This window comes from Tersicoccus mangrovi (assembly GCF_036881825.1).
GTDB classification, from domain to species: domain Bacteria; phylum Actinomycetota; class Actinomycetes; order Actinomycetales; family Micrococcaceae; genus Tersicoccus; species Tersicoccus mangrovi.
The window spans coordinates 57,008-285,935 of sequence record NZ_JBAJMW010000002.1 but is presented as its reverse complement, the minus strand read 5'-3'; the positions used below and the strand labels follow the sequence as shown (position 1 = coordinate 285,935).

General features: G+C 70.7%; 210 protein-coding genes, 7 tRNA genes, 1 other RNA gene, 1 pseudogene and 2 riboswitches (2 of these 221 cut by a window edge). Of the genes and pseudogenes, 147 read left to right on the top strand and 72 right to left on the bottom strand.

Annotation, left to right across the window (positions count from 1 at the left end):
- Both V6N00_RS05145 and V6N00_RS05140 read left to right on the top strand, forming a co-directional pair.
- Nucleotides 1-554: the 3' portion of a Sir2 family NAD-dependent protein deacetylase gene (locus V6N00_RS05145; protein WP_334231007.1), read on the top strand. 349 nt of this gene lie to the left of the window's left edge; only the last 554 of its 903 coding nucleotides appear in the window; its start codon lies beyond the left edge, outside the window; the stop codon is at nt 552-554.
- A gap of 38 nt (nt 555-592) precedes the next feature.
- Nucleotides 593-1,780 (top strand): MalY/PatB family protein, encoded by a 1,188-nt coding sequence (locus tag V6N00_RS05140; protein WP_334231194.1) that lies wholly within the window; start codon nt 593-595, stop codon nt 1,778-1,780.
- Between the two features lie 38 nt (nt 1,781-1,818).
- Here V6N00_RS05140 and V6N00_RS05135 read toward each other — a convergent pair whose 3' ends face one another.
- Entirely contained in the window at nt 1,819-2,265 is a 447-nt protein-coding gene (locus V6N00_RS05135) for an MmpS family transport accessory protein (RefSeq protein WP_334231006.1), read from the bottom strand.
- A 208-nt stretch (nt 2,266-2,473) separates the two neighbouring features.
- Here V6N00_RS05135 and V6N00_RS05130 point away from each other — a divergent pair.
- The 7 genes from V6N00_RS05130 to gndA all read left to right on the top strand — a co-directional run bounded on the left by V6N00_RS05130 (nt 2,474) and on the right by gndA (nt 11,992).
- Nucleotides 2,474-2,546: transfer RNA gene (locus tag V6N00_RS05130), tRNA-Val, on the top strand.
- Nucleotides 2,547-2,955: 409 nt separating this feature from the next.
- Nucleotides 2,956-4,152 (top strand): ABC-three component system protein, encoded by a 1,197-nt coding sequence (locus V6N00_RS05125; RefSeq protein WP_334231005.1) that lies wholly within the window; start codon nt 2,956-2,958, stop codon nt 4,150-4,152.
- Nucleotides 4,139-4,642: a three component ABC system middle component gene (locus tag V6N00_RS05120; RefSeq protein ID WP_334231004.1), complete on the top strand. Its 504-nt coding sequence runs from the start codon at nt 4,139-4,141 to the stop codon at nt 4,640-4,642. The genes V6N00_RS05125 and V6N00_RS05120 overlap by 14 nt, the downstream gene beginning before the upstream one ends.
- 2 nt (nt 4,643-4,644) lie before the next feature.
- Complete coding sequence (locus V6N00_RS05115; RefSeq protein ID WP_334231003.1) at nt 4,645-6,594, top strand: DUF3732 domain-containing protein; 1,950 nt, start codon at nt 4,645-4,647, stop codon at nt 6,592-6,594.
- Between the two features lie 57 nt (nt 6,595-6,651).
- Nucleotides 6,652-9,183 (top strand): excinuclease ABC subunit UvrA, encoded by a 2,532-nt coding sequence (locus tag V6N00_RS05110; RefSeq protein WP_334231002.1) that lies wholly within the window; start codon nt 6,652-6,654, stop codon nt 9,181-9,183.
- A gap of 65 nt (nt 9,184-9,248) precedes the next feature.
- Nucleotides 9,249-10,232: an aldo/keto reductase gene (locus V6N00_RS05105; protein WP_334231001.1), complete on the top strand. Its 984-nt coding sequence runs from the start codon at nt 9,249-9,251 to the stop codon at nt 10,230-10,232.
- 293 nt (nt 10,233-10,525) lie between these two features.
- Nucleotides 10,526-11,992 (top strand): NADP-dependent phosphogluconate dehydrogenase, encoded by a 1,467-nt coding sequence (gene gndA / locus V6N00_RS05100; RefSeq protein WP_334231000.1) that lies wholly within the window; start codon nt 10,526-10,528, stop codon nt 11,990-11,992.
- A 63-nt stretch (nt 11,993-12,055) separates the two neighbouring features.
- On the opposite strand, the gene V6N00_RS05095 is transcribed toward gndA, so the two are convergent.
- Complete coding sequence (locus V6N00_RS05095) at nt 12,056-12,763, bottom strand: winged helix-turn-helix transcriptional regulator (RefSeq protein ID WP_334230999.1); 708 nt, start codon at nt 12,761-12,763, stop codon at nt 12,056-12,058.
- 214 nt (nt 12,764-12,977) lie between these two features.
- Between V6N00_RS05095 and V6N00_RS05090 the strand changes: the two genes are divergently transcribed.
- Nucleotides 12,978-13,850 carry a class I SAM-dependent methyltransferase gene (locus V6N00_RS05090; RefSeq protein WP_334230998.1) on the top strand — a complete coding sequence of 291 codons (873 nt, stop codon included), beginning with the start codon at nt 12,978-12,980 and terminating at the stop codon, nt 13,848-13,850.
- Nucleotides 13,851-13,942: 92 nt separating this feature from the next.
- Here V6N00_RS05090 and epsC read toward each other — a convergent pair whose 3' ends face one another.
- The 3 genes from epsC to msrA all read right to left on the bottom strand — a co-directional run bounded on the left by epsC (nt 13,943) and on the right by msrA (nt 16,152).
- Entirely contained in the window at nt 13,943-14,530 is a 588-nt protein-coding gene (epsC, locus tag V6N00_RS05085; protein ID WP_334230997.1) for a serine O-acetyltransferase EpsC, read from the bottom strand.
- A gap of 37 nt (nt 14,531-14,567) precedes the next feature.
- Complete coding sequence (gene cysK, locus V6N00_RS05080; protein WP_334230996.1) at nt 14,568-15,503, bottom strand: cysteine synthase A; 936 nt, start codon at nt 15,501-15,503, stop codon at nt 14,568-14,570.
- A gap of 124 nt (nt 15,504-15,627) precedes the next feature.
- Nucleotides 15,628-16,152, bottom strand: a complete 525-nt coding sequence (msrA, locus tag V6N00_RS05075; RefSeq protein ID WP_334230995.1) for a peptide-methionine (S)-S-oxide reductase MsrA — start codon at nt 16,150-16,152, stop codon at nt 15,628-15,630.
- A gap of 105 nt (nt 16,153-16,257) precedes the next feature.
- On the opposite strand from msrA, the gene V6N00_RS05070 reads away from it, so the two are divergent.
- The gene (locus V6N00_RS05070) at nt 16,258-17,127 is read left to right on the top strand and encodes a Nif3-like dinuclear metal center hexameric protein (protein ID WP_334230994.1); all 870 of its coding nucleotides are present in this window, start codon (nt 16,258-16,260) and stop codon (nt 17,125-17,127) included.
- A 112-nt stretch (nt 17,128-17,239) separates the two neighbouring features.
- Nucleotides 17,240-17,971: a zinc ribbon domain-containing protein gene (locus V6N00_RS05065; protein WP_334230993.1), complete on the top strand. Its 732-nt coding sequence runs from the start codon at nt 17,240-17,242 to the stop codon at nt 17,969-17,971.
- Between the two features lie 119 nt (nt 17,972-18,090).
- Here V6N00_RS05065 and V6N00_RS05060 read toward each other — a convergent pair whose 3' ends face one another.
- Entirely contained in the window at nt 18,091-18,858 is a 768-nt protein-coding gene (locus V6N00_RS05060) for a YaaA family protein (RefSeq protein ID WP_334230992.1), read from the bottom strand.
- Between the two features lie 67 nt (nt 18,859-18,925).
- On the opposite strand from V6N00_RS05060, the gene rnpB reads away from it, so the two are divergent.
- Nucleotides 18,926-19,306: RNase P RNA component class A (gene rnpB, locus V6N00_RS05055), an RNA gene on the top strand.
- A 40-nt stretch (nt 19,307-19,346) separates the two neighbouring features.
- Here rnpB and def read toward each other — a convergent pair.
- The 4 genes from def to orn form a co-directional block, all read right to left on the bottom strand.
- Nucleotides 19,347-19,919 carry a peptide deformylase gene (gene def, locus V6N00_RS05050; RefSeq protein ID WP_334230991.1) on the bottom strand — a complete coding sequence of 191 codons (573 nt, stop codon included), beginning with the start codon at nt 19,917-19,919 and terminating at the stop codon, nt 19,347-19,349.
- On the bottom strand, nt 19,916-21,103 hold the full coding sequence (locus V6N00_RS05045; RefSeq protein ID WP_334230990.1) for an acyl-CoA dehydrogenase family protein: 1,188 nt from the start codon (nt 21,101-21,103) through the stop codon (nt 19,916-19,918). The genes def and V6N00_RS05045 overlap by 4 nt, the downstream gene beginning before the upstream one ends.
- Nucleotides 21,104-21,238: 135 nt before the next feature.
- A tRNA-His gene (locus tag V6N00_RS05040) sits at nt 21,239-21,311 on the bottom strand.
- 134 nt (nt 21,312-21,445) lie between these two features.
- Nucleotides 21,446-22,084 (bottom strand): oligoribonuclease, encoded by a 639-nt coding sequence (gene orn, locus V6N00_RS05035; RefSeq protein WP_334230989.1) that lies wholly within the window; start codon nt 22,082-22,084, stop codon nt 21,446-21,448.
- 276 nt (nt 22,085-22,360) lie between these two features.
- Here orn and mptB point away from each other — a divergent pair, with 276 nt between their 5' ends.
- Nucleotides 22,361-23,908, top strand: a complete 1,548-nt coding sequence (gene mptB / locus V6N00_RS05030; RefSeq protein WP_334230988.1) for a polyprenol phosphomannose-dependent alpha 1,6 mannosyltransferase MptB — start codon at nt 22,361-22,363, stop codon at nt 23,906-23,908.
- Nucleotides 23,909-23,982: 74 nt separating this feature from the next.
- Here the strand turns inward: mptB and V6N00_RS05025 are convergent.
- A tRNA-Arg gene (locus V6N00_RS05025) sits at nt 23,983-24,058 on the bottom strand.
- Nucleotides 24,059-24,328: 270 nt separating this feature from the next.
- Here V6N00_RS05025 and V6N00_RS05020 point away from each other — a divergent pair.
- Both V6N00_RS05020 and ettA read left to right on the top strand, forming a co-directional pair.
- Nucleotides 24,329-24,901, top strand: a complete 573-nt coding sequence (locus V6N00_RS05020; protein WP_334230987.1) for a single-stranded DNA-binding protein — start codon at nt 24,329-24,331, stop codon at nt 24,899-24,901.
- A 148-nt stretch (nt 24,902-25,049) separates the two neighbouring features.
- Entirely contained in the window at nt 25,050-26,732 is a 1,683-nt protein-coding gene (ettA, locus tag V6N00_RS05015) for an energy-dependent translational throttle protein EttA (RefSeq protein WP_334230986.1), read from the top strand.
- Nucleotides 26,733-26,814: 82 nt separating this feature from the next.
- Here the strand turns inward: ettA and V6N00_RS05010 are convergent, their stop codons facing one another.
- The gene (locus V6N00_RS05010) at nt 26,815-27,327 is read right to left on the bottom strand and encodes a DUF3995 domain-containing protein (protein ID WP_334230985.1); all 513 of its coding nucleotides are present in this window, start codon (nt 27,325-27,327) and stop codon (nt 26,815-26,817) included.
- 97 nt (nt 27,328-27,424) lie between these two features.
- Between V6N00_RS05010 and V6N00_RS05005 the strand changes: the two genes are divergently transcribed.
- Together V6N00_RS05005 and V6N00_RS05000 are read left to right on the top strand one after the other, a co-directional pair.
- Nucleotides 27,425-27,775, top strand: coding sequence for a biopolymer transporter Tol (locus V6N00_RS05005; RefSeq protein WP_334230984.1), 351 nt, complete (start codon nt 27,425-27,427; stop codon nt 27,773-27,775).
- 47 nt (nt 27,776-27,822) lie between these two features.
- Nucleotides 27,823-28,605: an SDR family oxidoreductase gene (locus V6N00_RS05000; protein ID WP_334230983.1), complete on the top strand. Its 783-nt coding sequence runs from the start codon at nt 27,823-27,825 to the stop codon at nt 28,603-28,605.
- Between the two features lie 21 nt (nt 28,606-28,626).
- Here V6N00_RS05000 and V6N00_RS04995 read toward each other — a convergent pair whose 3' ends face one another.
- Nucleotides 28,627-29,523 carry an acyl-CoA thioesterase gene (locus V6N00_RS04995; protein WP_334230982.1) on the bottom strand — a complete coding sequence of 299 codons (897 nt, stop codon included), beginning with the start codon at nt 29,521-29,523 and terminating at the stop codon, nt 28,627-28,629.
- 164 nt (nt 29,524-29,687) lie between these two features.
- Here V6N00_RS04995 and V6N00_RS04990 point away from each other — a divergent pair, with 164 nt between their 5' ends.
- A complete protein-coding gene (locus tag V6N00_RS04990; protein ID WP_334230981.1) occupies nt 29,688-30,164 on the top strand; it encodes an acyl-CoA thioesterase in 477 nt (158 codons plus the stop codon).
- A 4-nt stretch (nt 30,165-30,168) separates the two neighbouring features.
- Nucleotides 30,169-30,972: a DUF8185 domain-containing protein gene (locus V6N00_RS04985; RefSeq protein ID WP_334230980.1), complete on the top strand. Its 804-nt coding sequence runs from the start codon at nt 30,169-30,171 to the stop codon at nt 30,970-30,972.
- A 19-nt stretch (nt 30,973-30,991) separates the two neighbouring features.
- Here the strand turns inward: V6N00_RS04985 and V6N00_RS04980 are convergent, their stop codons facing one another.
- From V6N00_RS04980 to pepN, 5 genes are all read right to left on the bottom strand, one after another.
- Entirely contained in the window at nt 30,992-31,573 is a 582-nt protein-coding gene (locus V6N00_RS04980) for a globin (RefSeq protein WP_334230979.1), read from the bottom strand.
- Nucleotides 31,570-32,448 (bottom strand): mechanosensitive ion channel family protein, encoded by an 879-nt coding sequence (locus tag V6N00_RS04975; protein ID WP_334230978.1) that lies wholly within the window; start codon nt 32,446-32,448, stop codon nt 31,570-31,572. Before V6N00_RS04975 ends, V6N00_RS04980 begins: the two co-directional genes overlap by 4 nt.
- Nucleotides 32,449-32,584: 136 nt before the next feature.
- A complete protein-coding gene (locus V6N00_RS04970) occupies nt 32,585-35,014 on the bottom strand; it encodes a glycoside hydrolase family 31 protein (RefSeq protein ID WP_334230977.1) in 2,430 nt (809 codons plus the stop codon).
- 38 nt (nt 35,015-35,052) lie between these two features.
- Nucleotides 35,053-35,514, bottom strand: coding sequence for an OsmC family protein (locus V6N00_RS04965; RefSeq protein ID WP_334230976.1), 462 nt, complete (start codon nt 35,512-35,514; stop codon nt 35,053-35,055).
- Entirely contained in the window at nt 35,511-38,081 is a 2,571-nt protein-coding gene (gene pepN / locus V6N00_RS04960) for an aminopeptidase N (protein ID WP_334231193.1), read from the bottom strand. Before pepN ends, V6N00_RS04965 begins: the two co-directional genes overlap by 4 nt.
- A gap of 180 nt (nt 38,082-38,261) precedes the next feature.
- Here pepN and V6N00_RS04955 point away from each other — a divergent pair, with 180 nt between their 5' ends.
- The 4 genes from V6N00_RS04955 to V6N00_RS04940 all read left to right on the top strand — a co-directional run bounded on the left by V6N00_RS04955 (nt 38,262) and on the right by V6N00_RS04940 (nt 42,592).
- Nucleotides 38,262-40,121, top strand: a complete 1,860-nt coding sequence (locus V6N00_RS04955) for a gamma-glutamyltransferase family protein (protein WP_416385032.1) — start codon at nt 38,262-38,264, stop codon at nt 40,119-40,121.
- 679 nt (nt 40,122-40,800) lie between these two features.
- Nucleotides 40,801-41,328, top strand: a complete 528-nt coding sequence (locus V6N00_RS04950; protein ID WP_334230975.1) for a ribose-5-phosphate isomerase — start codon at nt 40,801-40,803, stop codon at nt 41,326-41,328.
- Between the two features lie 15 nt (nt 41,329-41,343).
- Nucleotides 41,344-42,342 carry an Fpg/Nei family DNA glycosylase gene (locus tag V6N00_RS04945; protein WP_334230974.1) on the top strand — a complete coding sequence of 333 codons (999 nt, stop codon included), beginning with the start codon at nt 41,344-41,346 and terminating at the stop codon, nt 42,340-42,342.
- A gap of 85 nt (nt 42,343-42,427) precedes the next feature.
- Nucleotides 42,428-42,592 (top strand): LPXTG cell wall anchor domain-containing protein, encoded by a 165-nt coding sequence (locus V6N00_RS04940; protein ID WP_334230973.1) that lies wholly within the window; start codon nt 42,428-42,430, stop codon nt 42,590-42,592.
- 53 nt (nt 42,593-42,645) lie between these two features.
- Here the strand turns inward: V6N00_RS04940 and V6N00_RS04935 are convergent.
- Nucleotides 42,646-42,716, bottom strand: a tRNA-Gly gene (locus tag V6N00_RS04935).
- 158 nt (nt 42,717-42,874) lie between these two features.
- Between V6N00_RS04935 and V6N00_RS04930 the strand changes: the two genes are divergently transcribed.
- The 6 genes from V6N00_RS04930 (at nt 42,875) to V6N00_RS04905 (ending at nt 49,018) form a co-directional block, all read left to right on the top strand.
- Nucleotides 42,875-42,947, top strand: a tRNA-Pro gene (locus V6N00_RS04930).
- Nucleotides 42,948-43,030: 83 nt separating this feature from the next.
- Nucleotides 43,031-44,698 carry a trigger factor gene (tig, locus tag V6N00_RS04925; RefSeq protein ID WP_334230972.1) on the top strand — a complete coding sequence of 556 codons (1,668 nt, stop codon included), beginning with the start codon at nt 43,031-43,033 and terminating at the stop codon, nt 44,696-44,698.
- A 291-nt stretch (nt 44,699-44,989) separates the two neighbouring features.
- Nucleotides 44,990-45,637 (top strand): ClpP family protease, encoded by a 648-nt coding sequence (locus tag V6N00_RS04920; protein WP_334230971.1) that lies wholly within the window; start codon nt 44,990-44,992, stop codon nt 45,635-45,637.
- 49 nt (nt 45,638-45,686) lie between these two features.
- Entirely contained in the window at nt 45,687-46,346 is a 660-nt protein-coding gene (locus tag V6N00_RS04915) for an ATP-dependent Clp protease proteolytic subunit (RefSeq protein ID WP_334230970.1), read from the top strand.
- Between the two features lie 232 nt (nt 46,347-46,578).
- A complete protein-coding gene (gene clpX, locus V6N00_RS04910; protein ID WP_334230969.1) occupies nt 46,579-47,847 on the top strand; it encodes an ATP-dependent Clp protease ATP-binding subunit ClpX in 1,269 nt (422 codons plus the stop codon).
- A gap of 172 nt (nt 47,848-48,019) precedes the next feature.
- Nucleotides 48,020-49,018 carry an RDD family protein gene (locus V6N00_RS04905; protein WP_334230968.1) on the top strand — a complete coding sequence of 333 codons (999 nt, stop codon included), beginning with the start codon at nt 48,020-48,022 and terminating at the stop codon, nt 49,016-49,018.
- A 95-nt stretch (nt 49,019-49,113) separates the two neighbouring features.
- Here the strand turns inward: V6N00_RS04905 and V6N00_RS04900 are convergent, their stop codons facing one another.
- Complete coding sequence (locus V6N00_RS04900) at nt 49,114-49,782, bottom strand: response regulator (protein WP_334230967.1); 669 nt, start codon at nt 49,780-49,782, stop codon at nt 49,114-49,116.
- Nucleotides 49,775-51,484 carry a sensor histidine kinase gene (locus V6N00_RS04895; protein ID WP_334230966.1) on the bottom strand — a complete coding sequence of 570 codons (1,710 nt, stop codon included), beginning with the start codon at nt 51,482-51,484 and terminating at the stop codon, nt 49,775-49,777. The genes V6N00_RS04900 and V6N00_RS04895 overlap by 8 nt, the downstream gene beginning before the upstream one ends.
- Before the next feature lie 248 nt (nt 51,485-51,732).
- Here V6N00_RS04895 and V6N00_RS04890 point away from each other — a divergent pair, with 248 nt between their 5' ends.
- From V6N00_RS04890 to V6N00_RS04870, 5 genes are all read left to right on the top strand, one after another.
- Nucleotides 51,733-52,743 carry a Bug family tripartite tricarboxylate transporter substrate binding protein gene (locus tag V6N00_RS04890; protein ID WP_334230965.1) on the top strand — a complete coding sequence of 337 codons (1,011 nt, stop codon included), beginning with the start codon at nt 51,733-51,735 and terminating at the stop codon, nt 52,741-52,743.
- Nucleotides 52,740-53,246 (top strand): tripartite tricarboxylate transporter TctB family protein, encoded by a 507-nt coding sequence (locus tag V6N00_RS04885; RefSeq protein ID WP_334230964.1) that lies wholly within the window; start codon nt 52,740-52,742, stop codon nt 53,244-53,246. Before V6N00_RS04890 ends, V6N00_RS04885 begins: the two co-directional genes overlap by 4 nt.
- Before the next feature lie 22 nt (nt 53,247-53,268).
- Complete coding sequence (locus tag V6N00_RS04880; protein ID WP_416385039.1) at nt 53,269-54,858, top strand: tripartite tricarboxylate transporter permease; 1,590 nt, start codon at nt 53,269-53,271, stop codon at nt 54,856-54,858.
- A gap of 105 nt (nt 54,859-54,963) precedes the next feature.
- Entirely contained in the window at nt 54,964-55,578 is a 615-nt protein-coding gene (locus V6N00_RS04875; RefSeq protein WP_334230962.1) for a mycothiol-dependent nitroreductase Rv2466c family protein, read from the top strand.
- Nucleotides 55,579-55,615: 37 nt separating this feature from the next.
- Nucleotides 55,616-56,233 carry a mycothiol-dependent nitroreductase Rv2466c family protein gene (locus tag V6N00_RS04870; protein ID WP_334230961.1) on the top strand — a complete coding sequence of 206 codons (618 nt, stop codon included), beginning with the start codon at nt 55,616-55,618 and terminating at the stop codon, nt 56,231-56,233.
- Nucleotides 56,234-56,307: 74 nt separating this feature from the next.
- On the opposite strand, the gene valS is transcribed toward V6N00_RS04870, so the two are convergent.
- Nucleotides 56,308-58,935 carry a valine--tRNA ligase gene (gene valS, locus V6N00_RS04865; protein ID WP_334230960.1) on the bottom strand — a complete coding sequence of 876 codons (2,628 nt, stop codon included), beginning with the start codon at nt 58,933-58,935 and terminating at the stop codon, nt 56,308-56,310.
- 297 nt (nt 58,936-59,232) lie between these two features.
- Here valS and V6N00_RS04860 point away from each other — a divergent pair, with 297 nt between their 5' ends.
- From V6N00_RS04860 to ndk, 8 genes are all read left to right on the top strand, one after another.
- Entirely contained in the window at nt 59,233-60,216 is a 984-nt protein-coding gene (locus V6N00_RS04860) for a type IV toxin-antitoxin system AbiEi family antitoxin domain-containing protein (protein ID WP_334230959.1), read from the top strand.
- Between the two features lie 6 nt (nt 60,217-60,222).
- Entirely contained in the window at nt 60,223-60,795 is a 573-nt protein-coding gene (locus V6N00_RS04855; protein WP_334230958.1) for a GNAT family N-acetyltransferase, read from the top strand.
- On the top strand, nt 60,792-61,220 hold the full coding sequence (locus V6N00_RS04850) for a DUF6314 family protein (RefSeq protein ID WP_334230957.1): 429 nt from the start codon (nt 60,792-60,794) through the stop codon (nt 61,218-61,220). The genes V6N00_RS04855 and V6N00_RS04850 overlap by 4 nt, the downstream gene beginning before the upstream one ends.
- Nucleotides 61,221-61,323: 103 nt before the next feature.
- A complete protein-coding gene (locus V6N00_RS04845) occupies nt 61,324-63,006 on the top strand; it encodes an APC family permease (RefSeq protein ID WP_334230956.1) in 1,683 nt (560 codons plus the stop codon).
- A 280-nt stretch (nt 63,007-63,286) separates the two neighbouring features.
- Nucleotides 63,287-66,640, top strand: a complete 3,354-nt coding sequence (gene ileS / locus V6N00_RS04840; protein ID WP_416385030.1) for an isoleucine--tRNA ligase — start codon at nt 63,287-63,289, stop codon at nt 66,638-66,640.
- A 95-nt stretch (nt 66,641-66,735) separates the two neighbouring features.
- Nucleotides 66,736-68,202, top strand: a complete 1,467-nt coding sequence (locus V6N00_RS04835; RefSeq protein WP_416385038.1) for a bifunctional folylpolyglutamate synthase/dihydrofolate synthase — start codon at nt 66,736-66,738, stop codon at nt 68,200-68,202.
- Nucleotides 68,199-68,654: a DUF4233 domain-containing protein gene (locus V6N00_RS04830; RefSeq protein ID WP_334230953.1), complete on the top strand. Its 456-nt coding sequence runs from the start codon at nt 68,199-68,201 to the stop codon at nt 68,652-68,654. The genes V6N00_RS04835 and V6N00_RS04830 overlap by 4 nt, the downstream gene beginning before the upstream one ends.
- A 91-nt stretch (nt 68,655-68,745) precedes the next feature.
- Nucleotides 68,746-69,162, top strand: coding sequence for a nucleoside-diphosphate kinase (gene ndk, locus V6N00_RS04825; RefSeq protein ID WP_334230952.1), 417 nt, complete (start codon nt 68,746-68,748; stop codon nt 69,160-69,162).
- A gap of 111 nt (nt 69,163-69,273) precedes the next feature.
- Here ndk and V6N00_RS04820 read toward each other — a convergent pair whose 3' ends face one another.
- Nucleotides 69,274-69,945 carry a vitamin K epoxide reductase family protein gene (locus V6N00_RS04820; protein WP_334230951.1) on the bottom strand — a complete coding sequence of 224 codons (672 nt, stop codon included), beginning with the start codon at nt 69,943-69,945 and terminating at the stop codon, nt 69,274-69,276.
- A 486-nt stretch (nt 69,946-70,431) separates the two neighbouring features.
- Between V6N00_RS04820 and V6N00_RS04815 the strand changes: the two genes are divergently transcribed.
- The 4 genes from V6N00_RS04815 to V6N00_RS04800 all read left to right on the top strand — a co-directional run bounded on the left by V6N00_RS04815 (nt 70,432) and on the right by V6N00_RS04800 (nt 77,609).
- Nucleotides 70,432-74,217, top strand: a complete 3,786-nt coding sequence (locus V6N00_RS04815) for an Rne/Rng family ribonuclease (protein WP_334230950.1) — start codon at nt 70,432-70,434, stop codon at nt 74,215-74,217.
- Between the two features lie 20 nt (nt 74,218-74,237).
- Nucleotides 74,238-74,330: riboswitch (TPP riboswitch) on the top strand.
- On the top strand, nt 74,321-75,262 hold the full coding sequence (gene thiM, locus V6N00_RS04810; RefSeq protein ID WP_334230949.1) for a hydroxyethylthiazole kinase: 942 nt from the start codon (nt 74,321-74,323) through the stop codon (nt 75,260-75,262). (Overlaps the previous riboswitch by 10 nt.)
- On the top strand, nt 75,259-75,993 hold the full coding sequence (gene thiE / locus V6N00_RS04805) for a thiamine phosphate synthase (RefSeq protein ID WP_334230948.1): 735 nt from the start codon (nt 75,259-75,261) through the stop codon (nt 75,991-75,993). The genes thiM and thiE overlap by 4 nt, the downstream gene beginning before the upstream one ends.
- On the top strand, nt 75,990-77,609 hold the full coding sequence (locus V6N00_RS04800; protein WP_334230947.1) for a bifunctional hydroxymethylpyrimidine kinase/phosphomethylpyrimidine kinase: 1,620 nt from the start codon (nt 75,990-75,992) through the stop codon (nt 77,607-77,609). The genes thiE and V6N00_RS04800 overlap by 4 nt, the downstream gene beginning before the upstream one ends.
- On the opposite strand, the gene V6N00_RS04795 is transcribed toward V6N00_RS04800, so the two are convergent.
- Both V6N00_RS04795 and V6N00_RS04790 read right to left on the bottom strand, forming a co-directional pair.
- Complete coding sequence (locus tag V6N00_RS04795; RefSeq protein ID WP_334230946.1) at nt 77,593-78,375, bottom strand: DUF427 domain-containing protein; 783 nt, start codon at nt 78,373-78,375, stop codon at nt 77,593-77,595. The two genes, V6N00_RS04800 and V6N00_RS04795, sit on opposite strands and share 17 nt — an antisense overlap.
- A 59-nt stretch (nt 78,376-78,434) precedes the next feature.
- A complete protein-coding gene (locus V6N00_RS04790; protein ID WP_334230945.1) occupies nt 78,435-79,001 on the bottom strand; it encodes a DUF4870 domain-containing protein in 567 nt (188 codons plus the stop codon).
- 181 nt (nt 79,002-79,182) lie between these two features.
- On the opposite strand from V6N00_RS04790, the gene V6N00_RS04785 reads away from it, so the two are divergent.
- From V6N00_RS04785 to V6N00_RS04750, 8 genes are all read left to right on the top strand, one after another.
- On the top strand, nt 79,183-79,560 hold the full coding sequence (locus V6N00_RS04785; RefSeq protein ID WP_334230944.1) for a hypothetical protein: 378 nt from the start codon (nt 79,183-79,185) through the stop codon (nt 79,558-79,560).
- 268 nt (nt 79,561-79,828) lie between these two features.
- Entirely contained in the window at nt 79,829-80,137 is a 309-nt protein-coding gene (gene rplU, locus V6N00_RS04780; protein ID WP_076692925.1) for a 50S ribosomal protein L21, read from the top strand.
- Between the two features lie 45 nt (nt 80,138-80,182).
- Entirely contained in the window at nt 80,183-80,449 is a 267-nt protein-coding gene (rpmA, locus tag V6N00_RS04775) for a 50S ribosomal protein L27 (protein WP_334230943.1), read from the top strand.
- 103 nt (nt 80,450-80,552) lie between these two features.
- On the top strand, nt 80,553-82,169 hold the full coding sequence (gene obgE, locus V6N00_RS04770) for a GTPase ObgE (protein ID WP_416385029.1): 1,617 nt from the start codon (nt 80,553-80,555) through the stop codon (nt 82,167-82,169).
- A 99-nt stretch (nt 82,170-82,268) separates the two neighbouring features.
- Entirely contained in the window at nt 82,269-83,408 is a 1,140-nt protein-coding gene (proB, locus tag V6N00_RS04765) for a glutamate 5-kinase (RefSeq protein WP_334230942.1), read from the top strand.
- A gap of 123 nt (nt 83,409-83,531) precedes the next feature.
- Nucleotides 83,532-84,398 carry an SMP-30/gluconolactonase/LRE family protein gene (locus V6N00_RS04760; RefSeq protein ID WP_334230941.1) on the top strand — a complete coding sequence of 289 codons (867 nt, stop codon included), beginning with the start codon at nt 83,532-83,534 and terminating at the stop codon, nt 84,396-84,398.
- 170 nt (nt 84,399-84,568) lie between these two features.
- Nucleotides 84,569-86,026, top strand: coding sequence for a purine-cytosine permease family protein (locus V6N00_RS04755; protein ID WP_334230940.1), 1,458 nt, complete (start codon nt 84,569-84,571; stop codon nt 86,024-86,026).
- Nucleotides 86,027-86,036: 10 nt separating this feature from the next.
- Nucleotides 86,037-87,158 (top strand): alcohol dehydrogenase catalytic domain-containing protein, encoded by a 1,122-nt coding sequence (locus V6N00_RS04750; protein WP_334230939.1) that lies wholly within the window; start codon nt 86,037-86,039, stop codon nt 87,156-87,158.
- Between the two features lie 366 nt (nt 87,159-87,524).
- Here V6N00_RS04750 and V6N00_RS04745 read toward each other — a convergent pair whose 3' ends face one another.
- Nucleotides 87,525-88,454, bottom strand: a complete 930-nt coding sequence (locus V6N00_RS04745; RefSeq protein WP_334230938.1) for a hypothetical protein — start codon at nt 88,452-88,454, stop codon at nt 87,525-87,527.
- 310 nt (nt 88,455-88,764) lie between these two features.
- Between V6N00_RS04745 and V6N00_RS04740 the strand changes: the two genes are divergently transcribed.
- The 11 genes from V6N00_RS04740 to V6N00_RS04690 all read left to right on the top strand — a co-directional run bounded on the left by V6N00_RS04740 (nt 88,765) and on the right by V6N00_RS04690 (nt 99,351).
- Complete coding sequence (locus V6N00_RS04740) at nt 88,765-90,153, top strand: glutamate-5-semialdehyde dehydrogenase (protein ID WP_334230937.1); 1,389 nt, start codon at nt 88,765-88,767, stop codon at nt 90,151-90,153.
- Between the two features lie 49 nt (nt 90,154-90,202).
- Nucleotides 90,203-91,573 carry a CynX/NimT family MFS transporter gene (locus tag V6N00_RS04735; protein WP_334230936.1) on the top strand — a complete coding sequence of 457 codons (1,371 nt, stop codon included), beginning with the start codon at nt 90,203-90,205 and terminating at the stop codon, nt 91,571-91,573.
- Nucleotides 91,574-91,667: 94 nt separating this feature from the next.
- Nucleotides 91,668-91,895: a hypothetical protein gene (locus tag V6N00_RS04730; RefSeq protein ID WP_334230935.1), complete on the top strand. Its 228-nt coding sequence runs from the start codon at nt 91,668-91,670 to the stop codon at nt 91,893-91,895.
- Between the two features lie 61 nt (nt 91,896-91,956).
- On the top strand, nt 91,957-92,610 hold the full coding sequence (gene nadD, locus V6N00_RS04725) for a nicotinate-nucleotide adenylyltransferase (protein ID WP_416385028.1): 654 nt from the start codon (nt 91,957-91,959) through the stop codon (nt 92,608-92,610).
- Nucleotides 92,603-93,661 carry a hypothetical protein gene (locus V6N00_RS04720; protein ID WP_334230934.1) on the top strand — a complete coding sequence of 353 codons (1,059 nt, stop codon included), beginning with the start codon at nt 92,603-92,605 and terminating at the stop codon, nt 93,659-93,661. The genes nadD and V6N00_RS04720 overlap by 8 nt, the downstream gene beginning before the upstream one ends.
- A 48-nt stretch (nt 93,662-93,709) precedes the next feature.
- Nucleotides 93,710-94,222 carry a ribosome silencing factor gene (gene rsfS / locus V6N00_RS04715; RefSeq protein WP_416385027.1) on the top strand — a complete coding sequence of 171 codons (513 nt, stop codon included), beginning with the start codon at nt 93,710-93,712 and terminating at the stop codon, nt 94,220-94,222.
- A complete protein-coding gene (locus V6N00_RS04710) occupies nt 94,219-94,920 on the top strand; it encodes a histidine phosphatase family protein (RefSeq protein WP_334230933.1) in 702 nt (233 codons plus the stop codon). Before rsfS ends, V6N00_RS04710 begins: the two co-directional genes overlap by 4 nt.
- 88 nt (nt 94,921-95,008) lie before the next feature.
- Nucleotides 95,009-95,084, top strand: a tRNA-Ala gene (locus V6N00_RS04705).
- Between the two features lie 452 nt (nt 95,085-95,536).
- Nucleotides 95,537-96,106: a phosphatase domain-containing protein gene (locus tag V6N00_RS04700; RefSeq protein WP_334230932.1), complete on the top strand. Its 570-nt coding sequence runs from the start codon at nt 95,537-95,539 to the stop codon at nt 96,104-96,106.
- A gap of 12 nt (nt 96,107-96,118) precedes the next feature.
- Entirely contained in the window at nt 96,119-97,051 is a 933-nt protein-coding gene (locus V6N00_RS04695; RefSeq protein WP_334230931.1) for a DNA adenine methylase, read from the top strand.
- A 125-nt stretch (nt 97,052-97,176) separates the two neighbouring features.
- Complete coding sequence (locus V6N00_RS04690) at nt 97,177-99,351, top strand: DGQHR domain-containing protein (protein ID WP_334230930.1); 2,175 nt, start codon at nt 97,177-97,179, stop codon at nt 99,349-99,351.
- A gap of 52 nt (nt 99,352-99,403) precedes the next feature.
- Here V6N00_RS04690 and V6N00_RS04685 read toward each other — a convergent pair whose 3' ends face one another.
- The 3 genes from V6N00_RS04685 to V6N00_RS04675 form a co-directional block, all read right to left on the bottom strand.
- Complete coding sequence (locus tag V6N00_RS04685) at nt 99,404-99,727, bottom strand: hypothetical protein (RefSeq protein ID WP_334230929.1); 324 nt, start codon at nt 99,725-99,727, stop codon at nt 99,404-99,406.
- A 1,029-nt stretch (nt 99,728-100,756) separates the two neighbouring features.
- Nucleotides 100,757-101,404: an RES family NAD+ phosphorylase gene (locus V6N00_RS04680; protein ID WP_334230928.1), complete on the bottom strand. Its 648-nt coding sequence runs from the start codon at nt 101,402-101,404 to the stop codon at nt 100,757-100,759.
- On the bottom strand, nt 101,401-101,937 hold the full coding sequence (locus tag V6N00_RS04675; protein WP_334230927.1) for a hypothetical protein: 537 nt from the start codon (nt 101,935-101,937) through the stop codon (nt 101,401-101,403). The genes V6N00_RS04680 and V6N00_RS04675 overlap by 4 nt, the downstream gene beginning before the upstream one ends.
- Before the next feature lie 201 nt (nt 101,938-102,138).
- Between V6N00_RS04675 and V6N00_RS04670 the strand changes: the two genes are divergently transcribed.
- Nucleotides 102,139-102,861, top strand: coding sequence for a hypothetical protein (locus V6N00_RS04670; RefSeq protein ID WP_334230926.1), 723 nt, complete (start codon nt 102,139-102,141; stop codon nt 102,859-102,861).
- A 69-nt stretch (nt 102,862-102,930) separates the two neighbouring features.
- Nucleotides 102,931-104,031 carry an NAD(P)-dependent alcohol dehydrogenase gene (locus tag V6N00_RS04665; RefSeq protein ID WP_334230925.1) on the top strand — a complete coding sequence of 367 codons (1,101 nt, stop codon included), beginning with the start codon at nt 102,931-102,933 and terminating at the stop codon, nt 104,029-104,031.
- A gap of 13 nt (nt 104,032-104,044) precedes the next feature.
- On the opposite strand, the gene V6N00_RS04660 is transcribed toward V6N00_RS04665, so the two are convergent.
- Nucleotides 104,045-104,695 carry an N-acyl homoserine lactonase family protein gene (locus tag V6N00_RS04660; protein WP_334230924.1) on the bottom strand — a complete coding sequence of 217 codons (651 nt, stop codon included), beginning with the start codon at nt 104,693-104,695 and terminating at the stop codon, nt 104,045-104,047.
- Between the two features lie 119 nt (nt 104,696-104,814).
- Between V6N00_RS04660 and V6N00_RS04655 the strand changes: the two genes are divergently transcribed.
- From V6N00_RS04655 to V6N00_RS04645, 3 genes are read left to right on the top strand one after another with little or no spacing between them, the layout of a single operon-like run.
- Nucleotides 104,815-105,171, top strand: a complete 357-nt coding sequence (locus V6N00_RS04655) for an ArsR/SmtB family transcription factor (RefSeq protein WP_334230923.1) — start codon at nt 104,815-104,817, stop codon at nt 105,169-105,171.
- Entirely contained in the window at nt 105,168-105,728 is a 561-nt protein-coding gene (locus V6N00_RS04650) for an SRPBCC domain-containing protein (protein ID WP_334230922.1), read from the top strand. Before V6N00_RS04655 ends, V6N00_RS04650 begins: the two co-directional genes overlap by 4 nt.
- Nucleotides 105,706-106,488, top strand: coding sequence for an alpha/beta fold hydrolase (locus V6N00_RS04645; RefSeq protein WP_334230921.1), 783 nt, complete (start codon nt 105,706-105,708; stop codon nt 106,486-106,488). Before V6N00_RS04650 ends, V6N00_RS04645 begins: the two co-directional genes overlap by 23 nt.
- Before the next feature lie 67 nt (nt 106,489-106,555).
- On the opposite strand, the gene V6N00_RS04640 is transcribed toward V6N00_RS04645, so the two are convergent.
- The 5 genes from V6N00_RS04640 to V6N00_RS04620 all read right to left on the bottom strand — a co-directional run bounded on the left by V6N00_RS04640 (nt 106,556) and on the right by V6N00_RS04620 (nt 110,953).
- Nucleotides 106,556-107,242 (bottom strand): SDR family NAD(P)-dependent oxidoreductase, encoded by a 687-nt coding sequence (locus V6N00_RS04640; protein WP_334230920.1) that lies wholly within the window; start codon nt 107,240-107,242, stop codon nt 106,556-106,558.
- Complete coding sequence (locus tag V6N00_RS04635) at nt 107,239-108,120, bottom strand: CoA transferase (RefSeq protein WP_334230919.1); 882 nt, start codon at nt 108,118-108,120, stop codon at nt 107,239-107,241. Before V6N00_RS04635 ends, V6N00_RS04640 begins: the two co-directional genes overlap by 4 nt.
- Nucleotides 108,117-109,133: an aldo/keto reductase gene (locus V6N00_RS04630; RefSeq protein WP_334230918.1), complete on the bottom strand. Its 1,017-nt coding sequence runs from the start codon at nt 109,131-109,133 to the stop codon at nt 108,117-108,119. The genes V6N00_RS04635 and V6N00_RS04630 overlap by 4 nt, the downstream gene beginning before the upstream one ends.
- A 39-nt stretch (nt 109,134-109,172) precedes the next feature.
- Complete coding sequence (locus V6N00_RS04625; protein WP_334230917.1) at nt 109,173-110,153, bottom strand: aldo/keto reductase; 981 nt, start codon at nt 110,151-110,153, stop codon at nt 109,173-109,175.
- Between the two features lie 134 nt (nt 110,154-110,287).
- The gene (locus tag V6N00_RS04620; RefSeq protein WP_334230916.1) at nt 110,288-110,953 is read right to left on the bottom strand and encodes a DUF6308 family protein; all 666 of its coding nucleotides are present in this window, start codon (nt 110,951-110,953) and stop codon (nt 110,288-110,290) included.
- 251 nt (nt 110,954-111,204) lie between these two features.
- Between V6N00_RS04620 and V6N00_RS04615 the strand changes: the two genes are divergently transcribed.
- Nucleotides 111,205-111,807, top strand: coding sequence for a hypothetical protein (locus V6N00_RS04615; protein WP_334230915.1), 603 nt, complete (start codon nt 111,205-111,207; stop codon nt 111,805-111,807).
- A gap of 1 nt (nt 111,808) precedes the next feature.
- On the opposite strand, the gene V6N00_RS04610 is transcribed toward V6N00_RS04615, so the two are convergent.
- Together V6N00_RS04610 and V6N00_RS04605 are read right to left on the bottom strand one after the other, a co-directional pair.
- Nucleotides 111,809-112,684, bottom strand: a complete 876-nt coding sequence (locus tag V6N00_RS04610; protein WP_334230914.1) for an NmrA/HSCARG family protein — start codon at nt 112,682-112,684, stop codon at nt 111,809-111,811.
- 124 nt (nt 112,685-112,808) lie between these two features.
- Nucleotides 112,809-113,402 carry a class I SAM-dependent methyltransferase gene (locus V6N00_RS04605; protein WP_334230913.1) on the bottom strand — a complete coding sequence of 198 codons (594 nt, stop codon included), beginning with the start codon at nt 113,400-113,402 and terminating at the stop codon, nt 112,809-112,811.
- On the opposite strand from V6N00_RS04605, the gene V6N00_RS04600 reads away from it, so the two are divergent.
- The 4 genes from V6N00_RS04600 to V6N00_RS04585 all read left to right on the top strand — a co-directional run bounded on the left by V6N00_RS04600 (nt 113,401) and on the right by V6N00_RS04585 (nt 117,279).
- Complete coding sequence (locus V6N00_RS04600) at nt 113,401-114,048, top strand: cupin domain-containing protein (protein ID WP_334230912.1); 648 nt, start codon at nt 113,401-113,403, stop codon at nt 114,046-114,048. The two genes, V6N00_RS04605 and V6N00_RS04600, sit on opposite strands and share 2 nt — an antisense overlap.
- 386 nt (nt 114,049-114,434) lie before the next feature.
- Nucleotides 114,435-114,525: riboswitch (SAM riboswitch) on the top strand.
- A 12-nt stretch (nt 114,526-114,537) separates the two neighbouring features.
- Nucleotides 114,538-115,770, top strand: coding sequence for a cobalamin-independent methionine synthase II family protein (locus V6N00_RS04595; protein ID WP_334230911.1), 1,233 nt, complete (start codon nt 114,538-114,540; stop codon nt 115,768-115,770).
- Between the two features lie 110 nt (nt 115,771-115,880).
- The gene (locus V6N00_RS04590; protein WP_334230910.1) at nt 115,881-116,906 is read left to right on the top strand and encodes an arsenic resistance protein; all 1,026 of its coding nucleotides are present in this window, start codon (nt 115,881-115,883) and stop codon (nt 116,904-116,906) included.
- A 4-nt stretch (nt 116,907-116,910) separates the two neighbouring features.
- Nucleotides 116,911-117,279, top strand: coding sequence for a DUF488 domain-containing protein (locus V6N00_RS04585; RefSeq protein WP_334230909.1), 369 nt, complete (start codon nt 116,911-116,913; stop codon nt 117,277-117,279).
- 39 nt (nt 117,280-117,318) lie between these two features.
- On the opposite strand, the gene V6N00_RS04580 is transcribed toward V6N00_RS04585, so the two are convergent.
- A complete protein-coding gene (locus tag V6N00_RS04580) occupies nt 117,319-117,867 on the bottom strand; it encodes a TetR/AcrR family transcriptional regulator (RefSeq protein ID WP_334230908.1) in 549 nt (182 codons plus the stop codon).
- Between the two features lie 70 nt (nt 117,868-117,937).
- On the opposite strand from V6N00_RS04580, the gene V6N00_RS04575 reads away from it, so the two are divergent.
- Nucleotides 117,938-118,390, top strand: a complete 453-nt coding sequence (locus tag V6N00_RS04575; RefSeq protein WP_334230907.1) for a hypothetical protein — start codon at nt 117,938-117,940, stop codon at nt 118,388-118,390.
- An 18-nt stretch (nt 118,391-118,408) separates the two neighbouring features.
- Here the strand turns inward: V6N00_RS04575 and V6N00_RS04570 are convergent, their stop codons facing one another.
- Complete coding sequence (locus V6N00_RS04570; RefSeq protein ID WP_334230906.1) at nt 118,409-120,247, bottom strand: glycoside hydrolase family 15 protein; 1,839 nt, start codon at nt 120,245-120,247, stop codon at nt 118,409-118,411.
- A gap of 157 nt (nt 120,248-120,404) precedes the next feature.
- On the opposite strand from V6N00_RS04570, the gene V6N00_RS04565 reads away from it, so the two are divergent.
- The 5 genes from V6N00_RS04565 (at nt 120,405) to V6N00_RS04545 (ending at nt 125,775) form a co-directional block, all read left to right on the top strand.
- A complete protein-coding gene (locus tag V6N00_RS04565) occupies nt 120,405-121,622 on the top strand; it encodes a 4-oxalomesaconate tautomerase (RefSeq protein ID WP_334230905.1) in 1,218 nt (405 codons plus the stop codon).
- Nucleotides 121,619-122,644 (top strand): amidohydrolase family protein, encoded by a 1,026-nt coding sequence (locus V6N00_RS04560; RefSeq protein ID WP_334230904.1) that lies wholly within the window; start codon nt 121,619-121,621, stop codon nt 122,642-122,644. Before V6N00_RS04565 ends, V6N00_RS04560 begins: the two co-directional genes overlap by 4 nt.
- Before the next feature lie 50 nt (nt 122,645-122,694).
- Complete coding sequence (ligK, locus tag V6N00_RS04555; RefSeq protein ID WP_334230903.1) at nt 122,695-123,378, top strand: 4-carboxy-4-hydroxy-2-oxoadipate aldolase/oxaloacetate decarboxylase; 684 nt, start codon at nt 122,695-122,697, stop codon at nt 123,376-123,378.
- Nucleotides 123,379-123,419: 41 nt separating this feature from the next.
- Entirely contained in the window at nt 123,420-124,340 is a 921-nt protein-coding gene (locus tag V6N00_RS04550; protein WP_334230902.1) for an amidohydrolase family protein, read from the top strand.
- 82 nt (nt 124,341-124,422) lie between these two features.
- Complete coding sequence (locus tag V6N00_RS04545) at nt 124,423-125,775, top strand: MFS transporter (protein WP_334230901.1); 1,353 nt, start codon at nt 124,423-124,425, stop codon at nt 125,773-125,775.
- Between the two features lie 51 nt (nt 125,776-125,826).
- Here V6N00_RS04545 and V6N00_RS04540 read toward each other — a convergent pair whose 3' ends face one another.
- Complete coding sequence (locus tag V6N00_RS04540; protein WP_334230900.1) at nt 125,827-126,405, bottom strand: sugar O-acetyltransferase; 579 nt, start codon at nt 126,403-126,405, stop codon at nt 125,827-125,829.
- 71 nt (nt 126,406-126,476) lie between these two features.
- Between V6N00_RS04540 and V6N00_RS04535 the strand changes: the two genes are divergently transcribed.
- Nucleotides 126,477-127,406, top strand: coding sequence for an alpha/beta hydrolase (locus V6N00_RS04535; protein WP_334230899.1), 930 nt, complete (start codon nt 126,477-126,479; stop codon nt 127,404-127,406).
- A 9-nt stretch (nt 127,407-127,415) separates the two neighbouring features.
- On the opposite strand, the gene V6N00_RS04530 is transcribed toward V6N00_RS04535, so the two are convergent.
- The 6 genes from V6N00_RS04530 to V6N00_RS04505 form a co-directional block, all read right to left on the bottom strand.
- Nucleotides 127,416-127,733, bottom strand: a complete 318-nt coding sequence (locus tag V6N00_RS04530; RefSeq protein ID WP_334230898.1) for a type II toxin-antitoxin system PemK/MazF family toxin — start codon at nt 127,731-127,733, stop codon at nt 127,416-127,418.
- Between the two features lie 3 nt (nt 127,734-127,736).
- Nucleotides 127,737-127,970 carry a ribbon-helix-helix domain-containing protein gene (locus V6N00_RS04525; protein ID WP_334230897.1) on the bottom strand — a complete coding sequence of 78 codons (234 nt, stop codon included), beginning with the start codon at nt 127,968-127,970 and terminating at the stop codon, nt 127,737-127,739.
- A 66-nt stretch (nt 127,971-128,036) separates the two neighbouring features.
- Complete coding sequence (locus V6N00_RS04520; RefSeq protein WP_334230896.1) at nt 128,037-128,252, bottom strand: hypothetical protein; 216 nt, start codon at nt 128,250-128,252, stop codon at nt 128,037-128,039.
- Entirely contained in the window at nt 128,249-128,878 is a 630-nt protein-coding gene (locus tag V6N00_RS04515) for a hypothetical protein (protein WP_334230895.1), read from the bottom strand. The genes V6N00_RS04520 and V6N00_RS04515 overlap by 4 nt, the downstream gene beginning before the upstream one ends.
- Nucleotides 128,875-129,375, bottom strand: coding sequence for a hypothetical protein (locus V6N00_RS04510; protein WP_334230894.1), 501 nt, complete (start codon nt 129,373-129,375; stop codon nt 128,875-128,877). Before V6N00_RS04510 ends, V6N00_RS04515 begins: the two co-directional genes overlap by 4 nt.
- Nucleotides 129,376-129,561: 186 nt before the next feature.
- Complete coding sequence (locus V6N00_RS04505; RefSeq protein WP_334230893.1) at nt 129,562-131,532, bottom strand: amylo-alpha-1,6-glucosidase; 1,971 nt, start codon at nt 131,530-131,532, stop codon at nt 129,562-129,564.
- A 191-nt stretch (nt 131,533-131,723) separates the two neighbouring features.
- Here V6N00_RS04505 and V6N00_RS04500 point away from each other — a divergent pair, with 191 nt between their 5' ends.
- From V6N00_RS04500 to V6N00_RS04425, 16 genes are all read left to right on the top strand, one after another.
- On the top strand, nt 131,724-132,770 hold the full coding sequence (locus V6N00_RS04500) for a LacI family DNA-binding transcriptional regulator (RefSeq protein ID WP_334230892.1): 1,047 nt from the start codon (nt 131,724-131,726) through the stop codon (nt 132,768-132,770).
- 51 nt (nt 132,771-132,821) lie between these two features.
- Entirely contained in the window at nt 132,822-134,093 is a 1,272-nt protein-coding gene (locus V6N00_RS04495) for a sugar ABC transporter substrate-binding protein (protein ID WP_334230891.1), read from the top strand.
- Nucleotides 134,094-134,135: 42 nt separating this feature from the next.
- A complete protein-coding gene (locus V6N00_RS04490) occupies nt 134,136-135,242 on the top strand; it encodes a carbohydrate ABC transporter permease (RefSeq protein WP_416385037.1) in 1,107 nt (368 codons plus the stop codon).
- Nucleotides 135,239-136,126 carry a carbohydrate ABC transporter permease gene (locus tag V6N00_RS04485; protein WP_416385026.1) on the top strand — a complete coding sequence of 296 codons (888 nt, stop codon included), beginning with the start codon at nt 135,239-135,241 and terminating at the stop codon, nt 136,124-136,126. The genes V6N00_RS04490 and V6N00_RS04485 overlap by 4 nt, the downstream gene beginning before the upstream one ends.
- 35 nt (nt 136,127-136,161) lie before the next feature.
- Nucleotides 136,162-137,322: an App1 family protein gene (locus V6N00_RS04480; protein ID WP_334230890.1), complete on the top strand. Its 1,161-nt coding sequence runs from the start codon at nt 136,162-136,164 to the stop codon at nt 137,320-137,322.
- Between the two features lie 176 nt (nt 137,323-137,498).
- Complete coding sequence (locus V6N00_RS04475) at nt 137,499-138,464, top strand: AAA family ATPase (RefSeq protein WP_334231188.1); 966 nt, start codon at nt 137,499-137,501, stop codon at nt 138,462-138,464.
- A 24-nt stretch (nt 138,465-138,488) separates the two neighbouring features.
- The gene (locus V6N00_RS04470) at nt 138,489-139,370 is read left to right on the top strand and encodes a DUF58 domain-containing protein (protein ID WP_334230889.1); all 882 of its coding nucleotides are present in this window, start codon (nt 138,489-138,491) and stop codon (nt 139,368-139,370) included.
- A 105-nt stretch (nt 139,371-139,475) separates the two neighbouring features.
- On the top strand, nt 139,476-139,952 hold the full coding sequence (locus tag V6N00_RS04465; protein ID WP_334230888.1) for a hypothetical protein: 477 nt from the start codon (nt 139,476-139,478) through the stop codon (nt 139,950-139,952).
- The gene (locus tag V6N00_RS04460) at nt 139,943-140,923 is read left to right on the top strand and encodes a vWA domain-containing protein (protein WP_334230887.1); all 981 of its coding nucleotides are present in this window, start codon (nt 139,943-139,945) and stop codon (nt 140,921-140,923) included. The genes V6N00_RS04465 and V6N00_RS04460 overlap by 10 nt, the downstream gene beginning before the upstream one ends.
- Nucleotides 140,920-141,984: a vWA domain-containing protein gene (locus V6N00_RS04455; protein ID WP_334230886.1), complete on the top strand. Its 1,065-nt coding sequence runs from the start codon at nt 140,920-140,922 to the stop codon at nt 141,982-141,984. Before V6N00_RS04460 ends, V6N00_RS04455 begins: the two co-directional genes overlap by 4 nt.
- Nucleotides 141,971-142,819: a hypothetical protein gene (locus V6N00_RS04450; protein WP_334230885.1), complete on the top strand. Its 849-nt coding sequence runs from the start codon at nt 141,971-141,973 to the stop codon at nt 142,817-142,819. Before V6N00_RS04455 ends, V6N00_RS04450 begins: the two co-directional genes overlap by 14 nt.
- 437 nt (nt 142,820-143,256) lie before the next feature.
- Entirely contained in the window at nt 143,257-143,505 is a 249-nt protein-coding gene (gene nrdH / locus V6N00_RS04445; protein ID WP_334230884.1) for a glutaredoxin-like protein NrdH, read from the top strand.
- Between the two features lie 150 nt (nt 143,506-143,655).
- Nucleotides 143,656-144,156, top strand: a complete 501-nt coding sequence (gene nrdI, locus V6N00_RS04440) for a class Ib ribonucleoside-diphosphate reductase assembly flavoprotein NrdI (protein WP_334230883.1) — start codon at nt 143,656-143,658, stop codon at nt 144,154-144,156.
- Between the two features lie 59 nt (nt 144,157-144,215).
- Nucleotides 144,216-146,336, top strand: coding sequence for a class 1b ribonucleoside-diphosphate reductase subunit alpha (nrdE, locus tag V6N00_RS04435; protein WP_334231187.1), 2,121 nt, complete (start codon nt 144,216-144,218; stop codon nt 146,334-146,336).
- Nucleotides 146,337-146,381: 45 nt separating this feature from the next.
- Entirely contained in the window at nt 146,382-147,356 is a 975-nt protein-coding gene (gene nrdF / locus V6N00_RS04430; protein ID WP_334230882.1) for a class 1b ribonucleoside-diphosphate reductase subunit beta, read from the top strand.
- Nucleotides 147,357-147,668: 312 nt separating this feature from the next.
- A complete protein-coding gene (locus V6N00_RS04425) occupies nt 147,669-148,607 on the top strand; it encodes a type II toxin-antitoxin system death-on-curing family toxin (protein WP_416385025.1) in 939 nt (312 codons plus the stop codon).
- Nucleotides 148,608-148,878: 271 nt separating this feature from the next.
- Here V6N00_RS04425 and V6N00_RS04420 read toward each other — a convergent pair whose 3' ends face one another.
- The 3 genes from V6N00_RS04420 to V6N00_RS04410 all read right to left on the bottom strand — a co-directional run bounded on the left by V6N00_RS04420 (nt 148,879) and on the right by V6N00_RS04410 (nt 150,410).
- Nucleotides 148,879-149,283 (bottom strand): PIN domain-containing protein, encoded by a 405-nt coding sequence (locus V6N00_RS04420; protein WP_334230880.1) that lies wholly within the window; start codon nt 149,281-149,283, stop codon nt 148,879-148,881.
- A complete protein-coding gene (locus V6N00_RS04415; RefSeq protein WP_334230879.1) occupies nt 149,210-149,452 on the bottom strand; it encodes a type II toxin-antitoxin system Phd/YefM family antitoxin in 243 nt (80 codons plus the stop codon). Before V6N00_RS04415 ends, V6N00_RS04420 begins: the two co-directional genes overlap by 74 nt.
- 67 nt (nt 149,453-149,519) lie before the next feature.
- Nucleotides 149,520-150,410 carry a ribonuclease Z gene (locus V6N00_RS04410; RefSeq protein WP_334230878.1) on the bottom strand — a complete coding sequence of 297 codons (891 nt, stop codon included), beginning with the start codon at nt 150,408-150,410 and terminating at the stop codon, nt 149,520-149,522.
- Nucleotides 150,411-150,533: 123 nt separating this feature from the next.
- Between V6N00_RS04410 and V6N00_RS04405 the strand changes: the two genes are divergently transcribed.
- From V6N00_RS04405 to V6N00_RS04395, 3 genes are all read left to right on the top strand, one after another.
- A complete protein-coding gene (locus V6N00_RS04405) occupies nt 150,534-152,213 on the top strand; it encodes an HNH endonuclease signature motif containing protein (RefSeq protein WP_334230877.1) in 1,680 nt (559 codons plus the stop codon).
- A gap of 227 nt (nt 152,214-152,440) precedes the next feature.
- Nucleotides 152,441-152,656: a hypothetical protein gene (locus tag V6N00_RS04400; protein ID WP_334230876.1), complete on the top strand. Its 216-nt coding sequence runs from the start codon at nt 152,441-152,443 to the stop codon at nt 152,654-152,656.
- Between the two features lie 18 nt (nt 152,657-152,674).
- Nucleotides 152,675-153,049 carry an RNA-binding S4 domain-containing protein gene (locus V6N00_RS04395; protein ID WP_334230875.1) on the top strand — a complete coding sequence of 125 codons (375 nt, stop codon included), beginning with the start codon at nt 152,675-152,677 and terminating at the stop codon, nt 153,047-153,049.
- A gap of 5 nt (nt 153,050-153,054) precedes the next feature.
- Here the strand turns inward: V6N00_RS04395 and V6N00_RS04390 are convergent, their stop codons facing one another.
- Nucleotides 153,055-154,209, bottom strand: a complete 1,155-nt coding sequence (locus V6N00_RS04390) for an EAL domain-containing protein (protein ID WP_334230874.1) — start codon at nt 154,207-154,209, stop codon at nt 153,055-153,057.
- Between the two features lie 38 nt (nt 154,210-154,247).
- Entirely contained in the window at nt 154,248-154,424 is a 177-nt protein-coding gene (locus V6N00_RS04385) for a DUF1059 domain-containing protein (protein WP_334230873.1), read from the bottom strand.
- A 416-nt stretch (nt 154,425-154,840) separates the two neighbouring features.
- Here V6N00_RS04385 and V6N00_RS04380 point away from each other — a divergent pair, with 416 nt between their 5' ends.
- The 3 genes from V6N00_RS04380 to V6N00_RS04370 are packed head-to-tail and all read left to right on the top strand — an operon-like array spanning nt 154,841 to nt 156,899.
- On the top strand, nt 154,841-155,374 hold the full coding sequence (locus V6N00_RS04380) for a DUF6318 family protein (protein ID WP_334230872.1): 534 nt from the start codon (nt 154,841-154,843) through the stop codon (nt 155,372-155,374).
- Between the two features lie 28 nt (nt 155,375-155,402).
- A complete protein-coding gene (locus V6N00_RS04375) occupies nt 155,403-156,335 on the top strand; it encodes a hypothetical protein (protein ID WP_334230871.1) in 933 nt (310 codons plus the stop codon).
- Nucleotides 156,336-156,380: 45 nt separating this feature from the next.
- Entirely contained in the window at nt 156,381-156,899 is a 519-nt protein-coding gene (locus tag V6N00_RS04370; protein ID WP_334230870.1) for a GNAT family N-acetyltransferase, read from the top strand.
- Here the strand turns inward: V6N00_RS04370 and V6N00_RS04365 are convergent.
- Nucleotides 156,896-157,177 carry a DUF6480 family protein gene (locus tag V6N00_RS04365; protein WP_334230869.1) on the bottom strand — a complete coding sequence of 94 codons (282 nt, stop codon included), beginning with the start codon at nt 157,175-157,177 and terminating at the stop codon, nt 156,896-156,898. The genes V6N00_RS04370 and V6N00_RS04365 overlap by 4 nt on opposite strands.
- Before the next feature lie 90 nt (nt 157,178-157,267).
- Between V6N00_RS04365 and V6N00_RS04360 the strand changes: the two genes are divergently transcribed.
- From V6N00_RS04360 to V6N00_RS04350, 3 genes are all read left to right on the top strand, one after another.
- Nucleotides 157,268-158,065 (top strand): SDR family oxidoreductase, encoded by a 798-nt coding sequence (locus V6N00_RS04360; protein WP_334230868.1) that lies wholly within the window; start codon nt 157,268-157,270, stop codon nt 158,063-158,065.
- A 106-nt stretch (nt 158,066-158,171) separates the two neighbouring features.
- Nucleotides 158,172-159,164, top strand: a complete 993-nt coding sequence (locus V6N00_RS04355; RefSeq protein WP_334230867.1) for a DNA topoisomerase IB — start codon at nt 158,172-158,174, stop codon at nt 159,162-159,164.
- Between the two features lie 116 nt (nt 159,165-159,280).
- Nucleotides 159,281-160,801 carry an ArnT family glycosyltransferase gene (locus tag V6N00_RS04350; RefSeq protein WP_334230866.1) on the top strand — a complete coding sequence of 507 codons (1,521 nt, stop codon included), beginning with the start codon at nt 159,281-159,283 and terminating at the stop codon, nt 160,799-160,801.
- On the opposite strand, the gene V6N00_RS04345 is transcribed toward V6N00_RS04350, so the two are convergent.
- Entirely contained in the window at nt 160,802-161,443 is a 642-nt protein-coding gene (locus V6N00_RS04345; RefSeq protein WP_334230865.1) for an endonuclease, read from the bottom strand.
- Nucleotides 161,444-161,532: 89 nt separating this feature from the next.
- Between V6N00_RS04345 and V6N00_RS04340 the strand changes: the two genes are divergently transcribed.
- Together V6N00_RS04340 and V6N00_RS04335 are read left to right on the top strand one after the other, a co-directional pair.
- Nucleotides 161,533-162,249 (top strand): lipoyl protein ligase domain-containing protein, encoded by a 717-nt coding sequence (locus V6N00_RS04340; protein WP_334230864.1) that lies wholly within the window; start codon nt 161,533-161,535, stop codon nt 162,247-162,249.
- A 78-nt stretch (nt 162,250-162,327) separates the two neighbouring features.
- A complete protein-coding gene (locus tag V6N00_RS04335; RefSeq protein WP_334231186.1) occupies nt 162,328-163,149 on the top strand; it encodes a thioesterase family protein in 822 nt (273 codons plus the stop codon).
- A 43-nt stretch (nt 163,150-163,192) separates the two neighbouring features.
- On the opposite strand, the gene V6N00_RS04330 is transcribed toward V6N00_RS04335, so the two are convergent.
- The 3 genes from V6N00_RS04330 to V6N00_RS04320 form a co-directional block, all read right to left on the bottom strand.
- Nucleotides 163,193-163,834, bottom strand: a complete 642-nt coding sequence (locus V6N00_RS04330; protein WP_334230863.1) for an MBL fold metallo-hydrolase — start codon at nt 163,832-163,834, stop codon at nt 163,193-163,195.
- Nucleotides 163,834-164,919 (bottom strand): S-(hydroxymethyl)mycothiol dehydrogenase, encoded by a 1,086-nt coding sequence (locus V6N00_RS04325; RefSeq protein WP_334230862.1) that lies wholly within the window; start codon nt 164,917-164,919, stop codon nt 163,834-163,836. Before V6N00_RS04325 ends, V6N00_RS04330 begins: the two co-directional genes overlap by 1 nt.
- Before the next feature lie 162 nt (nt 164,920-165,081).
- The gene (locus tag V6N00_RS04320; RefSeq protein ID WP_334230861.1) at nt 165,082-165,360 is read right to left on the bottom strand and encodes a mycoredoxin; all 279 of its coding nucleotides are present in this window, start codon (nt 165,358-165,360) and stop codon (nt 165,082-165,084) included.
- 115 nt (nt 165,361-165,475) lie between these two features.
- Here V6N00_RS04320 and V6N00_RS04315 point away from each other — a divergent pair, with 115 nt between their 5' ends.
- The 6 genes from V6N00_RS04315 to V6N00_RS04290 all read left to right on the top strand — a co-directional run bounded on the left by V6N00_RS04315 (nt 165,476) and on the right by V6N00_RS04290 (nt 171,616).
- Nucleotides 165,476-165,721, top strand: a complete 246-nt coding sequence (locus V6N00_RS04315) for a DUF2630 family protein (RefSeq protein ID WP_334230860.1) — start codon at nt 165,476-165,478, stop codon at nt 165,719-165,721.
- A gap of 34 nt (nt 165,722-165,755) precedes the next feature.
- Nucleotides 165,756-166,247: an SRPBCC family protein gene (locus tag V6N00_RS04310; protein WP_334230859.1), complete on the top strand. Its 492-nt coding sequence runs from the start codon at nt 165,756-165,758 to the stop codon at nt 166,245-166,247.
- A 1,104-nt stretch (nt 166,248-167,351) separates the two neighbouring features.
- The gene (locus V6N00_RS04305; RefSeq protein ID WP_334230858.1) at nt 167,352-168,389 is read left to right on the top strand and encodes a hypothetical protein; all 1,038 of its coding nucleotides are present in this window, start codon (nt 167,352-167,354) and stop codon (nt 168,387-168,389) included.
- Nucleotides 168,386-169,405, top strand: coding sequence for an HAD-IIA family hydrolase (locus tag V6N00_RS04300; RefSeq protein ID WP_334230857.1), 1,020 nt, complete (start codon nt 168,386-168,388; stop codon nt 169,403-169,405). Before V6N00_RS04305 ends, V6N00_RS04300 begins: the two co-directional genes overlap by 4 nt.
- Before the next feature lie 376 nt (nt 169,406-169,781).
- A complete protein-coding gene (locus V6N00_RS04295) occupies nt 169,782-170,783 on the top strand; it encodes an ATP-binding cassette domain-containing protein (RefSeq protein ID WP_334230856.1) in 1,002 nt (333 codons plus the stop codon).
- Nucleotides 170,780-171,616: an ABC transporter permease gene (locus V6N00_RS04290; RefSeq protein ID WP_334230855.1), complete on the top strand. Its 837-nt coding sequence runs from the start codon at nt 170,780-170,782 to the stop codon at nt 171,614-171,616. The genes V6N00_RS04295 and V6N00_RS04290 overlap by 4 nt, the downstream gene beginning before the upstream one ends.
- On the opposite strand, the gene V6N00_RS04285 is transcribed toward V6N00_RS04290, so the two are convergent.
- Nucleotides 171,598-174,918, bottom strand: a complete 3,321-nt coding sequence (locus tag V6N00_RS04285; protein ID WP_334230854.1) for an ATP-binding protein — start codon at nt 174,916-174,918, stop codon at nt 171,598-171,600. The two genes, V6N00_RS04290 and V6N00_RS04285, sit on opposite strands and share 19 nt — an antisense overlap.
- Nucleotides 174,919-175,111: 193 nt before the next feature.
- Nucleotides 175,112-176,872: a purine-cytosine permease family protein gene (locus V6N00_RS04280; protein WP_334230853.1), complete on the bottom strand. Its 1,761-nt coding sequence runs from the start codon at nt 176,870-176,872 to the stop codon at nt 175,112-175,114.
- A 237-nt stretch (nt 176,873-177,109) separates the two neighbouring features.
- Between V6N00_RS04280 and V6N00_RS04275 the strand changes: the two genes are divergently transcribed.
- On the top strand, nt 177,110-178,486 hold the full coding sequence (locus V6N00_RS04275) for an ABC transporter substrate-binding protein (RefSeq protein WP_334230852.1): 1,377 nt from the start codon (nt 177,110-177,112) through the stop codon (nt 178,484-178,486).
- A 96-nt stretch (nt 178,487-178,582) separates the two neighbouring features.
- Here V6N00_RS04275 and V6N00_RS04270 read toward each other — a convergent pair whose 3' ends face one another.
- Genes V6N00_RS04270 through V6N00_RS04260 form a run of 3 tightly spaced genes read right to left on the bottom strand, consistent with a single transcriptional unit; the run spans nt 178,583 to nt 181,303 of the window.
- Entirely contained in the window at nt 178,583-179,539 is a 957-nt protein-coding gene (locus V6N00_RS04270; RefSeq protein WP_334230851.1) for a carbohydrate ABC transporter permease, read from the bottom strand.
- Nucleotides 179,536-180,489, bottom strand: a complete 954-nt coding sequence (locus tag V6N00_RS04265) for a carbohydrate ABC transporter permease (RefSeq protein WP_334230850.1) — start codon at nt 180,487-180,489, stop codon at nt 179,536-179,538. Before V6N00_RS04265 ends, V6N00_RS04270 begins: the two co-directional genes overlap by 4 nt.
- Nucleotides 180,490-180,547: 58 nt before the next feature.
- Nucleotides 180,548-181,303: an EAL domain-containing protein gene (locus V6N00_RS04260; protein ID WP_334230849.1), complete on the bottom strand. Its 756-nt coding sequence runs from the start codon at nt 181,301-181,303 to the stop codon at nt 180,548-180,550.
- Nucleotides 181,304-181,406: 103 nt separating this feature from the next.
- Here V6N00_RS04260 and V6N00_RS04255 point away from each other — a divergent pair, with 103 nt between their 5' ends.
- From V6N00_RS04255 to V6N00_RS04210, 10 genes are all read left to right on the top strand, one after another.
- Nucleotides 181,407-181,625, top strand: a complete 219-nt coding sequence (locus V6N00_RS04255) for a hypothetical protein (RefSeq protein WP_334230848.1) — start codon at nt 181,407-181,409, stop codon at nt 181,623-181,625.
- A complete protein-coding gene (locus V6N00_RS04250; protein WP_334230847.1) occupies nt 181,622-182,359 on the top strand; it encodes a TlyA family RNA methyltransferase in 738 nt (245 codons plus the stop codon). Before V6N00_RS04255 ends, V6N00_RS04250 begins: the two co-directional genes overlap by 4 nt.
- Nucleotides 182,360-182,473: 114 nt before the next feature.
- Complete coding sequence (locus V6N00_RS04245) at nt 182,474-183,478, top strand: NAD kinase (RefSeq protein ID WP_334230846.1); 1,005 nt, start codon at nt 182,474-182,476, stop codon at nt 183,476-183,478.
- A complete protein-coding gene (gene recN, locus V6N00_RS04240; protein WP_334230845.1) occupies nt 183,475-185,193 on the top strand; it encodes a DNA repair protein RecN in 1,719 nt (572 codons plus the stop codon). The genes V6N00_RS04245 and recN overlap by 4 nt, the downstream gene beginning before the upstream one ends.
- An 87-nt stretch (nt 185,194-185,280) precedes the next feature.
- On the top strand, nt 185,281-187,002 hold the full coding sequence (locus V6N00_RS04235) for a CTP synthase (protein WP_334231185.1): 1,722 nt from the start codon (nt 185,281-185,283) through the stop codon (nt 187,000-187,002).
- 3 nt (nt 187,003-187,005) lie between these two features.
- On the top strand, nt 187,006-187,707 hold the full coding sequence (locus V6N00_RS04230) for an NUDIX hydrolase (RefSeq protein WP_334230844.1): 702 nt from the start codon (nt 187,006-187,008) through the stop codon (nt 187,705-187,707).
- 51 nt (nt 187,708-187,758) lie between these two features.
- Nucleotides 187,759-188,766, top strand: coding sequence for a site-specific tyrosine recombinase XerD (gene xerD / locus V6N00_RS04225; protein ID WP_334230843.1), 1,008 nt, complete (start codon nt 187,759-187,761; stop codon nt 188,764-188,766).
- A 162-nt stretch (nt 188,767-188,928) separates the two neighbouring features.
- The gene (locus V6N00_RS04220) at nt 188,929-189,459 is read left to right on the top strand and encodes an 8-oxo-dGTP diphosphatase (RefSeq protein ID WP_334230842.1); all 531 of its coding nucleotides are present in this window, start codon (nt 188,929-188,931) and stop codon (nt 189,457-189,459) included.
- Nucleotides 189,460-189,632: 173 nt separating this feature from the next.
- Complete coding sequence (locus tag V6N00_RS04215) at nt 189,633-190,301, top strand: PadR family transcriptional regulator (protein WP_334230841.1); 669 nt, start codon at nt 189,633-189,635, stop codon at nt 190,299-190,301.
- Between the two features lie 181 nt (nt 190,302-190,482).
- A complete protein-coding gene (locus V6N00_RS04210) occupies nt 190,483-191,832 on the top strand; it encodes a flavin-containing monooxygenase (RefSeq protein WP_334230840.1) in 1,350 nt (449 codons plus the stop codon).
- Nucleotides 191,833-191,863: 31 nt separating this feature from the next.
- Here V6N00_RS04210 and V6N00_RS04205 read toward each other — a convergent pair whose 3' ends face one another.
- Genes V6N00_RS04205 through V6N00_RS04190 form a run of 4 tightly spaced genes read right to left on the bottom strand, consistent with a single transcriptional unit; the run spans nt 191,864 to nt 196,363 of the window.
- Nucleotides 191,864-193,003: a bifunctional 2-methylcitrate synthase/citrate synthase gene (locus tag V6N00_RS04205; protein WP_334230839.1), complete on the bottom strand. Its 1,140-nt coding sequence runs from the start codon at nt 193,001-193,003 to the stop codon at nt 191,864-191,866.
- Nucleotides 192,996-193,949, bottom strand: a complete 954-nt coding sequence (gene prpB / locus V6N00_RS04200) for a methylisocitrate lyase (RefSeq protein WP_334230838.1) — start codon at nt 193,947-193,949, stop codon at nt 192,996-192,998. The genes V6N00_RS04205 and prpB overlap by 8 nt, the downstream gene beginning before the upstream one ends.
- 47 nt (nt 193,950-193,996) lie before the next feature.
- Nucleotides 193,997-195,526, bottom strand: a complete 1,530-nt coding sequence (locus tag V6N00_RS04195; RefSeq protein ID WP_334230837.1) for an MmgE/PrpD family protein — start codon at nt 195,524-195,526, stop codon at nt 193,997-193,999.
- Nucleotides 195,527-195,571: 45 nt separating this feature from the next.
- Complete coding sequence (locus tag V6N00_RS04190; protein ID WP_334230836.1) at nt 195,572-196,363, bottom strand: GntR family transcriptional regulator; 792 nt, start codon at nt 196,361-196,363, stop codon at nt 195,572-195,574.
- Between the two features lie 212 nt (nt 196,364-196,575).
- On the opposite strand from V6N00_RS04190, the gene V6N00_RS04185 reads away from it, so the two are divergent.
- On the top strand, nt 196,576-198,522 hold the full coding sequence (locus V6N00_RS04185) for an AMP-binding protein (RefSeq protein WP_334230835.1): 1,947 nt from the start codon (nt 196,576-196,578) through the stop codon (nt 198,520-198,522).
- A gap of 156 nt (nt 198,523-198,678) precedes the next feature.
- Here V6N00_RS04185 and V6N00_RS04180 read toward each other — a convergent pair whose 3' ends face one another.
- The 3 genes from V6N00_RS04180 to V6N00_RS04170 form a co-directional block, all read right to left on the bottom strand.
- Entirely contained in the window at nt 198,679-198,882 is a 204-nt protein-coding gene (locus tag V6N00_RS04180) for a hypothetical protein (protein ID WP_334230834.1), read from the bottom strand.
- 461 nt (nt 198,883-199,343) lie between these two features.
- Complete coding sequence (locus V6N00_RS04175; protein ID WP_334230833.1) at nt 199,344-200,129, bottom strand: response regulator; 786 nt, start codon at nt 200,127-200,129, stop codon at nt 199,344-199,346.
- Entirely contained in the window at nt 200,126-201,820 is a 1,695-nt protein-coding gene (locus V6N00_RS04170) for a sensor histidine kinase (protein ID WP_334230832.1), read from the bottom strand. The genes V6N00_RS04175 and V6N00_RS04170 overlap by 4 nt, the downstream gene beginning before the upstream one ends.
- A 219-nt stretch (nt 201,821-202,039) precedes the next feature.
- Between V6N00_RS04170 and V6N00_RS04165 the strand changes: the two genes are divergently transcribed.
- The 7 genes from V6N00_RS04165 (at nt 202,040) to V6N00_RS04135 (ending at nt 210,001) form a co-directional block, all read left to right on the top strand.
- The gene (locus tag V6N00_RS04165; protein ID WP_334230831.1) at nt 202,040-203,440 is read left to right on the top strand and encodes a cation:dicarboxylate symporter family transporter; all 1,401 of its coding nucleotides are present in this window, start codon (nt 202,040-202,042) and stop codon (nt 203,438-203,440) included.
- Nucleotides 203,441-203,698: 258 nt separating this feature from the next.
- Entirely contained in the window at nt 203,699-204,574 is an 876-nt protein-coding gene (locus V6N00_RS04160; RefSeq protein ID WP_334230830.1) for a ParA family protein, read from the top strand.
- 87 nt (nt 204,575-204,661) lie between these two features.
- Nucleotides 204,662-205,648 (top strand): segregation and condensation protein A, encoded by a 987-nt coding sequence (locus tag V6N00_RS04155; protein WP_334231184.1) that lies wholly within the window; start codon nt 204,662-204,664, stop codon nt 205,646-205,648.
- On the top strand, nt 205,641-206,339 hold the full coding sequence (scpB, locus tag V6N00_RS04150) for an SMC-Scp complex subunit ScpB (protein WP_334230829.1): 699 nt from the start codon (nt 205,641-205,643) through the stop codon (nt 206,337-206,339). The genes V6N00_RS04155 and scpB overlap by 8 nt, the downstream gene beginning before the upstream one ends.
- A gap of 124 nt (nt 206,340-206,463) precedes the next feature.
- A complete protein-coding gene (locus tag V6N00_RS04145; RefSeq protein WP_334230828.1) occupies nt 206,464-207,996 on the top strand; it encodes an ABC transporter permease in 1,533 nt (510 codons plus the stop codon).
- A 121-nt stretch (nt 207,997-208,117) separates the two neighbouring features.
- Nucleotides 208,118-208,789 (top strand): ABC transporter ATP-binding protein, encoded by a 672-nt coding sequence (locus V6N00_RS04140; RefSeq protein WP_334230827.1) that lies wholly within the window; start codon nt 208,118-208,120, stop codon nt 208,787-208,789.
- Nucleotides 208,790-208,858: 69 nt separating this feature from the next.
- Nucleotides 208,859-210,001, top strand: a complete 1,143-nt coding sequence (locus tag V6N00_RS04135; RefSeq protein ID WP_334230826.1) for a squalene cyclase — start codon at nt 208,859-208,861, stop codon at nt 209,999-210,001.
- An 84-nt stretch (nt 210,002-210,085) separates the two neighbouring features.
- Here V6N00_RS04135 and V6N00_RS04130 read toward each other — a convergent pair whose 3' ends face one another.
- A complete protein-coding gene (locus V6N00_RS04130) occupies nt 210,086-211,894 on the bottom strand; it encodes a thiamine pyrophosphate-requiring protein (RefSeq protein WP_334230825.1) in 1,809 nt (602 codons plus the stop codon).
- A gap of 483 nt (nt 211,895-212,377) precedes the next feature.
- On the opposite strand from V6N00_RS04130, the gene V6N00_RS04125 reads away from it, so the two are divergent.
- The 9 genes and pseudogenes from V6N00_RS04125 to V6N00_RS04090 all read left to right on the top strand — a co-directional run bounded on the left by V6N00_RS04125 (nt 212,378) and on the right by V6N00_RS04090 (nt 221,381).
- Nucleotides 212,378-213,910 carry a pseudouridine synthase gene (locus V6N00_RS04125; protein ID WP_334230824.1) on the top strand — a complete coding sequence of 511 codons (1,533 nt, stop codon included), beginning with the start codon at nt 212,378-212,380 and terminating at the stop codon, nt 213,908-213,910.
- Between the two features lie 9 nt (nt 213,911-213,919).
- Complete coding sequence (locus tag V6N00_RS04120) at nt 213,920-215,059, top strand: prephenate dehydrogenase (RefSeq protein ID WP_334230823.1); 1,140 nt, start codon at nt 213,920-213,922, stop codon at nt 215,057-215,059.
- Complete coding sequence (cmk, locus tag V6N00_RS04115) at nt 215,056-215,805, top strand: (d)CMP kinase (protein WP_334230822.1); 750 nt, start codon at nt 215,056-215,058, stop codon at nt 215,803-215,805. Before V6N00_RS04120 ends, cmk begins: the two co-directional genes overlap by 4 nt.
- Nucleotides 215,806-215,855: 50 nt before the next feature.
- Complete coding sequence (locus tag V6N00_RS04110; protein ID WP_334231183.1) at nt 215,856-216,488, top strand: lysophospholipid acyltransferase family protein; 633 nt, start codon at nt 215,856-215,858, stop codon at nt 216,486-216,488.
- Between the two features lie 433 nt (nt 216,489-216,921).
- The gene (locus V6N00_RS04105; RefSeq protein ID WP_334230821.1) at nt 216,922-217,185 is read left to right on the top strand and encodes a hypothetical protein; all 264 of its coding nucleotides are present in this window, start codon (nt 216,922-216,924) and stop codon (nt 217,183-217,185) included.
- A gap of 202 nt (nt 217,186-217,387) precedes the next feature.
- Nucleotides 217,388-218,599 carry an NAD(P)/FAD-dependent oxidoreductase gene (locus V6N00_RS04100; protein WP_334230820.1) on the top strand — a complete coding sequence of 404 codons (1,212 nt, stop codon included), beginning with the start codon at nt 217,388-217,390 and terminating at the stop codon, nt 218,597-218,599.
- 327 nt (nt 218,600-218,926) lie between these two features.
- On the top strand, nt 218,927-220,483 hold the full coding sequence (gene der, locus V6N00_RS04095; protein WP_334230819.1) for a ribosome biogenesis GTPase Der: 1,557 nt from the start codon (nt 218,927-218,929) through the stop codon (nt 220,481-220,483).
- Nucleotides 220,484-220,640: 157 nt separating this feature from the next.
- Nucleotides 220,641-220,697 (top strand): annotated as a pseudogene (locus tag V6N00_RS17205) (hypothetical protein); the annotation flags it as partial.
- A gap of 6 nt (nt 220,698-220,703) precedes the next feature.
- Nucleotides 220,704-221,381: a GyrI-like domain-containing protein gene (locus tag V6N00_RS04090; protein ID WP_334230818.1), complete on the top strand. Its 678-nt coding sequence runs from the start codon at nt 220,704-220,706 to the stop codon at nt 221,379-221,381.
- Nucleotides 221,382-221,435: 54 nt separating this feature from the next.
- Here the strand turns inward: V6N00_RS04090 and V6N00_RS04085 are convergent, their stop codons facing one another.
- The 3 genes from V6N00_RS04085 to V6N00_RS04075 form a co-directional block, all read right to left on the bottom strand.
- Complete coding sequence (locus tag V6N00_RS04085; RefSeq protein WP_334230817.1) at nt 221,436-222,371, bottom strand: DUF475 domain-containing protein; 936 nt, start codon at nt 222,369-222,371, stop codon at nt 221,436-221,438.
- A 323-nt stretch (nt 222,372-222,694) separates the two neighbouring features.
- Complete coding sequence (locus V6N00_RS04080; protein ID WP_334230816.1) at nt 222,695-224,002, bottom strand: MFS transporter; 1,308 nt, start codon at nt 224,000-224,002, stop codon at nt 222,695-222,697.
- A 98-nt stretch (nt 224,003-224,100) separates the two neighbouring features.
- Nucleotides 224,101-224,751 carry a GntR family transcriptional regulator gene (locus tag V6N00_RS04075; protein WP_334230815.1) on the bottom strand — a complete coding sequence of 217 codons (651 nt, stop codon included), beginning with the start codon at nt 224,749-224,751 and terminating at the stop codon, nt 224,101-224,103.
- 159 nt (nt 224,752-224,910) lie between these two features.
- Here V6N00_RS04075 and V6N00_RS04070 point away from each other — a divergent pair.
- From V6N00_RS04070 to V6N00_RS04060, 3 genes are all read left to right on the top strand, one after another.
- Nucleotides 224,911-224,984 (top strand) — tRNA-Pro (locus tag V6N00_RS04070).
- Between the two features lie 152 nt (nt 224,985-225,136).
- A complete protein-coding gene (locus V6N00_RS04065) occupies nt 225,137-228,070 on the top strand; it encodes a helicase-related protein (RefSeq protein WP_334230814.1) in 2,934 nt (977 codons plus the stop codon).
- Nucleotide 228,071: 1 nt separating this feature from the next.
- Nucleotides 228,072-228,928 carry the 5' end (the start) of an Eco57I restriction-modification methylase domain-containing protein gene (locus tag V6N00_RS04060; protein ID WP_334230813.1) on the top strand. It continues 3,721 nt past the right edge of the window, so only the first 857 of its 4,578 coding nucleotides appear in the window; the start codon lies at nt 228,072-228,074; its stop codon lies beyond the right edge, outside the window.

Below are 228,928 nucleotides of genomic sequence, written 5' to 3'. Positions count from 1 at the left end.
CCAGCGGCATCATCACCCAGAACATCGACCGGCTGCACGAGGCGGCGGGCGCCCTGAACGTGGTCGACCTGCACGGGCGGTTCGACCACGTCGTCTGCCTGGCCTGCGCCAGCATGGTCCAGCGCGCCCAGCTGGACCGGATGCTCACCGAGCTCAATCCCGGATTCGCCGAGCGGGTGATGGTCGAGGACGTCGAGGTGGCCCCCGACGCGGACGCCGTGATCGAGTCCACCGCCGACTTCGTCGTCGCGCCCTGCCCCGTGTGCGGTGGCGTGCTCAAACCGGATGTCACCTTCTTCGGGGAGAACGTGCCGCGGGACCGGGTGGCGCGCAGCTACGGCATGGTCGACTGCGCCGACGGCCTGCTCGTCGCCGGCTCCTCCCTGGCGGTGATGAGCGGGTTGCGGTTCGTCCGCCGCGCGCACCAGCGGGGGATCCCCGTCGTCATCGTCAACCGCGGCCAGACCCGCGGGGACGACCGGGCCGACCTGCTGATTCAGGCCGGGGTCAGCGAGACGCTGGGCCACCTGGCCGAGGAACTGCCCGACCTGTGAACAATTCCGTGCCGGCGCGCACGAGGCTGGAGGAGACGATGGTGGAGGGCCGATCGACGACGGGTGCCAGTGCGGTGACCGGCGCCGACCCGATGAGCGTGCTGCGGCGTCGCACGAGCGAGAAGTGGCGGACCTATCCGGCGGACGTGCTGCCGATGTTCGTCGCCGAGATGGACTTCCCGCTGGCCCCGGCCATCACGGCGGCCCTCCGCGAGGCCGTCGAGCTCGGCGACACCGGGTACATCGCCCCGCACGACACCGGCGCCGCCGACGCCTTCGCCGCCTACGCCGCGCAGACCTGGGCGTGGTCGCCGTCGCCGGAGCGGATCAGCTACACCACCGACGTCAGCGTCGTCATCGTCGAGTCCCTGCGCCGCCTGATCGCCCCGGGCGACGGCGTCGTCATCACCCCGCCGTTCTACACGCTGATCCCGGAAGCCGGCGGCACGGTCGTGGAGGTGCCGCTGCTGGACGGTCCTGCCGACGACGACGGCGACGCCTACACCCTGGACCTCGAGGGCATCGACCGGGCGCTGGCCCACGGCGCCCGCGCGGTCCTGCTCTGCAACCCGCACAACCCGGTCGGCCTGGTGCACAGCCCGCAGACCCTCACCGCACTGGCGCGGATCGTCCAGAAGCACGGGGCGAGCGTGGTCAGCGACGAGATCCACGCCCCGCTGACCCACCACCGGCACCGGTTCACGCCCTACCTGAGCGTGTCTGAGGAGGCACGGGAACACGGTATCGCCGCCGAGTCCGCCAGCAAGGCGTTCAACCTGGCGGGGCTGAAGACGGCGATGTTCGTCGCGGAGTCGGACCGGATGACCCGGCTCATCCGGTCCCTGCCGGAGGAGGTCACGTTCCGCACCGGCCTGTTCGGGCTGATCGCCACGCAGGCCGGCTTCGCGCACGGCCGCGACTGGCTGCGCTCGACCGTCGCCGCGATCGAGGAGAACGTCGCGCTGCTCCACGCGCAGCTGGCCGAGAAGCTGCCCGTGGCCCGGCTGCGCCGCCCGCAGGCGACCTATCTGGCGTGGCTGGACCTCTCGGAGCTCGGCTGGGGCGAGGACCCGGCGCGGTACGCGCTCGAGCACGCCCGGGTGGCGCTGGCCAGCGGGCCCGAGTTCGGGCCGCAGGGGGCCGGGTACGCCCGGATGAACCTGGCGTGCGCGCCCGAAACGGTCGTCGAGGCCGTCGACCGGCTGGCGGCGGCGGCGGCAGGCTGAGGCGCCCGCTGGTCGTCCTGCCCGGTGACGGGAACGCGTCAGCGGACGTAGCAGTTGGCGACCGAGAACTCGCCCGCGCTGGTCCGTACGGCTCGCACGACGCCGTCGACGACGATGCGGCAGGTGATGGTCGTCGCGCCCTCGGCAGCCTGGGCCTCCAGTGCGAACGAGAGCGTGCCGGCGACGTCGTCGGGTAGCGGAACGCTGCGGCGCAGGGGCAGCGCCGGACCGCTCGCGTACTCCTGGACGCCCAGGCTCCCGCCCTCGCGCCAGCTCCGCCAGCTGACGGCCAGGGCCGTGGGGGCGTCGCTGGTCACCTCGTACACGGCTCCGTGCGGCTGACGGGTCGCGCGGGCGACCGCGGTGGTCGTCATCGCCGGTGCCGCGGTGAGGTCGCCGCCGGCCGGCGTGGATCGACTGCCCCCGCAGGCGCAGGTGGCCAGCAGCAGCGTGCTGGCGGCGACGATGGAGATGGTGGTGCGCATGATGACCCGAAACCCGAGGACCTGACACCGAGCCCGACGCCGGCTCGATGCCCTCCATTGTCCCACCGCTCGGTCCCCGTGAGCCGGCTGGAGCGGAACGCGACCCGCGCCGGCCGCACCGCCGATCGGCCGTGACGTGCCGGTAGACTGCTGCACCGACCCCGAACCGGCCGTAGGCTGCACGGGGGAGCGGCCGTCCGCGGCCGAGGGGCCTTTAGCTCAGCTGGTAGAGCGTCACGTTTACACCGTGAATGTCGTCGGTTCGATCCCGGCAGGGCCCACCTGAAGGTCCAAGGGGTCAATGTTGAAGCAGCGGCACCACCGGTTCCGCCGACTCTCCTTGCCTGCGGACGACGATCGTCTTGACATTCGGGCCCCGCGAACCCGATGAACAGCGCGGATGGTGTCGCCGTCGTGGACGTTGAGATTGTCCGAGAAGGCCTCACTTAGGCGATTCGATGCAGTGAGTCCTCATGCTATATGCGGGACCTTCTGACTGGACTCACTATTTGAGCGACACGGACGACATCGTTACTGAAATGCTTGGGATACGAGGTGGCTTGCAGGACATCCTTCCCTGGAACGCTCCGCAACGCCACATAGTCGATGCGGCACCTTCCGGTGAGCCTGTCCCCACTAGGCTGACGTCAGCCAGAACTTGCGTTGCCAAACGATCGAAGGGAGAGGTCGATGTCAACGGACGGTCAAGGACACAGCGCTGCTGGTCCGGCGCTCGGCTACGTCCATCAGTGCATGTGGGCCTTGATCGAGCTCGGAAGGCGCGCGTCCTATGAACCGGCGCTGGAGCTTCGCCTCGAAAGCCTCGACGACATCCAGTTCGACAGCGACGGGTCCCCCAGCGAACTCCTTCAGACCAAACACCACACCGGCGTGAGCGGGCCAATCACGGCGATGAGCGTTGACCTCTGGCGGACGCTGAATGTCTGGATGGACCTCGACCTGAACGACAATCTGATCTTGCGCCTGGTTACCACTCAAACCCTGCCGGTTGGATCAGCCCTCCGGGGACTCCGAACCGGCGAGGAGCGCAACGCCAACGGAGTGCTCGAAGAGCTATTGGAGGCCGCCGGGAAGTCGGGCAACAGTACGACCGCGCAGTGGCGGAAGAAGTTCCTCGACCTTAACACCGAGACTCGAGACGATCTAATCGATCGGATCACGATCGACGACAGCTCAGTTCACGCCCCTCAAATCGATGAGGAGCTTACGAAGACATTCCGGTATGCGATCCCAACCGGCAAGGAGAAAGTCTTCGTCCACCTCATCAAGGGATGGTGGGCTGGCATGTCAGTGAAACTGCTGGCACGAGACCTCGATGCTCTGACGGGTAACGACTTGATCGTTCAAGTCACTGAGATTGCAGACCAACTCAAGTCAGACACGCTACCGGTCGACCCAGAGATCATGCGGGAATACGACGAGTCTATCACCGTGATGTACCAGGACCGCCCATTCGTCCAGCAGCTCCTATGGATCGCCTTAGAGAACACGCGGTTGTGGAAGGCAATCCGGGATTACCATCGCGCCTTCTCCCAGCGGTCGTTCTGGCTGCGCCATCAGTTGCTCGCTGAGACTGAGTTGGATCGCTTCGCCTTCCGACTTTACGACGAGTGGGAACAGATCTTCGACAGACGTGTCGCGGTGATGCGTAGATCGGGGCGTACCGACGCCGACATCGTTGGCCAAGAGATTCTTGAAGAGCTCGCCAAAGAATCTCGCGCAAGGTTACGAGAAAGATTCGACGAGCCATGGTTCAGCCGGGGCATGTTTCATGCCCTTGCGGACGGGGAACTGGGCCAAAGAATCGGGTGGCACCCGGAGTTCGAGGCCAAGTTAGAGGGGGTGCTTGCGCATGTCGGGATTTGAGGCTCTACCGCCAGCCATTCCACGGCGATCCCCGGAGGCAGTGGCCCTGTTCAACGCGGTGCTCACCTCGGAGCTCTTGGTGAATGCCTGCTGGAGCAAAGCGCAGTCAGGGACCACCGGACTCGACTGGCCCGCGGCGTTCCTGATTCTACCGCTGACGCTACATCCACCTACCCGCGAGAGCCTGCCGCGCGACCGTCGCATTACTCTCGCCAGGTGGGCCGTCCGCCAGACGGACTTACTGGCGGACATGAATTTCAGGGTGGCGAACATGGCGCAGCCAACCAAGCGGGCTATCCGCCGCGGTCTCAGAGTCGGCCGACTGGGACTAGAAGGCACCACGCTGGTGGCGCTCAAGAGGCCGAAGCAGTCGACTAAGGGCTGGCCTGACGAACTGCAACAGTCGATCAAGGCGGCACGGTTCTGTGGACAATGGTTTAACGTGACTGATACGCACATGGCGTACGAGTTGCTTGGTATTGGAGGTTGAGGGTGCAACTTGTATCGTTGGGGGTCTACAGCAAGACCGGCGAACGGCGGGATGTTGAGTTCCGTACTGGGTCTTTGAATATCTTGACTGGTAAGTCCAAGACCGGAAAGTCGGCGATCCTCGACATCGCCGAATACTGTCTGGGGCGAGACACTGTCACTATTCCTACGGGAGTGATCAGCGACAATGCGTCCTGGTACTACGTCTTGGTCGAGTTCGATCAGCAGCGAGTTCTGGTCTGTCGACCAAACCCAGAAACCGCAACTACGAGTCGTGCGATGGTGCGCACTGGTGGGCCTGACCTCCGCGTTCCGTCCTTCGATGACCTCGAAGTCAACGCTGACACCGACGTCGTACGAGACACGCTTACCGAACGGCTTGGCGTTGAAACGTTCACTGTCGACCCCGAGGCCGGGTCGCTGCGTAGCGCTTTCGACGTCTCAGTTCGCCAAGCGCTTTTCTTCAACTTCCAGAGTCAGGGCGAGATCGCGAGCCGGGACCTGCTGTTCCACCGGCAGGTTGAGGACGACATTCGTACGACTATCCGAGACACCATGCCCTACTTCCTGGGAGCCGCCACACCCGAGCAAGCGGTTGTCCGGCGCAGACTCGTTGCTGCTCGAAGAACGCTCCAACGAACGCAGAACACCATCAGGACAGCGGAGGCTGACCGCGATCAGCAGGACTCTCGGGTGACCCATCTGATCGAGTCGGCGGTGGCACTGGACGTCCTTCCCAGCGATTCTGGCATCGGCGCTCGCGAGGGCATACGAAACCTCCTGGAGAGCGTGCTCGCATACACAGAGCCCGACGACTCGGCAAATGACAGCGACGTGGCTTCCCATCGACGTGTGCTCGCTAACGAAGGACGCACCCTCAGAAACAGGGTGCGCGAGCTCGATGACCAGATCGAACTCCTGAGCAGGCTCCAAGAGGAGCAGTCCGACGCGCAGCGTGAAGCGAGTTATCAGTCGGAGAGATTGCGGGCACTCGACATACTCTTGCCGAGGAATCAGACTTCGGATGGCGACGTGAGTGTCTGCCCCCTGTGCGACCAAGGTCTCGCCCACCCTGACGAAACCGTAGAAGAGTTGCGTGCGCTGCTCAATACCCTGGGGGAACGCCTTGCTTCGTCACGAGGCGTCTCAACTCGCAGGGAAGCCACGATCGAACGCCTTGGCGCCAGTCGCGGTCCTTTGATTGAGGCGCTTCGCGAGAACGTTGTCGAACTGGACGCGGTTGCACAACAGGAAGCCCTCATTGCCAGCGGGCGCGAGCGGCGAGAACGCGTGGCGTTCCTGCAGGGGCGAGTGAGCCAAGAGCTGGAACGCGGCGTGGATATTGGCGACGACATAGCCGACCTTCGCGACGCTGAACGACGCCAGCGGGGCCAGGTCGCCCGACTAGAAGAAATCAGCGAACGGGACGACCCAGCTTCGGCGCTGCGTATGATGATCGATTCTATCTCGGAGCTGATGACCGACTACGCCCGCTCGCTTCAACTCGAGGGCTCAGAGCACTATGTCCGTCTGGATCCGGTTCACTTGACTGTCGCCGTGCAGCGGCCTGGCGGACGGGTTCCGCTAGCCCGCATGGGCAGCGCCGAGAACTGGGTCGGCTACCACCTTGTCGCCCACCTTGCACTTCATCACTGGTTCGCCACCAACGACCGCCCGGTTCCGCGCTTCATCATGTTCGACCAACCCACTCAAGCCTTCTTCCCAGAAGAAGTCGTTGATGCCGCAGACGACGAGAACGCGGACTGGGAAGCGGTCAGGCGACAGTTCACCCTGATGCGAGACGTCGTGGCTGCCCTGAACGGGGAACTCCAAATCATCGTCTGTGATCACGCTAACCTGGCAGACGCCTGGTTCCAGGACGCCGTCATCGACAACTGGCGCAACGGCGTAGCGCTAATTCCCGAAAGTTGGCTGGCGACTGAGAACGGCTGAAGGTGGCGTGTCGGCTGCGAAGGTTTACCGATCCAATCTACTGAGGGAGCAGCACGCGTGCCGAAGGAACCGCCCGCACCCGCCCCGGACCGGATCGAGGTGCGCGGCGCCCGGGTGCACAACCTGCGCAACATCGACGTCGACATCCCGCTGGGGCGACTGGTCGGCATCGCGGGGGTCTCCGGCTCCGGGAAGTCGTCGCTGGCCATGGGCGTGCTCTACGCCGAGGGCTCCCGCCGGTACATCGAGGCGCTCTCGACCTACACGCGACGCCGCCTCGGGCAGGCCTCCCATGCCGACGTCGACCGCGTCAGCCATGTCCCGGCCGCCCTCGCCCTGCGGCAGCGGCCCGGTGTCCCCGGCATCCGCTCGACGTTCGGCACGTCCACCGAACTGCTCAACGTGCTCCGCCTGATCTTCTCCCGGCTGGCCTCCCACGTGTGTCCCAACGGCCACCGCAACCCGCCCACGCTCAAGGTCGCCGCCGAGGAACCCGTGGCGTGCCAGGTGTGCGGCGTCGCGTTCACCCCGCCCGGAGCCGAGGCCCTGGCGTTCAACTCGGGCGGTGCCTGCCCCACCTGCGAGGGCATCGGCACGGTGCGCGACGTCGACGACGCCACCCTGATCCGGGACCCCGGCCTGACGCTCGACGAGGGCGCCGTCGTGCCCTGGCAGATGTTCGGTTTCAACGTCCAGCCGCGGATCGCGCGCGAGTTCGGCGTCCGCACCGATGTGCCGTGGCGGGACCTGACCGAGGCGGAGAGGGACATCGTCCTGGCCGGCCCCGAGGAGAAGAAGCACATCACCTTCACCTCCCGGAAGGGCGTGCACGACCTCGACTTCACGTTCCGCAACGCCCGGCTGACCGTCACCGAGGAGCTCAAGCGCGCCCAGGACTCGAAACGGCTGGCCCGCGTCAGCCGGTTCCTCAGCGAGCGCACCTGCCCGGACTGCGGCGGGTCCCGGCTCTCGGCCGCCGCCCTCGCGCCGCGGATCGGGGAGGCGAACCTCGCGGATGCGACGGCGCGGACCCTCGACGACCTCGTGGCCTGGGTCGACACCGTCCCCGCCACGCTGCCGACGCCGATGCGCCCGATGGCGGCCAGCCTGATCGAGACGCTGCACCGGATGGCGCGCCGGCTGCTCGACCTGGGTCTCGGCTACCTCTCCCTCGACCGGGCCGGGGCGACCCTGTCCACGGGGGAGCGCCAGCGGGTGCAGCTGGCGCGGGCCGTGCGCAACGAGACCACCGGGGTGCTGTACGTCCTCGACGAGCCGTCGATCGGCCTGCACCCGTCGAACATCGTCGGACTGAGCGGCGTGCTGGCCGACCTGCTCACCGGCGGCAACTCGATCGTCATGGTCGACCACGACCCGCAGGTGCTGCGCGACGCCGACCACCTCATCGAGATCGGGCCCGGGTCCGGGCGCGACGGCGGCACGGTCGTCGTCGCCGGCACCGTCGAGGAGCTCGGCGCGTCGCCCGACTCCCGGATCGGCGGCTTCCTCACCGGCCGGGAGGCGGCGGTCGTGCGGGAGACCGCGCCCGCGGCGCACACCTTCGCCCACGGCACCATCCGGATGCGCACCGACCCCGTCCACACCGTGCGCGCCCTCGACGTGGCGATCCCGCGCGGCCGGCTGACGGCGGTCACCGGCGTCTCCGGCTCCGGCAAGACCACCCTCGTGCTCGACAGCCTCGTCCCGGCGCTGCAGGCCGAGACCCCGGCCCGGCGGCCCGCCCACGTGCGGGACCTGGATGCCGACGGCGTCGAGAAGGTCGACGTCGTCGACGCCACGCCCATCGGCATCAACGTCCGCTCCACGGTCGCCACCTACTCCGGCGTGCTCGACGACCTGCGTCGCGCGTGGGCCGGGCTGGACTCGGCGAAGGACGCCGGCCTGACCGCGAGCGACTTCTCGTACAACACCGGGTCCCTGCGCTGTCCCCGCTGCGACGGCACCGGCGAGATCTCCCTGGACGTCCAGTTCCTGCCCGACGTCGACATCCCTTGCCCGGACTGCGAGGGCCGCCGCTACGGGCCGGACGCCGACGCCCACGTCCGTACCTCGGCCACGGGTGACGGCGAGCTGTCGCTTCCCGCGGTGCTCGCCATGTCGGTGATCGAGGCGATCGACCACCTGCGCGACCTCACCCGTGTCCGGCGGCGGCTGCAGTCCCTGGGCGACGTCGGCCTCGGCTACCTGACCCTCGGGGAGGCGACCCCGGCGCTGTCCGGCGGCGAGGCGCAGCGGCTCAAGCTGGTCTCCGAACTCGGCCGGCGGCAGGAGCACGCCCTGTTCGTGTTCGACGAGCCGACCGTCGGTCTGCACCCGCTCGACGTGCGCACGCTCATCGCCGTGTTCGACCGGCTCGTGCAGGCCGGCGGCACCGTCGTCGTCATCGAACACGATCTCGACCTGATCGCCAACGCCGACCACGTCATCGACATGGGACCGTCCGGCGGTGCGGAGGGCGGCCGGATCGTCGCCGCCGGCACCCCTGCGCAGCTCGCCGAGGACCCGGACAGCGTGACGGGCCGGTATCTGGCCGAACGGCTGACCGAGGGCGAGCCCGCACCTCAGTAGGATCGACAGTGGGCTTTCTACCTCCGGCCGTACCGTGGCCGGTCCGCCACCAGAACAGGAGCGACATGGAACAGCGCACCATCGAACGCAGCGGCCAGCACGTCTCGGTCATCGGCCTGGGGACCTGGCAGCTGGGCGCCGACTGGGGCGACGTGCGCGAGGAGGACGCCCTGGCCGTCCTCGCCGCGGCGGCTGACGCCGGCGTCACCTTCTTCGACACGGCCGACGTCTACGGCGACGGCCGGTCCGAGCAGCTGATCGGAAAGTTCCTGCGCGAACGGCCCGACGCCGGCCTGACCGTCGCCACCAAGATGGGCCGCCGCGTCGACCTCGACCCCGCGCTCTACACGCTCGAGAACTTCCGCGCCTGGACCGATCGCTCGCGGCGCAACCTCGGGGTCGACCGGCTCGATCTCGTGCAGCTGCACTGCCCGCCGCCCGCCGTCTACAGCTCGGACGCGGTCTTCGACGCACTCGACACCCTCGTCGAGGAGGAGGCGATCGCCTCCTACGGCGTCAGCGTGGAGACCTGCGCCGAGGCCCTCACCGCGATCGCCCGGCCTGGCACGGCCACCGTGCAGATCATCCTCAACCCCTTCCGCCTCAAGCCCGTCACGGAGGTGCTGCCCGCGGCCGTGGAGGCCGGGGTCGGCATCATCGCCCGCGTTCCCCTGGCGAGCGGCCTGCTGTCCGGCAAGTACACCGCGGACACGCAGTTCGCGGAGAACGACCACCGCACCTTCAACCGCCACGGCGAAGCCTTCGACCAGGGAGAGACGTTCGCCGGCGTGGACTTCGCGACGGGCGTCGAGGCCGCGCAGGAGTTCTCCGCGCTCGTGCCCGAGGGGGCGACGCCGGCTCAGACGGCCCTGCGCTGGATCGTCCAGCAGCCCGGCGTCACCACGGTGATCCCCGGTGCCCGCAACCCCGAGCAGGCGCGGGGCAACGCCGAGGCCGCCGCTCTCGCCCCGCTGGACGACGCCACCCTCTCGGCGGTCCAGGACCTCTACGACCGACGCATCCGCGCCCAGGTGCACGACCGCTGGTAGGAGCGTGCCGTCCGGCCACCGCGCACGGCACTCGTCACCGTGCGCGGTGTGCCGGATGTCGGCGGTCCTGTTCGCGCCGTCATCGCCGGCAACAGAATGCACCGGATGGAACCGGCCGGGACCGCGTCACTAGGATCGATGGAGAGCTTCCCGCCGTCGGGCGCCGTCACGCTCAGCCGCACGCGCCGTCCGCGTCAGTGCCGGCCAGCGGTCCGACGGCCGCAGCGGGGAGAGGATCCCGACCCGGGCGTCGTCGTCTGTGTGGCAGCGGCGCCGTGACCTACGGAGGAAACATGCCCGACGAGAAGACCGCTGTCCCCACCGGAACGGCGCAGATCGGCGTCACCGGCCTGGCCGTGATGGGCGCCAACCTGGCCCGCAACTTCGCGAAGCACGGCTACACCGTGGCCCTGCACAACCGCACCCAGGCGAAGACCGACGACCTGCTCGCCAGGCACGGCGACGACGGGAACTTCGTGCGCACCGAGACCCTCGAGGAGTTCGTGCAGGCGCTCGAGCGGCCGCGCCGGGTGCTCATCATGGTCAAGGCCGGTGCGCCCGTGGACGCCGTCATCGAGCAGCTCGTGCCGCTGCTGGAGAAGGACGACATCATCATCGACGGCGGCAACTCGCTGTACCTCGACACGATCCGCCGGGAGAAGGATCTGGCCGCCAAGGGCCTGCATTTCGTGGGCGTCGGCGTCTCCGGCGGTGAGGAGGGCGCCCTGAACGGCCCCTCGATCATGCCGGGTGGCTCGAAGGAGTCCTACCAGTCCCTCGGGCCGATGCTCGAGGACATCTCCGCCAAGTACAACGGTGAGCCGTGCTGCGCGTGGATCGAGACCGACGGCGCCGGCCATTTCGTCAAGATGGTCCACAACGGCATCGAGTACTCGGACATGCAGGTCATCGGCGAGGCTTACGACCTGCTGCGATCCGGGGCCGGCATCGAGCCCGCCGAGCAGGCCAAGGTGTTCACGGAGTGGAACACCGGGCAGCTCAACTCGTTCCTCATCGAGATCACCGCCGAGGTGCTCGGCCACGTCGACGCGAGGACCGGCAAGCCGTTCGTCGACGTCGTCGTCGACTCGGCGGGGCAGAAGGGCACCGGCCGCTGGACGGTCATCGCGGCGCTCGAGCTCGGCTCCCCGGTCAGCGGGATCGCCGAGTCGGTGTTCGCGCGCGGCCTGTCCTCGCAGCGGGACCAGCGCGCCGTCGCCCAGGACACGCTGATCGCGGGCACCGGCGACGTGCAGGTCCCCGAGACCTTCGTCGACGACGTGCGGCAGGCGCTCTACGCGTCCAAGCTGGTCAGCTACGCGCAGGGCCTGGACATGCTCGACCTGGCCGGCAAGCAGTACGACTGGGACCTGAAGCTGGACAAGATCGCCTCCCTGTGGCGGGCCGGCTGCATCATCCGCGCCGAGCTGCTCGACGACATCATGAAGGCGTATGCCCCCGGCAACGAGCCGAAGAACCTGCTGTTCGCGCCCGCATTCGCGAAGGCGATCGGCGAGGCCGTGCCGGCGTGGCGCCGGGTCGTGGCGACCGCCGCGCAGCTGGGCATCCCGACCCCGGTGTTCTCCTCGACGCTGGCCTACTACGACGGCCTGCGGCGTGACCGGCTGCCGGCCGCCCTGACCCAGGGCCTGCGCGACCTGTTCGGCGCGCACACCTACAACCGCATCGACGGCGAGGGCACGTTCCACACCCTCTGGGGCGAGGACAAGAGCGAGATCGAGGCCGAGGACACGCACTGACGGTCCCAGCCTCACGAAGGGCGCTCCGCCGACACCGACGGGGCGCCCTTCCTCGTGCCGGGATCAGACCGGCGCAGCCTCCTGGTGAACTGCTGCCTGCGGGACTGCTGACTGAAGGACTGCTGCCTGCTGGACCATGGGCGCCACCTGGCTCAGCTGCATCACGGTCGCGAGGCGGGACGTGACGGCGACGGAGCCGTGTGCGACCAGCCGGCCGGACCGGAGCGCCGCCGTCAGGGGCAGGTGACCCAGCCAGACGGCGTAGAGGGTCGCGACGTCGGTGGTGAGCAGGAGGTCGACGTCGAAGCCTGGGTCGGTCAGGCACACCGAGGCGTCCCCGTGCTCGATGACGATCCAGAACTGGCGCCCGTCGTCACTGAACCGCAGCTGGACGACGTGGATGGCGCCGGGCAGGAAGCCCAGGTCGAGCCGGTCGTGCATCCACCAGGCCAGCAGGTCCGCGTCCAGTTCGTCGGGCCGCGGATCCCCATAGACCCAGCGTGCGCCCCACTCGGCGAGGCCGAAGATCACCGGCTGCAGCGCGACGCCCGCCGCGGTGAGCACGTACCGGCCGCTGCTGTGGTCCACCAGACCCGCACGCTCGAGTTGCCGCAGCCGCTTGGCCAGCAGGGTGCGGGAGAGGCCCGGCAGGCCGCGGGCCAGGTCGTTGAACCGGGTGGTGCCGACGGTGAGGTCCCGGACGATCAGCAGCGCCCACCGCTCGCCGAGCACGTCCAGCGCCCGCGAGACGGGACAGTACTGGCCGTACACGGGCGGATCCTCGCCACCCGAGCCGCCCGCGGCGCTCGGCTGAGTATCCCGCGGGGGTCCCGGCAATGGGTCCCGCGGCTGTTCCGGCAGGGGATCACCGGGAGAGGAGCCCCGCAGTGCGGCGTCCATGACTCCATGGTCGGTCACGGAACCGTACCGGGGAAGTCCTCGATCTGTACTGGTCGCCGTCGGCGGACCGGTCGAGGCTGGAGGCATGGCTACCGAACTGAACCCCACCACCACCGAGCCCGCTCCGTCGACCACCGCGGACACGTCCGCGGCGGCCGACCGGGACCTGAAGAACGCGCATCGGACGATGTGGAGCCTCGGCGACTTCCCCGCCGTGGCCCGCGACGTCATTCCCGCCCTCGGGCCGCGACTGGTCGACGTCACCGCCGTGACGGCGGGCGAGACCGTCCTGGACATCGGCGCCGGCTCCGGCAACGCCGCGATCCCGGCCGCCCGGCGCGGAGCCCACGTCGTCGCCAGCGACCTGGCCCCCGCCCTGCTGGACGTGGGCCGGCGCGACGCCGAGCGGGACGGCGTCGCCCTGACCTGGCAGGAGGCGGACGCGGAGGCGCTGCCGTTCGCGGACGCCGCGTTCGACGTCGTGCTCTCCTGTGTCGGCATCATGTTCGCCCCGCACCACCAGCGGGCCGCCGACGAGCTGCTCCGGGTGTGCCGGCCCGGCGGCCGGATCGGCCTCCTGGCGTGGACGCCTGCGGGCTTCATCGGGCAGATGTTCGCCGCGATGAAGCCGTTCAACCCACCTCCCCCCGAGGGCGCGTCACCGCCGCCGCTGTGGGGCGACGAGGCGCACGTGCGGGAACTGCTGGGCGACGCGGTCGAGGACGTGCAGGTGCGCACCGAGTCGCTGCCGGTGGGCTGCTTCGACCGGCCCGAGGCGTTCCGCCGCTACTTCGGGACCACCTACGGCCCGACGGTCGCGGCCTACCGGCGGCTCGCGGCCGACCCGGACCGCACGGCCGGGCTCGACGCCGCCCTGGACGACGTCGCCGCGAGGTTCATGGGCGACGCCGGCGCCATGGAGTGGGAGTACCTGCTGGTCACCGCGCGCCGGCGGTGACGGCGGCCCATCCGGCACCGAACGCGACAACGCCCGGTTCCTCACACAACAGTGTGGGGGACCGGGCACTGCCGGATCGATGAGTCCGCTGCTCAGATCCACATGGCCGGGTCGATCCACACCGCGGGATCGACGAGCGGCGCGTTCTCCTGCTCGGAGCGCTTCGGGCGGGCGTTCGCGGGCACCCCGGTGAGGATGGAGTTCTCCGGGGCGTCCTTGACGACGACGGCATTCGCGCCGACGGCCGACCCGGCGCCGATGACGACGGGGCCGAGGATCTTCGCTCCGGCGCCGACCGTCACGCCGTCACCGATGGTCGGGTGCCGCTTGACGCGGGCGAGCGAGCGGCCGCCGAGGGTGACGCCGTGGTAGAGCATCACGTCGTCGCCGATCTCGGCGGTCTCGCCGATCACCACGCCCATGCCGTGATCGATGAAGAACCGCCGCCCGATGGTCGCGCCGGGGTGGATCTCGATGCCCGTCGCGGTGCGCGCCGCCTGCGAGATGACCCGCGCCAGCGTGCGCGTCGACTCCTTCTGCCAGAGCCGGTGGGTCAGCCGGTGCGTCCAGATCGCGTGCAGGCCCGAGTACACGACCGCGACCTCCAGGTTGCCGCGGGCAGCCGGGTCGTGGGTGCGAGCGGTCTGCAGGTCCTCGCGGAGGCGGGAGATGAAGCGCACGGTGTCCTTCGAATCGATGCGGTGAGGCGGCGGCCGGTCAGCCGCGGATGTCCTCGTACAGCAGGGTGGAGATGTAGCGCTCGCCGTAGTCGCAGACGATCGCGACGATGAGCTTGCCCTCGTTCTCGGGTCGCTTGGCGAGCTCCAGGGCGGCCCACACGATGGCGCCGGAGGAGATGCCGCCGAGGATGCCCTCGCGGGAGGCGAGCTCACGAGAGACGCGCACGGAGTCCTCGATGCTCGCGTCGAACACCTCGTCGTAGATCTCGGTGTCGAGCACCTCGGGCACGAAGTTGGCGCCGATGCCCTGGATCTTGTGCGGGCCGGGCTTGCCGCCGTTGAGGATCGCGGAGTCCTTCGGCTCGACGGCGACGATATTCACACCGGGCTTGCGCTCCTTGAGCACTTGCCCGACGCCGGTGATGGTGCCGCCCGTGCCGACGCCGGCGACGAAGACGTCGACCGCACCGTCGGTATCGGCCCACACCTCCTCGGCGGTGGTCTCACGGTGCACGGCCGGGTTCGCGGCGTTGGCGAACTGCTTGGCCCAGATCGCGTTCTCGGTGGTCTCGACGATCTCCTGCGCCTTGTCGACCGCGCCGCGCATGCCGTCGGCACCCGGCGTCAGCACGATCTCGGCGCCGTAGGCCCGCAGCATCACGCGCCGTTCGGTGGACATCGTCTCGGGCATCGTCAGGATGACCTTGTAGCCACGGGCGGCGCCGACCATCGCCAGAGCGATGCCGGTGTTGCCGCTGGTGCCCTCGACGATGGTGCCGCCGGGGCGCAGCGCGCCGGCCTTCTCGGCGGCGTCGACGATCGCGACGCCGATGCGGTCCTTGACGGAGTTGGCCGGGTTGTAGAACTCGAGCTTCACGGCCACGTTGCCGGGCAGCCCCTCCGTCAGCCGGTTCAGCCGCACCAGCGGGGTGTGTCCGACCAGTTGCGTCACGTCGTCATAGATGCGTGCCATGATCTCGCTTTCTGCTTGGAATGGAACCCGGGCGGACCGGGGAACGGAAGAGCCGGGCCGCTGACCCGCGCCCCGCGGGCAGGGCTCAGGGCCGGTCAACTCTATCGGGCGCGGCCTGAAGGAATCAGGCCGCGAGCCACTGCGAGTAATACTTGCGGGCCTTCGCCAGCTTCGGGTTGATGATCACCTGGCAGTAGCCGTTGCCCGGCTGCCGCGAGTAGAAGTCCTGGTGCATCTCCTCGGCGGGGTACCAGGTCGAGGCGCGGGTGACCTCGGTGACGATGGGGTCGTCCCACTGCTCCTGCGCGCGGTCGATCGCCTCGGTGAACTCCCGCTGCTGCTCGTCGTCCAGGTAGAACATCGCGGAGCGGTACTGGGTGCCGACGTCGTAGCCCTGCCGGTTCAGCGTCGTCGGGTCGTGCGTGGCGAAGAAGACGTCGAGGATCACCTCGGCGGGGATCACCGCCTCGTCGAACGTCACCTTCACCGCCTCCGCGTGCCCGGTCGTGCCGCTGCACACGGTGTAGTAGTCGGGGTTCGGATAACCGCCGCCGGTGTACCCGGACTCGACGTCGGTCACGCCCCTGAGCCGCCGGTACACGGCGTCCAGGCACCAGAAACATCCTCCAGCCAGCACATAGGTCTTCACGTGCTGGTCCAACGGTCGCCGGCCTGCGATCATTCCCGGCCGACCCGGCACCGGCCCGGGTGGTGATCAGGAGCGGGCGTGATCGTCTGCGGTAGAACTGGAGGCATGGACGCCCCCCACGAGGACCCCCGACCGGACGCCCGCACCCCGACGCTCGGCCGCGTGTGCGATCTCGTGGAGGAGCTGTGGCCGGGCTCGCTGGCCGAGGGGTGGGACGCCGTCGGGCTCGTGGTCGGGCGCCGGGAGCGCCCGGTGCGGCGCATCCTGTTCGCCGTCGACCCGGTCGCCGCGGTCGTCGAGGAGGCGGTGGACTGGGACGCCGACCTGCTCATCACCCACCACCCGCTCCTGCTGCGGCCGGTGACGTCGGTCGCCGCCGACGGGTACAAGGGGCGGCTGGTGCACCGGCTGATCGAGTCCGCCTGCGGTCTGCTGACCGCGCACACCAACGCCGACAGCGCCATCGGCGGCGTGTCCGACGTGCTCGCCGACGCGCTCGGGGTCCGGGACGCCCGGCCGTTGCAGGCGGCGGCGGACGGTCTCGACGAGGAGGGCATCGGCCGGGTCGGGGAGCTGGACGACGTCAGCACCCTCGCGGACTTCGCCGAGCGGGTGTTCCGGCTGCTGCCCGCCGTCGCCGGCGGCGTGCGCGTCTCGGGGGATCCGGACGGGCTGGTGCGCACGGTCGCGATCTGCGGTGGTGCGGGGGATTCCCTCTTCGACGCGGTCCGGGCCGCCCGCGCGGACGTGTACGTGACGGCGGATCTGCGCCATCACCCGGCGTCGGAGGCGCGGGAGGCGGCGGTCGCCGACCGGCCATACCTCGTGGACGTCTCCCACTTCGCGAGCGAATGGCTGTGGCTGCCGGTCGGAGCCCGCGCCCTGGAACGGGCGCTGGAGGACCATGAGCTCGACGCCGAGGTGCGGGTCAGCCAGGTGAACACCGACCCGTGGGACTTCATCCTCACGCCGTGAGGGCTCCCGGCGGTTCCCGATGACGCCGTGGCTGTCGGCGGGCCCCGGCTCCGCGGGGGCGACGGAAGGGCGCTGCACTAGGGTGAGGGAAACCCGGCCCGCAGGAGGATCCATGCCCACCGCCCGTCCCGACCACCAGCGCCGGCTGCTCGACCTGCAGGCGCGGGACACCACGATCGACCGGATCCGGCACCAGGCCGCCGTGCTGCGGTCCGACCCCGAGATCGCCGCCGCGCAGGAGCGGACGACGCAGGCGCAGGCGGAGCGCGAGACGGCGCAGACCGAACTGACCGCCGCGGAGGAGGCGCTCGCTGCTGCGGAGGGCGCCGTTGAACAGGTGGCCACCCGCATCGCCCGCAACCAGCAGCGGCTCGACGCGGGCACCGGCTCGTCGAAGGACCTCACCGCCCTGCAGCACGAGATCGGCACCCTCTCCGGGCGCCGCTCGGAGCTGGAGGACGAGGAACTGACGGTGATGGAACGGGTCGAGACCGCCCAGGCGGACCTCGACCGGACGACCGGGTCTGCGGCCGAGGCGACCGGCGCGCTGGGGGACCTCACGACGGTCCGCGACGGCCGGCTCAGCGAGCTGTCGGGCGAGTTCGAACGGGAGAAGAAGGCCCGTGCGGAGGTGCTCGCCGACATCGACGACGCCGCCCTCGTCAGCCTCTACGAGAAGCTGCGCAGCACCCACGACGGCGTCGGCGTCGCCCCGTTGCAGGGCTCGCGCTGCGGCGGGTGCATGCTCGAGCTCAACCCGAAGGATCTCGCCGCGATCCGGGCGGCCGCCGAGGACGCCGTCGTCCGGTGCGAGGAGTGCGGGCGCATCCTCGTCCGCTCCTGAGGCGGTCTCCTCACGACGGCAGGCTCGCCGACCCGTGCTCGCCGGATCGGTCCCGGATCGGACATCCGTCGACAAGCGGGCGATGAGCGGGCGATGAACTCTGCCCGGAGCCGCCGTCGTCAGTCGGTCAGGACGATCGCCAGGTGCGCCGGACGCCGTGCCGTGCCGCGCGTCAGTTCCGCCGCCGGCCACCGCTCCCGCGTCACCCGCAGCAGGCCCTGCGCGTCGACCGGGGGCTTGCCGCGCCGGGTGAGCAGATGGCGGGCCACCTCGCCGCGTGTGTGCTTGGCCATGTGCGAGACGACGGAGCGGACGCCGTCGCGCTCGCGGAACACGTCGACGACGACGGTGCGCTCGGGCGGGGTGGACGCCGCGGCGGCGTAGGTGCTGGACCGGCAGTCGACGATCAGCTCGCCGTCCGGCCGGGCGGCGAGCTCGGCGGTCAACTGCGGCTTCCAGAAGGACGCGAGATTGCCGAGGCTTCCGAGCCGGGTGCCCATCGAGAGCCGGTAGGCCGGGATCGCGTCGGGCAGGGCGACCAGCCCCCAGAGCGCGGAGACGACCAGCACGCTCTCGGCCGCCCGCCGGCGCTGGACCGCGGTCAGGCTGCGGTGGTCGAGGGCGTCGTAGAGCACGCCGTCGTACACGCGGTGTGCAGGGGCGGCGGGCTCGGTGCTCAGGCGGACGTTGCGGGCGACGTCTGCGGCCAGGCTCGGCCCGACGCCGAGCGCGTCGAGGGCGTCCGGCTCGGCGCTGACCCGGGCGAGTTCGGCCAGGACCCGCTCACGTGCCGGCGTCAGCGCGGGGTGCTCGAGGCCGTCGAGGTCGACCGGGGTCCCCGACCGGGCGGCGCGCTTGGACTCGGACGGTGGGAGCAGGATGAGCACCGGTCGAGTCTAGTGGGGCAGACGGCGGTCCCACGGCGGAGGGAACGGTAGACTGGGCCGCCGTGGATGGGACGGCCGGGCGGCCGCGTTCGGCGCGTCAGCGCCGGCCGAGGAACGTCCGGGCTCCGCAGGGCACGGTGGTGGGTAACGCCCACTCGGGGAGACCCGCAGGACAGTGCCACAGAGAACAGACCGCCCGCGCCGCTCGTCGGCCGCGGGTAAGGGTGAAACGGCGGTGTAAGAGACCACCGCACCCCGGGTGACCGGGGTGGCAGGGTAAACCCCACCGGGAGCAAGGCCAGACAGGGCACGTTCGAGGGCTGCTCGCCCGAGTGTCCGGGTAGGCCGCTCGAGGGTGTCGGCAACGGCACTCCTAGATGGATGGTCGCCACCTGCGCTCGGGTGACCGGCGCAGGCACAGAACCCGGCGTACAGGCCGTCCCGTCCACACCTCTCCCGAGCGCTGCTCAGGCGTGTCCGGGTCGGCGTCAGTGGCCGAAGGGGTCCGGGTCGACGCCCGGCATCCACGTGGTGCCGGCGCTCTTCCAGCCGTGCTCCTTGACGGCCTTCTTCGCCTTCTTCGCCCAGCGCGGCGCCAGCCGGTCGACGTACAGCTTGCCGTCGAGGTGGTCGTACTCGTGCTGCATGCAGCGCGCGAACCAGCCGGTCGCCTCGAACTCCAGGGGATTGCCGTCGCCGTCGAAGCCGGTGACCCGCGCCCACTCCGCACGCTGCAGCGGGTAGGACTCGCCGGGGAACGAGAGGCAGCCCTCGGCGTCCTCGTCAGGGTCCGGGTCGACGCCGGAGATCTTCCCGACGGTCAGCGACGGGTTGACGACGACGCCCCGCTCGGGAGCCTCGTCGTCGTTCGGCAGTCCCCACGTGAAGATCCGCAGGCCGACGCCGATCTGCGGGGCGGCGAGGCCGACGCCGTTGGCGGCGTCCATGGTCTCGAACATGTCCGCGATGAGGGTGCGCAGGTCCTCGTCGAAGGCACCGACCTCGGCGGCACGGGTGTGCAGCACCGGGTCGCCCCAGATGACGATGGGGCGGATGGTCATGCGTGGTCCTTGTCTGTGTCTGGCCGGGGACCGGCGATCTCCCGGCCGATGGTCTGCTTCATGATCTCGCTGGTGCCGCCGAAGATCGTCAGCAGCCGGGCGGCGATGAACGCCTGGGCGATGGGGTACTCGAGGATGTAGCCGTAGCCGCCGTGCAGCTGGAGGCAGCGGTCGGTGATCGAGGTGGCCCGCTCGCTGGCCCACAGCTTGACGCGGGCCGCCTCGGCGGGCGAGAGGTCGCCGTCGTTGAAGGCGAGCACGGCCCGGTCGACGTACCCCTCGGTGACCTCGACCTCGGTGAGCAGATCGGCGAGGGAGAACCGGGTGGTCGGCAGGTCGAGGACCCGGCCGCCGAAGACGCTGCGGTCCGCCGTGTAGGTGACGGCCTGTTCGTACGCCTGCCGACTGATGACGGACGCGGCGGCAGCGATCGCGAGACGCGCCTGGGGCAGCGCCTCCCGCACGTACCGCAGCCCGGCGCCGAGCTCGCCGATGAGGTTGCCGGCGGGGATCGCGACGTCGTCGAAGAACAGCTCGGCCGTGTCGGAGGCGCGCAGCCCCATCTTGTTCAACTGCTTGCCGGTCGTGTAGCCCTCGCCCTTCTCGACGAAGAAGAGGGAGAAGCTGTCCTCGCCGCCGCGGCCGGTTGAGCCGTCGGTGCGGGCGAGGACCAGCGCGGCGTCGCCCGAGATGCCGTTGCCGATGAAGGTCTTCTGCCCGGACAGCCGCCAGCCGCCGTCGCCGTCGGGCACCGCCCGGGTGCGGACGGCGCGCAGATCGGAGCCGGCGCCGGGCTCGGTCCACGCGCAGGAGGTGACGAGCTCGCCGCTGGCCATGGCCGGCAGCCACCGCTCCTTCTGCTCGTCGGTGCCGTGTGCCAGCAGGGCCGGCAGGACGAGGTCGTCGTGCAGGTGGAAGGCGAGAGCGAGCCCGAGGGCGCCGCCCTTGGCGAGCTCCTCGTCGAGCACCATCCGGAAGCGGTAGTCGTCCAGGCCGGCGCCGCCGTGCTCCTCGGGGACGGCCAGGCCGACCAGACCCTGCTCACCGGCCGCGGTCCACACCGATCGCGGCATCAGGTGGTCCTCGTCCCACTGGCGGTAGTGCGGCGTGACCTCGCGGCGTACGAACTCCGCGGCGACCTCGCGGAACAGCTCCTGGTCCTCGGTGAAGAACGTGCGCTTCATGGGTGCCTCGCCTTCGTCGTCGTGCCGGTCCTCCCGCCTGCGCGGTGGACGCGCGCGGTGCCGCCCGGCGGGGGAGAGGAGGCCCGCGCGAACGCGTGAAGGCCGCACCGGATCACCGGGCGGCCTTCACATCGGGGTGAGTAACGGGGGTCGAACCCGCGACCTTCTGGACCACAACCAGACGCTCTGCCAACTGAGCTATACCCACCAGGAGCCACTCGCGGCCGTCGCGGGACACCCATCACGAACGTCCCGGGCCAAAGCAGCGAGAACCAGTGTACAGGCTGGGAGAACGGCTCCCGACCACGGCGCGGACCGCGTGAGCGGCCTCACGCCGACCGGTCAGGCCGTCTCGGTGGGCGCCGTCAGCGTCGCGGACCCGGCCATGACCTGGGTCGCGATCCGCTTGGCGGTCTCGGAGTCCGGCCCCGGCGGCGGCACCATGACGGCACCCCGGTAGTAGCGCAGTTCGTCGATCGAGTCCCGGATGTCACCGAGCGCCCGGTGTCCGCCGGTCTTGGCGGGCGCCTGGAAGTAGGCGCGCGGGAACCAGCGGCGGGACAGTTCCTTGATGGTGGAGACGTCGATGATGCGGTAGTGCAGGTGCTCGACCACCTCGGGCATGTCCCGGACGAGGAAGACCCGGTCGGTGCCCACCGAGTTGCCGCCGAGCGGTGCCTTCTTCGCATCCGGAACCCAGGCGTGCAGGTACTCCATCACCTGGCGCTGCGCCTCCTGAAGGCTCACCCCGCCGTCCAGCTCGGTGATGAGACCGGAGGTGGTGTGCATCTGCCGCACGAAGTCGCCCATCGCCTCGACCGCTCCGGCGGGGGGCTTGATGACGACGTCGACCCCGTCTCCGAGGATGTTCAGCTCGGAGTCGGTGACGAGCACCGCGACCTCGATCAGGGCATCCGCCACGGGGTCGAGCCCCGTCATCTCGCAGTCGATCCAGACGATTCGTTCCTGTGATGTAGACACGACCCCAACCTAGCCGCCACCACCGACAAACACCGCCGACGCACACCGCCGACCTGTGACGCGTCGGCGTCCGAGCGCCGTCCTTCGTGCCGCCTGCGTGCCTTCTCGGTCGCTCCCGGGCCGTTCCCGTGGCCTGCCGTTGCGGCGTCGCCGGGGAGGCCGCGAGCCGGCGGTCGGCAGGGGCGTCGATGGTAGACTGGCCGGGCCCGCCGGCCCGTGGGACCAGCGCCGGGCGAGAACGGGTGCGGGTGCGTCGAGCCAACGAGGAGTAGGTGCATGACCCAGTCTCCTCCGGCCGGCCGCACGCCGGCGGCGGAGTCCGAGGGAGCCGCCGCGACCGAGCCTCGCAGGATCCGTCGCCCGTCCTCCCTGATCCAGGGCCTGGTCGGTTCGCTCCTGCTGATCGTCGGTTCCCTGGGCGTCGGCTGGTTGCCCGGCTCGTCCCCGCTGCGGCAGAACCCCGTCATCATCCCGATGCGCTTCACGACGACCGGCGTCGTCGTCTCCGTCGTGCTGCTCGCCGTCGGCGGGATGCTCCTCATCCGGGCCTGGCTACGGCTGGGCCAGCAGGTCCGGGACTGGTCCTCCGACGACGCGCGGCGGTCCGTGCTGCGGGCGATCGGCCTGTGGGGCATCCCCATGTACGCGACCATCCCGCTGTTCAGCCGGGACGTCTACTCCTACATCGCGCAGGGCCTCGTCATGGTCAACGGGCTCGACCCGTACCACGACGGTGTCTCGAGCATCGAGGGCTTCTTCCAGCGCGGCGCGGACCAGCTGTGGTCCGAGAGCCCGCCCCCGTACGGCCCGTTGTTCCTCGGCATCGAGCAGGGCATCGTCACGGTCACCGGGGCCAACCTCGAGTGGTCCGTCATGCTGTTCCGCCTCTCCTCGCTGATCGGCATCCTGCTGTGCCTGTGGGCGGTGCCGAAGCTCGCACGCCTCCACGGCATCGACCCGACCCGGGCACTCTGGCTCTCTGTGGCCAACCCGCTCTTCCTCACCAACTTCATCGCCGCCGCCCACAACGACGCGCTGATGATCGGGCTCGCCGTCGCCGGCATCTACCTGACGGCCGTCCGCCGCCCGATCCTCGGCATCGTGCTCGTGACGGCGTCCGTCGGCATCAAGCCGATCACCATCGTGTTCCTGCCGTTCCTCGGGTTGATGTGGGCCGGCCGCGGCGCCTCCTGGCCACGCCGGATCGGGTACTGCGCCATCACCGGGCTCATCTCGCTCGCCCTCATCGGCGGGGCCGGCGTGCTCAACGGCCTCGGCTTCGGATGGATCGGCGCCCTGAGCACCACCGGGAACGTGTGGATCTGGTACGCGCCGGTGGGCCTGATCGGCCTCATGGTGGCCACCGGACTGAACGCGTTCGGGCTCGACGGGTGGGGCGCGGCGACGATCGTGCACACCCTCGGCAAGGTCGTCGGGTTCCTCGTCGTGATCTGGCTGTTCTTCGTCGGCAACCACGAGAAGCTCATTCGGCGGATGACGCTCGCGATGGCCGCGGTCGTCGTGTTCTCGCCCATGATCCAGTCCTGGTACGTGGTGTGGCTGCTGCCCCTGTTCGCGGTCACCGGCGTGCGCGACGACTGGCAGGTCCGCGCCCTGTTCCTCGTCATGGCGTTCCTGATGATCTACGCGATCACCGATCAGCTCGACGTGTTCCCGTACCTGAACGTCGACCTCAACCTGGCTCGGCAGCTCGCGGCGGTCATCGGTGTCGGATTCGCGCTGTACCTGATCTTCGTGGACCCGCGCACGAGCCGGCTGTTCCGGAAGAAGTTCTGGGACGCCTCGCGGCCGCTCACCATCTGACGCTGTCAGCGGGCCTGACTCGATCGTCGAGCGAGCGGATGCGGGCGGCGTGACAGCCGGTGCCCGCGACGGGCTGGTGCCCCAGGAGGGAGTCGAACCCCCGACCAAGAGATTAGAAGGCTCCTGCTCTATCCGCTGAGCTACTGGGGCCGGCGCGGCGGCGTGCCTGAGGGCACGTGTCCATGGTCAACCCTAGCAACGGGCGCACGACGGCTCCTCCTCGACAACGTCTCGGCCGTGGCCCCTCGCAGGTGCCGTTCTTCCTCCACAGGGCTCCGGCGAACCGGCTCTGTCCACAGGCGACGTCCGAACCGTCTCTTTCCGTTGTCCCGGCACGCACGCTGGTCCCACCGGTGCACCACCGGCCCGCGGCGACCGTCCGCGGAGAGCACGAGGGACGCCTGGAAGGCGGGACGAGAGATGAGCGAGACGATCACCGTGGTGGGCAACATCGGGTCCGACGTGACCGGCAGCACCACCGCGAAGGGCGACGCGATCACGAGCTTCCGGCTCGCGAGCACCGAACGGTGGCTGGACCGGCAGACCGGCGCGTGGGTGGACGGGGCGACCAACTGGTACTCCGTGGTCTGCTTCCGCAACCTGGCGCGCAACGCCGGGTGCAGCCTGGCGAAGGGGCAGCCGGTGGTCGTGACGGGCCGGCTCAAGGTCCGGCCCTGGGAGCGGGACGGCAAATCCGGCACCAACGTGCAGATCGAAGCGGACAGCATCGGCCACAACCTCCGGCTGGGCACGACCAACTTCCGCGGCGGGGCCACCGGCAACGAGCGCCCACCGGCCGGGGTGGACGCGGCGACGGGGGAGATCGTCGACGACGCGGCGGGCCCGCGGGGCGGCACGGAGGTCGGCGCGGATGACGGCGCGTTCGCCCACGAGGGCGGGACGGACCGCCGCTCGACGGGGGAAGACACGCCCGGTCGGGCCGAACTGGACGCCTTCGAGGAGGCGGAGGACAAGCAGGCCGTCCCCTTCTGAGCTCCTGTGTTGAGCACCTGCCGGTGTCCCGCCGGCGTCGCGCTGTGCCCGTCACCGCCCGGGACACTCGGGCACGGGCGGTGACGGAGACGGGGGCCGCACGGAGCCGGGTAGGACATGGGCGCGGCCACCGACTAGCCTTGAAAGCATGGCCGAATTCATCTACACCATGACCAAAGCGCGCAAGGCGGTGGGCGACAAGGTCATCCTCGACGATGTCAGCATGTCGTTCTTCCCGGGCGCCAAGATCGGCGTCGTCGGGCCCAACGGCGCCGGCAAGTCCACCATCCTGAAGATCATGGCCGGCCTGGACACGCCCTCGAACGGCGAGGCCCGGCTCAGCGCCGGGTACACGGTCGGCATCCTCCAGCAGGAGCCGCCGCTGAACGAGGAGAAGACCGTCCTCGGCAACGTCCAGGAGGGCGTCGGCGAGATCTACGAGAAGATCCAGCGGTTCAACGCCATCTCCGAGGAGATGGCGAACCCGGACGCCGACTACGACGCGCTGCTCGAGGAGATGGGCAAGCTCCAGGAGGCGATCGACGCCGCCGACGCCTGGGACATCGACTCGCAGCTCGAGCAGGCGATGGACGCCCTGCGGTGCCCGCCGCCGGACGCCGACGTCACCGTCCTCTCCGGTGGTGAGCGCCGCCGTGTGGCGCTGTGCAAGCTGCTGCTGAGCAAGCCGGACCTCCTGCTGCTCGACGAGCCCACCAACCACCTGGACGCGGAGAGCGTGCAGTGGCTGGAGTCCCACCTGGCCGCCTACCCGGGTGCCGTCCTCGCCGTCACCCACGACCGGTACTTCCTCGACCACGTCGCCCAGTGGATCTGTGAGGTCGACCGCGGTCGGCTCTACCCCTACGAGGGCAACTACTCCACCTACCTGGAGAAGAAGCGCGCTCGCCTCGAGGTGCAGGGCAAGAAGGACGCCAAGATGGCGAAGCGCCTGAGCGACGAGCTGGACTGGGTCCGCTCGAACGCGAAGGGCCGCCAGACCAAGTCGAAGGCTCGTCTGGCCCGCTACGAGGAGATGGCCGCCGAGGCCGAGCGCACCCGGAAGCTGGACTTCGAGGAGATCCAGATCCCGCCGGGCCCGCGTCTGGGTAGCCAGGTCATCGAGGCCGACCACCTCCGCAAGGGCTTCGGGGACCGGCTGCTCATCGACGGGCTCTCGTTCTCGCTGCCCCGCAACGGCATCGTCGGCATCATCGGCCCGAACGGCGTCGGCAAGACCACCCTGTTCAAGACGATCGTGGGCCAGGAGGAGCTGGACGGCGGCGAGCTGAAGATCGGCGACACCGTCCGCATCTCCTACGTCGACCAGAGCCGTGGCGGCATCGACCCCAACAAGTCGCTGTGGGAGGTCGTCTCCGACGGGCTGGACTACATCAACGTCGGCAACGTCGAGATGCCGTCCCGTGCCTACGTCTCGGCGTTCGGTTTCAAGGGCCCGGACCAGCAGAAGAAGGCGGGCGTGCTCTCCGGTGGTGAGCGCAACCGGCTGAACCTGGCGCTGACCCTGAAGCAGGGCGGCAACCTGTTGCTGCTCGACGAGCCGACCAATGACCTGGACGTCGAGACCCTCGGCAGCCTCGAGAACGCCCTGCTCGAGTTCCCCGGCTGCGCCGTCGTCGTCTCCCACGACCGGTGGTTCCTCGACCGCGTCGCGACCCACATCCTGGCCTACGAGGGCACGGACGAGGACCCGGCGAACTGGTACTGGTTCGAGGGCAACTTCGAAGCGTACGAGGAGAACAAGATCGCGCGCCTCGGTGCGGACGCCGCGCGCCCGCACCGGGTGACGCACCGCAAGCTCACCCGCGACTGACGTCGGCCGCGCGAGCGGCGACTGCGGACACGACGAGGCCCCGGACAGGATCACCTGTCCGGGGCCTCATCACGTCCGTGGGTCATGGTGTCCGCCCGACACGGGTGAGGTCTCCGGCGCTCCCTCGCCGGCTCGTCCACAGGTGGGCCGCCAGCGCGAGTCCCCAGAGCAGGAACAGTGGGTCCCACAGCCACGCATGTCCGATCATGGCGTCGCGGTCGTAACCGCCGGCGGGATCGATCAGCCCCGTGAGCACCGCATTGCTCACCGCGGTGTTGGCACCGCCGTAGACGATCAGTGCGGCCGCGCCCGCCCAACTGATCGCCCGCCATCCACGCTGTCCGCCGATCCGGCCGTGCGCGACGGCGGCCGGGACCACCGCGGCAGCGGCCTTCACCACGGCCACCACGCCGAGCCCGAGACCCGCCGCCACGGGCGCGTCCGCGGCCAACTGGACGGCCCAGGATCCGACGGTGCTCAACAGCGCCCGCCCACCGAGAGCCCAGTAGGCGCTGACGCCGGCGTGCACCAGTCCCGCCACGCTGGCCAGCCACACCCAGGTCAGACTCCCGCGCCGCCGGCCCTCCCGGTCCATGTCCTCACGCTAGCCCCTGCCGAACGACGGAGGAGTGGCGCAGAGGGTGCGGGCTGACAGACTGTCGCCGGAGCACGGTGCGGAACGAAGGAGCGGCATGGCCGACGTGGCGAATGAGGACGAGCGCTGGCTGGTGGTCAACGGCCGGCGGTGGCGTCGCACGGACCCCTGCCTGCCCGACGAGGTGGTCGCGGCCCTGACATCCCACCTCGGACGCGGGCGCTCGGGCGTCCGGACGGCAAAGGCGGCGGGCGACGACGCCGCCGTGGCGGCCGCCCGTCGTCGGGTCGACCTCGCCAAGCACGGCCTCGGCGAACGAGGCTCCCGCTGGTGGGACGACCCGGAGGCGGACCGGATCGACCGCGCCCGTGCCGCGCTGGCGGATCTGGCCCGCCTCGACGCGACGGACGAGCCCGACGCGGAGACGGACGCCCCGGCCGACACCTGACACGCCGGGCGACCCCCGTAGCGCCGGCGGCCGCTAGTCTCGGGCGGGTGAAGTCACAGGAGAACGTCGAGAGGCTGACCGCCGTCGTCACCGGCGTCGGCCGGTCCACGAACATCGGTGCGGCCATATGCCGACGGCTCGCCACGGACGGCTGGGACCTCGTGCTCCCGGTGTGGACCGCCTACGAGCAACGCATGCCCTGGGGGACGACGCCCGGCGATCTCGACGGGCTCGTCGCCGACCTGCGGGAGCGGGGAGCGCGGGTCACCCTGCTTGAGGCGGATCTCGCCGATCCCGCCGTCCCGGATCGCGTCGTCGAGCAGGCACGCGAGGCACACGGCGCCGTCGCCGCGCTCGTCCTCAGCCACGCCGAATCGGTCGACTCGGCCATCGCGGACACCACCGTTCAGAGCTTCGACCGCCACATGGCCGTCAACGCCCGCGCGCCGTGGCAGCTGATCCGTGCCTTCGCCGCGCAGTTCCCGGCCGAGCTGGCCGGCCGAGGCCGCATCGTCGCGCTGACCAGCGACCACGTCGCCTTCAACCTGCCCTACGGGGCGAGCAAGGGCGCGCTGGACCGGATCGTCATCGCTGCGGCGAAGGAGCTCGGTAGTGCCGGCATCCGGGCCAACGTCGTCAACCCCGGCCCGGTCGACACCGGCTGGATGGACGACACCGTGCGCGCCGACCTCACCGCCCTCCAGCCCACGGGCACGCTAGGCACGCCCGACGACGCCGCCCGGCTGATCGCGTTCCTGCTCTCGGCCGACGGCGGCTGGGTCAACGGCCAGCTGCTCAAGTCCGACGGAGGCTTCTCGATCTCCCTGTGAGTGCCCGGCGCAGTCCGACGGTCAGTCGCCCGTGCCCGGGGGGACCCGGACCATGCCCTCCTGCGCGACGGTGGCCACGAGCGCGCCGTCGCGGGTGAAGATCCGGCCGATGCCGAGCCCACGGGCGCCGGACGCGGACGGCGAGCTCTGCACGTACAGCAGCCACTCGTCGACCCGTACGGGCCGGTGCCACCACATCGCGTGATCCAGCGAGGCGAAGCTCACGCCGGGCGTCGACCAGGCCAGCCCGTGCCGGCGCAGGATCGACTCGAGGATCGTGAAGTCGGTGGCGTAGGCCAGCGCCGCGCGGTTGAGGTTCTCGTCGTCGGGCATCGGACCGTGCGTGCGCATCCACACCGCCTGCGACGCGGGCCGCTCCGGGTCCGGGCGTAGGTACACGCCGCCGTCGAGGTGCCGGATGTCGAAGGGCCGGTCGTCGGACCACTTGCGGGCCATGGGGTGGTCGAGACCGGCGAGCAGGTCCGCCGTCGTCGGCAGCGTCTCCGGCGCCGGCACGTCGGGCATCTCCTCCTGGTGGTCCAGGCCCTCGTCCTCGCTCTGGAACGACGCGATCATCGACAGGATCGGTGCGCCGTTCTGGTAGGCGTGGGCCCGGCGGGCGGAGAACGAGCGCCCGTCGCGCAGCCGCTCGACGCCGTACGTGATGGGCTTCTCCGAGTCGCCGGGCCGCAGGAAGTACCCGTGCAGGGAATGGATGGGCCGGACCCCCTCGACCGTGCGCACCGCCGCGATGATGGACTGTGCGAGGACCTGTCCGCCGAACACCCGGCCGCGCGGCTGCCGCTCCGACACCCCGACGAAGACGTCCTCGTGCGTGCGGGCTCCGTCGAGGTCGTCGACGTCGAGCACGTGCAGCAGGTTCCGGGTGCGGGTCTCCGGCGAGTCCAGTGCGGACATCGGCCCTCCTCATCGGTGGCGGTGCTGGCGGTGGTGGAGCGTGCAGTGTGCGGAACTCGGCGTCCCGGATACATGATAGGCGGTCGCACGACGTCGGCCGATCCGCGCGTCGGGGGCAGGTCGGCTCGTCCGCTGCGCCGGCTGCCCTCTGAAAGGATGGATACATGCCCGATTCCCTCTACATGCCCGTGCAGCTGCGCTTCGGCGACATGGACGCCTACGGCCACGTCAACAACGTCGTCTACCTGCAGTACTTCGAGAACGCCCGCGTGCAGTTGGCCCACGCTCCGCTCGACGAGGTGGTGCTGCCCGCGGACCGGGCCGGGCAGACGTTCGACGACCTGGTGGGACCGGAGCGCTTCACCCTGGTCGGCCGGCAGGAGATCGAGTACCGGCAGCCGCTGACCTACCGGAACCGGCCCGTGTTCGTGAAGATCTGGGTCACGAGCGTCGGGGGATCGAGCTACGACTTCGGTTATCTCGTGGCCGAGCGCGACGAGTCGACGGTGTACGCGCTGGGCGCCACCACGATGGTGCTCGTGGACCGGTCGAGCGGCGCACCCGTCCGGCTCACTGCCGAGCAGCGGGCCGCTCTTGAACACTGGCACGGTGAGCCCGTGCCGTTCCGGCGTCGGAAGTGACGCGGTGACCCGGGACCTGATCTTCGCCGACGCCCGGTCCGCCGAGGACCTGCGCACCTTCGTGGCGCGCGCCCGGCAGGTGGACGACGGCGGCATCCGGCTTGCCGTCACCGGCGCGGTCGTCGCCGCGACGGTGTGCGTGCTGCGTCCGCCGGGGTTCGGCGAGTCCGGTCCCACGGTGCTCGGGCTGCGGACGATGGCGCTCGTCGACGAGTCGGCCGACGGTCTCGACGTGACCGTGCCGCTCGCGGCGGTGGCGGACCGGTTGGCCCGGACGGGCGAGGCGGGACCCGACCGGGTCGGGGGTACTCAGGCCGGAAGCTTCCGGACCGGGGCCACGCGGGACGAGGCCACCCAGGCCGGCGACCCTGCTTCCCGGCGGCTGCCCATCCCGCCGACCACGCTCACCGAGCCCTGGGCCGGCATCGCCGCTCCGCGCCGCGGCTGGGAGCCCCTCGGCGTCGCCCCGGCCGACCGGCTGCGCGATGCGGCCCGGCACGGCATCGAGCTGGTCCGCGACGCCCTGCCCAAGGACGCCGGCAGCGCCGTCCTGCACACGGTGCGACGCGCGGTGCTGGCCGTCCCGGCCGAGGGGCTGCTCGACGACGAGCTCCCGAACGGCTCCGACGCCTGCGCCCGGGACCGGATCCCGCTGGCGGCCGCCTACGCTGCCGAACTGCTCGGCTTCCTCGGCCCGTCGGTCGCACCGGGAGCGACGTCGAGCCCGGCGGACGACATGGCGGCGTTCGGCGTCCAGCGGTGGGTGCGCCTGAGCAACGCCCGCGGGCACGTCCTGGTCAAGGTCTGAGACAGCGTCGGCCAGGGGGTCAGGAGGGCCGGGTCACCCCGCTCGCCGGGTCCTGCGGATCCTCGGGAGCGTTGACCATCGCGTGCGCCGCGCGCTCGAGGTAGTCGCAGAGCATCTGCTCGTGCAAGGGCGCCAGGTGCAGCGTGTCCACGGCGGCACGCATGTGCATCAGCCACCTTTCCCGCATCGCGGGCGTCACGGTGAACGGGGCGTGCCGCATCCGCAGCCGGGGATGGCCGCGCTGCTGCGAGTACGTCGTCGGGCCACCCCAGTACTGCTCGAGGAAGCCACGGAGCCGGTCCTTCGCCGGTCCCAGATCCTCCTCCGGGTACAGGGCGCGCAGCTGCGGATCCGCCGCCACCCCGTCGTAGAACGCGTCCGTCAGCGCCCGGAACGTCGGCTCGCCGCCCACATCCTCGTAGAACGTCGACGGCGGCGGCGTGAAGACGCCCGCGCCGGCTGGCCGGAGCTGGGACGCCTGTCCGGGCCCGACGCCGACGCCGAGCGCGGGACGCGCCGGGCCCGAGGCCGCGCCGGAGCGACGCTCCGGGTGCGGGGAGCCGGGGGCGTCCGTGGTGCGGTGCTGCTTGTCGTCGCTCATGAACGGGTCCCTTCGCCGATCCCGGTCCCGGGGCGTCCGGACGCCGTGGCGCTGCTGCCGTCGCCGCCCACCGTGGGGTGACCCTTCGTGTCTGCGCTGCGCCGGTCGACCGACTGGCGTCCGACGATGACGCGCTGATTCGCCGTGCGCGGCGTCGTCACCGTGTGCTGGTCGGTGATCGGCCGGTACACCGTGCGCTGCTGCGCGGTCCCGGGCTCGGCGACCCGCTTGATCGGGGACTTGCGGCGACGCCGGTAGGACGCGCTCTTGCCCTGGCTCTTGTTGCCGATCATCAGCATCTCGCCGTTGCGCAGGTACCAGATGGTGCCGTCGTCGTCGACGAGCCGGGTGATGCGCAGGCTGACCGCCTCGACGCGGCCCTCGATGGTGCCCACCTGGATGACGTCACCGATGCCGAACTGGTCCTCGACCGTCAGGAAGATGCCGGCGATGAAGTCGCGGATCAGCTGCTGGGCGCCGAAACCGATGGCGACACCGGCGATACTGACGCTCGCGAGCAGCGGCGCGATGTTCCAGCCGAGCGCCTGCAGCCCCGTCGTGATGGTCAGCGCGCAGATGATCACGGCCGCGACCGACTTCAGGAGCGAGCCGATGGTCTCCGCCCGCTGGGCCCGGCGCACGTGGTCGTCCGGGTTCACCGAGGGCGCCGCCCAGCGGAAACCGCCCCGCTTGAAGATCGTGTTTCCCTTGCGGATACGACCGACGACGACGTTGATGAACAGACGCACGACGACCCAGGCGACGGCGGCGACGCCGATGATCCAGAGCAGGCGCACGACGTCGATCTGATTGGCCGCCTGGGCGACCGATTGGAGGGGCTGGCTCGCATCGGACGTCGAGGAGAGCACGGACACGCAGAATCCTTCCGCAGCGGTTGGGGACCGATCCAGCGTAGGTGCCGACCCTGTCCGGAGGCTTGGAAACGCGCCGTGAGACGAACCACGATCCCGTGATCCAGCCCGCCTTCGGTGCGGTCCGAGAGCTGAGCCGTCAGTCCCGCGCGGTCAACAGCTCCGTCAGGGCGCCGAGCAGGGCGGCGGGGACGTCGAGTGCCTGCAGCCCGGCCAGCTTCGCCGCCGTCGGCCGCTCCGAGGTGATCAGCGTCCACACCGGCGGCTTGGCGTCGTTCTCCCACTGGGCGCCGGCGAGCCGGGTGAGCAGGGCGTCCAGGTCCGGTGTGGGCGCCGGTTCCGGCTCGTCGAACGTCAGCTGGAGGACGAGCGGCCGGTCGGTCGGGGCGGTGACCGTGACGCTGAACCGGTGGGCTCCGTCGCGGACGTCGACGCGGTCGCCCTCGACGGTCACCGCGCTCGGGCGCCGATCCGTGAGCCACGTGATCGTCCAGGTGCGTTCGGCGGGCACGACGTCGGCGGCGTCGACCGTGCGGCTCCCGTCCGGGGAAGGGCGGCCCTCGGCCGGACGGACGGTGAACCGTCCGCTCGACTCCCACCGCAGACCCGTGACGACGGGCGCCGTGTCCGGCCCGGCGCCGGTGCCGTCGTCCTCCACCAGGTCGAACGAGCCGGCGTCCCCGGGGGCGATCAGCACCTCGAGCGCCGTCGGCAGCGCGGCGGCGTCGAGCTGGCCGGTGTCCGCGGTGCTGCTGCCGGCCAGGGGCAGGATGCCGCCGTCGCGCAGCAGGACGGGGATCGCGTCGAGGTCGCGGTGGAGCGCCAAGGACCGGTCGCCGTCGTAGATCTGCCCGCTGACGACGTCGGTCCAGCGGCCCGGCGGCAGCCACGCGGTCACCGCGCCGCAACGGGTCAGCGGATCGCGGGGCGACGTGATGGGGGCGACGAGCAGCTCGGACCCGAAGGCGAACTGGTGCGGCACCGTGTACGCCTCGTCGCGGCCCGGGTGCAGGTGGTACATCGGCCGCACGAGCGCGGTGCCGGCGGCGGCGCGGTGATTCATCGTGTGCAGGTAGGGCACGAGCCGGTGCCGCAGCCGCAGCGCGTCGCTGATCGCCGTCCGCGTCTCGGCCGGGTAGTTCCACGGTTCCTTGAGCAGGAACGGGTTGTTCGTCGAGTGCAGCCGCAGGATGGGGGAGAAGACGCCCAGTTGCACCCACCGGGTCATCAGTTCGTCGTCGCGCACGCCGGCGATGTGGCCGCCGATGTCGTGGCTCCACCAGCCGTAGCCGATGTTGGCCGCGGTCGCCGTGAAGTACGGCTGGAACCGCAGAGAGTCCCACGTGATGATGCTGTCGCCTGAGAACCCGATCGGGTAGCGGTGGGAGCCGGGTCCGGCGTATCGGGAGAACGTCAGCGCCCGGCCGGCCAGCGGACCGCCGTCGCGCGCCGCGTCCAGGTAGTGCAGGTGGTTGAGCATCCACAGCGGGTCGACGTCGCGGATCCGGCTGAAGTGGCCCTGCTGCCAGTCGACCCACCAGAAGTCGACGCCGGCGTCCTCGAGCGGGTGGTGCAGCACGTCGAAGTACGCCTCGGCGAACTCCGGGTCGGTGATGTCGAAGGGCACCGGCACGCCCGACTCCGGGTCCACGCCCATCCGCTGCGCCATCGCGGCGTAGGCGTCCTCGAAGGAGCGCACCCCGTCGGCCGGGTGGAGGTTCAGGGTGGTGTGCAGGCCGCGCTCGTGCAGCCCGGCCAGGAACGCCTCCGGGTCCGGGAAGAGGCGCCGTTCCCAGCTGTACCCGGTCCAGCCGGTGCCCTGGCCCGGCGGCACGGAGCCCACCCGGTGCCAGTCCATGTCGATGACCGCGACGGAGAACGGCAGGTCCTCGGCGGCGAACCGGTCCATCAGGGCCAGGTACTCGTCCTGGTGGTAGTCGTGGTAGCGGCTCCACCAGTTGCCGAGCGTCCAGCGCGGCAGCAGCGGGGTGGCACCGGAGACGGCGTGGAACGCGGCGAGCGCGGCGTCGTAGTCCCGGTTGTAGGCGAAGACGTACAGGTCGGTGCGGCCGGCCTCGCGGGAGCCGAAGCCGCCGCCCTCGGTGAAGAGGAAGGAGCGGGAGTCGTCGAGCACGGCGACCCCGCTGGCGGCGAGCACACCGTCCTCGAGCGGGATGGCGCCGTCCGCCTCGTCGAGGGTGCGTGCGGTGCCGCCGAGGTTGACCGGGGCCAGCTCGTCGTCGCCGTACCGCCAGGTGCTGCGGTGGTTGGTCCAGCCGCCGGTGGCCTGCACGGAGAGACCCTGCGGGGAGAACGGCCCGCGGTCGTAGGCGAGCCGGAACTGGCTCGTGACGATCTCCAGCATCCCGTTCTCTCGCGCCTCGAACTGCGGGACGGGCAGCTGACGGTTCAGGGCGAACGTCGATGCGCGGTCCTCGAACCCGCCGTCCTCGGACCACTCGAGCCGCACGAGGCCCTCGGTGAGCACGGTGATCCGCCAGTGATCACCGGTCAGGACGGCACGCGGATCGGCCACCGGACGGGCGGGCAGCTGGGGACGAGTCGACACGGCGGAGCTCCTTCGGAACGTGCGGATCCGGGACGGCCTCAGACGACGGCCGGCTCGTGGTGGACGGGGAAGGCGACGCTGCGCGCGATGAAGCACAGCCGGGAGGCCTCCCCGTGGAGGGTGGTGGCGAGCTCCGCCTGCGCCGGGTCGGCGAGCCGGACCCGCGGGCGGAGGGTGACCTCGGTGAACTCGCCCGAGCCGTCCGCGTTCAGCCGCATCGACCCCGACGCGTCGTCGTCGTACCCGGTGACGACCACGTCGTGGCGCACGCACACGTGCAGGTAGGAGAGCATGTGGCACTCGCTCAGGGCGGCCACGAGGAGCAGCTCGGGGTTCCACCGGTCCGCGTCGCCGTGGAAGGTGCGGTGGGCCGAGCCGAGCAGCGTGGGCACGCCGGGGGAGGACACCTCGTGGTCGCGTCCGTAGCCGCGGTAGGTGGCGGTGCCCTCGCCGCGGTCCCCGGTCCAGGCGACGGAGACCGCGAACCGGTGCTCGCTCACGAGGCGGTGAGGACCGCGGTGTCCCGCTCCCGTGCGGCCAGTGCCCGCACGACGTCGTCGCGCCCCTCGCGCACCAGCCGGCGCAGCGCCGGGCTGCGGTCGCCGAGCTGGTCGAGGAACGCGTCCGTCGCGGCCACGGCGTCCGCGCTGATCGGCCGGTTCGGGTAGAGCCCCTGGACGATCTGCTCGGAGATCTCGTGCGTGCGGGTGGCCCACACGTGCTCGATCGCGGCGAAGTACTTCTCGGTGAACGGGGTCAGCAGAGACTCGTCGTGCGCCCGCTTGAACCCGGCGATCACGGCCTGCTGCACCGCGTTGGGGAACTCGGCACGCTCGACGACGGCGTCCCACGCCTCGGCCTTGGCCTCCGCGGTGGGAACGGCGGCGCGCGCCATGGCGGCCATCCGTGCACCGGTCGCGGTGGCGTCCCGCTCGTACTCGGCGTCGATGTCGGCGGTCCCGCGACGGCCGCCCGCGACGAGGGCCACGAGCAGCTCCCACCGCAGGTCGGTGTCGATGGTCAGCCCGGTCAGCGTCTCCTGGCCGTCCAGCAGGGCGGTCACCGCGTCGAGCTGAGCGTCGGTGCGCGCCAGCGCCGCGAAGGACTTGACGAACTGCAGCTGGTGGTCCGAACCGGCACGCGCGTCCCGGGCCAGGCGCAGCATCGCGTCGGCGGACCGCTCGAGGGCCTCGCGGCGGTGGTCCTCGGCGACGAACTGGTACAGGGTCGCCATCAGCTGGCGCAGCAGCACCAGGACGACGGTCGAGTCCGTCTCGGCGTCGATGTTCGCCAGGACGAGGTCGACGTAGTCGCGGGCGGGGCTCTCCCCGTCGCGGGTCGCGTCCCACGCCGAGTTCCACACCAGGGTGCGGGGCAGGGACTGCGCGAAGTTCCGCAGGTGGCGCTTGGCGGTGGCCAGCGAGTTCTCGTCCAGGCGCACCTTCGCGTAGGCGAGGTCGTCGTCGTTGACGAGGATCAGGTCGGGCCGCTCCATGCCGACCAGCTCGGGCACCTCGGTGCGCTCGCCGGCGACGTCGAGCTCCACCCGGTGGTTGCGGACCAGCCGGCCGGCGTCGTCGACGTCGTAGAAGCCGATCGCGGTGCGGTGCGGCCGCAGCGTCGCGTGGTCCTCCGGGGCGGTCTGCACGACGGCGAAGGAGGTGATCACCTCACCGCCGTCGGACTCGATCTCCGGGGCGAGGGTGTTGACGCCGGCGGTCTCCAGCCAGGCCCGGCCCCAGTCGCTCAGGTCCCGGCCGCTGGCCTTCTCCAGCTCGGAGAGCAGGTCCGTCAGCTCGGTGTTGGACCAGGCGTGCTTGCCGAAGTACTCGCGCACCCCGGCCATGAACTCCTCCTGGCCGACCCACGCCACGAGCTGCTTGAGCACCGAGGCGCCCTTGGCGTACGTGATGCCGTCGAAGTTGACCTGCACGTCCTCGAGGTCATTGATCGGGGCGACGATCGGGTGCGTCGTCGGCAGCTGGTCCTGCCGGTAGGCCCAGCTCTTCTCGAGCGACGAGAACGTCGTCCACGCCGTCGTGTACTCGGTGGCCTCCGCCGCGGCGAGGGTCGACATGTACTCGGCGAACGACTCGTTCAGCCACAGGTCGTTCCACCAGCGCATCGTCACCAGGTCGCCGAACCACATGTGGGCGAGCTCGTGCAGCACGGTGATGGCGCGCCGCTCGACGGTCGCCTCGGCGACCTTGGAGCGGAAGACATACGTCTCGGTGAACGTCACCGCGCCGGCGTTCTCCATGGCGCCGGCGTTGAACTCGGGCACGAACAGCTGGTCGTACTTCGCGAACGGGTACGGCGTGCCGAACTGCTTCTCGTAGAACGCGAAACCGGCGCGGGTGATCGCGAAGATGTCCTCGGCGTCCACGAACTGCATGAGCGACTTGCGGGCGAAGACGCCGAGCGGGATCGTGCGGCCGTCGGCGCTGGTCAGCTCCGAGGTGATGCTCTGGTACGGGCCGGCCACGAGCGCCGTGACGTACGAGGAGAGCACCGGGGTCGGCTCGAAGTCCCAGGTGGCGGCGCTGACGGTGCTGCCCGCGGAATCCGCGGGGACCGGCTCCGGGGTGGGGGAGTTGGAGACGACGGCCCAGTGCGCCGGCGCCGTGACGGTGAACCGGAAGCGTGCCTTCAGGTCGGGCTGCTCGAAGACGGCGAACATGCGCCGGGAGTCCGGGACCTCGAACTGGCTGTACAGGTAGACCTCGTCGTCCACCGGGTCGACGAACCGGTGCAGGCCCTCGCCGGTGTTCATGTAGAGGCCGTCGGCGACGACGGTCAGTTCGTTCTGCTCGGCCAGGTTCTCCAGCTGGATGCGCACGCCGTCGGAGACACGCGCCGCGTCCAGGTCGACGCCGTTGAGCGTCACCTGGTGGACCGTGTCCGTCACCGCGTCGATGAACGTCGAGGCGCCGGCGGTCGCGGAGAACCGCACCACCGTGGTCGTCCCGAACACCGTCTCGCCACGTGTCAGGTCCAGACTCACGTGGTACGAGTCCACGGAGAGCAGGTCGGCGCGGGCACGTGCTTCATCGCGAGTCAGGTTCAGTCCTGGCAAGTGGGTCGCCTCCAAGGGAGCTGGTGTCGGGCGCAGTGGTGGGCGCCGGTCGCGTTCGTGGTCCCCGCTAGTCTTACCCCCGCGGCGCGGCTTGCCAAGTCTGCTGTCGGAGTACCGGATACCGTGCCCGGCTCTCGCCGGTCGCGCGGACGGTGGCCCTACGCTGGGGTGATGGCGCACCCTTCCACGGCCCCGCAGACCACCGCATCCCACGTCAGCGCGTTCACGACGCCCCCGGCCCACACCACCCGGCCCACGCTGAAGGGCAGCTTCGGCATGGTGTCCTCGACACACTGGCTGGCGTCCGCGGCGGCGCAGGCGGTGCTCGAGCGCGGCGGGAACGCTTTCGACGCGGCGGTGGCCGGTGCGTTCGTGCTGCACGTGGTCGAACCGCACCTCAACGGGCCCGGCGGCGACCTCGTCGCGCTCGTCACCACGGACGCCGGACCCCGCGTGCTCATGGGCCAGGGCCCGGCCCCGGCCGGCGCGACCATCGAGCACTACCGCGCCGCCGGGCTGGACCTGGTCCCCGGTGCGGGGGCGCTCGCCGCCGTCGCGCCCGGCGCGGTCGACGCCTGGCTCCTGCTGCTCGCCGAGCGCGGCACCTGGGAGCTCGCCGACGTGCTCGCCTTCGCCGTCCACTACGCCCGGCACGGCCACCCCGCTGTCGCGCGGATCGGCATGACCGTGGCCGCCGTGGCGGACCTCTTCACCGAGCACTGGCCGACGTCGGCCGCGCAGTGGATGCCCGACGGGCGGCCGCCCGCCGACGGCGAGGTGATCCGTAACGAAGCCTGGGCGCGGACACTGGACCGGCTGGTCGAGGCCGGCGCGGAGGCCACCACGCGGGAGGCCCGCATCGAGGCGGCCCGAGCGGCCTTCGCCTCCGGCTTCGTCGCGGCCGCCGTCGAGGAGTTCTCGGCCGTGCCGCACCGCCACTCCGGCGGCGGCGAGCACGCCGGCGTCATCACCGCGGCGGACATGGGCGCCTTCCGGGCGTCGCTGGAGGAGCCGTGTTCGGCCGTCTTCCGCGGCCGCACCGTCGTCAAGACCGGGCCGTGGGGCCAGGGGCCGGTGCTGCTGCAGACCCTCGCGATCCTCGACGGGTTCGACGACGAGCGGCTCGACCCGTCCACCGAACTCGGTGCTCACACGATCCTCGAAGCGCTCAAGCTCGCTCTCGCGGACCGCGACGCCTGGTACGGGGAGGCCGCTGCGGGCGACGCCGAGCTGCTGGCGCACCTGCTCTCCCCGGAGTACGCGGCGCAGCGCCGGGCGCTCATCACCGAGCGGGCCTCGGCCGGGGACGAGCCGGGCGAGATTCCCGGCCGGACGCCGCACCGGCCCCCGCGCCTGACGCCCGACGAATTCGCGGACTCGCATCCGGAGCCGGACGAGGCGTCCGCGGGCGAGCCGACCGTCGCGCGCTTCGGCCGGACCCGAGGGGACACCTGCCACCTCGACGTCGTCGACCGGGACGGCAACATGATCGCCGCGACGCCCTCGGGCGGCTGGCTGCAGTCGAACCCGACCATCCCGGAGCTCGGCTTCTGCCTCGGCACCCGGCTGCAGATGACGTGGCTCGACGAGGGCTCCCCGGCCGCGCTGCGCCCCGGCGCCCGCCCCCGGACGACGCTGACGCCGACCATGCTGCTCGACGCCGACGGGCGGCCCGAGGCGGTGCTCGGGTCCCCGGGCGGCGACCAGCAGGACCAGTGGCAGCTGCTGTACCTGCTCCGCACGCTCGTGGGCGGGTACTCGCCGCAGCAGGCCATCGACGCGCCGATGCTGCACACGACGGCGATGGTCGGCTCGTTCTGGCCGCGCACCGTCGAGCCGTACGGCGCCGTCGTCGAGGACCGGCTGGGCGACGACGTCATCGCCGGGCTCGAGCGGCGTGGGCACCGGATCACGCGGGCGGGGGACTGGTCGCTCGGCCGGATGTGCGTCGCGGGGCGGGAGCCGGACACCGGGGTGCTGTACGCGGCGGCCAATCCCCGCGGCGCGCAGGGCTACGCGACGGGCCGGTAGGGGCGGCGGCGGGCGGCCTCTCCGCCGGCCATCGTCCGTGAGGTAGCGGTGCCCGCCCGGGTTCCGTGCCTTCCACGGCTGACTTAGCGGTTGCCGCCCGAACGCGGTGCCTACGACGGGTGAGTTAGCGGTTTGCGCCCGAATGCGGTGCTCTCTGCGGCTGACTTAGCGGTTGCCGCCCGAACGCGGTGCTCTTTGAGTACGTCTTTCGGGCGGTGCTAGCTAACTCACGGTATGCACGTCACGGAAACCGTCACGTGCGCTCTCGAGATTCGCCGAGTCCGTCACGTCCGCCCCCGCGCCCCGGTCATTGACCACCGTCAGCGGGCGGAACCGACGGACTCACAACGACGCCGCCAACGCGGTGCCTGTCGCTAGTGACTTAGCGGTTGCCGCCCGAGCGCGGTGCGTACTGCGGGTGAGTTAGCGGCTTCCGCCCGAATGCGGTGCTCTTTGAGCACGTCTTTCGGGCGGTGCCAGCTAACTCACGGTATGGGCGGCGCCGAGTCCGTCACGTCCGCCCCCGCGCCCCTGTCATTGACCACCGTCAGCGGGCGGAACCGACGGACTCACGACGGCGGCGCCGGCTATAGGCTGGCGGTGACCCCTCCCGAGACGCCGATGACTCGACGACGTCCCGGCCGAGCCCCCCGCAGCGACCAGAAAACGGAGCACCAGGATGCGCGTCCACATCGCGACCGACCACGCCGGCATGGAGCTGAGCGCCCACCTCGTCACGCACCTGACCGAGGCCGGGCACGACGTCGTCGACCACGGTCCCCGCGACTACGACCCGCTGGACGACTACCCCGGCTTCTGCATCCACGCTGCGCAGGGTGTCGTCGCCGACCAGGAGGCCGGGATCGAGGCGCTCGGCATCGTCCTCGGCGGCTCCGGCAACGGCGAGCAGATCTCCGCGAACAAGGTGCGCGGCGTGCGTGCCGCCCTCGCCTGGAACGAGGACACCGCGAAGCTCGCGCGGCAGCACAACGACGCCAACGTCGTCGCCGTCGGCGGCCGGCAGCACAGCGTCGAGGAGGCCACCCGCCTGATCGACACCTTCCTCGCCGAGCCGTTCAGCGGCGACGAGCGGCACGTACGCCGCATCGGCCAGATCGCCGAGTTCGAGCGGACGGGAACCATCATCGGGTCCGGCACGGTCGTCGAGGACGCCTCCCGTCCCGACCAGCCGGACGTCAACGCGTGAGCCGGTAGCACCCCGATGCCCGAGGGTCACTCCATCCACCGGCTCGCCCGGCAGCTGACCGACGTCTTCGGCGGCCAGCGTGTGCGTGTGTCCAGCCCGCAGGGTCGCTTCGCCGCCGGTGCGGAGCTGCTCGACGGGCACGTCCTGACGCGCGCCGAGGCGGTCGGCAAGCAGCTGCTCGTCCGGTTCGACGGCGAAGGCGCCGGCCGCACGACGAACAGCCCGGCGGGCGGAAGCCGTGCGGACGACGCCGACGGCCACCGCGTGCTGCGCATCCACCTGGGCCTCTACGGCGCCTTCAGCTTCGGCGGCGACGCGTCCTTCGTCGGCGCGTCCAGCATCGGGGCACCGCGACGGATGGGGGAGGCGGAGAACGGCACCGAGGTGGGGGAGGACGCCGAGTACACCGGTCCGCCCGCGCCGGTCGGCGCCGTGCGGGTGCGGCTGGTCAGCGACCACGGCTGGGCAGACCTGCGCGGCCCCACCGCGTGCGAGGTCATCACGGCCGAGGACGTGCAGGCCCTGCGCGAGGCCGCCGGCCCGGACCCCCTGCGCCAGGCCGGTGACGACGAGCGCCAGGACGACGGCGCCTCGTTCTCCCGCCTCCTGCGCCGCCGCGGCGTCGCCTGCGGTCAGCTGCTCATGGATCAGGCCGTCGTCTCGGGCATCGGCAACGTCTACCGCGCCGAGCTGCTCTGGCGTGCCGGTATCGATCCGTACCGCCTGGGGAAGAGCATCACCGAGCAGGAGGCCGCCGACCTGTGGGCGGACGCCGTCTTCCTCATGCACGACGGCGTGCGCCTCGGCCGCATCGTCACGACCCAGCGGGACCCGCATCACCCCGTCGCCCGCGAGGAGCTCACGCTCGACACCGACGCCGCCGACATCCCGGACGAGGCGACGCGCTTCGTCTACAAGCACACCGGCGAGGCGTGCCCGCACTGCGGCACGACCATCGCCACCGCCGTCATGGCCGGCCGCAACCTCTACTGGTGCCCGGGCTGCCAGCACTGAACGACGGTGCCAGCCTCGACGGTTGACATCGAGCGGAATGACGGCGCCATACTGGGCCAGCCGTCGCCGCAGGTCAGGAGCACCGATGTCCGTACCGTTCGTTCTCGTCGTGGTCGACGCGTTGTCCGCTGTCCCGGCGCCCGCCACGACGGGTAGCACCCCGGCGACACCGCTGACGATCGGGCTCTTCCTGGTGTTCGCGGCGCTTGCGCTGACGTTCGGCTACCTGAACCGGCGAAGGAAGAAGTAGAAGGCCCCGGACGCAGGACGACCCCGCCGGGTACCGGACGGGGTCGTGGTCGGAGGGGATGACGGGAATCGAACCCGCGTAATCAGTTTGGAAGACTGAGGCTCTACCATTGAGCTACATCCCCGGGGACGGCCTGATCGGGCCGTTTCCACCACTACAGCATACGGGGAACCGGCCCGGCAAAATGCCACCTCGGGCCGTGACCGAACCGTCCGACGTGGCCGACGGAACCCGCCGATGTGCGCCCCGGCAACCCTTGCCCGTAGACTGGCCGATGCCTTACGGGGCGTAGCGTAGTGGCTAGCGCGCCTGCTTTGGGAGCAGGAGATCGCAGGTTCGAGTCCTGTCGCCCCGACACGTGGCTCGGCGCGGGCGGATCCGCTCAGCCCGGTCACGCCCGCTCGTCCCTGCCCCAACACGTTCAGGAGTACACGTCCAGTGAAGAGTGCCGTCGAGAAACTCGACCCGACCCGCGTCAAGCTCACCGTCGAGGTCCCCTCCGAGGAGCTGAAGCCCAGCATCGACGAGGCGTACAAGACCATCTCCGGCCAGATCCAGGTCCCGGGCTTCCGCAAGGGCAAGGTCCCGAACCGGCTCATCGACCAGCGCGTCGGCCGCGGCTACGTCATCGAGACCGCGATCAACGAGGGCCTCAACGGCTGGTACCAGCAGGCCATCCAGGAGGCCGAGCTCCGTCCGCTGAGCCGCCCCGAGGTCGAGATCACCGAGGTGCCCGACCCGTCTGCGACCGCCGGTGACCTGAAGTTCCAGGTCGAGGTCGACGTCATGCCCGAGATCGAGCTGCCCGACTACGAGGGCATCGAGGTCACCGTCGACGCGACGCAGATCGCCGACGACGACGTCACCACCGCCCTCGACGAGCTGCGCGGCCGCTTCGGCACCCTTGTCACCGCGGACCGCCCGGCCGCCGACGGCGACTTCGTCACGATCGACCTGACGGCGACCGTCGACGACGAGCAGGTCGACGCGGCGCAGGGCCTGTCCTACCAGATCGGTGCCGGCACCATGCTCGACGGCATGGACGAGGCCCTGACCGGCCTGTCCGCCGGCGAGGAGACCGTCTTCGCGACCAAGCTGGCCGGTGGCGACCACGCCGGTGAGGACGCCCAGGTCAAGGTGGTCCTGACCGCCGTCAAGGACCGCGAGCTGCCCGAGGCCGACGACGAGTTCGCCCAGCTGGCGAGCGAGTTCGACACCATCGACGAGCTCAAGGAGGACCTCAAGGGCAAGGCCGGCGAGAACAAGCTCGCCGAGCAGGGCGTCCAGGCCCGCGACAAGGTCCTGGAGAAGCTGCTCGAGCTCGTCGAGGTCCCGGTCCCGGCCAGCCTCGTCTCCGAGCAGGTCGAGCAGCACTTCTCGCAGAACGCCGACGCGGACCACGACACCGAGGAGCACCGGGCCGAGGTCGCGAAGAACACCGAGGAGGCCTTCAAGAACGAGGTCGTCCTCGACGCCATCGCCGAGAAGGAAGAGGTCGGCGTCGAGCAGGCCGAGCTCATCGAGTACATCGTCACCACCGCCGGCCAGTACGGCATGGACCCGAACCAGTTCGCGCAGATGCTGGACCAGGGCGGCCAGGTGCCGATGATGATCGGTGAGGTCCGCCGCCGCAAGGCTCTCGCCGTCGTCCTCGAGAAGGCGAAGGTCACCGACACCAACGGGGCCGGCGTCGACCTGAGCGCGTTCGTCCGTCCCGCCGGTGCGGGGGAGACCATCGACGCCGGTGACGCCGCCGACGCCGCGACCGACCCCGCCGAGGGTGCCACGGTCGAGGCCGACGGCGTGGACACCACGACCGAGTCCAGCACCACCGAGACCACGGTGGGCCAGGACGAGGCGGCCGAGGAGAAGCCCGCGAAGAAGCCGGCCACGCGCACCCGGAAGCCGGCGGCCAAGAAGTCCGACGACGCCGAAGCGGACGAGAAGGCCGACGCGAAGCCGGCCCGCAAGCCCGCCGCCAAGAAGACGGCCGCGGCCAAGGCGGACGACGCCGCCGACGACGCTGCGGAGAAGCCCGCCGCGAAGAAGACCACGCGCAAGCCCGCCGCGAAGAAGCCCGTCGCGGAGGCCGACGCCGAGAACTGATGCGTCTGCCGGTCCGGAACACCTCCGGGCCGGCATGGCGCAGTTCAGAGGCGCAGCATCATCAGCACCACCACGGAGCCGTCCGGCCGCTCAGGCCGGGCGGCTCCTGTGCGTCCACCGTCGAGCCGAGCGGAAAAGAGCCGCCGGGGGAGCGGTCCGGGCGACCGTCGCGGGCGCCCGGCCGCCAACCTGCGCCGTCAGCGAACAGTGCGCATCGGCGGAAGGACGGGACCGGCGAACGCATTAGTGTCCTGTACAGACCCACGACAGAACCTGAGAGGTGAGGCAACCGTGAGCAGCGAGAACAGCACCCCCAGCATGGCGACGCAGGACGTCGCCGGCCGGGACGACTTCATCTACAACCGGCTCCTGCGTGAGCGCATCATCTGGCTCGGCTCCGAGGTCCGCGACGACAACGCGAACCTCATCTGCTCGCAGCTCCTGCTGCTCTCCGCGGAGGACCCGGTCAAGGACATCTTCCTGTACATCAACTCCCCGGGCGGCTCCGTCACGGCGGGCATGGCCATCTACGACACGATGAAGTTCATCCCGAACGACGTCGTCACCGTCGCGACCGGCCTGGCCGCATCGATGGGCCAGTTCCTGCTCTCCTCCGGGACCAAGGGCAAGCGCTACGCCACCCCGCACGCGCGCATCCTGATGCACCAGCCCTCGGGCGGCATCGGCGGCACCGCCTCGGACATCAAGATCCAGGCCGAGCTGATCCTGAACATGAAGCGCACGATGGCGGAGCTGACGGCCGAGCAGACCGGTCAGACCGTCGAGCAGATCCTCATCGACAACGACCGCGACAAGTGGTTCTCCGCGCAGGAGGCCCTCGACTACGGCTTCTTCGACCACATCGCCGCGCACGCGGCCACCGTCGCCGGCGGCGGCGGCACCGATCAGGACAGCGACACGGACGACGCCGACCGCTGACCGGGCACCGACCGATCAGCCCAGCGGACGCAGACCACAGGAGAGACCCATGAGCTACACCTTCGGTTCCATGGCCGGCAACCTGCCGACCAGCCGGTACGTGCTGCCCCAGTTCGAGGAGCGCACGCCCTACGGCTTCAAGCGCCAGGACCCGTACACCAAGCTGTTCGAGGACCGCATCATCTTCCTCGGCGTGCAGGTGGACGACGCCTCGGCCGACGACATCATGGCCCAGCTGCTCGTGCTGGAGGCCACCGACCCGGAGCGGGACATCACCCTCTACATCAACTCCCCGGGTGGGTCCTTCACCGCGATGACGGCCATCTACGACACGATGCAGTTCGTGCGGCCCGAGATCCAGACCGTGTGCCTGGGCCAGGCGGCCAGCGCCGCCGCCGTCCTGCTCGCCGCGGGCACGCCCGGCAAGCGCCTCGCGCTGCCGAACGCCCGCGTCCTCATCCACCAGCCCGCGCTGGCCGGTGGCGAGGGTGGCCAGGCCTCGGACCTGGAGATCCAGGCCAACGAGGTCATGCGGATGCGCACCTGGCTGGAGGACACGCTGGCCCTGCACAGCAACCGCACCTCCGAGCAGGTCAACGTCGACATCGAGCGCGACAAGATCCTCACCGCCGAGCAGGCCAAGGAGTACGGCCTGGTCGACGAGGTGCTGACCTCGCGCAAGGTCCACAAGCCGAAGATCAACACCTGATCCTCAGCACCAGGTGTCGGTCGGCCGACTTGCCGACCGCCCGTCCACAGGGGCGCCCGCGTCGTCGAGGACGACGCGGGCGCGGCCTGTTCCACGACGGTGGGTGGCGTGCCCTAAGCTTGAACCAGCTGTCGGCACTCCGGTCCCCGTTCCCCGTCCGCCTCGCGGACGGTTCCGGTCGTGCGCAGGCGCGGCAGCAGTCCATTGCATCAGGGTGAAGGGTTCGACGCACATGGCTCGCATCGGTGAGAGCACAGACCTGTTGAAGTGTTCTTTCTGTGGCAAGAGCCAGAAGCAGGTCCGCAAGCTGATCGCCGGCCCGGGCGTCTACATCTGCGACGAGTGCATCGAGCTGTGCAACGAGATCATCGAGGAGGAGCTGGCCGAGGTCGCGGACCTGGGCAGCTTCGAACTGCCGAAGCCGAAGGAGATCTTCGACTTCCTGCAGGAGTACGTCATCGGCCAGGAGCCCGCGAAGCGCTCCCTCGCCGTCGCCGTCTACAACCACTACAAGCGCATCCAGTCCGGTAGCGCCTCGCGGTTCGGGGAGTCCGCCGAGGACGTGGACATCGCCAAGTCCAACATCCTGCTGATCGGCCCCACCGGCTGCGGCAAGACCTACCTCGCGCAGACCCTGGCCAAGCGGCTGAACGTCCCGTTCGCCGCCGCGGATGCCACCGCGCTGACCGAGGCGGGCTACGTCGGCGAGGACGTCGAGAACATCCTGCTCAAGCTCATCCAGGCCGCCGACTACGACGTCAAGAAGGCCGAGCAGGGCATCATCTACATCGACGAGATCGACAAGATCTCGCGCAAGAGCGAGAACCCGTCCATCACCCGGGACGTCTCCGGTGAAGGCGTGCAGCAGGCGCTGCTGAAGATCCTCGAGGGCACGGTCGCCTCCGTCCCGCCGCAGGGCGGCCGGAAGCACCCGCACCAGGAGTTCATCCAGATCGACACGACGAACGTCCTGTTCATCGTGGCCGGCGCCTTCGCGGGGCTCGAGGACATCATCGGCAACCGCTCCGGCCGCAAGGGCATCGGCTTCGGCGCCCCGCTGCAGGAGATCACCGCCAAGCCGGACGCCTTCGCGGACGTCATGCCGGAGGACCTGCTCAAGTTCGGGCTGATCCCGGAGTTCATCGGCCGCCTGCCGGTCATCACGACGGTGTCCAGCCTGGACAAGCCGGCCCTGATCCAGATCCTCACCGAGCCCAAGAACGCGCTGATCAAGCAGTACCAGAAGATGTTCCAGCTCGACGGTGTGGAGCTCGTGGTCGAGGACGGCGCCCTGGAGGCCATCGCGGACCTCGCGCTCGAGCGCGGCACCGGGGCGCGCGGCCTGCGGGCGATCATGGAGGAGATCCTCCTGCCGGTCATGTTCGACCTGCCCAGTCGCGAGGACATCGCCAGCGCGGTCATCACCGCCGACGTCGTGCAGAAGAAGGCCGAGCCGACGCTCGTGCCGCACTCGGCGACCAAGCGCCGCAAGTCCGCCTGACGCCGGCCGTTCCCGGCCCGATCGTCCCGCTGCCGCTCTCGAGCGGCACCATTCCGCTCATCGTGCTGCCGCCTCGCTAGGCTGGCCTCGTCCGACGCGCCGTTCCGGAGCGCGGGCGATCGATCATCACCGCACGCCACGTGCGGCATGACCGCCGACCAGAGGGGACACCATGAGCACGCCGACCAACGGGGACGCCAACGACCCGTGGCGCAGGCCCACCGAGTCCGGGCAGGGGCAGCCCGAGCAGACGCCGTCGTCCGGCCAGCAGGACACCGGGGACGGGTGGGACCAGCCCGGCCGCCACCAGGCCGACCCGAATCAGCAGCCCGGCTACGGTCAGCAGCCCAGCTACGGTCAGGGCCAGCCCGGCTATGGCCAGCAGCCCGGCTACGGCCAGCAGCCCAGCTACGGTCAGGGCCAGCCCGGCTATGGCCAGCAGCCCGGCTACGGTCCGGGCGGCCCGCAGAGCCAGCCGGCCGGCGCCCCGGCCTGGGGCCAGCAGCCGGGCGGCTATCCGGGCCAGCAGCCGGGTCCCGGGTACGGCTACCCGCAGGGCGGCTACCTCGCCCGCAACCCGTACCCCGGCGTCGAGGGAGCCCGGCCGACCAGCGGTGGCCTGCAGATCGGTGCCGGTTTCGTCGACAACCTCATCCTCTCGGTCGTCTTCGGCGTCCTCGGTCTGCTCTCCTTCATCCCGCTGTTCACGACGCTGGGCAGCCTGCCGAGCAGTGCGTCGTCCCGCACGTACGACGAGTACGGCACCAGCACCCGGACCCGGCTCACCCAGGACCAGGCCAACGCCCTCGTCGGCAGCGTCATCGGGTCGCTGGCCATCATGCTCGTGCTGTTCCTCATCGTGGGCGTCATCCTGTGGTGGTGGCTGGCGACCCGCGGCAAGTCCATCGGCAACGCGATCTTCGGACTGCGCCTCGTGCACCAGGAGACGGGTCAGCCGCTCGGTTGGGGGCCGACCTTCCTGCGCGGCCTGCTGATGTGGGGCACGTCCACGCTCACGAGCGGCATCACGGGCGTGCTGTTCTGGCTCTCCCCGCTGTTCGACAGCACGAGCGGCTGGAACCAGGCCTGGCAGGACAAGCTGTTCAAGGGCGTCGTCATCAACCACAAGCAGGGTCGCGACACCTTCACCCCGACGCCGAGGAAGCGCTGAGGCGGAACATCGACTCGGTCATCGCCCGAGCCGGCCGGACCCGTGGATTCCGGCCGGCTCGGTCGTTCTCTGACCGTTCTCGAAGGACGCCGGGATCAGCGGCCCGGCGTCCACGCGTAGCGGCGTTCGGGCCGGCCGGCGCCGTACTTCAACTGGACCGTCGCGCTGCCGTCCTCCACGAGGTGCTCGAGGTACCGGCGTGCGCTGACGCGGGAGATGCCCACCCGTTCGGCGGTGTCCGTGGCCGAGAGGTCGACGTCGGCGGTACGCAGGGCCTGCTCGACAGCCTGCAGGGTCTCGTCGCTCAGCCCCTTGCGCGGCACCGGGCGCGCCGCGGGCGCATCACCGAACAGACGGTCCACGACGCTCTGATCGGCCGCGGCGCCGTGCTCCGCCCCTGCCTGGTCCCGGTACTGGGCGAGCCGGCGGCTGAGGTCCTCCCGCTGGAACGGCTTCATCAGGTAGCTGGTGACGCCGCCGCGCCGGGCGCGGACCACGGTCGCCTGCTCGCGGGCGGCGGTGATGACGATCGCGTCGACGTCGGGCTGGTCGTCCCGCAGCCGCTGCAGCAGGTCCAGGCCGTTGCCGTCGGGCAGGTGGATGTCGAGGAGCACGAGGTCGGGGGAGTGCTGCCGGGCCAGTGTCAGCGCCTCCGCGGTGGAGTGCGCGACGCCGCACACCCGGAACCCGGGGTTCTCCGCCACGAAGCCGGCGTGGATGCGCGCCACCATGAAGTCGTCGTCGACCACCAGGACGTCATACATCGAGGCGGGTGCTCCTCTCGGGTGCGGATGTGAGCGCGGTCGTCGGGGCGGTCGTCCGGCCGACCGATGTTCGGGCTGGAGTTCGGAGGGCGCCCGGTTCGACGTCGGGACCGCGGCGCAGGACGGCCGTGAAGACCGCGCCGTCGACGGTGGTCACGTGTACGTCGCCACCGCGCCGGCGGCACACGTACCGGGTGAGGGAGAGGCCGAAACCGCGGCCGCCCGCCGCGTCCGAGGCTTTCGTGCTGAAGCCGGCCTCGAAGATCCGCTGCCGGTCGTCGGTGGCCAGGCCCGGGCCCGAGTCCTGCACCGTGACGAGGATGCGGGCGCCGTCGTCCTGCACGTCGACGCTGACGAGCGCGTCCGGCGTGCCGGAGGCCGCGTCCAGGGCGTTGTCGATGAGGTTGCCGGCCACGGTGATGAGGTCGCGGGAGAGCTCCTCGTCGACCGGCCCGAGGCCGGCGTCGGGATCGAGTTCGAGCGCGACGCCGCGTTCCCCGGCGACCGAGGACTTGGCGATGAGCAGGGCGGCCAGGGGCGGGTCCGCGATCCGCTCGGTGATCGCGTCCACCAGCAGGGACCGCTCGGTGCTCACCCCGTTGACGAAGCGGAGCGCCTCGTCCGTCTCGCCCAGCTGGATGAGCCCGGCGACCGTGTGCAGCTGGTTGGCGAACTCGTGCGTCTGAGCGCGCAGCAGGCCCGTGGCGGTGCGGGTGGCGCCGAGCTGATCCTCCAGCTCGAACAGCTCCGTGCGGTCGCGCAGCGTGGTGACGCTGCCGATCACCCGGCCGTGGGAGGTGATGGGGCGCCGGTTGGCCACGAGCAGGCGGTCGCCGACGATCATCGTCCGGTCGGCCACGTCGTCCTGGCCCAGCAGCGCCTCTGCGACGGCCTCGTCGCCGGCGACCTCCCGCGCGGGAGAGCCCAGCGGCACCGTCGCCCAGCCGAGCAGGTCCCGGGCGGCGTCGTTGAGCACGGTGAGCCGGCCGGTGAGGTCGACGGCCACGACGCCCTCCTTGACACCGTGCAGGAGCGCCTCCCGGTGCTCGACGAGGGCCGCGATCTCCCCGGGCTCCATGCCGAGGGTCTGTCGCTTGAGCCGGCGCGAGAGCAGCCAGGAGCCGCTCAGGCCCACCACGCAGCAGACGGTGAGGGTGAGGACCAGGTCCGGGGCCGCCGCGGTGAGCCGCTCGCTCCAGCCTGGGTACTCGCGGGCGGCGACGGCGAGCCCGACGCGCCGGCTCCGGTCGTCGAAGACGGGCACCCGGGCCACGAGCAGCTGTCGCCCGGCGACCGTCGTCGTCCCGGTCCACTGCCGGCGCGGGTCGCCCTGGACGAATTCCCCCGGTGCGGTGTGCCCCCGCAGCGTCGCGTCGGAGGAGGCGATCACCACGCCCCTCTCGTCGATCAACGTCGCCTCGGTCAGGCCGGAGACGGAGCGCACCGACTCCAGGACGGACGGCAGCGCCGAGCCCTCCCCGGGCTGGGCGTCGGGCAGCAGCGTCCGCACCAGCGGGGTCGCGGCGAGGGACTCAGCGGCGGAGAGCGCCCGGCGTCCCTCCTGGGCCTCGAACGCGCGCAGCGACTGGCCGACGGAGAGCCACAGCACCCCCACGAGCACGCCGAGCAGCACGAGCAGCTGCAGGACGAGCAGCTGGCCGGCGAGCGAGACGCGGCGCTGGCGTGGCGCAGGGGCGGACAAGGGGACCTCTCGGTGCGACGTCGCGGACGACGCCGGGAACGGGACGGCGGGGAGGGGCTCAGGACGGTACGGTCACGACGGCGTGACCGCGGTCCGAGCCCCGGCGACGACGATGGCAGCAACGGCCACGGTCGGGGTCACCGTCGTGACCACAACGACCACAAGATTTCTTGTGATCGCAAGATATGAGCCGGGTCACAGCATCGTCATGCTGGTCACGTTCATCATTCCATCTCGAAGGGGAGATCATGCGATCGTCTCGATTCGCTCGCATCGCGGCCGCGGCCGCCGGTGCCGCCCTGCTGCTCTCGGCCTGCGGCGTCACCTCCAACTCCGGTTCCCAGGCCTCTGGCGCGGGCAACGCCGGCTCGGCCACGGACCTGCGCATCATGGTGCCGAACACCGCCGGCGGCGGATACGACACGACCGCGCGCACCGCCGCGAAGGTGATGGCCTCGGAGAAGATCACGCCGAAGCAGCCCGAGGTCTACAACCTCGCCGGCGCCGGCGGCACCGTCGGCCTGGCCCGCCTGGTCAACGAGAAGGGCAACGCCGACCTGTCGATGCTGATGGGGCTCGGCGTCGTCGGCGCGAGCTACACCAACAAGTCCCAGGCCAAGCTCACCGAGACGACGCCGCTGGCCAAGCTCATCGAGGAGCCCGGCGCCATCATGGTGCCGAAGAACTCGCCGTACCGGACCATCGACGACCTGGTGAAGGCGTGGAAGGCCGACCCGTCCAAGGTCTCCGTCGGCGGTGGTTCCTCGCCGGGCGGTCCGGACCACCTGCTGCCCATGCAGCTCGCCCAGGCCGTCGGCATCGACCCGACGAAGGTCAACTTCGTCTCCTACGACGGCGGTGGCGACCTGCTGCCGGCCATCCTCGGCAACAAGGTCAGCGTCGCCGCCTCCGGTGCCGGCGAGTACATGAAGCAGATCGAGTCGGGCCAGATCCGGGTGCTCGCGACCTCCGGGGCGAAGCGCCTCGACGGCGTCGACGCGCCGACGCTGAAGGAGTCGGGCATCGACCTCGTGTTCACGAACTGGCGCGGCATCGTGGCCCCTCCGGGCATCGACGAGGCCGCCCGCACCAAGTGGGTCGACACCCTGACGAAGCTGCACGACTCGCAGGGCTGGAAGGACGCGCTGAAGGCCAACGGCTGGACCGACGGCTTCGTGACCGGTGACGAGTTCGCGTCCTTCCTCAAGCAGCAGGACCAGGACGTCGCCGACGTGCTCAAGAAGCTGGGGCTGGCGTGAGTTCTGCTCTCACCGAGCGCCTGCGCGGACGATCCGAGCTGGGCCTCGCGGCCCTGCTCGGCGTCGTCGGCGTCGTGGTGCTGGTCGACGCCGCCGGCCTCGAGTCGCTGACGACGTCCGCGGACCCGGTCGGACCCCGGGCGGTGCCGATCATCGTCGGCACTCTGCTCGTGGCGTGCGCCGTCGTCCTGGCGGTGCAGGTGGTCCGCGGCGGCCGGGCCGAGCCCGACGCCGGCGAGGACATCGACCCGGCGTCCGCGTTCGACTGGAAGACCCTGCTCCTGCTGATCGGTTTCTTCCTGCTCAACGTCGCCACCATCGACGTGCTCGGCTGGGTGCTCTCCGGCGCCATCATGTTCTGGGGGTCCTGCTGGGCCCTCGGCTCGAAGCGCTGGCTGCTGAACATCGTGATCTCGCTCGTTCTCTCGACGGCGACCTTCTACGGCTTCTACCTGGGCCTCGGCATCCACCTGCCGGCCGGCCTGCTCGCGGGGGTGCTGTGACGTGGAGACCCTGAACCTGCTGATGGAGGGCTTCGGCCACGCGCTGACGCCCATGAACCTGCTGTTCGCGCTGATCGGCGTCGTGCTCGGCACGGCCGTCGGCGTGCTGCCGGGCATCGGGCCGGCCATGGCGGTGGCGCTCCTGCTGCCGGTCACCTCGGGGCTGGACGCGTCGACGGCGCTGATCATGTTCGCGGGCATCTACTACGGCGGCATGTACGGCGGGTCGACGACGTCGATCCTGCTCAACACGCCCGGCGAGTCCGCCACCGTGATCACCGCGATCGAGGGCCACAAGATGGCCAAGGCCGGCCGGGCCGCGCAGGCGCTCGCCACCGCCGCCATCGGCTCCTTCGTGGCCGGCTCGATCGGCACCGGGCTGCTCGTGGCGATCGCCCCGCTCGTGGTCGGCTTCGCCGTCTCCCTCGGGGCCCCGAGCTACCTCGGCATCATGCTGCTCGCCCTGGTCGCCGTCACCGCGGTGCTCGGCAGCTCCAAGGTGCGCGGCTTCGCCTCGCTCGGGCTCGGCCTGGCCGTCGGTCTCATCGGCGCCGACGTCGTCTCCGGCCAGCGCCGGCTCACGTTCGGGCAGCCCCTGCTCGCGGACGGCATCGACATCGTCGTCGTCGCGGTCGGCATCTTCGCCGTCGGCGAGGCGCTGTGGATCAGCGCGCACCTCTCACGCACGACGGCGACGACCATCCCGGTCGGCCGGCCCTGGATGGGCAAGCAGGACTGGAAGCGGTCCTGGAAGCCCTGGCTGCGCGGTACCGCGCTGGGCTACCCCTTCGGAGCCCTGCCCGCGGGCGGCGCGGAGATCCCGACGTTCCTCTCCTACGTCACCGAGAAGCGGCTGTCCAAGCACCGGGCGGAGTTCGGGCACGGCGCCATCGAGGGCGTCGCCGGGCCGGAGGCGGCCAACAACGCGTCCGCGGCCGGCTCCCTGACGCCGATGCTCGCGCTCGGGCTGCCTGTCAACGCGACGGCCGCCGTCATGCTCGCCGCGCTGACCAGCTACGGCATCCAGCCGGGGCCGCTGCTCTTCGAGGAGGAGCCGCAGCTGGTGTGGGGGCTGATCGCCTCGCTGTTCATCGGCAACCTGCTGCTGCTCGTGATCAACCTGCCGCTCGCCCCGCTGTGGGCACGGCTGCTGCAGATCCCGCGCCCGTACCTGTATGCGGGGATCCTGTTCTTCGCGACCCTCGGGGCGTTCGCGGTGAACCTGCAGACGTTCGATCTGATCCTGCTGCTGGTGCTCGGCCTGCTCGGGGTCGTGATGCGCCGGTACGGGCTGCCCGTGCTGCCACTGATCATCGGCGTCATCCTGGCGCCGCGGGCGGAGAAGTCGCTGCGCCAGGCGCTGCAGCTCTCCGCGGGCGACCCGGCCGGGCTGGTCAGCGAGCCGGTCGCGGTGATCTGCTACGTGCTCATCGTCGCGGTGCTCTGCCTGCCGATCGCCGTGTGGTGGTGGAAGCGGCGCCGCCCGGCCGAGGCCGACCTGGCGTTCGAGGGTGCCCGATCGACGGTCGGGCTCGCCGAGCGGATGGATGCGCACGACGACGCGGTCCGGCGCGCCGAGCACGAGGGGGCGGTGGACCAGGAACGGCGTTGACGCGTGTGACGGGAAGATTTGGCCCGCCGGGCCGGTTGCGGTCTGATCAGAGGCGCCGCAGCCGGGTCACCCGGCGGGCCGTACCCGTTCGACGAGGAGATGACCGTGACCGAGACCGCCACCGAGACGGGGACCGCCGACTTCTGGTTCGACCCCCTCTGCCCCTTCGCATGGCAGACGTCGCGCTGGATCCTCGAGGTCGCGACGGTGCGCGACCTGACGATCCGCTGGCACCCGATGAGCCTGGTGATCCTCAACGAGAACACCCCGGAGAACCACCACTACGGCCGCACCGACGAGCTCGCCCCGCTGCGCGTCATCGTCGCCGCCCGCGAGCAGCACGGCGAGGACGCGGTCAAGGCGCTCTACGACGCCATGGGTACGCAGATCCACCTCCGGGACAACCACGACCTGCCCGACGTCATCGTCAAAGCCCTCGCCGAGGCCGGCCTCCCGGCTGAGCTCGCGAAGGCGGGGGAGTCCGACCAGTACGACGCCGCGATCCGTGCCAGCCACGAGGACGGCATCGACCGGGTCGGCCAGGACGTCGGCACCCCCGTCGTCGCCATCAACGGCACCGCCTTCTTCGGCCCCGTGATCACCCGGGTCCCGCAGGGCGAGGACGCCGGCGCCCTCTGGGACGCCACCGTCACGCTCGCCGGCTACCCCGCATTCTTCGAGCTCAAGCGCTCCCGCACCGAGGCGCCGCAGTTCGGCTGATTCCGCAGTCCTTTCCCGACCCGAAGGAGATCCACCCATGGCTGAGGCCACCACGAACACCGCCGACTTCTGGTTCGACCCGATCTGCCCCTTCGCGTGGGCCACGTCCCGCTGGCTCGAGGAGGTCCAGCAGGTCCGGGACATCACCGTCACGTGGCACGTCATGAGCCTGTCCGTGCTCAACGAGAACAAGGACGACCTGCCCGAGAACTACCGCGAGATGCTCGAGCGCGGCTGGGGCCCGGTCCGCGTCGTCACCGCCGCCGGCGAGCAGCACGGGCAGGACGCCGTCAAGCGCCTCTACGACGCCCTCGGCACGCAGCTGCACGTGAACAAGGTGGAGGACTACACCGAGGCGATCCGCCTCGCGCTCGACGACGCCGGCCTGCCCGCGGACCTGGCCGACTACGCCACGCAGGAGGTCTACGACGAGCAGCTGCGCGCGAGCCACGAGGACGGCATCAACCGGGTCGGCCAGGACGTCGGCACCCCCGTGGTCGCGTTCAACGGCACCGCGTTCTTCGGCCCGGTGATCACCCGGATCCCGCGCGGCGAGGAGGCCGGCACCCTCTGGGACGCCACGGTCACCCTCGCCGGGTTCCCCGGGTTCTTCGAGCTCAAGCGCTCCCGCACCGAGGACCCGCAGGCATCCTGACCCCGTTTCGGAGGGAACGAGAAGAGGGCGCCGTCATCCGATCCGGATGACGGCGCCCTCTCGCGTGTCCGGTGTCAGCCGGCGATGTTCTCGCTCGGGGCAAGGACGATGTCGTCGACGGTGAGCTCGGTGCCGTTGACGCCGTCGGCGACGGTGAGCGTCAGGTCACTGACGTTGCCCGCGGCCTTGAGGTCGCCCAGCCCCGCGCGGAGCCGTTCGATGGCCGCCTCCGTGCCGGAGATCGACGCGGAGAGCACCTCGGTGCGCTGCTTGACCTTCGCCTCGGACTTGGCCTTGCGGACGCCCGAGAGTGCGATGCCGAGCGTGGGCAGGATGCCGGTGTCGCCGTCGAACCCGCTCGCGGTCGGCCACGCCGCCCGGTGCACGGAGCCGCCGCGCCACCAGGACCAGACCTCCTCGGTGGCGAACGGGATGAACGGTGCGAACAGGCGCAGCAGCGCGTCCAGGGTCGTGGCCAGCGCGGCGAGCACGGAGGCCTGTTCGGCCTCGCCCATGGTCCCGTAGGCACGGTCCTTGATCAGCTCGACGTAGTCGTCCGTGAAGGTCCAGAAGAACGTCTCGGTGATCTGCAGCGCACGCGCGTAGTCGTAGGCCGCGAACGCCTCGGTCGCCTGCGTGATGACGGCGTCCAGGGACGCGAGCAGCGCGGCGTCGAGCGGTTGCGTGAGCAGGTGGGCATTGTCGTCGTCGAGCACGGACTCCTCGGTGGCGCCGAGATTGAGCACGAACTTGGAGGCGTTGAGCAGCTTGATCGCCAGGCGCCGGCCGATCTTCATCTGGCCGATGTCGTAGGCCGTGTCACCGCCCAGGCGCGCCGAGGCCGCCCAGTAGCGCACGGCGTCGGAGCCGAACTGGTCCAGCACGTCGGTCGGGACGACGACGTTGCCCTTGGACTTGGACATCTTCTTGCGGTCCGGGTCCAGGATCCAGCCCGAGAGCGCGGCGTGCTTCCACGGTGCGGCGTCGTTGAGGGCGTCGGCCCGCACGACGGAGGAGAACAGCCAGGTGCGGATGATGTCGTGGCCCTGCGGGCGCAGGTCGAACGGGAACACCGTGGCGAAGAGGTCCTCGTCCCGGCTCCAGCCGCCGACGATCTGCGGCGTCAGCGACGACGTCGCCCACGTGTCCAGCACGTCCGGGTCGCCGGTGAAGCCGCCCGGCTGGTCCCGCGCGGATTCCTCGAAACCGGGCGCGGTCTCGGCCACCGGGTCCACCGGCAGCGCGGCGTCCTCGGGCAGGATCGGGTGCTCGTAGTCCGGGTCGCCGGCCTCGTCGAGGCGGTACCAGACGGGGATCGGCACGCCGAAGTAGCGCTGCCGGGAGACCAGCCAGTCACCGTTGAGGCCGTCGATCCAGTTCTCGTACCGCGCCCGCATGAACGCCGGGTGCCACTCGAGCTCCCGGCCGCGCGCGATCAGCCGCGCCCGTCGGTCGGCGTCGCGGCCGCCGTTGCGGATGTACCACTGGCGGCTGGTGACGACCTCGAGCGGCTTGTCGCCCTTCTCGTAGAAGTTCACCGGGTGGGTGATGGCTCGCGGTTCGCCGTCCAGGTCACCGGACTCGGCCAGCTGCTGCGCGATCGCCTCGCGCGCGCTGAACGTCGTCTTGGTCGCCACCTGGGCGTAGGCCTCGCGGCCGGCGTCGGTGGTGATCCACTCGGGGGTGTCGGCGATGATCCGGCCGTCGCGCCCGACGATCGGCCGGGTCGGCAGGTCCAGTTCGCGCCACCAGGTGACGTCGGTCAGGTCGCCGAAGGTGCAGATCATGGCGATGCCGGAGCCCTTGTCCGGCTTGGCCAGCTCGTGGGCGACGATCGGCACCTCGACGCCGAACAGGGGAGAGGTCACGGTCTGGCCGAACAGCGGCTGGTATCGCTCGTCGTCGGGGTGGGCCACCAGCGCGACGCACGCCGGGATCAGCTCGGGCCGCGTCGACTCGATGTAGACCGGGCCGGAGCCGTCCGTGCGGTGGAAGGCGATCCGGTGGTACGCGCCGGGGCGTTCGCGGTCCTCGAGTTCGGCCTGCGCGACGGCGGTGCGGAACGTGACGTCCCACAGGGTCGGGGCCTCGGCCAGGTAGGCGGAGCCGGAGGCGAGGTTGGCCAGGAAGGCGCGCTGGGAGACGGCACGGGAGGTGTCGTCGATGGTGCGGTACGTGCGGGTCCAGTCCACCGAGAGGCCCAGCCGGGTGAAGAGGTCCTCGAAGACCTTCTCGTCCTCGACCGCGAGGCGCTCGCACAGCTCGATGAAGGTGCGGCGGGAGACGGCGACGAAGTCGCGCTCGTTCTTCGGGGGAGTGGCGGGCGGCTGGAAGGACGCGTCGTAGGGCAGCGACGGGTCGCACCGGACGCCGAAGTAGTTCTGCACGCGCCGCTCGGTGGGCAGGCCGTTGTCGTCCCAGCCCATCGGGTAGAACACGTTCTTGCCCTGCATCCGCTGATAGCGGGCGAGCACGTCGGTCTGCGTGTACGAGAACATGTGCCCGACGTGCAGGGAGCCCGAGGCGGTCGGCGGCGGGGTGTCGATCGAGTACACCTGTTCGCGGGTGGAGCCCTCGGCGAACCGGTAGGTGCCGTGCTGCCGCCACCGGGCGGCGTGCTTCTCCTCGAGACCCTCGAGGGCGGGCTTGTCGGGCACGGAAACGGTTGCGGGCGCGTCTATGCCCTCACGGAGTTCAGCCATGGTCTCGATTGTTCCATGCGCGACGGCCCCGTCCGGCCGCGTGGGTGGCGCGAGGGACTCCGGTGCATCGGCTACACCGAGTGGGACCGGAGAGGCGGCTGCGACCGGTTCGCCGTCACACCAGTCACACGGGCATCACTCGGAGTAGCCGATGCACCGCCCCTCGGTCGGCGGTGCGGGCGGCCGTGCACGGAGACCCGTGACCGGCCGCACGGTGGCGGTGTCCGGCAGGAGGAGCCGACGGGCCCGGGTCGGTGCCCGGTGTCCCGAGTGCCCGGTGCAACGGCTACCGCGAGTGTGACGGAAGGGGCGGACGTGACTGAAATCCACCACTCCAGTCACGTGCGCATCACTCGCTGTAGCGGTTGCATCGCTCGACGCCGCTTCTCCCTCCACCGAGCGCACCTGTTCACACCCAGATGCCCACACGACCCGTCCCGAGCCCTGAGCGGGCAGGCTCGCGGCATGGGAGCCCTGGAGATCCACCTGGCACGGCACTGGGGTGTGATCAGGGCGCGCGATCTGCGATCCCTCGGCGTGGGTCCTCGGGAACTGCGGCGACTGATCGACGCCGGGACGTTGATGCGGTGCGCTCGCGGTGTGTATGCGGCGCCCTCTGCCGAACGCGACGTGGTGCACGCGGCCCGGCGCTTCACCACGCTGACGTGTCTGTCCGCATGCCACGCCCATGGCCTGTGGGTCTGGCACCAGCCCTTCCCGCCCCATGTCCTCCGCGCCGACGGACCGCCCATCCGCGGGGCGGTCGTGCATCGTGGCGTCCGTGATCCGCACGAGCAGGTCGCCGGTGTGCTCGACGCGCTGGTCACCGCCTTCCGGTGTGCACCGCCGCGGGAGGCGATCGTCGCGGCCGAGAGCGCGGTCGTCCAGCACCGCATCACCGTCGACGACCTCGTCGCTGCGTTTCCGGGCCAACGCGACCGGCGCATCCGGGCGTCGATCTCGCGCATCCGCGCCACCGGTCAGTCGCTGCCCGAGACGCTCGCCCGGCTCGCCCTCGAGGACGCCGGTCTGACCATGCGCCCTCAAGTCTTCATCGAGGGGGTCGGCCATGTCGACGGAATGGTCGACGGGCTGGTCTGCGAGATCGACGGCCGTGCCTTCCACTCCGGTCCGGTCGAGTTCGAGGAGGACCGCCGTCGCTGGAACGCTTTGATGGAGCTCGGTATCCCGACCGTGCGGATCCCGGCACGGTGGGTGCTCGCCGACCCCGACGCGGCAGTGGTGACCGTGCGCCGTGTGCTTGCGAGGCGTGGCGGATGACGAGCCGTGGACGACACTGGAGCGATGATGATCCGCCACGCCGAGCCCGAGGACCTCCCGTCGGTCGGGACACTCCTGCGCGGCGGCTCGCTCGACTCCGTCGAGAAGGCCCTGACCGATCCCGACCGGGTGGTGCTGGTGGCCACGTCGGCCGATGGCGAGGTCGTCGGCTGGGCCAAGACGCACCGGTGGTGCGATGACGACCCGCCCGCCCCCGCGGGGCACTATCTCGGCGGCGTCACCGTGGCGGAGGACTGGCGCCGGCGCGGCATCGGCACCGCCCTCACCCTCCGCCGCATGGCGTGGGTCCGCGAGCGCGCGAACGTCGCCTGGTGCGTGGTCAACGCCCGCAACACCGCCTCCCTCGCCCTGCACCGGGCCCTCGGCTTCGTCGAGGCAGCCCGCGGCCCGCGCTTCCACACGACGACCTTCGACGGCGGCCTCGGCATCCTGCTGCGCGCGGGCGACGCCGATCGCTACGCTGACGCGGTGACCACGTCCCGCGCAGCCGACCAGCCGAGTGCCGCCCGGCCGAGCCCGACCGGACCGAGCCGCCCGGAAGTCGGTACCGGCCCGTGAACGGGACCCTGGCCTGGTTCGTCGGCCGCTGGTCGATGGAGCGCCGGCTCGACGACCGCCGCGCGGGCCGCGCCTACACGGTGACCGGCACGGCGCTGTTCCGCACGACGGACGTCGACGGCGTCCTCGCCTACGAGGAGACCGGCGAGCTCGCCGGTGACGGCCAGCCGCCCGCTCCCGTGCAGCGGCAGCTGACCTGGCACGACGAGGGCGGAGCGCGGGTGCTGCTCCGGTTCGCCGACGGCCGCGAGTACCTCCACCTCGACCTGAGCGACGGCCACGCGGACGGCGTCCACCCGTGCGCCCCGGACACCTACCTGAGCACGCTGACCGTCGAGGACGACGACGCGTGGTCCGAGACGTGGGACGTCACCGGGCCCGCGAAGGACTACACCGCGCTCACCCGCTATCGACGCCTGGCGTGATCGAGGGCACTTTGACTGCCCGCGTCTTCAGTAAGGTTGCCTAATAAGCTGCCTGGCGATCCGTTGCGAGGTGGAGACGTCTGACAGGTTCGGAAGGAGCGCGATGGCAACGACAGACAGCCAGCTGCGCGGCGACGGCAACACCAAGCTGAAGCGACACGTCGGCCCGATCGGCCTGCTGTTCGCGGGGATCGGTTCCATCATCGGGTCGGGCTGGCTGTTCGGGGCGTTCAACGCCTCGGTCATCGCCGGGCCGTCGGCGATCTTCTCCTGGCTCGTGGCCGGCTTGATGATCATGCTCATCGGCCTGTGCTACGCCGAGATCGGCCCCATGTTCCCCATCTCCGGCGGCGTCGTGCGCTACCCGCACCTGGTGTGGGGCTCGTTCACCAGCTACTCGCTCGGGTTCATCACGTGGATCTCCTCGGCGGCCGTGCCGGCGATCGAGGTCGAGGGCGCCCTGACGTACGCCACGAAGTACGCGCCGTTCACCACCCCGCACGTCGTCAACGGCACGACGGTGCACACCCTCACCGGTCTGGGCCTCGTGCTGGCCGTGATCCTGATGGCGATCTTCGTGGCCATCAACTACTACGGCGTGCGGCTGTTCACCCAGATCAACAACGTGCTCGTGTGGTGGAAGCTCGCCGTCATCATCCTGGTGATCGCCGTCTTCCTGATCACCGCCCTCGGCACGACGACGATGGGTTCGCCGGCCAACTTCACCTCGCACGGCTTCGCCCCGAACGGCCCGGCCGCGGTGTTCACCGCCATCTCGACGGCGGGCATCACGTTCTCCTACCTCGGCTTCCGGCAGGGTGTGGAGCTGGCGGGGGAGACGGACAACCCCAAGCGCAACATCCCGCTGGCCATCATCGGCTCGGTCGGCATCACCGCCATCATCTACGCGCTGCTCCAGGTCGCCTTCACCGTGGCCGTGCCGGGCGGCCTGCTGGACCGCTCCGGCAGCTGGGCCAAGCTGACCTTCAACGACGACTTCGGCCCGCTGGCCGCCCTGTCGAGCCTCGCGGGGCTGACCTGGCTCGCGATCCTGCTGTATGCCGACGCCGTGATCTCCCCGGCCGACACCGGCCTGGTGTACACGACCATCGCCTCGCGCGTCTCCTACGCGATGGGCCGCAACGGCAACTCGCCGCGCTGGCTCGCGACGAACAACAAGCAGGGCGTGCCGTACTGGTCGCTCGTCGTCACCTTCGTCGTCGGGCTGATCCTGTTCCTGCCGTTCCCGAGCTGGCAGCAGCTGGTCGGTTTCATCACGAGCGCCACCGTCATCTCGTTCGGCTCCGGCCCGCTGGTCGCGGCCGCACTGCGGCGCTCGATGCCCGAGCGCGAGCGGCCCTTCCGCCTGCCGTTCGGCGACACCATCCCGCTGCTCGGCTTCTACAGCGCCAACATGATCGTCTACTGGGGTGGCTGGTCGACCAACGCCAAGCTCTTCATCACCATCCTGCTCGGCTACATCCTGCTGGTGATCTTCCAGTTGGTCGGGGACCGCCGCCGGAAGCCCCCGCTGGAGTTCGTCGCGGGCGCCGTCTGGGTCGTCCCGTGGTTCATCCTCATGGCCCTGATCAGCTGGCTGTTCGACCCGGAGACGCACCCGGCCATGTTCGGGTGGGTGTTCCTCATCAACGCCGTCGTCAGCGTCGGCATCTTCTACCTGGCTCTGCACACTCGGCTGGCCACGGACAAGGTGCTGCACTACATCGCGGACGCCGAGCACGAGTCCGAGGACGAGGACGCGCTCGCGGGCGGTCACGTCGGCTGACGCGGTGGGGCCCAGCGAGGCGGGGCGGCACCCGCTAGACTGGGCCCACCAGCATCGACCCGGCCATCACCGGCGAGCTTCCGGAAGAACGGCCCGCAGCACCAGCGCGCGAGCCCAGTAGAACCGGACGGGTGCGCCCGTCATCGCGACACACGAGAGGCCGGAGGCCCGGGAGACCGGAGCACCCGGCAAGTGAGGTGGTACCGCGCTCGCGGACCGGCAGCAGCCGGTACGGGCGTCCTCGCACGAGAGAGCAAGACCCGTGCGAGCGCAGATGAGGATGTCACCCGTGTACCCCAAGGCCTCCGTCCGCGGCGAGACCGCCGGCGCGAATGCGACCGCGTCCGCCAGCCCGAGCTTCCCCGCGATCGAGGAACTCGTCCTGTCCTACTGGGACCAGGACGGCACCTTCGCCGCCTCGATCGAGAACCGGCCCGCCGGGCAGGACGGCGAGAACGAGTTCGTCTTCTACGACGGCCCGCCGTTCGCCAACGGTCTGCCGCACTACGGCCACCTGCTCACCGGCTACGTCAAGGATCTGGTCGGCCGCTACCAGACCCAGCGCGGCAAGCGCGTGGAGCGCCGCTTCGGCTGGGACACCCACGGCCTGCCCGCCGAGCTCGAGGCGATGAAGCAGCTCGGCATGACGGACAAGGCCGAGATCGAGGCCATGGGCATCGACAGGTTCAACGACGCCTGCCGCGCCTCCGTGCTCAAGTACACGCACGAGTGGCAGGACTACGTCACCCGGCAGGCCCGCTGGGTCGACTTCGACCACGACTACAAGACGCTCAACGTCGAGTACATGGAGTCCGTGCTCTGGGCGTTCAAGTCCCTGCACGAGAAGGGCCTGACCTACTCGGGCTTCCGCGTGCTGCCCTACTGCTGGCACGACGAGACCCCGCTGTCCAACCACGAGTTGCGCATGGACGACGACGTCTACAAGATGCGGCAGGACCCGTCCGTGACGGTCACGTTCCCCGTCGTCCCGTCCGGCCACGCGCTCGACGAGGCGCTCGCCGACGTGCGGCTGCTCGCCTGGACGACGACGCCGTGGACGCTGCCGACCAACTTCTCCGTGGCCGTCGGCCCGGACATCCGGTACGCCGTCGTCGCCTCCCCGGACGGAACGAAGAGCCTGCTGGCCGAGTCCCTCGTCGGCGCCTACGCGAAGGACCTCGGGTTCGCCGACGCCGACGCCGCGACCGCCGCGATCGGGTCGACCTACGAGGGCACCGAGCTCGGCGGCCTGCACTATGCGCCGCTGTGGCACTACTACACGGACGTCGAGACCTGGGGCACGCAGCACGCGTGGCAGGTCCTGGTCGAGGACTACGTGACGACGACGGACGGCACCGGGCTCGTCCACCAGGCGTCCGCCTACGGCGAGGAGGACCAGCGCTCCAGTGAGGAGGCCGGCATCCCGGTGATCCTCTCCGTCGACGAGGGCGCGAAGTTCCTGCCGATGTTCGCGGACCCCCGGTACGCGGAGAACGGCACCGAGGCGCCCCTCGCCGGCATCGCCGGCCTGCAGGTCTTCGAGGCCAACCGGACCATCATCCGCAACCTGGCCGCCTCGGGCCGACTGGTCCGTGAGGCCAGCTACGAGCACTCCTACCCCCACTGCTGGCGGTGCCGGAACCCGCTGATCTACAAGGCCGTCTCCTCCTGGTTCGTCGAGGTGACGAAGATCAAGGACCGGATGGTCGAGCTGAACCAGCAGATCACCTGGATCCCGGAGAACGTCAAGGACGGCCAGTTCGGGAAGTGGCTGGCCAACGCCCGCGACTGGTCGATCTCCCGCAACCGGTACTGGGGTAGCCCCATCCCCGTGTGGCAGTCGACCGACCCGGCGTACCCGCGCACCGACGTCTACGGCTCGCTCGCCGAGCTGGAGGCCGACTTCGGCACCCTGCCGCGCAACCACGCCGGCGAGGTGGACCTGCACCGTCCGTTCATCGACGAGCTGACCCGCCCGAACCCGGACGACCCGCGCAGCCCCGACGAGGGGCAGTCGGTGATGCGTCGCGTCGAGGACGTGCTCGACGTGTGGTTCGACTCCGGGTCGATGCCGTACGCCCAGGTGCACTACCCGTTCGAGAACCAGGACTGGTTCGACCACCACAACCCGGCGGACTTCATCGTCGAGTACATCGGGCAGACCCGCGGCTGGTTCTACACGCTGCACATCCTCGCCACGGGCCTGTTCGACCGGCCGACGTTCCGCAACGTCATCAGCCACGGCATCGTCCTCGGCTCGGACGGGCAGAAGATGTCCAAGTCGCTGCGCAACTACCCGGACGTCTCCGAGGTGCTCGACCGCGACGGCTCCGACGCGATGCGCTGGTTCCTCATGTCCTCGCCGATCCTGCGCGGTGGCAACCTCGTCGTCACCGAGCAGGGCATCCGGGACGGCGTGCGCGCCGTGCTGCTTCCGCTGTGGAACGCGTGGCACTTCTTCGCGCTGTACGCGAACGCGGCGAGCGGGAGCGAGCAGGGCACTGGAGCCGGCTACGAGGCGCAGCGGCGCACCGAGGCCACCGACGTGCTGGACCGCTACGTGCTGGCCACCACCGGCACGCTGGTCCGCGACGTCACCACCGCGCTGGACGCCTACGAGGTCTCCGACGCGTGCGACGCGCTGCGCGACTACCTGGACGTCCTCACCAACTGGTACATCCGCCGGTCCCGGGAGCGGTTCTTCGACGAGGACACCGCCGCGTTCGACGTGCTGTACACGTGCCTGGAGACCGTCACCCGGGTCGCCGCGCCGCTGCTCCCGCTGATCGGCGAGGAGATCTGGCGCGGCCTGACCGGCGGCCGGTCCGTGCACCTGACGGACTGGCCCGACGCCGCGGAGTTCCCCGCCGACGACGCGCTGCTCGTCGCGATGGACGCGACCCGCCGGATCTGCTCGACGGGCTCGAGCCTGCGCAAGGCCGCCAACCTACGCGTGCGGCTGCCGCTGGCCGGGATGACCGTCGTGACCCCGCACGCCGAGGCGCTCGCGGGCACCTACGCGCGGATCATCGCCGACGAGCTGAACCTCAAGGACGTCCGGCTCGTCGACGCCGCGACCGCCGACGCGGCGCAGTTCGGCGTCAGCCAGCAGCTCTCCGTCAACGCCCGCGCCGCCGGTCCGCGGCTCGGCAAGGGTGTGCAGGCCGTGATCAAGGCGGCCAAGTCCGGCGACTGGAGCGTCAGCGACGGGGCCGACGGCGAGCAGACCGTCGTCGCCGGCGGCGTCGAGCTGCAGCCGGGCGAGTTCACGCTGCAGACCGTGGTGGCCGAGGGTGGCGGGGCCGACGGCCAGAACACCGTCGCGGTGGCCGTGCTCCCCGGCGGCGGCTTCGTCGTCCTCGACACGGCCCTGACCCCCGGACTGGAGGCCGAGGGCGTCGCCCGCGACACCATCCGCACCATCCAGCAGGCCCGCCGTGACGCGGACCTGCACATCAGCGACCGGATCCGCACCCGCGTCACCGGTCCCGCTGCGCTGCTCGCGGCCCTCCGGGACAACGAGGAGCTGGTCACGGGAGAGACCCTGACGACGGCGCTCGACCTGGTCGAGGGCCCGGACACCGATGTCACGGTCGAGAAGACCGCCGTCGAGAACGAGGGGGCGCAGCGGTGAGCGGGCACGACGACCGGAACCACCGACACGACGACCACGGCCACGGGCACGATCACGACGACGACCTGACGCCCGAGGAGCGGGACGCCGGTCAGATGCGGGACCTGCTCGGAATCGAGGACGCCGACGTCGTCGGCGACCCGTTCGCCGTCGACGACTCGGACACCGGGTCGGCGCTGCCGGGTGATCAGGACACGACGACGCCGGACGAGTACTCCGTGGCCAGCGTCTACGCCGAACTGCTCGCCCGCGCGCCGGAGAACAAGATGGAGCCACGGCTGGCCCCGCTGCGGCGCGCCGTCGAGATCCTCGGCGACCCGCACCGCGCGGCCCCCGTCATCCACGTCACCGGCACCAACGGCAAGACGTCGACGGCGCGGATGATCGAGTCCGTCCTGCTCGCGCACGACCTGCGCACGGGCCGCTACACGAGCCCGCACCTGACCTCGGTCACCGAGCGGATCAGCATCGACGGGGCGCCGGTGTCCGACGCCGTGTTCGTGCGGGTGTGGGACGAGATCCGGCCCTACCTCGAGATCGTCGACCGGGAGCTGACCGACGCCGGCCAGCCCCGGCTGACCTACTTCGAGTGCGTGACGATCCTGGCGTTCGCCGTGTTCGCCGACGCCCCGGTCGACGTCGTCGTGCTCGAGGTCGGCATCGGTGGCACGTGGGATGCGACCAACGTCGCCGACGGCACCGTCAGCGTCATCACGCCGATCTCGCTGGACCACACCGACATGCTGGGCGACACCATCGAGGAGATCGCCGAGAACAAGGCCGGCATCATCAAGCGCGGCGGCTTCCTCGTCTCGGCTGCGCAGCCGGTCGAGGCCGCCGAGGTGCTGCTGGAGAAGTCCCAGGAGGTCGCCGCCCAGTACCGGTTCGAGGGCATCGAGTTCGGCGTCGAGTCGCGGAACATCGCGGTGGGCGGCCAGCAGCTGACCGTCAACGGGCTCGCCGGCCGGTACGACGACCTCGTGCTGCCGCTGCACGGCGCGCACCAGGCGGAGAACGCCGCGGTCGCGATCGCCGCCGTCGAGGCGTTCCTCGGTGCGGGGGAGAAGGAGCTGAACGTCGAGCTCGTGCGTGAAGGCTTCGCCGCCGTCCGGTCACCCGGCCGCCTCGAGACGGTCCGCACGGACCCGCCCGTCGTCGTCGACGCCGCCCACAACCCGGCCGGCATCGCCGTGACCGTCACCGCGCTGCGGGAGGCGTTCGTGTTCTCCCGCGCGGTCGTCGTGCTCGGCGTCCTGGCCGAGAAGGACGCCGAGGGCATCCTCGAGGCGCTGCGCGAGGCGTTCGCGGACATGCCCGTCACCCTCGTCGTCACCCGCTCCTCCTCGCCGCGGGCGATCGAGCCGACCGAGCTGGCCGAGATGGCGCAGATCTGGTTCGCCGAGGAGTCGGTGCTGGTCGAGGAGTCCCTCGACAACGCCCTCGCCACCGGCATCCAGCTCGCCGACGACCCGCAGCAGTTCGACGGGCTCGTCCTCGTCACCGGATCCATCACGCTGATCGCCGAGGCCCGCATCCTGCTGGGCGCCCAGGAGACCCGATGACCGTCCCCGATCCCGCCGCGGGCGGCCACGCCCCGAACGAGCAGCCCCTGAAGAAGCAGGAGCCGAAGATGGCACGCTCGACCAAGGTGATGTTCGCCTCCGTGGTGCTCGTCACCGAGGCGTTCATCGTGTTCTTCGCGACCCTCGTCGGCTTCGGGCTGCTGCAGGACCTGCCCAAGCCGGCCGTGCTCGGCGTCGGCATCGTGCTCGCGGTCCTCCTGCTGGCCACCTGCGCCGTGCTGACCCGCCCGTGGGGCTACGCCGCCGGCTGGGTGCTGCAACTGCTCGTGCTGGCCACCGGGTTCTTCGTGCCGACGATGTTCGTCGTCGGCGCCCTGTGCGTCGCGGCCTGGTGGTACGGGCTGCGCGCGGGCGGCCGCGTCGACCGGGAGAACCGCCAGCGCGCCCTCGAGCAGGAGCAGTGGGACCGGGAGCACCCGCTGCCGGAGTGAGCCCCGAGCATCCCCGGAGTGAGTGGTCCGGTGCGCCCGATAGGGTGATCAGCGGACTTCCGTCACCCCTGATTGCAAGGAGCACCCCACCGTGAGCACCGAACGCACCCTCGTCCTCGTCAAGCCCGACGGCGTCTCCCGCGGCCTGACCGGCGCGATCCTCGCCCGCATCGAGGCCAAGGGCTACGTGCTCGCCGACCTCAAGCTCGTCCACGCGAACCGGGAGATGCTTGAGCAGCACTACGAGGAGCACGTCGGCAAGCCGTTCTACGAGCCGCTGGTCGAGTTCATGCTCTCGGGCCCCATCGTCGCGGCGACGTTCGAGGGGCAGGGCGTCATCGCCGGCTTCCGCTCCCTCGCCGGGGCCACCGATCCGACGACGGCTGCGCCGGGCACCATCCGCGGCGATTTCGGCCGCGACTGGGGCCTGAAGGTGCAGCAGAACCTCGTGCACGGCTCGGACTCGCCGGAGTCCGCCGAGCGCGAGCTCGGCATCTGGTTCGCCTGAGCGCGACTGCTTCGACTGAGCTCGTGCTCGCGCGGCGTCCACGCCGCGGACATGGCGAAGGCCCCGGACATCGCGTCCGGGGCCTTCGTCGTGTCTGAGCGAACGAGATCGTCAGTGGATGAACATGCCGGCGAAGCGCAGGAAGATCGAGACGACGACGCCGATCGCGAGCAGCACAGCGACGGGCCACGCGGCGTCCTGGGCGATGGCGACCACCCGCGGCGAGGCAGGGATGACGCCGTGCGTGAGGTTGCGCACCGTGGTGTGCACGAGCAGGACGATCATCACGGCCCACACGATCATGCAGTAGATGCACAGCGCGCCGATCACGTAGACGGCCTGCGACCACAGCCACACGCAGAAGATGAAGCCGAGCGCGATGCCGGCGTTGACGGCCAGCCAGTACCAGCGGGCGAACCGCGCACCGGAGAGCAGCGACGCCCCGACGGTGATGATGATGCCGAACGCGACGATGCCGATGAACGGATTCGGGAACCCGAACAGGTGCGCCTGCGCCGACTTCATCACGGTGCCGCACGAGATGAGCGGGTTGATGTCGCAGCTGGTGATGTGGTTCGGGTCCTTCAGCAGGGCCAGCTCGTCGAGCACGAGCTCGCCGGCCGCGAGGAAGCCGATGATGCCGCCGATCACGTACAGCCACCCCAGGCGCGCCCGCCGGTAGAGCCCGGGCATCGTCCGGTCGTCCTCGGCGAGGGCGACGCCGGCGGCGTGGGCGCCGTCGCGCTCGTCGGCAGCGTGCCGGGTGCGGGAGTCTGACTTCACGTGAGGGATCCTGACTGCTCGGTGACGGCCGTGCACCGCGGGCGTCGTCCGTGGACGGTCCTGGCGATGCGGTGCCGATTCTAGCGAAGGAGGATGGGCGACTCGCGTGAGCGTCGGGCCGTTCCGGAGCGCAGTGTGAGAGAATGACCGGGATCGGCTCGCGGTCCACAACGGCGGGCTGGTCCGGCAACAGTCGGTGTGGAGGCCGACGCGGGTGTCCCGGACACCGGTGTCGACGTCGCCATGACGCGACCGACCCGACGGCGAGGCGAGCGGTACCCGCCCTTCGCTGCTCGGAGCACACGCGCCGCCACCCGAGCGTTGACGGCCTGAGCGTGCGGCAACGCCCCTTTTCGCGGCGCGACCGCCCAGGTGAACAACTCAAGTTTCCGGCCGCCGGGGAACCGCCCGGTGAGGCCGGTCAAGTCGCCGCGAGGCGCCGGTTGTGGACGGGGCATCGCGGGTGGAGTACAGCTGAATATGACTATGGACAACGCTGGTTCCGTCACGGAACCGGAGCAGACGCCGGCATCGACCAACGCCGTGACCGGCGAGACCACGGGCGACACCGCCCCTGAGAGCACCACCGCCGCCGAGAGCGCGGCGACGCCGCAGACCGGCACCGCCGCGGAGACCACGTCGAGCACCACCGATACGCCGGCCGACGCGAACAACGACGGAGCGAACACCGACGGCGAGAGCGCCGCCGCCGAGCCGGCCGCGCGACCCACGCGCCGCCGCAGCCGTCGTGGCACCGCCGCTACGGAGCAGGCCGACGCCGAGACCACTGCGGAAACCGCCAGCCCCGCCGACACCTCGGTCGACGCTCCCGTGGCCCCCACCGCCGAGGACCGCGCGGAAGCGGCCAGCGCGGCGGCCACCGAGACGAGCGACACGGTCGCGACGACGGACACCACGGACACCGACGCCGCCCAGAAGCCCGCCACACGCACGCGCGCCACCCGCAGCCGGTCGACCGGCACCCGGAGCCGGAAGAAGGCCGCCGCGACGGAGCCGGCCGAGGACGCCGCGACCGACACCGCCGCTGATTCTGCGCCCGAGACCGCCGCGACCGATTCCTCCGCCGCCGCGTCCGCTCCGCAGGAGCCGGCCGGCGGCGAGACCGCCGAGGATCGCGCCGAGGCCGCCACCGCAGCGGCGGACGACACCACGGCGGAGACGGCAACCACGGCCACCACCGCGGAGACCGCCACGACCCCCGACGAGGATGAGGAGACGGAGGGAGCGGCCCCGGCCGTCGCGCCGTCGCCCATGTCGCTGCTCTTCCAGGCCCCCGACCTCGACCAGCTCCAGGAGCAGGTCCGCGCGCGTCGCGCTCAGGCGGCCGAGGCCGCCGAGGCCGACGAGGACGAGGACGACACCGACGAGGAGTCCGGCGAGGGCCGCGGCCGCAGCAGCCGCCGCGGCGGGCGCCGAGGCCGTGGCCGTGGCCGCGGCACCGTCGGTTCCGACGCCGCCGACACCGAGGGCGAGGACGCCGACGAGGCGACCGGCGAGTCCGGTCGGTCGGGCGGCAGCGACGAGAAGGACGCCGACAGCGGCGAGGTGACCTCCCGCCGTCGCCGTCGCCGTCGCCGCGGCGACTCCGACCTCGAACTGGCCGGCGGCGAGGACGACGACCCGCCCAACACGGTCACCCGCGTGCGCGCGCCGCGCTCGCGCAGCGAAGCACCGTCCAACAAGGTGACCTCCGTCAAGGGGTCCACCCGGCTCGAGGCCAAGCGCCAGCGCCGCCGCGACTCCCGCGAGTCCGGCCGCCGTCGCCACGGCATCACCGAGGCCGAGTTCCTCGCACGTCGCGAGTCCGTCGACCGGCAGATGATCGTCCGGCAGGTCGAGGAGCGCATCCAGATCGGCGTCCTCGAGGACGGCGTCCTGGCCGAGCACTTCGTCTCCAAGACGCAGCAGGACTCGCTGATCGGCAACGTCTACCTCGGCAAGGTGCAGAACGTGCTGCCCTCGATGGAGGCGGCCTTCGTCGACATCGGGCGCGGCCGCAACGCCGTGCTGTACGCCGGTGAGGTCAACTGGAACGCGCCGGGCCTGGAGGGGACCCCCCGCCGCATCGAGGTCGCGCTGAAGTCCGGCGACTCCGTGCTCGTGCAGGTCACCAAGGACCCGATCGGCCACAAGGGCGCCCGGCTGACCAGCCAGATCTCGCTGCCCGGCCGCTTCCTGGTGTACGTGCCCGGTGGCTCGATGACGGGCATCTCCCGGAAGCTGCCGGACAACGAGCGCGCGCGCCTGAAGAAGATCCTCAAGGACCGGCTGCCCGAGGGCGCCGGCGTCATCGTGCGCACCGCCGCCGAGGGCGCCTCCGAGGAGGAGCTGACCAACGACATCAACCGGCTGCGGGCGCAGTGGGAGGGCATCCAGGCGACCGCCGAGGCGCCCAAGACCCTGGCCCCGCAGATGCTCTACGCGGAGCCGGACCTGACCATCAAGGTCGTCCGCGACGTCTTCAACGAGGACTTCTCCAAGCTCATCGTCTCCGGCGAGCACGCGTGGGACACCATCGAGGCCTACGTCACCTACGTCGCCCCGGACCTGCTCTCCCGGCTGGAGAAGTGGGAGAAGGACGAGGACCTCTTCACCGCGTCCCGGATCGACGAGCAGATCGCCAAGGCGCTGGACCGCAAGGTGTTCCTGCCCTCGGGCGGTTCGCTCGTCATCGACCGCACCGAGGCGATGACCGTCGTCGACGTCAACACCGGCCGGTTCACCGGCTCGGGCGGCAACCTCGAGGAGACGGTCACCAAGAACAACCTCGAGGCGGCCGAGGAGATCGTGCGGCAGCTGCGGCTGCGCGACATCGGCGGCATCATCGTCATCGACTTCATCGACATGGTGCTCGAGGCCAACCGGGACCTCGTGCTGCGCCGCCTCGTCGAGTGCCTGGGCCGTGACCGGACCAAGCACCAGGTGGCGGAGGTGACCTCCCTCGGCCTCGTGCAGATGACCCGCAAGCGGATGGGCACCGGGCTGCTCGAGGTCTTCTCCGAGACCTGCGAGGCGTGCGCCGGCCGCGGCATCATCACCCACGGCGAGCCCGTCGAGCACCGCCGGCACACCGGCAGCGGCAACGGCTCGAACACCAACAACGGCAACGGTGGCGGGAGCAATGGCTCCCGGCAGGAGTCGCGGCCGGCGAAGAACGAGAAGAAGCGCGGCCGTCGTTCCTCCGACACCGCCCCGGAGCAGCAGCCCGCCCCTCCCGCCGCCGAGCCGGACGCCGAGGCGGCCGAGCGGGCGGCGAAGGCGCGGGCCGCGATGGGCAACATCGCCAAGGCGCTGCACCCGACCGCCGAGGAGGCGCAGCTGGCCGGAACCGCGCGTGCGCACGAGCAGCCCGACGCGGACCAGGCGGCGGCGCTGGCTGCCGACGCGGCGACCGAGTCGGCCGGCGAGTCCGGTACCGGGCCGCAGGACGGGTCGGGCGAGCACGGCGAGGGCGAGACACGGCCGAGCCGGCGCGAACGCCGTCGCCGTGGTCGCGGGCGCCGTAAGAAGTCGGCGGAGGGCGCCGAGGCCGGGTCCACCGGCGGCCAGTCCGGCGAGCAGGGCGACGACGACATCGAACTGACGATCAACGGCGAGCGGGTCACCGTCCCGCACGGGCACCAGCCGCAGCGCGCCGGCGGGGACCTGACGCTCGAGTCCCTCACCCGGGCGTTCGACCAGGTCGGCGGGCAGCGCTCCGACGACGCTGTGGCGGCGGCCGTGCAGAACGCCCTGCGGGCGGCGGACGAGGCCGACGACGAGGCGCCCGAGAACGAGGACGACGAGACGGCGGAGACCACCACGGTCGAGACCGGCACGCCCGCGACGTCGTCGGAGACCCCCGCAGCGGAGCGTCCCGTCGATGCGGCTCCGGCCGCGCCTGCGAGCCCCGCGCCGTCGACCCCCACGGTCGAGGACGCGGCGTTCCCCGCCGAGACGCCCAGTGGCGCGCCGGCCGCGCCGGCCGCACGTCCGCGGCGGCGTTCGCGTCGCGCGGCGAGCAGCGGCGTCGGCGACGCGTCGAGCATCACCGTCGTGGACACCGCGGCATCCGCGGCGGAGCCGTCGACGGCCGTCTTCTCCTCCGGTGCGGCGGCCCGCCCCTCCGGTCAGGTGTCGGCCGCGTCGCCCACCGTGCTCGGCGTCGGCGTCTCGGCCGCGGACATCGCCCGTCCCGGCCGGAGCGGCGACCAGCAGGACGGCGCAGCCAGCACCGGGACCAGCGCCGAGGAGGCCGGCAGCGTCGAGTGATGCGGCGCTGATACGCTGCCACGAGTGACACGGGGTGCCCGCACCGGGCTGAGAGAACACCCGTCGAACCTGATCTAGTTAGCACTAGCGAAGGGATGTCGCCGTGAACGACGTCGATCCGTCCTCCCGTGGACTGCCCACGGACCTGTCCGAGCGGGCCGCCCGCTTGCTGCACGCGGTGCGGCAGGAGCAGCCGCTGATCCAGTGCCTGACCAACAGCGTGGTCACGAACTTCACGGCCAACGTGCTGCTCGCGGCCGGCGCGGCCCCGGCGATGACCGACATCAGCGGGGAGGCCGGGCCCTTCGCCCGGATCGCCTCCGGGCTGCTCGTCAACCTCGGCACGCCCACGCCCGAACAGCGGCTCGCCATGCGCGAAGCGGCGGCCGCACGCCGGGCGGTCGGCGGACGCTGGGTGCTGGACCCGGTGGCCATCGGCGCCCTGCCCGTCCGCACCGCCCTCGCCGCGGATCTGCTCGAGTTCGACCCCACCGTCATCCGCGGCAACGCCTCCGAGGTGCGCGCGCTGGCGGGGCAGAGCAGCGGCGGCCGCGGCGTCGACAGCACGGACGCCACCACCGATGCCGTGCCCGCGGCGATGGACCTGGCGGAGCGCACGCGCGGCGCGGTCGCCGTCTCCGGCGCGGTCGACGAGATCGTCGGTGCCGGCCTGGATGGTGCCGGCCTGAACGGTGGCGGGTCGGATGCTGGAGCTGATGCCGCGCCCGAGCACTACCGGAACCACCACGACGCCGCGCTGCTGACCAGGGTCACCGGTGGCGGTTGCGCCCTCGGCGCCGTCATGGCGGCCTTCCTCGCCGTCGGTCCCGACGAGAGCCCCGCGGTCTGCGCCGCGCTGGCCACCGGCTACTACACGCTCGCCGCCCGTCAGGCCACCGAGATCAGCGCCGGGCCCGGGTCCTTCGCCGTCGCCCTCCTGGACCGCCTCGCCGCGATCAGCCCCGACGAGTTCGCCACCGACACCGGCATCAGCGCGGTCCGCACCGGGAGCGACGCCGCCGGCTCCAGCCGGAGCGCCCGGTGACGCCCGGCGCCACCCCCGCTCCCTTCGACCCGACTGCGCTGACGCTCTACCTCGTCACCGACACGGCGTTGTCCGCCGGCCCGAGCGGCTCGCGCAGCGTGCTCGACGTCGTCACCGCGGCCGTGGACGGCGGCGTCACCTGCGTGCAGCTGCGCGAGAAGGACGCCTCCGCCCGCGACTTCCTCGCGCTCGTCACCGCCGTCGCCGCACGGGTGGGCGAGCGGGTGCCCGTGCTCGTCAACGACCGCGTCGACGTCTACCTCGCCGCCCGCGACACCGGTGCGGTCGTCGCCGGCGTCCACGTGGGCCAGGACGACCTGCCCGCCACCGCGGTGCGCGCGCTCATCGGACCCGACGCCATCCTCGGCCTGAGCGCCTCCACCACCGACGAGTTCCACGCCGTCGCCGCCCTGCCGTCCGGAACCGTCGACTACCTCGGCGTCGGGGCGGTGCACGCCACCCCCACCAAGCCGGACGCTCCTGAACCGCTCGGCGTCGACGGCTTCGCCCGCGCCGCCGCGACGGCCCGTTCGACGTCCGGGCTGCCCGTCGTCGCAATCGGTGGCGTCACCGTGGCCGACGCTGCACCCCTCCGGGCGGCCGGCGCCGCCGGCATCGCCGTCGTCTCGGCGATCTGCGCCGCCGAGGACCCCGCGGCGGCGGCCCGGACCCTGCGTACCGCCCTCGAGAACAGTGCTGATACCACCCCCTCCCCGGAAGGATCCCGATGACCGTCCGCATCCTCAGCATCGCTGGTACCGACCCCACGGGCGGAGCCGGCATCCAGGCCGACCTGAAGTCCGTCGCCGCGCTCGGCGGCTACGGCATGGCCGCCGTCACCTGCCTCGTCGCCCAGAACACCCACGGCGTGCGCAGCATCCACACCCCGCCTGTCGCGTTCCTGCGCGAGCAGCTCGACGCGGTCTCCGACGACGTGGCCATCGACGCCGTCAAGATCGGGATGCTCGGCACCGCGGAGGTCGCCGCCACCGTGCACGCGTGGCTCACCGACCAGCGCGCTGCCGGCCGTCGGTTCCCGGTCGTCCTCGACCCGGTGATGGTCGCCAGCAGCGGCGACCGCCTGCTGGACCAGGACGCCGAGGACGCCGTGCGCGCGCTCGCCGTCGCCCACGCGGACCTGCTCACCCCGAACCTGGCCGAGCTGGCCGTCCTCGACGGAACAGCTGCCGTGCCGGGCGGCCCGCTCGACAGCGCCGAGGACGGCGACCCCGTCGAGGGCTGGGACCGCGCGCTCGCCGCCGGCCGCCGCGTCGCCGCCCACACGGACAGCGTCGTGCTGGTCAAGGGCGGCCACCTGCCGGGGGAGCGGACCCCCGACGCGCTCGTCGCACCCGACGGCGCGCTGCTCGCCGAGATCGCCGCGCCCCGCGTCGCCACCCGGAACACGCACGGCACGGGCTGCTCCCTCTCGTCCGCGATGGCGACCCTGTACGCGCGCACCGGTGCGTGGCCGGCGTCGCTCGCCGCCGCCAAGCGCTGGCTGACCGGTGCACTGGCCGCGTCGGACGGGCTCGACGTCGGCTCCGGTACCGGCCCCGTCCACCACGGGCACCACCTCGACGCGGCGGTCGACGCGTGGCTCGCCGAGGCCGGCGCCTCGGACGGAGGCGCATCCCCAGAAGCAGGACGATTCACCGACCGGCTCTGGGAGCGCTCCACCGACATTCGCCGTCAGATCGACGAGCTCGAGTTCATCGTCCGGCTCGCCGACGGCACCCTGCCGGAGCCGCGGTTCCGTGCCTACCTCGCGCAGGACGCCGCCTACCTGCAGGCCTACAGCCGGGCCCTCTCGGCGCTGGCCGCGTCGTCCGCGCCGGCGCACGTGCGCACCTTCTTCGCGCGCGGGGCGATCACTGCCGCGACCGAGGAGACCGTGCTGCACCGGCAGTGGCTCGGCGACGACGACGGGCAGGACCTGCAGATCGGCCCGGTCACCTCCCAGTACGTCGACTTCCTCCTCGCCCACACCGGCCGCGAGCCCTGGCAGGTCGGCGTGGCCGCGGTGCTGCCGTGCTACTGGCTGTACGCCGAGATCGCCGCGACCCTGTCCCGCGGGCTGGAGGCGCACCGGGCGGCATCGCCGGAACAGTCCTCGACGGCGTCGAACGGCGACCACCCGTACGGGACGTGGCTCGCGGCCTACGACGACCCCGGCTTCCAGGACGCGGCCGCGGCCTGCCGGGCCCTCGTCGACGAGGCGGCCCAGACCGCGGACGAGGCGACCCGCCGGGCCATGACGACGGCGTTCCTGCGGGCGTGCGAACTGGAACGGGACTTCTTCGCCGCCGAGCTGCCGACGTCGGACGCGGTCAGCCCGCGAGGCTGACGGCCACGTCCACCCGGTCGTCGTAGAAGCACACGAGGTCGCGCACCGGCTCGCCGTCGTGCAGCGGATCCGGGTAGGTCCACGCCGCGTCCGCGACCGTGCGGCCGTCGACGGTGGCCGACCAGTACGACGCGACGCCCTTGTACGCGCACACGGTGTGGGTGTCGTTCGGCGTCAGCAGGTCCATCCGCACGTCCTCCCGCGGCAGGTAGTACCGCGGCGGGAGCCCGGTCTCGACCAGGACGACCGGCCGGGTGCTGTCGGCGAGCACCTGCCCGTCGACGGTGACGACGACGTGGCGGCCACCGGTGAGGCTGTCGATCCGGTGGTAGGGGTCGTGCGGGTGCCCGATGACGGTCTGCTCCTCCTCGCGCCATTCGTCGAAGGCCTTCCAGTCCAGCAGCACCCAGTCCGCGAGGTCGGGGTCGTCCGGGGTGAAGCCGGCCCCGACCAGCGGGCCGCCGGGCGTGGGGATCGTCCAGGCGGTTCCGGGCGTCGTGTGCCGGGCGAAGGCGTCGTGGGGCGTGAGGAACGGCGGCGGGTCGGCCAACGGTGTCACGAGCACGGGATCGACGGGCGCGGGATGGATCGCGTCCCGCCGCACCGCGTAGAAGCCCACGACGCGGCGCGGTTCGGAGACCAGCCGCACGTCGGTCGCGTCGACCACGGCCTCCCCGTGCGAGAAGGCCCGCACGCGCTTGGGCACCGCGGCCCAGCGCAGGTCGGGAAGGGTGGAACGCAGGAGCTCATCGGTGGACGTCGCCATGGGTCGATCGTCCTCCTCGCCCGCAGGCGCCGCCAGAGGCTGCCGATCGGCCCGAGACCTCAGCGCAGGATCGGGATCTGCAGCGGGTAGACGTACAGCTGCCCGCGGTTGGCCCGGATGGCGCCGGAGATGTGGAAGATGATCGCGAGCACGAACGCGGCGATCCAGAGCAGGATGGCCACGGGAATCAGGATGATCGTGGCGAAGCAGATCCAGGCCACGAGGTTGGCCAGCCAGATCGTGACGGTGAAGTTGAAGGCCCCCGCCGCGGTGCGCCGCACGAACGGGCTGCCCTGGCGGTAGATGAACCAGATGACGAGCGGACCGACGAAGCCGAGCCAGCCCACGCTGATGAACATCGCCACCAGGGGGATGACATGCGTGACGACGGCCATGGTGCGGTCCTGCTGCGGGGCACCCCAGCCCTGCAGGCCCGGGCGTCCCGGGCCGCCCTGCTGGTCGTAGCCGTAGCCCGGTTGGTAGCCGCCCTGCTGGGACAAGTACGGGCCGCGCCCCGGCGGGTACTGGCCCGGCGGGTACTGGCCCTGCGGGCCGGGACCGGTCCGGCCGTACGGCGGTCGCGGCCCCTCGGGAGGCGTGGACGGTGGCGGGGGCACGCTGCTCATGTCCCCAGTATCACGGCTGCGAGAGTCCGGGGCGAGGGGTGCGCCGTCGCGCCCGTGCCGGGCCGGCTGACCTGCGACGTTGCAGGAACCGGCAGTGCGCTTCAGTCGGTCGATCGCGACCGTTACGGTCACGTCACCGGGAAGACTCCCGGTTTCGGGCGAACATGAGGGGAGCAATGTCATGAGCAAGAATTCACGAGGACGTCGGCTGGGGCTGAGGGTGGGGGCCACCGCGTCGATCGCCGCGCTGTTGATGGGCCTGGGCGTCGGAGCCGCGGCGGCCGACGTGTCGGTGGGCCAGTACGTCAGCAACAGCGGCCTGAGCTGTGGGGCCAACGAGCGCATCACCGGCGGGCTGGTGATGTACGGGGTGGTGCCGACGAAGCAGCACGCCTTCATCTACCGCAACTGCGGGTCGACGACGGTGCACCGCAAGGCCGACGTGCGGTTCGACTGGGACGGCCACTGCCTGTCGATCGCCGCGGGCCGGAGCAAGGTCCTGCACGTCGTGCAGGCGCTGCCGTCGCGGGACGTGTACCGGGGTGCGAAGTCCTGCTGAGCTGAGCACGAGTCCGGCGCAGCGTCGCGCCGGGTGGCGAGGGGGTGGCGACACGGTCGCCGCCCCCTCGCGTGCATTTGCTCCTGTTGCTGCCGGTGACGTATCCTGAGTAGTCGGTGCCGGGCCCGTAGTCGGTGCACCGCGATCTCGTGCGATGAGTCATGACGCCGGGTCGCGATCCGCTCGCCCCACCGCACACCGGTCGACCCCAGCAGGGGAAGGGCCGCGAGACTTTTTGTCCGAGACTGTCGAGAGAAGTGAGTTCCACGTGGTGTACGCGATTGTCCGTGCTGGCGGGCGCCAGGAGAAGGTTTCGGTTGGCGACCTCGTCACCCTCGATCGCCTGTCCGGCGCCGAGGGCAGCACGATCGAGCTGACCGCGCTCCTTCTCGTCGACGGCGAGAAGGTGACCTCCGCCGCTCAGGAGCTGGCCAAGGTCAAGGTCACCGCCGAGGTTCTCGGTAACCTCCGCGGCCCGAAGATCTCCATCCAGAAGTTCAAGAACAAGACCGGCTACAAGAAGCGTCAGGGCTTCCGTGCGGACCTCACGCGCGTGAAGATCACCTCGATCGCCTGAGTCCCCGGCCCGTTCCGCACCGATCCCTGAAGGCAGGCACTAGCAATGGCACACAAGAAGGGCGCAAGCTCCACTCGCAACGGTCGTGACTCGAACGCCCAGTACCTGGGTGTCAAGCGGTTCGGCGGCCAGACCGTCAACGCCGGCGAGATCCTCGTCCGCCAGCGCGGCACCCACTTCCACCCGGGCCTGAACGTCGGCCGCGGCAAGGACGACACCCTGTTCGCCCTCTCCGCCGGTTCCGTCGCGTTCGGCACCCGCCGCGGTCGCCGCGTCGTGGACATCGTCGCCGCCGAGGTCGCCGCGGTCTGATCCCCGCGCACCATCACGTTCTTCACGTCAGGGCAGGCCGCTCGCGGCCTGCCCTGACGCGTTTCCGGACACCACCAGCATCACCAGAGGAAGGAGCGCATCCATGGCCAGTTTCGTCGACCGCGTCGTCCTGCACGTCTCCGGCGGCAACGGCGGCCACGGCTGCGTCTCCATCCACCGGGAGAAGTTCAAGCCGCTCGGCGGCCCCGACGGCGGCAACGGCGGTGACGGCGGCGACGTCGTCCTGCGCGTCGACGCCCAGACGACGACGCTGCTCGGTTACCACCGCGCGCCCCATCAGCACGCCGGCAACGGCGGCCCCGGCAAGGGCGACCACCGCGACGGCACCGCCGGCGAGAGCCTGATCCTCACCGTGCCCGACGGCACCGTCGTCAAGTCGGCCGACGGCGAGGTCCTCGCCGACCTCGTGGGCGACGGCACCGAGTTCGTCGCCGCGTCCGGGGGCCAGGGCGGCCTCGGCAACGCGGCACTGTCCTCCCCGAAGCGCAAGGCGCCCGGTTTCGCGCTGCTCGGCCTAGAGGGCCAGGCTCGCGACCTCGTGCTCGAGGTCAAGTCGATCGCCGACATCGCCTTCGTCGGCTTCCCCTCGGCCGGCAAGTCCAGCCTCATCGCGGCGCTGTCCGCCGCGCGGCCGAAGATCGCCGACTACCCGTTCACCACCCTGATCCCGAACCTCGGCGTCGTGCAGGCGGGGGAGACCCGCTACACCGTCGCCGACGTGCCCGGGCTCATTCCCGGCGCCAGCGAGGGCAAGGGCCTCGGCCTGGAGTTCCTCCGCCACGTCGAGCGGTGCGCCGCCCTCGTGCACGTCCTCGACTGCGCGACGCTCGAGCCGGGACGCGACCCGATCAGCGACCTCGAGGCGATCGAGGCCGAGCTCGACGCCTACGCCGTGGACGCCAGCTTCGCCGGTCCCGGCGGCGACGTCGTCCCGCTGAACGAGCGGCCCCGCCTCGTCGCCCTGAACAAGATCGACGTCCCCGAGGCTCGCGAGCTCGCCGACTTCATCCGGCCCGACCTCGAGGCCCGCGGCTACCGCGTCTTCGAGATCTCCACCGCCAGCCACGAGGGCCTGCGCGAGCTGTCCTTCGCGATGGCCCAGATCGTCGACGCCGCCCGCACCGATCGTGCCGAGTCGCCCGCCGCCCCGCGCGTCGTGCTGCGGCCGCGGCCCGTCGACCGCGGCGGACGCGGAGGCCGGGGCGAGTACGCGATCACCCAGGAGGAGCGCAGCCTCAAGCCGCTGTTCCGGATCCGCGGCGTCAAGCCCGAGCGGTGGGTCGCCCAGACCGACTTCGCCAACGAGGAGGCCATCGGCTACCTCGCGGACCGCCTGGCCAAGCTCGGCGTCGAGGACGGTCTGTTCAAGTCCGGCGCCAAGCCGGGGGACACCGTCGTCATCGGCGGCGAGGACGGCGTCGTGTTCGACTGGGAGCCGACGATGATCGCCGGCGCCGAGCTGCTCGCCGGCCCCCGCGGCACCGACCTGCGCCTGCTCGAGGCGGAATCCCGGCCCACCCGCAGCCAGAAGCGGCAGGATTTCCACGACCGGATGGACGCCAAGCAGGCCGCCCGCGACGAGCTCGAGGCCGAGCGCCGTGCGGGGCTGTGGACGAGCGACCGCCGGACGAGCGACGATGCTTCCGACGTCGGCGTCCCTACGCCCGCCGCCTCCGAATCCGGCGACCCGGACGACTGAGCCGAACCCTCACCCGGACCACCCCGCACCACCAGCACCGCGCCGGCCCGACGCGAACGCGGACCGGCATCGACCACCGTTCCCCACCCTGAAGGAGCCATGAGCGTCAGCCTGCGTCGCAGCCCGATCACCTCCCGTGCCCAGGTGCCCACCGCCGGCCGCATCGTCGTCAAGGTCGGATCCTCGTCGTTGACGTCCATCGGCGGCGGCATCGACGAGGACGCCCTCACGCGCCTCTCCTACGTCCTGGCCGCCGCGAAGCTGACCGGGCAGGAGATCATCCTGGTCTCCTCCGGCGCGATCGCCGCGGGCCTCGCCCCGCTCGGCCTGACCCGCCGTCCCAAGGACCTGGCCAGCCAGCAGGCCGCCGCCGGCGTCGGCCAGGGCCTGCTGATGGCCCGCTACACCCGCGCCTTCGGCGAGCACGGCATCGTCACCGGCCAGGTGCTGCTCACCGCGGACGACCTGATCCGCCGCACCCAGTACCAGAACGCGCACCGGTCCCTGACCCGGCTGCTCTCGCTCGGGGTGCTACCGATCGTCAACGAGAACGACGCCGTCGCGACCCACGAGATCCGGTTCGGCGACAACGACCGGCTCGCCTCCCTCGTCGCCCACCTCGCGCACGCGGACCTGATGATCCTGCTCTCCGACGTCGACGCGCTGTACGACGGGCCGCCATCCCAGGGCGCCGAGCGGATCCCCGAGGTGTACGGTCCGGCGGACCTGGAGGCCCTGACCATCGGCAGCACCGGCCGTGCCGGGGTCGGCACCGGGGGCATGGCCACCAAGGTGCAGGCCGCGTCCATGGCCGCCGCCAACGGCATTCCCGCCATGGTCACCTCGACCGACTATGCCGCCGCCGCGCTCGGGGGCGATCCGGTCGGCACCTGGTTCCACCCCACCGGCAACCGGCACCCGATCCGGCTGATGTGGCTGGCGCACCTGGCCACCATCCGCGGCCGGCTCGTGCTCGACGACGGCGCCGTCAAGGCCGTCCGCGACCGGCGGCGATCGTTGCTGCCCGCCGGCATCGTCGACGTCAAGGGCACGTTCGCCTCGGGCGATCCGGTGGAGCTGACGGACCGCAGCGGCGAGGTGATCGCCCGCGGCCTGGTCAACTACGACTCCGAGGAACTGCCCCAGATGCTCGGCCGCACGACGTTCGACCTGGGCGAGGACCTCGGCCAGGACTACGAGCGGGAGGTCGTGCACGTCAACGACCTCGTCCTCGCCTGAGCCGCACACCCCGCCCCCTCCCGCTGACTGGTCGATCGATGTCGGTTCTCGCGTTCTCCGGCCGCGAGAACCGACGACACGTGACCAGTCAACGAGGGGCCGCGCTCGTGATTGCATAGCGGCATGAGCGAACTGCGGAACATCACCGGCCCGATCGCCTTCCACGCCGAGGGGCCCGTCTGGTCGCCGACCTGGGGTGGCCTGCGCTGGGTCGACATGTTCGCCGGTGACCTGCTGACGCTGGACCATCACGACGGCGACGTCCGCCGGCGGCACGTAGGCGATCTCGCCGCGTTCGTGCGGCCCCGCGCCGCCGGGGGCTTCGTCGTCGGGCTGCGGAACCGGCTCGCGCTCACCGACAGCGACGACGGCGAGCTGCGCCTGCTGCCCCCGCTGTGGGAGGACCCGGAGCTGCGGTTCAACGAGTGCGGCGTCTCCCCGGCCGGCACCCTGTACGCGGGCAGCATCCACCTGCAGCAGCAGGAGGGCGCAGCGACCCTCTACCGGTTCGGCGCCGACGGCTCGATCGACGTCACCGACCCGTCCGTGACGGTCTCCAACGGCCTCGGATTCGCGCCCCATGGCGCCCTGGCCTACTACGCGGACACGCCCACCGGCCGGATCGACGTCTTCGACAACGTGGAGGACCGGTTGGTGAACCGGCGGCCGTTCGTGGCGATCGACGCTGGCAGCGGGCCCGGCTCCGGTCGGCCCGACGGGCTGTGCGTGGACGCCGAGGGCGCGGTGTGGGTCGCGCTGTACGGCGGGGGACAGGTGCACCGCTACGACGCCGAGGGCGCCCTCACCCACCGGATCGAGCTGCCCGTCAGCAAGCCCACCGCCTGCACGCTGGGTGGCGACGACCTGCGCACGCTCTACATCACCACCACGCGGGAGGACCTGTCCGACGGCGCCGAGCCGGACGCCGGCAGCGTCTACGCGACGCGGGTCGGCATCCCCGGCCTGCCGGTGGAGCCGGTCGCGCACTGACGGGCGCGCTGACACGGAGCGACTTCTTCGTCGTGATGCTTGTCGGCGGGTGGCACGGGCCCTAGTCTGGCGTCCACGGTTGCCCGAAAGGCAACACACGATGCTCAGAGGAAACCGCGGACGAGGGGGCCCGGGGGAGTCGCGGGCATCCCGTCCGTCGAAGGAGCGCCATGACCGCCCACTCCACCCCCGCCACCGGCGCGGGCGTCCCCTTGATCGAGGCCAAGTCGATCGACTGGGTGCCCGAGAACGAACGCCACGGCAAGCTGTGGCACCAGGCCCCGCTCTGGTTCCTCGGCAACTTCCAGTACTTCTCCATCCCCATCGGCTTCATCGGCCCGTCGCTGGGCCTGTCCCTGGGGTGGACGGTGCTCGCCAGCATCCTCGGCATCGGCGTCGGCACCATCTTCATGGCCTTCCACGCCTCGCAGGGCCCGACCATGGGATTGCCGCAGTTGATCCAGTCGCGCGCCCAGTTCGGCTACCGCGGCGTCATCGTGCCGCTGCTGGCCACCCTCTTCACCTACCTCGCGTTCAACGTCGCGGACACCATCCTGCTCGGCGAGGGCCTGTCCAGCTCGTTCGGCTGGAACGCGACGCTGATCGCGGTCGTGGCCACCGTGGGAGCCGCCGCCCTGGCGATCTTCGGGCACGACTGGCTGCACAAGGCCTTCCGCATCCTGCTCTACGTCTCGCTGCCGATCATGATCGTGCTGACCATCGGCGTCATCGCCGGCGGCGCCCACGGCTCGTGGGACCCGGCGCAGTACGGGTTCACCTGGGTGGCGTTCATGGCGCAGTTCGCCGCGTGCGCCGCCTACAACATCACCTACGCCCCGTACGTCTCCGACTACTCGCGCTACCTGCCGACGACGACGCCGGCCCGGAAGGTGATCGCGGCGGTGTTCTTCGGGGCCTCGTCCTCGGCGATCTGGCTGATCGTGCTCGGCGCCTGGCTGGCCATCGCGCTCGGGGCCACCGACGGGCTGGCCGGCCTGCAGCAGGCGGGCAACACGATCATCCCGCACCTGGGCGACGCCGCCGCCCTGCTGTCGGCGCTCGCCCTGGCCGCGACCATGGGGATGAACGCCTACGGCGGTGCGCTGACCGTGCTGACCACCGTCGACTCCGTCCGGCCGATCAAGCCGAAGACCACCGCGCGGGTGATCACCATCCTCGTCCTCGCCGTCGTCTGGTACGCGGTGGCCGCCACGGTCAGCACCGATGCCGTCGCGACGGTCTTCTCCGCCCTGACCCTGATGCTCTACGTGCTGGTGCCGTGGACGGCGACCAACCTCGTCGACTACTTCATCGTGCGCCGGGGCCACTACGCGATCGCCGACCTGTTCACTCCCACCGGCATCTACGGGGCGTGGGGCTGGCGCGGGCTGACCGCGTTCGGCGTCGGCCTGCTGGCCGAGATCCCGTTCATGGTGCTGCCGACGATCGGTGACTGGAGCTACACCGGTCCGATGGCCGAGCTGCTCGGCGGCGTGGACATCGCCTGGCTCGTCGGCCTCGTGGTCACCTCGGTCGTCTACCTGCTGGCCAGCCGCTCGCTCGACCGCGGGGACGAGGCGGCGCACGCCGCGGCCGACCCGGCCGCGCCCGTCACCGACCCGGCCTGAGGCGGAGTCGATGACCACGGACCCGGCCCTCACCTCGCCTGCCATCACCGTCCGGCCGGGTGCTGAGACCGGGGTCAGCGTCGCCCTCGAGGACGTCCACGTGGCGGCGCCCGGTCCCGGCCAGGTCCGGGTCGGCATCCGGGCCACCGGCGTCTGCCACTCGGACCTGCACGTCGTCAACGGTGACTGGCCGACGGATCAGCCGCTCGTGCTCGGCCATGAGGGCGCCGGCGTCGTCGAGGAGACCGGCCCGGGCGTCACGGGCGTGCGGACCGGCGACCACGTCGTCCTCTCGTGGTTCGCGCCGTGCCGGGCGTGCGCCAATTGCGCGGCCGGGCGCGCCTGGCTGTGCACCGGGACGACGGCGCTGGCCAACACCCTGCCGGACGGGACGACGCCGTTCACGGACGCGTCCGGCGGCGAGCTCTGGCCCTATCTCGGGCTCGGCACCTTCGGGTCCCACGTCGTCGTGCCGGAGACGGCGGTCGTGGTGGTGGACGAGGAGCTGCCGTTCACCGTCGGGGCGCTGCTCGGGTGCTCGGTGACCACCGGGGTGGGCGCGGTGCTGAACACCGCCCGGGTGCCGGCCGGCGCGTCCGCCGTCGTCGTCGGCTGCGGCGGGGTGGGCCTGTCCATCGTGATGGGGCTGCGGCTCGCCGGAGCGCACCCGATCATCGCCGTCGATCTGTCCGGCGAGAAGCGGGCGACGGCGCAGGAGCTGGGCGCCGACGTCGTGCTCGACCCGCGGGAGACCGACACCGGCGCCTGGCTGCGGGAGCGGTTCGGCGGGGTGGACTACGCGTTCGAGGCGATCGGGAACGCCCACGTCATCGAGACGCTGCCCGGCATGCTCGCGCCCGGGGGAGCGGCGGTGCTGGTCGGGATGCCGCGGATGGGCGCGCGGTCCTCGATCGACCCCTATGAGCTGGCCGACCAGGGCAAGAGCATCCTCGGCTGCAACTACGGGTCGAGCGTCGCGCGGGTGGACGTGCCGCGGCTCGCGCGGCTGCATCTGGCGGGGCGGCTGCCGCTGGAGCGGCTGATCGACCGGGTGCGCCCCCTCGCGGAGGGTCCGCAGGCCCTCGACGAGCTGGCCGCGGGCACCGGACTGCGGTCGATCCTGACGCCCTGAGGGTACGTCGACGTGGGCCGGCGCGCTCGTAGCCGACTCACTCTGCATCAGAACATCAGCAAATTGGGAAACGTTTCTCCAGAGTGAACACCACCATCCGAGGACTCCGGCATAATTCTCCCGCGTGGACTCATTTAGAGTGGTTCGGTGTGGAGAACGGGCGTTGTCGATCTTCGTGGACGAAGGCACCACCCGTGGCACGTCGATAACCCTCGCGAAAGCGTTTGTCCGTAGGTAAGCCAGCTGCTCGTCGTGTGCGGTTACCAGCCCATGCTGATGGTGCCCCAGCCCGCAGGTCGAGTCGCCCAAGAATACGAAAGCATGGTCGCCTCTGGGGAAGCAGGTCGATCATGACTCAAGGTTGTTTCATTTTCGAAGGTTGAAAATCGTTACCAGCACCGCGACGGTCAGACCCCCGGTGATCGCTATGCCCAGTTTAATGCCAATATCTGACAGTGTCGTCCGCCACTTCGGTATGCCTGCCGAAGCGCGATCCGGATCTCGCTTGAAGAGGGTCGCGCCGAGGAAGCGAGTGAAACGAGTTACGGGACGATCCCGAATCACCACGTCTGCTAAAACCGACGTATTCCAAGCGCCAATCACTAAGACTGCTAGTCCGTACGTCAAAGACAGCATGGCCGCAGTTGTAGGCCCGGTTATAGGTGCGCTCGTCGTGGTGGCAGTTGGTGAGGTGGATGGCAACGAAATTAAGCCGCTCAACGGCAAGATCGCGAGTAATCCGATGCCGACAATCAGAGAACCTGCCATAAATAGGATGACAAGCGCAGTGCAAGTGCCTACGACGACTTGCCCAGTCCAATGCGTTGCAATCCGCACTCTGTGTCTTGCCTTCTTGAACGTGCGATCGAGTTCTTTGCTCAGCCGACCTCCAAATCGATTACTCAGACTCTGATCGCGCTCGGGCGACCCCCATCCGACTGGTACCTCGCCATCGTAGAGAAGGTATCCGGCGAGGAATCTCCGGATGGGGTGAAATGTTAGCGAGGATCCGTCAGGATACTCGAAATGGAACTTGAGATCTCGAATTTCGCGAGGATTCGGAATCATTTCGATGACTCGCGGGTCGTCGTAAGAATTGAATGACCCATTGAAGAGAACAAGCTCGATCTTGATCGCCGCCGTCTGTGCCATTGGGACCACTAAGGAAACGAGCTCGGACACCTCCATCTTGAATGGCGGCAACGTTTCTCTAGTGCGTGGAGGGGCAAGCTCGATTATCTGTTCGCTTGCAAACTGGTCGGCTGAATCCTCGTCGTGCCCTTCCAGCGGTGCCACAATTTGCCTCCCGACGTGAACGCCAGCATCGCTCTTACGGTCCGCGGTGGCTACAGGTCTTCAGGAGTGCAGCGTCCGGAGGTCGACAAGGGCCTTGGCGGGTACAGGAAGACTAACGCCATGGAGCTACCGGGCTGGCACGTGCGTGAGTCGTGGTGTCCCGATGTACAGATTCTGACGACTCGTCTGGATCGGTTCAATTGCCCGTATCGGCTGAACCAGTACCGTCTGACGGTCGCCCCGACGGGACACCCGTCGACGTGTGACGCCACCCACGTCGGCGGCTGCCCCCGCTCGATAGACTGGGCGGATGACGACGCTCACCCAGCACACCGGCACGCCCACTTCCGGGACCGGGGACAGCGACGCCCCGACCACGGCCGCAAGCCAGACAAACGAGAAGCCCGCCGAGAACGAGAATGCCGGCGCCCAGGTCGATGACGCCACCGCGGCCGCCGTCGACGCGGTCGCCGACGCCGCCAAGACCGCCTCCCGTGCCCTCGCCCGCGCCAACCGGGCCACCAAGGACGCCGCGCTGCGCGCCATCGGCGCCGCCCTGATCGCGAACCAGGACCGCATCCTCGCCGCCAACGAACGGGACCTCGCCGACGCCGACGCCAACGGCGTCAGCACCAGCCTGCAGGACCGGCTGCGCCTGACCCCGGAGCGGCTCGCCGGCCTCGCCGAGGCGCTCGAGAACCTCGCCTCCCTGCCGGACCCGGTCGGCTCCGTCGTGCGCGGCCAGACCCTGCCCAACGGGCTGCGGCTGCGGCAGGTGCACGTGCCCCTCGGCGTCGTCGGCGCCATCTACGAGGCCCGCCCCAACGTCACCGTCGACATCGCCGGGCTCGCGCTGAAGGCCGGCAACGCCGTCATCCTGCGCGGCGGCACCGCGGCCGCGCACTCCAACGCCGCCCTCGTCGAGCTGATCGGCGAGGCGCTGACGGCGCAGGGGCTGCCCGCCACCGCCGTGCAGACCATCGACGAGTACGGCCGCGCCGGCGCCAACGCGCTGATGCGCGCCCGCGGCAAGGTCGACGTGCTCATCCCGCGCGGTGGCCGCTCCCTGATCCAGACCGTCGTGCGCAACGCGCAGGTGCCCGTCATCGAGACCGGCGAGGGCAACGTGCACATCTTCGTGGACGCCTCCGCCAGCCCCGAGATGGTCACGCCGATCGTCGTCAACGCCAAGACGCAGCGGCCCAGCACCTGCAACACCGTCGAGACGCTGCTCGTGCACCCCGGCTACACCGGCCTCGAGGCGACGCTGCGGGCCCTCGCCGAGGCGGGCGTCCGGCTGCACGTGGACGAGCGGGTCGCCGCCGCGCTGCCCGCCGACGTGCCCAGCCAGCCGGCCACCGAGGAGGACTGGGCCACCGAGTACATCGACCTGGACCTCGCGGTCGCGACCGTCGACACCCTGGACGAGGCCATCGAGCACATCGAGACGTACACGACCCGGCACACCGAGGCGATCCTGACGAACGACCTGGCCAACGCCGAGCGGTTCGTCGCCGAGGTCGACGCCGCGGCGGTGCTGGTCAACGCCTCCACCCGGTTCACCGACGGCGGCGAGTTCGGCCTCGGCGCGGAGGTGGGCATCTCGACGCAGAAGATGCACGCCCGCGGGCCCATGGGCCTGACCGAGCTGACGACCACCAAGTGGATCGTGACGGGCGACGGGCACGTGCGCCCGTGACGATGTGCCCTCCCGCAGGGGAAAATCGGGCGTTCGCGCCGTCCGCAGCATGAACGCCTCCTCCGGATCCAGCAGCACGGCGGCCGGCCACCTTCGTGGCCGGCCGCCGGCGTGGTTGCTGGTCGTCGGGATCCTCGCCGTCGCCGCCAACCTGCGGCCCATCTTCACCGCGCTCGGCCCGCTGATCGACCAGGTCGGCGCGGAGACCGGGATGGGGCCGTCCGCGCTCGGCCTGCTCGCGGCGATGCCGCTGCTCGCGTTCGCCGTCGTCTCGCCGGTCGCCGCGGCGCTCGGCAACCGCATCGGCGCCGCCCGCACCGTGCTCGGCGCCCTGATCCTGCTGCTCGTCGGCGCGGGCATCCGGTCGCTGCCCACGGATGACGCCGGCGTGTTCGGCTCGGCGGGGCTGTGGGTCGGGTCGTTCCTCATCGGCGCCGCCATCGCCGTCGGCAACGTGCTGCTGCCCTCGATCGTCAAACGGGAGTTCCCGCGGCACGTGCCGATCCTGACCGGCGCGTACTCGTCGGTGCTCGGCGCCATCGCGTCGGTCGGCGCCGGGCTCGCCGTCCCGCTGTCCCACCTGCGCCTGCCCGGTGGCGAGGAGGCGGGCTGGCGGCTCGGGCTCGGGGCATGGGCGCTCGTCGTCGTCCCGGCGTTACTGCTGTGGCTGCCGCACCTGCGCACGCGCACGGCGGCGGTCGACGTCGGCGGCGGTGACACCGCTGACGGTGTTCGGCCGGGGGCCGACGTCGCTTCCGACGACCGCGCGCCGCGGCCCAGCGTCTGGCGCTCGCCCCTGGCCTGGCAGGTGACGGCGTTCATGGGTCTGCAGTCGGTCAACTTCTACGTCATCGTCACCTGGCTGCCGACCATCGAGCGGTCCTGGGGACACGGCGCCGCCGAGTCCGGCTGGGACCTCTTCGCCTATCAGCTCGTCGGCGTCGCCTCCAGCTTCCTCGTCCCCCTGCTGCTGCGCGGCCGGGACCAGCGGTTCGCCTGCGTGCTCGCCCCGGTGCTCACCGGTGGGGGCCTGCTCGGCCTGCTGCTCGCGCCCGACCTGGCCATCCTCTGGGCGCTCCTCGCCGGGTTCGGTGGTGGCGCGTCCCTCGTCATCGCCCTGAGCCTGATCGGCCTGCGGGCCCGCGACCACCGCGACGCCTCGTCGCTCTCGGGCATGGCCCAGTCCCTCGGGTATCTGCTCGCCGCGGTCGGGCCGCCCGTCTTCGGCGCACTGTTCACCGCGACCGGTGCCTGGGTGGTCCCGCTCGTGGGGCTCGTCGTCGTCAACGTCGTCCAGGTGGTCGTGGGGCTGGCGGTGGGCCGGGACCGGGTCGTCGGCCAGGAGACGGGTGGGCGGGGCCGGGACGGGCACGACGACGCCGACGGGCCGCTCGCCGCCCGGCCCACGTCCACGACGTAGGATTGGGACAGTCCCAGACCAGGGCGGCGTGACCTCGACGAGGCCCCCGCGCTGGACGCACTGAAAGAAACGCCGACCCGAAACAGGGGAGAAGATGCTCACATCGATGGCCGCCGCCGTCCTGTCCGCCGCCGAGGAAGCCCCCGCCCCGACGATCGCCCCCGCGCCCGTCGTCATGCTGGTGATCTTCGGGGTGTTCCTGGTGCTGCTCTTCATCACCGTCTCCTTCACCAACGTCGGCATGCGCCACGACGCCCACGACGAGCACGTGGACCCGCAGCGGACCCTGCCGGCCGAGCACCACCGGGAGCAGCGCCATTAACTCCCCGGTTCCCTCGCCGGGCCACGTCTCCCTTCCCGGGCACCGCGCCCGGGTGGGGGTCATGGGCGGCACGTTCGACCCGATCCACCACGGCCACCTCGTGGCCGCGTCCGAGGTGGCGTCGGTGTTCGGGCTGGACGAGGTGGTGTTCGTCCCCACCGGCCAGCCGTGGCAGAAGTCCAAGCAGGAGGTCTCTCCCGCCGAGCACCGCTACCTCATGACGGTCATCGCGACGGCGTCGAACCCGCGCTTCAGCGTCTCGCGCGTGGACGTGGACCGGCCCGGCCTGACCTACACGATCGACACCCTGCGCGAGCTGCACGCCCTGCGCCCGGACGCGGACCTGTTCTTCATCACCGGCGCGGACGCCATGGAGCAGATCATGTCGTGGAAGGACGTCGACGAGCTGTGGTCCCTGGCGCACTTCGTCGGCGTCACCCGGCCCGGCCACGAACTGCGCAACATGGGCCGCGACGACGTGTCCCTCATGGAGATCCCCGCCATGGCGATCTCCTCGACCGACTGCCGGAAGCGCGTCCGCGAAGGCCACCCCGTCTGGTACCTCGTGCCCGACGGCGTCGTCCAGTACATCGCCAAGTACGGGCTGTACACCCCCGAGGCCGCCGCGGCGGAGTCCGGTGTGGGCCGGCTGCGGATCGACGGCGCCGCTCCGGCCGCCGGCGCGAATCAGAACATCCTGGTACCCCATGACTGAGCATCCCCAGAACCCCACCCAGTACGCGACCCGCCGGGAACGGCGCGCGGCCGAGCGCGCCGCCGAGGAGGCGGCCGCCCGCACGGCAGCACCTGACGCCACCGCGGCCGACGCTGTCCCAGCCGACGAGGTCGACGACGACGGCGTGGCCTTCGGTGCCGGCGCCGCGCTGACCCGCGAGGAGTACGAGGCGCGGATGGCCGAGCTCGCCGCCGAGGCGGACGAGCACGCCGTGAGCCTGTCCCGGCACGGGGCGCGGGCGGATCACCCGAGTGCACCCGTCGAGCACGAGGGCGCCGAGCACGCCGGGCCCGAACACGTCGACCCGCAGGTCCGCGCCGAACAGGAAGCCATGGCCGCGCGTGCGGCCTCGCTCAACGCGGCGCAGCGGGGGACGGCCGCCGGCCCGGCGGTCACCGACGCGCCCGTGACCGCGGACTTCGTCGACCCGCCGCAGCCGGACCAGCCGCACAACCTCGGCGCGGTCACCCCGCTGCGGTACCAGAGCGACCCGGCCTTCGACTTCCCGGTCATCGCCCCGCCGACCACCTCGATGCTGTTCCTGACCGTCGACCCGGAGACCGGGAGGGCGCAGCCGCTGCATCCGGTACCGGTCGAGGGCACGCAGGTGGGCGACGAGTCGGCGTCTGCTAGTACTGATGGCGGTGCTGCCGGCACTGCTGCTTCCGGAACCACGCCGCCCGACGCTGCCGCGCCTGCGTCGGCCGACTCCGCATCCAGCAACACCATGTCGGCCGACACCGCCTCGACCGACGCTGCTGCTCCTGCGGCTGCCTCAACCGGTCCGGCCACCGGCTGGGTGCCGACGGCCGACCTGCTGGACGCGAACGCCCCCGCATCGGACACGACCGGTGCCGGGTTGCACTCGGCTCCTCCCGTTCCCGTCGGCGCGTCCGACGCCGCGGGCCTGGACCCGCTCGACTCCCGCACCGCCCGCCAGGGCCGCCGCTCGTGGGTGGGCGCCCTGATCGGCGGCATCGTCGTGGTGGCCGCGCTCGCCGTCCTCGCCGTGGTGTTCTTCGTCCACTGAGTCTTCCTCCACCCGTTCTTTCTTCACTCGTTTCCTTCAAGGAGTTCCGTGACCGCAACCGATCTCTCCGTCTCGCTCGTGCGGGCCGCCGCGCGGGCCGCCGCCGACAAGCAGGCGCACGACGTCGTCGCGCTCGACGTCAGCGAGCGGCTCGCCATCACCGACGCGTTCCTCATCGCGTCGGCGTCCAGCGAGCGGCAGGTCAATGCCATCGTGGACGCGATCGAGGAGGCCCTGGCCGAACTGGGGGAGAAGCCCGTGCGACGCGAGGGCCGGTCCGAGGGCCGGTGGGTGCTGCTGGACTACGCGCAGGTGATCGTGCACGTGCAGCACCAGGAGGACCGGGTGTTCTACGCGCTGGAGCGGCTGTGGAACGACAGCCCGGTCATCGACATCACGGCCGAGCTGAACGCGCACGCGAGCGTGCCGGCTGGACAGGAGCGCGCTGGTTCGCCCGACCGTCCTCTTGTCGACCCGGCCGAGCTGGGTCTGCCCTCCTCGGATTCCGCTGACCCGGGCTCCGCCGCCGGTACGTCCGGCGACGACGAGACCCGGGCGTGAGCTCGGTCGGACAGCAGGGCGCCGCCGGCCATCATGCCGCGAATGGTCGCCGCGTCATCGTGTGGCGGCACGGGCAGACGCCCTGGAACGCGGCCGGCCGGTTCCAGGGGCAGACCGATATTGATCTCGACGAGGTCGGGGAGGCGCAGGCGGAATCGTCGGCGCGACTGTTGGCGGCGCTGAACCCGGACAAGATCGTGGCGTCGGACCTGACGCGGGCCCGGAAGACCGGGGAGGCGCTCGGTCGGCTCACCGGTCTGCCCGTGTCGCTCGATGAGCGGCTGCGGGAGACCAACGCGGGACGCTGGCAGGGGCTGACGTTCGCGGAGATCAACGAGCAGTTCCCGGAGGAATCGGCGGCGTGGTCGACCGGTGACGTTGACGTGGCGCCCGGGGGAGGGGAGAGCCGGCTCGACGTCGCCGCGCGGGTGTGCTCGGCGATCGAGGAGCACCTGGCCACCCTGCCCGACGACGGCCTGCTGGTCCTCGCGACCCACGGCGGCGCGGCGCGCGTGGCGATCACGTCGATGCTGGGACTGCCGCATGGGTCGTGGTCGGTGCTGTCCGGCCTGGCCAACTGCAACTGGTCGATGCTCGAGGAGATGGGGGCCGACAAGGCCGCCCGCGGGCTGCGCTGGCGGCTCGCGGAGCACAACGCCGGGAGCCTCCCGGAGCCGGTGGTGGTCGAGGAGGGCTGATTTGGTTCTCCCGACGTTCATTGGATAGACTCGTCTGGTTGCCGCGGCACGGATAACGGTCTCGACCGGTGCTGTGTACGGCGACGATGGGGCTGTGGCGCAGCTGGTAGCGCACCTGCATGGCATGCAGGGGGTCAGGGGTTCGAGTCCCCTCAGCTCCACCAAATGAAATTGCGAATGTAACATCAGCCTTACTCGGTGCGAGTAGGGCTGATGTTACATTTTCACTAACGAAATAGAACCTTCGAGAAGCGCGGCGCGCGCTTCAGAAAAGGCTCGATTGCTGGATGGCTTTCGAGGTTAACTAACGGTTTAGGTGTCGTTGGTGGAATTTGCCTGGTCTCACCGAAGAGAACAATTCATTGACTGACGCAAGCTACCGCGGGGTTGAAGCGGGCTCGATTCAAGTTGAATGATGATGTAGAGATTGATTCCTACATCGAGTCGCCGGTGATTGGCACAAAGGCTCTCAAGACCGGAGAGCTGCCATAAATTCGGGTTCTCGTCGATGGCGTGGATTGGGCCCGCGCCGGCCGCCCGTCGCTCGCTCAGGATGTCAGCGGCCACCGGCGCGCAAACTCGTGGATGACGACCACGATGCGGGAAAGTTGGGGAATTGGACACTGCAAACCGCCCCCCTGCGATCATCTGCGATGTCGACGGAACCTTGTGCGACGTTCGGAGTATCCGCCACCACGTCGAGCGTCCGGAAGGTACTCGGCGCTTCCGCGCAGACTTCGCGCTCTTTCACTCATCCTCAGAGGACTGCCCGGCGTTTCCGGACGTGCTGCAACTGATCACTGAACTTGAACGTAACGGTTACGCGATCGTTGTCGTCACAGCGCGGGAGGCACGCTGGAGCGAACTTACCGAACGCTGGCTTGACCGTCATGGGGTCCGACGAACTGAGCTGATCACCCGCCGCACCCTCGACTACCGCCCCGACGCGCTGATCAAGGCGGAGATATGCACGGAGATCCAGAATCGCTATTCTCCTCGTCTTGCAATCGATGACCGAGCCGACACATTGGCAGTCTGGGCGGACGCGTCGATTCCGACCGTCAAAATCAACGAGGCAGGCCTCCCGTCACAGGTGAGATGGCACGGCGTAGTGACCGACAATCGCCTCAGCGCGCTTGTCGAACGAGTGTCTTCAACCACAGGAACCGCTGCTTGGCAGGACTGATAGGCGGCTGGCGTGTCGCGCAAATACGGTCGCTGCAGTCGCTGTATCGTCGGATCGACCACCACAACAGGGGAGAGATACTTGTCGCTGCCAGCACCGGAACCCGTAGAGGCGCCACAAGCTCGGTCCCATGTCGGCCTCCCACCCTTCCTACGCTGGGCAGGCGGGAAGCGTTGGCTCGTCTCGTACCTCGCGGAGCTGACAGCCCCTGTGAAGATTGGCAATTATCACGAGCCGTTTGCAGGGGGCGCCGCTGTCTTCTTCGGAATCGACTTCGGGAGCCAGTCATACCTGTCTGATTTAAATGCCGACCTCATCGAGACATATGCGGCCGTCCATGACTCCCCTGATAAAGTTTGGGAGCGACTGAGGCAATACCGTAACACCGAAAAAGACTACTATGCGGCCCGGGCAGCAAAGCCGCGCACACCTGTGAACCGCGCAGCACGATTCATCTTTTTGAACCATACGTCATTCAACGGACTCTACCGCGTCAACCTCAGAGGCGAGTACAATGTCCCGTTCGGATACAAAACGTCCGACAATCGACCGGGTCTGGCGCAGCTCCGGTCGGCTAGCGTCCGCCTCAACTCAGCAACGCTCGCTGTTGGCGATTTTGTTAACGCGCTTCGCAACATTCGAGAGGGCGATCTCGTGTTTCTCGATCCTCCTTATACCGTGGCTCACAACAACAACGGCTTCGTGAAGTACAATGACCAACTCTTCCTTTTCTCTGACCAGCAGCGCCTAAGCGGAATGATCGATCAATTGCGAGATCGCGGCGCGTACTACGTCATGACGAACGCGGCACACGCATCGATTTCGGAGCTATTCGATAAGGGAGACAGGCGCGTGGAGACTAGCCGCAAGAATAACGTTGGCGGCAGGGCCGCTGCCCGGGGTCGCGCTACCGAGTACCTCTTCACGAATCTGCCGATCGGATGACGCTTCCGCCACTGGGTGAATTGATCCGAGACAACCTTCTCCCCTTCAGAAGCGTACCGGCGGAAACCCGCCGCAGGTTGTCCCCTGACTTGTTCGAGACCGTACCTCCAATTCGGATTCCTGAAATGGAAGAGAACGGATGGGTGCTCGATAGGCGAAACAAGCGCTCAGTTCGCATGCGAAAGCCTAAGCCGCACGACGTCGCGTTTGAGGACCGTGTCTGGGCGGCCTTCGCCAAGCTTGGTTTCACTTCGCTGAATAGAGACCGCCGCCTCACGCTGAAATATGGCTTAGGCGACAACGAGTGCCAACAAATCGACGTGTTCGCCGCTGACGACGACGTCGTCCTGGTCGTTGAGTGCAAATCCAGCGCAGAGACCAAGACCGGACAGTTCAAGAAAGAGATTGAAGCGATCCAAGGCCAGCGTGCGGGGAGTCTTCGAACGTTCAAGGCTGAGTACCCAAGACACAAGGTCAAATACATCCTGGCGACGAACAACTACGGCGTAACAAAGTTGACAGCCGACCGTATCGCCTCGGCGGACATCGTCCACATGAACGAGGAGACAATAGATTATTATCTCGGCCTGGCCGATCATCTAGGTGAGGCGGCGCGATTCCAGCTCCTGGGGAACCTATTCGCTGGCCAGAAAATCCCGAATCTCGATCGCGAAGTTGTGGCGATCGAGGCGTCGATGGGTGGCCACAAATACTACTCGTTCTCGATCGAACCGGACCGTCTGCTCAAGATCGGCTTCATCCTGCACCGCAGCAAGGCGAACTCCAGCCTCATGCCGACATACCAGCGGCTCATCAAGAAGACACGGCTCAAGAACGTCGCTCAGTTCGTCGAGTCGGGCGGATACTTTCCTAACTCCCTCATTCTGAGCCTCGAAGGGGGGAATAGAGGCCTCCAGTTCGACCCGTTCCCGAAGCGATCGGGACAGACCCGCGCGGGTATTTTGCACCTCCCCCAGACATTCCGTGCCGCTTACGTCATCGACGGACAGCACCGGCTTTACGGCTATTCGGCCAGTGCCCGCGCAGCGACCGACCTCATACCGGTCGTCGCATTCGTGTCGCTAGGTCGCTCTGACCAGATGAAGCTGTTCATGCAGATCAACGAGAACCAGCAGGCTGTACCGAAAAATCTTCGGAACACTCTGAATGCGGACCTGTTGTACGCTTCCGACGATCTGCGCGAGCAGGCAAAGGCGCTTAGGTTGGTCCTGGCGCAGAGGCTGGGCGAGGACAAAGTCTCACCGCTGTATGGACGCGTTCAGGTTGGGGAGGACTCGAAAACCCCTCTCCGTTGCCTCACAATCGACGCTGTGGCGCGGGGTTTGGACCGCGGCGGGTTCATCGGAACCTTCACCAAGACTGAGGTCAAGGAGATCGGCACATTTTACCGTGGCTCGAATGACGCAACGGGCGATGCACTGTTCGAGTACATAACGCAGGGCATCGACTACGTACGACGGCATCTCGACGTCCAGTACAAGCTAGGCAGCTCCGAGGGCGGCTTCGTCTTCATCAATAATGGCATCGAGTCGATCATCCGGATCCTAGGAGATGTCGTGCTCCACCTAGCGACGCAGGACACTGACTACGACCCCAGAAAACGGGACCCGCAGACGCTTTATGACGACGCAGTCCCTTACTTGGACTCGATGGTGGAATACCTCGGAGGCCTTGGACCGACTGAAGGGCTTGAGTATCGACAGCTCTACGGCTCAGGTGCTGGCACGAAATACTGGCGACGTCTTCAGCAGGCCATCAATGAAGCGCGTCCCGAATTTGATCCACCCGGGCTCGCCGGCTATGTGCGAGACGAGCAGAAGCAGTTCAACGACGAGTCTCGCGACATGATCGACGCGCTTGAGGCGTATATGAAGGATGACGTTCGGAAGCGTCTCGAGGACAAGTACGGTGCGGAGTGGTTCAAGCTCGGCGTACCCCGCAATATTCGTGTCGAGGCCGGCAAACTCATGGTCGAGCGAAATGCGGACCGCTCCTCAGGGCAAGAGATCGAAGAGTGGGACTGCCTCTATATCGTCAACTATCGCGATGTCATGACCCAGTCTCAGGAACTTTGGCGTGGGGTGTTCGAGAAGCGGTACACACCTCCTGGCGACGAGCAGCGGCCTGGCGGCTGGAAAGCGCGTAGCAGTTGGATCGTGAGGGTGAGCGACCTCCGCAACGACGTTGCACATCAGCGGACCGTATCGGTCGACGATCATGACTTCTTGGTGACTCTTCACACGTGGCTCGTTAGGGGACAGACCGACAACGACTTGTAAAGGAGACGTCGGTTAGTCCGCGTCACAGAACGTGGTGCTGCTCCTGTGCGTGCTAGTCGTTCGACTCCAGTCGCTGAACGGCTTGTCGATGGCGTTCGACGAAGGTCGGGCGCCAGCTCCCGAGCGAGAAGGGAATCGGTTCATCGTGCGGCAGCGATAGGCCGGCTTCGAGCATGGGCTGCTTGAGCACGTTGAACACCTCGGAGTGGCACACGATGATGCCTTCCGGATCGAGATCTTGCGTCCGTGCGACACAGTTCCCGACATTGGCGCGGCGCTCGGCGTCATCGGTGGGGTTGACAGGGTGGGGGACGAGGTCGATGAGGCAGTGGTCGAAGTGCAGGTGAGTGTTGACGACGAGGTCGATGCCGGCCACGTGAAATCCGTCCTGCGTATCCAGGGGCGTGAGGTGCGGATCCGTGTCGGCGACCGCCGGATGCAGCTCCGTCAGACCGGTGTCGCGACCCCGGCCATAACCTGAACTGAGCCCAGGCTCTTTCCTGGCGCCGAGGGCGAAGGGCCCAAGGGAGATAACAATTGGCGAGATTGGGTCAAGCGTGCAGAGCGAGTTGCATCGGATAAGGCGATTATGCCGATACCATGCGTCTATGGATTCGACATATGTCGCACCGATCGCGTCGATTCTGGCGGGCGTCTTAGTCGCGTTGGTTACGAGTTCACTATCGTCACGTCGAGACATGGTTACGGCCCGTCGCATGTCAGAGGAGTCGCACAACGATCGAGTCCGCTTGGCCGCGGCTCTACTGGTGGAAGCTGCCACAAGGGTCGGTGAGGGAGTACCCGACGCTCACGCCGAGGTGCGACAGAGGTATTACCAATTGGTGTTGGTGAGCAGAACTGGTGACGTTCAGTCATCAGCTCGGGACCTGGTCAGATGGTCGTGGAACATCGAACAACAGACTCTTGGGAAGCCGCGGTTGCGGCCACAAATGAAAGTCGGTATTGCGCCCGCAAAGGAGATCAGACAACCCATTAGACAATTGATCATCGCCGTCAGACAAGAGACGCAAGTTCAAGGAGAGTTGGTCGAAGACCTGAATGATGACTGAATCGATAGTGTGCGCACGCGTGCCGCCAACAGCGGCCCGATTGCGGCAGCTGCCGGAGCGGGCGGCCATTCACGCGCACTGGACGGCGGCCCCCGAAACCACGTAGGTGTCAAGGCTCGCTGTGTATCGATGAAGCCAGGACCTTGTCGGCTCCCACGCCCCGGCAGCTTCTCGGCGTAGACCGAAACTCGTCGTGGTGGGCCTGCAGGTGCCAGGGCTTCTCGGCGACGACGTCTGGGCCCTTGGTCGAGCCGTTCTCTCCCGCCGCGCCGGAGAAGTTGAGCTGCCCGCCGCCGACAGAACCGCAGGTCAGCGGCTCACGCGAAGCTGCGGCATCACACCACGACGTTGATGCGCATGCCGGCGCACAGGTCGATCAACCAGTCCAGGTCCGCTCCCACGCCGAGGATGCGGGCATAGTCCACGGCGACCTCCAGGTCGTCCGAGCCCACGCGGTCACCGAACAGGACGTACGCCTTCGCGCTGTTGCACTGGCGGGACGTCCAGCAGATCCCGTCCAGGCTCCCGTCGTCGTCCCGGTAGGCGTGGGCGGCTCGGGCCCAGGCCACGGTGTCGGGATAGTGGGCGGACGAGGTGTCGGTCAGTTGCCCCGCGGTCACGTTCAGGCGGCGCAGCCCGAGGCCGTGGAATGCAGCGAGCCGCAGGTCGCGTCCGGTGACCAGGGCCGCGGCGGCCAGGTCCCGGTAGTCCTCGGGGTAGACGTCGCCGCCGTCGACGGGGATGTCGTGCAGCACGGTCTCGGCGACGGCGGCCTCCTCGGTGCCGCCGGCGTAGAGCACCGGGACCGGCGGGTCGCCGAAGAAGGCGAAGCGGGTCGGGGCGCCGAATCCCGGATTGAAGGTTGCCGCGGTGCGGTCGGCTCCTGTGCTGAAGACCCGGATCAGGCGCGAGCCGGCGGTCAGGACATCGATGCGCGGCTCGAACGGGTCGGGCGGTGCCGGGACACCGCCAGCACCGGTCACCAACGGACGCCGAAACGACGCTCCAGCGCCTGACCCACCCGGTCGACCGCGTCGGTGTCCGCGAGCAGATCGACCGGCCGCTGCGCGTCCAGGGCCTCGGCGGGCGCCACCAGCCACAGGGCGAAGGTCTCGTCGGTCACGTCGAGCGAGCGCGCCCTACCGAGCAGGCGAGTGACCGAGGACCGTGGGCGCCCGTCGTCGTCGAACTGGAAGCCGGGAAAGAGGTTCCGTCGGCCGCGACGGACGGCGAGCAGGGAGTTCCGCGCGCTCGAGACCCGGGTTCGCGCAGCGCGGTCGTTACGCGAACCCATGCGCCGTCCCGCCTGCGCAGCGGTCAGGAGACCGAACTCGTCCTCGAGATGACGCCAGCGGTTCTCGGTGTGCTGCGCCGACCTGGCGAGCTGGGGCGACGCCGGGACCTGCACGGCGTGCGCTGCCGCACCGAGGGCCTCGATCGCCGCGACGGTGCGCTGCGTGGCCGCGAGCAGAACCTCGGTGGTGGTGCCGTCGACGGAGGCGGCCGGAACGGACATCTCACACCTCTCGCAGGATCCAAGGGATCATCGCTGACGCTTCTTATCGTAGTCAACGACTATCAGATGCGTCAGGTGGTTGCTGATGAATCTCCGTCAGCCGACAGCCGGCCGGGACCGGGGCGGTGCAGCGGGCGCGTCGCGCATGGCCGGACGACGTCGTCGTCCCGAACGGACCACTCGTCTGCGACGACCAGGACCGTGCGCGCCGTACTCACTCTCCCCACCCCGGGCCGGACCCTGACCCGCGACGACACCGTCGAGGCGCTCCGCAGCACCTCGTGGTTGCCCCACCAGGGGCCGGAGACCGAGGCCTGGCGCCGGGAACAGGTCGAGCGCCTCAAGGGCAACCTGCCGGACGCCGTCCAGCAGCAACTGGCCCTCGGCGAGAGCATCTTCATCCAGGTCGACTCCGTGGAGGGCCTCGTCAGCCTCGAGCGGGAAGAGGTCGTGCTCATCCGCCTCTTCGGGACGACGGAGAGCATCGAGGCGATCAAGGACGCAGTGAACAAGGTGGCCGGAACGCTGCCGCGGGCGTTCATGCACGCCTTCGGGGAGACGACGACGGAGCTCCGCCTCGACGACGAGGTGGTGATCCGGCAGGCCGGGGACGACCGCACCCTGGCCAAGGGCGTCATCGCTACACCCAACACGCTGCGGTTCGGGCGCTACGTGGTCACCGAGCGGCCGCGGGAGCGCAGCCTCCTCGTCTGGCTGGTGGTGCTCGCCGTCCTCATCGCCGTGGTCTCGGTGTCGCCCGTGGTCCTGGGGTGGACCGGCGTGGCCTGGAGCGAGGTCAAGGGCTACGGTGGGCGCATCGCGTCGGCCCTCGTGATGGCGATCCTGACGACCGTCATCAACCTCGTCTTCGAGTACCGCGACTGGCGCAACGACCGGACCGAGGTCCAGTGGCTCTTCGGGTGACCGGTGACCGCCGGCGGCGCCGAGGCGCATCGCCCGGCCCGTGAGCCACGACGACGAAGGAGTCATTCGATGGACATCACCGCTGCGATCACCCGGGCCAAGGGCGAGCCGTTCGAGGTCACCACCCTGCAGCTGGACGACCTCCGGCCGACCGAGGTGCGCGTCAAGATCGTCGCGACCGGCGTGTGCCACACCGACGCGATCATCCGCGACCAGGTCTACCCGACCCCGCTGCCGGCCGTGCTCGGCCACGAGGGCGCCGGCGTCGTCGAGGAGGTCGGCTCCGCGGTCCGGTCGGTGAAGCCCGGCGACAAGGTGGTGCTCGGCTACAACTCCTGTGGCGTCTGCCCCCAGTGCCTGACGGGCCGTTCGTCCTACTGCGCGGAGATGTTCGAGCGCAACTTCGGGGGCACCCGGCCCGACGGTTCCACGGCGCTGCGCGACGGCGACACCGCGGTTTCCTCGCACTTCTTCGGCCAGTCCTCGTTCGCGACCCACGTCAACGCGGCCGAGCGCTCCGTCGTCAAGGTCGACGACGACGCTCCGCTGGAACTGCTGGGGCCGCTCGGCTGCGGGCTGATGACCGGGGCCGGCGCGATCATGAACTCGATGGCCGTCCGCGCGGGGGAGTCGGTAGCGATCTTCGGCACGGGAGCGGTCGGGTCGGCGGCGGCGATGGCGGCGGCGGCCATCGGCGCGACGACGATCGTCGCCATCGACCTCGTCGACTCCCGGCTGGAGGCGGCCCGCGACTTCGGTGCCACCCACACGATCAATTCCGGCTCCGAGGACCTGGGCGCCCGGGTGCAGGAGATCACCGGGGGAGAGGGCTTCCGGGTCGCCCTGGACACCACGGGCATCACCGCGGTCACCCGTCAGGCCGCCGACTCGGTCGGCATCAACGGGCGCGTGGGACTGGTCGGCGCCCCGGCGCCGGGCGACGAGGTGACGTTCGAGGTCGGCTCCTCGCTGATGAAGGGCTGGTCGTTCCGCACCATCATCGAGGGCGACGCCGTGCCGCAGCAGTTCATCCCGACGCTGGTGCACCTGTGGCGGCAGGGGAAGTTCCCGATCGAGAAGCTGACGCAGACGTACCCGCTGGATCAGATCAATCAGGCGTTCGAGGACTCGAAGAGCGGGAGGACGATCAAGCCGATCATCACGTTCTGACGCGCCAGCCGGTTCAACTCTCAGCGGCCGGCCGCCATGGTTCGTGCGCGTGCGCGAGCCACACCAGCTCCGGCTCGAGGCCACGGATCAGCCGCTGCCCCTCCGTGCTCGGCTCGTCGAGCTCGGCGTGGAACACCGCCGTGTCCCCGGCGATGACGACGGGCCGCCCGCCGGTCTCCACCACGATCACCTGCGACCCCGGCGTATGGCCCGGCGTCGGGACGAGCCGGGTACCGGGCAGCAGCTCGACTTCGCCATCCACCGGCACATACTGCACGCCCCGCGCGTCGACCCACTCGCGGATCGTGTAGTCGTCCTGGCTGCGTGCGTCGTCCAGCTCCCGTCGCTGCACGTGGATCGGCGTGCCGGCGAAGAGGTGGTTGCCGCCGCAGTGGTCGAAGTGCAGGTGGGTGTTGACGACGACGTCGATGCCGGCCACGTCGAATCCGTCCTGCGTGTCCAGGGGATTCAGGTAGGGGTCCATGTCGGCGACCAGCGGGTGCAGCGCCGTCAGGCCGGTGTCGACGAGCACGCGCCCGTCGGGATGGTCGATGACGTGCACGTAGATCGGCATCCGCTCGTCCTCCCCGACGAACAGGTCGCCCACGAGGATCGGCGTGATGGTCGGCACGGCGTCGTCGGATAGGTTCTGATCGGCTTCCATGCCTGTTGTTGTACCGCGTGCACCGCACCGGCGGAACGGTCGGGGCTGCGTCGTGCGGCCAGTTCTTGACCGCGGATCTGCGCTTGACGTCGCCGGTACGTCGTCGTTACTTTACTCACATGGAAATTTCCATTAGCGGAAATAACAAGCGTGGCGGCCTCGCGCTGACCTTCGCGGCCCTGGCCGACCCGACGCGCCTCGCCCTGGTCGATCGGCTCCGCGGCGGAGACGCGACCGTCTCGGAGCTGGCCGCGGGGTTCGCACTCGGCACCCCGGCGATCTCGAAGCACCTCAGCGTGCTCGAACGTGCCGGCCTCATCTCACGTCGTCGCGAGGCGCAGCGCCGGCACTGCCACCTCGAGACCGGCGCCTTCGAACGCGTGGAGGCCTGGGCTCATCGCCACACGCGCCACTGGTCCGCCAGCCTCGACCGGCTCGATGACTACCTCGACGAGATGCCGGAGGAGGACCGATGACGGCGACCACGGTGACGCGGCTGCCGAAGGCCCTCGTCCTCACCCGACATCTCGCGGCGCCTCGGGAGCAGGTCTTCCGGGCCCTGTCCCGAGCCGAGCATCTCCGACGCTGGTGGGGGCCGCCGTCGTGTCCTGTCGTCGAATGCACCGTGGACTTCCGGCCCGGGGGAATCTGGCACTACCGGCTGCGCAGCAGTGATGGTCGGGAGCACTGGATGCGAGCGGTGTACCGGGACATCGTGCCTCCGGAGCGGATCTCCTGGGTCGAGCACTCCTCCGACGAGCACGGTGCGGTGACCACGGCGCTCGCCGCCACCTTCGCCACCCTCACCCTGGCGACCGCCGGGGGCAGCACCCTGCTCACGGCGGAGCTCCGATACGACTCCACGTCGGACCGCGACGCCGCCATCGCCCGGGGCGTCGAACGAGGCTTCAGCGCGGCCCTCGACGAACTGCACACGCTGCTCGGCCCCACACCGGCCACGGACACCACCACCGCGGTCCGCGACGGATCGCCGAGCCAGGGAGGCATCGATGTCCCAGACCATCTCCGCTGACGGCACCGTCATCGACCACGAGACCACCGGGTCCGGCCCGTCCGTCGTGCTCATCGACGGCGCGATGTGCTTCCGCGAGTCCGGTCCGATGCGGCCGCTGGCCGAGCAGTTGCGGGACCGGCTGACCGTGCACCTCTACGACCGTCGCGGACGCGGGCGAAGCTCGAACACCGTGCCGTACGCGGTCGACCGGGAGGTCGAGGACCTCGCCGCCCTGATCACCGCGACCGGCGGTCCGGCCGCCCTCGTCGGCATCTCGTCCGAGGGAGCGCTGGCCCTCGCCGCGGCCGCCGCCCTGGGCCCCGAGCAGGTCAGCCGTGTCGCCGTGTTCGAGCCCCCGTTCATGCCCGAACAGGCGCGGTCCGGGGCGGCGTCGTACACCGCCGAGCTCACCGCCGCGCTGGCAGCGGACCGGCCCGATGAGGCGGTGGCCGCCTTCCTGCGCCGGGTGGGGATGCCGCCGGAGGCCGTGGCGGGCATGCGCGGTTCGCCGGCCTGGGCGGGCATGGAGGCTCTGGCTCCCACCCTCGCCTACGACGACGCCGTGATGGGGGACAGCTCGGTGCCGGCGCGGTGGGCAGAGATCCCGGTGCCGGTGCTGGCAATCGCGGGCGGCGCGAGCCCCGCCTTCCTGCGCTTCGGCGCCGAGGAGGTGGCCCGCACGGTGCCGAACGGCACGTTCTCCGTCGTCAAGGATCAGGGCCACGACGCGGGCCCGGATGCGCTGGCGGCGCTCCTCGTCCCCTTCCTCGCGAGCTGACTGCCTCCGACAACGCAGCGAGCCCCGACACCGGTGTGGTGTCAGGGCTCGCTCGCGTCTCAGGCGGTCAGGAGGCCGTCGGCTCCCACGAGCCCGGCAGCTCCTCCGCGTACACCCGGAACTCGTCGTGGTGGGTGTGCAGGTGCCACAGCTTCTCGGCGACCGCGGCCGGGCTCTTGGTCGAGCCCTCCTCGCCCATCGCGCCCGGGATGATGATCTGCCCGACGCCGATGTTCTCGTCCTTCAGCGTCTCGTGCAGCATGGCGGCGAACGCCGTCTCACCCGCGAACGCGATCGACGTGCCCGCGACGCCGGAGCTCGGCTTCGCGCCGGACCCGCCGTTGACGAACAGGATCGAGCCCGTCCCCAGGGTGCGCATGCCCTGCAGCACCTGATGCGCCGCGGCGACCGGGCCGTAGATCGAGAACTCGACGGCGCCCTTGAGGTCCTCGACCGTGGTCTCCAGCACCGGGCGCAGGAACTCCTTCTGCGGCAGCGGGCTGTACTGCAGCACCTCGATCAGGCCCAGCTCCTGCGTGGCCTGGTCCAGGGCGGCGATCAGCGACTGCGGGTCCCGCACGTTCGCGGTGTACCCGCGGGCGGTGATGCCCTCACCCTGCAGCTGGCCGGCCAGCGCGTCGACCCGCTCCTGGTTGCGCGCGATCAGCGCGACGTCGAACCCTTGCGATCCGAACTTCCGGGCGACGGCGGCGCCGAGTCCCTTGCCTGCTCCGACGATGGCGATGGTGCTCATGTGTCTCCTTCGGTTGGTTGATCGTGCTGGGAGATCTGGTGGACGGCGACGATGGGCAGGTCCTGCTCGCGGCCGAACCGCTCCCACGCCGCCGACGTCTGCTCCGCGAACCGCGTGGTCAGGTCATCGCGGGTGGAACCGACGAGCTCGGCGAGCCGGGCCGCGAAGTGCGGCTCGATCGCGGCGACGGCGACGTGCCCGTCGGCCGTCGCGTACAGCCCGTACTGGTCCAGGCCGCCACCGAGCGGGCTACCGGGACCGGTGAGTCCGTGCCGGACGGCGGCGGCCGCGTCGTGCGCCGCCTCGGCGAGGAGGACGCGCTGGTGGGCCGGGGCACCCGCCTCCCGCACCCGCAGCGCGAGGAGCGTCGCGGACACCGCTCGTTCGGCGCCGAGCAGGTCGGCGACGGGAGCCAGCGGCATCGCCGGCTCCGGCTGTTCCTTCCCGACCGTGCCGGCCGAAGCCAGCAGCCCGGCCTCGGCCTGGAAAGTCAAGTCGTGACCGGGCCGGCCGTCGTCGTGTCCCACGATCTCGACGTGCGCGACTCCGGCCCGCGCGGCCAGCTCCGGCAGTCCGAGCCGCACGGCCGCGTCCGGGCGCATCGCCGTCACGAGCACGTCGGCTCCGGAGAGCAGCTCCTCCAAGCGAGCGAGCTCCCGCTTCAGGTCGAGCGGCACCACCGTGACGTCCCGGTGCAGCTCGGCGTACCAGTCCGGCGCGGCCCCTCGCAGCGGGTCCCCGGACGGCGGCTCGACCTTCGTCACCGCTGCCCCGAGCGCTGCCAGCCGCGCGACGGCCAACGGCCCGGGCAGGTTGATCGCGAGCGAGACGACGGTGACGCCGTCGAGCAGACGAGCTTGCTGGGAGGTGGGCCTCACCGCCGACGCGACGCCGGCTGCAACTCCCGGTCGCCGTAGCTGTTGTCGTCCGGGTTGAGCGTGACGCCCGGCGCGACGATCTCGTCGATGCGATCGAGCACGTCGTCCGTCAGCGTGATCTCCGCCGCGGGCAGGTAGGACTCCAGCTGCTCCATCGTGCGCGGCCCGACGATCGCCGACGTCACGCCCGGGTGGTTGATGACGAACGCGATGGACAGCTCGATCAGGCTCATGCCCGCGCTCTCGGCCAGCTGCGCGAGCTCCTCGACGACGTCGAGCTTGCGCTGGTTCGCGGGCGCACTCATGTCGAACCGGGCACTCGGCCGACGGCTCGACGCCGGGCTGCTGGGGGAATCCTTCCGGTACCGGCCGGACAACCAGCCGCCGGAGAGCGGGCTGTAGGTCAGGGTGCCCATGCCGTACCGCTGGGTGGTGGGCAGCACGTCCTCCTCGATGCCCCGGACCAGGATCGAGTACGGCGGCTGCTCGGTGACGAACCGCTCGAGGTGGCGCTCCCGAGCCGCCCACTGCGCCTCCACGATCTGCGACCCGGAGTAGGACGAGGAGCCGAGGTAGCGGACCTTGCCCTGCCGCACGAGGTCGGTCAGCGCGCCGAGGGTCTCCTCGACGTCGATGTCGGCACTCGGCCGGTGCACCTGGTAGAGGTCGAGGTGATCGGTCTTGAGCCGGCGCAGGGAGTTCTCCACCTCGCGCATGATCCAGCGGCGCGAGCCGCCCCGGTGGTTGACGTCGTCGTCCATCGGCATGAAGAACTTGGTGGCGAGCACGACGTCGTCGCGCCGACCCTGCAGCGCCTCGCCCACGATCTCCTCCGAGACGCCGGCCGAGTAGACGTCGGCGGTGTCCACGAAGTTGATCCCGGCGTCGAGGGCACGGTGGATGATGCGGGTGGCGTCGGCGCGGTCGTCGTTGCCCCACGGGCCGAACATCATGGCGCCGAGGCAGAGTGGGCTGACCTGGACGCCGGTGCGTCCGAGTGGTCGGAGGTCCATGGGTCTCCTTGCGTTTCGAGTCTCTCGGGGCGGTGCCGCTCAGAAGAAGGTCGGGGTGCGCATCTCGTAGTGCTCCTCGAGCGCGCTGACCTCGTCGTCGGTCAGCTCCAGGTCCAGGGACGCGACGGCGTCCTCGAGGTGGTGCTGCTTGGTGGCCCCGACGATCGGCGCGGTGACGACGGGGTTGTGCAGCACCCACGCGAGGGCGACCTGCGCCATGGAGACGTCGCGGTTCTTCGCGATGGTCTCGACGGCGTTCACCACCTGCTCGTCGCCGTCGCGCCACAGGGGCCGGCCGAACATGTCGGTCTGCCGGTCCTCGTCGGAACGCTTGGTGCCCTGCTGGCCCCACGGCCGCGCCACCTTGCCCTGCGCGAGCGGCGACCACGGGATGCAGCCGACGCCCTGGTCCTCGAGCAGGCCGAACATCTCCCGCTCCTCCTCGCGCATCAGCAGGTTGTACTGGTCCTGCATGGAGACGAACGGCGTCCAACCGCCCTCGAACGCGGCGGACTGCAGCTTCGCGAACTGCCACGCCCACATCGAGGAGGCGCCGAGGTAGCGCACCTTGCCGGCCTTGACGACGTCGTGCAGCGCCTCCATCGTCTCCTCGACGGGCGTGTTCGGGTCGAACCGGTGGATCTGGTAGAGATCCACGTAGTCGGTGCCGAGGCGCTTCAGAGAGGCGTCGATCTGCTCCATGACGGCCTTGCGGGAGAGGCCCTGGCCGCCGGGGCCGTCGTGCATGGGGGAGAACAGCTTGGTCGCGAGGACCACCTGCTCGCGGGAGGTGTACTTCTCGATGGCGCGGCCGACGATCTCCTCGGACGAACCGTGCCCGTAGATGTTGGCGGTGTCCCAGAAGGTGATGCCCGCCTCGACGGCCTGCCGGAAGATCGGCTCGGCGGCGTCGTCGCCCAGCGACCAATCCAGCTGCGAGCCCGGCGTGCCGAAGCTCATGCAGCCGAGCACGATGCGGCTGACCTTCAGTCCCGACGATCCCAGTCGTGTGTACTCCATGGCGGTGTCCTTCCGCGTCGATGTCCTGTATCGCCGTCGACGCTACGCCGGGACGGCGATGAGAGGGAGGCACTGTCAGTACATGGCTGAGCGGGAATAAGGGGTAGGGCGGCGCCGATCAACCGGCGGTGGTCTCAGCCATGCATCTTCGCCGCTCCGTGCCGATCCATCCATATCGCGATGTCAAGGACGCGCAGCAGTGACAGGTCATTCTTCCCGCACGCCAGACGGATCTTGGTGAGATGGTCTACCAGACGGTTCCCGTCGGGGCCGTGAAATTCGTTCCACCAGGTCGTCCATTGATGACGGTCGCCTTTCAATCCGGCGGCCTCTTCCATGACCGAGTCGAAGATGGGAATCAAGTGTGGCCGCTTTCGCGCCATGATCTTGCTGGCCCTGGTTGGGCCGATGCCCCAGCTGTCGCCCCCACTGCGCAGCAGATCCCAGAGGGCCTGCGCGGGATTGCCTTGAGCACACATGAGCGACTTGAACTTGCCCTTGGTCAACCTTTCGAACTGCAGATCGACCGGAAGCGCTCTGAGAAGCACGGCCACCTCGTCCTTCCGCGTCTCGATCAGAGCGAGAGCGGCATCCCCTGAGATGTCCACAGCCAGGAACGAGACCGCCACGAGATCCTCCGCGGTGATCCGGTTCGGCTCGTAGCGGTCACCGCCTCCCGCGAAGGACTCGAAGTGTGAGCCCGTGAACCACGGTCCGCCGCTGGTGGTCCTCCTGAAGTAGGACTGGACGTGATCGACTGCCCTATCGAAGCCGATGTCGAACATTGTTTGAGCCAGCATCGAGACCGCTCCCTATTGAGGTTGCTTGTGACGCCGCGTCGGGCATCGTCGCACGTCAAGCTACCAGCTGACGACTCGTTCCAATTCGAATGTGGGAAATGATCATCGCCCAATGACAGCGAAGTCGACGAGGGGGCTTGCGGTGGGATCGCCGAGGCCGCTGGCCTCATCATCGAGCAGATTGACGCCGCTCTCGCCGGTCGGCCGATAGTCGGCTGCCTTCTGTCACCGGAGGACGCTACGGTCGGATCATGCCCGATCTTCCGGACGACGACGTCGACTTCCTCGCCGACGATCCCCACCGCGCGCTCGAAGCGGTCCGGGACGCCTCCAATCACACGATCGGCCCGTACAGCCAGGCCTTGGCGATCGGTGCCATGAACTTGATGAGCAAGGCCGTCGCGGCAGACGGTGCCGAGCGGGAGCGACTCGTCGACCGGGCACTCGCCCTGCCCTTCGACGAACACGATCAGACCTACCCGGCCGCGATGGCTGCACACATGCAACTGTTCATGGCCGTCACCGATCGTCTGGAGGAGTCTGACGACGACGAGAACGACGAGTGCTGGCTCGACGGCGCGACTGCCGTGCTGCGGTACAGCAGCGCCGAGAGCAGGGCGGAGATGCACCACGTGCTGGAGGCCATCGACCATGACTACGAGCTGGACCGGCCCACGCGGATCCGCGTGAGGTTGATGCTCGAGAATTCGTCCCGCTCGTTGGACCCCGGGTGGGTCGAGATCACCGCGTGCCCGCGGGATGAACTGCGCGAACGCGTTCTCGCTGTCCTCGCTGCCGCCAACGACTACGAGGAGGCCTACTTGGAAGCGCGCTCCTCGTACGACGGGGTGTGAGCTAGCGGCCGGGTGTCCAGCCGGACTGCGCCAGCCACGCCGGAAGGTCGAGGAGTTCCGGGTCGAGGGTGCGCACTTGGTCGATGTCGGCCTTGTACGCGGGCGTCTCGACGAACCAACGGAACATCGCCGTCATGTCCTCGTTCGGGAGCGCCCCCAGCGGGAGCGACTCGAAGCGGGCGGGTAGCCCGGCGTGCTCACCGACGGCTCTCGCGATCTCGCTGCCCGTACGGGAGTCGCCGGCGATCTCGATGCTGCCGCCCTCGACGTCGGTCCCGCCGAGCAGGACGACGGCGGCGACGCGACCGATGTCGCGCACGGCCACCATCTGCAGCGGTACGCCGTCCGGCAGGGCCATGCGCACGACCACCTCGCCGTCCTCGACGCTGACGCCGAAGCCCGCGAGGTTCTCCATGAAGTACACGGGCCGGACGATGGTCGCGTGCAGGCCGAGGGATTCGATGCGCTCCTCGACACGGCGCTTGCTCTCGAAGTGGGGGATGCCGGTGTTCCGCTCGGCGCCGCCGACGGAGCTGAACACGAGGTGCGGCAGCCGGGCGCGGGCGGCGGCGTCGGCGATCGCGATGCCGGACGTCACCTCGCCCTGGATGCCGTCAGGCCCGGCCATGGTGGTCATCGCGTACGCGGCGGAGACGCCGTCGAACAGGGCGTCCAGCGACGCGGGGTCGGTGACGTCGCCCTGACTGAGCTCGACGCCGCGTTCGGCGAGGGCATGCGCCTTCTTGGCCTGCGGGTCGCGGACGAGGGCGCGGACGTTCGCGCCGCGCTCCAGCAGGGCGTCGACCACCGACCCGCCCTGCTGGCCGGTGGCGCCGACGACGGCGATCGGGGAATCGGTTCCGGGGGTGGGCGTCATGGCCTACTCCTTCAGGCTGAGGGACGAGCGTGCCGCAGGAGACAACGCCGGCGGGCGGCCGGTCATGCCCGGCAGCTCGTCAATAGATGCTCGCTGGAGCCATTTCCCGTACCGGATCGAACAGCTAATGACGAGCTGGCGAAATGGCGCCCTCGTACATCACGAACGGCCAAGCGATGCCCGGCACCCGGCCGGTCACGTCGTAGCGGTCCACCGAGACGGTGGTAAAGCCGGTGCGCGCCGCCGCCGCGAGCGGGTCCCGCGCCAGGTGGCAGTTGCGGTCCAGTGCCGCCGTCACGGGCGTGGCCGCCCGCTGCAGCACCCGTAGCCCGCTTCCGGCCGGGGCCGCGACGTGTTCCAGGAACACCAGCCGTCCGCCCGGCCGGAGGACTCGCCGCGCCTCGTTCAGCGCGCGGTCGAGGTCGTCGACGCTGCACAACGCCACCACCGCGAGCACGACGTCGATGCTGCCGTCCGCCACCGGCAGGGCCTCGGCCCGAGCCGCCAGCGGGGCCCGGAAGCCGCGGGCGGCAGCCTTCTCGGCCAGCCGGCGCCGCGCCCGCGACGACGGTTCGATGCCGATCCAGTCGGCCGAGCCCGGCAGATCCGCCAGGTCGCGGCCCTCGCCGGCGCCGACCTCCACCACCGTGCCGGACAGCCCACCGAGCATCGCCCGCCGCACCTGCCGCAGCCGTTCGTAGCCGACACGCGTCGTCATGACCTCCAGTCCGCCCCGCAACACGGCCGAACTCAAGGGGCAGGGGCCACGGACCACTCTGGTCAACCCCCGGCTGCCGGGGCACAATCACCGCATGGTCGACGTCGGCGCCGAGATGAGCAATCCCCGCTCCGGGGAACGGTTCGTGTGGCGGGCCACCCACGACTCGACCGGCGGCGAGTACTGCGAGTTCGACCTGCACCTCGACTCCGGCGCAAAGGTCGCGCTCGCCCACCGCCATCCGTTTCAGGAGGAGCGATTCACCGTGGTCAGCGGTGCTCTCGACCTGACCAACGGACGGGAACGCAGCACCGTGACCGCCGGGCAGGCCGTCGCCATCCCGCCGAACACGCCGCACCGGTGGGGCAATGCCGGAACGGAAGCGTCCCATGTCCGGGTGCGGCTCACCCCCGCCCTGGAAATCGAGGACTACTTCGCCGCCTTCTGCGCGGTCGCCACGGCGGGCCGTGCGGTGCGCTCCGGACTCCCGCGCAACCCGTTCCAGTTCGCGGTGATGGCGCACGCCCATCGGGCGGAGTTCACCCTGCCGTCCGAGGCGCTGCAGCGCGTGTTCGGGCCCGTCGTCGGCGTGCTGGCCCCGATCGGATCGCGGCTGGGTTACCGCAGCGACGGCCTGGGTCGCTGACGACGGCGCTACAGACGACGCCGCCGTGCGGGGCAACGCCTCCGATGTCCCGGGCACCGACGAGCCGGCCGGCTACGCCTACCGCGACGCCACGAGCGCGGAGTACGTCGTCGGGTACGGCCGCACCGGCTTCTGAGGACGGCCGGCTTCTGAGGTCGGGTTCCGCCGTCGCAGCGGTGCGATCACCACACCGAGTGTGACCAGAGTGACGGACGTTGCCGGAATCGAGTCACGTCCGTCACAACCGTCACACTCGGTGTAGCCGTTGCTCCGCGGCCGGTCGACCCGGCCCGAGTCCGCCGCGCGGCACGGGCGATGAAACTCCGCGTCGGTGGACGGCGACATCCTTTGCGTGCCCGGCCGCGGCTCTGGTACATCTGGCGGGGTAACCATCCGGAGCGGCCGAGAGACCTGGCTCGTCGACGCCGCAGCAACCCCCCGACTCGGGCACGGTGCTACTGCCAGGACCGATGGAGAGGTGGCCTTGCCATGTCCGTGAACACCGACCACATCCGCGTGACCCACACCGGGTCGCTGCCTCGCACCCCCGAGCTGCTCGCCGCCAACGCGGCCCGGCAGGCGAACGGGATCACCGACGAGTTCCGCGAACTGCTCGAGGCGTCCGTCGTCGACATCGTCGCCCGGCAGAAGAAGCTCGGCATCGACATCCCCAACGACGGAGAGTACGGCCACGAGATGAGCAACGACGTCGACTACGGCGCCTGGTGGAACTACTCGTTCTCCCGGCTCGGCGGTCTGGAGGCGGGCCGCGGCGGTGACCGCTGGGCCGACCCGGAGGTGCACCGGTCCAGCCCCGGCAACATCGTCCTGACGTCCTTCCCGGACCGCCGCGACTGGTCCCGCTTCCGCGAGGCCTACACCGATCCGAACGGCGGGGTCCTGACCGGCCGCAAGCCCGTGATCCAGCCCAAGGTCGTCGCCCCGCTGACCTACACCGGCCACGACCTGGTCCGCTCCGACGTCACCAACCTCAGGACCGCCCTGACGAAGGCCGGCGTCGAGGACGGCTTCCTCGCCTCCCTCTCGCCGGGTTCGTGCGCGCGCATCGGCAACGACTACTACAAGACGCCCGAGGAACTCGTCTGGGCATCCGCCGAGGCCATGCGGGAGGAGTACCTCGCGATCGTCGAGGCGGGGTTGACCGTCCAGCTGGACGACCCGTCGCTGGCCGAGAGCTGGGACCAGATCAACCCCGAGCCCACGGTCGAGGACTACCTCGACTTCCTCAAGGTGCGGATCGAGGCCACCAACTGGGCGCTGCGCGGCATCCCGCAGGAGAAGGTCCGCCTGCACGTGTGCTGGGGCTCGTGGCACGGCCCGCACACCACCGACATCCCGTTCAAGGACATCGTCGACACGGTGCTGCAGATCAACGCCGGTGCCTACTCGTTCGAGGCCGGCAACGTCCGGCACGAGCACGAGTGGCGGGTGTGGCAGGACACGGAGCTGCCGGAGGGCAAGTCGATCATCCCGGGCGTCGTCTCGCACGCGACCAACGTGATCGAACACCCCGAGCTGGTCGCCGACCGGATCGAGCGCTTCGCCTCGCTGGTGGGCCGCGAACGCGTCATCGCGTCGACGGACTGCGGGCTGGGCGGCCGCGTGCACCCGCAGATCGCCGTCGCCAAGCTCGAGGCCCTCGGCCAGGGGGCCGCGCTGGCCACCAAGCGGCTGTGGAAGACGGCGGACGTGCTCGCCTGATCTCGCGATTCACCGCGGCAGGCCCGGATCCCGTGCGACGGGGTCCGGGCCTGCCGGCGTTCCGGGCCGGCGAGGCACCCCGGCAGGATTCACCCGGCAGGATGGAGTGCATGACGGGAGCGGCGTGGACGGAACGGCACCAGGTGGCCCTGTACCTGGGGTCGATCGCCGTCGGCGCCGCCGCAGGGCTGCTGGTCCCGGGCGTCGCCGGGCCGGCCGAGTCGTTGACCATGCCGGTGCTGGCACTGCTGCTGTACGCCACGTTCCTGGCCGTGCCCGTCGCGCGGATCGGCCGGGCGCTGGCCGACCGTCGCTTCCTGGTCACCGTGCTGGCCGTGAACTTCCTCGCCGTCCCCGTCGTCGCGCTCGCGCTCTCCGCGCCGCTCGTCGGCCGGCCGGCCCTGCTGCTCGGCGTCCTCGTCGTCCTGCTGGCGCCCTGCATCGACTACGTCGTCGTTTTCACCGGACTGGCCGGTGGGGCCGCTGACCGGCTCGTCGCGGTGACTCCGGTGCTGATGCTCGTCCAGCTGCTGGTGGTGCCGGCCGTGCTGGCGCTCGCCGTCGGCCCCGGCGTCCTCGGCAGGCTGGACGTCGGCCCATTCGTCACCGCGTTCGGCGTCCTCATCGTGCTGCCCCTGGCCGCGGCGTGGCTGACGCAGGCCGCACGGGAGCGGAACGTCCGCGCGGCCACCACACTCCTCGACGGCGGGGCGGTCGCGATGGTGCCGCTGATGATGGCGACGCTCGCGGTCGTCGTCGCCTCCCAGATCACGCGCGTGGTGAGTCGGCCGGCGACGGTGCTGCTCGCCGTGCCGGTCTTCGTGCTGTTCGGCGTCGTCATGGTGGCGGTGGGCATGCTCGCCGGCCGGATCGCCCGGCTCGACGTCGGCGGCCGGCGCGCCCTCGTCCTCACCGGTGTCACCCGCAACTCCCTCGTCGTCCTGCCGGTCACCCTCGGGCTTCCCGGGGACCTGGCGGTGGTGCCGGGCGTGGTGGTGACGCAGACGCTCGTCGAACTCGTCGTCCTGGTGATCCTGGTGCGACTGGTACCGCGGCTGATTCCAGGCCGGCAGGGGGAGCGGCGGTTCACGGCGGGTCACGCGCCGGGCGACGACGCGGCGGGCATGACAGGCTGACCGCATGGCGACGCACGATCGGTACCTCGTGGCCCGGGTGTACGACGCCGGCGACGACGCCGGTCACCGGATCCTCATCGACCGGCTCTGGCCGCGTGGACTGACGAAGGAAGCGGTGGGCGTCGAGGTGTGGCTGAAGGACGTCGCTCCGTCGAACGAGCTGCGCAAGTGGTACGGACACGACCCCGACAAGTACGCCGAGTTCACCGACCGCTACCACGCCGAACTGGCGGGGGAGAAGCAGCGGGAGGCCCTGCGGACGCTGCGGGAGCTGAGCGGCACGGTCACCCTGCTGACCTCGGCCAAGGAGGTCGAGCTGAGCCACGCCACCGTCCTCGCCGAGCTGCTGAACGGCGCCGGCGGGACCGCCTGATCGTCGGTCGTGCTGTCGCCGCTTTCTGCAACCGGCCGCTCACACCGCGGCGAGGCAGCCGCGCACGGCGAGCTCGACGGTCGGGCGCAGCGGGGCGTCCCGGTCCACCGTCAGCCGGTTCAGGATGAGGCCGGCGCTGAAGGCCATGAACGCCCGGGTCGCGGCGTCCGGGTGCGGCGCACCGAGACCCGTCAGCAGCTCCCGTGTCCACGCCTCGAAGCGCACGCGCTGAGCGCGCAGGGGTGCCTGCACGTCCCGGTGAGCGCCGAGCTCGAGGAAGAGGGCGTACCGGGTCCGGGTGCGGTCGGCATTCGGCCCGGTCAGGTCCTCGAGGACGCCGCTGAAGGCGTCGACCACCTCGTCCAGCGTGCCCGGCGACGTCATCGACGCCGCCAGCAGAGCCCGCTCCTGTTCGGCGATCCAGTCGGTGACGCCGGCGACGAGGGCCGCGCGGGTGCGGAAGTGATTCGACGTCGACCCCCGCGGCAGGCCGGCCTCGGCGTCGACGCGCGCGTGAGTGAGAGCGCGGATGCCCTGGGTGCCGACGAGGCGGACGGCGGCGGCGAGGGCGCGTTCGCGGGTGGTCACCGGTTCACGGTAGCACCGGTCTACTACGTTCGTAGTGACAGGTCACTACGAACGTAGTACTGTTCGGCGCATGGCACTCGTGGTGCTCGCGGCCTGGGTCGTTCAGGCGGCTGCGGGCGTGATCCTGCTGATGCGATGGCTCCGCAGGTCGGAGGCGCTCCGCAGGTCGGAGGGGCTCCGCCGGCCGTCCGGCCGACCGGCGTCGGCCGTCCTCACCCACGTCGGTCTCTCGGTCGCCGGTCTCGCGCTGTGGATCGCCTTCCTCGCGAGCGGCAGCGTGCTTCCCGCGTGGCTCGCCTTCGCCGCCATCACCGTCGGCAACGGCCTCGGTGACTCCCTGCTCATCGCACGAGGGCGGCGGCTGACCGGCGAACGGCGCGGCTTCCGGGCCGACTACGGTGCGGCGATCGTCGCCGTCTTCCGGGGCCGGATGCCCCGGGTGGTCACCTTCCACGCGCTGTTCGCCGGCGTCGTCTGGTTCGCGTGCCTCGGCGTGTGCGTCGGGGCGACGGTCGCGGCGTGACGGCCGTCGGGCGCCGGGTCAGTCCGCCGCGCCGTCCGCGGAGGCGCCGTCGTCGTCGGCCAGCGTGATCGCGGCGTTGACCAGGGCGAGGTGGCTCAGCGCCTGCGGCAGGTTCCCCCAGAAGTCACCGGTCGCGGGGTCGACCATCTCCGCCATGATCCCGACGTCGTTGGGCAGCACCCGGATCAGCTCGTCCATCAGGGCGCGGGCCCCGTCGCGGTCCCCGGTCAGGTGCAGCGCGGACACGAGCCAGAAGGAGCACGCGGTGAAGGCGTGCTCCTCGCGGGCCATCCCGGAGTAGCGGTACAGGTACGGACCGTCGGCCAGCTCATCCCGCAGGGCGCGGATGGTCGAGCGCATCCGCTCGCCCCGGTCGAATCCGCTGATCGCGTGCAGCAGGATCGACGCGTCCAGTTCGCCGGAGCCGGGGTACCAGGTGTAGGCCTGCCGCTCCTCGTCCCACCCGTGGTCCTCGACCCACGCGCGGATCTTCTCGGCCTCGGCCTCCCACCGGCGCGCGTCGCCCGGGATCTGCCCGACCTTCGCCAGCCGCACGGCACCGGTCAGCGCCTCCCACGCCCCGAGCTTGGACGTCACGTAGTGCCGGTTCTCGGGGAGTTCCCACATGCCGGCGTCGGGCTCGCGCCACCGGTCGCAGGCCAGGTCCGCGATCGCGGCGAGCGTGCGGCCCGTCTCGGTGTCCAGCACGTGCCCGTGGTCCACGTACAGCCGCACGATCGTGAACAGGTCGCCGAAGATGCCCAGCTGCAGCTGGTCCGCAGCGGCGTTGCCCCGCACCACCGGCCCGATGCCGCGCCAGCCGGGTGCGTCCGTGGGGTGCTCGTGAGCGGGCGGCACCGAGCCGTCGAGCGCGTAGAAGATCTGCGGCTGCGGGCCGTGCTCGCGCACCCGGCGCAGCATCCAGCTCATGGCCGCGTGCGTCTCCTCGCGCAGCCCGAAACGGAACAGCGCCTTGAGGCCGTAGGCCGTGTCCCGCACCCACGCGAAGCGGTAGTCCCAGTTCTTCGCCACGGTCGTCGACTCGGGCAGCGACATCGTCGCCGCGGCCGTCATCGCCCCGGTGGGGGCGTAGAGCAGCATCTTGAGCACGAGCGCGCTGCGGTGCACCTGCTCCTGCCACGGCCCGTCCCAGCAGAACTGCTCGCTCCACGAGCGCCACATCGTCACGGTGCGGTCGATCCCGGCGTCCAGCTGGTCCGGCAGCTGCAGGAACAGCGGCTCCTTCTCGGTCGCGACGAGCCCGACGACGTGCCGCGACCCCGGAGTGGCCGTGAAGGTGATCCGCAGGCTCACGTCCTCGACGCTGACGTCCGTGCCGTCCCCGGCGCGGACGCCCAGCGTCAGCCCGTCCAGGCGCATGACCAGACCGTGGACGGTGTCGTCGAGCCAGGGCGACGCCGTGCGCAGAGCGGTGCCGGGCGTGACGACGGCACGCATCGGCACCGTGCCGGCAAGCCCCTCGATCCGCCGCGCGAGCTCGACCCACGGCAACCGGCCGGCGATGCCCTCGTTGAGGGAGTCGGTGACGCGGACGCTGCCCGTGGCCGTCGTGAACGTCGTGGCCAGGACGTTGGTGGGGCCGACGTACTCGCGGGTGACGGTGAAGTCGTCCACGGGGCACACGCTGTAGTAGCCGCCGAGGTCCGCGTCGAGCAGGGCGGAGAACGCAGGGACGCCGTCCAGCCCGGGCAGCGGCAGCCAGTCGATCCGCCCGTCGAGGGCGACCAGCGCCACCGTCCGGCCGTCGCCGATCGCGGCGTAGGAGCGCAGGTCCGCGTAGCCGTCGTCGTCGCGCTCGGGCACGAGCTGGTCGCGGGTTCCGCGGTCCGTCGGCATGGGCACCTCTCGTCCGGGCAGGCCCGGCGGGTCCACTCTCCCCGCGAGTCTAGGGCGACGATTGGCTCCACACCGCCGAGATCAGCTGTGCGAACAGGATTGTCAACAATCTGCTCAACAATGTACGGTGGCGTGAGTCCGATGTGAGGAGGACCACGTGTCAGATGCGACACCCCGGCGCCACGGCGATCAGACGGCCATCCCCTGCTGGTTCATGCGGGGCGGCACGTCCCGCGGCCCGTTCTTCCGCGCCACCGATCTGCCCGCGGCCGAGCGCGAGCGCGACGCCGTCCTGCTCGCCGTGATGGGCTCGCCCCACCCGCTGCAGGTCGACGGCGTCGGTGGCGGCCACCCGCTGACCAGCAAGGTCGGCATCGTCGGTTTGAGCGAGCAGCCGGACATCGACCTCGAGTTCCGGTTCGCCCAGCTGCAGCCGGACAGCGACCGGGTCGACACCCGCGCCAACTGCGGCAACATGCTCGCCGCGGTGGTGCCCTTCGCCATCGAGTCCGGTCTCATCACTGCGGACGGCGACACGACGACCGCGCGGGTGCTCACCCTGAACACCGGGATGGCCGCCGACATCACCGTCCGCACCTCGCTGGCCGAGGACGGCTACCGGTACGTCGACTACGGCGGCGACGCGCGGATCGACGGCGCGCCCGGCACCGCTGCCCCCGTGACCATCGCCTTCCTCGACACCGCCGGCTCGGTCGCCTCGGCCCTGCTGCCGACCGGACGGGTCCGCGACACCGTCGAGGCCGACGGGGTGGGCGAGGTCCAGGTGACCCTCATCGACAACGGCCAGCCCCTCGTTGTCATCGCCGCCGCCGACCTCGGCCGGACCGGCCGCGAGACCCCCGAGCAGCTCAACGCCGACGAGGATCTGAAGGGCAAGCTCGAGTCGCTGCGGATGGTCTGCGGAGAGGCCATGGGCCTCGGCGACGTGACCCAGAAGAACTACCCGAAGATGACACTCGTCGCTCCGCCGGCCGAGGGCGGGTCAATCACCACCCGCAGCTTCATCCCGCACGTGTGCCACGAGTCGATCGGCGTGCTGGCTGCCGTGACCGTGGCCACGGCGTGCGTGCTGCCCGGCTCGGTCGCGGCGGACGTCGCGGAGCTGGGCGGCACCGGGCCGGACGGCGCCTTCGACGGCGAGGCCGGTGGCGACATCACCGTCGCCGTCGAGCACCCCTCGGGCGAGTTCAGCGTGGACCTGTCGGTCGAGGCCGGCGACCCGCCCATCGTCACCCGGTCGGCGCTGCTACGAACCGCGCGCCTGATCATGGCCGGCACCGCCTTCGTCCCCGGGAACCTGCTCGAGCACGAGGCCGGCATCACCACGACGCAGACGACGGAGGCCCACGCGTGATCATCGACATCCACGGCCACTACACGACGGCCCCGCCGGCGCTCGCCGCGTGGCGCGACGAGCAGATCGCCGCCGTCGACGGCGGCGGCCCCCACCCCGACCCGGCGGACCTGCACATCTCCGACGACGAGATCCGGGAGAGCATCGAGGCCAACCAGCTGCGCCTGATGGACGAGCGCGGCATCGACGTCACCGTGTTCTCCCCGCGCGCCTCCTTCATGGCCCACCACATCGGGGACCTGGCGGTCTCGCAGCAGTGGGCCACGATCTGCAACGACCTGTGCGCCCGCGTCGCCGCGCTCTACCCGGACCGGTTCGTCCCGGCGGCCATGCTGCCGCAGTCCCCGGGTGCGGACCCGGCCACGAGCATCCCCGAACTGGTGCGGTGCGTCGAGGAACTCGGCGCCGTCGCCGTCAACCTCAACCCGGACCCGTCCGGCGGCCACTGGACATCGCCCCCGCTGACCGACCGCTCCTGGTACCCGCTCTACGAGAAGCTCGTCGAGTACGACGTCCCGGCCATGGTGCACGTGAGCACGAGCGTCAACCCCGCCTTCCACACGACCGGCGCCCACTACCTGAACGCGGACACCACCGCGATCATGCAACTGATCCAGGGCGACCTATTCGCCGACTTCCCCGACCTCAAACTCGTCATCCCGCACGGCGGAGGGGCCACGCCGTACCACTGGGGCCGCTTCCGCGGCCTCGCGATGGCGTTGAAGAAGCCGCCGCTCGAGGAGCACCTGCTGCGCAACGTGTACGTCGACACATGCGTCTACCACCAGCCCGGCATCGACCTGCTGCTGTCCGTGCTGCCGCCCGAGAACGTCCTCTTCGCCTCCGAGATGATCGGCGCCGTCCGGGACATCGACCCGCAGACCGGCCACTACTTCGACGACACCCGCCGCTACCTCGAGGCCGCCGACATCGACGCGGCCACCCGCACGGAGATCTTCTCCGGCAACGCCCGGCGGGTCTACCCGCGGCTCGGCGCCCGGCTCACCGCCGCCGGCCGCTGAACCGCTCCACGAACACGCAAGCGACAACCAGCAACGAAAGGCAGATCACCGTGCAGGAACTCGGTGTCGTCCACCGCACCATCACTCGCGCCGACCGCGCCGACGTCGAGGCGCTCTCCGCCTTCGGCGTCAGCACCGTCCACGAGGCGATGGGGCGGCTCGGGCTGATGCGCCCGTACATCCGGCCGATCCACCCGGACGCGCGGCTGTGCGGTACCGCGGTCACCGTGCTGCTGCAGCCCGGCGACAACTGGATGCTGCACGTCGCGGCGGAGCAGCTGCAGCCCGGTGACGTCCTCGTCGCGGCCTGCACCACCGAGTGCGAGGACGGCTTCTTCGGCGAACTGCTCGCCACGAGCGTGCGGGCCCACGGCTGCGCCGGCCTCGTGATCGACGGCGGCTGCCGGGACGTCGCCGAGCTGAACGCGATGGGCTTCCCCGTCTTCAGTCGCGCGATCAACTCCAAGGGCACCATCAAGGCCACCCTCGGCTCGGTCAACGTCCCCGTGGTGTGCGCCAACGCCCTGGTGGAGCCCGGCGACGTGGTCGTCGCCGACGTCGACGGCGTCGTCGTGGTCCCGGCCGCCCGCGCCGGCGAGGTGGCCGCCGCGGCCCGCAAGCGCGAGGACAACGAGGCCGCCAAGCGCGAGCGCTTCGCCGCCGGCGAGCTCGGCCTCGACATGTACGGCATGCGCGAGCCGCTGGCCGCGGCCGGGCTGCGCTACCTCGACTGAAGCACCACCATCACCCCCCCCCTGACCGTTCACGGAGGATCATGACGACGACGTTCACTCCCACCCCCGGCTGGCTGGACTGGGACCACCACCCCAGCGTCCCCCGCTTCACCCTCCCGCCCGGCACCGTCGACGCGCACTGTCACGTGTTCGGTCCGGGGGAGCAGTTCCCCTTCGCGCCCGAGCGCAAGTACACCCCGTGCGACGCGAGCAAGGACGACCTGTTCGCGCTGCGTGACCGGCTCGGCGTCACCCGCAACGTCCTGGTGCAGGCCACCTGCCACGGCGCGGACAACAGCGCGATGCTCGACGCCGTCGCCGCCGCGGACGGCCGCGCCCGCGGCGTCGCGACTGTCCGACCCGACGTCACCGACGCCGAGCTGCGCCGCCTGGACGCCGCAGGGGTGCGCGGCGTGCGGTTCAACTTCCTCCGCCGCCTCGTCGACGCCTCCCCGAAGGACGCGCTCGCCGGTCTCGCCCGCCGCGTCGCGCCGCTGGGCTGGCACGTCGTCCTCTATTTCGAGGCCGCGGACCTGCCGGACCTCGAGTCCTTCTTCTCCACGCTGCCCACCCCGATCGTCATCGACCACATGGGCCGGCCCGACGTCACCCAGGAGCCCACCGGGCCCGAGTTCAGCCGATTCCTGCGCTTCGTCGACCAGAACGACGTGTGGGTCAAGGTCAGCTGCCCCGAACGACTCACCGTCAGCGGCCCGCCCGCTCGCGACGGGGAGCAGGCGGCCTACCGGGACGTCGTGCCGTTCGCGCGCCGGGCGGTCGAGGAGTTCGGTGACGTCGTGCTCTGGGGTACCGACTGGCCGCACCCCAACCTCACCGATCACATGCCCGACGACGGGCTGCTCGTCGACCACATCCCGCACATCGCCGTGACCGAGGAGGCGCAGCACCGCCTGCTCGTCGACAACCCGATGCGCCTCTACTGGCCCGAGGAGCGTGCCTGACCGGCACCACCTTCTCCGACCGCCCGTCCGTTCGTTTCGTTCGCTCGTCCACCCCAGACCCCGCAGACTCTCGAGGAGTTCCATGGCTGCGACCAACGCCGCCAACCGGCTCGACCGGTTGCCCATCTCCCGGTTCCACCGCATCACGCTCATCGCTGTGTCCTTCGCCTACTTCTACGAGTTCGCGGACACCAACACCTTCGCCACCACGGCACCCCGGCTCGTCAAGCTGTGGGGCGTGACCGTCAACCAGATCGCCTACGTCACCTCCCTGTCCTTCGTCGGCATGTTCATCGGCGCGGTCGTGGTCGGGTGGCTCGCCGACCGGTGGGGGCGACGGCGCACCCTGATGGTCACGACGGTGTGGTTCGGCGTCTTCTCCCTCGCCTCCGTCGTCTCGTGGGACATCGTCTCCCTCGGCGTGATGCGCGTGCTGACGTCCGCCGGCCTGTCCGCGATGACGGTGGTCGCGGTCATCTACATCAACGAGATCTACCCGTCGGCCAAGCGGGGTCGCTACCAGGCCTGGGCCATCGTCATCGGCATCTGCGGCACCCCCGTGACCAACCTGATCGCCGCCCTCGTCGTCCCGATCAACGGCTGGTCGTGGCGCCTGGTCTACCTGTGGGGTGCGCTCGGGCTGCTCATCCTGCTGTTCGCCCGCCACCTCGTGGAGTCGCCGCGCTGGTTCGAGAGCCACGGCCGGTACGACGAGGCCGAGGCCGCCCTGCAGGAGATCGAGGGCCGCGTGGCCGCCCAGACCGGTCCGCTGCCCGAGCCCGCGCCGCCGATCGAGGAGCGCCCGCAGCCGCGGATGCCGTGGCGCTCGCTGCTGCAGAAGCGCTACCTCATCCCGACGATCGTGCTCTGCGTGCTGTGGGTGACGCAGACGATCGGCTTCTTCGGGTACTCCTCGTGGGCGCCGACCCTGCTCGCGCAGGAGGGCATCAGCGTCGAGAAGTCCATCTTCTACGTGGCCCTGTCGACGATCGGCGCGCCGCTCGGCTCCCTCGTGGCGGCCTTGCTGACCGACCGTTTCGAGCGCAAGTGGCTGCTCGTCGTCTTCGGCGTCGGGATCGCCGCCGCCGGGCTCATGTACGGGCTGACCTTCTCGCCGCTGTTCATCGTCGTCTTCGGCTTCCTGGTCAACATGTTCGAGCGCACGTACACCGCCCTGGCCTACGCGTACTCGCCGGAGCTCTACGACATCCGCGCCCGGTCCCTGGGCACGAGCGTCTCCTACGGGATCGGCCGGCTCTCCAACGCCATCGGGCCGCTGATCATCGCCCTGCTCTACACCAACCAGGGGTACCAGAGCGTGTTCATCTTCATCGCCGCGACCTGGATCGTCGGGGCCCTGACGGTCGCGATCCTCGGGCCGCGGACCCGCGGCACCGTGAACGCGCCGGATCCGGAGACCGCGCCGGTGCACTGACGGCGGTATGGATGGCGCATGCGCGAGGGGATCGGGCGCTGCCCGGTCCCCTCACAGCGTCCTGATCACCCGCGCGGGATTGCCGACCGCCACCGAGTTGGGTGGGACGTCGCGGGTGACGACGGCACCGGCCCCCACGACGCTGTTGCGCCCGATGGTGACGCCGGGGCACACGATCACCCCGCCGCCGAGCCACACGTTGTCCTCGAGGGTGATGGGTCTCGCGGCCTCGAGCTTGTCGCGGCGCGGCTGCGGCTCGAGCGGGTGCGTGGGCGTGAGCAGCTGGACGTGCGGGCCGAGCTGGCAGTCCTCCCCGATGGTGATGGGCGCGACGTCGAGCGCCGTGAGCCCGTAGTTGATGAACGTGCGGGCGCCGACGGAGATGAAGGACCCGTAGTCGACGTACAGCGGAGGCTTGAGGTGGGCGTCCTCGCCGAGGTGCTTCAGCAGCCGTTCCAGGAGGGGCCGAGCGGCGTCCAGGTCCTCCCAGTAGGCGGTGGCGTAGTCGGCGGCCAGCTTCATCCCGCGGCGGGCCTCGGCGGCGCTCTCCGGGTCGTCCGAGATGTACAGCTCGCCGGCCAGCATGCGCTCCCGGTTGGTGCGGGGGTCGCCCGCGAAGTAGTCGACCATGGGGTCAGCCTACGGATCGGCCCACGGGTAGTGGCGGTAGGTTGAAGGCTCCCGACCAGGAGGTTCCACCCGTGTCCATCCTGTCCCGTCCGGCCGTGGCGTCCACCGCCGGCCGGCTCCTGCAGGCCACCACCGTCCTCGCCCATCGCCGCACCGCCGCCCGAGCCCACGCCCGGCTGCCCGAGTTCGGCCGTCGCATGCAGGAGCTGATGATCCCGACGTCGGTCGGGCCGGCCCGCACGACGGTGTACCGCAACCCCGACGTCATCGGTACGGGCACCGAACCGGTGCACGTCAACGTGCACGGCGGGGGATTCATCTTCGCCGAGACGGAGATCGACGACCCGCTGTGCCGCGCGCTCGCGGTGCAGACCGAGTCCGTCATCCTCAACGTCGACTACGTCGTCGCGCCGAAGCACCGGTTCCCGGTGGCGGCGCACCAGGTGGACGAGGTGGTGCGGTGGGTCGCCGCGCACGGCGCGGAGAACGGCTGGGACGGCTCGAAGCTGACCGTGGGCGGCGACAGCGCGGGCGGCAGCCTGAGTGCCGCGGCCGCGCGTCTGGCGTTCGAGCGCGGGGGAGACCCGGTCATCGCCCTGCAGGTGCTGCACTACCCGGCGGTCGACCTGGCCATGGACCCGCGGCAGAAGCACTCGCCGCTGGAGAAGCCGCTGCTGCGGCCGTGGCTGCGCGAGATCTTCGACATCTCCTATGTGGGTCCGGACACCGACCGCACGGACCGCCTGCTCTCCCCGGCCAACGCGGCGGACACGGTGGACCTGACGGGTATCGCGCCGGCGCTGATCATCGCCGCGGAGAACGACGTCCTGCGGGACGAGGCGAAGCGGTACGCAGATCGGCTGGCCGCCGTCGGCGCCCTCGTCGAGTACCGGGAGGTGGCCGGCAAGGACCACGGGTACGACGCGTTCGACGACGACGCCGCGCGGACGACCTACGCGTTCATCGCCGAGCACATCCGCCGCGCGATGGGGACGGCGTAGAGCCGGGGATCAGCCGCCGAGCAAAGGCAGATCGAGGTCGAAGGCCAGGACGACGGCTCGAGCCAGCACGGCTTCCTGATCGCCGGTGAGGTAGCCGATCGTGTGCCCCAACAGGTGCGTTGGCACGGTGAGGGTGTTGTCGATCGCGATCACGCCGTCGTGGTCGAGGCCGTTCACCGGGCCCACCGGGACCTCGCTCGAAAGGCCCTTGACGGTGGACGTGATGGGCGCGACGGTCACCTTGGTCATGGCCGCACGGGCTGCTTCTCGGGTCAGAACGACGACGGGCCGAGTCTTGTCCAGACGAGCCAGACAGATTTCCCGCATCGGTCAGTCGTCGAGATCGACGGCGCCGACCGACCACGCGACGAGCGGGTCCAGGTCGTCCATCGCCCCGTCCTTCGAGAGGACCGTGGCGTCGTGCTCGGCGAGCCGCCGACGCATCTCGCGCTCGACGGCGGAGCTGACGAGCGCGGCTCGGCTCGGCGCTTCCCCGGCGGCGACGGTGCGGTCCAGGAAGGCGACGAGTTCGTCCGGCAGGCGCACGGCGATCTGGGTGCTCATACGGCAACGTTACCTCTGTCATCCCGATATGGGATGCACATCAAGCACGCCGTGACCACCGTGCCGTCACGGCTCCTCCAGGCGGCTGACGTCCCGGCGACTCTTGCGCAGGCCGATGACGTTGCTCACGATCAACATCGCCATCGAGACCAGGCCCAGCCAGCGACTCGGCTTCGTCGGGTCCTCGACCAAGAGCATGATCCAGACCACCGCCAGAGCCGCCGCCACCCCGAGCACGGTCCACCGAACGACCAGCCCTGTTCGTGGCGCCTGGGTCGTCATGGCGTGATCCCTTCGCGTTGATCGTTCTGCTGGTCCCGCTGGTCCAGCTGGTCGAGGAGGTCGGCCGTGCGTCGACGGTTCCGCAGGGTGACGTGAAGGCTGACGACCATCCCGAGTACCACGACGCCGACCACCACCCACCCGAGCAGGGTGAGAACGGGATCCCCGGCGGTCGACCTGGTGGCGAACCACGCGGCCACGCCGAGGCAGAGGGCGACGAGGATGACGACGTTCAGCCGACTTCCCTGCAGTGTCTTCTCGAGCTCGTCACGGAAGCCAGGGAGCGGCTGCTCAGGAACCTGCCGGGCCCGCCACGCTTGATGCAGCTGACGCACGAGCCGACGGCGATTCTCGCCGGCTCGTCGAGCCTTCCGCCGGGCTCGCACCAGGAGCGCAACCATCGCAACTCCGTACAGGAGACCCCCGAGGCAGGTGGTCAGCACGAGGTCGCCGGTCGAACCGGCTCGGGGCGCGAGCATCAAGCCCATGCCCACCGTCATCAACAGGGCCCAGCCCGCACCGAGGCCGAGCGCGAGGACCGCCAGACCAACGGGCCCCAGCCGATCGACCGGATTGATGCTCTCGGGATTGCGGGCGTACGCGGCCCAGCGCTGCGACCGGCTCATGCCGTCGCCGCCTCGCGGATCCGTTCGCGCTCGGACCACTGGATCAGTAGAGCGTCCGCCACGCGCCGTGCCCGGAGTTCGATCGTCAGCCGGACCATGCCCAGCATCACCAGGAGAACGGCGACGACCCAGGCCAGGATCTCGAACGTCAGATCGGTCGCGGTGACCGCCCGGTACACCGACCAGCCGGTGACGGCGACGGTCGCGACGGGGACGGCGACCGCTCCGAACAAGGCGCCCTTGAATCGTGCCGTGAGCGGCCAGATCAACCCGTCCGCATCGGCCGGCAGTGTCCCTGAGCGCAGGGCGCGCCGGAGCCGCTGATCCAGCGCCAGCTGCCGACCGCCGTCGCGCCGGCACACCGGCCGGCGGCGCAGGGTGAACCAGATCGCCGTCGCGCCGTACACCGATCCGCGAAGCCAGGAGGCGGCGCGGCCGACCAGCTCCCCGTCGAGGCGGCCCGCGGAGAACGCGAGGAACACCGCGTGGACCGCCATGGCCGCGACGGTGACCGCGACTCCGGTCACCGCGAGGCCGAGTGGCCCCAGCCGATCCCACCAGTACGGACTGTCCGGTATCCGCTCATACCGCCCCTGCTGCCCCATGCAGCCCCCACGTCTCTCGTGGCCCCCGCGCTCAGCGTAGGGCAGCGCGGTCGCGCGAGGAAGAGGCGTCGGTGCAGGTCACGCGCGCATCGCGCGTGCCACCACCACCCACGACGCGGCCGCCCAGGCCTGCGGGTGGCAGGACGCGGGGTAGGGCTGCGGCGGCCACACGTCGTCGGCCGCTTCACCGGAGAACAGCTCCGGCAGCTGGAAGTCGAACCCTTCCGCGGCGTGCAGCAGCCCCTCGGCCAGCCGTCGCGCCGGCGCCGAGTGGCCCTGCCGGAGCATGCCGTCGAGGATCATCGCGGTGTCGTGCGTCCACACCGACCCCACGTGGTACCGCAGCGGCCAGTACGCGCCGTTGGCCGTCGACATGGTGCGGATCCCGTACCCGGAGAACATCGACGGCCCCATCAGGCGCTCGACGACGAGGCTCTCCTGCGCCCGGTCGAGCAGTCCCGTGCCGATCAGGTGCCCCATGTTGGACGCGACGCCGTCCACCGGTCGCTTCTGTCCGTCGAGGGCGAGCGCCGGATAGGGGCCGTCCGCGTCCCGCACCCAGAACGTGTCGGCGAACCGTTCCCGCAGCGCGTCGGCCCACCGCTCCCACTGCTCCGGGTCGGCCAACGCGGGATCGAGCCCGAGGTCCGCCGCCACGGCTTCGGCCAGGTCGCCGTGCCGGCGCAGGAGCCGCGCGGCCTCGCACGCGGCCTGGTGGGCGTAGCCCTGCACCTCGCACAGGGCGATCGCGCCGGTGGCGATGGTGCCGTCGGCGAAGCGGATCGAGTCCCCGGAGTCCTTCCACCCCTGGTTGGCCAGCCCGTGCCCCGAGGTGTCGAAGTACTCGAGGAAACCGTCGCCGTCCGCGTCCGACTCGTCCCGCAACCAGCGCAGCGCCTGCAGCAGGGCCGGCGTCAGCTCCCGCGCGGTCGTGGTCTCGCCCGCCGCGTCCAGCTCGGCGACGAGCGTGATCCACAGGCAGGTGGCGTCGATCGTGCCGTAGTAGAGGGGCGGCAGGACGGACCGGTCGTCGGCGAGGTCCGCCGCCGTGCGCCGCACCTCGTGGGGGATCCTGCCCGGCTGCTCGCCGGTCTCCGGGTCGGTCCGCGTGCCCTGCAGCCGAGCGAGCGCGCGCACGGTGCCGACCGCCAGCTCCCGGTCGACGGGCAGCATCAGCCGGGCGGCGATGAGCGAGTCCCGGCCGAAGAGGGTGAAGAACCAGGGGGCGCCGGCGGCGAGGAAGGGGTGCTCGGGCGCAGCTGCGAGGCTCATCCGCAGGCCGGCGAGGTCGGCGCTGGCGCGGCGCACGAGGCGGCCCAGGGCGGTTCCCGTGTCGACGACGGGGTGCGCGGGGGCCGGTGACGGCGCGGGCCCGACCACGGCCTGGTCGTCGTGCAGCTCGAGCCGCCAGGAAACGCTGTGCTCGCCGTTCGCGGGGACGACGACGTCCCACGTCAGGGCGATGCCGCGGACGTCGCCGTCGGTCACCGGTGCCAGGTGGGCGTCTTGTGCGACGACGCGCGCGGTGGTGGCGTCGTCCCGCCAGTGCCACGTGCTCGACTCGACGCGCGGCGAGTGCGGGGTGGTCGCGTGACCGGCCTTGATCAGGTCCATCCGCGAGGAGTCCGCCCAGAGGACGGCGGTGATGCGCAGCGGCAGGGCACGGTCCAGCGCCGAGCGGACGAGGACGGCCTCCCCGGCACCGGACCCGTCGGTGGTGCGGGTGCGGCGGACGGTGACGGCGGGGTCCGCGGTGGGGCCGGGCACGCGCAGCACGTGGTCGAAGCCCGCGGTGCCGCCGCCGGGCGTGACGGCTCCGAGGAACTCGAGTCGCGGGCCGAGCGCGGTGTCGCCGTCCGCCACCTGCACGGTCAGGTCGACGGCGTGGATCACCCGGTCGTCCCCGCAGTAGATGCCGTCCACGCCGCGGGGGGCGGCCCCGGCGCCGGGGTGGACCGTCCCGACGGAGCCGTCGCGCGCGGACCACACCTGGATCGGCGCGGAGAGGACGACGACGGCGTCGTGCAGCGCGGGTTGGTCGACACTCATGCAGGGCCCCTCTCGGGCGGTGGTCAGTGGTTCGAGCCGGTCGGTCTGTCGCGTCGACCCGTGCCATCTTGACAGGTCGGTGATACGGATCACATGATGGTGCCCATCCAGTTTGATCGTTCAAATCATCGCGACGCAAGTCGATTGGATCGATCAAACCGCCAACGACGCCGCGGAGAGGAGAGGTTGCCATGGGGGAGAAGCCCACGCTGCAGAGCCTCGCCTCCTCCCTCGGCGTGTCCCGGCAGACGATCTCCAACGTGCTGAACAACCCGCAGGTGGTCCACGCGAGCACCCGGGATCGCGTGCTCGCCGAGATCCGGGCCAGCGGCTACCGCCCGTCCGCGGCCGCCCGTTCCCTGCGGTCCCGCCGGTCGGAGGTCATCGGCCTGCGCATCCGGCCCGCCGTGGACGGCATCAACGGCTCGCTCATGGACGCCTTCCTGCACGCCCTCGTCGAGTGCTCCCAGCGCCGCGACCACCGCCTGCTGTTGATCACGGCCACCAGTGACGAGCAGGAGACCAGCGAGCAGGCCGCTCTGCACACCACCGGGGCGATCGACGGCTGCGTGCTCACGGACACCCACCTGGACGACACGCGACCCGCCGAGCTCGCCGCGACCGGCGTCCCGTTCGTCGCCTTCGGCCGCCCCTGGCAGGACCGGGACGCCGGCCACAGCTGGGTCGACATCGACGGCGCCGCGGGCACCCGCCTGGCCACCGAGCACCTGCTCGACCTGGGCCACCGGCGCATCGCGTTCCTCGGCTGGCCGACCGGATCCGGCGTCGGCGACGACCGGCGCAGCGGATGGCAGCGGGCGATGGCCGACGCCGGCGTGGCCGCCGAGGACCTGGCGACGGGCCTGCTCGACCAGCGCACCGACGACGGCGTCGTCGAGGGCACCCAGGCCATGGAGCGTGCACTCCGAGCAGGAGCGACCGCGGCGGTGTGTGCCAGCGACTCGCTCGCCGTCGGGGCGTCCACCGTGCTGCGCCGCGTATCCAGCGCCGAGACCGCCCGCACCGCCGTCGTCGGCTTCGACGACACGCCGGTCGCGGCCGCCCTCGGCCTGTCCAGCGTCCGCCAGCCGGTCGCCGCGGCCGCCAGCCGCGTCGTCGATCTGCTCATCGAACGACTGACGACGGCGAACGATCCGCCGGAGCCGGTCCACGACCTGTTGACCCCCGAGCTGGTCCTGCGCGAGTTCGACCGGCGGCTCGACCAGCATGCACGCTGACCCCCTTTGACCGCACCTTCTCCCACCGTCCTACTCCGAATCGAGGATCCGATGATCGATCGCACCCCCCGCGCCGGCCGTCTCGCCCTGACCGCCTGCGCCGCCGTTCTCACCCTGACCTCGCTCAGCGCCTGCGGGTCCGGGTTCTCCCAGTCCTCCTCCAGCAGCGGCGCCGCCGCCAGCCAGTCGGCCAACAGCACGCCCATCTCGGTGCTCATCGGATCGTCCGGCCAGGCCGAGACCACCGCGGTGAAGAACGCCGTGGCCGCGTGGTCGAAGCAGTCCGGGGTCAAGGCCGACGTCGTCGTCGCCTCCGACCTCGTGCAGCAGGCCAGCCAGGGCTTCGCGTCCGGCAAGCCCGCCGACGTCCTCTACGTCTCGGGCGACCAGATCGGCGCGTGGGCGTCCAACGGCTCGCTCGAGGCCTACGGAGACAATCTCAAGAACAAGGACGACTTCTACCCGAAGCTGCGCGAGGCGTTCACCTACGACAACAAGCTCTACTGCGCGCCGAAGGACTTCTCGACGCTCGCCCTGATCATCAACAAGGACATGTGGTCCAGGGCCGGGCTGACCGACGCCGACGTGCCCACCACGTGGGACCAGCTCGAGTCCACCGCGCGCAAGCTGACCACCGACAAGGTCAAGGGCCTGGCCATGAGCCCGGAGATCGCCCGCGTCGGCGCGTTCCTCGCCCAGTCCGGCGGCGGCCTCGAGTCCGCCGACCGCAAGACGGCGACTGCGGACAGCGACAAGAACGTCGCCGCGCTGACCTACGTGAAGAAGCTGCTCAACGAGGGCGTCGCGGCGTACTCGTCCCAGCTCGGCGCCGGGTGGGGTGGCGAGGCCTTCGGCAAGGGCCAGGCCGCCATGGTCATCGAGGGCAACTGGATCGAGGGCGCCCTGAAGAGCGACTTCCCGAAGGTCAAGTACACCGTGGCCGAGCTGCCGGCCGGCCCGGGCGGCAAGGGCACGCTCCAGTTCACCAACTGCTGGGGCCTCTCGGCCGACGGCAAGAACAAGGGCGCGGCCCAGCAGCTCATCCAGTACCTCTCGAGCACGGAGCAGCAGATCTCCTTCGCCAAGGCGTTCGGCGTGATGCCCTCGGTGCAGTCGGCTGCCGACCAGTACCGCGCGGCCTTCCCGCAGGACAAGGCGTTCCTCGCCGGCGCCTCCTACGCCCAGAACCTGCCGCTGCAGCCGGGCGCGGCCGACGTCATCAAGGACCTGAACTCCAAGCTCGAGGGGCTCAAGACCGCGGACCCGAAGTCGATCCTGACCGAGGCCCAGTCCAACCTCCAGCCCGTCGTCGCCGGGAAGTAGCCCGACGTGGCGACCACCGTCGGGGCCGGTACCGCACCCGAGGTGCCGGTCGGCGTCGCGACCGGCACCGGGCGCCCCCCGCGGGGTGGCCGCCGTCGCGGGCCGCACCGGGAGGGGGCAGCCGGCTGGCTGTTCGTGACGCCGACCGTCCTGGTGCTCGGCATCTTCCTGCTCGTGCCCGTGCTCATGGCCGCCTGGGTGAGCCTGTCCGACTGGACCGGCCGGGGCAGCCCCTTCGCCGGGTCCGTGCAGTTCGTCGGCGCGAAGAACTACGGGGACGTGCTCGGCGGTCAGGGCCTCGGCGCCCGTGACTTCGGCACGGCCGTGCGGAACAACCTGTACTACGTCCTGCTGGTCGTCCCGCTGCAGACCGCGCTCGCGCTCGCCCTCGCCGTGCTCATCAGCCGGCGGGGTCTGCGGGGCCGCGGCTTCTTCCGCACCGCCTTCTACTTCCCCTCGGTCACGAGCTCGGTGGCCATCACGGTGCTCTGGCTGTTCCTCTTCAGCGCGTCCGGTGCCGTCAACCGGGTGCTCTCGTTCCTGTCCATCAACGGGCCGAACTGGTTCCAGGACCCGCGCGGGGTGCTGCACCTGCTGTTCGGCGTCGTCGGCGTCGACCAGGCACCGGCCGCCCTGGGCAGCCCCGGCCTGTTCGGCATCAGCGGGTGGGAGTGGCTCGCCGGGCCGTCCGTCGCGATGAGCGCCTTCATCCTCATGGCGGTGTTCACGACGTCGGGCACCTTCATGCTGTTGTTCATCGCGGCCCTGCAGAACCTCTCCGACGAGGTGGACGAGGCGGCGATGGTGGACGGCGCGAACGCGTGGCAGCGGTTCTGGTTCGTGACGCTGCCGCAGCTGCGGCCGACGCTCTTCACCGTCCTCACCCTGGGCCTGATCGGCACCTGGCAGGTGTTCGACCAGATCTACACGGGCACCCAGGGCGGCCCGGCGAAGACGACCCTGACGCCGGCGTACCTCTCCTACGAGGCGGCGTTCAACAACCAGCAGTGGGGCCGGGGCGCGGCGATCGCGTTCGTCCTGTTCGCCATCATCGTCGTCCTGACTCTCCTCCAGCGGTGGGTCATGGCCGAACGCGGCGACCGCCCGGCCCGAGCCCGCCGTCGTCCCCGCCGGGAGGTCCAGCCGTGACCCAGACCCTGACCCGCCCCGCGCAGCAGCCCGCCGGGGGAGTGATCGACCGAGGACGACGACGCCGGCAGGCCGGCTGGGTGCTCTACGTCGTCCTGATCGCGCTCGCGGTGGTCTACATCTTCCCGTTCGTCGTCCAGGTCGCCTCGTCCTTCAAGACCGACGACGACGCGACCGCCAACGCCCTGTCCCTGATCCCGCAGACCTGGACCACCGGCGCCTACCAGCAGCTGTTCGCCAACTCAGATTTCCCGGTGTGGCTCAAGAACTCGTTCGTCGTCACCGTGCTCGTCACGTGCGGGCGGGTGTTCTTCGACTCGCTGGCCGGGTACGCGCTCGCCCGGCTGCAGTTCCGGGGTCGCGGCGTCATCTTCGCCCTGCTCATCGCCGTCATGGCCGTGCCCGGCGTGGTCCTTCTGATCCCGAAGTTCCTCGTGGTCAACCAGCTGGGCATCTACGACTCGTACGCCGGCATGGTGCTGCCGCTCCTCGTGGACGCCGCGGGAGTGTTCATCATGAAGAACTTCTTCGAGTCGATCCCGCGCTCGGTGGAGGAACAGGCCCGGATCGACGGGGCCGGCGTCTTCCGCACGTTCTGGTCCGTGGTGCTGCCGATGGCGCGCCCGGCGCTGATGACCATCATCATTCTCAGCTTCCAGGGCTCGTGGAACGAGCTGAACCACTTCATCATCTCGACGCAGGACCCGTCCCTGACGACGCTCACCAAGGGCGTCGCCCAGCTCGCGTCGGGCCAGCTGAGCCAGGGCAACCAGTTCCCCATCAAGCTCGCGGCGGCCGCGCTCATGACGGTTCCGGTGGCCATCGTGTTCGCCGTGTTCCAGCGGCGGATCATGAACGCGAGCGCCGGTGCCGTCAAGGAGTGAATCCGCCGTTCCCCCTGCCTCAGTAAGCTGGGCGGATGCCTGAGCAGCCCCAGACGAGCACACCGCCGTGGCGACCGCGCCGCCTCCGCCGCGCGTGGCGACGCAGTGACGGGATTCCCGAGCGCTTCCCCGAGGCCCAGGAACTGCTGATCGAGGCCAAGGAACAGGCCAGCAACATCGCCTACCGGGTCGAGGAGAAGGTCCACGCCTGGCGGGAGGGGCGCGCGCGCCGGCACCGGTTCACCCCGACGGTCGTCGCGTCCACCGGCTACGGCACGACGTCGTGGATCCGTGTCCTCGGCCGGGCCGTGATGACGCGCGAGCGCCTCCTGGACCGCCTCAGCGGGGAGGACGTGCTCAGCGTGCGCGGCTGGCGCTCCTTCCTGTCCATCCCGATCGCGGACGCCGTCGTCACCGTGCGGATCGGCGACACCGAGGTCGAGGTGACCGCGGACCACGGCGGCGTCATCGACACCGCCGTCGACGTCGAGCTCGCCCCGGGCTGGCACACGATCCACCTCTCGACGGAGGGCTCGGTGCCGCAGAAGGCGCACGTGCAGGTCGTCGCTGACGAGCAGCGCATCGGCATCGTCTCCGACATCGACGACACCGTCATGGTCACCGCCCTGCCGCGGCCCATGCTCGCCGCGTGGAACACGTTCGTCCTCGACGAGCACGCCCGCACCCCGACCCCGGGCATGGCCGTGCTCTACGAGCGTCTCCACCGCCAGTACACCGGTGCCGCGTTCCTCTACCTCTCCACCGGGGCGTGGAACGTGGCCCCCACGCTGCGCCGCTTCCTCAGCCGCAACCTCTACCCGGACGGTCCGCTGCTGCTGACCGACTGGGGCCCCACGCATGAGCGCTGGTTCCGCAGCGGCATGCAGCACAAGGTCAACAGCCTGCGCCGGCTCGCCGAGGAGTTCCCCCACGTCAAGTGGATCCTGATCGGCGACGACGGGCAGCACGACCCGGCGATCTACGGCGAGTTCGCCCGCCGCTACCCGCAGAACGTTGAGGCCGTGTGCATCCGCGAGCTGTCCGTCTCCGAGGCGGTGCTCGCCGGTGGCCTCGCCCGTGAGCCGCAGCCCATGGCGAACGGCGTCCAGTGGATCACCGGCCCGGACGGGCGCGGCCTGGCGGCCCAGATGGCCGGTGCCGGCCTGCTGGAGTCGGACCACGTGGACCGCTGCTGAGGGACGTACCGGTGCGGTGAGCGGCCACCGGACGCTCCCCTCGTCCGCAGCCCTCGACTAGGCTCGGAGAACGAGAGATCCCGGTCCTCCGGCGGTCTCACCCGACGGAGCAGGAGCTGCGCGTGAGCCAGTCCGCGAATGCCTCCCTCCGGTCGGCCGCGATCGACGCCGAGACGATGGCGGCGGCCGACCGGTCGCTGACCGCGGTCGCCGCCGCGTACGACGCGAAGGTCGTCGGCCAGCAGCGGCTGCGGGAGACGCTGCTGACCGCCCTGCTCACCGGCGGCCACGTCCTGCTCGAGTCCGTGCCGGGCCTGGCCAAGACCACCGCCGCCACGACGCTCGCCGCGGCCGTGGACGGCACCTTTCGGCGCATCCAGTGCACCCCGGACCTGCTGCCCTCGGACATCGTCGGCACCCAGATCTACGACGCCGCGCAGTCCGCGTTCGTCACCCAGCTCGGGCCGGTGCACGCCAACGTCGTGCTGCTCGACGAGATCAACCGGTCCAGCGCCAAGACGCAGAGCGCGATGCTCGAGGCCATGCAGGAGCGGCAGACGACGATCGGGGGCACCGAGTATCCGCTGCCCGAGCCGTTCCTCGTCCTGGCCACGCAGAACCCCATCGAGCAGGAGGGCACGTATCAGCTGCCCGAGGCGCAGATGGACCGCTTCATGCTCAAGGACGTGCTGGACTACCCGACGCCGGTCGAGGAGGCCGAGATGCTGCGCCGGATCGACGCCGGCGTCTACGCGCCCGGCCGCGCGGACGCCCCCGTGGTCGAGCTGCACGACGTGCAGGCGCTGCAGGAGACCGCCCGGCGGGTGTATCTGGACCGGGCCATCGGGGAGTACATCGTCGGGCTGGTCTACGTCACCCGCAACGCCGACCGGTACATCGACCCGCAGCTGGCCCGGTACATCGAGTTCGGCGCCAGCCCCCGGGCGAGCATCGCGTTCTCCCAGGCGGCGCGGGCGGTGGCCCTGCTCGACCGGCGGGACCACGTGCTGCCGGAGGACGTGAAGTCCCTCGCGCACCGCGTCCTGCGGCACCGCCTCATCCTCGGTTTCGAGGCCGTCGCCCAGGGCGTGCCCGTCGAGACCGTCATCGACGCCGTCGTCGGCGCCGTCCGCACCCCCTGACCTGCCCTGACGAGGGATCCGACCATGGCGCAGACGCTGCTCACCCGGGTGAAATCCAGGATGTTCGTGCACCTGCACCGGCGCACCCGCGGGCTGCTCGACGGTCAGTACGCGTCCGTGTTCAAGGGCCGCAGCCTGGACTTCGAGGACCTGCGCACCTACGTGGCCGGCGACGAGGTGCGCGACATCGACTGGAAGGCCACCGCCCGGCAGGGCAACACGCTGGTCAAGCGGTACGTGGCCGTGCGCAAGCAGCTCGTGCTGCTCGTCGCCGACACCGGTCGGAACATGGCGGCCGTGACCCGCAGCGGGGAGTCCAAGCGCGACGTCGCGATCATGGCCTTCGGGGTGATGGGGTACCTCGCGAGCCGGCACGCCGACCTGGTGGGGCTGGCCTGCGCCGACGCCGACGGCGGCACGCGGCTGCCGCTGCAGGCGGGGGAGCCGCACCTGGAGCGACTGCTGCAGATGGTGCACCGGGCGACGACGCTCGACGGGCCCGCGAGCGACCTGGACGGGCTGCTGCGGTACGTCGCGGACTCGTCCCGGCGCCGGATGCTGCTGTTCGTCGTCGCCGACGAGGCGGCCCTCGGGCCGGACACCGTGGAGCTGCTGCGCCGGTTGCGGGTCCAGCACGAGATCCTCTGGCTGACGGTGCAGGACGCCGACCTGACCGCTGCGGGTCAGGACGTCATGGTCGACGTCGCGAGCGACGCGTGGTTGCCGGAGTCACTGCGGCGCGACCGGCGGCTCACGGACCAGTACCGGGACGCCGCCGAGCAGCTGGCCGAGAACACCACCGCGGTGCTGCGCTCGCTCGGCATCGCGCACCAGCGCGTGGGCGGCACCGACGCGGTGGTCGCGGCCATGTTCGCGCTCCTGGAGAGCCACCGCCGTGCGCGCTGAGCCGGTCGTCCGCAGTGAGCGGGCCGTCCGCACCGAGCCGGCCGTCCGCACTGAACCGGCTGTCCGCACCGATGCAGGCGCGCGTCGCGCCCGGCGGGTGTTCCCGTGAACGACGGCGGACGGTTCTACGGGCCGATCCCGTACGACCCGGTGTGGCTGTGGATCGGCCTGGGCATCCTCGCCGCCGTCGCCGGCTGGTACGTGTGGGCGCTGGCCAGCACACGCCGCTCGCGGGCGAAGTGGCAGCCGGCCGGCGCGCAGGGCCTGCCCGGGCTGCAACAGGAATACCTGGCGCGCATCGACGCGGTGGCGGACGCCGCCGAACGCGGTGAGCTGACCGCGCGGCAGGCGCACCAGCGGCTCAGCCGCCTCGTCCGGGCCTTCGCCCACCAGGCCTCCGGGGTCTCCCTCCACACGATGACGCTGGCGGATCTGCGGAACGAGCCGGCCGGCAGGCCCGGGGTCGCCGGGGTCGCCGACGCCGTCGCCGTGCTCTACCCGGCCGAGTTCGGCGTCCCCGAGGTCGCCGACGCGCGACGCGCGGTCGACGCCGCCCGCGAGGTGGTGCGCTCGTGGCACTGATCCAGTGGTGGATGCTGTTCCTCGTCCCGGTCGTCCTCGGCGTCGTGGTCTGGCTGCTGGCCAGGCACCGACGCCGGAGGGCCGCCGCCGTCCCCGTCGCCCACAGCGAGCGGCTGACGGCACTGCCCGGCTGGGCCGCGGCGCTGCGCCGCTACCGGATCACCCTCGCCGCGGGCCTCGCGCTCGTCCTCGGGCTGATCGTCGTCCTCGGGGTCGCGGCCGCGCGGCCCGCCTCGACGTCCGCGCTGGATCCGCAGAAGAAGAACCGGGACATCATCCTGTGCATGGACGTCTCCGGCTCGATGCTCTCGTTCAACGCCGAGGTGGTCGACGTGTTCGAGCGGCTCGCCCGCGGGTTCAACGGCGAGCGGATCGGGATGGTCATCTTCAACAGCTCGGCGGTGCAGGTGTTCCCCCTGACCGACGACTACGACTTCGTCGCCGAGCAGCTGGCTACGGCGGGCAAGGCGTTCGACTTCTCCTCGTCCGACATCGAGTTCTTCGCCGGCACCTTCACCGGCTCCGGGTCCTCGCTCATCGGGGACGGGCTGGCCACGTGCGTCAACAGCTTCGACCAGAAGGGCCAGCCGCGCACCCGGTCGATCGTCCTCTCGACGGACAATCGCCTCGCCGGCCGGCCGCTCTACACGATCACCGAGGCCGCGACCCTCGCGAAGCAGGCCGGGATCCGCGTGTACGGCCTCAATCCCGCCCAGTTCGGGCTCGGCACCGCGCGGGACCGGGCCAGCGCGCAGATGCAGCAGGCGATCGAGTCGACGGACGGGGACTACTACGCGATCGACGATGCCGACGCCGTTGCGCAGATCATCGCCCGCGTGCAGTCCCGCGAGGCGACGGCCCTGGTCGCCGCACCGCGAGCGAGCACGGGGGACCGGCCGAACGGCGTCCTCGTCGCCGCCCTGATCGGCGTCGCGCTCCTGCTGCCGGCGGCGTGGAGGCTGCGCCGATGACCACGCTGCCCGTCCTGCCCGTCCCCGCCCTCTCGACGCTGGGCGTGCTGCTGCTCGCCTTCTGCGGCTGGCGCTGGTGGGCCGAGCGCCGCGCCGGCGCCCGGCCGCTCGCCCGGTCGTGGCTGTGGCGGGCCGGGCTCGTCGCCCTCGTCGTCACCGCGGCCTTCCGCCCCGGCATCCCCGGGGCGGGCACGACGCAGAACGCCACCGCCGACCTGGACGTCTTCTTCGTCGTCGACACGACGGCCTCTGTGGTCGCCGAGGACTACGGGGGCGCAGCCGGGGGAAACCGACCGCGCCTGGACGGGATGCGGCAGGACGTCGGGCGACTCGTCGCCGCCCTGCCCGGCGCGTCCTTCTCGTTGCTGACCTTCGACTCGTCCGCGCTGATCCGGTTGCCGCTGACCGGGGACGCGACCGCGGTGACGACGGCGATGGAGGTGCTCCGGCCCGAGGTGACGACGTACTCGCGCGGCAGCTCCGTGACGATCGCGGCGCCGCTGCTCACGCAGCAGCTCGAGCGGGCCCGCGCCGCCCACCCCGAACGGGCGCGCGTCGTCTTCTACTTCGGCGACGGCGAGCAGACGGACGGCCTGTCGCCCGTGCCGTTCACCGTCCCGTCCGGCGCCGTCGACGGGGGAGCGGTGCTCGGCTACGGCACCGCGGCCGGCGGCCGGATGAAGGCCAACGAGGGCTATATCGCCGGGGAGCGGGCGGACTACGTGCAGGACCGGTCGGTGGACCCGCCGGTCGACGCCGTGTCCCGCATCGACGAGAACCGGCTGCGGACCATCGCCGGCCAGCTGGGGGTGCCCTACACGCACCGCGCGGCCGGGGACCCGATCGAGAACGCGCTCACCGCCACCGATCCCGGCCGGCTCGCCGCGCAGGCCGGGTCGATCGCCGGCCGCTACGAGCTGTACTGGATCCTCGCCGCGGCCGCCGCCGGCATCGTCGCCCGCGAGCTGTACCTGCTGGGCGCCGACGTGCTGCGGCTGTCGTCCCTCGGACGGCGTGCCCGGTCCTCCCGTGGTCCGGAGGTGAGCGATGCGACCCGTTGACGTGGACGAGCAGGACGCCGGGGCCGGCGTCGGACCGCTCACCGGTGCACCGGCCGGCCCGCCCGACGGCGACCGCTGGCTGAGCGCCGCGGACCTGGAGATCGGCAGGCGCCGGGTGCGCCGCCGTTTGCTCTGGTTCTCCGCACCGGTCGTGCTGGTCGCCCTGCTGGTCGCGGCGAAGCTGCTCAGCCTGCCGCTGTTCGGCGGGCAGGCCGCCGACGCCTGGGACCGGCAGGACGCGGGCGGCGTCGGCACCGCGGCGGACCGGCTCGGCGTCGTCAACGTCGTCGAGCCCTACAAGGCGCATCTGGCCGCGGGCGATGCGGACGTGCTGCGCGCGGACTGGGAGAGCGCGCGGCGCGAGTTCACCCGTGCGCTCGAGCTGGTCGGCGGCGGCGTCAGCGACTGCCCCGTGCGGGTCAACCTCGTGCTGGCCATCGAGAAGCGAGGCGACGAGCTGACCGGGCAGGGCCGCGCCGCAGACGCGCGTGCGCTCTACGACCAGGCGCAGCGCGTCGTCGGGCAGGCGCCACCGGACTGCTTCACCGACCAGCAGCAGGCGCCCGACACCGGCCGGCAGCTGCGGCAGGCGCAGGAACGGCTGCAGGAGAAGCAGACGACGCCATCGCTTGCGCCCTCCGCGGCGCCCACGCCGTCCCCGGGCCCTGGAACGCCGTCATCGTCCGCGTCGCCCGCGCCCGGCTCGGGCACCGACCCCCGTCAGCAGGAGCTCGAACGCCGTCAGCGTGAGGCCACGCAGGACCGGGCACCGGGAGGCCCGCGGGACGACCCGCAGGGACAGGACAGCCCGCCGCCCGGGGCGAAGCAGTGGTGAGGAGCAGCCCCGATCCGGGGCATACCCGCGCCCGTGCGGACGTTCACTAGATGTGGGGGTCGACCGCGGCTCGCGGCACCAGAGACCAGCAGCGCGACACGCGGAGCGGAACGGACACGCCGGTGTGGACAGCGGAGACAACGTCGCCCACAGGGTGTGGACAAGGGGCCCGTCCGGGCCGGAAATCCGCGGAAACCGGCCCGCCGCACCACCCCGGGGCTGTGGACGCCCGGTGCACGAAATGACACGGATGAAATACATCATCTTGGGGTCGTTCCCACCGCCGGACACTAGATGTAGTATCGACGTACACCGAGGGAAAGCATCACCAGGTACGCCCGAGCGACATCACGATCGCAGGCACTGACCGGCCCGGCTCAGCGGCAGTCAGACCGATGCGAACCCACCAGCAAGGCTCAGATCGAAGGGGAGAGGCCATGGCGGTCACCGTCTACACCAAGCCGGCGTGCGTGCAGTGCAACGCCACCTACCGGGCGCTCGACAAGAAGGGCATCGTCTACCAGAGCGTCGACATCTCCCAGGACCCGCAGGCCCTCGAGGAGCTCAAGGCGATGGGCTACCTGCAGGCCCCCGTCGTCGTCACCGACGACGACTCGTGGTCCGGCTTCCGCCCGGACAAGATCGCGACCATCGCGACCGGCGTCTCCGCCTCCTCGGTGGCCTGAACCACGTCTCCAGCACGCGGGGAGAAGACCCGTCCGGCCGTCTCCTCACCACCGGCGAGGGGGCGGCCGCGGTGCACCACGCACCCCGGCTCCTACCACAACGCCGAACGCAGAACGCAGAATGCAGAGCAGGGACAGCGAGGTGAACGCATGAGCGCGGCCAGTGCCACCCTCACCGCTGCCGACTTCGCCCGCTTCCGGGCCCAGGCCGAGGAACGCCGCCACGCGCGGGTCCCTGCCGGGTCGCTCGTCTACTTCTCCTCGGTCACCAACAACACGGCACGGTTCGTGGAACGGCTCGGGATCGACGGCATCCGTCTCCCGCTGCGGGCCGCCGAACCGACGCCGCTGGTGACGGAACCGTACGTCCTCGTCGTCCCCACCTACGGGGCCGGCAGCGTCCGCGTCGGGGCGGTTCCCCGGCAGGTCATCACGTTCCTCAACCAGGAACAGAACCGGCGCCTGATCCGCGGGGTCATCGGCGCCGGCAACACGAACTTCGGCGAGCACTACGGCGAGGCGGCGGACATCATCGCCGCGAAGTGCCAGGTGCCCGTGCTGTACCGCTTCGAACTGATGGGCACGTCCGACGACGTGGCCGCCGTCACCCAGGGATTGGAAGAGTTTTGGACACGTCACTCGCCTCGCTAGAGACCCCCGTCGACGACCGCGACGTCGTCGTGCCCGAGAAGGGCCACGAGGACAAGGCGATCCCCGCCGCGTTCCAGGGGCTCGGCTACCACGAGCTCAACGCGATGCTGAACCTGTACGACGCGGACGGGAAGATCCAGTTCGGCGCGGACCGGGAGGCGGCGCACCAGTACTTCCTCCAGCACGTGAACAACAACACCGTCTTCTTCCACGACCTGGAGGAGAAGCTCGACTACCTGGTCAAGCACCAGTACTACGAGCGCGAGGTGCTGGACCAGTACCCGATGGACTTCATCCGCTCCCTCTACAACCGGGCGTACGCGAAGAAGTTCCGGTTCGAGACGTTCCTCGGTGCGTTCAAGTACTACACCTCGTACACGCTGAAGACCTTCGACGGGAAGCGCTACCTGGAGCGGTTCGAGGACCGGGTGTGCATGGTCGCCATGGCCCTGGCCCGCGGTGACCGGGCCCTCGCCGAGCACCTCGTGGACGAGATCATCGCCGGCCGTTTCCAGCCGGCCACCCCGACGTTCCTCAACGCGGGCAAGGCCCAGCGCGGCGAGCTGGTCTCCTGCTTCCTGCTGCGCATCGAGGACAACATGGAGTCCATCGCCCGCGGCGTGAACTCCGCGCTGCAGCTGTCCAAGCGGGGCGGCGGCGTCGCCCTGTCGCTGACCAACATCCGTGAGCACGGCGCCCCGATCAAGCAGATCGAGAACCAGTCCTCCGGCGTCATTCCCGTGATGAAGCTGCTCGAGGACTCCTTCTCCTACGCGAACCAGCTGGGCGCGCGCCAGGGTGCCGGCGCGGTGTACCTGCACGCCCACCACCCGGACATCTACCGGTTCCTCGACACCAAGCGGGAGAACGCGGACGAGAAGATCCGGATCAAGACCCTGTCCCTGGGCGTCGTCATCCCGGACATCACGTTCGAGCTGGCCAAGCGCAACGAGGACATGTACCTCTTCTCCCCGTACGACGTCGAGCGCGTCTACGGCGTGCCCTTCTCGGACGTGAACGTCACCGAGAAGTACGAGGAGATGGTCGACGACGCGCGGATCAAGAAGACGAAGATCAGCGCGCGGGAGTTCTTCCAGACCCTCGCGGAGATCCAGTTCGAGTCCGGCTACCCGTACATCGTGTTCGAGGACACGGTGAACAAGGCCAACCCGATCGCCGGCAAGATCACCATGTCCAACCTGTGCTCGGAGATCCTGCAGGTCTCGGCGCCGTCGGAGCTGAACGAGGATCTGTCCTACGACGTCGTCGGCAAGGACATCTCCTGCAACCTGGGGTCGATGAACATCGCGAAGACGATGGACTCTTCAGACTTCGGGATGTCGATCGAGACGGCGATCCGGGCCCTGTCTGCGGTGTCGGACATGTCCTACATCTCGTCGGTGCCGTCCGTGGCGGAGGGCAACAAGTCCTCACACGCCATCGGGCTTGGCCAGATGAACCTGCACGGGTACCTGGCGCGGGAGCGGGTGCACTACGGGTCCGAGGAGGGCCTGGACTTCACCAACATCTACTTCTACACGGTGCTGTTCCACGCGCTGCGGGCCTCCAACCTGCTGGCGATGGAGCACGGCACGGCGTTCGGCGGGTTCGAGAACTCGCAGTACGCGTCGGGGGAGTTCTTCGACAAGTACACCGAGGCCGAGTGGGTGCCGCAGACCGCGAAGGTGCGCGAGCTGTTCGCGAACGTGCACATCCCCACCCAGGAGGACTGGCGCGAGCTGAAGGCGTCGGTCATGGAGCACGGCATCTACAACCAGAACCTGCAGGCCGTCCCGCCGACCGGTTCGATCAGCTACATCAACCACTCGACGTCGTCGATCCACCCGGTGGCCTCGAAGATCGAGATCCGCAAGGAAGGCAAGCTGGGGCGCGTGTACTACCCGGCGCCGTACATGACCAACGACAATCTGGAGTATTTCCAGGACGCGTACGAGATCGGCTACGAGAAGATCATCGACACGTATGCGGCCGCCACGCAGCACGTGGACCAGGGCCTGTCGCTGACGCTGTTCTTCAAGGACACGGCGACCACCCGCGACATCAACAAGGCGCAGATCTACGCATGGCGCAAGGGCATCAAGACGATCTACTACATCCGCCTGCGTCAGCTGGCCCTCGAGGGGACCGAGGTGGAGGGCTGCGTCAGCTGCATGCTGTGACGCGCTTTCTCCCCACTCCCTCCTTCTGCAGAAAAGAGCACTCCCATGGTTGAGAACCTCAAGCTGGTCGACCACGTCCAGGCGATCAACTGGAACCGCATCCAGGACGACAAGGACGTTGAGGTGTGGAACCGGCTGGTCAACAACTTCTGGCTGCCCGAGAAGGTGCCGGTGTCCAACGACATCCAGTCGTGGCACACCCTCACCGCGGAGGAGCAGCAGCTGACCATGCGGGTCTTCACGGGCCTGACGCTGCTGGACACCATCCAGGGCACCGTGGGCGCGGTGTCGCTGATCCCGGACGCGATCACCCCGCACGAGGAGGCGGTGTACACCAACATCGCGTTCATGGAGTCGGTGCACGCGAAGAGCTACTCGTCGATCTTCTCGACGCTGTGCTCGACGAAGGACATCGACGAGGCGTTCCGCTGGTCCACGGAGAACGAGTTCCTGCAGCGCAAGGCGCAGATCGTCATGAACTACTACCAGGGCGACGAGCCGCTCAAGCGCAAGGTGGCCTCGACCCTGCTGGAGTCGTTTCTGTTCTACTCGGGCTTCTACCTGCCGATGTACTGGTCGAGCCGGGCGAAGCTGACGAACACCGCCGACATGATCCGGCTGATCATCCGTGACGAGGCCGTGCACGGCTACTACATCGGCTACAAGTTCCAGCGCGGGCTCGAGGTGGTCTCCCCGGAAAAGCGGGCCGAGATCAAGGACTACGCGTTCGAGCTGCTGTTCGAGCTGTACGAGAACGAGGTGCAGTACACGCACGCCCTGTACGACGGGGTGGGCCTCTCCGAGGACGTCAAGAAGTTCCTGCACTACAACGCCAACAAGGCGCTGATGAACCTGGGCTACGAGGCGATGTTCCCGTCCACGGTCACGGACGTGAACCCGGCGATCCTCTCGGCTCTCTCCCCGAACGCGGACGAGAACCACGACTTCTTCTCGGGCTCCGGCTCGTCCTACGTCATCGGCAAGGCCGTGGCGACGGAGGACGAGGACTGGGACTTCTGAGGCTCGCGTCCTAAATGAGAATTGGGGGATCGTGGCGAGGGTCCGGTGACGGTCGCGTCGTTGGCATCTAGGGCGAAGGTTGACATTGAACAGGCTCTAGTGGCGCTATGGGGTGAAGGCGTTGATTACGTCGAGTCGCCAGCGTCTGTAGTAGACGCGCGAGATATTCATGCGGCTCAACGTGCGCTCGGCGTTCCCGGTCCGCAGCAAAGGAGAGTTTCGTACTGGCTGAACGAATATGGGATTGAGCGCCACGAACTAACAGAGCTCTTGGGGCAACTAGGCTTCACCCTGAAATCGGGAACCATCAGCATGCCGAAAGGCTCCATCAGACGCCTGAACTCCTATCTACAGTCTTCGGATCACGACGGCGCCCGCAAGCTGGAGCAGCGGCGCGAGATCCTCAAGGGCGAGTCGCGACCAGTTGCTACTCCGTTTGAATGGACGGCAAAGGGAACGTGTAGGGAGAGTCGACTCCTGACTGCCGAGGAAATTCGAGGAATACATAAGGAGCTTGAACGTGACTTTGCGGAAGCGGAAGACCCGATAAGCCCCCCGGGTGTACGAAGTGACCAGCTTCTGGAAAGCGCCGTTTCAAGGCCAGCCACGAGTCTTGGAGGTCAATACAAGTATGCGACCGTCCAGTCCGCAGGTGCGGCACTCCTGCACTCGTTAGTCCAAAACCACCCATTCCACAACGGGAACAAGAGAACCGCTCTAGTGGCGCTCCTAGTTTTCCTAGATCGTAATAACTTCGTGCTTGAATCCAACGAAGACGAACTGTTCAAATGGATGCTGAGAGTCGCGTCTCACCAGCTGTTGCCGTCAGGCTTCGTCTACGATCAGATATCGGATCGGGAGACCTCGGAGATCACAGACTGGATAGTCCGGAAGTCACGATCAGTTAGCAAAGAGGAAAGATCAGTAACCTGGCGAGAACTGTCGAAGCTCCTGAAGAACCGTGGCTGCGACATCGCCCAACACCGCGGCGATAAGCTCGAAATCTCGCGGTTCGTCGTCGAACGTCGAGGAATTCTTAGATTGTCCCGGTCTAGGCGGTTGCAAGCCTACTTCACGAACACCGGCGATGGGCGCGAAGTCCCCAAGGCCATAGTGAAACGCATTCGGCAAGAGCTTGAATTGGACCAAGAGCATGGTGTGGATTCTGAGCACTTCTACTCGGCGGCACGAGAACCTGATTACTTCATCCTGGAGTATTCGAAACTTCTCCGGAGATTGGCGCGTGTTTGATCGCACGCGTCGGGTATAACCTAATGCCCGGCTGGGCGAGGTTGCTCCGGTTCGCTGAAGTTTCCTTGACGATCACCAGCTCCAGCTCGTCGTCGGGATTCTTCAGCCGCTGCTTGATCATCGCGTTCTCCGAGTCCCGCCGCACGTGGTCGGAGACCGGCGGCTGGTCCGTTGCGTTTCCGGAGCAGGCGACCTTGGTGGCGTGGCACACCGAGAACACGGTGCTCGTCCGATCGGCTGTCACTGCGGGTTGCCGAGTCGCGCGGCTCGGTCACCCTACCGTCGGCCCACGCACGTCGACCAGGTCGCCGACGATCTGGAAATCGGCGAGGTTGTGCGTCAGTAGGGGGACGCCTTCGACGGCGGCGGTTGCAGCGATGGCGAGGTCGATCTGGCGTCGTCGCGGCTGACCGCCTCGCTGCTGTACAGCAGCAGCCAGCCGCCCCCACGCTCGCGCTACCTCGGGCATGACTGGGATCGGGTCGAAAGCGGCCTCGACGGCGGCGAGCCGATCAGTGCGACGGGCTCGTTCGTCGACGTCGGTGGCTACCACGCCGAAGTGAAGCTCGGTGAGGGACACGACGCTGATCGCGGCCTCCACGTCACCCGGCGCGTCCCCGGCGATCAGCACCGAGGTGATCGAGGTCGGCTTCGAAGCCGCGGGGAGCGGGCCCATGCCAGACTCGTGCCAGGGGAGCGCCACTGACCCAACGGCGTCGTGACGTGGGATGCAACTCGGCGACCGGGCGGCCGGAGACGGTCACCGTCAGGACCTCGCCGGCCTCGACGCGGCGGAGTACGTCATCGATGTGGTTGCGGAGTTCCTCCTGCGGAATGACTCCCATGCGGTGACGGTAGCAGTGGTGCTACCTGCGGTCACGCCTGCAGATCGCGCGGACGGATTTGCCCGCGTCACCCGCCCGGGCGCCGACTGGGAAAGCCGACCCGGTCGAGGTCGTTCGCGGCGGCGACGGTCGTGTGCGGAGCCTGCGCCCGGGCCTGCGCGGCCAAGGGAGTGACGTTCGGGTACCGGGATGAGAAGTGGGTGAGCACGAGGGTGGCGGCACCGGCCCGACCCGCCAGCGCTCCTGCCTGCCCCGCGGTGAGGTGCTGGTACTGGGCCGCCAGCTCGGCGTCGTCGTCGGCGAACGTCGACTCGGCGACCAGGACGTCCGCGGCCTCCGCCAGTTCGTCGGCGCCGTCGCAGGGTGCCGTGTCCATGACGAACGCGAACCGCTGGCCGCGACGCGGCACGCTGACGTCCTCCAGCCGGACGCCGTCGACGACGCCGGCCCGCTGCAGCCGCCCGGCGGCGGGCCCGCCGATGCCCGCGGCCGCCAGCCGCTCCGGCAGAAGCGTGCGGCCGTCCGGCTCGACCAGCCGGTAGCCGTACGCCTCGATCCGGTGGTCCAGCGGCCGGATGGACAGCCCATCGGCGATCTCGCCGGCGCTGCCGTGCGGGTGCAGGTGGAGGTCGATGCCGGGCGTCGCGAGGGCCACGAGTGCCCCGACCACCGGTTCACCCGAGGCCGGGTAGTGCACGTGGACCGGGTGGGCAACGCCGTCGAGCGCCATCCGGGACAGCACCCCCGGCAGGCCGTAGCAGTGGTCGCCATGCACATGGGTCAGGCAGATGCGGGTGACCTGGCTGGCCGAGACGCCGGCCCGGATCATCTGCCGCTGCGTGCCCTCGCCCGGGTCGAACAGGAGTCCCTCCCCGTCCCACCGCAGCAGGTACCCGTTGTGGTTGCGCTCGCGCGTGGGCACCTGGGACGCGGTACCGAGGACGACGAGCTCACGCATGGGTCGAGTGTGGCACGGGCTTCTCGGCGTCGTGGCGCGCGACGTTCTCCCTCCACAGTGCTGAGCTGTCCACAGCTGCCGGCGCACGTGAGTTCTGTCGGTGTCGGCTGGTTGAGTGAGGTCATGGAGGCACCCACGGACGCTCGCCCGTCCAGCAGCACGGCCCGACCGCCGTTCGTCAATCATCCGCTGCCCGGTCTCGACCTCATCGAGGTCGGCGCGGTGTCCTCCATGCCGCGCGAGCCCGACGCTCCGGTGTCAGCGACGGAACTGGTGGGGCGACTGTCCACCATCACCGTCGGCTCGGATCTCGATGCCGGCGTGAGCGCGCTGGAGGACGTGCGGCGGCTCGAGTCGTGGGTCGCGTCGACGAAGTACCGGCTCGCCCGTGAGACCGATCATGCGGCGCAACGTTCCCACGCGGAGTGGATCGACGCTCATCCGCAGCGCGCGTTCGACGACGACGTCGCGCCGGGGCTGTCACGAGTCGCGCGGCTGGCGGTGGGGGAGCGCAGCGCGATCGCCGAGATCGCCTGCGCGCTCCACGTCAGTGAATCGGCGGCTCACGGACTGCTCGACGAGGCCGAGCTGCTGGCCGAGCACCTGACGCGGACGGCAGCGGCCTTGAGCGGCGGAAGCATCACCGCCCGTGCGGCCCAGCTGATCGCCCAGGAGACCGCCGACTACGTCGGTGCACTCCCGGCCGTCACGGACGAAGCGGCGAAAGACCGTCTCCGGTCGGCCATCGATGTCACTGAAGCTGTCTTGCTCGAGGCCGCCGCCTGCGGAATGACGCCGGCTCGCCTCGGGGTCCGTGCGCGCCAGGTGAAGGAACGCTGCCACCCGTCCACCTTCGAGGAACGGGAATGCGCCGCCCGCGCGGAGCGGTTCGTGCGCATCTCACCTGACCAGGACGGGATGGCGCGGTTGACGGCGCTGCTTCCGGCCGCGGTGGCGTTCACCATCGACGGACGGCTGTCGTCGATCGCCCGGAGTCTGCGGGAGGCGGAGCGTTCCAGGGAGACCGTCCACTCGTCGTCGTTCGGCGCGTCGTGGAGTGACGACGCCGATGTCGGTCGGGCACGCGACAAGCGACAGGCGCCGCGGACCGTCACGCAGTTGCGCGCCGACGTCCTGGCTGATCTGCTCAGCGGTCTGACTCCGGACGATCCGGGACACGTCACCGCCGGAGGCGCGGCTGAGCGCGCAGGGGACCGTCGTCGAGGCGCGGCTGGCTTCCACCGCGACGCCGCGGACGACCCGGTGCCTCAGATCCTGCTGACGGTCTCGGCCGAGACCCTTCTCGGCGGCGACGATCCGGCACACCTTGGTGCTTTCGGCCCGATCGCGGCCGCCGACGCCCGGAATCTCGCGACCGCAGCGACCTTGTTCCTGCTCGGCGTCACGGCCGGTCACGACGCGACGTCCGTCCGATCCTTCGCCGACGGTGGGCGGGCTATCCCGGTGCTGGTGACCAACGGTGCCCAGTACCGGATCCCCGCGGCACTCCGCCGGGCGCTCGCCGTCCGCGACGGCACCTGCCGCTTCCCCGGATGCGGCAGCTCGGCCGCCCGCTGCGACATCGACCACGTCACCGCGTGGGTCGACGGCGGCAGGAGCGAACCGGGCAATCTGGCGCACCTGTGCCGCAAGCACCACGTCCTCAAGCACCACTCCGGGTGGTCGGTCGACACGGTCAGCGTGCCACCCGGCGCCGCCCCCGACTCGGTGGCTCGCCTTGTCTGGACGTCGCCGGCAGGCCGGCGATACCCGACCGAACCCGACGACCCGCCACCCTTCTGACACGCCGCCTCTGGCATACCGCCTCCGACACGCCGCCTCTGACACACCGCCTCCGCCTCGATGGGAGCGGTGCGGGACGCGCTCGCCAGACTCCCGGGCCTCGGCGCGACGGCGGCGGGCCGACACCGTGTCCGCGGCCGTGGAATCGGCCGCCCTCGTCGCCGAGGCCGAGGCGGCAACGACGGCTGGAGTGACACAATGGGACCAGCGACCCTGAGGAGGTTCTGATGACATCCGAGCAACACGCCGGGCGCCACGTCAGCTCCGAGGCGCCTGCCCCGCGGTCGGCGCGCCCGCGCGGCTACACCAGTGAGGGCGGCAAGTTCGTCGTCTCCATGCTCTCGTCCGGCAAGACCCACGTCGTGAGCACCGAGGCGCGGGCCCGCATGCTGGTCAACGCCGACCGTATCGCCTTGAGCGCCCAGCGCCACCGCACCGCGTGACCGTACCCGTCGAGACCCGTGCCTGAACCCGCCGGCTCCGTCCGCGTCGACGCCTGGTTGTGGGCGGTGCGCCTCTACAAGACGCGATCCGCCGCGACGGCGGCCTGCCGCGCCGGCCATGTGCGGATCGACGGCAACCCGGCGAAGGCGGCGCAGACCGTCGTGCCCGGGACCACCGTCCGCGTGCGGCAGGAGGGGTTCGACCGGATCCTCGAGGTCACCCGGCTGATCGCCAAGCGCGTCGGCGCCCCGGTCGCCCAGCAGTGCTACCTCGACCACACCCCGGCGCGCCCGCGCGTCGTCGTCCCGCAGGTGCCGGTCCGGGACCGCGGCGCGGGGCGGCCGACCAAGAAGGACCGCCGCGAGATGGAGCGCTTGCGCGGACGGGACTGAGGTCGTCAGACCGCCAGTTTGGTGACCGCGGTGATCATCCGCTCGAGGCGCGCGACGCCGAGGTAGCGGCCGGCCGCATCGGTGACCATCAGGGGTTCGAACCGCTGCGACCCGGGCCGGGTGACCGCGCGCTCGAGCGCCTCGGTCAAGGGGGTGTGCACGTTGACTCGCATGCCGGCGGTCGCGGCGAACAGGTCGGACGTGGACTCGAGGACCGAGACCGGCCGGTCGAGGTCGTCGATGAGCACGACGGCGTTCAGGTGCGATCCCTCGGCGAACACTGTGGGGGCTTCGGTGATGTCCAGGACGGTCGGCGCGACCTCGAGGCAACCCCGCACGGTGCGGTGGCCCTCGTCGAGCTCGCGCTCGGACATCAAGTGCGGATGGGCGCTCGAAGCCAGGTGCAGGGCGGTGGCCTGCTCGATCGGGGCCCACGGCGGACCGGGCCGGCCCAGGTGGTACCCCTGAGCGAGGGGCACGCCGAGGTCGACCAGAGTCGAGAGTTCCTCGGCGCGCTCGATGCCCTCGGCGAGCACCCAGGCGTCGATCCGGCTGGCGAAGGTGCCCATCATCTCCACCAGAGCGCGCTTGGTCTCGTCGATGTCGACGTCCTGGATGAGCCCGCGGTCGATCTTGATCAGTGACGGCCGGAGCCGGACGAGATGCTGGAGGCCGGCGTACCCGGAGCCGGCGTCGTCGATGGCGATCAGCGCGCCGGCGCCGCGCAGCTGGTCGAGGTCCGTGTCGAGGTCGGCGTAGGAGTCGATCGGGGCCTGTTCGGTCAGCTCGACGACGATGCCGCTCATGTCGCCCTGCTCCCGCCAGACCGCGCGGATGGGCTCGGACCCGAGCAGGTCGGGGGAGACGTTGATGGTCAGGAAGCAGTTGGACGGCAGGGCTCGGCGGTGGCGGAGCGCGCAGCGCAGCGCGGTGGCTTCCAGCTCCGCGGCACAGCCGTGGTCGCGGGCGGTACCGAACCAGCGCTCGGGATTGCGCTCGTCGAAGCCAGGGAAACGCGCGAGGGCCTCGTAGCCGACGACGGTGCCGCGGGCGACGTCGACGATGGGCTGGTACGCGGTGTCGATCGCGCCGCGAGCGAGGGCGGCGCCGGAGAGGACGTCGTGGAAGCGTGCGGACCAGGCGGGGTCCGGTGCGGTCATCGCCGCACCGGACGCCGTCGGTTCCGGTGTCGAGCCGGTCAGCTGACCGTGACGATAGCGCCGCGCACGGACTGAACCAGTTCGGGCGACACCTCGGTCAGGCCGTGAGCGGTGGCGGCGTGCTGGGCCACCTGGAAGAGGACTTCCTCGTCGGTGTTGCAGACCCAGCGGGCCTGGCAGCCGGGCACGACGTCGCCACAGGCGAAGGACTTCATGGACACTCCCTTGTCGAACGGTCGGCGGCCCCTTCCCTGGGCCGCACACCTCCCGCGATGCGCGGGGAGGTGCAGAAGCGACTATCGGAGGGGCAGAGCCGGCGGAAAGGCAGAATGCTGACGACATTTCGGACACTCCTGTGGATAACCTCGTGGCCTGCGTCACAACCTCCGGTACGCTGTCTCGAACAAGCGGGGCAGTGTGCGCGGTGGTGGATTCCGATCGGCCGAGGGGTCGGTCGGACTGACCGAGCGGGGGACACATGGTGTCAGCGAGAACAGTGGCGACAGGTGTGCGATGGGCCGCGTCCGCGGTGGGGGCCGTGGTGCTGGCAGTCGCGGCGTCGGGATGTACGGGCGGTCCGACGCCCTCCGGGAGCCCGCCGACGTCCGGGGGGCCGAGTGCGTCACCGGTCGTGTCGGTCAGTGCGAGCCCCACGCCGTCGACGAGCGCGACGCCGACGCCCGACCCGCGCCCGACGGCCGGCAGCGCGAAGGGTCCGGCGAGGAACCTGCCGAAGCCGACGATGCCGGCTGCAGCGAAGCAGAAGACCGAGGCGGGGCTGAAGGCCTATGCCGCGTACTGGGTGGCGGCGCTGTCGTACGCGTATGAGACAAGCGACAGCTCAGTCGTTCGAGATGCTTCCTCGAAGAAGTGTGTCGACTGCGTCGCTCTATATGACGCATTCGATCGAAGCATTCCGTCGAACGGGTGGGGTTCCGGTGGAAAGATCACTGGTCAGATGCAACTGCGAGACGGCTTCCTCCCGGATGTCAATGGCAGGTATATCGTCCTAGTCGGACTCTCACAGCAGCCCTATTCGATCTTCAGTTCAAACGGAACGTTGAAGGCGCGCAATCCGAATGTAGGCGAATACATTCTCTTGCTGGAGACGTCCTACTCAGGCGGACGGTGGGAGGTGGTCAATTATGATCGCCTTAAAGGGTAGACGCTTCTTCTCTGCGACCTTATTAGTCGTGCTGATGCTGTTAAGCAGTTTGGCACCTTCTGTTGCCGCGGATCCGGCAACAGGAGAACTTCCCGGGCTGGGCGGTTCCATGGATGATGCGAACAAGCAGATTGTTATTGGTAAGGCCGGTTCCGAGACAGTGTCTTTGAACGGAACTGCCATACCGGCTGGCAAGCCGATCATCACCGTTGCTCGAGTGGGCCCGAAGATCACCTACGAAGTTCGCTACGACACCATCTGCAGCGGCCAGACTCCCGAACAGACCTGTGTCGTGGAGAACCTGTGCGCCGATACGCCCGGCAACGTCGGCTACCGGGTGGCGGTCCAGGCAACCGTGAACGGCAAAGCAGGTCAGTGGGAGCCCACGGGCGGTGTCTTCTGCAGCGCCAATGGGCTGCCGGTGCTCGCAGCCCCCGACGGGAAGCCGGTCAAGATCACCTCGCCGACCGTCACCGTCGACGACATGCGCCGGCTCGACGTCCTCGCGGCCTCGAGCGTCGTCCAGCCGTCGCCTCATACCCTGCGCGGGGCCGAGACCAATGTCTACGCCGTCGGCCGCACCCAGGTGTTCACCACCCGCATCCAGACCTTCGACGTCACCATCCGCGCCATCCCCGTCGCCTACACCTTCCACTACGGCGACGGCACGAGCCTCGGGCCGGTGGAGGATCCGGGCGGCCCACTGGCCCGCGCCCAGTGGGGTGCGAAGACGGCGACCAGCCATATCTACCGCGCCACCGGCACCGTGGGCGTCACCGTCAGCACGATCTACCGCGGCGAGTACACCTACAACGGACGGCCCTACCAGCCGATCGCCGGCACCATCAGCGTGGACAGCGCTCCGGTGGGGCTCACGGTCTGGCGGGCCAAGGCTGCCAACGTCGCCGACAACTGCGCCGCCGATCCCAACGGCTGGGCTTGCGGGCTGCCGACGCGCTGACCGCACCGAGCGCGAGCCGGGAGCGCCGCCCGCTACCGTGATCGGGTGTTCCCAGCAGAGACCGCGCGACTGCGCTTCCGTGAGATGACCGAGGCCGACCTGGACGCCATGGCGGCGCTCCTCAGCGACCCCGTCGTCATGACCTACTACCCGGCCCCGAAGACCCGCGACGAGGCGGCGGGCTGGATCGCCTGGAACCAGCGCAACTACGCCGAACACGGCTACGGGCTGTGGATCATCGAGACCCACGCCGGCGAGTTTCTCGGCGACTGCGGCTTGACCTGGCAGCGGGTCAACGACACCAGACGGCTGGAGGTCGGCTACCACGTCCGCGCCGACCGGCAGAGGCTCGGCTACGCCACCGAAGCCGCAGCGGCCTGCCGCGACCTCGCGCGGGACGTGCTGGGATCGCCTGAACTGGTGGCGATCATCGACCCGCGCAACACTGCTTCCCTCCGCGTCGCCGAGAAGATCGGCATGAGCCACGTCGACGACGACTCCACAGGCTCCGTTCCTCGACGCACCGTCATGGGCATGTCGTTCGCTGCCGATCTCGACCGCTAGAGGCGAAGCACTCCCGCGCCGAGAGGAAGAGCGACGCCGGTCATGGTGAACAGGCCGACGGCTTTACCGACGAAGAAGATGATGACGAGCACGACGACGATGGCGATCGCGACGATCCACAGCGCGTTGAACGCGCGGGGCGCCTTGCCGCGTTCCTCCTCGTGGCCGATGTCTTCGGCAATACTGCCCTCCGCAGGCGGGGTCTCACCCGGGGGGACGCCGCCGCCGGGCTCGAGACCGGTGACGCGCTCGTCCTCCGGGTCGGGGTTGCTGCTCATGCACCAACTCTTGCACGTTCGGCCGCTATTCGAAAGCATGCTTATGGGCTGCTGACCGGTGGCTCGATCCCGAGACTTCAGGAGCATGCCGTGGCCTTCACCCCGCGCCGAGCCATCGTCACCGGATCCGATTCCGGCATCGGACGCTCGACCGCCGTCGCCCTCGCCCACGCGGGCCTGGACGTCGGCATCACCTGGCACTCCGATCAGGACGGCGCCGAGGAGACCGCTCGAGCGGTCCGCGACGCCGGTCAGCAGGCCGCCGTCCGCCAGCTCGACACGAGCGACCTGCCCGGGTGCGGCGACGTCATCGACGCCCTCGCCGAGGACCTCGGCGGCCTCGACGTGTTCGTCAACAACTCCGGCACCGGCGACGGCACCCCCTTCCTCGACCTCGACCTCGACACGTGGCGGACCACCGTCGACACCAACCTCACCGGCGCCTTCGTCTGCCTGCAGCGTGCTGCGCGGCGGATGGTCGACGCCGGTGACGGCGGCCGGCTGATCGTCGTGACGAGCGTCCACGAGACCCAGCCCCGCGTCGGCGCCTCCGCGTACGACGTCTCCAAGCACGGGCTGGGCGGCCTGGTGAAGACCATGGCCCTCGAGCTCGGCCGTCATGACATCACCGTCAACGCCGTCGCGCCCGGCGAGATCGCGACCCCCATGAACGACGCCGAGGCCGAGGACGCATTCAAGGAGAAGCGGCCCGGCATCCCGCTCGGCCGGCCCGGAAGCCCGGACGAGATCGCCGCCGTCATCGCCTTCCTCGCGTCGTCGGCCGCCAGCTACGTGACCGGCGCGTCCTGGCCGGTCGACGGAGGCATGCTCCAGATGGGCCCACAGGCGGGCTCCCACCTCACGAGCGACGATTGGCGCGACGCCTGAGACACGGGTCCGGTCCTCTCGTTCGTCGAGAGACCGTGCCGTAGGCTGACCCCACAGCAAGCCTGCTGATGAACGGCGGGATGCGGCACGAACGACGGGAGGGCCGGTGGCCGGTACGCGGAGCGAGCGACTGAAGAGGGCCAGGACGAACGGCCCGGGATACATCCGCAAAGGCCGCGGCAAGGGCTTCGAGTACCTCGACTGGAACGGCAACAACGTCACCGACGAGACCCTCAAGGACCGGTTCGCCGCCCTCGCCGTCCCGCCCGCCTGGCACGACGTCTGGATCGCCCCGACCGAACGCGAGCACATCCAGGCCATCGGCACCGACGGCGCCGGCCGGCGCCAGTACATCTACCACGAGCGCTGGACCGGCCGGCGGTCCAGCGTCAAGTACGAGCGCTCCCTCGACCTCGGGTCGCGGATGTCCCGGGTGCGGCGTGCGGTCTCCCGCGACATCGCCCAGCGCGAGGACGAGCGCCTGCGGTGCCTCGCCGCCGCCGTCCGGCTCTTCGACTACGGATCGCTGCGGATCGGCGGAAAGAAGTACGCCCAGGACAACGGCTCCTATGGGGTGTCCACTCTGCTCGCCCGGCACGTCTCGGTCGACGGCGACACGATCCGGCTGCGGTTCACGGGCAAGTCCGGCAAGGAGTGGGACCTGCTGCTCGACGACGACCAGCTCGCCGACTTCGCCCGGGACCGGGGCGGCCAGGGCGGGAACAAGCGGTTCCTCTCCTACCGGGTCGGCCGCAAGCGCGTGGGTCTGACCAGCCAGGACATCAACCACTACATCGCCGACATCGCCGGCGGGGAGTTCACCGCCAAGGACTTCCGCACGTGGAAGGGCACCGTCACCGCCGCGATCAGCCTCGCCGAGGCGGGAGAGACGGTCGGCGCCGCCGCATCCGACAGCGCGAAAGCGCGGGCCATCTCCCGCGCCATGCGCGAGACCGCCGAGACCCTGCACAACACCCCGGCGATGGCCCGCAACAGCTACGTGGATCCGCGCGTCGTCAACCGCTTCCGACGGGGCCGGGTGATCAAGACCGGCGTCAGTCCGGACCGCGCGACGGTCAAACTGCTCAGCTCCCGCTGAGGACGCGCTCGGCGAGGTGGTCTCGTCCGGCACGCCCGCGCACGCATCTCGCCGGAGTCCACGCTCTTTCAGCACCCGGACGGAAGTCGTCCGCAGTGCGACCCTAGGCTGAGCGCGTGAGCTCGGATGCCTCGTCGGGGGCCGAGGGCCGGCGGTTGGCGCCGGCCGGGGTCGGCCAGGAGGGAGTGCCTGCGCCGCGGCACCCCTTCGCGCTCCGGGACTTCGCTGCAGCGGTCCTGGTGCTCGTCGTCGTGCTGGCCGTCCTGGCCCCGTGGTACGGCTACCACCGGGACGAGCTCTACTTCCGGATGCTTCCGCTCGACTGGGGATACACCGACCAGCCGCCGCTGACGCCGCTGCTGGCCCACGCCGCGGTCCACTTGCTCGGTGACAGTGTGGTCGCGTTGAGGGTCGTCCCGTTGCTCTGCGCTGCCGGCTCTCTGTTCCTCCTGGCACTCATCACGCGGGAGGTCGGCGGCGACCGTCGCGCTCAACGGTTCACCGCGTGGGCCATGGCCGGGGCGACCCTGACGCTGCTGTTCGGCCACGTGCTCCTCACCGCGTCGCTCGACCTGGTGGTGTGGCCGGCCGCCCTGTTGTTCGCGTTCCGTGCGGTGCTGCGGATGGACGGCCGGTGGTGGGTGGCCGCGGGCGCGGTGATCGGGGCGAGCACGCTCAACAAGGTGCTCGTGGTGGTGCTCATGGCCGGGATCGCCGCCGGTCTGGCCGTCGTCGGGCCGCGCCGCTGGTTCGCGTGCCGCTGGATGTGGGCCGGGGTGGCGCTCGCGGGCGTACTGGCCATTCCGACCGTCGTGTACCAGATCGCTCACGGCTGGCCCCAGCTGGCGATGGGAGCAGCCCTCAGCCAGCACAACGGCGCCCAGGTGAGGATCCTGATGTGGCCGATGCTCGTCCTGCTCGTCGGGCCGGTCCTGGCCGCGGTCTGGATACTCGGCCTCGTCGGGCTGTTCCGGCGCCCCGGCTGGCGGCAGTTGCGGTGGTTCGGCGTCACCGTGGCCGTCGTCGTGGCCTTCGTCTTCATCGGCGGCACCCAGTACTACTACACGGCGGGGGTGCTGGCGACGCTCGTGGCGATCGGCGCCGTCCCGGTGACGGCATGGGCGCGCACCCGCGGACGCCGCTGGCTGGTCGCCGGGCTACTCGTCGTCAACGCGGTCGGCTGTGCGCTGACCTCGTTACCACTGCTGCCGATGCAGGTGTTCGGTGCGACGGGCCTCGCCGCGATCAACACGGCCGCCGGGGACCAGGTGGGCTGGGAGACCTACGCGGCGCAGGTGTCGGCGGCCTCGGCGGCGACTCACGCTGATGCCGTCATCGCCTCCAACTACGGCGAAGCCGGTGCCTTGAATCGCTTCGGGCGCGACCTTCCTCCGGTCGTCAGCGGCCACAACGCCTTGGGAGACGACGGTGGTCCGCCCGCCGGGGCTGACACCGTGGTCATCGTCGGCTCGCAGGGACGGCGCGTGGCGAATCTCTTCGCCTCGTGCACCCAGATCGCCACGCTCGACAACAGGGTCGGCGTGAAGAACGAGGAACAGGGCCAACCGATCACCGCCTGTCGTGGACCCGTCGCCCCCTGGGATCGATTGTGGGATCGGTTCCGGCACCTCAGCTGATCAGCTCTCGCTGAGGACACGCTCGGCGAGGCCGTCGTCGAGCGCCACCCGGACGCACGCCGCCACCAGCGCCGGCAGATCCTCCGCGGACACGAGCGCGGCGAGAGCCTTCTCGTCCGTCGGCAGTCCCAGCTTCGCCGCCCCGTCGGCGACGCGGCGGTCCGCGAACGGCGCCAGCACCGGCCAGACGCCCTGGGCCTCCCGGCAGAAGATGGCCGCACCGGTCGGCCCGATGCCGGGGAACTCCCGCAGCGAGGCCTGAACGCCGGCGGCGTCTCCGGCCTCGTCCCGCAACCGCCGCAGGTCCCCGTGCCACCGCTCCAGGAGCAGGTCGGCGCCCTCGGCGAGCCGGGTGGCCCTGCCCTCGTCGTAGCGGCGGTAGTGCGCCCGGCCGAGGGCATCCACGCGCTGCTGCCACGTGGAGTCCCGCAGTCGCTCGGGGGTGGTCCACCCGGCGTCGAACAGTTCGCGGGCCGCGGCCACCGCGATGTCCGCCTTGATCCGGGTCGACAGCAGCGTGACCAGCACGAGCAGCTGGTACAGCGGCGCCGGGGCGTCCTTCAGGGTGATCCCGGCGTCCTCGGCGAACGTGGTGCCGCAGGCGTCCAGGAGTGCATCGACGGTTCTCGCGTGGCTGGTCATGGCCCCATGATGACGCGCCGCCCGCGGCCGGTGACAGGGGCCGTGGCATCCTGTGGATATGTGCGCTGACAGGCGAGGGGAGGCATGGCGTGGCTGACGGGTTGTTCACCGAGCACCTCGAGGTCGTCGTCCAGGACACGTCGTTCGGCGCGCAGCCGGATCTCGACTACGCCCTGCACCTGCTCGCGGCCGCCCGGGAGGGCGCCGTCGCCCCCACCGTGCGCATCTACCGGCCCCGGCCGACCGCTGCCTTCGGTCAGCGCGACGTGCGCCTGCACGGCTACGTCGCCGCCACGGCCCGGTGCCGCGACGCCGGATACACCCCGACCGTGCGCAAGTCCGGCGGCCGGGTGGCGATCTACGACGAGGGTGCCGTCATCATCGACCACGTGCAGCCTCATCCGGACCCGATCGTCGGCTCCCAGACGCGCTACCAGGAGTTCTCCGCCGTGATCGCCGACGCCCTCGAGCGCGCCGGTGTGAGCACGGGCATCGGCGAACTGCCGGGGGAGTACTGCCCGGGTGAGCACAGCGTGTTCGGCACCGACGGCGTGCACCGGGCGAAGCTGGTGGGCGTCGCCCAGCGGGTGATCGCGGGCGCCTGGTTGATCAGCGCCGTCGTCAGCGTCCGGGACACCGCCTCCCTGCGCACCCTCATCACGGACGTGTACGGCGATCTCGAGCTGCCGCTCGATGCCGACACCATCGGGTCGGCGAGTGACTTCGCGCCGGCGCTCACCGCGGACTCGTTCATCGAGCACCTGGTGTGGGCCTACGGTCGACGGGCCAACCTGACGGTGCGCTGAGCGGACCGCGCAGAGGATGCAGCTGTGCTTGATAGCGTGGCGGGCGTGACCCACCCCACCACCGAGGAGCGCGCCGCCGTGCCCGCCGACGACAGCACCGACAAGCCCGTCAGCTACTACCGCGATCTCGGCGACGGGAGGTGGGAGTCGACCCGCGCCGTCCAGGGTGCCTGGAACGAGCACGAACAGCACATGGCGCCGGTCACCGGCCTGCTCACCCGCGCGCTGCTGCGACACGAGGCGCGCCCCGGCCTGCGGCTCGCGCGGATCGGCTGCGAGATCCTCGGGCTGATCCCGGCCGGCGAGTTCACCATCGAGACCACGACGGTGCGTCCCGGCCGCACGATCGAGCTCGTGCAGGCCGAGATGATCGCGAACGGCCGCCCCGTCGTCCGGGCCACCGGCTGGCGGCTCGCGACCACCGACTCGACGCCCGTCACCGGCCTGACCGTCGACCCGCTGCCGGGCCCGGACCAGGCCGAGCCGTACCCGATGACTGAGAAGTGGGGCGGCGGCTTCATCGAATCGCTCACCGGCCGCGTGCTGCCGGACCACCAGCCGGGACGCGGCCGCGTGTGGCTGACGACGGACCTGCCGCTGGTGGAGGGCGAGAAGACCGGCGCGCTCGAGCACCTGATGGGGATGGCCGACGCCGCGAACGGCGTCGCCACCCGCGTCCACCCCGCCGGTGGTTGGATCTTCCCCAACGTCGACCTGCAGCTGCACCTGCTGCGTGAGCCGGTCGGCGCGTGGCTCGGCCTCGACGTGTCGGTCGACTTCGGGCCCGACGGCGTCGGGATCACCTCCACCGTCCTGCACGACGAGATCGGCCCGTTCGGCCGGTCCCTGCAGATCCTCACGCTCCGGGAGATGCCCGGCACGCAGCAGCCGACCCCCTGAAGGGCCGGCCGCTCAAGCACGCGGCGGACCGGCAGACCCGGGCTCAGTGGCCCCGGTCGATCCATTCCTGCCGGTGGGGCGCCTCGTCCCCGATCGTCGTCGCCGGGCCGTGACCGGTCAGCACCCGGGTGTCGGCGGGCAGCGTCAGCAGGCGGTTGGTGATCGAGTCGACGATGGTGCCGAAGTCGCTGTACGAGCGGCCTGTCGCGCCCGGGCCGCCCTGGAACAGCGTGTCCCCGCTGAACAGCGTGGCGTTGTCCTCCCAGGAGAAGCAGGTGGAGCCGGGGGAGTGGCCGGGCGTGTGGATCGCTTCCAGGGTCGCGCCGGCGACGGTGAATCGCTGGCCGTCCTCAATCGCGTGGTCCGGGGCGGCGTCGTCGAACGTCTGGTCCCACAGCACCCGGTCGTTCGCGTTCAGGTACACCGGGGCGTCCAGTCGGGCCTTGACGTCGGCGACCTGGCCGATGTGGTCGTCGTGCCCGTGCGTGAGCAGGATGGCCGTGACGGTACGGCCGCCCACCGCCTTCTCGACGGCGTCGGCGTCGTGCGCCGGGTCGATGACGATGCACTCGGCGTCGTCCCCGATCACGTAGACGTTGTTGTCCACGTCCCAGGTGCCGCCGTCGAGCGAGAAGGTGCCGCTCGTGACGAGGGTGTCGATCCGGGTGGGCCCGTTGCCCGCCATCAGAGCTCGACCACCGAGCGCAGCACCGTGCCGGCGTGCATCTTCTCGAACGCGGCCTCGATGTCGTCGAGGCCGATCCGCTCGGTGACGAAGGCGTCGAGGGGGAGGCGGCCGAGCTTGTACTGGTCGACCAGCATGGGGAAGTCACGCGAGGGCAGGCAGTCGCCGTACCAGGAGGACTTCAGGGAGCCGCCGCGGCCGAACACGTCCAGCAGGGGCAGTTCGAGGGTCATCTCCGGCGTCGGGACACCGACGAGAACGACGCGGCCTGCCAGGTCGCGTGCGTAGAAGGCCTGCCGGTAGGTCTCCGGCCGGCCGACGGCCTCGATGACGACGTCGGCGCCGAACCCGCCGGTCAGCTCGCGGATCGCTTCGACGGGGTCGGAGGCGGAGGAGTCGACGGTGTGGGTCGCGCCGAGCTCCTGGGCCCGGGCGAGCTTCTGCTGGTCGATGTCGACGGCGATGATCGTCGTCGCGCCCGCCAGCTTCGCCCCGGCGATCGCGGCGCAGCCGACCCCGCCGCAGCCGATGACGGCGACGGACTCGCCGCGCTGCACGGCGCCGGTGTTGATGGCGGCACCGATGCCGGCCATGATGCCGCACCCGAGCAGGCCCACGGCGGCGGCGTCGGACTCCTCGTCGATCTTCGTGCACTGGCCGGCGGCGACGAGGGTCTTCTCGATGAAGGCGCCGATGCCCAGAGCGGGAGACAGCTCGGTGCCGTCCTCGAGGGTCATCTTCTGGGTGGCGTTGTGCGTGTTGAAGCAGTACTGCGGCTGGCCCTTGCGGCAGGCACGACACTCGCCGCAGACGGCGCGCCAGTTCAGGATCACCCGGTCGCCGACGGCGACCTCGGTGACGCCTTCGCCGACTGCGCTCACCCGGCCGGTCGCCTCGTGGCCGAGGAGGAAGGGGTAGTCGTCGCTGATGCCGCCGAGCTTGTAGTGCAGGTCGGTGTGGCAGACCCCGCAGGTGATGATGTCGACGAGCGCCTCACCCGGCCCGGGATCGGGGACGAGGACGGTCTCGAGGGAGACCGGTTCGTTCTTGCCCGTGACGACGATGCCCTTGACCCGGTGAACCATGCTGTGACCTTCCGACGGCGGCGTGTGTCCGTGCGGTCGCAGCCGGTCGGGCCGCCGCCGCACGGGATGTCAGCGGGATCGGGATCCCGCCGCCATCCTACGGAGGCGGCCACCGGCCGGGGCAAGGCGGGACCGGTTCGTGTCGACCGGTCGTCGCGGTGTCTACAGGCCCAGACGGGCCTTGACCTCCTTGGCGGAGGGGTTCGTCGCGTTGGAGCCGTCCGGGAAGATGACGGTCGGCACGGTCTGGTTGCCGTTGTTGATCGCCTCGACGAGGTCGGCGGTGCCGGGGGTCTCCTCGATGTTGATCTCGGTGAAGCCGATGCCGTCGGCGGCCAGCTGCGTCTTCAGGCGGCGGCAGTAGCCGCACCACGACGTCGAGAACATGGTGATCGACCCGTCGGCGGGGGTGTACTCGGTGATGTCGGCGGTCTGCGCCATGGGTCGTCCTCTCGTGGAAGCGGTTGTCATCGGCACAACGGGGCGGCGCGGGCGGGCATTCCCGGGCGTTGGCTGCCGGAAGCCGACTGTCGCTGCCCGGTGCTAGATTCGCAGCATGGCCGAGCAGAGCAGCAACGCGTCGATCAATTCGTCCATCAACGACCTGATCGCGGAGGAGCACGAGCTCCGCAACAACCCCGACAAGTCCGACGAGAACCGCCAGCGCCTGCGGTCGGTCGAGGCGGAACTGGACCAGTGCTGGGACCTGCTCCGGCAGCGGCGCAGCAAGTCCGAGTTCGGCGACAACCCCGACGAGGCGCACGTCCGTCCGGCCGCCGAGGTGGAGAACTACCGCAACTGACACCGCCGGGAGTTCGTCGACGGGAGGTGGCCGCATGCCCGAGGAGCCGAGCGTCTTCTCGCCGTTCTCGCACGCCGCCCCGGCTGTGGAGCCCGCGGCCGCGCCGCAGTCCCACGGCCCGCTCGTGCTGACCGCGACGGTCGGCGCCCCGCCGGAGGCCGCGTTCCGGGCGCTCACCGACAGCGTCCATCTGTGGTGGCCGCTGTCCGAGGTGAGCACCTGGGGTGAGGACGCGTTCCTCGAGTTCGAGGGCGACTCCCTCGTCGAGACCGGACCACGGAACGAGACGGCCCTCTGGGCGCAGGCACGCGGCTGGCAGCAGGACCGCTGGGTGGAACTCGAGTGGTCTCCCGACGCGCCGGTGCTGCAGGCCTCGACCGTCCTGGTCGAACTCGGCGAAGCGACCGACGGCGCCCCCGGGACGACCGCGACCTGGCGGATCGACGACGCGCAGCCGCGTGAGACGTGGTCCGACGCCTTCGAGCGGTTCGTGCGCTTCCTCGGCGGCCGATCCGACCTCGACTAGACTCGAGTGTCGATGTCGGCGCCCGGGCCCTTCCCGCGCAGCCGCCGACCACATCATGCAGAGGGAGAGCGGTCCGCCGACGCGGTGCGCCGGTACGAAGGATGGAGCACACAGATGGCTGACGGCACAGGCGACGAGCGGCGAGGCCCGCGACGCGGACCGGGTGGGTCCGGCCGACCGGGCGACTCGCGCGGCGGCAGCGGTGCCAACCGGGGTGGCTCCTGGCGCGACCGGCCGCGCAGGGACGACCGTGCCGGTGGCGGGGACCGGCCCCGTCGGCCCTGGGAGGACCGGTCCGGCAGCGACCGTCCCCGTCGCGATGACCAGTCCGGTGGCGGGGACCGTCCGCGTCGTCCGTGGGAGGACCGGTCCGGCAACGATCGGCCCCGTCGCGACGACCGTGGCGGGAGCGATCGGCCCCGTCGTGACGACCGCGGCGGGAGCGATCGGCCTCGTCGTCCGTGGGAGGACCGGTCCGGCAACGATCGGCCCCGTCGTGACGACCGTGGCGGGAGCGATCGGCCTCGTCGTCCGTGGGAGGACCGGTCCGGCAACGATCGGCCCCGTCGTGACGACCGCGCCGGTGGCGATCGGCCGCGTCGGCAGTGGGAGGACCGCCCCCGTCGTGACGACCAGTCCGGCAGCGATCGGCCGCGCCATCCGCGGGAGGACCGTCCGCACCGTCAGTGGGAGGACCGTCCGCGCCGCGATGATCGGGACCGCAACGATCGGCCGCGCCACGACGATCGTTCTGGTAACGACCGGCCTCGCCGCCAGTGGGAGGATCGGCCGCGTCAGGACGATCAGTCCGGTAGGGACCGTCCGCGTCGCCGGTGGGAGGACCGTCCCCGACGGGATGAGCGCGCTGGCAACGATCGGCCCCGCCGTCAGTGGGAAGACCGCCCGCGCCGCGATGATCGGGACCGCACCGATCGGCCCCGCCGCGACGACCGTGCCGGCGGTGACCGGCCGCGTCGTCAGTGGGAGGACCGTCCGCGTCAGGACGATCGCGACCGCGCCGAGCGTGAGCAGCAGGCCCCGCACCACGACCTGCGCCGGTCCAACCGGCCCGATCGCCCGAAGTCCCCGGACATCGACGAGGACGTGACCGGCAGCGAGCTCGACAAGTCCGTCCGTGCGCAACTGCGCACCCTGGAATCGAAGAACGCGGAATGGGTCGCCAAGCACCTGGTCATGGCCGGGCGTTACCTCGACATCGACCCCGAGCTCGCGTTCGAGCACGCCCTAGCGGCGAGCCGCCGGGGTGGCCGGATCGGTGCCGTGCGCGAGGCCGTCGGCATCACCGCGTACGAGGCCGGCGACTTCGCCGAGGCCCTGCGCGAGTTTCGCACCTTCCGCCGCATCAGCGGGTCGAACGAGTACCTGGCGCTCATGGCCGACTGCGAGCGTGGCCTCGGGCGGCCGCAGAAGGCGATCGAACTCGCCGGCAGCGTCGACCTCGAGACGCTCGACGCCCCCACCCGTGTCGAACTGGCGATGGTCGTCTCCGGCGCCCACGCGGATCTCGGCCATTCGGAGGAGTCCCTGAGCGCCCTCGAGGTCCCGCAGTTGGACATCAATCGTGCCTTCTCGTGGAGCCCGCGGTTGTTCCTCGCCTACGCCGACGCGCTCGACGCCGTCGGCCGCACCGGCGAGTCCGAGCGCTGGCGCGTGCAGTCGGAGCGGGCCGAACAGGCCCTCGGCGTGGGTGACTTCGCCGAGCCCGACATCATCGATCTCGGCGACGACGAGGACGAGCGCCCGTCCCGTGGTCGACGCGACGACGAGCGGGCGGACCGTGAGCCGGAGTCAGACATCGACACGGACAACGCTGCTCCCGCGTCGGACGCTGACGCTGCCGAGCCCGACGACGAGACCGAACTGGACGACGGCATCGAGTCGGGCGACGACGATGAGCTGGACACCGACACGGACAACGCTGCTCCCGCGTCGGAGGCTGACGCTGCCGAGCCGGACGACGAGACGGAGTCGGAGTCCGTCCAGGTGACGGATGACGCGCCGCCGCTGGACATCGACACCGACAACGCTGCTCCCGCGTCGAAGGCTGACGCTGCCGAGCCGGACGACGAGACGGAAGCGAAGCCCGCTCGGTCGGCGGACGACGCCGGACCCACCGCGTGAGCGGTGACCGCCCGGGCGGCGAATCTCGTGACGCGGACGGGAACGGTCGGCTGATCGACCGCTTCGACGGGCTGCTCTGCGACCTCGACGGCGTCGTGTACGCGGGGCCGGGCGCCATCCCGCACGCCGTCGAATCGCTGAACAAGGTGGTCGAGGCCGGGCTGGCGGTCGGGTACGTCACCAACAACGCCTCGCGTTCGCCGGCCGACGTGGCCGCCCACCTCGTCGAGCTCGGCGCCCCGGCGAGCGAACGGACCGTCGTCACGTCGGCCCAGGCCGGGGCGCGGCTGCTCGCGGAGAAGCTCACGCCGGGCGACGCCGTGCTCATCACCGGTAGCGACTACCTGGCCGCGGAGGTCCGGCGAGTGGGCCTGACTCCCGTCACGTCCGCCACGGACGAGCCGCGCGCCGTCATCCAGGGCTTCGACCCGTCGATCGGGTGGGTCCACCTGGCCGAGGCGGGCTACGCGATCAACGCGGGTGCGCTGTGGGTCGCGACCAACACCGACGCGACCATCCCGCGGGACCGCGGCATCGCCCCCGGCAACGGCACGCTCGTCGGGGCCGTGCGTGCGGCCGTGTCGGTCGATCCGCTGGTCGCCGGCAAGCCCGAGGCGCCGCTGTTCCGTGCGGCCGCCGCGGAGCTGGACATCACCGAGCCGCTGGTGATCGGGGATCGGCTCGACACCGACGTCCTCGGCGGCAACAACGCGGGCCTCACGTCGGCGCTCGTGCTGACCGGGGTCGACTCGGTGCACACCGCGATCGCCGCCGTCCCCGGCCAGCGGCCGGACCTGCTGCTCGCGGACCTGCGCGACCTGTTCACCGCCGTGCCCGAGGCCCGGCCGGACGACGACGGGTTCCGCTGCAGCGACGCTCACGCCCGGGTCGACGGGGACTCGGTGCGTGTCGAGGGCGCCGGCGAGGACGACCTCGACGGTTGGCGCGCCGCGTGCGCCGCCTGGTGGGCCGCCCATCCTGACGACGCCGCGACCCCGCGCGTCACGTTCGGCTGAACCGGCCGCGAGTTCGGCCGACGCGGTTGCGCGCCGGGGGCTACCGAGGAGCGCGTCGCTGTCGTGAGTGCGGCCTGCCTCAGAGGCGGTGCCTGGAGATCGATGTCGGCATCGACCACTGCATTCGGTCCCGGGACACGCCGACGGCAACGGGGATACAACGCCCGGTCCCGACTGACACCAGCGTGTCGTGGGACGGGGTGCGGCGGCAGCGCTGGCTGTGTGCCCGGTCCCGGCGAGCGCCGGCGTGTCGTGGGACGGGGTGGATGCCGTCCTGCAACCGGCCCTGAAACCGCACTGAACCCGAAGTGAAACCGGTGGGCGGAACGGTGGTTGTCGTGGCGATCGCCACGATCACCCACCGAAGGGAACCACCATGACCGAGAACGCTGTCGAGGCCAGCGGCCTCATCAAGCGATTCGGGGCGAACACCGCCGTGGACGGCATCGACCTGACGGTCGAGCAGGGCCAGGTGTTCGGCGTCCTCGGACCCAACGGCGCCGGCAAGACCACGACCATCCGCATGCTCGCGACGCTGCTGCCCATCGACGGCGGCCGCGCGAGCATCCTCGGCCACGACGTCGCCCGCGACCCGCACGCCGTCCGCGGCCTCATCGGCCTCACCGGCCAGTACGCGTCGGTCGACGAGGAACTGACCGCCCGCGAGAACCTCACCATCTTCGGCCGGCTGCTCGGCCTCAGCGGTCGGGCGGCCACCGCCCGGGCCAACACGCTGCTCGAGCAGTTCGCCCTCACCGAGGCCGCGACCCGGCCGCTGCGCCAGTTCTCCGGCGGCATGCGCCGCCGTCTCGATCTGGCCGCCAGCCTCATCGCGCAGCCGCCGCTGATCTTCCTCGACGAGCCGACCACCGGCCTGGACCCGCGCACCCGCGGCCAGATGTGGGACACCATCCGGGAACTCGTCCGCGGCGGCTCGACCATCCTGCTGACGACGCAGTACCTCGACGAGGCGGACCAGCTCGCGGACCGCATCGCCGTCATCGACCAGGGCCGCAAGGTCGCCGAGGGCACCCCCGACGACCTGAAATCCAGCGTCGGCTCGGCGTCGCTCTCCCTGCGCCTGACCGACGCGGCCCGGCTCGCCGCCGCCGCCGTCCTCGTCGAACGTCAACTCGGCGTCGCCCCGGCGCTCACCCCCGAGGCGTCGCGGCTCGTCGCACCTCTCGCCAGCACCGGGCGCACCGTGGACGTGCTCACCGGCCTGCGCGACGCGGGCATCGATGTCGCCGAGGTCGCCGTCCACAAGCCCAGCCTGGACGAGGTGTTCCTCGCCCTCACCGCCGATCCCACCGCTGATCGCCGCCCCGCTCCGGCCGCCGGCGACCAGCACGCACCCGAGATGGAGCCCGCCCGATGAGCACCACGACCGCCACCCTCGACCCCACCCGCGACGCGCCCCGGCCGGTGGCCGTGGCCGCACCCCCGGTCTCCCTGCGCCGCTCCGTCGAACAGACGTTCACCATGGCGCACCGCTCGCTGATCAAGATCCTCCGCAAGCCGGAGGAGATGTTCGACGTCGTCCTGCAGCCGATCCTCTTCACCATCATGTTCACGTTCATCTTCGGCGGCGCGGTGGCCGGATCGATCGGCTCGTACCTGCCGATGATCATCCCCGGGATCCTCGCGCAGACCATGATCAGCGCCTGCATGAGCGTCGGCACCGGCATCCGCGAGGACATGGAGAAGGGCGTGTTCGACCGGTTCCGATCCCTGCCGATGTCCCGGCTCGCGCCGCTGGCCGGCCCGATGATCGCCGACCTGATCCGCTACCTGATCGCCACGGTCCTGACCTTCACCGTCGGCTTCGTCCTCGGCTACCGCCCGGCCGGCGGCGCACTCGGCGTGATCGCCGCCGGGCTCCTCGTCATCGTCAGCGCGTGGGCCCTGTCCTGGATCTTCGTGTTCCTCGGCACCGTCGCCCGCAGCGCGCGTGCCGTGCAGGCCATCGGCATGATGATCCTGTTCCCGCTCACGTTCCTCTCGAACGCGTTCGTCTCGCCGGACACGATGCCGGGCTGGCTGCGGGCCTTCGTCCAGGTCAACCCGGTGTCGCACCTCGTCTCGGCGGTCCGCGACCTGTGCAACGGCGGGGGACTGACCATCGAGGTGTTCTGGACGGCCGTGTGCCTCGCCGTGGTCGTGGCGATCTTCGCTCCGCTCGCGCTCTGGGGTTACCGGCGCCGCACCTGAGCGGCGTTGCCCGCTGAGGGCGCCGGGGCCGTCAGCGGCTCGAGCACCTCGGCGAGCACCTGGCGGCACCGGTCCAGCAGCTCCTCCTCGCCGGCCTCGGCCAGGTCGGCGACCGCGGCGTCGAACGCCTCAGCGGCGTCGGCTCGCGCCTCCGCCAGTACCGGGTCGAGGCGCATCGACGGGTAGGTGCGGTTGTAGTCCAGCCGCAGGGCGACGGCGAGCAGACGGGCACCGGCCCGGCTGCTCGCCTCGGCGTCGTCGCCGCCCCGGGTGCGCCCGGCGGCGATCAGCCAGGAGGCGATCGCGAAGACGAGGGACCCGTACTGGGGCCGGTCGAGGAACGGCAGCGCCGCGCGGCTGACCGAGAGCAGCCAGCGGCTCGCCTCGGCGACGACGTCGTCCCCGGTCAGAGGCCGCTGGTGGCGGGCGAGGATGGCCAGGTCCAGGGCCATCGCGGAGCCGTACCAGACGTTGGGCCGGTCGACGCTCGCGAAGAAGGCGTCCTGTTCCCGCGCGTCGACGGCGAGTTCGCGCAGCAGCCGGTCGGCGTCGTCGACCCGTCCCTCCGCCGCCGCGATCTCGGCCGCGGACGTGGCCGCGACGAGCCGGAAGGGCCCGGCACCACCCGAGGGCTGCGGCGGGACCCGTTCGACGACGTCGAGATGGGCCCGCGCCCCCGTCAGGTCGCCGCGGGCCATGGCCGCCATGAGGCAGATCGCGTGAGCCTGCACGAGGTTCTCGGCCGACCCGAGGGAACCGATCTGCGGCAGCAGGGGCTCGACCCAGCGCCGGGCGCTCTCGCCGTCGGCCCGCCCGAGGTGCAGCTCGCCGATCCGCAGGAGGACCCCGGCACGCAGCCACGGCGTGACGTCGTCGAGCAGCGGCACGAGGGCGGTCAGGTCGGCGATGGCGTCGCCGACGCGGCCCTGATTCTCCGTGAGGAAGGCACCGAGGAACACGGTGACGACCCGTTCGGTGATGCCCGCACCCGGCCCGGCGACGAGCGGCTCCCCGCGGGTCACGGTGCGGACGAGCGCGGGGAAGTGGCAGGCCAGGGCGCGCAACGCGTGGACCTCGTCCGGCTCGTCGTCCCCGCCGCCGGGCGGCCGGTGCCTCGCCGCGGTGTCCAGCAGTCGCCGTAGCGCTCGGATGTTCAGTGCCCGCGGCCGGGCCGAGCGAGACCCGCCCGGGGTTTCCCGGGTGTAGACGACGAGCACGCTCAGGGTGTCGGCCACCGCCGCGAACTCGGTGTCCGCCGTCGGGGTGCCGCTCCGCATCAGCCGGTCGGCCTCCCGCCGTGCCAACTCACCGAGCGGGGCGGCCAGTGCGGTCAGCGTGGCCTCGTCGTCCATCAGCCCCCACGCGAATCCCAGCGCCGCGGCGATGCGCAGGGCGCGAGGATCGCCGTCGTCAACGGCCAGCCGCAGCCCCCGTGCGAGGTTCTCCGCGTCGGCGGCCGTGCGGGCCAGCGCGGCCGGTTGCTCCGGCCCGTGCAGGGCGAGTCGCTCGGCGGAGCAGCGGTCGGCTACCCACGCGATGAGGCGGTCCCCGACGGCGGCAGGATCGGTCTGGCGGGACGAGGCGAACTCGCGGACGGTCTCGAGCATCCGGTACCGCACGCCCGGGACCGGCAGCACGGCGACGTGGGCAGCCCGGCCCCCGTCGAGGACGGTGAGCAGGGACTGGTCGACGAGCGCGTCCAGCAGGTCCTCGACGTTGGTCCCGGCGGGCGCGGGGGTCCCGACGAGCACCGCGGCCGCCGCGTCGGGCCCGAACGCGTCCGGGAAGGCGGTCAGCGCCGCGAGGGCGTTCCGCTCGTCGGCCGCGAGCAGGTCCCAGCTCCACGCGATGACCGCCTCGAGGGTGCGGTGCCGGTCCGGACGGTCCCGGTCCCGGCCGCGCAGCAGCGCGAGGCGATCGTCGAGCCGCGCGGCGATGTCGGCAACCGTCAGGGTGCGCACGCGCGACGCGGCGAGCTCGATGGCCAGCGGCAGGCCGTCGAGCCGGGCGCACACCGCGGCGACGGCGTCGGCGTCGAGCACGGCGTCCGGTCGCACCGCCCGCGCCCGCCGGGAGAACAGGTCGACGGACTCGGCGAGCGTGAGCTGGCGCGGCGAGAACACGGCTTCCGCGCCGATCCGCAGGGGAGAGCGGCTCGTGGCGAGCACGGTCACCCGGCGACACGTGGCCACGATCGCGGCGGTCAGGTCCGCGACGGCGTCGACGATCTGCTCGCAGTTGTCCAGGATCAGCACGGCGCGGGAGTCCCGCAGCCGGTCCTGGATCACCTGGCGTGGGGTCAGGGGTACGCGGGGGCCGCTCGTGACGGTGGCCCGGCCGGCGCCGCCGAGCTGCCCGGCCAGGTAGGCGTCCAGGTCGTCGCCGTCGGTGACGGTGACGAGTTCGACGTAGATGACGGTGGCCGTCGTCAGCCGATCGGCGACGGCGAGGGCGAGCGTCGTCTTGCCGAGGCCCCCGGGCCCGACGATCGTGGTCACGCGGCTGCTGCGGGTCAGGGCGACGACGGCGTCGATGGCCTCGTCCCGGCCGACGAGTCCGGTGGCGCTGGCCGGCGTCGTCCCCGCGCTCTGCCCGGCGAGCAGGTCCGCGTACACCGCCGAGAGGTCCGTCCCCGGGTCGGTGCCGAGGGTGTCCCGCAGCCGTCGCCGGTATCGCTCGAACCGGGCCAGGGCGGCGGCGGTGCCGGTCACGGCCGCCTCGGCCCGCACCAGCCGGACGAGCAGGGCCTCGTCATCCGGCGCGGCGACCGCCTGCCGTTCCAGCTCCGGCAGTGCCTCCGCCCACCGGCCGAGGTCGGTCAGGGCCACGGCCCGGGCACGGGCGGCACGGCGTCGGGCCGACAACGCAGCACCGGCAATCTCGGCGGGGATCGTGTCCGCGGGCTGGGTGGTGTCGGTGTCGGCGGGTAGGCGCAGCACCCGGTCGGCCGCCTCGAGGGCGGCGTCCGGGTGGCCCCGGCGCAGCGCGTCCTCGGCGGCGTCGGCGTCCGCCAGCGCGGCGCGCAGGTCGACGTCGTCGGCGCCGGAGAGCCGGTAGCCGTCCGGGGTGGTGGCGATCGCGTCCGCGCCCCACTGCGCGCGGATGCGGGACACGACGACCTGGACCGCCTTGGCGGGATGGGCCGGCGGCGCGCTCTCGGCCCAGAGACCGTCCACGAGGGCGGCGACGGTCATGGCGCCGGAAGGGGAGAGGGCCAGCCGCCGGACGAGGTCGCGGGCGCGGGTGCCGGTCAGCGGCGTCCCGTCGCGGGCGACGTCCTCGACGACGGTGATCCGGTGCACGGCTCCACGGTAACGGTCGGGCGAGGCCCCGGCGGGCTGTGCCACGGGGCCGGACATGGTGAGGGGTGGTCGGGCCTCCCCAGTCGGCCCGACCACCCCGGCTTTCACTCTAGGGAGAGTCACCCGCGCTTTGTCAATGGTTTCTCCCCAGTCGGATGCGACTCCGACACGACGCTGACGTGCGACGACGACGTCAGGTCCCGCTCGCCGGTACCGGATCGGGAGCCGTCTGCCCGGTGCGCGCGACCGCCGCCGTCGACGTGATGGCCCCCGCCGTGCCCGGTGCCGGCGGGTCGGCGGGCAGGACGTGGTCACCGCCCCGGTCGGTCGCCAGGGCGAGCGAGGAGATGAACAGCGGCTTCCCGTCGGCGCCCGTGCGGGCCGAGGCGATCATGTCCGGCCGCTCGAAGTCCAGGCCGGTGACGCAGCAGCGGAGCCGGACGTCGGACGGGTTGCCGTCGGCGTCGACCATCGGGATGGCGATGCCGTCGTCGGACCGGCGCAGGTAGTACCGGCCGCGGGTGGCGAGCGCCAGCACGGGCGGCAGGACGACCGCGAGGCCGACCGCCACGATCGGCGAGTACGGCTGCACCCCGGGCCCGAAGGTGCCGAAGAACACCGCGATGGAGGCGACCGCCGAGGCGAGCATGGACACGAATCCGACGGGGTTGATCGCGTACAGCATGCCGCGGCGGAACTCGGGCGCCTCGGGGGAGATCTTCAGCAGGTACTTGTTGATCCCGATGTCGGTGGCCACCGTGACGACCCACGCCATCGCACAGTTGGCGTAGAACCCGAGGATGGTGTTGAGGACGTCGAACATGTTCGCCTCCATCAGCGCCAGCGCGATGCCGAGGTTGACGATGACGAACACGAGCCGGCCGGGGTAGGTGCCGGTGATGCGGGTGAAGCTGTTGGTCCAGGCCAGCGAGCCGGAGTACGCGTTGGTGACGTTGATCTTGATCTGGGAGATGACGACGAGGACGACGGCGAGGGTCATCGCCAGCCACGCCGGCATCATCTCGCTGTAGACGCCGAGGAACTGGTGCACCGGCTCGTTCGCGGTCGCCGATGCCGCCGGGTCGAGGTTCGCGATGATGTAGACCGCGATGAACAGCCCGATCGCCTGCTTGAGCGCGCCGAAGACCACCCAGCCCGGTCCGGCCATGACGACGGCGGTCCACCAGGCGCGGCGGTTGGCCTCGGTGCGGGGTGGCATGAACCGCAGGTAGTCGATCTGCTCGGCGATCTGCGCCATCAGGGACAGACACACGCCGGCCGCCAGCATCACGGACGCGAGGTCCGGACTGCCGCTGCCGGTGGCCCCGCGGTAGTCGAAGAACTGGGACACCGACGCGGGGTGGGTGGCCACCAGGTACACCAGCGGGATGACCATGAGCAGCAGCCAGAGCGGCGTCGTCCACACCTGCAGCTTCGCGAGGATCTTCATGCCGTAGATGACGAGCGGGATGATCATCAGGGTCGAGACGGCGTAGCCGACCGGCCGCGGGATGCCGAGTCCCAGCTCGAGGCCCTGCGCCATGATCGAGCCCTCGAGCGCGAAGAAGATGAACGTGAAGGTCGCGAAGACGATGTTCGTCACCACGGAGCCGTAGTACCCGAAGCCTGCGCCGCGGGTGATCAGGTCCAGGTCGATGTTGTAGCGGGCCGCGTAGTAGGCCAGCGGGAAGCCGGTCACGAAGATGATGACGGCGGCGACGCCGATGCCGAGCACGGCGTTGACGGTGCCGTGGGCGATGCCGATGTTCGCGCCGATGGAGAAGTCCGCGAGGTAGGCGATGCCGCCGAGCGCGCTGGTGGCGACGACGGCCGGTCCCCAGCGGCGGTAGGACCGTGGCGCGAAGCGGAGCGTGTAGTCCTCGAGGGACTCGCGGGTGGCGGCGCGGGCATCGTCGGTGTCGGCCGGCGGGGTGGCGAGGGGTGCGGTACTCATCGTGGTCCTCCCGGGTCGGAGCAAGCGGGTGCTGACGGTTCCACCCTGACGACCCGCCGTTGCGACCACGTCAGGACCGTGTTTCCCCCCGGTGACACCTCCGCCGACAAGCCTGCGGACCCCGTCGCGTGGCGAGTTGCCGCGGTCCGGTGGCTGGTCTACGTTCATCTCACAAGCACGCTGATGAATCGGCGCACCCGTTGCCGGCCGACCGCCGGCGTTGATCGGAGGACAACGATGTCGTTTCCCGTCCGGCCCGCCTCGGCCGTGTTCCTCGTGTCCGCGCTCGCCCTCACGGGGTGCGGTGGCGGTGGCAGTTCGTCCGGAGGCGACTCCTCGTCGGCTCCGTCCTTCGGCGCCAGCGCCTCCGGCACCCTGAACGCCTGGGCGTTCGACAACGCCGACGACGTCGGCAAGGCCCGCCTCGCCTACGCCCAGAGCCAGCTCGGCGGCGTCCAGGTCAAGCTCGACCAGACGTCGTTCGACTCGCAGAAGTTCACCACCCGCGCCGCCTCGGGGGACCTGCCCGACGTCGTGCAGATGGACCGGGCGCTGATCGGCACCTACGCCGCGCAGGGCCTGATCAAGCCGCTGGATCAGTGCTATGCCGCGCACGACGTCGACGCGTCCAAGCAGTTCTACCCGTCCGTGACCGACTCGGTGAAGTACAAGAACCAGCTGTGGGCGGTGCCGCAGTTCTACCAGCCGGCCGCCATCATCACGAACACCCGGGTGCTGGACCAGGCCGGCGTCAAGGCCGACCAGCTCGACACCTCGAAGCCGGACCAGCTCGTGGCCGCCGCCAAGTCGATGTACCAGGCCAGCGGCGGCACGCCGATGCGGCTCGGCTTCGACCCCGTCGCCACGGGGCAGCCCGAGCTGTGGCTGCTGGCCAGTGGCGGCCGGCTCATGGACGAGAGTGGCAAGCCGGCCCTCGACGACCCGAAGAACGTCACCGCGATCGAGACGCTCAAGAAGATCTCCGACGCCCAGGGCGGCCACGCGAAGATCAAGAGTTTCTCGGACGCGTTCGACACGTTCGGCAAGAACAACCAGTACGTCAAGGACCAGGTGGGCGCGCAGGCCAACGCCCAGTGGTACCTGAATGTCCTCTCCCCGTACGTGGACCAGGAGAAGATCTCCGCGGTCCCGTTCAAGGGCGCCGACGGCAAGCCGATCACCTACGCCGGCGGCAGCGCGTTCGTCATCCCTGCCGGCGCCAAGAACCCGGACGCCGCGTGCGCCTGGGCGCTCAGCCTCGTCTCCCAGCAGTCCTGGGACGCCGCGGCGAAGGCCCGGTCCGCGACGCTGGCCAAGACCCCGGGCGCGATCAACACGGGCCTGTTCACCGGCTCGCCGGCCGCGGACACCGAGATCCGGCAGAAGTACGTCAAGGCCAGCGGCAACGCCGGCTTCGACCAGGCGATCAGCACGTTCTACGACATCGTCTCCTCCGGCAAGTCGATCGGCGTCTCACCCGCCGGTGAGGCGATCAAGAACGAACTGAAGAACGCGATCACGGCCGCCCTGCTCGGCCAGAAGCAGCCGCAGCAGGCGCTCGCCGACGCGCAGGCCGCCGCGATGCGCTCGTACAACCAGGACGCCGACCAGTAGGGATCAGCACCACCGCGACGCGACGGAGGGGGTCGGCCGAACGGCCGACCCCCTCCGTGCTGTCCGGGACGGTGCTGTCAGGGACGGTGGCCGCTCTCAGCCCTTCCGGCCCTGCGTGGCGACGCCCTCGATGAAGTAGCGCTGCGCGAAGGAGAACAGCAGCAGCATGGGGATGGTGACCACCAGCGCCGCGACCATGACGTACTGGTAGTCCCCGTGCCCGCCGTTGGTGGGGGAGAACATCGTCATCGCCCGCGCGATGCCCAGCGGCACCGTGTAGCCCTCGACCGTGCCGGCGTTGAGGTAGATCAGGGCGGCCTGCAGGTTGTTCCAGCTGGCCTGGAACTCGAAGATGAAGATGATGATGAGCGACGGGATGGACAGCGGCAGGGCGATCCGCCGGAACATCCCGACGTAGCTGGCGCCGTCGATCCGGGCCGCCTCGAACAGGTCCCGCGGCAGGCCGAGGAAGAACTGGCGCTGCAGGAAGATGTAGAACGCGGACCCGAAGAGGTTCATGCCGAACAGCGGGATCCACGTGCCGAGCACCCCGAGGTTCTTCCAGATCAGGTACTGGGGCACCATCGTGACCGCGCCGGGCAGCATCATCGTCGCCAGCACGAGCCCGAACAACACGTTGCGGCCCGGGAAGCGGAAGTACGCGAAGCCGAAGGCGACGACGGCGCTGGAGATCGTGACGAGCCCGGCGGCGATGACCGCGATGAGCACGCTGTTGCCGAGCCAGCTCAGCAGGGGCAGCTGCTGCCACACCTGCACGTAGTTCTCCGGCGTGAGGGTCTGCGGGATCAGCCGGTTGTCGAACACCTCGCCGCGCGGCTTCAGGCTCGCCGCGAGCAGCCACACCAACGGGTAGAGGAACAGTGCGGTGAACGCGATGAGCAGCACCCACAGCAGGACGGTTCCCGGCCGGACGCGGCGGCCCTGACTCTCGCCACCGCGGCGGGCGCGACGGTCGGCGCGGGCCGGGACGGGGACGGGTGCGGCGGCCAGCACGGGCGCCGGGTCGGTCTCCTCGGTGACCTTCTGGCTCACTGGGCACCTCCCTCGTAGTAGACCCAGCGGCGGGCGAGCCGTGTCTGGACCAGGCTGATGAGCATGATGATGACGAACAGGAGCCACGCCATCGCCGAGGCGAAGCCGAAGTTGAAGTCCCGGAACGCCTGCTGGAACAGGTAGATGCCGTAGAACAGGGACGACTCGGGCGAGGCGTTGGACTGGTCGCGCCAGAACAGCAGGTACGCCGAGTCGAAGACCTGCAGGGCCGCGATCGTCAGGACGATGACGTTGAAGAAGATGGTCGGGGAGATCATCGGCACGGTGATGGAGAAGAACCGCCGCACCGGCCCGGCGCCGTCCAGCTGCGCCGCCTCGTACAGGTCGGTCGGCACCGCCTTGAGTGCTGCGAGGAAGATGACCATGGTGCCCGAGACGCCCCACAGCGTCATCAGCACGATCGACGGCTTGACCCAGTTCGGGTCGACCAGCCACTGCGGCCCCTGGATGCCGACCGCCTTGAGCGCCTGGTTGATGGCGCCCGTGTTGCCGTTGAGCAGCAGGAGGAACACCGACGCAGTGGCCACGGCCGGCGTCATCTTCGGCAGGTAGAACACCGACCGGAAGAAGCCGGCGCCGCGGCCCACGCGGGAGAGCAGGAGCGCCAGCAGGAGGGCGAAGCAGATCTCCAGGGGGACGGCGAGCACCGCGAAGTAGAGGGTGTTCGCCAGCGCGGTGGCGACCTTCGGGTCGGAGAACAGCAGTTCGTAGTTGCGGGTGCCGACCGGGCGGGCGATGTTCGTGGCCAGGTTGTAGCGGCTGAAGGAGATGACGAGGCTGTAGGCCATCGCGCCGACGGTGAAGACGAGGAACCCGATGATCCACGGCGAGATGAACAGGTAGCCAGCGAGAGCCTCCCGGCGTCGCAGGCGCGACATCCGGGGCCGTCGGCCCGCCCGCGACGGCATCGTCGCCGAGGTTGCGTTCATGTCGTGAAGCGTACTTACTGTCGGGGACGGCGTCACGCCGGACGTAGGAGGCGGCGCCTCAGAGCGCGAAGGCGATCTCCGGCAGGCTCTCGAACGCCGGCCGGGCGTACAGGAACCCCTGGTGGTAGCGGACCCCGAGGTCGCGCAGGGTGCGGGCCTCCTCCGGCGTCTCGATGCCCTCGGCGACGAGGATCGTGTCGAGCTCCGCGCACAGGCCCACGACGGCCCGGACGACGGCCTGCCGCCGCGGGTCGGCGTCGATCCCGCGGACCAGCACCATGTCGAGCTTGAGCAGGTCCGTGGTGAAGCGGGCGAACAGGTCCAGGCCCGAGTGGCCCGCGCCGAAGTCGTCGACGGCGACCGTGAAGCCGATCTCGCGGTAGCTGTCGATGATGGACTCGATGTGGTCGGGCGAGGCCATCTGCTCGTTCTCGGTGAACTCGAAGATCAACCGGTCCAGCGGGAAGTCGTGCTGGCGGGCCGTGCGCAGGGTCAGCTGGATGCACGCGACCGGCGAGTAGACGGCGTTGGGCAGGAAGTTGATGGACAGCCGTGCCCCGGTCTGCGCGATGCCGGCCGCCATGGCCGTCTCGATCGCCTTGACGCGGCACGACTGGTCGAATCCGTAGCGGTTGGCGTCGGTCACCTGGTCGAGGACCGTCAGCGCGCCCTGCCCCTCGGGGCCGCGCACGAGCGCCTCGTACGCGAAGGGAGTGCCCTTGTCGACGTCGACGATAGGCTGGAAGGCCATGGAGAACGCGATGTCCAGCTCGTCGCCGTTCCGGCAGGCGCTGCAGGCGCCGGGGTTGCTCATGCTGAGGAGAATACGCACGTCACCCCGGTGATCCGGGTCGCCATGCCGGAAGCATGCTGGCCATGTCCGTGGTGACGCCGGCCCCGCCCCTAGACTGGCGGGCGTGAGCGAGCACGACGCAGCAGGGCCCACCTGGCCGGAGCTGCCGGACCTGGACGACCCGGCCCTGACCGACGACGCCGTCCGCGGCATCCTCGAACGGCTCGACGCCGTGCGCACCGGTGCGGCCGAGGATCCCGCCGCCCTCTACACCGACCTGCACGCCGCCCTCACCGCCGCCCTCGACGCTCCCGAGGGCCCGCGCCCGTCGCCGGCGCCGTGAGCCGCCTGGACGTCGAGCTCGTCGCCCGCGGGCTCGCCCGCTCCCGCACCCACGCCGCGACCCTGGTCCGGGAGGGCCGGGTCACCGTCAACGGCGCCCCGGCGGCCAAGGTCGCCCTCGCGACCGCGCCGGAGGACGACGTCGCGGTCAACGCCGCCGCCGAGGAGTACGTCAGCCGCGCAGGGCACAAGCTCGCCGGCGCGCTGCGCGCGTTCCCCGACGTGGCGGTGGCCGGCCGGCGCTGCCTCGACGCCGGCGCCTCCACGGGAGGTTTCACCGACGTGCTGCTGCGCGCCGGGGCCCGCGAGGTGGCCGCCGTCGACGTCGGGCACGACCAGCTCGTCCCGCAGCTGCGCGCCGATCCGCGGGTGCGCGTCGTCGAGGGCCTGAACATCCGCCATCTCACGGCGGAGGACATCGGCGGCCCCGTCGAGCTGACCGTCGCCGACCTCTCCTTCATCTCGCTGCGCCTCGTCGTCGAACCCCTCGCCGCCGTCACCGCACCCGGCGGGGACCTGCTGCTCATGGTCAAACCCCAGTTCGAGGTGGGCCGCTCGCGCCTCGGCAAGGGCGGCGTCGTCGTCGCCGACGCGGACCGGCGTGCGGCCGTCGACGGGGTCTCCGCCGCGGCGCGGGACGCGGGGCTGACCGTGCGCGGCGAGGCGACCAGCCCGCTGCCGGGCCAGGACGGCAACGTCGAGTTCTTCCTCTGGCTGGGCGCCCGCACCGGTTGAGCACCGCGTGAGCGGCAGGAGACCGTCGGCACCCCGGACGCCGTGGGTCGCCGGGTTGTCGACAGCCCGACGTCCGTCCCGGGCCCGTCCGCGTCGAACGCCTACGATCGACACATGACCCGCCGCATCCTGCTGTTGCCGCACACCGGGCGTCCCGACGCCGTCGACGCGACGGTCGCCACGGCCCGCCAACTGCAGGACGAGGGCCTCGCGGCGGTGCTCACCCGCACGGACCGGGACGCGCTCGCGGACGCCGGCGTCGAGATCGAGTGCGGCGAGATCCTCAACGAACACGTGAGCCTGGCCGACATCGAACTCGGCATGGTGCTCGGCGGCGACGGCACCATCCTGCGCTCGGCCGAACTCGTGCGGCACTCGGCCGTCCCGCTGCTCGGCGTCAACCTCGGGCACGTCGGCTTCCTCGCCGAGAGCGACCGCACCGACCTCGCGGAGACCATCCGCCTCGTCGCCGACCGCGCGTACGAGATCGAGGAGCGCATGACGATCGACGTCGCGGTGTGGCGCGACGGCCGGCAGGTGGACCACAACTGGGCGCTGAACGAGGCGAGCGTGGAGAAGTCCGACCGGGCCCGCATGATCGAGGTCGTCATGGAGGTCGACGGACGCCCGATCAGCACCTTCGGCTGCGACGGCGTCGTCATGGCCACCCCGACCGGATCCACCGCGTACGCGTTCTCCGCCGGCGGACCCGTCGTCTGGCCGGAGGTCGACGCGCTGCTCATGGTCCCGCTGAGCGCGCACGCCCTGTTCGCCAAGCCTCTCGTCGTCGCTCCGACGTCGACACTCGCGGTCGAGGTGCTCGACCGCACCGACGCCTCGGGGGTGCTCTGGTGCGACGGGCGCCGGGCGACCGAGGTGCCCACCGGGTCCCGGATCGAGGTCACCCGGTCGGCGACGCCGGTCCGGCTGGCCCGCACGCACCGGGCGCCCTTCTCGGAACGGCTGGTCCGCAAGTTCTCCCTGCCGACCGTCGGCTGGCGCGGCCCCTCTGCGGCGCACCCGTCCGCCCGCACGTCCAGTCGCGCATCGAGCAGTGCGGAAACCGGAGCGACGCCCAGCCGTGACGAGACGCCGGACAGCGCGGAGGCGCATCGATGATCGAGGAGATCCGGATCACCGACCTCGGCGTCATCACCGAGGCCACCCTGGCCCTCGGGCCCGGGCTGACCGTCGTCACCGGCGAGACCGGTGCCGGCAAGACCATGGTCGTCACCGCGCTCGGGCTGCTGCTCGGCGCCCGCGCCGACGCCGGGGCGGTCCGCGCCGGGGCGGCGACGGCGGTCGTCGAGTCCACCGTCCGGCTGGCCCCGGGCAGCTCGGCGTCCGACGCCGTCAGCGCCGCCGCCGAGGACGCCGGAGCCTCCCTCGAGGACGCCGGGGACGCGCTCGAACTGCTCATCGCCCGCACCGTGAGTGCGGAGGGCCGCAGCCGCGCCCACGCCGGCGGCCGGACCGTGCCCATCGGCGTCCTCGCCGGGATGGGCCACCACCTCGTCGCCGTGCACGGGCAGTCCGACCAGCTGCGCCTGGCCTCCCCGGCCGCCCAGCGCACCGCTCTGGACGCCTTCGCCGGGCCGGAGCTCGCCGCCGCGCTGGGGGAGTACCGGCAGACGTGGCAGCGGCACGGCGAGGCCGCCGCGACCCTGCGGGAGCTGATCGAGAACCGGCGGGAGCGGCTGCGCGAGGCGGAGAACCTGCAGACCGCCCTCGAGGAGATCGACACCACCGACCCGCAGCCGGGCGAGGACGACGCCCTGCGCGCCGAGGCGCTCAAGCTCGGGAACATCGAACAGCTGCGCATCGCCGCCCTCACCGCCCACCAGGCCCTCGTCTCGGACGGCGCCGACGACGCTCCCGATGTCGCCCGGCTGGTCGACGCGGCCCGGCGCGCCCTGGACGCCGAGTCCGCCGACGACGAGGAGATCGCCGCGGCCGCCACGCGGGTGGCCGAGGTCGGCTATCTCGTCGCCGACATCGCCTCGGACCTCGCCGGTTACTCGGCGCGCCTGGACGAGAGCGGTCCCGCCCGGCTCGCCGAGGTCGAGGACCGGCGCGCCGCCCTGACCACGCTGACGCGCCGCTACGGCTCGACGATCGACGAGGTGCTCGACTGGGCGGCGACGTCCCGGGCACGCCTGGACGAGCTGACCGACGACACGAGCCGCATCGAGGCGCTCCAGGCGGAGGTCGCCGAGGCCGAGACGACGATGACGGCGCAGGCCGCCCGGGTCACCGAGCTGCGCACCGCCGCCGCGGAGCGGCTGGCCACCGCCGTCAGCAGCGAGCTGACCGCGCTGGCGATGAAGGACGCCACCCTCGTCGTTCGCGTACAGGGCGGGGGAGAGCCCGGCCCGCACGGCGCCGACGAGATCGCCATGCTGCTCCAGCCCCACGCCGGCTCCGCGCCCCGGCCGCTCGGCAAGGGCGCCTCCGGCGGCGAGCTGTCCCGCGTCATGCTCGCCCTCGAGGTCGTCCTCGCGCAGGTGGACCCGGTGCCCACCTTCGTGTTCGACGAGGTGGATGCGGGCGTCGGCGGCAAGGCCGCGGTCGAGATCGGCCGCCGCCTCGCCCGGCTCGCGCAGCACGTCCAGGTCATCGTCGTCACCCATCTGCCGCAGGTGGCCGCCTTCGCCGACCGGCACATCCGGGTGCTCAAGACCTCGGACCGCGCCGCCGGCGTCACCACGAGCGACGTCTCCGTGCTCGACGCGGAGGACCGCGTCGTCGAACTCGCCCGCATGCTCGCCGGTCAGGAGCAGTCCGAGACGGCCCGCGCGCACGCCCGGGAACTGCTCGAGGCCGCCCGCGCCTGACACCTCAGCCGACACGTCGAGCCGGCTCGCGACACGCCGTCGTCGGCCCGTGTCGGCGGGTCGCGGGACTGGTGAGGGCCGTCGCTGCTGATAGGCTCGAACTCCGTGGTGCAGCGAACGAATACACACAGCGGATCCCCCATCAAAGGCTCGTCCACGATGACGCGTCACATCTTCGTGACGGGGGGTGTGGCGTCCTCCCTCGGCAAGGGCCTGACGGCTTCCAGCCTCGGTCACGTCCTGCGCAAGCGCGGTCTCTCCGTGACGATGCAGAAGCTCGACCCGTACCTGAACGTGGACCCGGGCACCATGAACCCGTTCCAGCACGGTGAGGTGTTCGTCACCGACGACGGCGCCGAGACCGACCTGGACATCGGGCACTACGAGCGGTTCCTCGACGAGAACCTCAACGCCTCCTCGAACGTGACCACCGGCCAGGTGTACTCGTCCGTCATCGCCAAGGAGCGGCGCGGCGAGTACCTCGGTGACACCGTGCAGGTCATCCCGCACATCACCGACGAGATCAAGAACCGGATGCGCTTCGCCGCGAGCACCCCGAACGCGCCGGACATCATCATCACCGAGATCGGCGGCACCGTCGGCGACATCGAGTCGCAGCCGTTCCTCGAGGCCGCCCGCCAGGTCCGCCAGGACATCGGCCGTGCCAACGTGTTCTTCCTGCACGTCTCCCTCGTGCCGTACATCGGCCCGTCGCAGGAGATGAAGACCAAGCCGACGCAGCACTCCGTCGCCGCGCTGCGGAGCATCGGCATCCAGCCGGACGCCATCGTCCTGCGCGCCGACCGGCCCGTGCCGGACGCGATGCAGATCAAGATCGGCCGCGCCTGCGACGTCGACCCCGAGGCCGTCATCGCCTGCCCGGACGCCCCGAGCATCTACGACATCCCCAAGACGCTGCACGCGCAGGGGCTGGACGCGTACATCGTGCGGCACCTCGGCCTGTCCTTCAAGGACGTCGACTGGACCGACTGGGACCGGCTGCTCGAGGCCGTGCACCACCCCAGGCACGAGGTCGAGGTCGCGCTCGTCGGCAAGTACATCGACCTGCCCGACGCCTACCTCTCCGTCACCGAGGCGCTGCGCGCCGGCGGCTTCGCGACCGATGCCAAGGTGTCGCTGCGCTGGGTCCGCTCGGACGAGTGCGCGACCCCCGAGGGTGCCCGCAAGGCGCTCGAGGGCGTCGACGCGATCTGCGTGCCCGGCGGCTTCGGCATCCGCGGCCTCGAGGGCAAGCTCGGCGCCCTGCGCTGGGCCCGCGAGAACCAGGTGCCGGCGCTCGGCCTGTGCCTCGGCCTGCAGTGCATGGTCATCGAGTACGCCCGGCACGTGGTCGGCTGGGAGGACGCCTCCTCGAGCGAGTTCGAGTCCGACTCGTCCCACCCGGTGATCGCCACCATGGCCGAGCAGAAGAGCATCGTGGCCGGTCAGGGCGACATGGGCGGCACCATGCGGCTCGGCCTGTACCCGGCGGACCTCGCGGAGGGCTCCATCGTCGCCGAGGTCTACGGCGCATCGACCGCCTCCGAGCGGCACCGGCACCGCTACGAGGTCAACAACGAGTTCCGCCCGCAGATCGAGGAGGCCGGCCTGGTGTTCTCCGGCCTGTCACCGGACCGCGAGCTGGTCGAGTACGTCGAACTGCCCCGCGACGTGCACCCCTACTACGTCGGCACGCAGGCGCACCCCGAGCTCTCGTCCCGGCCGACGCGTCCGCACCCGCTGTTCTCCGGCCTCGTGCAGGCCGCCCTGCAGCGCCAGCGCGACGGCCGCCTGGTCGAGGTGAACTGACGCATGGCGACCCCGCTGGAGGACGTCCACGGCGAACGCTTCACCCGCAGCTCCGAGGTCGTCTTCGACGGCAAGATCTGGGACGTGCGGACCGAGGTCTTCACCCTCACGGAGGACGGCGACCCGATCACCCGGGAGTACGTCGACCACACCGGTGCCGTGTCGATCGTCGCGCTGAACGACGACTGGCAGATCCTGCTGATCAAGCAGTACCGGCAGCCCGCGCGGATGACCATGTGGGAGATCCCCGCCGGCCTGCTCGACGTCGAGGGCGAGGACGTGCAGACCGCGGCCGCGCGGGAACTGGCCGAGGAGGCCGACCTCGTCGCGGAGCGGTGGAACGTCCTCGTCGACTTCCACAACTCACCCGGCTCCTCGTCCGAGGTGCAGCGGGTCTACCTGGCGCGCGGGCTCCGGCCGGTGCCCGAGGAGGACCGGCACCAGCGCGAGGACGAGGAGGCCGAGATCGAGGTCGGCTGGTTCGACGTGCAGGACGCCGTCGAGGCCGTCCTCGCGGGCCGGCTGCACAGCCCGTCCGCCGTCGTCGCGATCCTCGCCACCGCCGCGGCGCAGGCCACCGGCTTCGACCACCTCCGCCCGGCCGACGCGCCGTTCCCCGAGGACCCGACGAAGCCGGAGAACGCGCGGCACGACATCACGCCGGAGGCGCGTCAGCAGGTGACGAGCGCGCCCGACCGCGGCTGACCCGTGGCTGCTCCCGAGCCCTCCGTGACACGACCGTCTGCTGGGTCGCCGGTGTCCGCACCGACCCCGGCGGACGACCCCTTCCGGGCCGGCCCCGTGGGGCGGGCGGCGGGGGAGTACCTCGTGCACGTGAGCGTCGAACGCGGCCTCGCGGGCAACACCCTGGCCGCGTACCGCCGTGACCTGCGGCGCTACCTGCTGTTCCTCGCCTCGCGGTCGGTGACCCGGCCGGCCGACGTCACCCGCGCCGACGTCAGCGCCTTCGCCCAGGCGCTCGGCGACGGCGCGGACGGGGGCGCCGCCCTGAGCGTTCGATCCGCCGCGCGCACGGTCGTCGCCGTCCGAGGGCTGCACAGGTACTGGGCGCTCGAGGGGCTGACGCCGACCGATCCGGCCGCCGAGGTGCACCCACCGATGCCCGGCAAACGGCTGCCCAAGGCGATCAGCGTCGACGAGGTGGACCGGATCCTGCGGGCCGCCGGCTCGGACACCGCCACCGGCCTGCGGGACCGCGCCCTGCTCGAGTTCCTCTACGCCACCGGCGCCCGCATCAGCGAGGCCGTCGGGCTCGACGTCGACGACGTCTTCCTCGCCTCGTCGTTCGACACGCTCCCGTCGTCCGCTTCCGAGGACGCCGGGGAGATGACCGACGTCGTGCGCCTCTTCGGCAAGGGCTCCAAGGAGCGCGTCGTGCCGCTGGGCTCCTACGCCGTCCGCTCGGTCGACGCCTATCTGGTGCGCGGCCGTCCCGCGCTGGCGGCGAAGGGGAAGGGCGATGCCGGCCTGTTCCTCAACGCCCGAGGCGGCCGGTTGAGCCGGCAGAGCGCGTGGAGCATCCTCAAGGCCGCGGCGGAGAAGGCGCAGATCACGCGCGAGGTCTCCCCGCACACGCTGCGCCACTCCTTCGCGACCCACCTGCTCGAGGGCGGCGCGGACGTCCGCGTCGTGCAGGAGCTGCTCGGCCACGCCTCTGTGACGACGACGCAGGTCTACACGCTGGTCACGGCAGACACGCTGCGCGAGGTCTACGCGGCGGCCCATCCGCGGGCTCTCGGGTAGGGGGGCCGGCCCGGATCCACTCGCCGCGCGCACCCAGTCCCGGAACAGGCCGGGCTCGTCGGGGACAGGGCGTTCTGTCCCGAACGGCGGCGGCGTGTCGTGGGACCCGGTGTGGCGCCGGACGGACCGCCGCCGTGCGCGCCCGGGCCCTACGCTGGGGCCGTGACCTTTCCGCCCGTGCCCGTCCCGGATCTGCCGACCCGGGAGACGTTGACGCCCATTGCCCTGTGCTTCCCGCTGCGTGTGCGGGACGGCGTCCCCGAGGTGCTGCTCGGCCTGAAGAAGACCGGCTTCGGGGTCGGCCGGATGGTCGGTCTCGGCGGTCACGTCGAGCCGGGGGAGAGCGACGCCGAAGCCGCCTGCCGGGAGCTGGCGGAAGAATGCGGCCTGACCACCACCGTCGACGCCGTCAGCCTCGCCGGCGTCGTCGATTTCCACTTCCCCGCGCAGCCGGCGTGGTCGATGGCGACGGCGCTGTTCACCACGCGGGACTGGACGGGTTCTTTGACGGAGACGGACGAGATCGCGCCTGCCTGGTTCCCCCACGCCGTACTGCCGGTCGAGCGCATGTGGGCCGATGCCGAGCACTGGCTCCCGCGGATGCTGGCGGGGGAGCGGCAGCACACGGTCGTCGTTCTCGCTGATGACAACGAGACGGTCCGCGCCACGTGGAGCGGTCCGCTGACGCTCTGAGCGAACGTCTTCCGGACTCTTGTATCGCGTTGTATCGCGATATATCGTTAACGCACGCATCGACGATCGGCTCGCAGAGCCGACCCGGTGCGGGCGGGCCGGAAGGCCGGCTCGCAGACCTTTCAGCACCACAGGAGGTCGCGATCATGCGACACCATCATGGATTTCCCGGCGTGGGCGACGACGCCGGCCGCGGCTTCGGCCCGGGCGGCTGGGGCGGAGGCCCCGGCTGGCCCGGCGGCCGCGGCGGATTCGGACCCGGCTTCGGCGGCGGCGGCCGCCCGCCCTGGGCCGGCGGTGACCCCGCCGCCTGGTTCGGCTCCATGGGCTTCGGCCCACGGGGCTGGGGCGGTCCCGGCGGGCGACGCCGGGCCGGCCGTGGCGACATCCGTCTCGCCGTCCTCGCGGTCCTGGCCGAGGCGCCGTCGAACGGGTACGGGGTGATGAAGACCATCGCCGCGCGCACGGAGGACGCCTGGACCCCGAGCGCAGGCTCGATCTACCCGATCCTCGCCCAGCTCGTGGACGAGGAACTCATCGCCGGTGAGGGCCAGGGCCGCAGCGTCGACTACGCGCTCACCGGCGAGGGCCGCACCTACGTCGAGGAGCACCGCGAACGGATCGACGCGGTCTGGGACACCGCACCCTCGCACGGGCCCTGGCCCGGGTCCGAGACCATCGAACTGTTCAGCAGCATTGCCGAACTGGCGAAGGCGGCCAAGCAACTGCGCAGCGCCCCGGAGGCGCAGCAGCGCGCCGCGATCAAGGAGGTCGACGCCGCCCGGCGGGCGATCTACCGCATCCTCGCCGAGGAGGAGCCTCCCGAGGAGGACGAGGCCTGACACCGGCCAGCGTCGACCTTCCGGGTCCCGCCCAGAGCGGCACCCGGAGGTCGGTGGCGGACCGGTCGCCGTCGGCCGGTGGCGGGTGTTCAATGGCCTCATGGCCGTGTCATCGACGCCACGTCGCCACGTCGTACGCGCAGCGCTCGTGCCGCCGGAACCCGATCCCTCACTGCCCCGCGTGTGCGTCATCGGGGCCGGCTGCTGCGGTTTGACGACGATCAAGGCACTGGCGGCGGCCCGGATCCCGTTCGCCTGCTACGAACAGGGCTCCGTGATCGGCGGGAACTGGGTCTACCGCAACACCAACGGCCGCTCCGCCTGCTACGACAGCCTGGAGATCAACACCTCGTGCCCACGGATGGCGTTCTCGGACTTCCCGATGCCCGCGGACTACCCGCCGTACGCGATGCACCACCAGGTCGCCGCCTACTTCGCGGCCTATGCCGACCACTTCCGCCTCCGTGACCGGATCACCTTCGGAACGACGGTCGAGCACGTCCGCCCCGCCGTCGGCGGCTGGGACGTCACGATCCGGACGCACGGCGAATCAGCCGGTGACGCCGCCCGCACGGAGCGGTTCGACGCCGTCGTCGTGGCCAACGGGCATCACTGGGACGCCCGCTGGCCCGATCCGGCGTATCCGGGCACGTTCGACGGCGAGCAGATGCACTCCCACGAGTACCGCAGCGCCGAGCAGCTGGCCGGACGCGACGTCGTCGTGGTCGGCTCCGGCAACTCGGCGATGGACATCGCGGTGGCCGCCGCGCGCGTCGGCCGCTCCGCCACGATCTCCCAGCGACGCGGTGAGTGGGTGTTGCGCAAGTTCCTGCTGGGCCGTCCCTCGGATCAGATCGCCCTCCCGGGCTGGATGCCGTGGTGGGCGACGCGTGCCCGCCTGCGCGTCGGCGCCCTGCTGTCCGGTGACACCGCCCGGCTCGGCCTGCCCCGGCCGGGTCACGCCCCGGGCCAGTCCCACCCCGTCCAGTCCGAGGGCATCCGGGCGGCGCTCCGGTCCGGGCGCCTCACCCCGCGTCCCGGCATCGCGCGGTTCGACGGGCGCGACGTCGTCTTCGTCGACGGCAGCCGCGTCCCGGCGGACCTGATCATCTGGGCAACCGGCTACCGGGTCTCCTTCCCCTTTCTCGACGACGACCTCCTGACGGTGCAGGACAACGACCTGCCGCTGTGGAAGCGGGTGATCCACCCGGACCTGCCGGGCCTGTACTTCGTCGGGCTGCTGCAGCCGGTCGGGGCGGTGATGCCGCTGGCCGAGGCCCAGGGCGCCTGGATCGCGGACCTGGTCAGCGGGGCCGCGGCGCTGCCGGACGCCGACACCATCCGCACCGAACTGCGTGCCGACGACCGGATCGCCAAGCGCCGCTTCTACCGCTCGCCGCGACACACCATGGAGGTCGACTTCGACCACTACCGGTTCGACCTGCGGCGGGAGCAGCGCCGCGGCCGCCGCCGGGCGGCCCGGAACGGCGTGCCGGAACGCCGACGGCCGGGGGCCACCCGACACGGGTGACCACCGGCCGTCGCCGTCGGAGGGACGAGACTCAGCTCAGGTGACGCTCGTCCGGACCGTTGTACTCGCTCAGCGGACGGATCAGCGCGTTGGCCTCGAGCTGCTCCATGATGTGGGCGGTCCACCCGGAGATCCGGGAGGCGACAAACAGCGGCGTGAACGTCGGGGTGTCGAAGCCCATCAGGTGATACGCGGGGCCGGCCGGGTAGTCGAGGTTCGGCTTGATGTTCTTCGCCTCGCCCATCGACTTCTCGAGCCCGTTGTAGAGGCCGAGGACCTCGGGCCGGTCGTAGTGCTCGATCATCGCGTCGAGCGCGGCCTTCATGGTGGGCACGCGCGAGTCACCGTTCTTGTAGACGCGGTGCCCGAAGCCCATGACCTTCTTCTTCTGCGCCAGGGCGTCGTCCATCCACGCCTTCGCGCGCGCCTCGGCCTCCTCGGCGGTCTCCTCCTGGCGGATGCCGATCTCGTCGAAGGTGTGCATGACGGCCTCGTTGGCGCCACCGTGCAGCGGGCCCTTCAGCGCGCCGATCGCGCCGACGACCGCGGAGTGCAGGTCCGACAGGGTCGAGGTGATGACGCGTGCCGTGAACGTCGAGGCGTTGAAGGAGTGCTCGGCGTACAGGATCATCGAGACGTTGAACGCGTCGACGACAGGCTGCGCGGCCTCCTCGCCGAACGTCATCCACAGGAAGTTGGCCGAGTAGCCCAGGTCCTCACGCGGTTCGACGAGCTCCTGACCGCGGCGACGCCGCTGGTCGTAGGCGACGACGGCCGGCATGGCCGCGAGCAGCGACTTCGCCTTCGCGAGGTTGGCCTCCTTCGAGGAGTGCTCCGCCGTCGGGTCCTGCGCGCCGAGGACCGACGCGGCGGTGCGGCACACGTCCATCGGGTGACAGGTGTCCGGCAGGGCGTCGATGACCTGCTTCAGCTCGGGCGAGAGGGCGCGGTGCGCACGCTCGAACGCGGTGAACTCGGCCAGCTCGTCGTCGGACGGCAGCTCACCGTTCCACAGCAGCAGGGCCACCTGCTCGAAGCTGCACGACGCCGCCAGCTCCTGAACCGGGTAGCCGCGGTAGAGCAGCGAGTTGGTCTCGGGGTTGACCTTCGAGACGGCGGTGGTGTCGACGACGACGCCCGCGAGCCCCTTCTTGATGTCGGTCTCAGCCATGCATTCCTCCTGTGGTGGTGGGCCCGGAGGCAGACGTCCCCGGGACCTGGAAGTTGAAGACCCCCGTGTCGAACCGGTTGTACGCCTCGTAGTCAACGAGATCGTACAGCCGGGCCCGCGTGGCCATGTCCGGGACCGCGGCGTCCTGCGTCCCGTCGGCGGTGAGGGTGTCCAGTGCCCGCTCGGCCGCCCCGAGGGCGATCCGCAGCAGGGTCACCGGGTAGATGATCATCGCGACGCCCGCGTCGGCCAGCTCGCTGCGCGTGAAGAGGTCGGACTTGCCGAACTCCGTCATGTTCGCGAGCACCGGCACGTCGACGGCCTCGCAGATGGCCGCGAACTCCTCGACCGAGGCCATCGCCTCGGGGAAGATGGCGTCAGCCCCGGCGTCGACGAGGGCCTTCGCCCGCTCGACGGCGGCGGCCAGGCCGGCCGGCCCGGCGTCCAGGGCCCGGATGTCGGTGCGCGCCATGATGAGGAAGTTCTCGTCGCGACGCCCGTCCGCGGCCGCCTTGATCCGCTTCAGGGCGGTCTCCGTGTCGACGACGGCCTTCCCGTCCAGGTGGCCGCAGCGCTTCGGGTTGATCTGGTCCTCGATGTGGCAGCCGGCGAGGCCTGCGTTCTCGAGTTCCTGCACGGTGCGGGCCACGTTCATCGGCTCACCGAAGCCGGTGTCCGCGTCGACCAGGGCCGGCAGGTCCGTCATCCGGGCGATCTGCCCGGCGCGGGTGGCGACCTCGGTGAGGGTGGTCAGCCCGATGTCGGGTAGGCCGAGGTCGTTGGCCAGGACCGCGCCGGAGATGTAGACCCCGTCGAAGCCCTTCTGCTCGATCAGCCGCGCGGAAAGCGGGTTGAACGCGCCGGGGAACTGCCGGGCCGCACCGGGCACCAGCATCTCCCGCAGCGTCGCCCGCTTGGCCTGCGGCGTCGTCGTGGAGTACAGCATGGGAAGTCCTTCTCTCTCTCAGAACAGGTCGATGGAGAGCGGCCGGCTCAGAACAGGCCGGTGGGGGCGGCGGCCAGGTCGATGACGCCGTCGGCGGCCTGGATGTTGAGGGCGTCCAGCTCCCCGGCGCCCAGCTCCGGCAGGCGCGCGGCGGCGTCGAGGAAGCGGTCCATCTCGGCGTCGTCGACGAGCCCGGTGGCCAGCGTGCGGAACTTCTGGACGTACTGCTCGCGGCCGAAGGGACGCGCACCGAGCGGGTGCGCATCGGCGACGGCGATCTCGTCGGTGATGACCCGCCCGTCGTTCAGCGTGATCTCCACGGAACCGCCGAACGCCTTCTCGGCGATGTCGAGGGAGTGGTAGCGGCGGGTCCACTCGGGATCTTCGGTCGTGGTGACCTTGCGCCACAGCTCGACGGTGTCCGGGCGGCCCGCACGCTCGGGAGCGTAGGAGTCGACGTGGTGCCAGGCGCCGTCCTGCAGCGCGACCGTGAAGATGTACGGGATCGAGTGGTCCAGGGTCTCGCGCGACGCCGTGGGGTCGTACTTCTGCGGGTCGTTCGCGCCGGAGCCGATCACGTAGTGGGTGTGGTGGCTGGTCTTGATCAGCACGGAGGCGACATTCGCCGGGTCCACCAGCTCGGGGTGCTCGCGGTGCAGCTTGCGGGCCAGGTCGATCCACGCCTGCGCCTGGTACTCGGCCGAGTGCTCCTTGGTGTAGGTGTCCAGGATGGAGCGCTTCGCCTCACCCGCGCCGGGCAGCGGCACGTCGTAGGCGCCCTGCGGTCCGTCGAGCAGCCAGGCGATGACGCCGTCCTCGCCCTCGTAGATCGGCACGGGAGAGGTCTGGCCGCGCATCGCCCGGTCGACGGCCTCGACGGCCATCTTCCCGGCGAAAGCCGGCGCGTGGGCCTTCCACGTGGAGATCTCGCCCTTGCGGGACTGGCGGGTGGCGGTGGTGGTGTGCAGCGCCTGGCCGACGGCCTGGAAGATCGTCTCGACGTCCAGGCCGAGCAGGGTGCCGATGCCGGCCGCCGCGGAGGGCCCGAGGTGGGCGACGTGGTCGATCTTGTGCGCGTGCAGGCAGATGGCCCGGACGAGGTCGACCTGGATCTCGTACCCGGTGGCGATGCCGCGGATCAGGTCGGCGCCGTTGCGGCCGGTGTGCTGGGCGACGGCGAGGATCGGCGGGATGTTGTCGCCCGGGTGGGAGTACTCGGCGGCGAGGAACGTGTCGTGGTAGTCGAGCTCGCGCACGGCGACGCCGTTGGCCCAGGCGGCCCACTCGGGGGAGGTGCGGTGCTCGGCCGCGGCGTCGAGGCCGAAGAGGAGGGCGCCCTTGCCGCCGCGGGAGGACGGGTGCGTGAGGGCCTGCGCGCGGGCGGCGACGATCGGGCCGCGGTTCAGCGAGGCGATGGCGACGGAGGCGTTGTCGATGATCCGGTTGATCACCATGGCGGTGACCTCGTCGTCGACGGCGACCGGGTCGGCGGCGACCTGGGCGATCAGGTGGGCGAGCTGCTCCTCGCGGGGCAGGTTCTCCTCGCTGCGGTGCACGCGCACGTGGTGGGTCTGCATCGGGTGGTGGTCCTCTCGACTGGTGTTCGGGGTGGTCGGGTCGGGTCAGGTGAGTCGGGTGGCAGGTTCGGTCCGGACGCCGGTGGGGCCGTGCGGCTCGTCGGTGATGGCCGCGGTGACGCCACGCAGGGCGTTGGCCAGGTGGACGCGGGTGGCGGCGACGGCGAGGTCGGCGTCGCCGGCGGCGATGGCGTCGGCGATCGCGGCGTGTTCGAGCGCCGACTCGGCGAGGCGGTGCGGGTTGTCGCGGGCGAGCCGGCGCAGCCGGGTCAGCTGTGTGCGCAGGCGGCGCTGCGCCTCGAGCAGATGCGGGTTGGCGACGGCGTCGTCGATCTCGTCGTCGAGCTGCCCGACGAGGTCGTAGTAGGCGTCGGTCCGGTCGTCGTCCGGACCGTCGTCGCTGTTGACACCGTCGTCGTCAGCGCCGTCGTCCTCGCCTGCGCCGTCCGCGTGACCGGCGCCGCCGGTCACCCCGGCATCGACCGCGGCGAGGAGGCCCGCCGCTGCCCGCAGTCGACCCGCCAGACCGGCGAAGACGGCCGGGTCCGCCCGGTGGGCGGCCAGGGCGGCAGCGCGCCCGTCGAGTGCGATGCGCACGTCGAACAGATCGCGGGCGTCCGCGAGGGAGACATCGGTGACGGTGACACCCCGGCCACCCTGAGGAGCGGCGAGGCCGTCCGCGACGAGTCGTCCCAGGGCCTCGCGGATCGGGGTGCGGGAGACGCCGAGGCGGGCGGAGAGCTCCGTCTCGGCGAGAGTCGTCCCGGGCGGCATCCGCCAGTCGACGATCTCGGTGCGGAGCCGGAAGTAGGCGAGATCGCTGGCTCGCTGGGCCATCGCACCGTCCCTTCTCCTCGACCGCGGTTGCGTCGTTCGGCCCGTCGACTCGGTCGTGGCCGCGGCGCCATCCTTCGCCAGTGTATACACAGATGCGCCAAATTGCGCTCGACACCGCCTGTTCATTCCGATGTGTATACAAAGCTCTGGTCTTCGCCGGTCCGGACGTCTACCATGAGCTGCGTCACATCCGACGAGCAGAGGGGCACGCGGTGACTGCAGGGGCGTACCAGCGCGCGTACGAGAAGAGCCTGACCGACCCTAAATCGTTCTGGCTGCAGGCGGCTGCCGGCGTCGAGTGGGAGGTTCCTCCGACCCGTGCGCTCGACGACTCCCGGGCACCGCTCTACCGGTGGTTCCCGGACGCCCGGCTGAACGCGTGTGCCAACGCGCTGGACCGTCACGTCGCTGCCGGTCACGGGGATCGGACCGCGCTCGTGTACGACTCGGCCATGCTCGGCGCCACCGAGAGCTTCACCTATGCGCGCCTGCTGGACGAGGTGAGCCGCTTCGCCGGGGTGCTGCGGGCGCAGGGGGTCGACCAGGGCGACCGGGTGATCCTCTACCTGCCGATGATCCCGCAGGCCGTCATCGCGATGCTCGCGTGCGCCCGGATCGGTGCGGTCCACTCGGTGGTCTTCGGCGGCTTCGCGCCCCGCGAGGTCGCCAGCCGGGTCAGGGACGCGGCCCCGACGGTGATCGTCACCGCCAGTGGCGGCCTCGAGCCGAATCGTCGGGTCGAGTACCTGCCGGCGGTGGACGAGGCCCTGCGGTTGAGCGGGCACCGGGTGCGCGCGGTGATCGTGGCCGAGCGGGACGGCTTCGCGCACGACCGGTCGGAGTTCGACGGCGCCGGCTCGGACGGAGCGGGCGACGCCGTGCCGTGGTTGTCCTGGACGGAGGAGATGGCCGGCGCCACGGCGGTCGACCCGGTCCCCGTCGCGGCCACCGACCCTCTCTACATCCTCTACACGTCCGGCACCACCGGGACGCCGAAGGGTGTCGTGCGCGACACCGGTGGCGCGTGCGTGGCGCTGACCTGGTCGATGGCCAACATCTACGACGTCGGGCCCGGCCAGGTGATGTGGACTGCCTCGGACGTCGGCTGGGTGGTCGGGCACTCCTACATCGTGTACGGGCCGCTGCTGGCGGGCGCGACCACCGTCCTGTACGAGGGCAAGCCCGTCGGTACCCCCGACGCCGGAGCCTTCTGGCGAGTCATCGACGATCACCGCGTCGACGTCCTCTTCACCGCGCCCACGGCGCTGCGCGCCATCCGGAAGGCCGATCCGGAGGCGTCGTTGCTGGCCGAGCACGACCTCTCGTCGCTGCGCACCTTGTTCGCCGCCGGGGAGCGGCTGGACACCGACACCTACCGGTGGGCGGCCGAGCACCTGCAGGTGCCCGTGGTCGATCACTGGTGGCAGACGGAGACGGGGTGGGCGATCTGCGTGAATCCCCGTGGCCTCGAGGCCCTGCCGATCAAGCCGGGCTCGCCGACCGTGCCCGCGCCCGGGTTCGACCTCGAGATCGTCGACGGATCGGGCGCGCCGCAGGCCTCGGGCGACGAGGGCAACATCGTCATCCGGCTGCCGCTGCCGCCGGGCACGCTGACCACCCTGTGGGGCAGCGACGAGCGGTACGTGTCGTCCTATCTGACCGCGTTCCCCGGCTTCTACGCGACCGGTGACTCCGGCTACCGCGACGAGGACGGCTACCTCTTCGTCATGGGCCGCACCGACGACGTCATCAACGTGGCCGGTCACCGCCTCTCGACGGGCGCGATCGAGCAGGTGGTCGGTTCGCACCCGGCCGTCGCCGAGTGCGCCGTCATCGGGGTCGCGGATGCCCTCAAGGGCCAGAAGGCGGTCGCCTACGTCGTGCTCAAGTCGGGCGTCGACGTCGAGCCCGAGGACCTGCAGCGGCAACTCGTGGGCCTCGTGCGCCAGGAGATCGGCCCGGTGGCCGACTTCCGCACCGCCGTCGTGGTCGACGCCCTGCCCAAGACCCGGTCCGGCAAGATCCTGCGCAAGACCATGCGGCAGATGGCCGACGGAGAGGACTACGTCGTCCCGTCGACCATCGAGGATCCCGCCGTCATCGACGCGCTCCAGCCGGTTCTGCGGCCGGAACCCAGGACAGCGTCCGAGCGGGCCTGACCGGAACGGCCATACCACTCGACGTCGCTGGTTCTGGTGGTACCGGCCGGGCCCGCTCGACGGTGCCGTGGCGGACGTGGCTGTTCCCGCCGGATCGCCGACGGCGCGGCCGCGCGTTCCCGCAGCACCGCCGACGGCGCCAGCTCGGACGTGCGATCAGATGTCGCGCTCGGCCGGCCGATCCGGGTCGACGGGCTCGAAACCCTGATCCATGAGGGTCGACTCGTCGCGCAGCGGGTCGTCGACCAGCTCGGGGTCGTCCGAGTCGCCCTCGACGGGCTGCGAGTCGCGGCCGTCCTGCGGGTCGAGCTCGTCGGCCGTGGGGTCCTCCATGGGCACATCGCCGGGAAGGTCGCTCATCGGGATCTCCTTCGTCAGGGGTGTGACCCGGTGCCGGGCCTCACGATCGACGCTACCCCGTCCCTCCGACCGAACCCACCGGCCTCCGCCGCACCCTTTCCGGACGTGAGTTAGCTGGACCTGCCCGAATACGGGGCTCTTTGAGTACGTCCTTCGGGTAGAACTGACTGACTCAACGAATGAACGGCTCTCTCGGGCGGGCGCGAGCGGAGTGACTGCCGTGAGTCGGTCATTTCTGCCCGCAGGTGGTGGTCAATGACCGGGGCTGGAGGGCCGAACCGGCGGACTCAGCGTGGCCTCGTGTGTCCTCGCGTGAGTCAGCTGGACCTGCCCGAATACGGGGCTCTCTGAGCATGTCTTCCGGGCCGAACTGGCTGACTCAACGAGGGGTGCCTCGAAGCTCAGGGTGGCGGCGACGGGACCGCCACACGGCCAAGCCGCGACCGACCGGAGACTTCACCTCACGGATGCCAGCGGTAGCCCATCTCCGGGCGGCCGGGCGTGCCGTACCGCGGTTCCTTCTCGACCCGGCCGACGGTCGCGAGGTATTCCAGGTACCGCCGCGCGGTGACCCGGGAGATGCCGGTGCCGGCGTGCACCTCCGCGGCCGAGAGGGGCTCAGCGCTGGCGGCGAGCAGCTCCGCGACCTGGGACAGCGTGCCCTCCGACAGGCCCTTCGGCAGCGTCGACGGCGCACTGGAGGGCGGGGCCGACGACGGCGCCGGTGCGTCCCCCGCCGCGCTACCGGCCGCAGCGTTCGTTCCGCGCAGCCGGGTGAGGGCCGCGTCGACGGCGTCCTGGGTCGTGATGCCGTCGCCGTCACCCGTGATGAGGGCCGCGCGGAACGCCGCATACGCGTGCAGCTTCTCCTCGAACGCCGCGAAACCGAAGGGCTTGATGAGGTACTGGACGACGCCGAGCGCGATGGCCTCCCGCACGACCGGCAGCTCCGTCGCCGCGGTGATCGCGAGGACGTCGATCCCGGCCCCCGCCGCGCGGAGCATCCGGCAGATCGCCAGGCCGTGCCCGTCCGGCAGGTTCATGTCCATCAGCACGAGGTCGGCGGGAGGCTGCGTGCCGGGCCGAGCTCGGGGACCATCCGGCAGCAGGAACGCGACCGCGTCCCGCCGGGTGTGGGCGGTACCGACCACGGCGAAGCCGGGCACCCGGCGCACGTACTCGCCGTGCAGCGACGCGGTCAGCGGGTCGTCCTCGACGACGAGGACCCGCAGGTCGGGAGAACTCATGCCAGCCGCGCCCTGCCGCCCGGCCCGGCAGGGGAGGACGCGTCGGCGGCCGCCCGCTGCGGGATCGCGACGGTGAACACGGTGCCGTCGCGCACGTCGACGTCGACGTCACCGCCGAGGGACGCGACCGCCTGCCGGACCAGGGCGAGCCCGACGCCGCGACCGGCGGCGACGGGCTGTCCCGCCGCCGGCGCCTTGGTGCTGAACCCCCGGGTGAAGATGCGCTGCACATCATCGGGAGTCAGCGCCGCGGCGCCGTCCGCCACCGACACCTCCAGTTGACCGTCGCCCCCGCCGAGTGCCACGTGCACCCAGCGGCCCGCCGGCTCGGCGCCGGCGGCGGCGTCGAGCGCGTTGTCGATGAGGTTGCCGAGCACGGTCAGCAGCGCGGTGGCCTCCCGGTCGGTGGGGTCGAAACCGACGTCGGCCTCGACGGTGACGTCGACGCCGCGTTCGCGGCCCTGCGCCGCCTTCGCCGCGAGCAGCGCGCCCGTCCGCGGTTCGGGCACGACGGCGGCGACCGTCGGGTCCGCCGACCCGGCCACGGCCGCGGTCCCGGCGAGCTCCCCGGCGATCAGGTCCGCCGCCTCCCGGGCCCGGCTGAGCTCGAGCAGGGTCAGCACGGTGTGCAGCTGGTTGGCGTGCTCGTGGGTCTGGGCGCGCAGCGCGTCGCTGAGCGTGCGCGTGGTCTGCAGCTCCCCGGCGATGGCGGTGAGCTCGGTGTGGTCGCGCACCGTCAGCATCCGGCCGATCCGACGATCCGAGCGCCCGAAACCGCGGAACCGGCCGGTGCGTCCGCTGCGGAGTGCGTCCCGCTGGGTCACGACGAGGATCCGGGACCCGGCCACGTGCACCTCGTCCTCGCACGCTCGCCCGCTGCGGACGAGCTCGGCGATCGAGGCGGGCAGCGCCACGTCGGCCAGCGGCACCGGACGCGCATCGCCCCTGGTCGGAGGCAGGCCGAGCAGGTCCGCGGCGACGTCGTTGTAGAGGAGCACCCGCTGTGCGTCGTCGGTCAGGACGAGGCCGTCGTCCACCGAGTGCAGCGCCGCATCGAACACCACGACCATGCGGGCCAGCTGCTCCGGTCCCTGCCCGAAGGTGACCCGCCGCAGGTACCGGTTCAGTCCGACGGAGACGATGGCCCCGGCGGCGGCGAACAGGGCCGCGATCGCGAGGATGGGCGGCACCTGGCGCAGCGCCGTGCTCTCGACGGACGCGGTGGTCTGCCCGACGGCGACCATGCCGATCACCGTCCCGCCGGCGTCGCGGATCGGCGCGATCGCGCGCACCGACGGGCCGAGGGTGCCCGTGTAGGTCTCGGTGAACACCTCGCCGCGCAGCGCGGGGTCGACCGTGCCGATGTACGGCCTGCCGATCTCCGCCGGATTCGGATGGGTGACGCGGGTCCGGTCCGGCCGCATCACGGTGATGAAGTCGAGGTGGGCGTGGGCCGTGACGTCACGCGTGTAGGCGCGCAGCCGGTCGGCGCCCGCACCACCGTGCAGGCCGGCGGCGACGAAGGGGCTGTCCGCCAGGGTGACCGCCGTCGTGCTCATCCGGTCGGCCGCCTGCGTGGCGAGCGTGTCCCGGCTGTGCGTCACGACGACCCACGAGACGACGACCGTGGCGCAGACGATGAACAGCAGCTGCCCGACGAAGAGGCGTCGCGCGATGCTCCACGGATGCACGGCCACCTCCGGCGACGACAACTGCGACGAGAACGATGCGCGCTGCGGACGAGCGCGCGACCAGTATGACCACAACCCGTGACGGTCATCACAGCGATGGGACAGTGAGAGCAGGAGGAGCCTGTGACGAGCGTCTCGGGACCTGGCGGTCCGGCTCGCGCTCTCAGTCATCCAGTAGTACCCCGTTCATCCCGTCCCGCAGAAGTCGAAGGAGACACCATGTCGGAGAACGCGACGGCCGCCGCCGTCACATCGGGCACCCCGGCCCGGAAGAAGGACCGCACCCACTGGCTCTACATCGCCGTCATCACCGCGGTGGTGCTCGGCGTGGCCGTCGGGCTCATCGCCCCGGACTTCGCCAAGAGCCTCAAGCCGCTCGGTGACGGGTTCGTCAACCTCATCAAGATGATGATCGCCCCGGTCATCTTCTGCACCATCGTGCTCGGCATCGGCTCGATCGCGAAGGCCGCGACCGTCGGCAAGGTGGGCGGCCTCGCGCTCGTCTACTTCCTCGTCATGTCGACCTTCGCCCTGGCGATCGGCCTCGTGGTGGGCAACTTCGTGCACCCGGGCACCGGCCTGCACCTGACGCCGTACAAGCCCGCCGGCGCGAGCGGTACCGACGGCACGGTCCAGTTCCTCATGGACATCATCCCGGGCTCCATCCCGGTGCTGCCGGTGCTGTTCGTGGCGCTGCTCGTCGGCTTCGCGCTGCAGCAGATGGGCCCCGCCGCCCAGCCGCTGATCCGCGGCCTGACCCTCGTCCAGGGCGTCGTGTTCCGCATCCTGACCATGATCATGTGGGTCGCCCCGATCGGCGCGTTCGGCGCCATCGCCGCCGTGGTCGGCAGCACGGGCTGGGCCGCGGTCGGCGCCATGTTCCTGCTGATGGCCGCCTTCTACGTCACCTGCGCCGTCTTCATCCTCGGCATCCTCGGCACCCTGCTGAAGGTCATCACCGGGGTGAGCATCCTCAAGCTGATGAAGTACCTCGGCCGCGAGTACCTGCTGATCTTCTCCACCTCGTCCTCCGAGACCGCGCTTCCGCGCCTGATCGCGAAGATGGAGCACGCGGGCGTCTCCAAGCCCGTCGTCGGCGTCACCGTCCCGACCGGCTACTCCTTCAACCTCGACGGCACCGCGATCTACCTGACGATGGCGTCCCTGTTCGTGGCCAACGCGATGGGCATCCAGATGAACCTGGGGGAGCAGATCGGCCTGCTCGTCTTCATGATCATCGCCTCGAAGGGCGCGGCCGGTGTCACCGGTGCGGGCCTGGCCACCCTCGCGGCCGGCCTGCAGGCGCACCGCGCCGACCTGCTCGGCGGCATGGGTGTCATCGTCGGCATCGACAAGTTCATGTCCGAGGCCCGCGCGCTGACCAACTTCACCGGCAACGCCGTCGCCACCCTGCTGATCGGCAAGTGGGTCGGCGAGATCGACCTGGACCGCGTGGACCGCGTGCTCTCGGGTCAGGACAAGTTCGACGAGTCGACGATGCTCGCCCACGGCGAGGTCGCGACGCACGACGGCGCCCGCTCCGTCGAGCCCGCCGCCGAGCCCACGCTCGAGGGGGCGGCGGCGGACCGGCTCGCCGGCACCGGCAGCTCCGCCCGCTGACCCGGTCGGCACGCACGACAGCCCCCGTCCCGGTGGACCCGGGACGGGGGCCGTCGTCGTCCGCCACGAGGGCTCCCGCCCAGCCTTCAACCTCCACCTGAACCTGCGGCCCGGTGGGTGCGTCGACCTACCGGTACGCTGGGGTGGAACCTGACCACGGGACCGTGTCCGCGCGTCGTGCCCGGCGATTCGCCCTCGAGAACCGCCCGGACGCGTGCGGCGTGATGACGCGGATCGCCGTGGACGCCGACTTTCGAGATGAGTGATGGATCAGTGACGAGCAAGCAGGACACCCTGCTCGACGTCGCCGGGCGACCGGCGATCGAGTTCCCCGAACCGCCGGAACTGTCCTCCCACGGGCCCGCCCGGATCATCGCGATGGTCAACCAGAAGGGTGGGGTCGGCAAGACCACCTCGACCATCAATCTCGGTGCCTCCCTGGCCGAACTCGGCCGGCGCGTGCTGCTCGTCGACTTCGACCCGCAGGGCGCGCTGTCCGCGGGCATGGGCGTCAACCCGTACGAGGTGGACCTGACGGTCTACAACGTGCTGACCGACCGCAAGGTCGACATCCACGACGTCATCGTGCACACGGAGACCGAGGGCGTGGACCTGCTGCCCGCCAACATCGACCTCTCGGCCGCGGAGATCCAGCTCGTCAACGAGGTGGCCCGCGAGCAGCTGCTGCAGGGCGCGCTGCGCAAGGTCACCGACGACTACGACGTCGTCCTGATCGACTGCCAGCCCTCGCTCGGCCTGCTCACCGTCAACGCGCTGACCGCCGCGCACGGCGTCATCATCCCGCTCACCGCCGAGTTCTTCGCCCTGCGCGCCGTCGCCCTGCTCGTGGAGACGATCGAGAAGGTGCAGGACCGGCTCAACCCCGGTCTGCAGATCGACGGCGTGCTGCCGACGATGTTCGACGCGCGGACCCTGCACTCCCGCGAGGTGCTCGCCCGGCTCGTCGACGCGTTCGGCGACAAGGTGTTCCACACGGTGATCAAGCGGACCATCAAGTTCGCCGACGCGACCGTGGCCGCCGAGCCGATCACCGCGTACGCCGGCAACCACCAGGCGGCGGCGTCGTACCGGAACCTCGCCAAGGAACTGATCAGCCGCGGCGGGGCTCCCTGAGCCGCCCGCACCACGCCTGACCTCTCGTGAGCAGCATCCGTGGCTGAGCAGACCGTCGACGCGTCGGGCTCCGCGAACGCCGAGGGAGTGGGCCACAGTGCCGACGCGGTTCCCGTCGGCGACGCCGACCGGTTCACCGTCCGGCTCGAGAATTTCACCGGCCCGTTCGACCTGCTGCTGAACCTCATCTCCAAGCACGAGCTCGACATCACCGAGATCGCGCTCGCCGTCGTCACCGACGAGTTCGTCGAGTACATCCGCCGGCTGCAGGCCACGGGGCAGGACTGGGCGCTGGACGAGGCGAGCGAGTTCCTCGTCGTCGCCGCGACCCTGCTCGATCTCAAGGCCGCCCGGCTGCTGCCGTCGGGTGAGGTGGAGAACGAGGAGGACGTCGCTCTGCTCGAGGCGCGGGACCTGCTCTTCGCCCGGCTGCTGCAGTACCGGGCGTTCAAGGAGGTCGCGCGGCTGATCGGTGAGCGGCTGTCCGCCGAGTCCAGCCGCCACCCCCGGCTCGTCGCGCTCGAGCCGCAGTTCGCGGCGCTGCTGCCCGAACTGATCCTCAAGACGACGCCCGAGGACTTCGCCGCGCTCGCCGCGAAGGCGCTGGCCCCGAAACCGGCCGTTCCGGTCGAGGTGGGGCTGACGCACCTGCACGCCCCGGCGGTCAGCGTCCGGGAGCAGGCCGAGATCCTCGCGACCCGGCTGCAGGAGCACGGCGCCGCCTCCTTCCGGACGCTGGTCGCGGACGCGGACACGACGCTCGTCGTCGTCGCCCGCTTCCTCGCGCTGCTGGAGATGTACCGGGACCAGGTGGTCGGCTTCGACCAGGTCAGTCCGCTCGGGGAGCTGACCGTGCACTGGCGATCCCCGGACAGCGACTGGTCCGCCGAGGCGCTGACCGAGGAGTACGACGCCGACAGCACGGCGGCCGACCCCGCGGACGGGACCGTCGACGCGAGGGAGGACACCGGGGTCACGGACGCCGACGTCGCGGCCGCCGTGCGGGCGCGTCGGGAGCGTGACGCGGCGACCGACGCGGAGACAGAGCACGAGGAGGACGGACAGGATGACTGAGAACACGAGCGTCGACCCGGTCGTCGACGCCGCCGCTGCCGACGAAAATGCCGACGCGACCGGCGTCCCCGCCGCCGCGGGCTTCGACGGTGCTGGTCTCGACGTCGACGCCCTGCCCGGCGGGGCGAAGGCCGCGCTGGAAGCCGTGCTCATGGTGGTCGACGAGCCGGTCGGCGACCTGGAGCTGGCGACCGCGCTCGCGCTGCCGGTCGACCGCATCCGCACCCTGCTCGCCCAGCTGCGCGCCGAGTACGACGGGTACGGCCCCGACGGGGCGAGCGGCCTGCCGCTCCGCGGTTTCGAGCTGCGCAACGTGGCCGGCGGCTGGCGGTTCTTCTCCCGCAGCGAGTTCGCGCCGCTGGTCTCCCGCTTCGTGCTCGAGGGACAGACCGCGCGGCTCACGCAGGCGGCCCTGGAGACCCTCGCCGTCATCGCCTACCGGCAACCGGTCTCCCGCGCCCGGGTCTCGGCGATCCGCGGCGTCAACGTCGACTCCGTCGTCCGCACGCTCACCGCCCGCGGCATGATCGAGGACGCCGGCACCGACCCGGAGTCCGGCGCGCTGCTGTACCGGACGACGTCGTACTTCCTCGAGCGGATGGGCCTGGGCAGCATCGACGAACTGCCGCAGATCGCCCCGCACCTGCCGGGCCTGGACGCGCTCGACGACTACGGCGACGGCGAGTACTGACCCTCCGGCTCGGATCGCCACGAGTCACAGCAGCTTCACAGCGCTGGCATAACTGCACTGCAGGCAGCTCGAAAGTGCAGGCCATAGCTTTCGGGTGAATCACAGGTTCACTCGAAGGGATCCGATGTACTTCACCTATCTGCGCCGTGAGCTGGGCGGACGCCGGCGGCAGACCATCATCGTCGCCACCGGTCTCGCGCTGGCCATCGCCCTCGTCATCGTCGTCAACGCGCTCGCGGGCGGTGTCAAGGTCGCCCAGGCGTCCGTGCTGTCCTCCGTCTACGGCGTGGGCACCGATATCACCGTCACGCAGCGGGCCACCGCGCCGACGCCGGGCACCGGCGGCGAGGGCCGTTTCGCCTTCGGCCAGGGCGCCGGGCAGGCCGGCAGCGACGGCACCCGCCAGATCTCGCAGTCGCGCCTGACGACGACGCGCGGGTCGACCGCGTTCGCCGACACCGCTCTCGCGTCCGTCAAGGGCGTCCCGCACGTGGCCAACGCGGCGGCGACCCTGGAGTTGACCAGCGTCAGCTTCAGCGGCACCCTGCCGGACCGGACGCAGGGCCAGGCCGCCGGCGGCACCGGCGGATACCGGTCCGGCGGAGGGGCGGGCGCGAGTCCCGGGACCGGGGGCACCGGCGGCGGCGCCGGCAGCTCGTTCTCCGTCAACAGCTTCTCCGTGACCGGCCTCGATCCGTCCGCCGCTGCCCTCGGGCCCCTCTCGGCCGCGACACTGACGTCGGGCCGGACCCTCACCGCGGCCGACGACGGCAAGCACGTCGCCGTGATCGACTCGGCCTACGCGACGGACAAGAGCCTCAAGGTCGGCAGCACCCTCACGCTCGCGAGCACGACCTTCACCGTGGTCGGCATCGTGCACTCCAACACCGCCGACAGCGCGACCGCCACCAATGTCTACGTCCCACTCGACACCGCGCAGAAGCTGGCGTCGATGACGGGCAAGATCACGAACGTCTACGTGCAGGCGGCGTCGTCCTCCGACATCGCCCAGGTACAGCAGTCCCTCCAGAAGGCGATGCCCGCCGCGACCGTGGACACGCAGGCCGACCTCGCGTCGTCGGTGTCCGGCTCGCTCGGCACCACCGCCAGCCTGGTCTCCAACCTCGGCCTGTGGCTCTCGATCGCGCTGCTGGTGGCCGCGTTCGCCCTCGCCGTGCTGTTCACCCTCTCCGGCGTCAGCCGCCGCACCCGCGAGTTCGGCACCCTCAAGGCGATCGGCTGGTCCAACGGGCGCATCACCCGCCAGGTGGCCGGCGAGTCCCTGGCGCAGGGGCTGATCGGCGGCGTCGTCGGGGTCGCGCTCGGGCTCGTGGCCGCGCTCGTCATCACCCTCGTCGGCCCGACGCTCGGAGCCAACGTGTCCCGGGCCGCGACCGGCGGCGGGGTCCAGCGCGCCGCCGGCGCCGCGGGCGGCTACGGAGGCGGAGGCGGCGGCTTCGGCGGCGGGGGAGGCGGCCGCTTCGGCGGCGCCCTCGCCCAGCAGGCCAACAACGTCGTGCTGCACGCGCCGGTCAGCGTATGGATCGTCCTCGGCGCCGTCGGCCTCGCCGTGCTCGGCGGCCTGCTCGCCGGTGCCATCGGCGGGTGGCGTGCCGCTCGCCTGAGCCCCTCGGAGGCGTTGCGCAGTGTCAACTGAACCCCGGTCAACTGAACCCTTGTCAACTGAACCCTCGTCGACGTCAGCCTTCGAACCGTCTCGCGCGTCGACGTCGCCCCTGCCGGCCCGTCCGCCCGCTCGTCAGGAAGCCACCTCCGCCATGTACGAACTCGCGTCCGTGACCAAGACCTACCAGCACCAGGGCCGGTCCGTCCGGGCGCTCGACGGCGTCGATCTGACGATCCGGCCCGGCGAGATGGTCGCCATCCAGGGGCCGACCGGCGGCGGCAAGAGCACGCTGCTGCAGATGCTCGGGGCCCTGGACCGACCGAGCTCGGGCAGCGTCCACTTCGGCGGGGACGACCTCGCGCGGCTCTCCGGCTCCCGGCTCGGCCGCATCCGGGCCACGGAGATCGGTTTCGTGTTCCAGAACTTCAACCTGATCCCCACGCTCACGGCGGCGCAGAACGTCGAGACGGCGCTCGTTGTCACCGACGGCGACCGCGCCGGCCGAGCGGAGAAGGCCCGGCAGGCGCTCGCCGACGTGGGCCTGGCCGAGCGCGCGGACCACCTGCCCTCCGAGCTGTCCGGCGGCCAGCAGCAGCGGGTCGCGATCGCCCGGGCGCTCGTCAAGCGGCCCTCGGTCCTGCTGGCCGACGAGCCGACGGGAAACCTGGACGAGGCCATGCGCGACGACATCATGGGCCTGCTCGAGCGGCAGTGGGGCGACGTCGGGCTGACGCTGATCATGGTCACCCACGACTCGTCGCTCGCGCGCCGGGCGCAGCGGCGCCTGCGGATCGACCACGGGAGGGTCACCGAGTTGACGTGACCCGGCCGGGCCCTTCTTGTGGGGCGGACCCCTTCTCGCGGGGCCGTCCGGCCCCGTAGCCTGTCCGGCATGGCGACTGACGCTGCCCTGCTGGACTGGCTGCTCGACACCGACCCGACGCTGCGCTGGCAGGTCGAACGCGACCTCGCCGGTGCGCCGCCGACGGTGTGGCAGGCGACGCGTGCCCGGGTGGCGACCGAGGGGTTCGGCGCCGCGATGCTGGCCCACCAGGACGAGGACGGGCAGTGGGCCGGCGGCGCGTACTTCCCGAAGGCTTTCGTCGAACAGATGCAGGCCCGGGAGCGGGAGCAGGCCGCGGCGGCACCGACCGACTCATCCACCTCCGAGGCGGCTTCCGCCGGCGACGCAGCGGCGTCCGGTGCCGACGACGCGTCCACCGCCGACGATTCGCCGTCCTCCGACGCCGAGCCGGAGCAGGACAGCGCGTGGTCCGGACAGCCCTACACGGCGACGACGTGGAGCCTGGTGGCCCTGCGGGAGTGGGGGCTCGACGCCGCCGCGCTCGACGGGACCGCCGAGAAGCTCGCCGCGAACAGCCGCTGGGAGTACGAGGACCTGCCCTACTGGGACGGCGAGGTCGACTGCTGCATCAACGGCTTCACCCTGGCCAACGGCGCGTGGCTCGGCGTGGACATGAGCGACCTGGCGCGCTGGTTCGTCGAGCACCAGCAGCCCGAGGGCGGGTGGAACTGCGAGTGGGTCGAGGGCTCGACGCGCGCGTCGTTCCACTCGACGCTGAACAGCGTGAAGGGGCTGCTGGCCTGGCAGTGCCTGACCGGCGGCGACGAGGCCGTGACCGCGGCCCGGCACGCCGGCGAGGAGTACCTGCTGCAGCGGCGACTGCTCTACCGGGCGACGACGGGCGAGCGGGTCGGCCCCTGGGTCGACTGCTTCGCCTACCCGTTCCGCTGGGTCTACACGGCCTTGAACGCGGCCGACCACTTCCGCGCGGCGTCGTTGGCCGACGGCACGCCGCCCGACCCGCGGATGGCCGACGCGGTCGCCGTCATCCGCGACGCCCGCCAGCCGGACGGCCGGTGGCTGCAGGAGCGGCGGCACCCGGGGGAGGCGTGGTTCGAGGTCGACGTGCCCGTCGGCGAGCCGTCCCCGTGGCTGACGTTCTTCGCCACGCGGGTGCTCGACTGGTGGGACGCGGCCCAACCCGTCGGGACCACCACCCGCCCCCGTTGACTATTCGATTTCTGGGGTTTCACGGGGCTCGAAACAAGCGAAATCGAATAGTCGACGCGACGGCACGCCCGGCACCGCGCGACTTCAGCTCCCCGGCGTCAACGCCGACTTGGCCTTCGCGAACAGCTGCGCCGCGACCTGCCGTCCGGAGTCGACGACGACGGCGCCCTCGGCCGGGTCGCCCTTGAGCAGCGCCGAGAGGAAGCCCTTGGCCTCCGTGAAGCTGATGTGGGGCGGCAGCGGCGGGATGTCGGGATCGGTGACGGCGTCGATGACGACGGGCCGGTCGGCCGCCAGTGCGGCGTCCCACGCGGCGGCGACGTCGTCCTTGGTCTCCACCCGGATACCCCGGAGGCCGAGCAGCTCGGCGTACGCGGCGTAGTTCATGTCCTCGACGAGCTGGCTGGTGTCGTAGCGGGGATCACCGGCCTCGCGCATCTCCCAGGAGACCTGGGTGAGGTCGTCGTTGTGCAGGACGAGCACGACGAACCGCGGGTCCGCCCACTCCTTCCAGTGCCGCTTGACGGTGATCAGCTCGTTCATGCCGAGCATCTGGAAGGCACCGTCGCCGATCGTGCACACGACGGGCCGGTCCGGGTGGGCGAACTTCGCAGCGAGGGCGTACGGCATCGAGGCGAGCATGGACGCGAGACTGCCCGAGAGGCTGCCGTCCATGCCGCGGCCGAGCGCGATGTGCTGCCCGTACCAATCGGCGGTGCTGCCGGCGTCGGCGGTCACGATGCTGTTCTGCGGCAGCCGTTCGTTGAGGGTGTGGAAGACGTGGCGCGGGTTGACGCGCTCCGCCTCGGTGTCCGCGGAGGCGGCGAGGGTCTCCCTCCACGTGGCCATGGCCTTGACGATGCCGTCCTGCCAGCTGCGGTCCTCGGCGCGTTGCAGGTGCTCGCGCAGCGCGGCGAGCGTGGCCTTGGCGTCCCCGAGCAGGTTGACCTCCATCGGGTAGCGCAGGCTCAGGTTCGCCGGCACGAGGTCGATCTGCACGCCGCGCGCCTGCCCCGTCTTCGGCAGGAACTCGCCGTAGGGGAAGTTGGCGCCCACGAGGAAGAGGGTGTCGCAGTCCATCAGCGTGTCGTAGCTGGGCTTGGACCCGAGCAGACCCGACTGCTGCGTGTGGAACGGGACGTCGCCCGGGATCACGTCCTTGCCGAGCAGCGTCGTGACGATCCCGGCGCCGAGGGTCTCCGCGACGGCGAGCACCTCGTCGGTGGCGCCCCGCGCCCCTTGCCCGACCAGCATCGCGACCTTCGACCCGGCGTTCAGCACCGCGGCCGCTCGCTCGAGCTCCTCGCGGGGCGGGACGACGGCGGTCGAGGGGTGGCCGACGCCGGTGCGGGAGACGAAGTGCTCGAGCTTGGGCTCCTCCATGGCCAGCCGTTGCACGTCGGCGGGCAGGATGACGACGGTGGGGCACCGCTCCGCCCTGGCGATCCGGACGGCGCGGTCGATCACCAGCTGCGCCTGCATCGGCGTCGTCACCGTCTCGACGTATCCGGCGACGTCCTGGAAGATCCGCTCCAGGTCGATCTGCTGCTGGTAGTCGCTGCCGATCGCGACCCGGGCCTGTTGCCCGACGATGGCGACGACCGGCTGATGGTCCATCTTCGCGTCGTAGAGCCCGTTGAGCAGGTGGATGGCGCCGGGTCCCGAGGTGGCGACGCAGACGCCGACCTCACCGGTGAACTTGGCGTGGGCGCACGCCATGAAGGCGGCGATCTCCTCGTGGGTCGGACGGATGTACCGGAAATCCTTGCCGTCCTTCTGCGCCTTGTCGAGGGCGCCGTCGAAGCCGCCGATGCCGTCGCCGGGGTAGCCGTACCACTGGTGCAGATCCCACTCGATGAGCCGCTCGATGACGAAGTCGCTGACGGTCGCCATGGTTCCTCCTGGTCCTCAGCATGCTTACGGACGTCCTCGCTTCGACCCTAGCCAGTCCGGTCCGCCGGGCCAAGGGTCGTGGGTAGTCGGGCGGAGCCGCCGGGTTTCCGGGCGAGGTAGCTCAGCGCGCTCCCGTCGTCGAGTGGGCGGGTGATGTCGTCGTTCGACCGGCCGGGTGCGCTATCGGTCCACTCGGCGCGCTCCCGTCGTCGAGTGGGCGGGTGATGTCGTCATCTGTCCGAAGTGGGTGCGCTATCGGTCCACTCGGCGCGGGTGGGCGCATTCGGTGAGGATGCGGCGATGTCGACGGCGCTCGCCGTCAGGTGACGCACCCGTCAGTCCGTACCCGCCTCGCACCGTTGGCCTCGCGATACAGTGGAGGGTGGTCGTACGCGGCCGCATCTGCCCCGGCCGTGATCGGGGCGCATCTCCTGCCGGCCGATGAGCCGGACACTCCACCCCATTTGTCTGTGAGGCAGCACCATGACTCAGCCGCCAGCTTCCGGCGCGGGCCGGGAGGCCAACCGCCGTCGAGGCGACTCGGCATCCGGCTCCGGCCGGAACTCCGCTTCGCGTTCGTCGAACCCCCGTTCCTCGAACCCCCGCTCGTCCGCACCGCGTTCCTCCGGGTCCCGCTCGGGTTCCGGTGACGGCTACGGCCGTTCCGGCTCGGGCGCGGGACGTTCGAGCGAGGGCTACGGCCGTTCGGGCGGCGACGGCGCACCGCGTTCCTCCGGAGGCCGCTCGGGTTCCGGTGACGGCTACGGCCGTTCCGGCGACCGCGACGGCGCGCCCCGGTTCGGCGATGCGGGCCGCAGCGGTGCCGGACGTGGTGCCGCAGGGCAGCGTGCAGGTGCTCCCCGTTCCGGCGCCCCGCGCACCGGTGGCCAGCGCGGCACCGGTGACCGCTACGGCCGCGACGACGAGGCCCGCGGCTTCGGCGGGCGCCCCGACGGCGGCCGCTCCACTGACGACCGCCGCGGCTTCGGCGACCGCTCCACCGGCGGCCGCTCCGCCGACGACCGCCGCGGCGGCCGCCCGACCGGCGACCGGCGCACGACCGGCGGCCGCCCCGCCCGGCCCGGTGGCGCCGCGAAGTTCGGCGCGGGCAAGCCCGGTGCCGCCCGCGTGAAGCCCGGCGACGGCCGGACCGCCAAGCCGTTCGGCAACGAGCGGTTCGGCCAGGACGTCAAGCCCGCCAAGGCCCCCAAGGCGCACGCCCCCAAGCACCGCGGCAGCGCGACCGCGCCGCCGTCCGGCCCCCTGGCCCGCCCCGAGCGCCTCCACAGCAAGGACGGCGAGCGGCTGCAGAAGATCATGGCCCACGCCGGCGTCGCCTCGCGGCGCGTCTGCGAGGAGATGATCGAGGCCGGCCGCGTCGAGGTCGACGGCCAGATCGTGCGCGAGCTCGGCATCCGCGTCGACCCGCAGCGGTCGACCATCCACGTCGACGGCATCCGCATCCAGGTCGATGAGACCCTGCGCTACCTCGTCTTCAACAAGCCCGCCGGCGTCGTCTCCACCATGGACGACCCCGAGGGCCGGCCCGCCATCTCGAACTTCCTCAAGGACACCCCCGAGCGGCTCTTCCACGTCGGCCGGCTGGACGTCTCGACCGAGGGGCTGCTGCTGCTGACCAACGACGGCGAGCTGGCCAACCGGCTCACCCACCCGTCGTTCGAGGTGCCGAAGACCTACCTCGTGCAGGTCCGCGGCCCGCTGCCCAAGGGCGTCGGCGCACAGATGAAGGCCGGCATCGAGCTCGAGGACGGCCTGGCGAAGGTCGACTCGTTCCGGCTGATCGACTCGACGCCGGGTCACGTGCTCATCGAGGTCGTGCTCCACTCGGGCCGCAACCGGATCGTCCGCCGACTGTTCGACGCGGTCGGGTTCCCGGTGCTGCGGCTCGTGCGGGTCAAGCTGGGCCCCATCGCGCTCGGCGACCAGAAGCAGGGCTCCATCCGGGCGCTGGGCCGGCAGGAGGCCGGCGTCCTGCTCGCCTCCGTCGGGCTGTAGGCGACGCGGATGAACCCGGCGCTGCTGAAGAAGTCCGCCCACCTGCACGGCCCCGTCCTCGTCGTCGGGACCGGGCTGCTCGGCGCGAGCGTGGGCCTCGGCCTGCGGTCGCGCGGCATCGACGTCTACCTCTCCGACGCGTCGCCGTCGGCGGAGGCCGTCGCCACGGACATCGCCGCCGGGGTGCCGCTCGCCGACGCCCCGGCGGACCTCGCGCCGGAACTCGTCGTCATCGGCGCCCCGCCGGACGTGTGCGGCAGCCTCGTCGTGCAGGCGCTGCGCCGCTGGCCGCACGCCGTCGTCACCGACGTCGCCAGTGTCAAGACCGCCGTCCTCGACGAGGTCCGGGCGGCCGCCGCGGCATCGACCGGGGACGACGACGCCGTGGACGTGCGCCGCTACGTCGGCTCCCACCCGATGGCCGGCCGCGAGCGCTCCGGCGCCGTGTCCGCCCGGGCGGAGCTGTTCACCTCGGCACCGTGGGTCATCTGCCCGCACGACGACCTCGACCCGCACGCGTACCGCACGGTCACGTCGCTGGCCATGGACCTGGGCGGCATCGTCACCACGATGGAGCCGGCCGCGCACGACGAGGCCGTCGCCCTTGTCTCGCACCTGCCGCAGGTCGTCTCGTCCCTGCTGGCCAGCCGCCTGCAGGACACCCCCGCGGCGTCCCTGGCGCTGGCCGGGCAGGGGCTGCGGGACGTCACCCGGATCGCCGCGAGCGACCCGGGCCTGTGGGTGCAGATCCTCGGCGCCAACGCCGGCCACCTGGTGGAGCCGCTGGAGGGGATGCGCGCCGACATCGAGCGGCTGCTCTCCACCCTGCGCGCGCCCACCGCGCCCGGCGCGCGCCTGGACATGGCGCAGCTGATCTCGGAGGGCAACGTCGGGCAGGCCCGGATCCCCGGCAAGCACGGCGGGCCGGCGCAGCAGTTCGCGTGGCTGACCGTGCTCGTGGACGACAAACCGGGCCAGATCGCCCTGCTGCTGACGGAGATCGGGCAGCTGGACGTGAACCTGGAGGACATGCGGCTCGGGCACTCCGCGGGCCTGCCGGTCGGCATGGTGGAGATCGCCGTGCTGCCGTCGAAGAAGCAGTCGCTGGTCGAGGACTTGACCGGCCGAGGATGGAAGGTGGTCGCGTGAGCGCCAGTGCAGAGCAGTCGGGCGGACAGTCCAGCGAGTTCGACGGCGAGCTCGTCGTCGCGATCGACGGGCCCTCGGGCTCCGGCAAGACGAGCGTCAGCCGGGCGGTCGCCCAGCGGCTCGGCCTGCAGTTCCTCGACACCGGCGCCATGTACCGGGCGCTGACCTGGTACTGCCTGGACTCCGGGCTCGACCTGACCGCCGCGACCGCCGCCGGTGACGAGAAGCTCGCCGCCGACGTCGTCGAGGCCGCCGTCGAGCTGCCGCTGACCATGCACCTGGACCCGGAGCACGAGACCGTCGAGGTGGACGGGCAGGACGTCACCGCCGCCATCCGCGACCCGCGCATCTCCGGGGCCGTCAGTGTCGTCGCCACCAACGTCGCGGCCCGCGCCGTGCTGGTCGAGCGGCAGCGTCGGCTGATCGAGCAGACCGGGCGTCGCGTGGTCGCCGAGGGCCGGGACATCACCACCGTCGTGGCCCCGGACGCCACCGCCCGGATCCTGCTCACCGCCTCGCCCGAGGCGCGGATGGGCCGCCGCGGGCACCAGCTGGGCGGCACCCAGAGCAGGGCCGACCTGCACGAGCAGGTCCTCGAGCGGGACGCGAAGGACTCCACGGTCGTCGACTTCATGACGGCCGCCGACGGCGTCACCACCGTCGACTCCACCGAGCTGGACTTCGAGCAGACCGTCGACGCCGTCATCGACGTCATCCGCGGGTCGAAGGTCGTTCCGGCGAAGTGAACGCCACGCGCGCCGAGCGCCCGGGGGAGCACACCGCTCCGCCGCTGTGGATGAACCGGTGGAGCCGACCCGTCGGCCGGTTCCTCGACCACGCGCTGTACGCGACCGACGTCGTCGGGGCGGACACCGTGCCGTCCACCGGTGCGGTGATCTTTGCGGCCAACCACATCTCCGCGCTCGACGGGCCGGTGCTGGTCGGCGCGGCGCCCCGCTACATGAACGTGCTGGTCAAGCAGGAGATGTTCACCGGGTTCCTCGGCCGGGTGCTGCAGTACTCCGGTCAGTTGCCCGTCAACCGGGCGGGGGACCGGCGGGCGCTGCAGACGGCGAAGGCCGTGCTCGACGAGGGTCGTTGCGTCGGGATCCTGCCCGAGGGCACGCGCGGCGGCGGGGACGTGGCCGCGATCAGCGGCGGGGTCGCCTGGCTGGCGCTGGCCACCGGCGCCCCGGTGGTCCCGGTCGCCGTCCTCGGCACCCGGCACACGGGGGAGCGAACGGGCCACATCCCGCGCCTGCGCCGCCGCTTCACGGTGGACTTCGGGGTGCCGAACTACATCATCGCCCAGCCGGGACTCACCGGCCGGAAGCGGATGGAGGTGGCCACCGAGCTGATTCGCGAAGCCCTGGCGACGCATGTGGCCGAGGCCGTCGCGTCGAGCGGCATGGCGCTACCTGGCGACTGACGGGTTCACGTCGGGCCCCGGCTGCCGCCTGTGGCTGTCGTCGGTCGCGGATTCGTCGGGCGCCGTTGGACTGGGCCGGGGTGTCCAGGCGTCGCGATTTTGGCTCACCGAATGGGACCGTTCCTACCGTTGAGGCGGTGCTTATCCGTCCCTATCGGTAACAGCTGTCCCATCGGCCATTCTCGCGGCGGACGTGCGCGAATCAGTCGGATGGCCGTGGCGCGCCGTCGTCGCCGGTTGACGGCTGACTGTCGAGTTTGCGGCTCATCAGATGGGACCACTATTGCCGTTGAGGCGGTGCTGTTCCGTCCCGATCGGTAACAGCTGTCCCATCGGCCACCGCATACCACCGTCCTTGACGCCGTGGCACGGTCGGCCGGATGATCCGGCTCGGAGCGGCCGAGTCCGGTCGGACGGGCAACGGGAGGCCAATGTGAGCAAGCGGCGCGTCCTGGGGATCGCCGTCCTGGTCTGGATCACCTTGCTCATCCTGGCCGGATTCTTCGCTCACTGGGCCACGGCGTGGATCGTCGGAATGGGCGCCGGCCTGGGTGCCGCCTGGGGCGGCGCCGCGAACACCGATTACGCGAAATCGGTCGACGAGTACGTGGCGTCGCGTCGCGCGAAACGCGCCAAGAAACCGCTACGGGGCGATGACCGAGAGCCACCCGCAGCCGGCGGAGACGTTCAGACCTGAGTCCAGCCCCACTTGTCGGAGCGGCCGGCGTGGGTCCGGGCGGAAGGGGGACGTGTCGACCAGAGCGAGCTCTGCGAGCGCCGGGAGATCCAGTCCCCCGTGCCCGGTCCGACGCCGCACTAACCCATCCACCAGAGTGAACCGGGCACTCACTCGGAGGAATCTCTCGATCACTGAGACGACCGGTGTAGTGTCCGACACCATGGCCCAGCACGCGACCGACACCGTCCCGACCCATGCCCAGGTCCTCGTCGTCGGCGGCGGCAACGGCGGCATCTCGCTGGCCGCGCAGCTGAACCGGAAGGGCGTCGAGGACGTCGTCATCGTCGAGCCCCGCACCGAGCACCAGTACCGGCCGCTTCTCTCCTACGTCGGAGCCGGACTCGCCTCGATCGACGCCGCGCGGCGGCCACAGGAGCAGACGATGCCGTCCGGCTCGACGTGGGTCCGTGACGCCGTCGAACGCGTCGACCCGGACGCCTCCACCGTCACACTGACGAGCGGTTCGACCATCGGCTACGACCAGCTGGTCCTCGCCGCCGGCTCCCGGCCGGACTGGGACGCCATTCCCGGTTCCGCCGAGGCGGTCCTCGCCGAGAACGCGTCCACCAACTACCTGTTCGACCTGGCGCCGAAGACGTGGCGGCTGGTCGACGGGATGCGCTCAGGCACCGCGCTGTTCACCATGCCGGACGACACCTGCCCGTGCGCCGGCGCCGCCCAGAAGATCCTCTACATGGCGTGCGACCTCTGGCGCAGCCGCGGCGTGCTCGGAGACATCCACGTCGTCCTCACCGTCCCGACGCCCACCGTGTTCGGCGTGCCGGTCGTCGACGAGGAACTGACCCGCATCATCGCCGAGTACGGCATCGAGCTGCGCACGACGACGACCGTGCGCCGGCTGGACCGCGAGACCAGTACGGCGACGCTGGACACCGACGGTGAAACGTGCGAGCTGGCCTACGACCTGCTGCACCTGACACCGCCGCATGCCGCGCCCGCGTGGGTCGAGCACTCCGGCCTCTCGTCCGTGGCCGCCGGCGGGTTCGTCGACGTCGACCCCGCCACGCTGCAGCACCGCCGCCACGCCAACGTCTGGGCGCTCGGGGACATCGCGGCGACGCCGGGGTCGAGCTCCGGCGGGGGACTGCGCAAGCAGACGCCGGTCGTCGTCAAGAACCTCCGGGCCGTGCTCGCGGGCAAGGCGCCGACGTCCCGCTACACCGGCTACACGGTCAGCCCGTTCACCGTCAGCCGCCGCTCCATGGTCTTCGCCGAGTTCGGCCCCGACGGCACTCCGATGCCGACGACGAAGCTGATCGAACTGCGCCGAGAGCGCCGCAGCACCTTCCTGCTGGACCGCTGGGCCCTCCCGTGGATCTACTGGCACCGCATCCTCCGCGGGAAAGCCTGAGGAAACCGGGCGCGTTTTCACCCAACCCCCACCCCCGTCCGCGCGGTGGACCCATCCATCGCACCCGTCCCAGGACCAGCCCCGTCCCTTGTCGACGCTGGCTGAGGTGGGGGACCGGGCGGAAGGGGGACGTGTCGACCAGAGCGAGCTCTGCGAGCGCCGGGAGATCCAGTCCCCCGTGCCCGGTCTCACACCGCACCCGACCCAGCCACCACCGGCGCCTGTGGTATCGCCCCGTAGACTGGAACACTGGTGAACGGCGGCGATGACGCCTGCGCGCCCCGACCGTTCCCTCCCATCTGTCTTCCACCGCAAGGATTTTCCGTCATGAGCGAGAGCGTCTCCAAGAACGCCGGCACCGGATCGGACGCCGCCGACGAGTACGTTCCCACCCGGGAGGACGACGTCGCCGAGCGGCTCGCCGCGATGACCGACACCGAGGCCGAGCAGCGGGCCGCCGCCCTGCGCGCGGGCCTGGCCGACTACGAGCTCGACGAGGACGACCGGATCCTGCTCGAGGCCGAGCTCGCCGACATCGAGGAGGAGCTCGAGGGCCGCCTCGACCCCGTGCTCGCCATCATCGGCCGGCCGAACGTCGGCAAGTCCTCCCTGGTCAACCGCATTCTCGGCCGCCGCGAGGCCGTCGTCGAGGACGTCCCCGGCGTCACCCGCGACCGCGTCGCCTACGGCACCCAGTGGAACGGCAAGAATCTCACCATCGTGGACACCGGCGGGTGGGAGCACGACGCGCGGGGCATCCACGAGCGGGTCGCGGACCAGGCCGAGGTGGCCGTGGACGCCGCCGACGCCGTCGTCCTCGTCGTCGACGCCATCGTCGGCGCCACCGCCACCGACGAGGCGATCGTCAAGATGCTGCGCCGCAAGGGCAAGCCCGTGCTGCTGGCCGCCAACAAGATCGACGACTTCGCCCAGGAGGCGGAGGCGGCCGGCCTGTGGTCCCTCGGCATGGGGGAGCCGCACCCGGTCTCGGCCATGCACGGCCGCGGTGTCGCCGACCTGCTCGACGAAGCGCTGAAGGTGCTGCCCGAGTTCTCCGCCGTCGCCGGCATCGCCCGCACGGGCGGTCCCCGCCGCGTGGCGCTGCTCGGCCGGCCGAACGTCGGCAAGTCCTCGATGCTGAACAAGCTGGCCGGGTCCGAGCGCGTCGTCGTCGACCCGATGGCCGGCACCACCCGCGACCCCGTGGACGAGTTCATCGAGCTCGGCGGGCGGATCTGGCGCTTCGTGGACACCGCGGGCATCCGCCGCCGCGTGCACATGCAGCGCGGCGCCGACTTCTACGCGTCCCTGCGCACGCAGTCCGCCCTGGAGAAGGCGGAGGTCGCCGTCGTGCTGATCGCCGTCGACGAGGTGATCTCCGAGCAGGACGTGCGCATCCTGCAGCTGGTGATCGAGTCCGGCCGGGCGCTCGTGCTGGCGTTCAACAAGTGGGACCTGCTCGAGGACGAGCGGCGCCGCTACCTGGAGCGCGAGATCGAGCAGGACCTCGCGCACGTCGACTGGGCCCCGCGCGTCAACCTCTCCGCGAAGACCGGCTGGCACAAGGACCGGCTGGTGCCGGCGCTGGACGTCGCGCTCGAGTCCTGGGACAAGCGCATCCCCACCGGCAAGCTCAACGCGTTCCTCGGCGAGCTCGTCGCGGCGCACCCGCACCCGGTGCGGGGCGGCAAGCAGCCGCGCATCCTGTTCGGCACGCAGGCCTCGTCCCGGCCGCCGAAGTTCGTGCTCTTCACCACGGGCTTCCTCGACCCGGGGTACCGCCGGTTCATCACCCGCCGCCTGCGTGAGACGTTCGGCTTCGAGGGCACACCCATCGAGGTCACCATGCGGGTCCGGGAGAAGCGGGCCCGCGGCAAGCGATGAGCATGGGGGCTTGACCCTCACACGGTGTCAGCCGGGACGGTGGTGACGTGATAGCGATCGGGGAGTTCGCCCGGCTCGGACAGGTGTCCGTGCGGATGCTCCGTCACAGTGTTGCCTTCTTCGTGCCGACGCGATCGGCCTGCTGACGCCCCACCACGTGGATCCGTTCACGGGCTATCGCTTCTATTCGCCTGAGCAGTTGGCCGTGCTGAATCGGATCGTGGCACTGCGGGGACTCGGCTTCGGGCTGGACCAGATCGGGGCGATGGTCCGGGAGGACGTCACCGCCGAGGGGCTCCGGTCCCTGCTGTCCACCCGGCGCGACGAGATCACGCTGGAGCATCATCGAGCGCTCCGCCAGCTGGCCGACTTCGAACTCAGGCTCCTCATGATCGAGAAGGAGCACGCCATGAACGACGTCGACGTCGTGATCAAGTCCCTGCCCGCCGTGCGGATCGCCTGCCGCACCGCCGTGGCCGACAGCCAGCCGGAGATCGGCGGGATCGTCGGCCCGATGTTCGCCGAGGTGGCCGGCGCCGTCGCCCGCGCCGGCGGCATCCCCCGCACCCCGGTGGCCGAGTACACCGCCGACGACGACGGCCGCATCCACATCGTCGCCGGCTTCGCCTTCGACGGCGACGCCCGCAGCCTGATCGGCGGCCCGATCGACGGCGTCGAGGTGCGCGAGCTGCCCGCCGTCGACGAGGCCGCCTGCGTGGTGCACCTCGGGTCGATGGAGACGATCGGCGTCTCCTGGCAGACCCTGCACCAGCAGCTGCCGGCCCGCGGCGTCCAGCCGTCCGGGCCGGGACGGGAGCTGTACGTGCGGGCCGAGCCGGTCGACGACCAGTCCCAGTGGGTCACCGAACTGCAGCAGCCGGTGACGGCGGGGTCGTGAGTAGCCGGCTGTTGCCGGGCGGTTCCTGAACGGAGGCGTCCGTCCGTCGCCGGGTCAGATGGTCCGGGACCGGATCCTCCGCGGTAGCCGCCGCCACGGCAACGATGTCAGGAACGAGGCCCCGATGATGCCGGTGCCCACCCAGCCGGCCAGCGCCCCCGGGATCGGCACCGCCAGGCTGAGCGCGAGCATGAGGGAGAGGGCGCCGAGCAGGTAGGCGGCACCGGCCTTGAGGTAGCGCAGCCGCTTGAGCCCGTTGGTGGCGTCGACGTGAGCCGTCAGTCGGGTGAGGAAGACAGCGCCGACCAGGACAGCCCCGGCGGCGATGGCGGCCTGCTCCAGCAGGGTGGTGTCGCCGCGGCCGCCGGAACCGGCGAGCGTGTAGGAGCCGTCGACGATCTCGAACAGCATGAACACGGTGATGGCCCGCTCGAAGACGACGGTCACGGCGTGCACGTGCAGGCTGACCGGGCCGTGCGGGTTGCGCTGGGCCGCGACGGAGATCGCCTTGCTCAGCCCGTGGACGAAGATGCCGATCAGTCCGCCCAGGGCGGCCGCCGTCATCAGCTCCGCGGGGGAGAGGAGCACCATGCCGGCGGTCAGCAGCAGGGCGCTCAGGTAGGAGGCGGCCCGGGGGTGGCGGACGCGGGCGAGGACGGCCTCGGGCCAGGACAGCCAGGGCTTCCGCCTGGCGCGGTCGACGTTGAAGAGGTACTCGGCGAAGACCAGCCAGATGAAGGCGGCGCCGAAGGCAGCCAGCCCGGGTCGGGCGGCGGCGAGGTGGGCGGTGAAGAGGTCGGGCTGGACGACGGCCTCGCGGGCGGCGGTCGCGAGGCTCTCGTCCTCGTTCACTGCCACCGCGGTCGGGGGCAGCAGCAGGCGCATGCCGAGCACGACGCCGATCAGCCCGACGGAGAGGAAGAGCTTGCGGGCGGGGGTGCGGAGGCGGAAGGCGATGCCGGCCATGGGGACCGAGGAGTCGGCGACCATGGCGATCTCCAGCGTCGCCAGTGCCAGGAAGACGACGGCGGCGGTGGGGGGAGACGGCCAGCCACGCGGCGGCGAAGCCGAGCAGGATGAGCAGAAATGGAAGGTTCAGTCGGCGGATCCGTCGGGGCTTGATCCTTCGGTTCCCGCTCGGCTGGTCGGCGGTGTCGGGGGCGGGCGTGACGTCGGTGCGCGCGGTGGGCACGGCGGCGTCCTTTCGTCGGCGTCGGAGGGGCGTCGGCGAGTCTGGGCTCGTCCTCCATTGCAGCAGGTCGGAGGGGCGGTGCGGAACCCGTCTGTGGGAAGGGTCTCCATGTTTCCGCAGGTCAGTCCGGCTGTACCGCGCGTGCCGCGGCAGCTTCCACCACGGTGGCGAGAGGCAGATGCCTACGCCAGCAGAGCGCGACGATGCCGAGGCTCACCAGGGCGAGAACGGCCCCGGCCGCGAACATCACCGGGTAGCTGAACCACCGGGCCAGCGCCGCGAGGACGGCGGGCACGAAGAACCCGACGTACGTCAGCGAGTAGAAGACCGCCGTCAGGCCGGCGAGCCCGTCCGGCCCGGCGATGCGCTGCACCTCCTGCAGCCCGGAGACCAGCAGCAGCCCGTAGGCGGTGCCGAGGACGGCGGCACCGATGATGGCGGCCAGGACCGTGAGCGTGATGGCCGCCCAGACGGCCAGCAGCATCCCGAGCGCGGTGCAGGCGAGGGCGACGACGACGGCCCGGGAGGAGTGCGGCGTGTCCAGCCGCTTGGCCACCTGCTGGCTGCCGAGGCCACAGCCGAGCCCGACCAGACACAGCAGGCCGGCGAACCCGACCTCGAAGCCGGGCACCTTCGGGGCGAGCAGAGTGGCGAGGATCGCGTAGGCGGACGCCGCGGTGCCGAACACCCACGGCGCCATCGGCACGACGACGAGCAGGAACCGGCGGTGGGTGGCCGACGGGATGCGCAGGTCCTGGCGCAGCGGCCGCGGGTCGGTCTGCGGGGCGCGGGTCTCCGGCGCCCGGACCATGCAGAGCGACACCGTGGCGGTGATGAGGATGTTGACCGCGTAGGGCAGCACGGTGCGGAACGGCCCGAACTGGGCCAGGGCCGCGGCGACGGCGGCGCCGAGGCAGAATCCGAGGGTGAGCGAGAGGGCGGCGCGGCGGGCGCCGGCGCCGGGGTCGACGTCGTCGAACGGCGGTTGGGAGAGCTCCTTGACCCAGCTGGTGCCGACCGCCATCACCAGACCGAGGGCGAGACCGGAGAGCACCCGCCCGGCCAGGAGCAGCACGGTGCCGCCGGCGCCGGGCAGCAGGCCGCCGGCGGCGAGCAGGGCGCTGCCGCCCACGCACAGCACGGGGGCGGGCAGCATCAGGGGACGGCGGCCGAACCGGTCCGAGAGGGGGCCGCCGACGAGCAGCGCGGGGACGATACCGACCACATAGGCGCCGAGCAGGATGGTGACCGCCTGGCTGCTCAGCCCCGATTCCTGCCGGTACATCGTCAGCAGCGGGGTGAACTCGTTGCCGCCCCAGCCGACGGCGAAGAGCATCCCGCAGGCGGCGAGCCAGCCGGGGACACGGCCCTGCCTTCCGCCGGTCGGCGGGGTGGTGGTGGACGGGTGGGCGGCGGTGGTCGCGCTCATGATCACTTTCTCGCGGGCGGGTCGCGGTCGGTTTCGAGAGTGGTGGTGACGGGCGACGTCGTCGGCGCTCGATGGGGGCTTGTCGTCCGGTGGTCGCGTCAGGTGGCGCGGTTCTCCCGGACGTGCCGGCGGAGCAGGGCGGCGAAGGCGTCCGGATCGCGGTCGGCGATGGCCCGGGTGAGCGCCTCGTGCTGCTCGAGCAGTAAGTGCGGGGCGCCGTCGTACCGGTGGACGGTCGTGGCGGTCATCCGGCGCTGGCGGTCCTGCAGGGTGCCATAGAAGGCGGTGAGGATCCCGTTGTTGCCACTGGCGGCGACGCGCTGGTGGAAGTCGACGTCGGCGCGGGCGAACGCCTCGGCGTCCCGGGTGTTGAGTGCGTCGCGCTGCCGCTCGAGGATCCCGGTCAGGTCCTCGGCCAGGGCGGCCGCGTCGTCGGAGGCCGCGGAGGCGGTGTGGACGGCGGCGGTCTCGACGAGCAGCCGCGCTTCGAGGACCTCGCGGTCCTCGTCGGGGGAAACCGGCCGGACCAGCGCGCCGCGCTTGGGGTAGAGCGTCATCCAGCCTTCGGCCTGCAGCCGGAGGAAGGCCTCGCGGACGGGGGTGCGGCTGAGTTGCAGGTCGGCGGCGAACTCACCCTCGCTGACCAGGGCTCCGCCGGCGAGGGTACCGTCGAGGATCCGCTCGCGGATGACGGCGTAGGCGCGATCGGCCGCCGTCTCGCTGGGTTGCACACTGGTCCGCCTACTCACCGATCCAGCATAGATACAAGTCGTATGGATGGACAACGTGTCGCCCATCACCGGCGGGAGCGCCGAAGCCGATTCAGCCCGTGTCGGTTCGGCGGTGGGCCGCGCTTACGGTAGTCTGGAGCGGTTGCTTCGGCGGGTACTGGTGACTCGTTGGAGCTACGGGATGTGGCGCAGCTTGGTAGCGCACTTGACTGGGGGTCAAGGGGTCGCAGGTTCAAATCCTGTCATCCCGACGTTTTCGTCGAGAATGTGCGGCAATAGCCCTACGGTGACGTAGGGCTATTGCTATCTCTTCACCTCTCGAGTCATCAACGTGTGGGGGCACGGTTGCAACCGGACCAAACGGTCGCGATTCGCCTCCTGGCATCTAGCGAGGAGAAGCTGCTTGTCCGTTCCGACACGTGAGGTCAACAGCGCGTCCGACCTCAACGTCGCCCCAGGCTCAATGGTGCACGTCCGGGACGAGCACTGGCTTGTCACCGGCGTTGAGCAGACTAGTGATGGCGTTCTCGTCAGGGTCCGCGGGCTCAGCGAGCTCGTCCGGGACACGGACGCCGCCTTCTTCAAGAGCCTCGACGACGAGATGCACGTCGTCGACCCGGCCAAGGCAATTCCCAAAGCGGACGCGTCCCCCAACTACCGCCGCGCGCGCCTCTGGCTCGAGTCCACCCTCCGCAAGACTCCGATCCCGCAGGATCACCTCGGCCTCACCGTCTCCGCCCGCATGCTCGCCGACGACCTCGAGTACCAGCGCATCGCCGTCGCCCGCGCCCTGGACCCCAGCAACCTCCGCCCGAGGATCCTCATCGCAGACGCTGTCGGCCTCGGCAAGACTCTCGAGATCGGCATGATCCTCAGCGAGCTGTCCCGCCGCGGCCGCGCGGAGCGCGTTCTTATCGTTACGCCGAGGCACGTCCTCGAGCAGATGCAGCACGAGCTGTGGTGCCGCTTCGCGCTCCCGTTCGTGCGCCTGGATTCGATCGGCATTCAGAAGGTTCGTCAGATCCTCCCGGCCACCCGCAACCCGTTCACCTACTTCAAGCGCGCCATCATCTCGATCGACACGCTTAAGTCCGCGCGCTACAAAGCCCACCTGAACAAGATGCGCTGGGACGCCGTCGTCATCGACGAATCCCACAACCTCACCAATGCCGGCACGCTCAACAACGAGCTCGCCCGGATCCTCGCCCCGAACACCGAGGCCCTCATCCTCGCCTCCGCGACGCCCCACAACGGCCGCCAGGAGTCGTTCGCGGAGCTCATCCGTCTCTTGGACCCCACAGCCATCCGCCCGGACGGCAGCTTCAACCCCGAGGACATCCAGCGGCTGATCATCCGCCGACACCGCCACAGCCCGGAGGTGGCGAACGAGGTAGGTGCCAACTGGGCCGAACGTCTTGAACCGGACAACCGCCTCATCAAAGCGAGCCCAGCCGAGAACGCCGTGGCCCAGGAGATCGCTGACGCGTGGCTTTACCCGCAGAACGGCTCAAGCCCCTATGCCGGAGCCAACAGCTCGCTTTTCCCCTGGACCCTCGCCAAGGCGTTCCTCTCGAGCCCCGCCGCGCTCCTCGAATCCGTCAAGGAGCGCCTTCGCAAGGTCGAGGACCCGACGCTCCCGGCGGAGCACAAGGAGCGCGAGGCCCTCGAACGCCTCAGGAATCTTACCGAGGAGTCCCTCAAGAAGCCCTCGGCCAAGTACCAGGAACTCGCGCTTTACCTCAAGAACATCGGTGTCGGCCCCCGTTCCGGAACACGGGCAGTCGTCTTCGCCGAACGCGTCCCCACCCTCCGCTGGCTCGCGCAGCACCTTCCCAGGGACCTCGGCCTCAAGCCGGAGAACGTTCGTATCCTCCACGGCGGCCTCAGCGACGTCGAGCAGCAGGAAATCGTCGAGAGCTTCAAGCAGGAGGCCTCGCCCATCCGCGTCCTCGTCACTGGCGATGTCGCTTCCGAGGGCGTGAACCTGCACAGCCAGTGCCACCACCTCATCCACTTCGACATCCCGTGGTCCCTCATCCGCATCGAGCAGCGCAACGGCCGCATCGACCGCTACGGTCAGAAGCACAGCCCCCAGATCACCACGCTCCTGCTCCAACCGGACCACGAGAGGTTCGCCGGCGACCTTCGCGTCCTCACTCGCCTCATGGAGCGCGAGCACGAGGCCCACGGTGCCCTCAACGACGTCGGGTCCCTCATGGGCCAGCACAGCGTCAAGGCAGAGGAGGACGAGATCCTCAATGTCCTCGCGGGCAAGAAGACCGAGCAGCAGGTGATCCGCGACGTCGAGGACGTCAAGGACAACCAGGAGCTCGAACCGGACGACTTCGGCTTCTTCGACACCTTCTGGGAGCAGCTGGAGACGGACGACGCCGAGGACGCACCTCGGGTGCCGACTGACACCGGCGCTGGACTCTACTCAAGCGAACTCGAGTACCTTGACGACGCCCTCCGCGAAGCGTTCGTCAAGCCCGAAGAGCCGCCAGCGAACGGCGGCGGGGGAGGCGTTGCCTGGAAGGTCCATCACCAGCACCAGATCGCCGAGCTGGAGCCGCCGCGCGACCTCCAGCAGCGCCTCGCCCACCTCCCGCAGAGCTACATCGCCGATCGCAAGGTGACGGAGAAGCTCAAACTCGCCATCAGCCTCGAGAAGGGAAAGGCAGAGCTCGACGCGGCCAAGAACGCCATCCCGGCGAAGGGCGAGAAGGCCACCACCTGGCCCGAGGCCCACTTCCTCGGCCCGCTCCACCCCGTCCTCGAATGGGCCAGCGACCGCGCTCTGGCGTCGATGGCCGGCAACGAGGTCCCCGTGGTCCGTGGAAGGGTCGAGGAACCGACCGTCCTTCTCATGGGCACGCTGATGAATCACCGTGGCCAGGTGGTCTCACGCGCGTTCTTCGCCACGCAGGGCGGAGAGGCCTGCTTCCCCGAGCAAGTCGAGAGCCTGGCCAACCTCTTGGAGGAGATCGGCTTCACCGAGAAGACCATCAACACGGGTCCAGTCGCGGACGCAGCGCAGTACACGCGCTACATCGCCCGTGCGGTCGCCAACACCCGGGGCTCCTTGGACCTCACCTTCGAAGCCGCCGCCAAGGCCGCGGAGGGCCGCCTCGCCACCTGGCACGGCCGGGCGGACGCATGGAGCGAGACCAACGGTCAGGCCATCATCCCCGGCATGAGCAGGGCCCTCGTCAAGGAGAACCGCCAGCGCGTGCAGCAGGACCAGGAGATCGTCGCTTACCTTGCACCGGAGCGCAGCCTCGTGAGGCCGCTCCTCGTCGTCGTGCCCCTCAACACCCCCGCGGAAGGAGAGCGCTGAGATGCCCTCGTTCGATTCATTCGTTGTCGGCGAGGACTTCGTCAGCGAGCACTACTTCACCACGGACACCACCAAGGCGGGAGAGTCGTTCCAGTCCGAGGTCCTCAAGCTCCGCAAGCAGTGGGACGAGGCCGCCAAGGACGGCGAGACCTCGCCCCTCGAACGCCTCCGCAAAGCCCGAGGCCATCTCCAGATCAGTCTCGCCGCACTCGCCGAGGAGCCCGAGAACGCCACCCGCACCTACCGGGAGCTCCGCGAGGCCCTCGGCTTCCACGGCCCGAGCACCACGTTCAAGACAGAGCGCAGCGGCGCCGAGCTCCTCGCCCACAACGTCTGGTCGAGCCCCAACAACGAGATCCTCTTCGTCGAAGCGAAGCCCGCAGACTCCCTCGAGGATGCCCTCTCCAAGGATCGCGGCGAGCTCCTCCAGAAGGCCGTCGTGGACGACAAGGAGGCCAACTACTCGGCCAGCAAGCTCATCTCCGAGCTCTACCAGGCCGACGTGAAGCCGCAGTTCATCGTGCTCATGGCCGGCCGCTGGCTCATCCTCACCGAGGCGGAGCGCTGGGCCGAGGGCCGATACCTCGCCGCAGATGCGCTGCTCGCCGTCGAACGCAACGACACCAAGCGAGGCGGCGAGCTCGACCGTCTCCTGGCGATTTTCGGCCCGGACTCCCTCTACCCGGACGCGAGTGAGCATATCGCCTGGAATGCCATCCTCGAGGCGTCCGTCAAGCACACCGTCGGCGTCTCCAAAGACCTCCGCGAGGGCATCCGCCTCTCCATCGAGATCATCGCCAACGACGTCCTCGAACGCCGCACCGCCAAGGGCCTGAGCAATGACGGCGTGGACGGCCA

Coding starts and splice junctions, on each gene's coding strand:
- V6N00_RS04165 (WP_334230831.1), top strand. CDS start 202,040: ATGTCGGAGAACGCGACGGCCGCCGCCGTCACATCGGGCACCCCGGCC.
- V6N00_RS04475 (WP_334231188.1), top strand. CDS start 137,499: ATGGCGGCGGCCGACCGGTCGCTGACCGCGGTCGCCGCCGCGTACGAC.
- der (WP_334230819.1), top strand. CDS start 218,927: ATGAGCGAGAGCGTCTCCAAGAACGCCGGCACCGGATCGGACGCCGCC.
- V6N00_RS04390 (WP_334230874.1), bottom strand. CDS start 154,209: ATGACCGCACCGGACCCCGCCTGGTCCGCACGCTTCCACGACGTCCTC.
- V6N00_RS04575 (WP_334230907.1), top strand. CDS start 117,938: ATGGCACTCGTGGTGCTCGCGGCCTGGGTCGTTCAGGCGGCTGCGGGC.
- V6N00_RS04585 (WP_334230909.1), top strand. CDS start 116,911: ATGGCGACGCACGATCGGTACCTCGTGGCCCGGGTGTACGACGCCGGC.
- V6N00_RS04665 (WP_334230925.1), top strand. CDS start 102,931: ATGGACATCACCGCTGCGATCACCCGGGCCAAGGGCGAGCCGTTCGAG.
- V6N00_RS04085 (WP_334230817.1), bottom strand. CDS start 222,371: ATGGTCGCCGACTCCTCGGTCCCCATGGCCGGCATCGCCTTCCGCCTC.
- V6N00_RS04140 (WP_334230827.1), top strand. CDS start 208,118: ATGTACGAACTCGCGTCCGTGACCAAGACCTACCAGCACCAGGGCCGG.
- ettA (WP_334230986.1), top strand. CDS start 25,050: ATGGCCGAATTCATCTACACCATGACCAAAGCGCGCAAGGCGGTGGGC.
- obgE (WP_416385029.1), top strand. CDS start 80,553: ATGGCCAGTTTCGTCGACCGCGTCGTCCTGCACGTCTCCGGCGGCAAC.
- V6N00_RS04180 (WP_334230834.1), bottom strand. CDS start 198,882: ATGAGCGACCTTCCCGGCGATGTGCCCATGGAGGACCCCACGGCCGAC.
- V6N00_RS04280 (WP_334230853.1), bottom strand. CDS start 176,872: ATGAGTACCGCACCCCTCGCCACCCCGCCGGCCGACACCGACGATGCC.
- V6N00_RS04510 (WP_334230894.1), bottom strand. CDS start 129,375: ATGGCGGTCCACGCGGTGTTCCTCGCGTTCTCCGCGGGCCGCCTCGAC.
- V6N00_RS05140 (WP_334231194.1), top strand. CDS start 593: ATGGTGGAGGGCCGATCGACGACGGGTGCCAGTGCGGTGACCGGCGCC.
- V6N00_RS04495 (WP_334230891.1), top strand. CDS start 132,822: ATGATCGATCGCACCCCCCGCGCCGGCCGTCTCGCCCTGACCGCCTGC.
- V6N00_RS04295 (WP_334230856.1), top strand. CDS start 169,782: ATGACCGAGAACGCTGTCGAGGCCAGCGGCCTCATCAAGCGATTCGGG.
- V6N00_RS04625 (WP_334230917.1), bottom strand. CDS start 110,153: ATGGAGTACACACGACTGGGATCGTCGGGACTGAAGGTCAGCCGCATC.
- V6N00_RS04400 (WP_334230876.1), top strand. CDS start 152,441: ATGACATCCGAGCAACACGCCGGGCGCCACGTCAGCTCCGAGGCGCCT.
- V6N00_RS04175 (WP_334230833.1), bottom strand. CDS start 200,129: ATGAGTTCTCCCGACCTGCGGGTCCTCGTCGTCGAGGACGACCCGCTG.
- V6N00_RS04760 (WP_334230941.1), top strand. CDS start 83,532: ATGAGCGAACTGCGGAACATCACCGGCCCGATCGCCTTCCACGCCGAG.
- V6N00_RS04735 (WP_334230936.1), top strand. CDS start 90,203: ATGAACGCCTCCTCCGGATCCAGCAGCACGGCGGCCGGCCACCTTCGT.
- V6N00_RS04650 (WP_334230922.1), top strand. CDS start 105,168: ATGACGGCGACCACGGTGACGCGGCTGCCGAAGGCCCTCGTCCTCACC.
- V6N00_RS04905 (WP_334230968.1), top strand. CDS start 48,020: ATGAGCACGCCGACCAACGGGGACGCCAACGACCCGTGGCGCAGGCCC.
- clpX (WP_334230969.1), top strand. CDS start 46,579: ATGGCTCGCATCGGTGAGAGCACAGACCTGTTGAAGTGTTCTTTCTGT.
- V6N00_RS04135 (WP_334230826.1), top strand. CDS start 208,859: ATGGCGACTGACGCTGCCCTGCTGGACTGGCTGCTCGACACCGACCCG.
- V6N00_RS04425 (WP_416385025.1), top strand. CDS start 147,669: ATGCCGAAAGGCTCCATCAGACGCCTGAACTCCTATCTACAGTCTTCG.
- V6N00_RS04320 (WP_334230861.1), bottom strand. CDS start 165,360: ATGGCGCAGACCGCCGACATCACCGAGTACACCCCCGCCGACGGGTCG.
- rpmA (WP_334230943.1), top strand. CDS start 80,183: ATGGCACACAAGAAGGGCGCAAGCTCCACTCGCAACGGTCGTGACTCG.
- V6N00_RS04600 (WP_334230912.1), top strand. CDS start 113,401: ATGACCTCCAGTCCGCCCCGCAACACGGCCGAACTCAAGGGGCAGGGG.
- nrdH (WP_334230884.1), top strand. CDS start 143,257: ATGGCGGTCACCGTCTACACCAAGCCGGCGTGCGTGCAGTGCAACGCC.
- V6N00_RS04145 (WP_334230828.1), top strand. CDS start 206,464: ATGTACTTCACCTATCTGCGCCGTGAGCTGGGCGGACGCCGGCGGCAG.
- V6N00_RS04160 (WP_334230830.1), top strand. CDS start 203,699: ATGAGTGATGGATCAGTGACGAGCAAGCAGGACACCCTGCTCGACGTC.
- V6N00_RS05070 (WP_334230994.1), top strand. CDS start 16,258: ATGGACGCCCCCCACGAGGACCCCCGACCGGACGCCCGCACCCCGACG.
- V6N00_RS04265 (WP_334230850.1), bottom strand. CDS start 180,489: ATGAACGCAACCTCGGCGACGATGCCGTCGCGGGCGGGCCGACGGCCC.
- V6N00_RS04205 (WP_334230839.1), bottom strand. CDS start 193,003: ATGGCTGAGACCGACATCAAGAAGGGGCTCGCGGGCGTCGTCGTCGAC.
- V6N00_RS04455 (WP_334230886.1), top strand. CDS start 140,920: ATGACCACGCTGCCCGTCCTGCCCGTCCCCGCCCTCTCGACGCTGGGC.
- V6N00_RS04990 (WP_334230981.1), top strand. CDS start 29,688: ATGCCCGATTCCCTCTACATGCCCGTGCAGCTGCGCTTCGGCGACATG.
- V6N00_RS04720 (WP_334230934.1), top strand. CDS start 92,603: ATGACTGAGCATCCCCAGAACCCCACCCAGTACGCGACCCGCCGGGAA.
- V6N00_RS04290 (WP_334230855.1), top strand. CDS start 170,780: ATGAGCACCACGACCGCCACCCTCGACCCCACCCGCGACGCGCCCCGG.
- V6N00_RS04890 (WP_334230965.1), top strand. CDS start 51,733: ATGCGATCGTCTCGATTCGCTCGCATCGCGGCCGCGGCCGCCGGTGCC.
- V6N00_RS04325 (WP_334230862.1), bottom strand. CDS start 164,919: ATGGTTCACCGGGTCAAGGGCATCGTCGTCACGGGCAAGAACGAACCG.
- V6N00_RS04955 (WP_416385032.1), top strand. CDS start 38,262: ATGGCGCACCCTTCCACGGCCCCGCAGACCACCGCATCCCACGTCAGC.
- scpB (WP_334230829.1), top strand. CDS start 205,641: ATGACTGAGAACACGAGCGTCGACCCGGTCGTCGACGCCGCCGCTGCC.
- nadD (WP_416385028.1), top strand. CDS start 91,957: ATGGGCGGCACGTTCGACCCGATCCACCACGGCCACCTCGTGGCCGCG.
- cysK (WP_334230996.1), bottom strand. CDS start 15,503: ATGGCACGCATCTATGACGACGTGACGCAACTGGTCGGACACACCCCG.
- V6N00_RS04995 (WP_334230982.1), bottom strand. CDS start 29,523: ATGTCCGCACTGGACTCGCCGGAGACCCGCACCCGGAACCTGCTGCAC.
- V6N00_RS04345 (WP_334230865.1), bottom strand. CDS start 161,443: ATGACCAGCCACGCGAGAACCGTCGATGCACTCCTGGACGCCTGCGGC.
- V6N00_RS04915 (WP_334230970.1), top strand. CDS start 45,687: ATGAGCTACACCTTCGGTTCCATGGCCGGCAACCTGCCGACCAGCCGG.
- V6N00_RS05065 (WP_334230993.1), top strand. CDS start 17,240: ATGCCCACCGCCCGTCCCGACCACCAGCGCCGGCTGCTCGACCTGCAG.
- V6N00_RS04800 (WP_334230947.1), top strand. CDS start 75,990: ATGACCGTCCGCATCCTCAGCATCGCTGGTACCGACCCCACGGGCGGA.
- V6N00_RS05045 (WP_334230990.1), bottom strand. CDS start 21,103: ATGAAGCGCACGTTCTTCACCGAGGACCAGGAGCTGTTCCGCGAGGTC.
- prpB (WP_334230838.1), bottom strand. CDS start 193,949: ATGCTGTACTCCACGACGACGCCGCAGGCCAAGCGGGCGACGCTGCGG.
- nrdF (WP_334230882.1), top strand. CDS start 146,382: ATGGTTGAGAACCTCAAGCTGGTCGACCACGTCCAGGCGATCAACTGG.
- V6N00_RS04540 (WP_334230900.1), bottom strand. CDS start 126,405: ATGGTCGACTACTTCGCGGGCGACCCCCGCACCAACCGGGAGCGCATG.
- V6N00_RS04100 (WP_334230820.1), top strand. CDS start 217,388: ATGGCCCAGCACGCGACCGACACCGTCCCGACCCATGCCCAGGTCCTC.
- proB (WP_334230942.1), top strand. CDS start 82,269: ATGAGCGTCAGCCTGCGTCGCAGCCCGATCACCTCCCGTGCCCAGGTG.
- V6N00_RS05120 (WP_334231004.1), top strand. CDS start 4,139: ATGTCGGGATTTGAGGCTCTACCGCCAGCCATTCCACGGCGATCCCCG.
- V6N00_RS05005 (WP_334230984.1), top strand. CDS start 27,425: ATGGCCGACGTGGCGAATGAGGACGAGCGCTGGCTGGTGGTCAACGGC.
- V6N00_RS05105 (WP_334231001.1), top strand. CDS start 9,249: ATGGAACAGCGCACCATCGAACGCAGCGGCCAGCACGTCTCGGTCATC.
- V6N00_RS04755 (WP_334230940.1), top strand. CDS start 84,569: ATGACCGCCCACTCCACCCCCGCCACCGGCGCGGGCGTCCCCTTGATC.
- V6N00_RS04980 (WP_334230979.1), bottom strand. CDS start 31,573: ATGAGCGACGACAAGCAGCACCGCACCACGGACGCCCCCGGCTCCCCG.
- V6N00_RS04415 (WP_334230879.1), bottom strand. CDS start 149,452: ATGGGAGTCATTCCGCAGGAGGAACTCCGCAACCACATCGATGACGTA.
- V6N00_RS04190 (WP_334230836.1), bottom strand. CDS start 196,363: ATGGCCCAGCGAGCCAGCGATCTCGCCTACTTCCGGCTCCGCACCGAG.
- V6N00_RS04795 (WP_334230946.1), bottom strand. CDS start 78,375: ATGGCGACGTCCACCGATGAGCTCCTGCGTTCCACCCTTCCCGACCTG.
- V6N00_RS04260 (WP_334230849.1), bottom strand. CDS start 181,303: ATGAGCAACCCCGGCGCCTGCAGCGCCTGCCGGAACGGCGACGAGCTG.
- V6N00_RS04675 (WP_334230927.1), bottom strand. CDS start 101,937: ATGTCCGTTCCGGCCGCCTCCGTCGACGGCACCACCACCGAGGTTCTG.
- V6N00_RS04530 (WP_334230898.1), bottom strand. CDS start 127,733: ATGCGGGAAATCTGTCTGGCTCGTCTGGACAAGACTCGGCCCGTCGTC.
- V6N00_RS04405 (WP_334230877.1), top strand. CDS start 150,534: ATGGAGGCACCCACGGACGCTCGCCCGTCCAGCAGCACGGCCCGACCG.
- V6N00_RS04730 (WP_334230935.1), top strand. CDS start 91,668: ATGCTCACATCGATGGCCGCCGCCGTCCTGTCCGCCGCCGAGGAAGCC.
- V6N00_RS04385 (WP_334230873.1), bottom strand. CDS start 154,424: ATGAAGTCCTTCGCCTGTGGCGACGTCGTGCCCGGCTGCCAGGCCCGC.
- V6N00_RS04125 (WP_334230824.1), top strand. CDS start 212,378: ATGACTCAGCCGCCAGCTTCCGGCGCGGGCCGGGAGGCCAACCGCCGT.
- mptB (WP_334230988.1), top strand. CDS start 22,361: ATGACCCAGTCTCCTCCGGCCGGCCGCACGCCGGCGGCGGAGTCCGAG.
- nrdI (WP_334230883.1), top strand. CDS start 143,656: ATGAGCGCGGCCAGTGCCACCCTCACCGCTGCCGACTTCGCCCGCTTC.
- V6N00_RS04655 (WP_334230923.1), top strand. CDS start 104,815: ATGGAAATTTCCATTAGCGGAAATAACAAGCGTGGCGGCCTCGCGCTG.
- V6N00_RS04900 (WP_334230967.1), bottom strand. CDS start 49,782: ATGTATGACGTCCTGGTGGTCGACGACGACTTCATGGTGGCGCGCATC.
- V6N00_RS04950 (WP_334230975.1), top strand. CDS start 40,801: ATGCGCGTCCACATCGCGACCGACCACGCCGGCATGGAGCTGAGCGCC.
- V6N00_RS04590 (WP_334230910.1), top strand. CDS start 115,881: ATGACGGGAGCGGCGTGGACGGAACGGCACCAGGTGGCCCTGTACCTG.
- V6N00_RS04940 (WP_334230973.1), top strand. CDS start 42,428: ATGTCCGTACCGTTCGTTCTCGTCGTGGTCGACGCGTTGTCCGCTGTC.
- V6N00_RS04645 (WP_334230921.1), top strand. CDS start 105,706: ATGTCCCAGACCATCTCCGCTGACGGCACCGTCATCGACCACGAGACC.
- V6N00_RS04230 (WP_334230844.1), top strand. CDS start 187,006: ATGGCGACCCCGCTGGAGGACGTCCACGGCGAACGCTTCACCCGCAGC.
- V6N00_RS04740 (WP_334230937.1), top strand. CDS start 88,765: ATGACGACGCTCACCCAGCACACCGGCACGCCCACTTCCGGGACCGGG.
- V6N00_RS04130 (WP_334230825.1), bottom strand. CDS start 211,894: ATGGCGACCGTCAGCGACTTCGTCATCGAGCGGCTCATCGAGTGGGAT.
- V6N00_RS04830 (WP_334230953.1), top strand. CDS start 68,199: ATGACCGTCCCCGATCCCGCCGCGGGCGGCCACGCCCCGAACGAGCAG.
- gndA (WP_334231000.1), top strand. CDS start 10,526: ATGCCCGACGAGAAGACCGCTGTCCCCACCGGAACGGCGCAGATCGGC.
- V6N00_RS04835 (WP_416385038.1), top strand. CDS start 66,736: ATGCGGGACCTGCTCGGAATCGAGGACGCCGACGTCGTCGGCGACCCG.
- V6N00_RS04790 (WP_334230945.1), bottom strand. CDS start 79,001: ATGAGCAGCGTGCCCCCGCCACCGTCCACGCCTCCCGAGGGGCCGCGA.
- V6N00_RS04945 (WP_334230974.1), top strand. CDS start 41,344: ATGCCCGAGGGTCACTCCATCCACCGGCTCGCCCGGCAGCTGACCGAC.
- V6N00_RS04195 (WP_334230837.1), bottom strand. CDS start 195,526: ATGCAGACCCACCACGTGCGCGTGCACCGCAGCGAGGAGAACCTGCCC.
- V6N00_RS04610 (WP_334230914.1), bottom strand. CDS start 112,684: ATGACGCCCACCCCCGGAACCGATTCCCCGATCGCCGTCGTCGGCGCC.
- V6N00_RS04785 (WP_334230944.1), top strand. CDS start 79,183: ATGAGCAAGAATTCACGAGGACGTCGGCTGGGGCTGAGGGTGGGGGCC.
- V6N00_RS04640 (WP_334230920.1), bottom strand. CDS start 107,242: ATGAGCACCATCGCCATCGTCGGAGCAGGCAAGGGACTCGGCGCCGCC.
- V6N00_RS04110 (WP_334231183.1), top strand. CDS start 215,856: ATGAACCGGTGGAGCCGACCCGTCGGCCGGTTCCTCGACCACGCGCTG.
- V6N00_RS04630 (WP_334230918.1), bottom strand. CDS start 109,133: ATGGACCTCCGACCACTCGGACGCACCGGCGTCCAGGTCAGCCCACTC.
- V6N00_RS04660 (WP_334230924.1), bottom strand. CDS start 104,695: ATGGAAGCCGATCAGAACCTATCCGACGACGCCGTGCCGACCATCACG.
- V6N00_RS04120 (WP_334230823.1), top strand. CDS start 213,920: ATGAACCCGGCGCTGCTGAAGAAGTCCGCCCACCTGCACGGCCCCGTC.
- V6N00_RS04450 (WP_334230885.1), top strand. CDS start 141,971: ATGCGACCCGTTGACGTGGACGAGCAGGACGCCGGGGCCGGCGTCGGA.
- V6N00_RS04505 (WP_334230893.1), bottom strand. CDS start 131,532: ATGAGTGTCGACCAACCCGCGCTGCACGACGCCGTCGTCGTCCTCTCC.
- def (WP_334230991.1), bottom strand. CDS start 19,919: ATGACCATCCGCCCCATCGTCATCTGGGGCGACCCGGTGCTGCACACC.
- V6N00_RS04615 (WP_334230915.1), top strand. CDS start 111,205: ATGCCCGATCTTCCGGACGACGACGTCGACTTCCTCGCCGACGATCCC.
- V6N00_RS04525 (WP_334230897.1), bottom strand. CDS start 127,970: ATGAGCACCCAGATCGCCGTGCGCCTGCCGGACGAACTCGTCGCCTTC.
- V6N00_RS04245 (WP_334230846.1), top strand. CDS start 182,474: ATGACCCGCCGCATCCTGCTGTTGCCGCACACCGGGCGTCCCGACGCC.
- V6N00_RS04880 (WP_416385039.1), top strand. CDS start 53,269: ATGGAGGGCTTCGGCCACGCGCTGACGCCCATGAACCTGCTGTTCGCG.
- V6N00_RS04620 (WP_334230916.1), bottom strand. CDS start 110,953: ATGCTGGCTCAAACAATGTTCGACATCGGCTTCGATAGGGCAGTCGAT.
- V6N00_RS04515 (WP_334230895.1), bottom strand. CDS start 128,878: ATGAGCCGGTCGCAGCGCTGGGCCGCGTACGCCCGCAATCCCGAGAGC.
- V6N00_RS04275 (WP_334230852.1), top strand. CDS start 177,110: ATGTCGTTTCCCGTCCGGCCCGCCTCGGCCGTGTTCCTCGTGTCCGCG.
- V6N00_RS05125 (WP_334231005.1), top strand. CDS start 2,956: ATGTCAACGGACGGTCAAGGACACAGCGCTGCTGGTCCGGCGCTCGGC.
- ileS (WP_416385030.1), top strand. CDS start 63,287: ATGTCACCCGTGTACCCCAAGGCCTCCGTCCGCGGCGAGACCGCCGGC.
- recN (WP_334230845.1), top strand. CDS start 183,475: ATGATCGAGGAGATCCGGATCACCGACCTCGGCGTCATCACCGAGGCC.
- V6N00_RS04550 (WP_334230902.1), top strand. CDS start 123,420: ATGACGACGACGTTCACTCCCACCCCCGGCTGGCTGGACTGGGACCAC.
- V6N00_RS04310 (WP_334230859.1), top strand. CDS start 165,756: ATGCCCGAGGAGCCGAGCGTCTTCTCGCCGTTCTCGCACGCCGCCCCG.
- V6N00_RS04410 (WP_334230878.1), bottom strand. CDS start 150,410: ATGCGTGAGCTCGTCGTCCTCGGTACCGCGTCCCAGGTGCCCACGCGC.
- V6N00_RS04330 (WP_334230863.1), bottom strand. CDS start 163,834: ATGGCGGGCAACGGGCCCACCCGGATCGACACCCTCGTCACGAGCGGC.
- V6N00_RS04545 (WP_334230901.1), top strand. CDS start 124,423: ATGGCTGCGACCAACGCCGCCAACCGGCTCGACCGGTTGCCCATCTCC.
- V6N00_RS04870 (WP_334230961.1), top strand. CDS start 55,616: ATGGCTGAGGCCACCACGAACACCGCCGACTTCTGGTTCGACCCGATC.
- V6N00_RS04420 (WP_334230880.1), bottom strand. CDS start 149,283: ATGGGCCCGCTCCCCGCGGCTTCGAAGCCGACCTCGATCACCTCGGTG.
- V6N00_RS04605 (WP_334230913.1), bottom strand. CDS start 113,402: ATGACGACGCGTGTCGGCTACGAACGGCTGCGGCAGGTGCGGCGGGCG.
- V6N00_RS05135 (WP_334231006.1), bottom strand. CDS start 2,265: ATGCGCACCACCATCTCCATCGTCGCCGCCAGCACGCTGCTGCTGGCC.
- valS (WP_334230960.1), bottom strand. CDS start 58,935: ATGGCTGAACTCCGTGAGGGCATAGACGCGCCCGCAACCGTTTCCGTG.
- V6N00_RS04750 (WP_334230939.1), top strand. CDS start 86,037: ATGACCACGGACCCGGCCCTCACCTCGCCTGCCATCACCGTCCGGCCG.
- V6N00_RS04080 (WP_334230816.1), bottom strand. CDS start 224,002: ATGAGCGCGACCACCGCCGCCCACCCGTCCACCACCACCCCGCCGACC.
- V6N00_RS04480 (WP_334230890.1), top strand. CDS start 136,162: ATGCCTGAGCAGCCCCAGACGAGCACACCGCCGTGGCGACCGCGCCGC.
- V6N00_RS04690 (WP_334230930.1), top strand. CDS start 97,177: ATGGAAGAGAACGGATGGGTGCTCGATAGGCGAAACAAGCGCTCAGTT.
- V6N00_RS04470 (WP_334230889.1), top strand. CDS start 138,489: ATGGCGCAGACGCTGCTCACCCGGGTGAAATCCAGGATGTTCGTGCAC.
- V6N00_RS04815 (WP_334230950.1), top strand. CDS start 70,432: ATGGACAACGCTGGTTCCGTCACGGAACCGGAGCAGACGCCGGCATCG.
- V6N00_RS05010 (WP_334230985.1), bottom strand. CDS start 27,327: ATGGACCGGGAGGGCCGGCGGCGCGGGAGTCTGACCTGGGTGTGGCTG.
- V6N00_RS04315 (WP_334230860.1), top strand. CDS start 165,476: ATGGCCGAGCAGAGCAGCAACGCGTCGATCAATTCGTCCATCAACGAC.
- V6N00_RS05020 (WP_334230987.1), top strand. CDS start 24,329: ATGAGCGAGACGATCACCGTGGTGGGCAACATCGGGTCCGACGTGACC.
- V6N00_RS04570 (WP_334230906.1), bottom strand. CDS start 120,247: ATGCCGACGGACCGCGGAACCCGCGACCAGCTCGTGCCCGAGCGCGAC.
- V6N00_RS04845 (WP_334230956.1), top strand. CDS start 61,324: ATGGCAACGACAGACAGCCAGCTGCGCGGCGACGGCAACACCAAGCTG.
- V6N00_RS04520 (WP_334230896.1), bottom strand. CDS start 128,252: ATGACGACCCAGGCGCCACGAACAGGGCTGGTCGTTCGGTGGACCGTG.
- V6N00_RS04365 (WP_334230869.1), bottom strand. CDS start 157,177: ATGAGCAGCAACCCCGACCCGGAGGACGAGCGCGTCACCGGTCTCGAG.
- V6N00_RS05090 (WP_334230998.1), top strand. CDS start 12,978: ATGGCTACCGAACTGAACCCCACCACCACCGAGCCCGCTCCGTCGACC.
- V6N00_RS04500 (WP_334230892.1), top strand. CDS start 131,724: ATGGGGGAGAAGCCCACGCTGCAGAGCCTCGCCTCCTCCCTCGGCGTG.
- V6N00_RS04595 (WP_334230911.1), top strand. CDS start 114,538: ATGTCCGTGAACACCGACCACATCCGCGTGACCCACACCGGGTCGCTG.